The 188,567-nt window shown below is 39.9% G+C and carries 166 protein-coding genes and 2 tRNA genes (1 of these 168 cut by a window edge); 57 read left to right on the top strand and 111 right to left on the bottom strand.

Annotation, left to right across the window (positions count from 1 at the left end):
* Positions 1 to 821 precede the first annotated feature (821 nt).
* Both AB669_RS16405 and AB669_RS16400 read left to right on the top strand, forming a co-directional pair.
* The gene (locus tag AB669_RS16405; protein ID WP_047800333.1) at positions 822 to 1,781 is read left to right on the top strand and encodes a lipid A deacylase LpxR family protein; all 960 of its coding nucleotides are present in this window, start codon (positions 822 to 824) and stop codon (positions 1,779 to 1,781) included.
* Position 1,782: 1 nt separating this feature from the next.
* Complete coding sequence (locus AB669_RS16400; protein ID WP_047800332.1) at positions 1,783 to 2,889, top strand: acyloxyacyl hydrolase; 1,107 nt, start codon at positions 1,783 to 1,785, stop codon at positions 2,887 to 2,889.
* On the opposite strand, the gene AB669_RS16395 is transcribed toward AB669_RS16400, so the two are convergent.
* Positions 2,886 to 3,245: a CoA-binding protein gene (locus AB669_RS16395; protein ID WP_047800331.1), complete on the bottom strand. Its 360-nt coding sequence runs from the start codon at positions 3,243 to 3,245 to the stop codon at positions 2,886 to 2,888. The two genes, AB669_RS16400 and AB669_RS16395, sit on opposite strands and share 4 nt — an antisense overlap.
* 34 nt (positions 3,246 to 3,279) lie before the next feature.
* Positions 3,280 to 4,821 (bottom strand): NAD(P)/FAD-dependent oxidoreductase, encoded by a 1,542-nt coding sequence (locus AB669_RS16390; RefSeq protein ID WP_047800330.1) that lies wholly within the window; start codon positions 4,819 to 4,821, stop codon positions 3,280 to 3,282.
* A gap of 200 nt (positions 4,822 to 5,021) precedes the next feature.
* Between AB669_RS16390 and AB669_RS16385 the strand changes: the two genes are divergently transcribed.
* The 5 genes from AB669_RS16385 to AB669_RS16365 all read left to right on the top strand — a co-directional run bounded on the left by AB669_RS16385 (position 5,022) and on the right by AB669_RS16365 (position 7,920).
* Positions 5,022 to 5,603 carry a LemA family protein gene (locus AB669_RS16385; protein WP_047800329.1) on the top strand — a complete coding sequence of 194 codons (582 nt, stop codon included), beginning with the start codon at positions 5,022 to 5,024 and terminating at the stop codon, positions 5,601 to 5,603.
* Between the two features lie 81 nt (positions 5,604 to 5,684).
* Positions 5,685 to 6,128 (top strand): TPM domain-containing protein, encoded by a 444-nt coding sequence (locus AB669_RS16380; protein WP_047800328.1) that lies wholly within the window; start codon positions 5,685 to 5,687, stop codon positions 6,126 to 6,128.
* A gap of 3 nt (positions 6,129 to 6,131) precedes the next feature.
* On the top strand, positions 6,132 to 6,908 hold the full coding sequence (locus AB669_RS16375; protein ID WP_047800327.1) for a YgcG family protein: 777 nt from the start codon (positions 6,132 to 6,134) through the stop codon (positions 6,906 to 6,908).
* Between the two features lie 41 nt (positions 6,909 to 6,949).
* A complete protein-coding gene (locus AB669_RS16370; RefSeq protein ID WP_156166763.1) occupies positions 6,950 to 7,336 on the top strand; it encodes a hypothetical protein in 387 nt (128 codons plus the stop codon).
* A 29-nt stretch (positions 7,337 to 7,365) separates the two neighbouring features.
* The gene (locus tag AB669_RS16365) at positions 7,366 to 7,920 is read left to right on the top strand and encodes an NUDIX hydrolase (RefSeq protein WP_082120700.1); all 555 of its coding nucleotides are present in this window, start codon (positions 7,366 to 7,368) and stop codon (positions 7,918 to 7,920) included.
* Positions 7,921 to 8,138: 218 nt separating this feature from the next.
* On the opposite strand, the gene dnaA is transcribed toward AB669_RS16365, so the two are convergent.
* The 3 genes from dnaA to AB669_RS16350 all read right to left on the bottom strand — a co-directional run bounded on the left by dnaA (position 8,139) and on the right by AB669_RS16350 (position 12,267).
* Positions 8,139 to 9,569 carry a chromosomal replication initiator protein DnaA gene (gene dnaA / locus AB669_RS16360; RefSeq protein WP_047800325.1) on the bottom strand — a complete coding sequence of 477 codons (1,431 nt, stop codon included), beginning with the start codon at positions 9,567 to 9,569 and terminating at the stop codon, positions 8,139 to 8,141.
* Between the two features lie 551 nt (positions 9,570 to 10,120).
* Positions 10,121 to 11,668 (bottom strand): methylmalonyl-CoA mutase, encoded by a 1,548-nt coding sequence (locus AB669_RS16355; protein WP_047800324.1) that lies wholly within the window; start codon positions 11,666 to 11,668, stop codon positions 10,121 to 10,123.
* A 68-nt stretch (positions 11,669 to 11,736) separates the two neighbouring features.
* A complete protein-coding gene (locus AB669_RS16350) occupies positions 11,737 to 12,267 on the bottom strand; it encodes a hypothetical protein (RefSeq protein ID WP_047800323.1) in 531 nt (176 codons plus the stop codon).
* 189 nt (positions 12,268 to 12,456) lie between these two features.
* On the opposite strand from AB669_RS16350, the gene AB669_RS16345 reads away from it, so the two are divergent.
* Positions 12,457 to 12,810 (top strand): iron-sulfur cluster assembly accessory protein, encoded by a 354-nt coding sequence (locus AB669_RS16345; protein WP_047800322.1) that lies wholly within the window; start codon positions 12,457 to 12,459, stop codon positions 12,808 to 12,810.
* 126 nt (positions 12,811 to 12,936) lie between these two features.
* The gene (locus AB669_RS16340) at positions 12,937 to 14,166 is read left to right on the top strand and encodes an ABC transporter permease (RefSeq protein WP_047800321.1); all 1,230 of its coding nucleotides are present in this window, start codon (positions 12,937 to 12,939) and stop codon (positions 14,164 to 14,166) included.
* A gap of 60 nt (positions 14,167 to 14,226) precedes the next feature.
* Here AB669_RS16340 and AB669_RS16335 read toward each other — a convergent pair whose 3' ends face one another.
* The 3 genes from AB669_RS16335 to galE are packed head-to-tail and all read right to left on the bottom strand — an operon-like array spanning position 14,227 to position 16,602.
* Positions 14,227 to 14,964 carry a tyrosine-protein phosphatase gene (locus tag AB669_RS16335; RefSeq protein WP_047800320.1) on the bottom strand — a complete coding sequence of 246 codons (738 nt, stop codon included), beginning with the start codon at positions 14,962 to 14,964 and terminating at the stop codon, positions 14,227 to 14,229.
* Between the two features lie 16 nt (positions 14,965 to 14,980).
* On the bottom strand, positions 14,981 to 15,538 hold the full coding sequence (locus AB669_RS16330) for a hypothetical protein (RefSeq protein ID WP_047800319.1): 558 nt from the start codon (positions 15,536 to 15,538) through the stop codon (positions 14,981 to 14,983).
* Between the two features lie 38 nt (positions 15,539 to 15,576).
* Entirely contained in the window at positions 15,577 to 16,602 is a 1,026-nt protein-coding gene (galE, locus tag AB669_RS16325) for a UDP-glucose 4-epimerase GalE (protein WP_047800318.1), read from the bottom strand.
* 195 nt (positions 16,603 to 16,797) lie between these two features.
* On the opposite strand from galE, the gene AB669_RS16320 reads away from it, so the two are divergent.
* Positions 16,798 to 17,964: a 3-deoxy-D-manno-octulosonic acid transferase gene (locus AB669_RS16320; RefSeq protein WP_369799771.1), complete on the top strand. Its 1,167-nt coding sequence runs from the start codon at positions 16,798 to 16,800 to the stop codon at positions 17,962 to 17,964.
* On the opposite strand, the gene AB669_RS16315 is transcribed toward AB669_RS16320, so the two are convergent.
* The 8 genes from AB669_RS16315 to AB669_RS16280 all read right to left on the bottom strand — a co-directional run bounded on the left by AB669_RS16315 (position 17,948) and on the right by AB669_RS16280 (position 24,142).
* Positions 17,948 to 18,454: a gluconokinase gene (locus AB669_RS16315; protein WP_047800316.1), complete on the bottom strand. Its 507-nt coding sequence runs from the start codon at positions 18,452 to 18,454 to the stop codon at positions 17,948 to 17,950. The two genes, AB669_RS16320 and AB669_RS16315, sit on opposite strands and share 17 nt — an antisense overlap.
* 5 nt (positions 18,455 to 18,459) lie before the next feature.
* Positions 18,460 to 19,470: a ferrochelatase gene (hemH, locus tag AB669_RS16310; protein ID WP_047800315.1), complete on the bottom strand. Its 1,011-nt coding sequence runs from the start codon at positions 19,468 to 19,470 to the stop codon at positions 18,460 to 18,462.
* Positions 19,471 to 19,584: 114 nt separating this feature from the next.
* Positions 19,585 to 20,217 carry a fatty acid desaturase gene (locus tag AB669_RS16305; protein ID WP_369799773.1) on the bottom strand — a complete coding sequence of 211 codons (633 nt, stop codon included), beginning with the start codon at positions 20,215 to 20,217 and terminating at the stop codon, positions 19,585 to 19,587.
* A gap of 95 nt (positions 20,218 to 20,312) precedes the next feature.
* Complete coding sequence (locus AB669_RS16300; RefSeq protein ID WP_047800313.1) at positions 20,313 to 21,161, bottom strand: 4-hydroxy-3-methylbut-2-enyl diphosphate reductase; 849 nt, start codon at positions 21,159 to 21,161, stop codon at positions 20,313 to 20,315.
* Positions 21,162 to 21,171: 10 nt separating this feature from the next.
* Positions 21,172 to 21,846, bottom strand: coding sequence for a carotenoid biosynthesis protein (locus AB669_RS16295; protein ID WP_053058436.1), 675 nt, complete (start codon positions 21,844 to 21,846; stop codon positions 21,172 to 21,174).
* On the bottom strand, positions 21,816 to 22,913 hold the full coding sequence (locus AB669_RS16290) for a glycosyltransferase family 2 protein (protein WP_047800312.1): 1,098 nt from the start codon (positions 22,911 to 22,913) through the stop codon (positions 21,816 to 21,818). The genes AB669_RS16295 and AB669_RS16290 overlap by 31 nt, the downstream gene beginning before the upstream one ends.
* Complete coding sequence (locus AB669_RS16285) at positions 22,910 to 23,533, bottom strand: 1-acyl-sn-glycerol-3-phosphate acyltransferase (RefSeq protein ID WP_047800311.1); 624 nt, start codon at positions 23,531 to 23,533, stop codon at positions 22,910 to 22,912. Before AB669_RS16285 ends, AB669_RS16290 begins: the two co-directional genes overlap by 4 nt.
* Before the next feature lie 102 nt (positions 23,534 to 23,635).
* Positions 23,636 to 24,142, bottom strand: a complete 507-nt coding sequence (locus AB669_RS16280; RefSeq protein WP_047800310.1) for a phosphoribosyltransferase family protein — start codon at positions 24,140 to 24,142, stop codon at positions 23,636 to 23,638.
* Between the two features lie 127 nt (positions 24,143 to 24,269).
* Between AB669_RS16280 and AB669_RS16275 the strand changes: the two genes are divergently transcribed.
* Positions 24,270 to 24,974, top strand: coding sequence for a head GIN domain-containing protein (locus AB669_RS16275; RefSeq protein WP_047800309.1), 705 nt, complete (start codon positions 24,270 to 24,272; stop codon positions 24,972 to 24,974).
* 68 nt (positions 24,975 to 25,042) lie between these two features.
* Here the strand turns inward: AB669_RS16275 and AB669_RS16270 are convergent, their stop codons facing one another.
* The 3 genes from AB669_RS16270 to AB669_RS16260 form a co-directional block, all read right to left on the bottom strand.
* Positions 25,043 to 25,456 (bottom strand): hypothetical protein, encoded by a 414-nt coding sequence (locus tag AB669_RS16270; RefSeq protein WP_047800308.1) that lies wholly within the window; start codon positions 25,454 to 25,456, stop codon positions 25,043 to 25,045.
* Between the two features lie 35 nt (positions 25,457 to 25,491).
* A complete protein-coding gene (gene rlmD, locus AB669_RS16265; RefSeq protein WP_047800307.1) occupies positions 25,492 to 26,904 on the bottom strand; it encodes a 23S rRNA (uracil(1939)-C(5))-methyltransferase RlmD in 1,413 nt (470 codons plus the stop codon).
* A 165-nt stretch (positions 26,905 to 27,069) separates the two neighbouring features.
* Entirely contained in the window at positions 27,070 to 27,180 is a 111-nt protein-coding gene (locus tag AB669_RS16260) for a hypothetical protein (protein WP_047800306.1), read from the bottom strand.
* 263 nt (positions 27,181 to 27,443) lie between these two features.
* Here AB669_RS16260 and AB669_RS16255 point away from each other — a divergent pair, with 263 nt between their 5' ends.
* Positions 27,444 to 29,141: a M28 family peptidase gene (locus tag AB669_RS16255; RefSeq protein WP_047800305.1), complete on the top strand. Its 1,698-nt coding sequence runs from the start codon at positions 27,444 to 27,446 to the stop codon at positions 29,139 to 29,141.
* 1 nt (position 29,142) lies between these two features.
* Here AB669_RS16255 and rhuM read toward each other — a convergent pair whose 3' ends face one another.
* The gene (gene rhuM, locus AB669_RS16250; RefSeq protein ID WP_047800304.1) at positions 29,143 to 30,132 is read right to left on the bottom strand and encodes a RhuM family protein; all 990 of its coding nucleotides are present in this window, start codon (positions 30,130 to 30,132) and stop codon (positions 29,143 to 29,145) included.
* A 39-nt stretch (positions 30,133 to 30,171) separates the two neighbouring features.
* Here rhuM and crtD point away from each other — a divergent pair, with 39 nt between their 5' ends.
* On the top strand, positions 30,172 to 31,641 hold the full coding sequence (gene crtD / locus AB669_RS16245) for a 1-hydroxycarotenoid 3,4-desaturase CrtD (RefSeq protein WP_047800303.1): 1,470 nt from the start codon (positions 30,172 to 30,174) through the stop codon (positions 31,639 to 31,641).
* 19 nt (positions 31,642 to 31,660) lie between these two features.
* Here the strand turns inward: crtD and AB669_RS16240 are convergent, their stop codons facing one another.
* The 4 genes from AB669_RS16240 to AB669_RS16225 are packed head-to-tail and all read right to left on the bottom strand — an operon-like array spanning position 31,661 to position 34,940.
* A complete protein-coding gene (locus tag AB669_RS16240) occupies positions 31,661 to 32,164 on the bottom strand; it encodes a shikimate kinase (protein ID WP_047800302.1) in 504 nt (167 codons plus the stop codon).
* 24 nt (positions 32,165 to 32,188) lie between these two features.
* Entirely contained in the window at positions 32,189 to 33,244 is a 1,056-nt protein-coding gene (locus AB669_RS16235) for an ABC transporter permease (protein WP_047800301.1), read from the bottom strand.
* Positions 33,244 to 34,395, bottom strand: coding sequence for a BT_3928 family protein (locus tag AB669_RS16230; RefSeq protein WP_047800300.1), 1,152 nt, complete (start codon positions 34,393 to 34,395; stop codon positions 33,244 to 33,246). Before AB669_RS16230 ends, AB669_RS16235 begins: the two co-directional genes overlap by 1 nt.
* A complete protein-coding gene (locus AB669_RS16225; protein ID WP_047800299.1) occupies positions 34,395 to 34,940 on the bottom strand; it encodes a DUF1599 domain-containing protein in 546 nt (181 codons plus the stop codon). Before AB669_RS16225 ends, AB669_RS16230 begins: the two co-directional genes overlap by 1 nt.
* 98 nt (positions 34,941 to 35,038) lie before the next feature.
* Between AB669_RS16225 and folP the strand changes: the two genes are divergently transcribed.
* Entirely contained in the window at positions 35,039 to 35,893 is an 855-nt protein-coding gene (gene folP / locus AB669_RS16220; RefSeq protein ID WP_047800298.1) for a dihydropteroate synthase, read from the top strand.
* 61 nt (positions 35,894 to 35,954) lie between these two features.
* Positions 35,955 to 36,746, top strand: coding sequence for a diadenylate cyclase CdaA (gene cdaA, locus AB669_RS16215; RefSeq protein WP_047800297.1), 792 nt, complete (start codon positions 35,955 to 35,957; stop codon positions 36,744 to 36,746).
* 76 nt (positions 36,747 to 36,822) lie between these two features.
* On the opposite strand, the gene AB669_RS16210 is transcribed toward cdaA, so the two are convergent.
* From AB669_RS16210 to AB669_RS16175, 8 genes are all read right to left on the bottom strand, one after another.
* Positions 36,823 to 37,233: a BrxA/BrxB family bacilliredoxin gene (locus AB669_RS16210; RefSeq protein ID WP_047800296.1), complete on the bottom strand. Its 411-nt coding sequence runs from the start codon at positions 37,231 to 37,233 to the stop codon at positions 36,823 to 36,825.
* 101 nt (positions 37,234 to 37,334) lie between these two features.
* Positions 37,335 to 37,808, bottom strand: a complete 474-nt coding sequence (locus AB669_RS16205; protein ID WP_197082414.1) for a CCC motif membrane protein — start codon at positions 37,806 to 37,808, stop codon at positions 37,335 to 37,337.
* Positions 37,809 to 37,811: 3 nt separating this feature from the next.
* Positions 37,812 to 38,132 (bottom strand): DUF2752 domain-containing protein, encoded by a 321-nt coding sequence (locus AB669_RS16200; RefSeq protein ID WP_047800295.1) that lies wholly within the window; start codon positions 38,130 to 38,132, stop codon positions 37,812 to 37,814.
* Positions 38,119 to 38,544 (bottom strand): YkvA family protein, encoded by a 426-nt coding sequence (locus tag AB669_RS16195; protein WP_047800294.1) that lies wholly within the window; start codon positions 38,542 to 38,544, stop codon positions 38,119 to 38,121. The genes AB669_RS16200 and AB669_RS16195 overlap by 14 nt, the downstream gene beginning before the upstream one ends.
* A 34-nt stretch (positions 38,545 to 38,578) precedes the next feature.
* Positions 38,579 to 40,102, bottom strand: a complete 1,524-nt coding sequence (locus AB669_RS16190) for a GH3 auxin-responsive promoter family protein (RefSeq protein ID WP_047800293.1) — start codon at positions 40,100 to 40,102, stop codon at positions 38,579 to 38,581.
* Between the two features lie 9 nt (positions 40,103 to 40,111).
* The gene (lptB, locus tag AB669_RS16185; RefSeq protein WP_047800292.1) at positions 40,112 to 40,852 is read right to left on the bottom strand and encodes an LPS export ABC transporter ATP-binding protein; all 741 of its coding nucleotides are present in this window, start codon (positions 40,850 to 40,852) and stop codon (positions 40,112 to 40,114) included.
* 36 nt (positions 40,853 to 40,888) lie between these two features.
* Entirely contained in the window at positions 40,889 to 42,589 is a 1,701-nt protein-coding gene (gene recJ / locus AB669_RS16180) for a single-stranded-DNA-specific exonuclease RecJ (RefSeq protein WP_047800291.1), read from the bottom strand.
* Positions 42,590 to 42,688: 99 nt separating this feature from the next.
* Positions 42,689 to 44,014: a sulfatase-like hydrolase/transferase gene (locus tag AB669_RS16175; RefSeq protein ID WP_047800290.1), complete on the bottom strand. Its 1,326-nt coding sequence runs from the start codon at positions 44,012 to 44,014 to the stop codon at positions 42,689 to 42,691.
* 83 nt (positions 44,015 to 44,097) lie between these two features.
* On the opposite strand from AB669_RS16175, the gene AB669_RS16170 reads away from it, so the two are divergent.
* Complete coding sequence (locus AB669_RS16170) at positions 44,098 to 44,889, top strand: MBL fold metallo-hydrolase (protein ID WP_369799769.1); 792 nt, start codon at positions 44,098 to 44,100, stop codon at positions 44,887 to 44,889.
* A gap of 82 nt (positions 44,890 to 44,971) precedes the next feature.
* Here the strand turns inward: AB669_RS16170 and AB669_RS16165 are convergent, their stop codons facing one another.
* The gene (locus AB669_RS16165; RefSeq protein WP_047800289.1) at positions 44,972 to 45,556 is read right to left on the bottom strand and encodes a YceI family protein; all 585 of its coding nucleotides are present in this window, start codon (positions 45,554 to 45,556) and stop codon (positions 44,972 to 44,974) included.
* A 196-nt stretch (positions 45,557 to 45,752) separates the two neighbouring features.
* Between AB669_RS16165 and AB669_RS16160 the strand changes: the two genes are divergently transcribed.
* The gene (locus AB669_RS16160) at positions 45,753 to 46,115 is read left to right on the top strand and encodes a VOC family protein (RefSeq protein WP_047800288.1); all 363 of its coding nucleotides are present in this window, start codon (positions 45,753 to 45,755) and stop codon (positions 46,113 to 46,115) included.
* Between the two features lie 4 nt (positions 46,116 to 46,119).
* Here AB669_RS16160 and AB669_RS16155 read toward each other — a convergent pair whose 3' ends face one another.
* The 5 genes from AB669_RS16155 to AB669_RS16135 all read right to left on the bottom strand — a co-directional run bounded on the left by AB669_RS16155 (position 46,120) and on the right by AB669_RS16135 (position 55,729).
* Complete coding sequence (locus tag AB669_RS16155; protein ID WP_047800287.1) at positions 46,120 to 49,926, bottom strand: TIM-barrel domain-containing protein; 3,807 nt, start codon at positions 49,924 to 49,926, stop codon at positions 46,120 to 46,122.
* Between the two features lie 321 nt (positions 49,927 to 50,247).
* Positions 50,248 to 53,124 carry an aminomethyl-transferring glycine dehydrogenase gene (gcvP, locus tag AB669_RS16150; protein WP_047800286.1) on the bottom strand — a complete coding sequence of 959 codons (2,877 nt, stop codon included), beginning with the start codon at positions 53,122 to 53,124 and terminating at the stop codon, positions 50,248 to 50,250.
* A 271-nt stretch (positions 53,125 to 53,395) separates the two neighbouring features.
* On the bottom strand, positions 53,396 to 53,959 hold the full coding sequence (locus AB669_RS16145; RefSeq protein ID WP_156166762.1) for a hypothetical protein: 564 nt from the start codon (positions 53,957 to 53,959) through the stop codon (positions 53,396 to 53,398).
* 115 nt (positions 53,960 to 54,074) lie between these two features.
* Positions 54,075 to 54,968 (bottom strand): DMT family transporter, encoded by an 894-nt coding sequence (locus AB669_RS16140; protein WP_047800284.1) that lies wholly within the window; start codon positions 54,966 to 54,968, stop codon positions 54,075 to 54,077.
* Between the two features lie 44 nt (positions 54,969 to 55,012).
* Positions 55,013 to 55,729, bottom strand: coding sequence for a pyridoxine 5'-phosphate synthase (locus AB669_RS16135; RefSeq protein WP_047800283.1), 717 nt, complete (start codon positions 55,727 to 55,729; stop codon positions 55,013 to 55,015).
* Positions 55,730 to 55,865: 136 nt separating this feature from the next.
* Here AB669_RS16135 and AB669_RS16130 point away from each other — a divergent pair, with 136 nt between their 5' ends.
* Both AB669_RS16130 and AB669_RS16125 read left to right on the top strand, forming a co-directional pair.
* Entirely contained in the window at positions 55,866 to 57,503 is a 1,638-nt protein-coding gene (locus AB669_RS16130; protein WP_047800282.1) for a glycosyltransferase family 39 protein, read from the top strand.
* 1 nt (position 57,504) lies between these two features.
* Positions 57,505 to 57,885 carry a GtrA family protein gene (locus AB669_RS16125; protein ID WP_047800281.1) on the top strand — a complete coding sequence of 127 codons (381 nt, stop codon included), beginning with the start codon at positions 57,505 to 57,507 and terminating at the stop codon, positions 57,883 to 57,885.
* Here the strand turns inward: AB669_RS16125 and AB669_RS22490 are convergent.
* The gene (locus AB669_RS22490) at positions 57,878 to 58,000 is read right to left on the bottom strand and encodes a hypothetical protein (RefSeq protein ID WP_255352162.1); all 123 of its coding nucleotides are present in this window, start codon (positions 57,998 to 58,000) and stop codon (positions 57,878 to 57,880) included. The two genes, AB669_RS16125 and AB669_RS22490, sit on opposite strands and share 8 nt — an antisense overlap.
* Positions 58,001 to 58,059: 59 nt before the next feature.
* Between AB669_RS22490 and AB669_RS16120 the strand changes: the two genes are divergently transcribed.
* Entirely contained in the window at positions 58,060 to 59,049 is a 990-nt protein-coding gene (locus AB669_RS16120) for a polysaccharide deacetylase (protein ID WP_053058435.1), read from the top strand.
* 5 nt (positions 59,050 to 59,054) lie between these two features.
* On the opposite strand, the gene AB669_RS16115 is transcribed toward AB669_RS16120, so the two are convergent.
* The 6 genes from AB669_RS16115 to AB669_RS16090 all read right to left on the bottom strand — a co-directional run bounded on the left by AB669_RS16115 (position 59,055) and on the right by AB669_RS16090 (position 65,112).
* Complete coding sequence (locus AB669_RS16115) at positions 59,055 to 59,393, bottom strand: DUF6370 family protein (protein WP_047800280.1); 339 nt, start codon at positions 59,391 to 59,393, stop codon at positions 59,055 to 59,057.
* A 263-nt stretch (positions 59,394 to 59,656) separates the two neighbouring features.
* Positions 59,657 to 60,973 (bottom strand): adenosylhomocysteinase, encoded by a 1,317-nt coding sequence (gene ahcY / locus AB669_RS16110; protein ID WP_047800279.1) that lies wholly within the window; start codon positions 60,971 to 60,973, stop codon positions 59,657 to 59,659.
* Positions 60,974 to 61,114: 141 nt separating this feature from the next.
* On the bottom strand, positions 61,115 to 61,402 hold the full coding sequence (locus AB669_RS16105; RefSeq protein ID WP_047800278.1) for a hypothetical protein: 288 nt from the start codon (positions 61,400 to 61,402) through the stop codon (positions 61,115 to 61,117).
* 81 nt (positions 61,403 to 61,483) lie between these two features.
* Positions 61,484 to 62,929 carry a M28 family peptidase gene (locus tag AB669_RS16100; RefSeq protein WP_047800277.1) on the bottom strand — a complete coding sequence of 482 codons (1,446 nt, stop codon included), beginning with the start codon at positions 62,927 to 62,929 and terminating at the stop codon, positions 61,484 to 61,486.
* 162 nt (positions 62,930 to 63,091) lie between these two features.
* A complete protein-coding gene (locus AB669_RS16095) occupies positions 63,092 to 64,141 on the bottom strand; it encodes a TerC/Alx family metal homeostasis membrane protein (RefSeq protein ID WP_047800276.1) in 1,050 nt (349 codons plus the stop codon).
* On the bottom strand, positions 64,141 to 65,112 hold the full coding sequence (locus tag AB669_RS16090; RefSeq protein WP_047800275.1) for a polyprenyl synthetase family protein: 972 nt from the start codon (positions 65,110 to 65,112) through the stop codon (positions 64,141 to 64,143). Before AB669_RS16090 ends, AB669_RS16095 begins: the two co-directional genes overlap by 1 nt.
* 180 nt (positions 65,113 to 65,292) lie before the next feature.
* Between AB669_RS16090 and AB669_RS16085 the strand changes: the two genes are divergently transcribed.
* Both AB669_RS16085 and AB669_RS16080 read left to right on the top strand, forming a co-directional pair.
* Positions 65,293 to 66,297 carry a carboxylesterase gene (locus tag AB669_RS16085; protein ID WP_047800274.1) on the top strand — a complete coding sequence of 335 codons (1,005 nt, stop codon included), beginning with the start codon at positions 65,293 to 65,295 and terminating at the stop codon, positions 66,295 to 66,297.
* Between the two features lie 38 nt (positions 66,298 to 66,335).
* Positions 66,336 to 67,142 carry an alpha/beta hydrolase gene (locus tag AB669_RS16080; protein WP_047800273.1) on the top strand — a complete coding sequence of 269 codons (807 nt, stop codon included), beginning with the start codon at positions 66,336 to 66,338 and terminating at the stop codon, positions 67,140 to 67,142.
* On the opposite strand, the gene AB669_RS16075 is transcribed toward AB669_RS16080, so the two are convergent.
* The 8 genes from AB669_RS16075 to AB669_RS16040 form a co-directional block, all read right to left on the bottom strand.
* Entirely contained in the window at positions 67,139 to 68,113 is a 975-nt protein-coding gene (locus AB669_RS16075) for a YpdA family putative bacillithiol disulfide reductase (RefSeq protein ID WP_047800272.1), read from the bottom strand. The two genes, AB669_RS16080 and AB669_RS16075, sit on opposite strands and share 4 nt — an antisense overlap.
* Before the next feature lie 100 nt (positions 68,114 to 68,213).
* Entirely contained in the window at positions 68,214 to 69,626 is a 1,413-nt protein-coding gene (locus AB669_RS16070; RefSeq protein WP_047800271.1) for a rhodanese-like domain-containing protein, read from the bottom strand.
* Between the two features lie 222 nt (positions 69,627 to 69,848).
* Complete coding sequence (locus AB669_RS16065; protein WP_047800270.1) at positions 69,849 to 70,868, bottom strand: asparaginase; 1,020 nt, start codon at positions 70,866 to 70,868, stop codon at positions 69,849 to 69,851.
* Between the two features lie 206 nt (positions 70,869 to 71,074).
* Entirely contained in the window at positions 71,075 to 71,842 is a 768-nt protein-coding gene (locus AB669_RS16060; protein ID WP_047800269.1) for a TatD family hydrolase, read from the bottom strand.
* A gap of 64 nt (positions 71,843 to 71,906) precedes the next feature.
* Positions 71,907 to 74,807 (bottom strand): excinuclease ABC subunit UvrA, encoded by a 2,901-nt coding sequence (uvrA, locus tag AB669_RS16055; protein ID WP_082120699.1) that lies wholly within the window; start codon positions 74,805 to 74,807, stop codon positions 71,907 to 71,909.
* A gap of 111 nt (positions 74,808 to 74,918) precedes the next feature.
* A complete protein-coding gene (locus AB669_RS16050) occupies positions 74,919 to 75,860 on the bottom strand; it encodes a hypothetical protein (RefSeq protein WP_231582695.1) in 942 nt (313 codons plus the stop codon).
* Positions 75,861 to 75,949: 89 nt separating this feature from the next.
* The gene (locus AB669_RS16045; RefSeq protein ID WP_047800268.1) at positions 75,950 to 76,993 is read right to left on the bottom strand and encodes a ferredoxin--NADP reductase; all 1,044 of its coding nucleotides are present in this window, start codon (positions 76,991 to 76,993) and stop codon (positions 75,950 to 75,952) included.
* Positions 76,994 to 77,142: 149 nt separating this feature from the next.
* Positions 77,143 to 77,925 carry a lytic transglycosylase domain-containing protein gene (locus AB669_RS16040; protein WP_047800267.1) on the bottom strand — a complete coding sequence of 261 codons (783 nt, stop codon included), beginning with the start codon at positions 77,923 to 77,925 and terminating at the stop codon, positions 77,143 to 77,145.
* A gap of 265 nt (positions 77,926 to 78,190) precedes the next feature.
* Here AB669_RS16040 and AB669_RS16035 point away from each other — a divergent pair, with 265 nt between their 5' ends.
* Both AB669_RS16035 and AB669_RS16030 read left to right on the top strand, forming a co-directional pair.
* The gene (locus AB669_RS16035) at positions 78,191 to 79,708 is read left to right on the top strand and encodes a pseudouridine synthase (protein ID WP_047800266.1); all 1,518 of its coding nucleotides are present in this window, start codon (positions 78,191 to 78,193) and stop codon (positions 79,706 to 79,708) included.
* 182 nt (positions 79,709 to 79,890) lie between these two features.
* Positions 79,891 to 81,003, top strand: a complete 1,113-nt coding sequence (locus AB669_RS16030) for a lactonase family protein (protein WP_047800265.1) — start codon at positions 79,891 to 79,893, stop codon at positions 81,001 to 81,003.
* A gap of 48 nt (positions 81,004 to 81,051) precedes the next feature.
* On the opposite strand, the gene AB669_RS16025 is transcribed toward AB669_RS16030, so the two are convergent.
* From AB669_RS16025 to tilS, 5 genes are all read right to left on the bottom strand, one after another.
* Positions 81,052 to 81,498, bottom strand: coding sequence for a KTSC domain-containing protein (locus AB669_RS16025; RefSeq protein ID WP_047800264.1), 447 nt, complete (start codon positions 81,496 to 81,498; stop codon positions 81,052 to 81,054).
* A 164-nt stretch (positions 81,499 to 81,662) separates the two neighbouring features.
* A complete protein-coding gene (locus AB669_RS16020; RefSeq protein ID WP_047800263.1) occupies positions 81,663 to 83,537 on the bottom strand; it encodes a beta-galactosidase family protein in 1,875 nt (624 codons plus the stop codon).
* Between the two features lie 254 nt (positions 83,538 to 83,791).
* On the bottom strand, positions 83,792 to 84,934 hold the full coding sequence (gene bshA / locus AB669_RS16015; RefSeq protein WP_047800262.1) for an N-acetyl-alpha-D-glucosaminyl L-malate synthase BshA: 1,143 nt from the start codon (positions 84,932 to 84,934) through the stop codon (positions 83,792 to 83,794).
* A gap of 149 nt (positions 84,935 to 85,083) precedes the next feature.
* On the bottom strand, positions 85,084 to 85,572 hold the full coding sequence (locus AB669_RS16010; RefSeq protein ID WP_047800261.1) for a hypothetical protein: 489 nt from the start codon (positions 85,570 to 85,572) through the stop codon (positions 85,084 to 85,086).
* Complete coding sequence (gene tilS, locus AB669_RS16005) at positions 85,573 to 86,904, bottom strand: tRNA lysidine(34) synthetase TilS (RefSeq protein ID WP_047800260.1); 1,332 nt, start codon at positions 86,902 to 86,904, stop codon at positions 85,573 to 85,575.
* Positions 86,905 to 86,969: 65 nt separating this feature from the next.
* On the opposite strand from tilS, the gene AB669_RS16000 reads away from it, so the two are divergent.
* Positions 86,970 to 89,297 (top strand): OstA-like protein, encoded by a 2,328-nt coding sequence (locus AB669_RS16000; protein WP_082120698.1) that lies wholly within the window; start codon positions 86,970 to 86,972, stop codon positions 89,295 to 89,297.
* A gap of 310 nt (positions 89,298 to 89,607) precedes the next feature.
* On the opposite strand, the gene AB669_RS15995 is transcribed toward AB669_RS16000, so the two are convergent.
* Together AB669_RS15995 and AB669_RS15990 are read right to left on the bottom strand one after the other, a co-directional pair.
* On the bottom strand, positions 89,608 to 90,189 hold the full coding sequence (locus AB669_RS15995; RefSeq protein ID WP_047800259.1) for a non-canonical purine NTP diphosphatase: 582 nt from the start codon (positions 90,187 to 90,189) through the stop codon (positions 89,608 to 89,610).
* An 86-nt stretch (positions 90,190 to 90,275) separates the two neighbouring features.
* The gene (locus AB669_RS15990; protein WP_047800258.1) at positions 90,276 to 90,929 is read right to left on the bottom strand and encodes a hypothetical protein; all 654 of its coding nucleotides are present in this window, start codon (positions 90,927 to 90,929) and stop codon (positions 90,276 to 90,278) included.
* 104 nt (positions 90,930 to 91,033) lie between these two features.
* Between AB669_RS15990 and AB669_RS15985 the strand changes: the two genes are divergently transcribed.
* The 4 genes from AB669_RS15985 to AB669_RS15970 all read left to right on the top strand — a co-directional run bounded on the left by AB669_RS15985 (position 91,034) and on the right by AB669_RS15970 (position 94,339).
* A complete protein-coding gene (locus AB669_RS15985; protein ID WP_047800257.1) occupies positions 91,034 to 91,621 on the top strand; it encodes a hypothetical protein in 588 nt (195 codons plus the stop codon).
* A gap of 41 nt (positions 91,622 to 91,662) precedes the next feature.
* Positions 91,663 to 93,027, top strand: a complete 1,365-nt coding sequence (locus AB669_RS15980; RefSeq protein ID WP_047800256.1) for a peptidylprolyl isomerase — start codon at positions 91,663 to 91,665, stop codon at positions 93,025 to 93,027.
* A 5-nt stretch (positions 93,028 to 93,032) separates the two neighbouring features.
* Positions 93,033 to 93,995 carry a MoxR family ATPase gene (locus tag AB669_RS15975; protein ID WP_047800255.1) on the top strand — a complete coding sequence of 321 codons (963 nt, stop codon included), beginning with the start codon at positions 93,033 to 93,035 and terminating at the stop codon, positions 93,993 to 93,995.
* Between the two features lie 149 nt (positions 93,996 to 94,144).
* A complete protein-coding gene (locus AB669_RS15970; RefSeq protein ID WP_047800254.1) occupies positions 94,145 to 94,339 on the top strand; it encodes a hypothetical protein in 195 nt (64 codons plus the stop codon).
* 58 nt (positions 94,340 to 94,397) lie between these two features.
* On the opposite strand, the gene AB669_RS15965 is transcribed toward AB669_RS15970, so the two are convergent.
* The 3 genes from AB669_RS15965 to cysS all read right to left on the bottom strand — a co-directional run bounded on the left by AB669_RS15965 (position 94,398) and on the right by cysS (position 97,980).
* On the bottom strand, positions 94,398 to 95,285 hold the full coding sequence (locus tag AB669_RS15965; protein ID WP_047800253.1) for a glycerophosphodiester phosphodiesterase family protein: 888 nt from the start codon (positions 95,283 to 95,285) through the stop codon (positions 94,398 to 94,400).
* A 230-nt stretch (positions 95,286 to 95,515) separates the two neighbouring features.
* Positions 95,516 to 96,373 (bottom strand): nuclear transport factor 2 family protein, encoded by an 858-nt coding sequence (locus AB669_RS15960; RefSeq protein ID WP_047800252.1) that lies wholly within the window; start codon positions 96,371 to 96,373, stop codon positions 95,516 to 95,518.
* A gap of 146 nt (positions 96,374 to 96,519) precedes the next feature.
* Positions 96,520 to 97,980, bottom strand: coding sequence for a cysteine--tRNA ligase (gene cysS / locus AB669_RS15955; protein ID WP_047800251.1), 1,461 nt, complete (start codon positions 97,978 to 97,980; stop codon positions 96,520 to 96,522).
* 180 nt (positions 97,981 to 98,160) lie between these two features.
* Here cysS and lipA point away from each other — a divergent pair, with 180 nt between their 5' ends.
* The 3 genes from lipA (at position 98,161) to AB669_RS15940 (ending at position 100,569) form a co-directional block, all read left to right on the top strand.
* Positions 98,161 to 99,054: a lipoyl synthase gene (lipA, locus tag AB669_RS15950; RefSeq protein WP_047800250.1), complete on the top strand. Its 894-nt coding sequence runs from the start codon at positions 98,161 to 98,163 to the stop codon at positions 99,052 to 99,054.
* A gap of 103 nt (positions 99,055 to 99,157) precedes the next feature.
* Complete coding sequence (locus AB669_RS15945) at positions 99,158 to 99,709, top strand: RNA polymerase sigma factor (RefSeq protein WP_047800249.1); 552 nt, start codon at positions 99,158 to 99,160, stop codon at positions 99,707 to 99,709.
* Between the two features lie 2 nt (positions 99,710 to 99,711).
* Positions 99,712 to 100,569, top strand: coding sequence for an anti-sigma factor domain-containing protein (locus tag AB669_RS15940; protein WP_047800432.1), 858 nt, complete (start codon positions 99,712 to 99,714; stop codon positions 100,567 to 100,569).
* 56 nt (positions 100,570 to 100,625) lie between these two features.
* On the opposite strand, the gene AB669_RS15935 is transcribed toward AB669_RS15940, so the two are convergent.
* The 5 genes from AB669_RS15935 to AB669_RS15915 all read right to left on the bottom strand — a co-directional run bounded on the left by AB669_RS15935 (position 100,626) and on the right by AB669_RS15915 (position 106,267).
* Entirely contained in the window at positions 100,626 to 101,330 is a 705-nt protein-coding gene (locus AB669_RS15935; protein WP_047800248.1) for an AIM24 family protein, read from the bottom strand.
* Between the two features lie 121 nt (positions 101,331 to 101,451).
* The gene (locus tag AB669_RS15930) at positions 101,452 to 102,942 is read right to left on the bottom strand and encodes a bifunctional ADP-dependent NAD(P)H-hydrate dehydratase/NAD(P)H-hydrate epimerase (protein WP_047800247.1); all 1,491 of its coding nucleotides are present in this window, start codon (positions 102,940 to 102,942) and stop codon (positions 101,452 to 101,454) included.
* 91 nt (positions 102,943 to 103,033) lie between these two features.
* Positions 103,034 to 104,176, bottom strand: a complete 1,143-nt coding sequence (locus tag AB669_RS15925) for an ABC transporter permease (protein ID WP_047800246.1) — start codon at positions 104,174 to 104,176, stop codon at positions 103,034 to 103,036.
* On the bottom strand, positions 104,176 to 105,312 hold the full coding sequence (locus AB669_RS15920) for a glycosyltransferase (protein ID WP_047800245.1): 1,137 nt from the start codon (positions 105,310 to 105,312) through the stop codon (positions 104,176 to 104,178). Before AB669_RS15920 ends, AB669_RS15925 begins: the two co-directional genes overlap by 1 nt.
* Entirely contained in the window at positions 105,290 to 106,267 is a 978-nt protein-coding gene (locus AB669_RS15915; RefSeq protein ID WP_047800244.1) for a lysylphosphatidylglycerol synthase domain-containing protein, read from the bottom strand. Before AB669_RS15915 ends, AB669_RS15920 begins: the two co-directional genes overlap by 23 nt.
* 41 nt (positions 106,268 to 106,308) lie before the next feature.
* Between AB669_RS15915 and ruvC the strand changes: the two genes are divergently transcribed.
* Positions 106,309 to 106,896, top strand: coding sequence for a crossover junction endodeoxyribonuclease RuvC (gene ruvC / locus AB669_RS15910; RefSeq protein ID WP_047800431.1), 588 nt, complete (start codon positions 106,309 to 106,311; stop codon positions 106,894 to 106,896).
* An 84-nt stretch (positions 106,897 to 106,980) separates the two neighbouring features.
* Here the strand turns inward: ruvC and AB669_RS15905 are convergent, their stop codons facing one another.
* The 12 genes from AB669_RS15905 to AB669_RS15850 all read right to left on the bottom strand — a co-directional run bounded on the left by AB669_RS15905 (position 106,981) and on the right by AB669_RS15850 (position 116,326).
* The gene (locus AB669_RS15905; RefSeq protein WP_053058434.1) at positions 106,981 to 107,868 is read right to left on the bottom strand and encodes a DUF4349 domain-containing protein; all 888 of its coding nucleotides are present in this window, start codon (positions 107,866 to 107,868) and stop codon (positions 106,981 to 106,983) included.
* Between the two features lie 12 nt (positions 107,869 to 107,880).
* Positions 107,881 to 108,726, bottom strand: a complete 846-nt coding sequence (locus AB669_RS15900) for a DUF4349 domain-containing protein (protein ID WP_047800243.1) — start codon at positions 108,724 to 108,726, stop codon at positions 107,881 to 107,883.
* 244 nt (positions 108,727 to 108,970) lie between these two features.
* A complete protein-coding gene (locus tag AB669_RS15895; protein ID WP_047800242.1) occupies positions 108,971 to 109,189 on the bottom strand; it encodes a hypothetical protein in 219 nt (72 codons plus the stop codon).
* A gap of 58 nt (positions 109,190 to 109,247) precedes the next feature.
* Entirely contained in the window at positions 109,248 to 110,012 is a 765-nt protein-coding gene (locus tag AB669_RS15890) for a 5'-nucleotidase, lipoprotein e(P4) family (RefSeq protein WP_047800241.1), read from the bottom strand.
* 227 nt (positions 110,013 to 110,239) lie between these two features.
* Positions 110,240 to 111,127, bottom strand: coding sequence for an ATP synthase F1 subunit gamma (gene atpG / locus AB669_RS15885; protein WP_047800240.1), 888 nt, complete (start codon positions 111,125 to 111,127; stop codon positions 110,240 to 110,242).
* A gap of 87 nt (positions 111,128 to 111,214) precedes the next feature.
* Positions 111,215 to 112,789: a F0F1 ATP synthase subunit alpha gene (gene atpA / locus AB669_RS15880; RefSeq protein ID WP_047800239.1), complete on the bottom strand. Its 1,575-nt coding sequence runs from the start codon at positions 112,787 to 112,789 to the stop codon at positions 111,215 to 111,217.
* Positions 112,790 to 112,889: 100 nt separating this feature from the next.
* Complete coding sequence (gene atpH / locus AB669_RS15875) at positions 112,890 to 113,429, bottom strand: ATP synthase F1 subunit delta (protein ID WP_047800238.1); 540 nt, start codon at positions 113,427 to 113,429, stop codon at positions 112,890 to 112,892.
* A gap of 90 nt (positions 113,430 to 113,519) precedes the next feature.
* Positions 113,520 to 114,014: a F0F1 ATP synthase subunit B gene (locus AB669_RS15870; protein WP_047800237.1), complete on the bottom strand. Its 495-nt coding sequence runs from the start codon at positions 114,012 to 114,014 to the stop codon at positions 113,520 to 113,522.
* A 93-nt stretch (positions 114,015 to 114,107) separates the two neighbouring features.
* Positions 114,108 to 114,314 carry an ATP synthase F0 subunit C gene (gene atpE, locus AB669_RS15865; RefSeq protein ID WP_010601523.1) on the bottom strand — a complete coding sequence of 69 codons (207 nt, stop codon included), beginning with the start codon at positions 114,312 to 114,314 and terminating at the stop codon, positions 114,108 to 114,110.
* Positions 114,315 to 114,356: 42 nt separating this feature from the next.
* Entirely contained in the window at positions 114,357 to 115,538 is a 1,182-nt protein-coding gene (gene atpB, locus AB669_RS15860) for a F0F1 ATP synthase subunit A (protein WP_369799768.1), read from the bottom strand.
* A gap of 35 nt (positions 115,539 to 115,573) precedes the next feature.
* Positions 115,574 to 115,963, bottom strand: coding sequence for a hypothetical protein (locus tag AB669_RS15855; protein WP_047800235.1), 390 nt, complete (start codon positions 115,961 to 115,963; stop codon positions 115,574 to 115,576).
* Between the two features lie 135 nt (positions 115,964 to 116,098).
* The gene (locus AB669_RS15850) at positions 116,099 to 116,326 is read right to left on the bottom strand and encodes an AtpZ/AtpI family protein (protein WP_047800234.1); all 228 of its coding nucleotides are present in this window, start codon (positions 116,324 to 116,326) and stop codon (positions 116,099 to 116,101) included.
* A 178-nt stretch (positions 116,327 to 116,504) separates the two neighbouring features.
* Between AB669_RS15850 and AB669_RS15845 the strand changes: the two genes are divergently transcribed.
* The 3 genes from AB669_RS15845 (at position 116,505) to uvrC (ending at position 123,437) form a co-directional block, all read left to right on the top strand.
* Entirely contained in the window at positions 116,505 to 119,207 is a 2,703-nt protein-coding gene (locus tag AB669_RS15845; RefSeq protein WP_231582694.1) for a tetratricopeptide repeat protein, read from the top strand.
* Positions 119,208 to 119,306: 99 nt separating this feature from the next.
* A complete protein-coding gene (locus AB669_RS15840) occupies positions 119,307 to 121,526 on the top strand; it encodes a transglycosylase domain-containing protein (RefSeq protein WP_047800232.1) in 2,220 nt (739 codons plus the stop codon).
* Positions 121,527 to 121,631: 105 nt separating this feature from the next.
* Entirely contained in the window at positions 121,632 to 123,437 is a 1,806-nt protein-coding gene (uvrC, locus tag AB669_RS15835) for an excinuclease ABC subunit UvrC (protein ID WP_047800231.1), read from the top strand.
* Positions 123,438 to 123,530: 93 nt separating this feature from the next.
* Here the strand turns inward: uvrC and gldN are convergent, their stop codons facing one another.
* The 6 genes from gldN to AB669_RS15805 all read right to left on the bottom strand — a co-directional run bounded on the left by gldN (position 123,531) and on the right by AB669_RS15805 (position 130,206).
* The gene (gene gldN / locus AB669_RS15830) at positions 123,531 to 124,457 is read right to left on the bottom strand and encodes a gliding motility protein GldN (RefSeq protein ID WP_047800230.1); all 927 of its coding nucleotides are present in this window, start codon (positions 124,455 to 124,457) and stop codon (positions 123,531 to 123,533) included.
* A gap of 6 nt (positions 124,458 to 124,463) precedes the next feature.
* On the bottom strand, positions 124,464 to 125,999 hold the full coding sequence (gene gldM / locus AB669_RS15825) for a gliding motility protein GldM (protein ID WP_047800229.1): 1,536 nt from the start codon (positions 125,997 to 125,999) through the stop codon (positions 124,464 to 124,466).
* A gap of 40 nt (positions 126,000 to 126,039) precedes the next feature.
* Positions 126,040 to 126,849: a gliding motility protein GldL gene (gene gldL, locus AB669_RS15820; RefSeq protein WP_047800228.1), complete on the bottom strand. Its 810-nt coding sequence runs from the start codon at positions 126,847 to 126,849 to the stop codon at positions 126,040 to 126,042.
* A 46-nt stretch (positions 126,850 to 126,895) separates the two neighbouring features.
* Entirely contained in the window at positions 126,896 to 128,221 is a 1,326-nt protein-coding gene (locus AB669_RS15815; RefSeq protein WP_047800227.1) for an SUMF1/EgtB/PvdO family nonheme iron enzyme, read from the bottom strand.
* Between the two features lie 222 nt (positions 128,222 to 128,443).
* Positions 128,444 to 129,214 (bottom strand): uroporphyrinogen-III synthase, encoded by a 771-nt coding sequence (locus tag AB669_RS15810; protein WP_047800226.1) that lies wholly within the window; start codon positions 129,212 to 129,214, stop codon positions 128,444 to 128,446.
* Positions 129,215 to 129,228: 14 nt separating this feature from the next.
* Positions 129,229 to 130,206 (bottom strand): DUF4271 domain-containing protein, encoded by a 978-nt coding sequence (locus tag AB669_RS15805; RefSeq protein ID WP_047800225.1) that lies wholly within the window; start codon positions 130,204 to 130,206, stop codon positions 129,229 to 129,231.
* 625 nt (positions 130,207 to 130,831) lie between these two features.
* Between AB669_RS15805 and AB669_RS15800 the strand changes: the two genes are divergently transcribed.
* The 4 genes from AB669_RS15800 to AB669_RS15785 are packed head-to-tail and all read left to right on the top strand — an operon-like array spanning position 130,832 to position 138,799.
* Positions 130,832 to 133,957 carry a TonB-dependent receptor gene (locus AB669_RS15800; RefSeq protein ID WP_197082413.1) on the top strand — a complete coding sequence of 1,042 codons (3,126 nt, stop codon included), beginning with the start codon at positions 130,832 to 130,834 and terminating at the stop codon, positions 133,955 to 133,957.
* Between the two features lie 11 nt (positions 133,958 to 133,968).
* The gene (locus AB669_RS15795) at positions 133,969 to 135,447 is read left to right on the top strand and encodes a RagB/SusD family nutrient uptake outer membrane protein (protein WP_047800224.1); all 1,479 of its coding nucleotides are present in this window, start codon (positions 133,969 to 133,971) and stop codon (positions 135,445 to 135,447) included.
* Between the two features lie 23 nt (positions 135,448 to 135,470).
* Entirely contained in the window at positions 135,471 to 137,126 is a 1,656-nt protein-coding gene (locus AB669_RS15790; protein ID WP_047800223.1) for an arylsulfatase, read from the top strand.
* A gap of 17 nt (positions 137,127 to 137,143) precedes the next feature.
* Entirely contained in the window at positions 137,144 to 138,799 is a 1,656-nt protein-coding gene (locus AB669_RS15785) for an arylsulfatase (protein ID WP_047800222.1), read from the top strand.
* An 87-nt stretch (positions 138,800 to 138,886) separates the two neighbouring features.
* Here AB669_RS15785 and AB669_RS15780 read toward each other — a convergent pair whose 3' ends face one another.
* The 3 genes from AB669_RS15780 to AB669_RS15770 all read right to left on the bottom strand — a co-directional run bounded on the left by AB669_RS15780 (position 138,887) and on the right by AB669_RS15770 (position 145,073).
* Complete coding sequence (locus AB669_RS15780) at positions 138,887 to 140,662, bottom strand: RagB/SusD family nutrient uptake outer membrane protein (RefSeq protein WP_047800221.1); 1,776 nt, start codon at positions 140,660 to 140,662, stop codon at positions 138,887 to 138,889.
* A 23-nt stretch (positions 140,663 to 140,685) separates the two neighbouring features.
* Positions 140,686 to 143,997, bottom strand: a complete 3,312-nt coding sequence (locus tag AB669_RS15775) for a TonB-dependent receptor (protein WP_053058433.1) — start codon at positions 143,995 to 143,997, stop codon at positions 140,686 to 140,688.
* Positions 143,998 to 144,296: 299 nt separating this feature from the next.
* Positions 144,297 to 145,073 (bottom strand): GDSL-type esterase/lipase family protein, encoded by a 777-nt coding sequence (locus tag AB669_RS15770; RefSeq protein WP_156166761.1) that lies wholly within the window; start codon positions 145,071 to 145,073, stop codon positions 144,297 to 144,299.
* A 339-nt stretch (positions 145,074 to 145,412) separates the two neighbouring features.
* Here AB669_RS15770 and AB669_RS15765 point away from each other — a divergent pair, with 339 nt between their 5' ends.
* On the top strand, positions 145,413 to 146,444 hold the full coding sequence (locus tag AB669_RS15765; RefSeq protein WP_047800220.1) for a hypothetical protein: 1,032 nt from the start codon (positions 145,413 to 145,415) through the stop codon (positions 146,442 to 146,444).
* A 293-nt stretch (positions 146,445 to 146,737) separates the two neighbouring features.
* On the opposite strand, the gene AB669_RS15760 is transcribed toward AB669_RS15765, so the two are convergent.
* The 4 genes from AB669_RS15760 to AB669_RS15745 form a co-directional block, all read right to left on the bottom strand.
* The gene (locus tag AB669_RS15760; protein WP_082120697.1) at positions 146,738 to 147,676 is read right to left on the bottom strand and encodes a nucleotidyl transferase AbiEii/AbiGii toxin family protein; all 939 of its coding nucleotides are present in this window, start codon (positions 147,674 to 147,676) and stop codon (positions 146,738 to 146,740) included.
* A complete protein-coding gene (locus tag AB669_RS15755) occupies positions 147,673 to 148,311 on the bottom strand; it encodes a hypothetical protein (RefSeq protein WP_047800219.1) in 639 nt (212 codons plus the stop codon). The genes AB669_RS15760 and AB669_RS15755 overlap by 4 nt, the downstream gene beginning before the upstream one ends.
* Positions 148,312 to 148,631: 320 nt before the next feature.
* A tRNA-Asn gene (locus AB669_RS15750) sits at positions 148,632 to 148,705 on the bottom strand.
* A gap of 72 nt (positions 148,706 to 148,777) precedes the next feature.
* A tRNA-Asn gene (locus tag AB669_RS15745) sits at positions 148,778 to 148,851 on the bottom strand.
* 143 nt (positions 148,852 to 148,994) lie between these two features.
* On the opposite strand from AB669_RS15745, the gene AB669_RS15740 reads away from it, so the two are divergent.
* A complete protein-coding gene (locus tag AB669_RS15740) occupies positions 148,995 to 149,915 on the top strand; it encodes a PfkB family carbohydrate kinase (RefSeq protein WP_047800218.1) in 921 nt (306 codons plus the stop codon).
* Positions 149,916 to 149,983: 68 nt separating this feature from the next.
* Here AB669_RS15740 and AB669_RS15735 read toward each other — a convergent pair whose 3' ends face one another.
* The 3 genes from AB669_RS15735 to AB669_RS15725 are packed head-to-tail and all read right to left on the bottom strand — an operon-like array spanning position 149,984 to position 153,927.
* Complete coding sequence (locus AB669_RS15735) at positions 149,984 to 151,579, bottom strand: MFS transporter (RefSeq protein ID WP_047800217.1); 1,596 nt, start codon at positions 151,577 to 151,579, stop codon at positions 149,984 to 149,986.
* Positions 151,572 to 152,630 carry an HlyD family secretion protein gene (locus tag AB669_RS15730; protein WP_047800216.1) on the bottom strand — a complete coding sequence of 353 codons (1,059 nt, stop codon included), beginning with the start codon at positions 152,628 to 152,630 and terminating at the stop codon, positions 151,572 to 151,574. Before AB669_RS15730 ends, AB669_RS15735 begins: the two co-directional genes overlap by 8 nt.
* A 1-nt stretch (position 152,631) precedes the next feature.
* Entirely contained in the window at positions 152,632 to 153,927 is a 1,296-nt protein-coding gene (locus AB669_RS15725; RefSeq protein ID WP_047800425.1) for a TolC family protein, read from the bottom strand.
* Between the two features lie 124 nt (positions 153,928 to 154,051).
* On the opposite strand from AB669_RS15725, the gene AB669_RS15720 reads away from it, so the two are divergent.
* Positions 154,052 to 154,879 carry an AraC family transcriptional regulator gene (locus tag AB669_RS15720; protein ID WP_047800215.1) on the top strand — a complete coding sequence of 276 codons (828 nt, stop codon included), beginning with the start codon at positions 154,052 to 154,054 and terminating at the stop codon, positions 154,877 to 154,879.
* Here AB669_RS15720 and AB669_RS15715 read toward each other — a convergent pair.
* From AB669_RS15715 to AB669_RS15705, 3 genes are read right to left on the bottom strand one after another with little or no spacing between them, the layout of a single operon-like run.
* Entirely contained in the window at positions 154,866 to 155,108 is a 243-nt protein-coding gene (locus AB669_RS15715; protein WP_047800214.1) for a cytochrome b5 domain-containing protein, read from the bottom strand. The two genes, AB669_RS15720 and AB669_RS15715, sit on opposite strands and share 14 nt — an antisense overlap.
* A 34-nt stretch (positions 155,109 to 155,142) precedes the next feature.
* The gene (locus AB669_RS15710; protein ID WP_047800213.1) at positions 155,143 to 155,853 is read right to left on the bottom strand and encodes a lycopene cyclase domain-containing protein; all 711 of its coding nucleotides are present in this window, start codon (positions 155,851 to 155,853) and stop codon (positions 155,143 to 155,145) included.
* Positions 155,854 to 156,384, bottom strand: a complete 531-nt coding sequence (locus tag AB669_RS15705; protein ID WP_047800212.1) for a hypothetical protein — start codon at positions 156,382 to 156,384, stop codon at positions 155,854 to 155,856.
* 144 nt (positions 156,385 to 156,528) lie between these two features.
* On the opposite strand from AB669_RS15705, the gene AB669_RS15700 reads away from it, so the two are divergent.
* Positions 156,529 to 158,010 (top strand): NAD(P)/FAD-dependent oxidoreductase, encoded by a 1,482-nt coding sequence (locus AB669_RS15700; RefSeq protein WP_047800211.1) that lies wholly within the window; start codon positions 156,529 to 156,531, stop codon positions 158,008 to 158,010.
* 325 nt (positions 158,011 to 158,335) lie between these two features.
* Here AB669_RS15700 and AB669_RS15695 read toward each other — a convergent pair whose 3' ends face one another.
* Positions 158,336 to 158,866, bottom strand: coding sequence for an RNA polymerase sigma factor (locus AB669_RS15695; RefSeq protein ID WP_047800424.1), 531 nt, complete (start codon positions 158,864 to 158,866; stop codon positions 158,336 to 158,338).
* Between the two features lie 130 nt (positions 158,867 to 158,996).
* Entirely contained in the window at positions 158,997 to 160,013 is a 1,017-nt protein-coding gene (murB, locus tag AB669_RS15690) for a UDP-N-acetylmuramate dehydrogenase (RefSeq protein WP_047800210.1), read from the bottom strand.
* 258 nt (positions 160,014 to 160,271) lie between these two features.
* Between murB and AB669_RS21620 the strand changes: the two genes are divergently transcribed.
* Positions 160,272 to 160,919, top strand: coding sequence for a DUF6266 family protein (locus tag AB669_RS21620; protein WP_053058430.1), 648 nt, complete (start codon positions 160,272 to 160,274; stop codon positions 160,917 to 160,919).
* Between the two features lie 78 nt (positions 160,920 to 160,997).
* On the opposite strand, the gene AB669_RS15680 is transcribed toward AB669_RS21620, so the two are convergent.
* Positions 160,998 to 161,444: a sterol desaturase family protein gene (locus tag AB669_RS15680; protein WP_053058429.1), complete on the bottom strand. Its 447-nt coding sequence runs from the start codon at positions 161,442 to 161,444 to the stop codon at positions 160,998 to 161,000.
* A gap of 164 nt (positions 161,445 to 161,608) precedes the next feature.
* Here AB669_RS15680 and AB669_RS15675 point away from each other — a divergent pair, with 164 nt between their 5' ends.
* From AB669_RS15675 to AB669_RS15655, 5 genes are all read left to right on the top strand, one after another.
* The gene (locus AB669_RS15675; RefSeq protein ID WP_047800209.1) at positions 161,609 to 162,214 is read left to right on the top strand and encodes a TetR/AcrR family transcriptional regulator; all 606 of its coding nucleotides are present in this window, start codon (positions 161,609 to 161,611) and stop codon (positions 162,212 to 162,214) included.
* Between the two features lie 106 nt (positions 162,215 to 162,320).
* Entirely contained in the window at positions 162,321 to 163,661 is a 1,341-nt protein-coding gene (locus AB669_RS15670; protein ID WP_047800421.1) for a TolC family protein, read from the top strand.
* Between the two features lie 2 nt (positions 163,662 to 163,663).
* Positions 163,664 to 164,731 carry an efflux RND transporter periplasmic adaptor subunit gene (locus AB669_RS15665; RefSeq protein WP_047800208.1) on the top strand — a complete coding sequence of 356 codons (1,068 nt, stop codon included), beginning with the start codon at positions 163,664 to 163,666 and terminating at the stop codon, positions 164,729 to 164,731.
* Between the two features lie 65 nt (positions 164,732 to 164,796).
* Positions 164,797 to 167,991: an efflux RND transporter permease subunit gene (locus tag AB669_RS15660; protein ID WP_047800207.1), complete on the top strand. Its 3,195-nt coding sequence runs from the start codon at positions 164,797 to 164,799 to the stop codon at positions 167,989 to 167,991.
* 148 nt (positions 167,992 to 168,139) lie between these two features.
* A complete protein-coding gene (locus tag AB669_RS15655; protein WP_047800206.1) occupies positions 168,140 to 168,985 on the top strand; it encodes a hypothetical protein in 846 nt (281 codons plus the stop codon).
* On the opposite strand, the gene AB669_RS15650 is transcribed toward AB669_RS15655, so the two are convergent.
* From AB669_RS15650 to AB669_RS15635, 4 genes are all read right to left on the bottom strand, one after another.
* A complete protein-coding gene (locus AB669_RS15650; RefSeq protein ID WP_156166758.1) occupies positions 168,975 to 170,174 on the bottom strand; it encodes an MFS transporter in 1,200 nt (399 codons plus the stop codon). The genes AB669_RS15655 and AB669_RS15650 overlap by 11 nt on opposite strands.
* 183 nt (positions 170,175 to 170,357) lie before the next feature.
* Positions 170,358 to 171,878: a choice-of-anchor I family protein gene (locus AB669_RS15645; RefSeq protein ID WP_047800205.1), complete on the bottom strand. Its 1,521-nt coding sequence runs from the start codon at positions 171,876 to 171,878 to the stop codon at positions 170,358 to 170,360.
* A gap of 145 nt (positions 171,879 to 172,023) precedes the next feature.
* Positions 172,024 to 173,430 (bottom strand): dihydrolipoyl dehydrogenase, encoded by a 1,407-nt coding sequence (lpdA, locus tag AB669_RS15640; RefSeq protein ID WP_047800204.1) that lies wholly within the window; start codon positions 173,428 to 173,430, stop codon positions 172,024 to 172,026.
* 249 nt (positions 173,431 to 173,679) lie between these two features.
* On the bottom strand, positions 173,680 to 174,084 hold the full coding sequence (locus AB669_RS15635) for a hypothetical protein (protein WP_047800419.1): 405 nt from the start codon (positions 174,082 to 174,084) through the stop codon (positions 173,680 to 173,682).
* Between the two features lie 147 nt (positions 174,085 to 174,231).
* Here AB669_RS15635 and AB669_RS15630 point away from each other — a divergent pair, with 147 nt between their 5' ends.
* A complete protein-coding gene (locus AB669_RS15630) occupies positions 174,232 to 176,250 on the top strand; it encodes a sensor histidine kinase (RefSeq protein WP_047800203.1) in 2,019 nt (672 codons plus the stop codon).
* Positions 176,243 to 176,875: a response regulator transcription factor gene (locus tag AB669_RS15625; RefSeq protein ID WP_047800202.1), complete on the top strand. Its 633-nt coding sequence runs from the start codon at positions 176,243 to 176,245 to the stop codon at positions 176,873 to 176,875. The genes AB669_RS15630 and AB669_RS15625 overlap by 8 nt, the downstream gene beginning before the upstream one ends.
* Here AB669_RS15625 and AB669_RS15620 read toward each other — a convergent pair.
* The 3 genes from AB669_RS15620 to AB669_RS15610 form a co-directional block, all read right to left on the bottom strand.
* The gene (locus tag AB669_RS15620; protein ID WP_047800201.1) at positions 176,868 to 177,548 is read right to left on the bottom strand and encodes an HAD family phosphatase; all 681 of its coding nucleotides are present in this window, start codon (positions 177,546 to 177,548) and stop codon (positions 176,868 to 176,870) included. The two genes, AB669_RS15625 and AB669_RS15620, sit on opposite strands and share 8 nt — an antisense overlap.
* A gap of 36 nt (positions 177,549 to 177,584) precedes the next feature.
* Entirely contained in the window at positions 177,585 to 178,742 is a 1,158-nt protein-coding gene (locus tag AB669_RS15615; RefSeq protein ID WP_053058428.1) for an esterase-like activity of phytase family protein, read from the bottom strand.
* 155 nt (positions 178,743 to 178,897) lie between these two features.
* Complete coding sequence (locus AB669_RS15610; RefSeq protein WP_047800200.1) at positions 178,898 to 179,764, bottom strand: DUF6515 family protein; 867 nt, start codon at positions 179,762 to 179,764, stop codon at positions 178,898 to 178,900.
* A gap of 193 nt (positions 179,765 to 179,957) precedes the next feature.
* On the opposite strand from AB669_RS15610, the gene AB669_RS15605 reads away from it, so the two are divergent.
* The 4 genes from AB669_RS15605 to AB669_RS15590 all read left to right on the top strand — a co-directional run bounded on the left by AB669_RS15605 (position 179,958) and on the right by AB669_RS15590 (position 186,242).
* The gene (locus AB669_RS15605) at positions 179,958 to 181,826 is read left to right on the top strand and encodes a CocE/NonD family hydrolase (protein WP_047800199.1); all 1,869 of its coding nucleotides are present in this window, start codon (positions 179,958 to 179,960) and stop codon (positions 181,824 to 181,826) included.
* A gap of 6 nt (positions 181,827 to 181,832) precedes the next feature.
* The gene (locus tag AB669_RS15600; protein ID WP_047800198.1) at positions 181,833 to 183,695 is read left to right on the top strand and encodes a CocE/NonD family hydrolase; all 1,863 of its coding nucleotides are present in this window, start codon (positions 181,833 to 181,835) and stop codon (positions 183,693 to 183,695) included.
* Between the two features lie 59 nt (positions 183,696 to 183,754).
* The gene (locus AB669_RS15595; protein ID WP_047800197.1) at positions 183,755 to 185,404 is read left to right on the top strand and encodes a M1 family metallopeptidase; all 1,650 of its coding nucleotides are present in this window, start codon (positions 183,755 to 183,757) and stop codon (positions 185,402 to 185,404) included.
* Positions 185,405 to 185,510: 106 nt separating this feature from the next.
* Positions 185,511 to 186,242, top strand: coding sequence for a head GIN domain-containing protein (locus AB669_RS15590; protein WP_047800196.1), 732 nt, complete (start codon positions 185,511 to 185,513; stop codon positions 186,240 to 186,242).
* A gap of 65 nt (positions 186,243 to 186,307) precedes the next feature.
* On the opposite strand, the gene AB669_RS15585 is transcribed toward AB669_RS15590, so the two are convergent.
* Positions 186,308 to 187,078 carry a patatin-like phospholipase family protein gene (locus AB669_RS15585; RefSeq protein ID WP_047800195.1) on the bottom strand — a complete coding sequence of 257 codons (771 nt, stop codon included), beginning with the start codon at positions 187,076 to 187,078 and terminating at the stop codon, positions 186,308 to 186,310.
* A gap of 18 nt (positions 187,079 to 187,096) precedes the next feature.
* Positions 187,097 to 188,131, bottom strand: a complete 1,035-nt coding sequence (gene gldB / locus AB669_RS15580) for a gliding motility lipoprotein GldB (protein ID WP_047800194.1) — start codon at positions 188,129 to 188,131, stop codon at positions 187,097 to 187,099.
* A gap of 26 nt (positions 188,132 to 188,157) precedes the next feature.
* Here gldB and AB669_RS15575 point away from each other — a divergent pair, with 26 nt between their 5' ends.
* Positions 188,158 to 188,567: the 5' portion of a porin family protein gene (locus tag AB669_RS15575; RefSeq protein ID WP_047800193.1), read on the top strand. 265 nt of this gene lie beyond the right edge of the window; only the first 410 of its 675 coding nucleotides appear in the window; the start codon lies at positions 188,158 to 188,160; its stop codon lies off the right edge, out of view.

The raw sequence follows: 188,567 nt of genomic DNA, 5'->3' as shown, positions 1-188,567 counted from the left end.
TTTTTATTTGTTTGCCTCTTTCTTTTCTCTATCTCCGCTATTTCAATCTGCCAGTTTACTGGCTTTCCGTTCTTCCGAACCGGGTTGCAAAGGTAAGCATCTTTTTGTTTTCCGCAAATTTATTTTAAAATAAATCTCTGGACTTTTCCCCTCTCACATCATCTTAAACCACCTTTTTAATCAATCCCTTCCTCCGAAGCGGGATGCAAAAGTAGAAAAAAATAACCACCCGGCAAATATATTTTAAGCTTTTATACGATCAACATCCTAAAGTACTGTTTTACAGTCTCAAAAATTTAATAATCACTCAAACATTTTTAAAAGAAATTTGTATGCAAAAGCCGCTGGCCATTTAAACCTATCAGGAAAGCACTACTGGCTACTGCCCAATACTGTACTACTATATATATTACCTAGCCAAATTGCAAAAATGAGCCAGGCTATCCGTGAGATCTGTATATTACAACAAGTGTTAAAGGTGATTTTTTCGGCACCACCATTAAGCCTTTCGTCACTGCTAAGTCGGGCTTTGGTCGGGCTTGTGACAATTGTACCCGACCAAACAGTGACGAATCGACGAATAAACGCCGACCTAAGGGTTATGAGTGTATCCAGATATATTGATGACTGGTTTGTCGAGTTATCGGTGGCAATTGGGATCTGAGTATTCAGCTATATGGTGACTGATTAGTCTATTTATCAATGGCAATTGCGGGATATGGATGGTGATCAGACTTAGGAACCACTAATAATGCCTCGTTTGACGGACAATTTTGCAATTTATTAATACTTTTACAGCCAATTTAAATCTAAGACTGCTGATGAAGTTGAAACTCTATGTTACACTTGCCGTTGTTGGGTTGGTGAAATTAGGTCACGCCCAGAATTTTAAGAATGAAGTTTCTGTGATCAGTGAAAATGATGCCTATGTAGATATCACAAGCGACCGGTATTATACCAATGGATTTTTTATCAGATATAAACATGCTCTCGACGGAAAGAAGTTAAGTGGCGAGAGAACAAAAGAGATTCTTGGCTTTGAGGTGGGACAAAAAATATATAACCCTTTTTACAGCTATGCGCCTGATCCGGCAACTCACGACAGGCCTTTTTCCGCATACTTATATGGAGAAGTGAATTATAGCAGGTTTTACAGTCAACAACAAATGCTGAAGGTTTCTGCACAACTTGGTATAAGCGGTAAAAATGCATTGGGTGAAACCTTTCAAAAGGCCTTTCATAAACTGGTTGGACAGAATCAAATATCGGGCTGGGCGTATGCTTTGAATAGTGAGCCAACAATCAATCTTGGTGCGGAGTATAACAAAAGAATATTCAGCACAGAAAACGGGGTACTGGATGGAACTGCGATTGCATCAGCATTTGCAGGAAACGTAACTACTAAAGCCAGTTTGGGAAGCTTATTCAGATTTGGAAGATTTAATGAAATGGATGGATCGGCTGCGTTTAGTAGCCTGGTGAGTCATAATCACACCGGCAAAGCCAGGCGAAAGTATGAGCTTTTCCTTTCTGTGATTCCACAAATACATGCCGTTGCTTTTGATTCGAGCATAGAAGGCGGTTTGTTCCTGAAGAACAAAGGGCCAGTTTCATTTCAGCCCAATCCTTTTGTTTTAACCGGCCAGGCTGGTTTAACCTTATCTATAGCCAGGTGGACAGGAAGCTATATGGCTACTTTTATCACAAATGAAGTTAAAAACAGCGCCCGGGGTTACCATTATGCATATTACAGTTTAGCCTATCGTTTCAGTAAAAGTTAATATGAGAAAACACCTACTAGCTATATTCTTTATTTTCGGGTTAGTTTCAACACATGCGCAGATTGCGCCTGAAAATCACTCCATCTTTTTCAAACCGGTATTTGGGACTCACATTAACAGCGATCAGGGGCATTTATTTCAAGACCAGATCATTGGCTTTGATGCTGCGTATTTTAAAGACATCGAACAAAATAAAGATCACTGGATAAAAGCACTCGGTGCAAAATCTTATGGCTTAGGTTTTATTTTCAGAGATATCAGCCGGTTGAAAGGCGCAAAAGATACTTCAGCAAATTCTTTCGGTCAGGTATATGGACTGGTTGCCCAAATGGATTTTGAGCTTTTTAAATTAGGAAAGGCAAAATTTAACTTTACCCCGGGTATTGGCTTAAGTCTTACCAATAAATACTTTGGCAATCATCCGAAAAACAGATTTCTGGGCAGTCCGGTAAATGAAGCTATAAAAGCTGACCTGGGAATGGAATTACCCGTTGGCAAATACACCAGTCTACTCGCAGGATTTGGCTTCCTGCATATCTCAAATGGTGGATTGACGGTACCCAATGGCGGATTAAATACCGGAAACATTTACCTGGGTTTAAAGCTGAATAACCCTAAAAACCCATCTGAGGAAAAAAGAAGCACTTATATTCCATTACGAAGAAATTCAATCGAAATCAGTGTTGGTTTGGGCGCCAGAGGCGTTCCGCAGCAGAGTGATAAACATTTATTTAAAAGCGGCTTATATGCCGGATATAATTTTTATCTGAATGATATCATGGTTTTGAAGGCAGGTGCTGATGCCGTTTATTATTATACTGTTTACAATCCTGATGACTATGCCGGGACTTACCAGAACTACGGTACCTCTTACGACAGGTGGCGTACCGGTTTAAGTGTGGGTGCAGAGATCAACCTTTGGAGAATCACTGTAGGTGCCCAGGTAGGCAAGTATCTCCATTATAACAGATACAAGGAAGATGCCACCTGGTACTGGACATTCGGGCCAACTTACAATATTACCTCCCGTCTGGGCATTCAGGCAAAAACGTATATGCACTTTGCTCAGGCTGATTATGTAAACTGGGGATTAGTGTATCGCTTTTAATACTGTCCTGTACTTAACAAAACCAAAGTACAAGCTCTTACAGGCTCAATATCATGTTGATCAAGCAATTTTTCAAGCTCATAATTTTCAGTTCCCGGATTAAATATGACCCGTTTGGGCTTGGTTTCCAGAAGGTAGTTTTCATATTGAGGCTGCAAAGCAGGACCGATGTATAGTGTTACCGTATCGATATCATGGTGAATTTCGCCAGGCCTTTCAATCTCAACTCCTGCGACTTCTCCTTTTTTTATGCCCACATTAATGATATCGTGATTGAATCTACGAAGCATGTGAGCCGCTTTATATGCATATCTGGATGGATCCGGAGATGCCCCAATGATGAGTGTCTTTTTCATTTTATCAGTAACAACCTTAACATTATAAAGTTTTTCAGGGTTGATTCAGAATTGCATTGGCACAGTTAATCCCATCTATGGCGGCCGATACAATTCCGCCTGCATATCCTGCGCCTTCAGCACATGGATAAAGCCCTTTTAATTGGGGATGCTGAAAAGTTTCCTTATCACGGGGGATACGAACTGGTGAAGAAGTGCGGCTTTCAACACCAACCAGAATAGCTTCATTGGTATAGTAGCCTTTTATTTTATTTCCAAAAAGTGGTAGCGCTGCTCTTAAGCTTTGCGACACAAATTCCGGAAGTAGGTTGTCGAGCATTACACTTTTTGTGCCCGGAAGGTAAGAGTTTTTAGGAAGGTCGATTGACAATCTGTTGTTTACAAAATCGACCATTCTTTGTGCGGGGGCAACCAGATTACCACCGCCAGCTTCAAAAGAGCGTTTTTCAATTTCAGCCTGAAAATTCAGCATACGCAGGGGGTCATATCCTTTAACATCATCTAAAGTAACCTGAACAACTGTACCAGAGTTGGCATAGGGGTTATTGCGTTTAGATGGCGACCAGCCATTTACTACGATTTCATTTTCACCGGTAGCGCAAGGTGCAATGATTCCACCCGGGCACATGCAAAACGAAAACACGCCACGCGCACCTACCTGTTCAACAAGGCTATAGTATGCCGGAGGCAAAAACTCGGATCTGGTGTCACAATGATATTGAGCAGCATCAATAATTTCCTGCGGATGCTCAATGCGTACACCCAAAGCAAAAGGCTTTGCTTCAATTAAGATGTTTTTTTTATGTAAAAGCTCGTAAATATCTCTCGCCGAATGTCCGGTAGCCAGAATGATATGATCTGCAAAAAGTTTATCCTGATAGTTAATTTCAATGCCTTTTACCTGACCAAATTCTGAAATGATATCGGTCATCTTCGCATCAAACATCACTTCTCCACCTGCATTAAGTATTGTCTCTTTGATCGATGTAATGATATGAGGCAATTTATTGGTCCCGATGTGCGGGCGGGCATCAATGATGATGTCTTTTTCTGCACCATGATCTACAAATACCTGCAGTACTTTGTTGATATCACCGCGCTTGTTCGAACGGGTATACAACTTACCATCAGAATAGGTTCCGGCACCGCCTTCACCATAACAATAATTGGACTCGGTATTGACCAGCCCTTGCTTATTGATGGCCGCAAGATCCCGGCGACGTTGCTTAACGTCTTTACCCCGTTCAATGACCACTGGTTTTAGTCCGTTTTCGATGCATTGCAAAGCTGCAAACAGACCTGCAGGGCCGGCACCAATAATCAGCACCTGTTTGGCATTACTTACATTCGGGTAATTTATAGTATTGATTTCCGGGCTTGGCAATTCATCTACAAAAGCCCTGACCTGTAAGCGGAAAATAACTTTCCGGGACCGAGCATCGATCGACCTTTTCAAGATTTCATAACCATTGATACGATTTTCCGTAACCTTAAGCCCTTCGGCCAGTTTGGTTTTGATTATTTCGGTTTGCTCTACCTGGTGGGGGAGCAAGGTAATCTCGATATCCTTTTGCATACAACTTGTCAGGTTTTTATCCTGAATCGATACAAAGATAAGGTTTGATGCCGAAATAGCGTAGTGAAAAATCTACAGGATCGGGATAAGAAACAAAATGTCACTTATTCTGATTAAATGTAACAAAGGCATGCAATTTGATATCTAATTCGTAAATTGAATAAATTTCAGTTGACATAACAAAGACAAAAACCATAAAAATGAAAAGATTAGTATTTGGAATATTAGCTGCTGTGATTGCAGTTAGCACTTTAAGTTCATGCGGTTATAACAGCATGGTTAAATTAGATGAGAATGTAAAGTCGAAATGGGGAACTGTGCAAACCCAATATCAGAGACGGGCTGATTTAATTCCAAACCTTGTGGCAACGGTAAAAGGTGCTGCCAAATTTGAGCAGGGAACGCTAACCGCGGTTACTGAAGCCCGTGCTAAAGCAACGCAGATGACTGTTAAAGCAGACGATTTGACCCCGGAGAATATTCAGAAATTTCAGGCTGCTCAGGGTCAGTTGAGTCAGGCATTAGGAAAATTATTATCTATCACAGAAAATTATCCTGAATTAAGGGCAACTCAGCAGTTCAGTGACCTATCGGCACAACTGGAAGGTACTGAAAACAGAATCACTGTTGCCCGTAAAGATTTCAATGATGCTGTTCAGGAGTATAATGGTAAGATCAGGTCATTCCCAACTAACCTGACAGCAGGTATGTTTGGTTTTAAACCTAAGGGCTATTTCGAGGCAGACGCTACGGCAAAAGATGCTCCTAAAGTAGAATTTTAATTTTTATCAATCATTTTAAGGGTAGTGGCTGTTTACTTGTGAACAACCATTACCCTTTTTCATTCCATTTATACTATAGAAATGCCATTATTTTCAGATATAGAACAAGATAAAATAGCAAAGGCAATAGCTGATGCCGAAACGGCCACGTCGGGAGAAATCAGAATTGCTATTGATAAGCATTGCAAAGCAGATCCCATTGAAAAAGCTGTGGAGTATTTCTCGAAGCTTGATATGGATAAAACAGCGAGAAGGAACGGTGTTTTAATTTACCTGGCGCATGCAGACCATAAGTTTGCCATTATTGGCGACTCCGGCATCAACAAGCTGGTTCCTGATGATTTTTGGGAAACTACTAAAATTGCCATGACCGCCCACTTTGCCAAAGGGAATTTGGCAGATGGAATTATTGCTGGCGTTGCTTTGGCGGGAGAAAAACTAGCATTATTTTTCCCTCCACAAAAAGGTGACATTAATGAGTTGCCGAATGATATTGTATTTTTAGATAACCCGGAAAACAAATAAACCATGAGAAAACTATTGTTATTCATATTACTCGGGTTTACGTTTAGCTTGTCTTTTGGCCAGGATTTCCCAGCGAAACCGTCTACACTCGTTAATGATTATTCCGGCGTACTATCAGCCGATCAAAAACAGCAGCTGGAAAGTAAACTAGTTGCTTTTGATGATTCTTCTTCTACGCAAATTGCCATTGCAATTTTAAAATCTGTTGGTGATTACGACATCAATGAGTATGCCCTTGAGCTCGGAAGGAAATGGGGCGTTGGACAAAGTGGTAAGAACAATGGAATTATGATTGTTGTCGCTGTTGGCGATCGCAAAATCTCCATCCAAACCGGATATGGAGTTGAGGGAGTACTTCCGGATGTATACGCCAAAAGAATTATAGACAATGATATTAAGCCTAATTTCAGGGAAGGAAACTATTATGCCGGGCTGGATGAGGCTACAACTTCCATTATAAAATACACCAAGGGTGAATACAAAAATGACAAGCCTAAAACTTCTTCAAAGAAAGGAGCTGGTTTAGGTAGTGTATTTGTGATTATCATTATTGTGGTGATTATCATTATCATCAGCAGGCGTGGCGGCGGCGGTGGTAATCAGGTAATTGGCGGTCGCGGTGCATCTGATGCACTATTCTGGGCTATGTTATTTGGTAGCGGAAGCCGTGGTGGTGGAGGCAGTGGCTGGGGAAGCGGGGGCGGATCATCAGGTGGTGGTGGTTTCGGAGGCTTTGGTGGCGGTAGCTTTGGTGGTGGCGGATCAAGCGGTAGCTGGTAGGGTATATTTTTTTATATTTACCATTATAATATTTAAATAGCGTGCATAGAAGAGAATTGATCACGGCGGAGATACAACGTTTGGCAGAGGTATTGTCGAAAATCATGGGCCTAAAACTTGAGGGGAAACCCGATGAGGCCAGCAGGCTCTTTGACCAAACCATGGTATCTAACTTCTCTCTTCCGGTTGAAGTACTGGAAGCTGATGGCGCAGATGCTTTTGATGAATGGCTGAAAGGTAACGAGATGCCTCCCGAGAAACTGGACTCATTAAGTGAATTTCTCTATTATGAACTGGGGTTAAGTGCTGAACGGAACAGCGTGATTGCGCCAAAGCTTAATTTGGTTTATCAGTATTTATCGGCTCATCACAAAATTGTGCACCTGGTAAATTTCCACCGTCAGCAAACCATACAACAATACCTCTAGGATTAAACCAACAGATTAAATTTAAACGAATGATTATAGAAAAGTGGCAAAAGCTTGCCTCTAAATATTTAGTAAGGGAGAGATGGGCAACCCTGAGGGTTGATGAACTGAAATTACCAAACGGAACGATCAAGGATGATTATTTTGTATTGGAGTATCCTGACTGGGCATCTGCAGTTGCGCTGACGGAAGAAGGTAAAATTATTATGGTTCGTCAATACCGCCATGCAGCCGATATTGTTTCATTGGAAATCCCAGGTGGAGTAATTGATGGTGACGAGGGGCCTGAAGCAGGAATAAAAAGAGAACTGGTAGAAGAAACCGGGTATACGTTTAAAACCTGCAGGCTCATCGCAGAACTTTATCCAAATCCGGCTACAGCGAATAACAAAACCTTTACTTACCTATTAACGGGGGGCGTAAAAACCCATGAGCAACACCTGGACGAGCACGAAATCCTGAATGTGGAAGAATATACCATCGACGAAGTAAAACAACTTTTAAAAGAGAATAAAATTGCCCAATGTATTCATGTAGCTGCATTGCACTATGGGTTAATGGCTATAGATCAGGCACACATTTAATTACCGAATTAATTTAATATGCTGGAAAGTGCGGACTTGAGTCGGACTTACTGCGTTGATAATGGCGGGGAACCCTTAATGATACTGCACGCAGCAGGCAATGAGTAATAGCTGAGTAACGACTGAAAGGGTTCGTCAATAAAAAAGGGTGGTGATTTGAATATCAAATCGCCACCCTTCTTGTTTAAGTACCAGGTGCAAACAAATTCTGCCCCGTACTAGCTCATTTTTAATTTTTTCTGGATATCGTGTACGTAAGCTTTGAACTTTTTATCCGTATCAATCAAATCTTCAACGGTTTGGCATGCATAGATTACGGTACTGTGATCACGTCCGCCAAAAAATGCACCGATTGTTTTCAAAGATGATTTTGTATGGCTTTTCGAAAGGTACATCGATATCTGACGGGCCTGAACAATTTCGCGTTTACGTGTTTGTGATTTCACCATATCAACAGGTACCTCAAAATACTCACATACCAGTTTCTGGATATATTCCATGGAGATTTCTTTGGAAGTATTTTTAATAAAGTTTTTCAACATCTGTTTAGCTAACGCTAAATCGATCTCTTTCTTATTTAAAGTGGCTTGTGCCAATAAAGATACCATGGCCCCTTCAAGCTCACGCACATTATTGTCAATGTTGTGTGCAACATACTCCACCACTTCTCCTGGCAGTTCAATACCATCGGCATACATTTTCTTTCTGAGAATTGCGATACGTGTTTCCAGATCTGGAATCTGCAAATCGGCAGATAAACCCCATTTAAAACGGCTTAATAAACGCTCTTCCAGGCCAGCTAAATCTTTTGGCGCTTTATCTGAAGTTAAAATAACCTGTTTACCAGACTGGTGGAGGTGGTTAAAGATGTGGAAGAAGATATCCTGCGTTTTCTCTTTGCCGGCAAAGTTGTGAACATCATCCATAATGATGACGTCCATTGCCTGATAGAAGTTAACGAAATCGTTTATGGTGTTGTTTTTTAATGAATCAACGAACTGCTGACAGAATTTCTCACAGCTTACATAAATAACCAGCTTATCTGGCATGCTGCGTTTGATTTCATTACCGATTGCCTGCGCTAAGTGGGTTTTCCCTAAACCTACTCCCCCGTAAATCATTAACGGGTTAAATGACGTGCCTCCTGGTTTAGCTGCAACAGCATAACCTGCGGAACGTGCGAGGCGGTTACAATCGCCCTCGATGTAGTTTTCGAAAGTATAGTTAGCGTTTAACTGCGGATCTACATTTAATTTTTTTAATCCAGGTATGATAAATGGATTTTTGATATCCTTATTGATGGAAACCGGAATAGGCATAGATTGTACCTTGGCCTCTGCCCCATTTCCATTTGATGGCATATTGGTAGTATAAGGACTACCACTGTTTGATGATTTATCAACAACGATATTGTATTCTAATCTGCCATCCTCTCCAATTTGTTTTTTTACGGTCTTGCGAAGCAAGCCCACGTAGTGTTCTTCAAGCCATTCGTAAAAGAATAAACTCGGCACTTGTATGGTTAAAACCTTACCTTCTAATTTAAGGGCAGTTATTGGCTCGAACCAGGTTTTGAAACTTTGGGTCGGGATGTTATCCTTAATTATTTGAAGACAGTTCTTCCATACTTCTGTACAAGTTTTTTCCATTGCGATTTCTATATATTATTGATTTTCAGTACCGATTCGACGTAAAGGGATGGTCCGTTTCGGGACTACGAATATTGATAAAATTATCAACATTTTAAACAAAATTCTGAAATAAATTGTAACCTACTGATAAGGAATTGAGTAGCCCTGTTAACCTCAATTTTTTATGTTGATAACTATTTATTAACATCAATTTTCCACATTTAATGCTATTTGCTGGTTTCATCCTAATAATACTCCGGATCGCCATTTAAAAAGCAAAATTCAAGCCACTAGGCTTTTAAAGGCATAAATTTAGACGTGTTTTTAATGTTTAAAACACAACATACTGAATATCATAATACATATCTCAAACGATTTTAACCAAATAATATTTTTAGACCTTATTGTGTAGAAAAATGTGGCAATTTGTCCTCACTCATCCGTTTAGTGCGAAAATTATTGCTGACCAAATTCCCGGGGGAGATTAAGGTCAAATGAAGTAAAAAACCACGTGTTTAACTAAGGTGTTCAGAGAAAATATTATTAAGCATGCAGTTTACAAAAGATGATTAATACTCTCCAAATACGCCACGAAATACATCGGCAATTTCACCAAGTGTAGCATATACTTCAACGGCTCCAATGATGAATGGCATTAAATTAACGTTTCCACGCGCGGCTATTTCTAAGGCACCTAAAGCGCTGGCGACGGCCTCACTGTTTCTTGATGCCTTAAGACTGATCAACTTATCCATTTGAAGCTTGCGAATGGAGTCGTCAATATTGAAAACTTCATTTATTCCTTCTTCTTCCTGCGTAAATTTATTCACCCCAACCGAGACTCTTTCCCCGCTTTCAACTTCTTTCTGGTACTGATAAGCAGCGCTGGCAATTTCATTCTGCATGTAATCATTTTCGATTGCTTTGACTGATCCTCCCATGGCATCTATTTTTTCGATGTAGGCCCATGCGGCGTTTTCAATTTCATCGGTGAGGTTTTCAACGAAAAAAGAGCCTGCCAGCGGATCAACTGTATCGGTTACGCCACTTTCGAAAGCAATAATCTGTTGTGTTCTAAGGGCGATTTTGGCTGCAGATTCCGTTGGCAAAGACAAGGCCTCATCATACCCATTGGTATGAAGCGACTGTGTGCCGCCCAATACCGCAGCCATAGCCTGATTGCTTACCCTGATTACATTATTAAGTGGCTGTTGTGCAGTTAGTGTGGAACCACCCGTTTGCGTGTGGAAACGAAGCATCTGTGCCTTTTCATCGGTAGCGCCAAGGTGTCTGGTTATTTTCGACCACATTCGCCTTGCTGCCCTGAACTTGGCAATCTCTTCAAAAAAATTATTGTGGCAATTAAAGAAAAAGGACAGGCGTTTAGCAAAAACATTAATATCCAGGCCTTTTTCTATAGCTGCTTTTAAGTATGTTTTTCCATTGGCGAGGGTAAATGCGAGTTCCTGCACCGCCGATGAGCCTGCCTCCCGAATATGGTAACCGGAAATCGAGATGGTATTCCATTTGGGCACTTCTTTACTACAAAACTCGAATATATCGGTGATGATCCGCATAGACGGTGCGGGTGGATAAATGTAAGTTCCCCTTGCGGCGTATTCTTTAAGAATATCGTTTTGGATGGTGCCGGAAATCTGTCTGATATCTGCCCCTTGCTTTTTTGCCAAAGCGATGTACATGGCCAGCAATATTGAAGCCGTAGCATTTATAGTCATTGATGTTGTGATGTCCTTTAATGCTATTTGATCAAAAAGAATCTCCATATCTTTCAATGAATCGATGGCTACGCCAACTTTTCCCACCTCGCCATCAGCCATTTCGTGATCGGAATCATAGCCAATTTGTGTGGGTAAATCGAAAGCTACTGACAGTCCGGTGGTTCCCTGATTTAACAGGTAGTGATAGCGTTTATTGGATTCTTCAGCAGTTGAAAACCCTGCGTATTGCCTCATCGTCCAAAGCCTGCCCCGATACATATCTTTTTGAATACCTCTGGTAAAGGGAAATTCGCCAGGCTGTTCTTCCATTGGCCGGGATGAGGTATAAACTTCCTTTATCTCAAGGCCTGATGTGGTGGTGTATTTTTTGTGGCTCATGGTAAATCTGGTTAACTGTTAAAACTATTTAACCGATTGCGACATCCAAATGCTTATTAGCGCAATGATTAAAACAGCACGGCAATATCTTTCTTAATCAGTTCGATTGTCAAATCGTAGGGATTGTCGCTAATGACAGCCATGTGCTGCAAAATTGCTTTGCTCAGTTCTATACCACTGGCATCGGCAGGCAATCCCTGAACTGCATTATTAATCATGGCAATGGTATCGTCTTTCAATTTACGAACAACTGTCCAGGTTTGGCTATCTACGTATAACTGTTGCGTGATGTTATGCTGATACTCAGAGCGGACCTCATTGAGAATTCCGGTCTGCAATGCAGCAATGCTAATCCCCTGCTGATGCAAACGCACCAATAAATTTGCGGGATTGATCCTATCGGTGAAAATAATCAGGCGTTCATGTGCCTGAAGTCGCAACGGCAGAAGATGCGCCCTGCTTTCTTTATTTAATTCGAGCACCTTTAAATTAAAAAAGCGTTGTATATCACCTTTTATAATGTAATAGAGGGCCATAAAGGCCAGGAAGATGCCGGCCAATAAAATAACTACATCGGTTAAAACTTGTTGAATGCTCATGCTTTGTTTACTTACGGTAATATTAACGTTGAGTGAAAAGCAAAAATGTGCATTATTATTTATATTTCCTTGATGAGTACATATTCTCATTGGTAAAGGAGAGAACGATAAATTGCTTTTTTATGATGTTAATTATTATACATATAAAAGCAATTTATCTAAGTTTGTAAAAGATAAACTTGAAATAACATGAGCACAACAGTTGATACATCATTTGCACCGGTTACATTTTCAGAAGGTGCAACGAAAGAGCTTACTAAATTAAGGGATCAGCAGGAGATCGGCCAGGATTATGGTTTACGCGTTGGCGTTGAAGGTGGTGGCTGTGCCGGGATGAATTACGTTCTGGGTTTTGACCAACGAAAAGACGGTGATCAGGAATTTTTTATCGATGGCATCAAGGTTTTTATGAACAAAGCACATCAGATGTACTTAATGGGCATGATGATCGACTGGCAAGACGGGCTTAACTCGCGTGGTTTTACGTTCGTAAATCCGAACGCAACGAGTACTTGTGGTTGTGGAACGAGTTTCTCGGCATAATTAAAATATTATTGTAACATATATTGAAGTCCCGATGTCTAAACGTCGGGACTTTTTTATTGGCAGCGGATATAGCGGAGACATGAAGATAAACCAAATAGATTTCCCTATATTGACACTCATACAATGAATTACAGAGAAAACATCAGACTGGCATTAGAATCTATCAAGGCAAACCGCTTACGCACCATGCTTACGGCCTTAATTATTGCAATAGGTTTAATGGCTCTGGTAGGTATTTTAACTACGCTTGATGCTGTAAAGAAAAGTATGACGGACGCTTTTAGTAGCATGGGAGCAAATTCGTTTACGATCAGGAATCGGGGCACGGGTATCAGAATCGGAAATGGAAAACGGCCGAAACCGTTTAAATCCATTCGTTATGAAGATGCTGTAAGATTTAAAGACAGCCTGAATGCTCCGGCCACCGTTGCCGTGAGTGTATTTGCCAGTGGTGGTTCTACGGTGAAATTCGGAAGTTTAAAAACCAATCCAAATATCAATATTCAGGGTATCGATGAAAACGGCCTGGCTTCTCAAGGGCTTAATTTATCTGAAGGCAGAAACTTTGGCTTATCTGAAGTATCACTCGGCAGCAATGTCTGCATTGTGGGTAATGAGGTTGTTGAGCGCTTGTTTAAAGATTCAGATCCGATGGATAAATTAATCAATGTTGGAAACAATCGTTTCAAAATTGTTGGGATTTTAGAGAAAAAGGGTTCAAGTATGGGGTTCAGTGGCGACAGGGCTGTATATGTTCCTTTGCTGAAAGCTAAACAAATTAACGCCAATGCTAACCCATCCTATACCATTACTGTTATGGTTGGCGACAATAACAACCAGGATGGTGTTATTGGAGAAGCGACTGCCCTGTTCCGGAATATCCGCAAAGTGAAGGTGAGTGAAGCCAATAACTTCGAGATCACGAAGAGTGATGCTGTTGCTCAAACTTTATTTGAGAATCTGGCCTTTGTAGCAGTTGGTGGTATTGCTATTGGGATCATCACACTGATTGGCGCTTCTATAGGCTTAATGAATATCATGTTGGTTTCTGTAACGGAACGTACCAGAGAGATTGGGATCAGGAAGGCTATTGGTGCAAATCCGAAAGTGATCAGACGTCAGTTTTTAATTGAGGCTGTTGTAATTTGCTTAATGGGTGGCGTAATGGGTATTTTTCTTGGTATTGTTTTGGGTAATATTATATCCCTTGCCATGGGTGGATCATTTCTTATTCCATGGGCATTTATTCTGGGTGGTTTTGTTTTGTGCGTATTGGTTGGTATTTTATCAGGATACTATCCGGCGAAAAAAGCATCCAGACTTGATCCGGTTGAAGCTTTGCGGTACGAGTAAGAAATCGGATATTTGTTCAGTATCAAGCTCAACGCATAATTAAAATTTGAGTTAGCAGTTTTAAATCAATGTATTATTCAGCTGATGCTGCCCCAGGAGGCGCTGCATTAGTGGTGTAGTCAAGCTATTCTCCAAAGCAGCTGCATGTTTAAGATGGTGCATGTCGCTCCCAATGAAATCTACCAGATGATTCTCAACCATTTCTTCAGCCGTTTTTTTTGCCCCCGAACCATAATATCCTGTCAGGGCAATGGAGTTCATTTGCAATAGACATCCGGTTTCCCGGATCTGATGATAGCTTTCAAAAGATGAGTAGTAATATGGATACCTTTCGGGGTGAGCAAGGATGGGTTTATAACCACTATCCTGTATTAATTTAATAAAATCAAACAGATTTTGAGGCGGATTGATATAAGAAAGTTCAAAGAGCATGTAATCAGCGCCGAAGGTAAGTACTTCTTTTTGCCTGATTTTTTTTTCTAAAGTTTCATCAAGATAATACTCTGCTGCAGCATCTACATCTAAATCCAGCTGAATATCGTGCAGCCCTTTTCTTAAAATATCTAGTCCGCGATTAATGGTTTCAGGGGTATTGCGGAAGTAGTCGGCCATGATGTGCGGTGTGGCAATCAGCTTCCTGAAACCAAGGGCCTTAAATTTCTGCGCCAAGGCCAGTGAGTCCTTTAGTGTTTGTGCGCCATCGTCGATTCCGGGAATGATGTGAGAGTGCATATCAGTTCCAATACTTGAGAAGTTAAATTCGGGTACGATTTTTTTCTTTTTGAAGAATCCGAACATATGGGAATACAGGTATTTAATTTATTTCTTTTGGCAGATGAACATCAGCAGCTGCAGATGCAAGCTTAGAATCATAAATGCGCTTAAGCAGTTCGTTTAAATAAGTGCTCAAATCGAACTGAATATCTTCGTGAAGTTTTTTAAACTTATTAATTGTTACTTCTACGGTTTTAATGTAATAAGCAATGAACAGGAAGCCATAATCTCTGTAACCAAAGGTTGATCTTTTATATTCCAAGGGGATATGGCTCAGCACAAAAATCTTCAATTCAACCTCACCAATCGGATCTTTGGTGATTTTATAAAAACGGTTAACCGATGTAATCATTTTCCTGACTTGTGCCAAGGCATCTTTTGCAGCAAGCTTTTTCAAATCGGGAATGAGTTGAATTACATCGGCTTTAATGGTTTCTTTCCTATCATCCAGATCACTTTCATCTTCCAGTAATTTGTAATGAAGGTGTTCGGTGAGCACTTTATCTTTAGCGATTAAACGCAACAGCAACTTGTCTTTTTCCTTTACGGGTAAATCTGTAATTGCTGTTTTAAGGTCTTTGTGCTCTGATAGTTTCATTAAAAAAGTTTATTTGCGAAGAGGGAGGCTATCCAAATTTATTCAAAAGGATTTGCTTTAATATATTTCTCCCACTCCCATGCTGAACGCATCATTTCATTTAAGTCGAGCTGTGCTTTCCAGCCCAATTCGTCATTTGATTTTTGAACATCACCATATATCTGAACGACATCGCCCGCTCTTCTCGGGCCAATGTTATAATTTAATTTTTCGCCATTCACCTTTTCGAAGGCTGCTATAATTTCTAGAACTGATGATCCTCTACCTGTTCCGATATTGAACACTTCATAGCCAGATGATGTTTTATTCTCGGCTAATCTTTTTACTGCCGCAACGTGCGCTTTAGCCAGGTCTACGACATGGATATAATCGCGGATAGCAGAACCATCAGGGGTATCATAATCGTTGCCATACACGGTTATAGGGCCTCTTTTACCAATTGCAGATTGTGTAATGAAAGGCACCAGATTGGCGGGAACACCGTTTGGAAGTTCACCAATCAAAGCAGTTTCGTGCGCGCCAACCGGATTAAAATAGCGAAGTGCGATCACACGCAACTCTGGAGTTACTGCTGCAGTTTCTTCCAGAATTTCTTCAGCTATTTGCTTGGTATTTCCATAGGGCGATTCTGCTTTCTTTACAGGTGCGGCCTCTGTTACTGGCAAACTATCTGGCTGACCGTATACCGTACACGATGATGAGAATACGAAATCAATTTTGCTGTTGAATGAAGTAAGCAGATTGATCAACCCATAAAAATTATTCCTATAGTATTTCAATGGTTTTTGAACGGACTCTCCTACGGCTTTAGAAGCTGCAAAATGAATGATTCCTGTGATGTCTTTGTTCTGCTCAGCAAATTCCTGAACCGCCCTGTCATCCTGAAGGTCGATTTCCTGAAAATCGAACCATTTGCCGGTAATGGCATGAAGCTGGGTTAAAATTTTAATGTTAGAATTGGATAGATCGTCTACGATGACTACCTCATAACCTGCATTATGCAGTTCTACAACAGTGTGGGAACCAATATACCCGGTTCCACCGGTAACTAGTATTTTTGACATCTTAAGGATTAAAATGGTAAAGTGCTATTCTGTGTAACCAATTGATTAGCGTATACAAAGCCTAATGGGTTTATATATTTTAAGCTTTTTTAATAAATTCGCTTTATCTTGGCACGAAGATAGGAATTTACAGCAATGCTTTTACTTTATATATTAGGAATTAGGGGTTACAATTTAATAATCTTATTTTTTTCTTTGTTCAATACAAAGGCGAGATTATTTATAAAGGGGCGAAAGGATATTTTTAAAAAGATTAAGGAACGCATCAGCAAAACGGATAAACCCATCTGGTTTCATTTTGCATCATTAGGGGAGTTTGAGCAAGGCCGGCCTGTTCTTGAAACACTTAAAAGTGCTCAGCCAGATAAAAAGATAATCGTTACCTTTTTTTCGCCTTCGGGGTATGAAATCAGAAAAAACTATACACTGGCGGAGGTTTTCTATTTGCCAATAGATACAGCCTTTAATGCAAAAAGGTTTCTGGATATTGTTAATCCGCAGATGGCTATTTTTACGAAGTATGAATTCTGGCACTTCTATTTCCAGGGATTAAAGGACCGTGGTATTCCATTATATGTTATTTCGGGAATTTTCAGACCTGGCCAGGCATTTTTTAAATGGTATGGTAGTTTTTATCGTAATATCTTAAAATCAGTGACCTACTTTTTTGTTCAGAATCAGGAGAGCGAAGATCTTTTAGAATCTGTGGGCCTGGATAATGTTACGATAAGCGGGGATACCCGTTTTGACAGGGTTTACGAAAATGCACAGATACCAAAGCAGCTGGCAGAGATAGAAAAGTTTGTTAACGGGTCGCCAACACTAATTTGCGGCAGCACCTGGCCGGAAGACGAGACCCTACTTTCTGTGTTGCCGGGTAAATACCCTGAGTGGAAGTTTATCATAGCGCCACATGAAATTCATGAGCGCCACATCGAAAACATTGAAAAGCTTTTTCCGGGGGACGTCGTTCGTTTATCTGTATTTAGCAAGCAGGCTTCGCTTAGCGATTTGCATCCAACTGTTTTAATTATTGATAACATCGGTATGCTGTCCTCACTTTATCAATATGGAAAGGTAGCTTACGTTGGCGGTGGTTTTGGCGCAGGGATACACAATACGCTGGAGGCTGCTGCATTTGGTAAGCCTGTTATTTTCGGACCGAAGTATGATAAGTTTCAGGAAGCGAAGGATCTGATCGCTATTGGTGCAGCTAAAAGTATAGCGAGCTCTGCAGAACTGATGGAAGCATTTAATCTTTTCAAAGAGAATGAGGCTGCGGCAGATGCATCGAAAAAGTATGTTGAGAATAAAAAAGGGGCAACAGCGCTTATTGTTTCAATGATTACGCGATCAGTTTAGCATCAACTATCTTAGTAATGATTTTATCGATGGGCTGATCGATTGAAACTACAAGCACATCTTCTTCTTCCAAACCGGGCTTTTCCAGCGTGTCAAACTGGCTTTTAAGTAAACTTGATGGCATATACTGATGAGATCGTTTACTGATACGTTCATGAATCAATTCAAAAGTTCCTTCAAGGTAAATGAAGTGAATAGTTGGGTTTTCCACTCTGAGCAAATCCCGGTAGGCTTTTTTGAGTGCCGAACAGGCTATGATGCAGTTTGTACCTGCGGCCGCATGATCCCTGCCGACTTTTGCAATCAGATTTAACCAGTCTAGCCGGTCGCCATCTGTAAGGGGAATACCTGCGGCCATTTTATCTACATTTCTTTGCGAGTGGATATTATCTCCATCGATGAACTCAGCATGAACAGCTGGAGCAAGTGCTCTTCCTACAGCAGTCTTACCACTTCCTGAAACGCCCATTAAAATGATGAATCTCGCCATAAAGATTATTTTATCATCCCTGCTAAGGCATCAATGAACAATGGATTATCGTTCAGGCTTTCCACGAGCTGAACATGCTCCCCTCCCAATGCCCTGAATTCTTCATGGTACTCTACCGTGATTTCGTACAGTGTTTCCAGGCAATCGGCAACAAAGGCAGGACTGAAGACCAACAAACGTTTTTTGCCTTCAGCCGCTAATTTTTTCAACACATCGGTGGTATATGGCTGTACCCAAGGCTCTTTTCCAAGTCTGGATTGAAAACAAACTGTATATTTATCTTTTGGAAGATTTAGCGCTGCAGCAATTAACCTTGCCGTATCGTGGCCCTGAGCAGAATAGCAGAATTTATTCGTATCGTTCAAAGTCTGGCAGCAATCAGCACTTTTTAAGCAATAACTGCCTGTATGATCGCATTTCAACAATTGCCTTTCAGGCAGGCCGTGAAAGCTGAATAACACATGATCATAACTTTCTACCTGATGTTTTCTGGCATTTTCTGCAAAAACCTTAATCATCAATTCGTTATCATGGAATGAGTTGACAAAAGAAACAGGCGGCACTGTTGGCCAATTACTTACCAATTCCATCACCAACTGGATTACAGAGCCCGAGCTTGCAGATGCATATTGGGGAAACATGGGGATTACCTGAATACTTTCAACCAGACCTGCTTTAAGGTTTGCGAGGGCAGATTCAATTGAAGGGCTTTGATAACGCATGGCTAATTCCACATGGTAATCATCTCCCAGCTTTTCCTGAAGCATTTTTGCCTGAATACGGCTATAGTATAAAAGTGGGGAACCATTTTCATTCCATATTTCTTTATATAATTTAGCTGTTTTGGGGCTACGGAAAGGAACAATTATACCTTTAACCAATAGCGTTCTGTTGAGTTTAGGAATATCAATTACCCTTTCATCCATCAGAAACTGATCAAGGTATTTCCTTACATCTGCAGTTTCCGGACTATCGGGTGTTCCTAAGTTTACCAGTAAAATTCCCTTTTTGCTCATTATTAATGAAAATATGTTTTGAAGCGCAAATATCGCTTTTTTATTGATTTCTGCCTATCGCTAAAATGTGATCGTAAACATTTTTTAGTCAAATTTTAATGCATAAGCGTCGCACTATTTGGTTTTATAGAGTTGCCACCAGGGCATATGAGGTTTTTCGTGATGCTCGAAATGATAGCCAAAAAAATAGCAAGTGATGAATGCGAGTAAATGATTCTTTGGCAAGGTTGAAGCATAATGTTCATTATCGTGTTCGCCTTTATGCGGAAGGTAAGTTCCAAAATAAAATAGCTGGAAGGTACTTAGTAAAGCCGGTAAAACCCAGAAAAGAAGGAGGTTTGTTTCATCAATCCATATTTTCAGAACATTGAAAGCTATAGCCATAATGATGAGCTGAATAACAGTGACGTAATTTCGCATAAAGTTTAAATACCATCTCCAGAATCCGTGTGGAGCAAAGTCGGGATCATCGCTGGTGTGAACATGCTGGTGGTGTTGATGGTGTTTGTGGTAAAGCGTGTTGTAAAAAAAACCCGCATAAAGAAATACAGAAACGTATCCTATTACATTATTAATTGTTTTGTTTGATGAGATTGTTCCATGCATAGCATCATGTGCGGTAATAAACAAACCAGTATAGAGATGCATCTGCACAAATATCAAAGGATAAACCCAGTAATTATTCCATTGGAAATTTAGCTGGAGCAGAAAAAACAATAGTGCAAACCAACAGGAAATAACTGTCAATGCGATTACTATTCCATAATTTGAAGGGGATGTTTTCAATGTTGCGTGTTTATACTATGGTAATAACAGCAGAAACGGAGAAAAGTTAGTTATTTCTAAAGCTGTTCAAGAGATGCTTTAACATCTTCCATGAGCCACATAGGTGTAGAAGTGGCACCACATATACCAACCTTATCGTTTTCTGAAAACCAGTTCTTATCGATTTCTTCTACATTGGAAATGAAGTATGAGTTTTCATTGTATTTTTTACAAACATCATAGAGTACTTTTCCGTTGGAAGATTTTTTCCCTGAAACAAAAACGATCTTATTGTAATGACTTACGAAATCTTCCAGTTCCTCATAGCGGTTTGAAACCTGCCTGCAGATGGTATCGTTCGCTTTTACCTCATAACCACGGTTCAGCAACTCATCTTTGACGTGATAAAATTTATCTGTGCTTTTAGTGGTTTGACTGTAAAGTGTGAATTTAGCAGGTAATTCAACGTTATCGAGTTCTGCAAGATCCTGAAAAACGATGGCCTTTCCATCTGTTTGACCTTGTAAACCGATTACTTCTGCGTGCCCATGCTTTCCAAAAATTAAGACCTGCTCATCATCATCATGGGAATTTTTAATCCTGTTTTGCAGTTTTAAAACCACGGGACATGAGGCATCAATCAGGGTGAGGTTATTTTCTAAAGCCAGCTGATACGTAGATGGCGCTTCACCGTGAGCCCTGATGAGTACTTTTTCATTGCGAAGTCCTTTCAGCACTTCGTGATCAATAATTTTCAAGCCCCGTTTGGTGAGTCGCTCCACTTCCTCGTCGTTGTGTACGATATCGCCAAGGCAATATAGATAGCCTTCACTTTCCAAAATATCTTCAGCCATTTCAATCGCGTAAACTACGCCAAAGCAAAAACCCGATGATTTGTCTATACTGACTTGTAAGTTGTAACTCATTGATGCAAAATTAAGCAAAAATATTTGTTCCGGCTGTCATGTACAAGACAACAAAAAAGATAAGTTGTGAAAGAAACATGGCTACACCAATATAGTGTTGTTGCTTGAGGCCTAAAGCGTAATAAAACTTCAATAGGATGATGGAGACGATAAACCAGGCAATAAAATTCTGGAAAGGTATTTTATGCCAGTCCCATTGCCAATAGTCGAATTTCATGGCGACCGGTTCGAGAAAAAAATCGAATATCACCAGAAGCAATGCGCCAAGCAATGAGGCGAGAATGCTGTTCCTGATTTTGAGTGCCTTCATCATTTGTCCGACGCTGAAGATCAGTATTACCCAGTTAATGCCCATTAAAATAGGAACGGCGGCAATCTTATATCCAAGCGTATTGCCATAGTAGTAACTTCCAAATATCTTTCCGGTATGGACGCCGAGTACTTCAACGAGAAATCCACAAACGAATACTCCGCAAACAAAGAGCAGTAATCGTTTGATATCTGCGTTATAAGTAAATACGATTACAGCAAACATTAACAGCAAGTGAAAAGGAACCAGCTTTATAAAGTACGGTTGTGCTGCAGGAATCAAAAAACCAAGCAGACCAACTAAATGGAAAATAACAATTACAGCAACTGCAATTTTCTTAACTTTTAAATCGTCCTGATCGGTCTGCCCTTCCATGTGCCTGTTTTTGAAATGTATTTTTTTATAGAAATCATTGAAATTATCAGAAAAAACAACATTTGAAGCGGATGTAAAATCAAATTAACCAGGACATTTTGTCCGGATAAATAGGAAATCATCATTCTGCTTAAAATGATTAATGTTAATGGCAACAACAGTAATGATATATTAAAGTTTGCGATTAAAATTATTGGTCCGATAATTACCAAAAGCAGGTAAAATAGCAATATAAAGACGTTATTACCAAAACCTGCGAGTAAATTTTTACTGAAGCCAGCCAGGCTTTCGTGCATATTTTTGTACATTCTGCAATGTATCAAGCCATTAGCCAAAAGTGCTTCGGCATTAAATTTCTCCTGCTTAACCAGCTTGATAATTTCCACATCTTCTACCACCTGATTTTTTACCTGCTGGTGCCATAGTTTTTGGCGGTAATCATCGGCATTGAAAAACATGCATTGTCCGCTGGCAGCAGCCAAAGCAGGATTTCGGGATACTTTAACTAGCCTGAGGGGTAGCAAATTTAGTAAAATAAAATGCATCAAGGGAACAGTCAATTTTTCACCTAATGTTTTCATTACCTGATTAGTAAAAACACTCAACAAAGCCAGCTTCCCCATCTCCATCCGGCTAATCAGGCTATTGACTAATCCTCTGCTTAGGGTTTCATCGGCGTCTACGAACAAAAAATACTTGCCTGTGGCCATTGCAGCAAGCTGGTGGCAAGCAAAATTTTTACCCAGCCAGTTTGCAGGAAGTGGTTCACCTTTGACAATGCTGAAGTTAGCATTTACTGAACAAAAATCATTTACGAGGCCGAAGGTATTATCCTCGCTCTGGTCATCCATTACAATGACTTCATAATTGGTGTAATCCTGATTTTTTATAGAATGGAGCAATTCGATAATGTTATCTTCTTCATTGCGGGCGGGAATGAGGATGGAAACTTTGTCGTGATAATGCCTGATTACCTTCGGCAATTTAGGATTAGAGATAAAATTAAAAACTGTGACGGAAAATCTGATGACCAGGAAGATTAAAACTGCGTAGATAAAAAAGCTCATTCGATGATTTGTGTTTGTTTAAGAACAGACTGATCATAGTGTTTATTGTAAGCGCTTTTTAACAATTGCAAACTTACATATTCTTCTGTTTCCCAATTATGGAGATAAGTTTGAACTATGGGTTTTCTTTTTGAAAAGTAATCGGTGAATGTTGCTGCAAATATGATGTTCATTCTCCTTTGACTGGAATTGATCATCTGCATAACACCTTTTTCGAAATGTATGCTTTTTATATGATTTGAATAAAGCTTTCCCTGTGGGAAAATAAGTACCAGGTTATTTGGATCATCTAACAGTTGACCGGCATAATCTAAAGTTGCCAGTACATCTTTTCCTTTACTTTCTGCTGCAAATGCGCCAAGATATTTAAGAAACCAAACCTTTTTGTAATTCTCGGCGCTTACCAGAACATGAAAGTGTTTTTTAAAGAGAAGCTTATTGAGGTAAAAAATAAAAAAACCGTCCCACCAGCTAAAGTGGTTGGCTAAAACCAAAACAGCAGCAGATTCTTTGATTTCCAGTTCGTTAAACCTAAAATGCGAAAAATCTTTTTTAATGATCAGCTTAATGTACCAGGGGAAAAAATTACAGATCAAATTACTTTTAAGCGGTCGATACATGTAGGGAAATTGCAAAAAATCGATGTTAATTGCAAATTTTGCTGCATTTGGGCGTGGATTAATGTAGTCAACTGATAAAGTCCCTGGAGCGAATGAAGGAATTTAGCTTAAATAAACCCTGTCTTCCTCTCCTTCAACATCCATGATTACATCAACATGTTCCTTCAACACTGTTGCGAGTTCAAGGCCGACAAAATCGGTTGCAATGGGGAATATTTTATGACTTCTATCGATAAGCACTACGGTGCGTATTTTTTTATGCGGTGTGTTCAGGAAAACGCCAAGGCCGTAGGCGAGTGTTTTTCCACTGTTCAACACATCATCGACAATAATAATTACTTTATTTTTCCATTGTGTTTCATCGAGATCAGTTTTGGCAACCAGCTTGCTGCTCTCTTTTTGAAGATCGATGCGAAGCATTGTCACTTTCAGTTCGGAAATTTTTTTCAGCACTTTTTCCAGGCGGATGGCCAGTTTATATCCACGGTCCCAGATTCCTGCCAGAACAATTTCTTTTTCGTTCAGATTATCTTCCAAAATCTGATAGGCGATACGATCTATTTTTTGTTGAATCTGTTTCTGATTGAGAATAAGTAATTGCGATGCCATGTATTAAAAGGTTGAATACAAAAAGAACGATTTTAAGGATGAAATTCAAACTATTTAAAAAATAATTTCGATTCACTGCAACGTTTTGGCCTTAGGTGCGTCTTATGAATAACCTTAAAACAAAAACATGAAAACACTAACCATACCTTCGCTGATATTATTTTTGGTAACAGCTGGCTTTCTATCCAGGGCACAGGAGGCTAAAAACTTTCCTGTAAAGAATTTTAACAGCATAGGCGTTAGTAGCGGTATAGACCTTTACCTCATGCAAGGCGGAAGTGAAAATGTGACTGTAAAGTCGGATGAGGCGACCTTAAAAGATATTATAGTGGAACAAATTGGTAGCAATATCAACATTAAGTTCAGGGACGGCATTAGCTGGAGCGGAATGTTTAAAAACAGAATCATCAAAGCCTATGTAAGCTATAAAACTTTAACTGCTCTTGCTGCTTCAGGCGGTTCGGATGTGTTTACGCAGAACCTGCTTAAAACTGAAAAGCTTGCTATCCGGTCATCAGGGGGTTCAGATTTAAAATTAGAAGTTTCCTGTGGGGATATCACCATTCAATCCGGTGGAGGAAGCGATATCGATTTAAAAGGAAAAGCCAATAATATGACTATTCAATCGAGTGGAGGAAGCGATATAGATGCTTACGAGTTTGTTACCGATTATGCAAAGGTACAGGTTTCCGGCGGGTCGGATGTTAATATTTATGTTAACAAAGGCTTAGAAGCGGCTGCGAGCGGCGGTGGCGATGTGAGTTATAAAGGCAATGCAGCATTGAGAAAAACATCAAATTCAAAGAGTGGCGACGTTCACCACGTAAATTAAGAACTTTAGTTTAGTTAATGATAATTCGCCGTTTTGTGGATGCAAAACGGCGTTTTTGTTTCCGATCATTAGGCCCTGCCCTTTTTATATGGGTAGTAAATGAAGTTTGCCCCTTCAGGAACCACTACAAAAATACACATATGGTCTTCAGGCCGTTTGTATGCTTTTAAGAAAGTTTCTTTTTTCTCTTTATTGATAATTCCCTTTTCTACAAATTCTTCCAGGGTTGAGGCCTGTATTGTCCAGTCTGTATTCAGTTCTTCTTTATTCAGGATCAATTCACCAATATTGACTTCATGCTGATGGGCAATGAAAATAGGGTAAGCAGAAATTCCTTCAACCATAATTTCAACAGCTACCTCTTTAATGGCATCTGCATAAAATTGCAAATCTTTCTCCAGACTAACCAGCGGGCTTTCTTTTTTCCCCTGCGATTCGCCGCTACCTTCGGGTGTAGCACTTAACAATTCTTCTCTATCCATATTAATTATTGAATTTTGAATAAGGAAATGAAATTCTATCCTCTTAATTTTAATAATACCACATTTTCTACATGTTGAGTATGCGGAAACATATCTACAGGTTTAATGCGCACCACATCATATTTTTCTTTCAGTAATTCTAAATCACGGGCCTGTGTTGCCGCGTTACAGCTTACATAGACAATTTTATCAGATTCCATTTCTAAGAGGCGCTGCACCACATCGGCATGCATACCTGCTCTTGGCGGATCTGTAATGACCACGTCTGGTCGGCCGTGTGCCAATACGAACTCTTCAGTGAGAATGTCTTTCATATCTCCTGCATAGAAAATCGTGTTGTCGATTCCATTTAACTGAGAATTGAATTTAGCATCCTCAATTGCAGTAGGTACATATTCTACACCCACCACCTGTTTAACGCTTTTTGCCACAAAATTGGCAATAGTTCCTGCCCCGGTATACAAATCGTAAACCAGTTCATCACCTTTAAATCCGGCAAAATCACGGGTGATTTTATATAATTCAAAGGCTTGCTCCGAATTGGTTTGATAGAAAGATTTAACGCCGATTTTGAACCTGATGCCATCCATCTCTTCAAATATGTGATCGCGACCGGCAAAAAGATTGACTTCCTGATCAAAGATGGTATCATTTTTCTTTTGATTCACGATATAGAGTAAGGCGGTAATCTGTGGGAACGCTTGTTTAAGAAATCCCATCAAGCCTTCTACCTGATCCTCTTCAGGGTAGGCAAAAACCACCGCGACCATCACTTCTCCGGTACTGGATGTACGTATAATTAAATTACGCAGTGCCCCTTCGTGGTTGCGTAAGTCGTAAAACGACAAACCATTTTCCAGTGCGTATTTACGTACTGCGTTTCTGATGGAGTTCGAGGGTTCGGCCTGTAAATAGCAATGTTCGATATCGAGGATTTTATCGAAACGAAGCGGAACGTGAAAGCCCAGTGCATTCATGTCGAAATCTTCATCACGCTCTATATCCGTTCTGTCTAACCAACGTTTGTTGGAAAAAGTAAACTCAAGTTTATTCCTGTAATAGCGGTCTTGTGCAGAACCTAAGATCGGTTCAGTATTGGAAGTATCGATTTTGCCGAGACGCTGGAGGGCCGCCTCAACATTTTTCTGTTTAAATTTTAATTGAGAATCGTAACCCATATGTTGCCATTTGCAACCGCCACAGGTACCGAAATGCGGGCAGAAAGGATCCGTGCGTAATTCAGATTTTTGATGTAACTGATCGATAATTGCTTCAGCAAAGTTCTTTTTCTTTTTGGTTAAGCGTACGTCAACTACATCTCCCGGAACTGCTTTATCTACAAAAATAACCAATTCATCGGCCTTGCCAACGCCTTTACCTTCTTCAGCAATATCAATTATCTGTACGTTTGGAATGACCGTTACCGTACCTGGTTTTCTTCTACTCATTATCGTGCAAAGATAAGCGGAAAAGCTGAAAGACTAAAGCACAATGCTCAGGTAAGAATGAATACAAATAATGGCTTGCCCAGGGAAAGTTGTTAAGAAAAAGTTATGGCAGCATCATTTTATACCGGATCAGGAAAACCCGGAATAAAGAAATCAGATTAAGCTCTACTTTCCGAAAAATTTGAATGCAGCTTCCCAGAAGCCATCTGACCAGTTAAACTTTAAGTCAAATTTCTCATCTACTTGTACAGAAAACTCTAATATTTCTTTGCTCATGATAAAAAACCTCCTCTATATTTACAATAATAGCTAATTTATACCGGAAACCATAACAGTTCAAATTAAATTTATGTTAATTTTAGTTTAAAGGCTATTATATTACATTGGGAGGATAGACCAATGGATTAAATTGATTGATAGTGCGTTAGTGGAGGTTTCAACCTGCATGAGTAAGTGGCAGCGCTGCTTTCAGAGAAGTGACCAGCGGTACCATTATTAACACGGAATTTTCTTACTATCTTTCGGTTTTAAATTACTAAATGAAAAAGAAAATACTGTTTATGTTGCTTTTCGCGGCAGCAGCAAGCTACGCTCAAAATACAACTGACTCCTATTTCAAGCTTACCCGCGACGGATTTAACGAAAAGCAGGCTTATAATACCACCGCTTATGTAGAAAAATTCTTCCGCGTTCCAGGCAATACGGGTTTTAATGCAAGTATTCATTATGTTGAACAGATTTTAAAAAATGCGGGATTCGCTAAGCAAAAGCTTAACGAATCGGAGGGCGTACTGACTTACCGCATTGAAAAGCGCCCTATGAAGAATAATACCTGGGAACCTGTAGATGCGCGAATCGATATCGAAGGAAATCCAGAGCCTTTAATTTCTTTCCAGACGAACAGAAACATGATTCCCATTAACTGCACTTCTACGCCTGCAGGGGGAGTTAGCGCTGAAGTTGTATTCATCAGTAACCTTTCGGATGTTGAAAAAACAGATGTGAAGGGAAAAATTATCTTTTCAGAGAATCACCCTTCCAGATTACTGGCTGCTGCGACCAAAGCCGGAGCGATTGGCATAGTTGGCTATTCAATGCCGAAATATACTCAGCCTGAGGTTCATCAAACTTCAATACAGTTTAGCAGCATGAAAGCCAATAGCGAAGTATGGACATTATTATTGTCATATGGAGCAAAAGAAAAGCTAAAAGCTGCCTGCATGAAAGGCATGACTAAGTTGAAGGTTAACATCCAGACAAGAATTTATCCATCAGAAGAATTAACTATTGTAGCTAATGTTCGTGGAAGCGAGCGGCCAGGTGAAAGATTTGTTTTCAGTGCCCACGTTCAGGAACCTGGTGCAAACGATAATGCCAGTGGAGTAGGTACACTTGCTGAAATGGCGAGGTTAACAGCAGAACTTGTTAAGACGAAAAAGATTGGACCTCAGCGCACAATTACCTTTCTATGGGGGGATGAAATTGTATCGACAAGGCGTTATATTACAGAAGACACCACCAGAGCAAAAGGTATTTTATGGGGTATGAGTCTGGATATGGTAGGCGAGGATACCCAAAAAACAGGAGGCTCTTTTCTGATTGAAAAAATGCCTGATCCATCGGCAATATGGACCAGGGGCACAGATAAACATACAGAGTGGGGTGCGGGAGATGTGACAGAAAAAGACCTGTTTCCTCATTATTTCAATGATTTCATTTTTGATATTTGTAAGAAACAAGGCAAGTTTGCCAACTGGACAGTAAATTACAATCCTTTTGAAGGGGGCAGTGATCACACTCCATTTTTACAGCATAAAATTCCCGGCTTGCTGATGTGGCATTTTACGGATGTATTTTACCATACAGATAACGACCGGATAGATAAGGTTTCGCCCACTGAGATGAAGAATGTTGGTGTGAGCGGGCTAACTGCTGCATATACCTTAGTTTCTGCTAACGAATCGACTGCAGCAGCAACTGTTGCACAAGTTCAGGCCGATGGACTTGCTCGTTTAAAAAAGGAGTTTGAGCTGAGCAAAAAGGCACTATCTGCGGGCAAACCGGCTGCTGAAGAGCGGCACATTATTGAAGTATGGAGTAAATGGTATATTGATGCACTGGCAACCATTGGTAAAATGCCTGTTAAAGCAGAAACTACGCGAAAAGGATCTGCTATAAAGGTTGCGAGGGATGATATTGAGAAGCAGACTAGTTTATATCTGAAGGAGCTGAAGTAGTTTAATTTTTATAATTAATTAAATTTATAACTACCTTAATCATCATATCTTTTTCTATAGGATCGCTTTCAGCAATTAATAAGGTAAGTGCTACAAGTGCATTATCAGCAATTCGTTTGGTGCCATCTGATCTGTATAACATTTTATTTCTTTCCAGAAACCAAACGAATAAAAATGCGGCTATTCGCTTATTCCCATCTGAGAAAGAGTGGTTTTTGACGACAAAATATAAGAGATGTGCTGCTTTTTCTTCCAAACTGGGGTACAATTCTTCTCCATCAAAGGTTTGATAAATAGTTGTTAAAGAACTTTCGAAAGATTGATCTTTCTCGTTACCAAAGAGTTTGCTACCACCGAACTTTGTGCGCAAATCATGAATAGCCCCGATTGCCGAATTGTAATCGATACTAAATAAAGTTTTATGATTGGAGACCGTATAATCAAGCTGCTGGTGGTCATACTGATCTAAAATGTCTAGTGCATAAACATAATCAACCAATACCTTGAAAGTGTCTTTAATTTCTGCTTTATCCAGTAAATAACTTTCATGAACATGATGGATTAATTTAACAACCTGCTTAAGCTCATTTAACTTCTGCTCCTGTTCTTTCAGCTTTTTATGATTTAGCACATATCCCTTTAGCAGATAATCTTTAAGAATTCGATTTGCCCAAATGCGGAATTTAGTTGCTTTTGTGGAACTGATCCTGTAACCAATAGATAAAATCATGTCAAGATTATAGACATCAACCCTTCTCTTAACATTTCGAGTCCCTTCTTTTTGAACTATTTCCAAATTGGAAATAGTTGATTCATCCAATTCATTTTCCTTAAAAATATTATTAATGTGCTTATTAACAGCCGGGACTTGAACACCAAACACTACTGCTATTTGCTTTTGATTCAACCATAAAGTATCTTCCTGTACAGCCACTTCAATTTCTGTAGATCCACTATCACTTGTATAAAAAATTATTTCTCCTTGTTTCATCGGTATAATTTACTAAAATATTTAACCTATTTTCGCATCATGCCAAAAGCAATAATTGTTGGTTCAGGGGTTGCAGGGATTGCTTCAGCCATCAGAATGGCCGTAAAGGGTTATGATGTAGCGGTATTTGAGGCTAACGGTTACCCTGGCGGAAAGCTTACCGAAATTTGCATTGATGGGTTCCGTTTTGATGCCGGGCCAAGTCTTTTTACCATGCCACAATATGTGGATGAACTTTTCCAGCTTGCAGGTAAAAATCCAGGTGATTATTTCCAGTATGAAAAATTAGATGAGATATGTAAATATTTCTATGAGGATGGGCTTACATTAACCGCTAAGGCAGACCTGGAAGAATTTGCAAAAGAGATTGAACGGAAAACAAATTCAACTGCTCAGGAAATCAAAAAATTTCTGGCAAAAAGCGAGACAATATACGATGTTACCCACCGGGTATTTCTTGAACGATCTATTCATAAAATCAAAAGCTTTATACATTGGGATACGCTGAAATCGGTATTTCGGTTTGGCGAGATTGATGCATTCAGAACACAGGCAGACGCTAATACTCATTCTTTCAAAGATCAAAGAATAGCCCAGTTATTTAACCGCTATGCGACTTATAATGGTTCAAACCCCTATCAGGCACCCGCAACCTTAAATGTAATTCCGCATTTCGAATATCATTTTGGTGCTTTTATCCCAAAACAGGGAATGCATAGTATTACGTCATCGTTAACCCAACTCGCTAAAGATGTTGGGGTAAAATTCCACTTTAATACAAAGGTGACTGAGATCGTTTATGATAGAGCAAAAGTTATCGGGGTTAAGGAGGGCGATACTTTAATTCCTGCAGAACTAGTGATTTCAAATCTGGATATCTGGTTTACTTACCGTGACCTGCTGAAAAAACTCCCGCCTCCAACGAAATTATTAACTCAGGAAAGAAGCAGCTCGGCACTGATTTTTTACTGGGGAATTAAGGGCCATTACCCTGAACTTGGCCTGCACAATATCATGTTTGCGGAAGATTACAAGGCCGAGTTTGATGCGATATGGGGAGCCAAAGCCATTTATAAAGATCCAACGGTTTATATCAATATCAGTGCTAAACACGTTAAAACTGATGCGCCGGATGGACACGAAAACTGGTTCGTCATGGTTAATGTTCCTGCCAACAACAGTCAGGATTGGGATAGTTTAATCCTGTCTGCAAAGCAAAATATCATCAGCAAAATTAACCGTATCCTCAACAAGGATATTAGCGGTGATATTTTATGTGAGGAAATATTAGATCCCCGTAGTATTGAAATAAAAACAGGCTCTTACCAGGGCTCATTGTACGGAAACAGTTCAAATAATCAGTTTTCGGCCTTTCTGAGGCACTCCAATTTCAGCACTAAAATCAACGGATTATACTTTTGCGGCGGGAGTGTCCATCCCGGAGGGGGAATTCCATTGGCGCTTTTGTCGGCAAAAATAATAGATCAGGAAATAAAAAATGTCGAATAATTGGAATGTGAGATTGTTACTATGCCTTTCCTTTTATTGCTGCTTCCAGTTTTTCACCATCTAGATCGAAAGCATCGACAATGATCTTTGCCTGCGTATAAAAGGGGTCTCTTTCCAGGAGTTTTACTTTTATAAATTCCAATAGTTGCTCGTCGTTAAGATCTTTGATTAGTGGCCGTTTCTGGCGGTTGTGCAGTCTTGATACCAGGGCAGCCGGTGCCATTTGAAGATAAACCGTTTCGCCATGCGTATTCATCCATTGCATATTATCAAAAAAGCAGGGTAATCCCCCACCTGTTGCTACTACACAATGTTCGGGATAATCAAATGTTTTAAGCATTTCACTTTCGTAATCCCGAAAACCGCTTTCACCAAATTCTGTGAAGTATTCAGCAATTGTTTTTCCGGTTTTGGAAACAATCTCTGCGTCAAGATCAATAACCGGACAATCCAGCCGGTGTGCCAGTTGCTTGGCTTTGGTACTTTTGCCGCAGCCCATATATCCGACTAAAAAGATTTTCATCTGTATATTAATTTTAAATTAATGTTAAGCTAATTTTATTCTCGGATCGATGTAAGCATATAATACATCAACAAGGATATTGATGACTACAAAAACTAAGGCTATAAATAATATTGAGCCCATGACCACCGGGAAATCAGACATCTCCAGGGCTGCTACAGTTGTTCGTCCCAAACCATTGTAACCGAAGATGTATTCTACAAAAAAAGAGCCTGCCAATAGTGAGGCGAACCATCCTGAAATGGCCGTAATTACCGGGTTAAGTGCATTTTTTAAGGCATGCTTATAAATGATTGTTTTGCTATCGAGGCCCTTGGCCCGTGCTGTACGGATATAATCCTGAGCGAGTACATCTAACATGGCGCTTCTTGTAAGCTGGACGATGATTGCCAGCGGACGAAGCCCCAGTGTAACCATTGGCAACCAGAGGTTTTTTAGTGTGAGTATTTCGCCGTTAAAAGGATCATAAGAATATAGACTACCGCTCATTTTCAAACCTGTATAATCACTTAATACAAAGCCGAATAACCATGCAATGATGATTCCTGCGAAAAATGAAGGCGCGGATATACCCATGATGGCAAAAGCATTTGCGGATTTATCAATCCATGTGTCTTTATATACAGCAGAAACTACACCCAGAAACACACCAATGATTGTGGCAAAGATCATGGCCGTTAATGCCAGGATAAAAGTATTTGGGACAGTTTCCCCCAGAATATCCCGCACATCTCTCTTTGTTTGATATGAGCTTCTGAGATAAGGCCATTTCAACACCAGGGCTTTGTTAGAAAAATCAATCAGCTTTACATATCTATACTTCTTCGCTGCGGCATCGTCGTTGCCCAAAATACTGATGGGTGAAAGATCGTTCACATAAAGCACAAACTGTTCTGGCCTGGACTTATCGAGACCAAACTCTTTACGAACGGCTTCCAGCGATTGAACGTCGGCCCTTTGTCCCATGGTCATCCTGGCAGGATCTCCGGGGAGGATGTTGAAAAGCACAAAAACAACCAGTATGATACCGGCCATTACCAGTATTCCGTATAATAGTTTTTTTAGTGCGTATGCAATCATTATTTATCGAAATACTTTCTACTCAGCTGGTCGAATGTAGGCACATTGTGATTATGCCATTTATTTACAATTACACCATTTCGTAATAGAATAACACCTGGATTAGCTCTAACCATGCTTTTTAGCGGAACGGCATCGGCATAAAACACTTCTGAAAACAGATTGTTCTTTTTAATGAAGGCTTCGGCATCCTGAGCTGAGTTGGAGGTTAGTAACACTGTGCGGATATTAAATTGCTGGGTGGCGTTTATGGCTAAAGCATTCAGTTTTGCGATAGCCCTTTCATTTGTATTACGCAAGTCGTACGCCACAAAAACCAGACTATAATATGGATTTTCGATCAGCTCTTTAGTGTAATCGGTACCTGAAGCATCCGTTATAATGAGGTCTTTAATTTTGGGCTCGTATCCCTTTTTAACGAGGCGTTTAATGGGCTCTCCAATTATTTCCCAGTTATTATCTTTCCAGATTTCCGTTTTAAGGTATGCTTTGTCGCTCATATCCTTTTCTTCTTTTGTTTTCTTGTTTTTGAGGTGATACATAATCTCAAATTCATCTGGTTTTTCTCCGGAAGGGATGACCATTAATGAAGGAATGTGGGCGCCCACTTTATAGGGAAGAAAATCGATAACAGGCAAAACGTTGTAGGTAAAAAGGCCGAAACCCAAAGAAATAAGGGTAACAACAATTGCAATATTGCGCTGTGAAGATTCTTTATTGAAAAGTGGTTTGATGCGATCTTTGTATAAAAAGATTACTATAATTAATACCAGCAAAATCAAGTCTTTGCTAAAAGATTGCCAAGGTGTTAAGGGGATAGCATCTCCGAAGCAACCACAACTGGTTACTACTTTAAAAGCTGCAGAAATGAAGGTTAAAAGGGTAAAGAATATGATTAGCAACAGTAAACCCCAGGCTACCTTTTTGCTCCAGAAGCCCAACAATAAAAGAGCACCCAGAACAATTTCGAGCGTGCATAACAGAATGGCTATTGATGTGGCTGCACCGTTAAGAAAATTAAGATGGAAAACCTCGAAATACTCTTGTAACTTATAGCCAAAACCGAGCGGATCATTTGCTTTAATTAAGCCTGAAAATATAAAAAGTGCACCTACAAAAAATCGGGAAAAGCCTAAAGCAATATTTTTCATTATTTAACTCCTAATTTAATCAACGCAAAAACTGAATAGTTGAGCATATCCTGGTAATTGGCCTTAACTCCTTCAGATGCGAGGGTTTGTCCTTCATTGTCTTCTATTTGTTTGACACGAAAAATCTTCATCAAAATCAAGTCCGTTAGTGAACTGATGCGCATATCCCTCCAGGCTTCGCCATAATCGTGGTTTTTCGCAAACATAAGGTCTTTAGTTTCCTTAACTTTTTCCTCAAACAAACGTTCTACGAGCTCATACTGAAGTTCATTCGGATCAGCATCAGTTAATTCGAGCTGCATCATGGCTATTACACAATAGTTTACAATCCCTATATACTCGGAGGTGGCACCCTCTCCTACCAGGCTAACTTTTTTTTCCTCCAGCGTACGGATACGCTGCGCTTTGATAAAAATCTGATCGGTAATAGAACTTGGCCTTAAAATGCGCCAAGCGGTTCCGTAATCTTTTGTTTTTTTAAGAAATAAAGACCTGCAAACTGCGATCACTTCATCAAATTCTATAGCGGTATTTGTTTGTGCCAATTCGGTAAAATATTTAGTTTTAATGTATTTTTGCTGCGAAACAACAAAAGCTAAAGATACATTTTTAAAGCGAAACCCAAATCCCGAAAGGGTTTATTATGGCCGAAAAAAACTTTTTTGAACCCCGTCAAACTTTAAATATCAAAGGTAAACTGATTGATTTAAGCACGGCAAAAGTTATGGGAATAGTTAATATTACTCCTGATTCTTTTTACAGCAGCAGCCGTTCAAAATCTGTTGACGGCGCACTTCGCAAGTCGGAACAATTGCTGAATGAGGGCGCAACCTTTATTGATATTGGGGGATATTCTTCCCGTCCTGGTGCAAAGGACATTTCCACAGAAGAAGAGCTGGCCCGATTAATTCCCGTGGTTGAAAATATCAGTAAGGAACTACCTGAAGCGATTATTTCTATTGACACTTTCAGGGCTAAGGTTGCGGAAGAGACGATATTGGCAGGTGCGCATATCATAAACGATATTGCCAGTGGCGATATGGATAGCGGTATGTTTGAAGTTGTTGCCAGACATCAGGTGCCCTATATGATTATGCACATGCAGGGTACACCACAAAACATGCAGCAAAATCCCGTTTATAAACATGTAACCCTTGATGTGATTGATTACTTAGCCAAAAAAGTTGCTGCACTGAAAGCAATACATATTCACGATATTATCATTGATCCCGGTTTTGGTTTCGGCAAAAGCATTGCACATAATTATCAGTTATTAAATGAAATGGAAGACTTTAAAATATTTAATCTTCCGGTACTAGTGGGGTTTTCAAGAAAAGGGATGATCCATAAAGTATTAGGCAATACTGCAGCTGAGGCACTGAACGGAACATCTGTACTGAACACCATTGCACTGCAAAAAGGGGCGGGTATTTTAAGGGTACATGACGTTAAGGAAGCGGTAGAGTGTGTGAAACTAGTTGAAATGCTGCATTCATAATTTTTGAATATATAAAACTCAAAATTGTAAACTGCTAAGGGTTTTGCTATCTTGTGCCTAAATGAAAGGACTTGATTTCGATTTCGTGCAGTTTACGGTTACCGACGTGGTGGATATTGTGCTTGTGGCGCTTTTGATTTACTATGTCTACACCCTAATCCGTAATACCCTTGCTGTAAACCTTTTGGTAGGCATGCTTATCATTGCGATTTTTTATCGAGTGGTAGATGCCCTGCATATGAAATTGCTCACTACCATTATTGAAAAGTTTATGAGTGTGGGCATTATCGCACTTATCGTAATTTTTCATCCAGAAATACGGCGCTTTCTGCTACTTATCGGTAAGAATGCTTTTCTGCAAAAAAACAAAGCCTGGTGGGGTTATCTGTTTGGACGGAAAGAAATTGAACGAAATAACTTAACGCGAATAAAGCCCATTATTGATGCATGCAAAACCATGAAAAAAACCCGTACGGGGGCTTTGATTGTATTTGTAAAGTTTTATGATGAGCAGTTTTTTGCGAATAGCTGCGAAGTGGTGGATGCAAAAATCTCAAAACGCCTGCTGGAGAGCATATTTCAGAAGAATAGTCCACTGCATGATGGTGCGGTGGTGATTTCTGAAAATAAGATTAAAAGTGCCAGCTGCATTTTACCGCTAACGGATAATGACCAGTTGCCTTCGCAATTTGGTTTAAGGCACCGGGCAGGTATTGGTGTTTCAGAAACTACAGATGCCGTGGCGGTGATTATCTCAGAAGAAACAGGCGAGATTTCTTATGCCAAACAAGGCAGGGTAAGAATGAATGTATCGTTTGGAGAGCTTGAGAAATTACTCAACAAAGATTTTTGAGTGAGGTAATACTAAAGAATGAAGAATCGGCAAACGATAGAACAATTCTCTATTGCCGATTCTTCATGATAATTTTCTAGCAATATTGCTCAAACGCGCCAATCAGATTATCAGCAATCATTTGTGCCGGACGGCCTTCGATTTGATGACGTTCGATCATATGAACCAGTTTACCATCTTTGAACAAAGCCATAGCTGGCGATGATGGAGGGAAAGGCATCATGTGACTTCTCGCCTGATCTACAGCTTCTTTTTCCATTCCAGCAAAAACCGTTACCAGTTTATCAGGGTGTTTTGCGTGAGCTGCTGCTGCTCTAGCTGCAGGACGAGCGTTAGCCGCCGCGCAACCACATACAGAGTTTACAACAACAAACACAGTTCCCTCACCTTTAATGGCTTGATCAACTTCCTGTGCATTTTTTAATTCTTCAAAACCTACGTTAGTTAATTCCTTACGCATTGGTTCTACTAAATATTCCGGATACATTATGTTAGTTTTTTTAATTACAGTTTTACCGTACAAAAATAAGAAAATCGGATGTCATGCAACATCCGATTTATATTTTTAAGGTAAAATTAAGCTTATGCTTAATGGAAACCTTTAAAGAAGTTATCATATGCCTGAGGGTGGGTTAATGCACCAACTACAAACAATATGATTATACCAATAAACAGCACACTCAATATTGTAGCAATCATCCCACAGATTTTTCCTGCTTTTGCATTTTTATAGGACGATTCGCTATATAATCCTGGATTCTGATGATATTTTTTTACATCGCCAGCACCCAGAATCCACGCGATAATACCGAAGACGATGCCGAATATGCCGTAAAAGCAACATGCCGGCAGTGCAATAATTCCTAATACCAACGCAGCTGTTGCGTTAGGGAGATTTTGCTGTCCCATTCCAAAACCACCTTGAAACTGTCCAAATGGCGGAGGTTGCTGAAACGGTGGAGGAGCAGAAAAGCCGGGGTTAACCGGTGGTTCTGTACTGCTTTCGTTTTTACTTAAATCTATAGGCTTGTGCTCGTGAGAATTATCTTGTTCTTCTGACATAGATTAGCTGATAAGTTGATGAGTAGATATTTTATAAATGTAGTTGATTAAGATAATTATTGCAATACCTGCGTAAGCGATTTTAATTATGCTGGCACCTGTTTTAACATCCATGCTAAGGTGAATGATGGCAAACACCGCAAGAAAAAGGATAGGCATAGTTGCGGGATAAAACCGGAATGACTCTGCAATATTACCTTTAAATAATGAGATGACTGAACGCTGGAAGCCACAGCCCGGACAATCAAAGCCAAAGTAAGCTTTGACAGGACATGCAAAAAGATGATGACTAAGCCAGTCAGCTAAACTGTTATGATTCGCCATCGATACTGACTAATTTACCTTGGCCGCTTTTCCAGGTTTTATATTCTTCCAGGTCTTTAAGAACCTGTTTATAAACCAGATTTAAAACAAAAATATCATCTATAAAACCTAAAACCGGAACAAAGTCGGGCACTACATCGATCGGAGAAAGAAAATATACCAAGCCGCCGAGTATGGCAATAATTGAGCGTTTAGGAATTGCGGTGTAGTTTCCATTGATAAAATCTTTCGAAACGGCTAACAGCAATACCATTTTATCCCAAACGCCTTCTAAGTCACTTCTATTGGATACGGCTTTTCCGAGCGCATTTTCGACGGTGACGCTGGCTTTTGATTTATCTTTTAGGATCGCTGACGCTCTGCTCTGCGATTTTTTGAAAAGATTCAGTATTTTATTTGTGCTCAGACCCATACACAAGATACAGCAATTACCAATCCATATTTTATTAAGCAGCTGCAGATTTGAGTATTTCCAGGATATCATCCAGATATTTGCGTTCATTTGCCAGGCGTGGCACCTTGTGTTGCCCTCCTAATTTATCTTTCGATTTCAGCCAGTTATAGAAAGTATTGGGAGCCGCATTGTGAACTTTCGGGCGACATAAAGCCATATCCTTAAATCGCTTTGCATCGTAATCCGAATTAATTTCCCGAAGGGTTTGATCCAGGATATCGACAAATTTCTCGAAGTCATCTGGTTGTGTATCAAATTCAATGATCCATTCATGGCCTCCTGCTTTCTCTCCCTCAAAATAAATAGGACCCGCAGTATAATCTTTAATTTCAGCCCCCGTAGCACAGCATGCTTTTGTTAGCGCCTGTTCAGCATTATCTATGATTACTTCCTCACCAAAAGCATTGATAAAATGTTTTGTACGACCAGTGATTTTGATGCGATAGGGAGCCAGAGAGGTGAACTGAATCGTATCACCAATCATGTACCGCCATAATCCACCGTTGGTAGAAATTACAATAGCATAATTTTTATGGAGTTCTACTTCTCCCAACAGCAGTGCCTGTGGATTTTCTTCACCAATATTTTCCATTGGGATAAATTCGTAGAAAATGCCATAATCCAGCATCAGCAACATTTCTTCTGAATCATCCTGATCCTGTATGCCAAAAAATCCCTCGGAAGCATTATAGGTTTCGAGGTAATACATGTCGTTTGAAGGGATTAATTGTTTGAATTGCTCGCGGTAGGGTGTAAAATTAACAGCCCCATGGATGTAAACCTCTAAATTTGGCCACACTTCGAGCAGGTTTTGCTTACCAGTTAGTTCTAAAACTTTTTTTGCGAGGACAATAGTCCATGTGGGAACGCCAGAAATACTGGTAACATTTTCATGAATGGTCGCTTCCGCCATCCGATCCATTTTTATTTCATAGTTATCCATCAGGGCGATGGACATATCTGGTGTGCGGTAAAACTCGGCCCAAATGGGTAGGTTTTTAATCAATACGGCTGAAAGATCGCCGTAAAAACAATCTTCATTTAGTTGGTTTACCTGATGGCTCCCCCCTAAAACAAGTCCTTTCCCGGTAAACATCTGGTTTTCCGGACGATTATTGCAATAAATAGAGAGCATATCTTTGCCACCTTTAAAATGGCATTCTTCCAGACTTTCTTTGGAAACCGGAATAAATTTGCTCCTGTCGCTTGTTGTTCCTGATGATTTGGCAAACCATTTAATATCTGATGGCCAGAGTATATTCTGTTCACCGGCAAGCATCCTTTCGATATAAGGTTTCAGGGTGTCGTAATTCTGGATGGGAACACGTTCCTGGTATTGCTGAGGGGTAAGAATGGTTTTATAATCGTACATCCTACCCCATTCGGTATTTTCGGCACTATCAATTAAAGTGTGAAACCACTCCTGCTGTACATCATGGGGATATTTCATAAAAAGCTCGATCTGGTGGATCCGCTTTTTCATTAACCAGGTAAAAATTGAATTTACAATTGCCATTAGCTTTAATTAGACATCAAATTTTTTACGTTTGAGCACAAAGTTCGAGCCAAGGTAAACCTTTCTAACCATTTCATTTTCTGCCAAAACCTCGGGTACCCCCTGCTCGAGAATTTTGCCCTCAAACAGCAGATAAGCCCTATCAGTAATTGAAAGTGTTTCCTGCACATTATGGTCGGTAATTAAAATACCAATATTTTTGTGTTTAAGTTTAGCTACAATGCTTTGGATTTCTTCAACCGCAATCGGGTCTACTCCGGCAAAGGGTTCATCGAGCAATATGAAATTAGGGTTAGCGGCGAGGGCGCGTGCGATTTCAGTCCTGCGTCGTTCTCCTCCTGATAATAAATCGCCTCTGTTTTTGCGCACTTTGTGCAGACTGAACTCATTAATCAGTTCCTCCAGTTTATGCTTTTGTTCTTCTTTGCTCAGATTACTCATTTCGAGTATGGCGAGGATATTATCTTCTACAGTAAGCTTTCTAAAAACAGACGCTTCCTGGGCCAGGTAACCAATACCTTTTTGAGCACGGCGATACATGGCGTCTTCAGTAATGTCTTCTTCTTCCAAAAAGATACGGCCTTCATTTGGTTTGATTAAGCCCACAATCATATAAAATGAAGTGGTTTTCCCCGCACCATTTGGTCCTAGAAGGCCAACTATTTCGCCCTGACTCACACTGAACGACACGTCGTTTACTACAGTACGCTGCTTATATTTTTTAACCAGATTTTCGGCTCTTAATATCATATGTTTTATTTCAACCTGTTAGGGTTATGAGGTTAGCTAATTCACTTTTATACCTTTAATATTGAGTTGCAAACGCTTTTTGTCTCTCCAAACATTTTCCTCTATTGTATAACAAACAGAAAACGGAACTTTTGGTTGCAGAAGATTCTGAAATTCGGCCAACCCAAATGCAATGCCCTCAAAAATAGGCGAATTTTGTTGTTTAATATTTATTTTTAAATGATTTGCGCCAACCGTCATTGCCGGCTTATCGAGGTACACCTGGTGGGTTACAAATACGGGTGCTAAATTTTCGGGGCCGAACGGCCCCATTTGTGCCAGAATGCGATAGAACTTACCATCAATTTGAGATAATTCTATTTCTGCATCAATTTTAATCATTGGCGTTAGCTGCTCTGAAGTAATGCTGGCGGATACAATTTCTTCGAACTTATCGGCAAAGGCATCTACATTATGCTCCTGCATGGTTAGGCCTGCAGCAAACTTATGACCTCCATACTGGTCAAGCAGATGGGAACATCCGCTTAGCGCCTCGTAAAGATCGAAACCAATTACCGAGCGGCAAGAGCCCGCCACGTGTCCGTTGGATTTGGTGAGTACAATTGTTGGTCTGTAATACGTTTCTGTTAATCTGGATGCCACAATACCGATGACACCCTTATGCCAGTTTTCATTGAAAACAACGGTGGTTTTTTTGTTTATGAGTATTTCACTATCACCGATCAACGCGAGTGCTTCACGGGTAATATCCTGATCGAAGGCTTTACGTTCGGTATTTTTGAGGTTAATGATTTCACTTTGTTCCAGGGCGTTTCCATCTTCCTGGCAAAGCAGCATGGCTACAGCATGTTTGGCATGATCTATCCGCCCTGCTGCATTAATACGCGGGCCGAGGGTAAATACCACATCCATAATGGTGTAGTTTTCCTTTTTACCGGAAACTTCCATTAAAGCCCTTAGGCCCTCACAAGGGTTTGTATTGAGTTTTTTTAAACCGTAATAGGCAAGAATTCTGTTTTCGCCAACTATAGGAACAATATCGGCGGCAATACTGATCATGACAAGATCTAGGTATTGCAAAAAGTTTTCTTTAGGCAGGTGGTGTTTTTGCGAATAGGCTTGTGCAAGTTTGAATCCGATGCCACAGCCAGCTAATTCTTTAAAGGGATAACCACAATCTTCCCGTTTTGGATCCAGCACCGCAACCGCGGCAGGGATCTCGGCCCCAGGCAAGTGGTGATCACAAATGATAAAATCGATGCCCAACTGATTTGCATAGTCAATTTTGTCGACTGATTTGATTCCACAATCAAGGGCGATAATCAGCGTAAATCCATTTTGATGGGCGTAGTCGATCCCTGCGGTTGAAATTCCGTACCCTTCCAGATAACGGTCGGGAATGTAATATTCGATATTTTCGGTAAGCTGCGAGAAGAAACTAAAGGCCAGGGCGACCGAAGTTGTGCCATCTACATCATAATCGCCGTAGATCAATATTTTTTCGTGGCCGGCCAATGCATCATCGATTCTTTGGATGGCAATATCCATATCCTTCATCAAAAAAGGATCGTGAAGGTGATTCAGATCCGGACGGAAAAAATCTTTTGCCTCATCAAAACTACAAATGTTCCGCTGCACCAAAATCTGCGCGAGTGAGCGGTCGATATTAAGCGCTTCTGTAATTTTGGTTACCGTATCATCGTTACAAACTGATGCTTTTACCCATCTTTTTTCCATTTATTCTATCTCCGAAGAGTAAATATACATTTAAATTAAATATTGTTCCACCAATTTAAGTAGCTGCGAAAGTGAGGCGCTTTATTTCAGAATGTTAATTTATTTTTTATTTCCAGGATATTCCGCCAGGAGTTTAAGTAAACTGGCTTTTTGGGTTGCGTATTTCGGATCATCAATAAGATTGACGCGTTCTGAGGGATCCCATGAAAGATTGAAGAGCTCCATTAGCGTCTGCTCTCCGTTTTTTGTAGAGCGGAGTTTCCAGTCGCCATCTTTAACCCCTTCGAGCACATAATTGTGGTAGTAAATCGGACGATGGGCTTTATTGAAATTTTTAACAGTAAGCAGACCTGCTATTGACTCTCCGTCGAGTGTATGAGCGGGCAGTCTGGAGCCTGTCCATTTTGCGAGTGTGGGCAAAACATCAAGGTTAGAGAAAGGTTTTGAGAATTGGTTATCTTTCAGGGTATGGCCTTTCCAGTAAATGATGAAGGGCACGCGGTGTCCGGCTTCATAGGAAATTCCTTTTGAGCCTCTAAATATTCCAGCTGTGCCCACATGATAAAATCTGGTGAAACCATCATCATACATGCGTTGCGGTGCATTAATCCAGGGGCCGTTATCACTGGTAAAAATAAAAATGGTGTTATCGGCCTGGCCTGATGCGACGACCTGTTTCCAGATTTGTGCCAAACCTTCGTCCATATCTTCAATAACGTCGCCAAGTTCACCTCCCGACGAGTGTTTTGTCCTGAACTTCTGCGCAGCGAAAGCAACAGGCAGATGAGGCATATTCTGGGCAAGGTATAGAAAGAATGGCTTTTTTGCTTCAGTGCTTTTCTTTATAAATTTGATTGATTCCCGAGTGTATGAGGTGGTTAGTATACTGTCGTGGGGTTTGTATATTTCGGGTTTTGCATTTCTGAAGATTTTGATTGTCGTATCCGTTTTAACATAAGGGTAGCGGTAGTCGTGACTATACAGTGTTCCGAAGAATTGATCGAAACCTTTTTTGTTAGGCAATGAGGCGCCGTGATCACCAAGATGCCATTTACCAATCAATGCGGTTTGGTAGCCAGCTTGCTTTAGCATTTGTGCAATGGTGACTTCATCTTCAGAGATCCCGCGTTTATCACCGGGGCCAATCGGGCGGGGCAAGTCCATCCGGCTGCAGTACCTGCCTGTTAAAAGGGATGCTCTTGACGGTGTGCAGGTTGGCGATGTAGTAACGAAGTTTGTCGCCATGATTCCCTTCTCAGCCATGCCATCCAGGAAAGGTGTTTTGATTAAAGGATTTCCGTAACATGAAAGATCGCTGTAGCCCATATCATCGGCAAGGACAAGAATAACATTGGGTCGTTTTTGAGCAATGACAAAACTGATGAATAGCAGAGAGCATATAAGAAATGTAAAAATCCTTTTCATGCCACCAATTTAATCATCATAAACGATATTAAATAAAACATGACTGATTTTAACAAAACGATTAAATAAATAGATTGTTAACTTTGCAGTACATTAAAAACATCGATATTTTGCAAGTCCACACTCTTTTCGAAGGAACTTATTCGGTTAATGCAACAAAGAAATTTGTTCCATTTGATTCTGCCATACATAGTTTTAAAGACCGTCCTGGTTCTTTATTTATCAATGTTCAACCATTTTTGGTTGAGTTAAAAAATGATCTGGTTTTGTTTGACACGGGATTGGGTTTCAGTGATGACCATGGTGAACTGATTTTGCATAAAAACATCCGTAATGCAGGCTTCGACCCTACAGATATAACGAAGGTGCTGATGTCTCATTTGCATTATGATCACTCTGGTGGTATGATCCATAAGCTTGGGGATAAAACAGAATTGAGTTTTCCTGATGCAGAATATGTGATTAACCGTGGCGAATGGGAAACGGCTTTCAGTAGTACGTCCTCATCATATCATACTGATATTTTTGAATTTGTGCAGCGCAATGCACAATTGCATTTTGTAGAAGGCGACGGTTCACTGGATGAAACAATTTCTTTTGAATTCACGGGAGCGCACTGTCCGAATCACCAGGTTTTTCTGTTAACGGAAGGCAATCAGAAGGTGTTTTTTGGTGGTGATGTTTTGCCTGAGCCGGAAGAGCTGGTTAAAAATTTTATTGCAAAATATGATTTTGATGGACGCAAGGCGATGGAACTAAGGAAAGTGTTTGGCAAGCGCGCAGCGGAAGAGAACTGGGAATGTTTGTTTTACCATGGTAAAAGCGCCGCAACAGGTTTTGTAGACGAGGTTGAAGGTGGGTTTAAAATCAGATAGGATAGAGACCGGAGCTTAAATTATAAGCACAAAAAAAGCGCTCAATAAATTGAGCGCTTTTTGTTTTCCCATCAAGTGGAAATTATTTTTTTGCTACTAATTTCACGCCGATTTCGAAGTTATCGTCAATTGCTTTGTCGCCAATGCTATCGAAGAATGATTTTGAACCGTAACGGATATCATATTTAGTTCTGTCAACAGTGATTTTACCAGCTAAAGCTGAAACCGTACCATCTGTGTTAACTGTTACAGAAGCAGGGAAGCTTAATGGCTTAGTAATACCTTTAATTGTTAGGTTACCTGTTACAGTTAAGTTTGCATCTGAACCAGTAACTTTGGTAATTACGAATGTTGCAGTTGGGAATTTAGCTGTTCCAAAGAAATCGTCAGCTTTTAAGTGACCTTCTAATTTAGCGCTTCCATCAGCATCTTTGATAGAGTTCATATCAATAGTAAAAGTACCACCTGTTACTTTTTTACCATCAACATTTAATGTTCCTGATTGTAGAGAGATTGTTCCGTTGTGAGAACCTGTAACTTTCTTACCAATCCAGGTGATGGTTGATTTTGCTGCGTCAACAGTATAAGTAACTGGTTTAATAGTTGTAAAAGCTGATAATGACACAACTGCAACTAACAAAAAGATTGAAGAGATTTTTAATTTCATTTTCTGGTTTTTAAATTATGATACAAATATATGATTAAGGCCGGGCCTTTGTTATTGACCTATGTTAAGTTTTTTAAAAATAACCCGTTTTATTTAAATTCATGCTATTGACAGCAAAAATATGCTGAGGTTTAATGAGCGCTTTAAATCATTCAAATAAATTTTAATCATGGCGAAGATTAGCTAATTTTAAGGCATGAATCACTACGCAAAATCAATCCGCCCGTTTATCGGCGCCAAGGACTTTGAAACATCGAGAAGTTTCTACCGGGACCTAGGTTTTGAAGAAACGACTTTAGGCACCACCATGTCGGTTTTTAAAAGCGGGGAAATGGCCTTTTATCTGCAAGATGCCTATGTGAAGGACTGGGTTGACAACACGATGATTTTTATGGAGGTGAATGACGTTAACCAGTTTTATGAGGCGCTCTCGGCACTTGGTTTGCCAGACCAATATGAAGGGGTAAAAATATCCCCAGTCAGAAAAGAGGACTGGGGAAGCGAATGTTTTTTACACGACCCATCAGGGATTTTGTGGCATTTTGGAACTTTCAGTTAATTAGTTAAAACTTAACGGAGTTCAATTTCTTATCCACTAACAAACCATTAACGGCTTTAAGTTCAAAACTAAGTTTCTTCTTCGCTTTGAGCTTAATGATAAATAAATCTTTAGTTCCGTTAATGGTTTCTTTATTGCCAACATTTACAAACGTTGGGTAAAGCACTTTACTGCCATCGGTGTGTAGCCTGTCATAAGTTAGGTTTTCCATACCTTCGGTATTAACTGCTTTTACACTTTCAAACTCAAAATCCTGTGCATTGTAAGGGAGGCCAAAACTTAACGCATTAACTGAAGTTAAATTAATACCCTTCACTGTAATTTCAACCGGTTCGTCTTTTGCATAATTTCGTTTAGGGACACTAAGTTCAAGCTTACCTGCCACTGTTCCGGCGGTTAAATTTTTAATACCGCCGTCCAGCTGTGTGGCTACAACTGAAATATCGTAAGCATCAATAACCTCATTTTTATTGATGTCACCATTACTGATGTAGCCATCGAAATCGGCATCACCTTTTTTTAAACCGGTGTAATTGATGTATGAAGTTAAGTCGTTCTTATCTATTAAGCGATCGTTGTTGATGTCTCCCGGTAAATAGCTTTCTGTACCCGGAACCTTAAAAACATACAACTCCCTACCCGAGCCAAAACCGCCCACACCTTCGGTAACTTCAATTTTAAGATACCGGGCCACAGGTTGACCATTAAAAATAAATGACTTCACATCGCCGTTATTTGACCATTCAAAAGTTCCGGCTGTAATCCAGTTTTCTTTATCGTTGCTATAATAAACCGTTCCTTTTAACAAAACACCATTGCCTCTGCCTGAGCGGGGTAAATAACTAAGTTTCTCCAGCTGATTAATCGATTTCAGGTCCACTATCATATCAAAGGGAACTGATTTGGTGCCCCACACTGTATGCCACAGATTACTTTCATCAAAGTCGAAAAGATTTTCAATGCCTTCGCTTTCCTGATTTTTTGCTGTAGTTTCGGCAACAATACCATGAATAGCGAACTGCAGGGGATTGGGCTTTGTTTTTGCATTTAATATTGCCCAGTCAGAATATCCGTCTTTATTTACCGACCGGATTTTGAAAGAATAGTCCGTTTCAGGATTCAGGCCATCAAACATTAATGTGGTATCCTTTATAGTACTATAGTTCATTCCACCGAAAGCAATCTCATAGTAATCGGCATTACTTACCGTTTTCCATTCTGGTTTTAAGGTATATGCCCCGTTATTTTTATCACTTACTTTTACATTTTGCGGCACGGACAAGCCGCCAGTTTTAACCTTTTGTTTATCTACCGGTGCGAATACAAATCCCTGAATCTCTACTGAAGTTGTATTAACAGTAATATCAACTGGGGCGAGTTTTACCAAAACCTGAGGGTTTTTAACGATTAGAACCTTCTCAAAGTCACTTCCCTTTGTAGCGAACTGATTAAAGTCGGGCGCAGGGTTATAATAGTAAACATTCTCCGCTTTTAAAAAATCGGCCAAAGTACTCACTTCTTTCAGTTTAATGTTTTGTTTCCGGACTGTTGCAGATACAGATTTCGGTTTTTCAGTTACATTAATCTTAAGTTCAGTTGATTTTTCTTTCGTAAATCCACTAAAATCTCCTGTCGTTGCAGCAATTTTAATTGTAGCTGTTTTATCACTTACGGCGGCTTCAATTAATGTTGATGTGCCTTTTCCCAATTTATATGCTTCAGTTACACCATCATCATCATATAGCGTAAATGAGCTTTTACCTGTCGGATAAAATTCAAACACCCGTAATTTCTTATCGATTTCGGAAACATTGTTATTGGCGTTCGTCATAGGAATTATTGCTCCGTTCTTCACAAACACGGGAAGTTTCCAAAGCGGTGTGTCGAAATTATTAATGATCCGGTTTCCTTCGTATTTATCGCCTGTAAAATAATCTATCCACGTCCCCTCAGGTAAATAAATCCCATCGCGGATATCATTGCCTTTATCATCTGTTTTCGTAGACTGGTAAATTGGCGCCACCAAAAAACACGGGCCATACAAGTATTGATATTGCGTTGCTTTGCCTTTAGTGTAATCGTTGGGATATTCCAGAAACATGGCCCTTACAATTGGCAAACCATTAACTGCTTGTTTCGCGATACTATAGGTGTATGGAATAAGCTGGGATTTTAGTTTCAAATAATTACGGTTAATGGACGTAGCTGATTCGCCCTGTGCTTGTGGATATTTTTCATTTGTACCCCATCCATCCATGTTCAGCTGCATTGGTGTAAAAGTTTTCCATTGGAAATCCCTGATGTTGACTACCGGATTTTTACCGCCAAAAATACCATCCATATCAGAGGTAATATTTGGCTGTCCAGATAAGCCTGAGCCAATATAGGTTGGAATATGGAAGCGGATGTATTCCCAAACGCCACCGGTTTGATCGCCGCTCCAAATGGTTGCATAGCGTTGAGTACCTGCCCAGCCATCAAGAGAAATGATGAATGGCCGACTGTTGCCGCCATAGGAAGAAGTGATTTTTGCAACATCAGCTACACCGTTTAAGCCAAATGAGTAACCCGCTCCGACCCAGGCCACATCCGTTTTAAGCACACGAACACCTGCATCTTTTACTTCTTTAATAATATCTCTTTGCAAAAGCGGACTAATACCGGCTTTTGGATGGAGGTCGGATTGTGTCCAGAGGCCTATTTCTACGCCATTCTTTCTGGCATATTCGCCGAAACTTTTCAGATTCTGAATATTTCCTTCTAAAGTTTCGGTTTGTCCATAGCCTGCACCGTAACCATCATTAGGAAGTATCCAACCTAATGGCATGTCGTGTGCTTTATAACGGCCTATTACTGCGCGGGCAGAAAACTGATAGTTATTCTTTTCCCCGTTAAGCGATTCTTTAATCCCATCGTTATCTTTCTGACTCTCTTTGTATTTTTTACCGTCTTCAAAGCGTATACCTTTATCATCTTCTTTCCAGTAATCACGATTGTATGCATTTAAATGCCCCTGATAAAATCCAAATTTGGGTAACAAAGCCGGATTTCCTGTGAGCTGATAGAAATCGTTCAAAAGCGGAACTGCGCCATCGTTAATCATTACGAAAACATCAAGATAATCTGTTTCGTGCGTTAATTTAACCACCCCCTTCTCTTTTGCCCCAAAGTCATATTTACCTTTATTGAAGGTGTAGAACATCAAACCGTAGCCATTGGTAGACCAATAAAAGGGGTTTGGAGACGCTACTCCCCCATCCGTCCAGCTGTTTTGATTTTCAATGGCAATTGCCTTACCTTTATGGGAAAAACGACCATTTTGCACCCCTCCACCATAAAAATATTCCCGGGTATTTTCTTTAAGGGTTAGCACTACATGGTTTCCTTCGATTGCGACAGGCTTTAACATTTCCAGAACCAACGTTTTCGATTTCTGATTAAATACTTTTAACAACGATGTATTTTTATCAAGCTGAATATTTATTTCGCTTGTAGAAATAAGCACAACATTCTTTTCTTCGCTTACAGTTAAATCCGAAACACTTTTTCTAGGGTTATCTACCAGAATCTTTGCTGCTGGTTTAGCCTGAGGATCGCGTAACATGCCTCCTGACTGATCCTGAAAAAGACGAAAAATATTACTGCCGTAGAAATCTAAAATTAATTTTTGACCATTATTAAGTGATACCCCGACAGTAGTGGAATTAATTTTCCTGATGTCTTGAGCATGAACATAATTGCTCAGAAAGAGAGATGTAAAAACAAATAAAATGGAATACTTTAATTTGCGACTTGAAAACTGGCTAGTCATTATTCAGGGTTTTTTCGTGTTCAGAATTGTAAAAGTGTTAGAAAGACCTTTAAATGCGCTGATTTAAAAACTTATCTCACTTAGATAAAATTACTAAAAGCTTTTCCATCTCATCGCAGTAATGAGAATGATACGAAAACGTTTGCGCAGATTGCACGAAGACGCTGCGCATTCTTAAACCGGGTTGATCGTTACGGAAGTTTATGCCAAAAAAAATCTGCAAGCTTTATGAAATTAAATTCACAAAACTTGCAGATGACTTATTTTATCAGATTGCTTCGTCGGCTGAAAAAGCCGCCCGGCATTTACGGATAGATGTATTTATGGAACGATCTCTTCCAGATAGCTCTCAACCGGTGGACAGGCACAGATTAATGAGCGATCTCCGTGACTATCGTTAACACGACCTACTGATGGCCAGAACTTACGTTCCAGAACATATGGAAGTGGGAAAGCTGCAGTTTGACGGCTGTAAGCATGATCCCATTCGTTAGCAGTAATCACAGAAACGGTATGAGGCGCATTTTTCAGTGGGTTATCCACTTTATCTAAAGTACCGTTTTCCACTTCGGTAATTTCTTTTTTGATCGCGATTAATGCATCACAGAAACGATCAAGCTCATGTTTAGGCTCAGATTCAGTAGGCTCAACCATTAGCGTACCAGCAACCGGGAATGACACCGTTGGAGCATGGAAGCCATAATCCATTAAACGTTTTGCAATATCAGTTACTTCGATTCCAAAAGCTTTGAAAGAACGGCAATCTAAAATCATTTCGTGTGCACAACGGCCCTGGGCACCAGAGTAAAGTACAGGATAATGCTGCTCTAAACGGGCTTTCATATAGTTTGCATTCAGGATCGCATACTTTGTTGCATTGGTTAATCCTTCAGCACCCATCATTGCGATGTAAGCATGAGAAATGATCAGGATTGATGCTGAACCCCATGGTGCAGATGAAACTGCAGAAATTGATTTACCTTTTTCGATATCAACAACGGCATGACCAGGAAGATAAGGTACCAGGTGTTTCGCCACACCGATCGGGCCCATACCCGGACCACCACCACCGTGAGGGATACAGAAAGTTTTGTGCAGGTTTAAGTGGCAAACGTCTGCTCCGATATTAGCCGGACTTGTTAAACCAACCTGAGCATTCATATTTGCACCATCCATGTAAACCTGTCCGCCATTGGCGTGAATAGTTTCGCATATTTCGATGATGCTTTCTTCAAATACCCCGTGTGTAGATGGATAGGTTACCATCAAACATGACAGATTATCCTTATGTAATTCTGCTTTTGCTTTTAAATCTTCAACATCGATGTTACCATTTTCAAGAGATTTAACCACTACAATCTTCATATCGGCCATAGCTGCGGAAGCAGGGTTCGTACCATGTGCAGAAGCAGGGATTAGCGCTACATTACGGTGGTAGTCGCCCCTATCGTGGTGATAAGCACGGATAACCATTAAACCAGCATATTCACCCTGAGCACCGGCGTTAGGCTGTAAGCTCATGGCTGCAAAACCAGTAATTTCACTCAGCCATTGATCCAGCTCATTGAAAACAGAATAGTAACCCAATACCTGATCGGCAGGTGCAAACGGGTGAATGCGACCGAAGTGAGACCATGTAACCGGAATCATTTCTGCCGTTGCATTTAGTTTCATAGTACAGCTACCCAAAGCAATCATTGAATGGCAAAGTGATAAATCTTTTGCTTCCAATGATTTGATGTAACGCAACATTTCATGTTCAGAATGATGCGAATTGAAAATCGGGTGCGTTAAATACGCAGAACTGCGTTGTAGTGCCGATGGGATAACAGTTTCAACATCTTCTACCACTTCGACCTGATCTCCTGCAATACCTTTTGCTCTGGCAAAGATTTTAGCTATTAAAGTGATGTCTTCAAAAGTTGTAGTTTCATCAACCGAAATGCTTACGGTATTTCCAACGTAGTTCAAGTTGACTTCGTTATCCAGGCAGTATGCGTGAATCCCACCTTTTGAATCACCTAAATCAAAACGAATTGTATCGAAATAAGCTGAGTTTAATTGTTCGTATCCGAGATTTTTTAAGGTTGAAGCTAAGCTTACAGCCAAACCATGTGTACGTTCTGCAATGGCTTTCAATCCTTTGGGACCGTGATAAGCTGCATAAAAGCCGGCCATAATGGCCAGTAAGGCCTGAGCGGTACAAATATTTGAAGTTGCTTTATCCCTACGGATGTGTTGCTCACGGGTTTGTAAAGCCATACGCAATGCGTAATCACCATGACTATCAATGGTTACGCCAATAATACGACCCGGGATTGAACGCTTGTATTCTTCTTTAGTAGCGAAGAAAGCCGCATGTGGGCCACCAAAGCCCATCGGAATACCGAAACGTTGTGTAGTACCTACAACGATATCCGCTCCCCATTCACCCGGAGGCGTTAATAGTGTTAAGCTTAGAATATCGGCAGCAACTGTTAATTTAATATTTTGATTGTGTAACTCTGAAGCAAAGTTTTTATAGTCAAATACTTCACCATTACTAGCAGGATACTGAACGATAGCTCCGAAGAAATCTTCGGTGGCAACGAAGTCTAAATGACTACCAATTACCACTTCAATACCATAAGGATTAGCACGGGTTTTTAAAATATCGGTGGTTTGAGCGAAAAGCAGCTCTGAAACGAAGAATTTTTTAGCAGCCTGGTTTTTACGCGTACTGTATTGCATAAACATTGCCTCGGCGGCAGCTGTACCTTCATCTAAAAGTGATGCATTGGCAATTTCCATTCCGGTTAAGTCGATAACCATGGTCTGGAAATTCAACAGCGCCTGCAAGCGACCTTGAGCAATTTCTGCCTGATATGGTGTATATTGGGTATACCATCCCGGGTTTTCGAATACGTTACGTAAAATTACCCCTGGTGTGATGGTATCATAGTAACCCTGACCGATAAAGCTTTTGAAAACTTTATTTAGCAATGAAGTTTGTTTTAAAGCACCCAGATATTCAGTTTCTGATTTTGCTGCAGGCAGATTTAATGGCTGTTTTAATCTGATTGCCGGTGGAACTGTTTGTTCAATTAGCTCATCAATAGAATTTACGCCAACTGTTTGCAACATTTCAGCTGTATCAGCCTCATTAGGAGCAATATGACGATTTTGAAAATCCTCTTTGTAATGGATATTTAAGCTCATGCGGTATGAATAATAAATTTCGTGCAAATGTAGGAAAAACGAACAGGTATTTCGCTATAAACCAATGCAAAAAAGGTCTATTATCCGGATATTAAAAGCGACAAAATTGGTCGTTTTTAATGGTAGATAGCACACCTGTTGCGAGTACATTATGCTGGTATTTGTATTTATTCGGAACGCAGGGATTATTTAAAAATTAAAGTTTGCTGTTAATACCTCTAACAAATTTTATGTACAGTATTATTGGCAGTATTAAGCGGTAAGTGGGTCCCTAGGGCTGTACCTTCCAGCCCTCATCTTTACTTAATTTTAACTTATAAGTTTTGGTAATGAAGTTGCTGTTTTTATTCGCATCCTTATCGAAAGGTTCGAAATCGGTAGTGACCATTTTTAATGATACGGTAACTTTTGCCGTACTGGAGTTAACCTGCTCAAAATTTACCGGCTTCTCATCCGACAGTGCATATTCGAGTACTTTCACAGTTGCTTTATTTTTATCTTGTTTTAATACCAGGGGACTGGCTTTTTCTGTTAGTGTAATCTGATAAACGAAACTACTGTCTTTAGAAAGAAATTTCTTTTTTGCTTCTTTCAAATTTAAGGCAACCAGCCCTTTACTGGCGAGGGTTTTGTATTTACCAAGCTCGAACATATCGTTGGTACTGTTAAACTTAATTTCGCCGAAGTTGAAACGTGTTGTTTTATATTCAGGGTTTGCTTTCAGGTAATCAATAATCACTTCCCCTGCCTGATCCTGATTGATGGTGGTTTTAGTTTTGCATCCGGCGATGCCAATGATCAGAAGAGATAGGATATAAGTGGTGATTTTTTTCATGGCCATTGCGTTATATTTTAAAGGTATTTAATTTTAGTTTAAACCGCAAAGTAAGAAAAGTGTTTCGAAGTAATATTTTATTGCCGATCTTATAGTGCGACCAGTAGTTAAAAAACTAAGCTGGTCGTTTTAAGAATTTAAGGTTTGGCAGAACCATCGCAGATAAAATGACGCAAACACCTAGCCATCGGAGGATAGATACTTGTTCCTGCAGTACAAATCCTGCCATCATTACGGCAACAGGTAATTCGGCAGCACTTAATATGGAGCTTAATGCAGTTCCAATTCTAGGTACACCTTCGGCGTAAAACAATGGAGGAATAACGGTGCCGAAAACCGCGATGATCACCCCCCACTTTAACAGGGTTCCGCTAAGCGCTCCGTTAAAAATAAAAGCCGGAGGAAAAAGTACAAAAATTAAAATGCATGCTCCTGTGATCATGAGCGCAGCTTTCTGAAGTGGCGGGTATTCATTTCCAATCCGTCCGCTCAACATGAGAAAGCCTGCGTAGGAAACCGCAGCCAACAGGCCAAAACCAATTCCTTTCAGGTTCAAATCAGCTATATTAGATTCTGCCATTCCACTGGCCAGTACGGTTCCGGCTAAAACCAGAAAAACCGCAGCAAGCTGAAGTGCAGATGGTTTCTTTTTATAAATGATAAAATCCAATAAAATACTCATCCATATAAACTGCATCAATAAAATGATGGCAACTGAATTAGGTACCAGCTTTACACATTGGTAATAAAAAATACTGACCAAACCGGTGCAGGTTCCTGCCAGTATCATTTTCCAGTAAGGTGTGATGCGATAACGCTTTTTGTTTTTATATCCAGAAGTTCTGCGTTGGAAGAAAAATAAGATCCATAAAATTACTGCTCCAAAAAATGCCTGGGCACCCGTCACATCACCGAGCGTGTAGCCATCATGATAAGCCAGTTTAACAAACGTAGACAGGATACCGAAGCTACAGGCACCGAAAAACACAAGGAGAATTCCTTTCAGCATACTATTTTTATCGATAACCGTATTGTTTAAAGTCTTTCAGCTTATTAAGCCAGTTGTTGTAAATACTTTTGGATAGTTGTTTCCAAACCCAGATAAAGTGCATCACTGATTAGGGCATGACCAATGGAAACCTCCAGTAGACCTGGGATGCTTTGTGCGAAATAATGCAAATTGTGCAAATCCAGATCGTGCCCGGCGTTAATGCCCAGGCCTAATTTATTGGCATGATGTGCCGCCGCAATATAACTGACAACGGCTTTCTCGCGATCGGAAAAATAGTTATGGGCATAAGCTTCGGTATACAATTCTATTCTGTCTGTTCCTGTTTCTACCGCACCTTCTACCATGTTCACAACCGGATCAACAAAAATAGAAACCCGTATTCCCTCTTTCTGAAAAACAGCAACCATCTCTTTGAGGTAGTCTTTATGTTTTAGGGTATCCCATCCGTGGTTACTTGTTATCTGACCTTCGGCATCGGGAACTAAGGTAACCTGTGCTGGTTTGTTAGCCAAAACCAGGTCAACAAACTTATCTTCGCGGCAATTGCCTTCGATATTGAACTCGGTAGCAATAACTGCTTTTAAATCATAAACATCCTGGTATCGGATATGGCGTTCATCGGGACGGGGATGTACGGTAATTCCCTGTGCACCGAAGCGCTCACAATCAAGGGCAACTTTAACCAAATCAGGATTATTACCTCCACGGCTGTTGCGCAGTGTAGCAATTTTATTAATGTTTACCGATAACTTTGTCATGAAACAAAGATAAGGCTTTGCTCCTTTTAATCTAAAGCCTTAAAAAAATTTGACTTTTTTTTGCTCATATTTGCCGTAACAGGAGGTTTGGGGGCATGGAGAAGAGAGGAAGAGAAAGATAGAATGAATGCTATAAATGAATATCAAAGATACTACACTATATAAAATTTTAATTGCCGCCATCGCAATTGTAAGTTCACTGGCATTGTTGGGCGGCGTTATGGAGCCCGATTCGGCGCTATATGCTTCCATTGCTAAAAATATGGTGTTGAGAAACGACTGGATTAATATTTATGTTAGGGGTGCAGACTGGTTAGACAAACCCCATTTAACATTTTGGTTAGCGGCGGCATCTTTCAAGATATTTGGCATTAATGCGTTTGCCTACAAGCTTCCATCTTTTTTATTCGGATTGATTGGAGCAGGCTATCTCTACAAACTGGCAAAAGATATTTACGACGAAAAAACCGGATTGATCAGTGCTTTAATTTTTCTAAGTGCACTGCACATCCTGATATCAACATTCGATGTACGGGCGGAAGTCTATATCACTACGTTCACTTTAGGTGCAATATATCATTATTATAAAGCACATCAATCTACTTTCTGGCATATTGTTGCAGGTTCTCTTTCTGCTGCATGTGCCATTATGATAAAGGGAATTTTTGTATTAATTCCGGTGTTTGGTGGATTTATCATCTATTGGCTACTTACCAAACAATGGAAAGAATTGCTAAAACTGAAGTGGTGGATAGCCATTATATTGATTCTGGTGTTCATTATTCCAGAACTTTATACGCTATACATTCAGTTTGACCTACATCCCGAAAAAATCGTTTTCGGAACTACGGGGGTTTCGGGCATTAAATTTTTCTTTTGGGATAGCCAGTTTGGACGGTTTTTCAATAATGGCCCAATTAAAGGAAAAGGCGATATCTCATTCTTTTTGCATACCACCTTGTGGGCTTTTTTACCCTGGTCAGTTTTGTTTTATACGGCAGTTGTTACACTTTTTAAAAAGAAAAGCAGGAGTGCTTTACCTGCGGAGAGTATATTCATCTGGGCAAGTGCGGCAATTACTTTCTTATTATTTTCATTATCTAAATTTCAGTTGCCTCACTATATATTGATTATTTTACCGCAGTTTGCAATTATCACTGCTTGTTACCTGCAAAAACTTAAAGGAAAATCGCTGAATATCTTCACCGGCATTCAAAGCACAATAGCAGTTTTAATCGTGGGGATACTCACTATTCTGACCCTGTTTTTTAAATTTGACAATTATTACGCTGCCATCGCAATGATAGTCGTTTTCATGATTGCCTCATTTATCCTTTTTAAAGGGTCAAAAACCGAAACACTGATTGGCCGAAGCGTGTTTACGTCGGCTGGATTAATGATCTTTTTCTCCTCTTTCTTTTATCCTGCGCTTTTAAAATATGAGGCTGGTATGCAGGCAGGCCAGTGGCTGAAAGAAAATTATCCAGAGGCTGTATCGACGGTTTTTCTTTACCGCGACGCTTACTCATTTGACTTTTACGCTAATGGGGAGCCTCAATATTTGTGGAGTTATAAGGAACTGGAAAAAGTAAACGCAAAGGGCCGGATTTTATTTGTTGATCAAAGGGAGATGGAAAACTTAAAATCTAAGTACCCTACTGCAGTATTAAAAGACTTTGAATATTTTCACACCACTAAATTGACGCCCAAATTCCTAAATTTAAAAACGAGAAAAGAAGTGTTAGAACATTTCTTTCTGGTTAAAATACTTTAAAATGGATTTATTACTTCGAATTATAAAATTTGGATTAACAGGCCTGCTTGGGATGGCAATTGATTTCGGGGCTACCTGGTTATTTAAGGAGAAGGTTAAAGTTAATAAGTATATTGCTAATGCAATTGGCTTCACACTTGCGGTAACGAATAATTATCTGATTAACCGTGTATGGACTTTTCAAAGTACTAATACCCACTGGGGAACTGAATTCAGCAAGTTTTTAATTGTAAGTTTGATTGGACTGGGCTTAAACACTTTTATTATTTATCTGTTCCACCAGCGCAAAAATGGTACTAACTTTTATGTCGCCAAATGCTTCGCGATATTAATTGTATTTGTATGGAATTTTCTGGCAAATATGTTGTTTACCTTCAGGTAACGTTTTTGCCGATAAAGTAGAACACTACAAGCCATATGATTCCTTTAATCAGAAAAAACAGGAAGCCTGCCAGTCCTACCCTTTTGAACCATAATTTTACTTTTTCTTTATTCATGCCTTGCTTGTAAAGATAAAATTTTTAAGATAAATTAGAAAGATTTTAAATAAGGAACAATGAAGTTATCTAAAATTTTAGCGCTCATATTTTTTTTAAGCTTTACTTTCAATAAGCATATCTCTGCTCAGGATATGAATGATATAACGCGTTATAAGATTAATTATGCGCTGGCGAGGAAAGGGAACAATGACATGGCTACCTTTCTTTCAACAAGGAGTTTTGAGATTAATAATCAGAAATACTTATTATTGATAAACCCGCATACTTTCGAGAGCAGAATAGATATTGCCAGCAACTATTCATTAAGAAGTTTGGAGTGGAACAATGTTATGGCCATTTTTAAAAACACGCCTTACGTAAAATCTTTAGAGGCGGCAGCGGCAAAAGATATTCAACTACAGAATGCAGGTATAGATCATTCGATTCCGAATGAAACAGGTATAGCGCTTACTATCGATTTGTGCCCTTCACACAAGCCGCTCGACAGAATTATCTTTGAATCAGTTTTTGATGAATTTAAGAAATCAGAACAGCCGGTTCCAGTGGCTATTTCGGTATCAGGGAAATGGATGTTGAAGCATGAGGATGATTTGAACTGGCTTAAAAGTTTGGTAAAGAAAAAGGAATTAAATATTACCTGGGTAAACCATACGTATAATCATGAAGTAAACAGCCTTCCGCTATCGGAAAACTTTTTACTCGCTCCCGGCACTCATTTGGATATTGAGGTGTTGGAAAATGAAAAGCTCATGCTAAAAAATGGCTTGGTACCGTCCGTTTTTTTCCGTTTCCCCGGGTTGGTCTCTGATAAAACCTTAGTCCAAAAAGTTGAAGGGTATGGTTACATCCCAATTGGAAGTGACGCCTGGTTAGCTAAAGGTCAACAGGCAAATGCAGGCAGCATTATATTGATCCACGGCAATGGAAATGAAGAAATTGGCGTAAAGGATTTTATTCAGCTATTGAAAAGCAAACAAGCTGATGTTAAGAACAGGCAATGGTTGCTATTTGATTTGAGACAGGGCCTGGAAAAGGAATTTGAATAACTTTACTACCCTTTGGTTAATAATTTTATTTCTTTTGCCTTAAAACGGTTATTAACGATTTCTCCGGTTACCTCGGCTTTGCTTACTGCATTACAGAAACCATGTTTACCGTGTGCATCGCCAAATTCGTCGATTCCTTTGCCATCAACAAAGTATGACTTACCATCAATTCTGACGGCTAATTCGCAGTCTTTCCCTTTCATTTTAAACTGGCATTCGCCACATGCAATCTCTACCTTCTGTTTATTGATAACCTTGGGTTGCTGATCCTTTTTAGTGGATGCCTGAGCATGAATCTGTGTTGCGGACAGGCATAGGAATAGTGCAAATAGTAAGTTTTTCATTTTGATATTTTTTCAAATATATGTTTTCGTCAGCACAAGGAAAACTAAATATTTGTTAAATAAACCTGACGGTAACGAACACGAAGTGCAACGCGGTCAAGTGAACAGCAGGGCTGAATTTCCGAAGCACTACCATTAAGCTCAGGATGACTTGTAAACAAAAAAGGGATGTGCAGTTTTGCACATCCCTTTAAACGAATCATCAATGAAATTGCTTCCCCGAATGGTCGGGGCAAGCTGTTACTCGCAATGACGAGAAGTGATTAGTAACGATATTCGTCTGCTTTGAAAGGACCTTCAACAGGAACGCCAATGTAGTCGGCCTGGTGTTGATCTAACACTTCTAATTCTACACCGATTTTTTCTAAGTGCAAACGGGCAACTTTTTCATCTAAATGCTTAGGCAAAGTATACACTTTGTTTTCATAAGCAGCAGTATTAGTCCAGAGTTCTAACTGAGCCAAAGTTTGGTTAGTGAATGAGTTACTCATCACAAAACTTGGGTGGCCTGTAGCACAACCTAAGTTAACCAAACGGCCTTCGGCAAGAACGATTACATCTTTACCATCGATAGTATATTTATCAACCTGTGGTTTAATTTCGACTTTAGTATCGCCGTAAGCACCGTTTAACCAAGCCATATCGATTTCGTTATCGAAGTGACCGATATTACAAACAATAGCTTTATCTTTTAATGCACGGAAGTGTTTTTCGCGAACGATGTCACAGTTACCTGTAGTCGTTACAACAATATCAGCTTCTTTAATTGCAGTGTCTAAACGTTTAACTTCATAACCCTCCATTGCAGCTTGTAAAGCACAAATTGGATCGATTTCAGTAACGATTACACGTACGCCTTGTGAACTTAAAGATTCTGCTGAACCTTTACCCACATCACCGTAACCGCAAACAACAGCTACTTTACCGGCCATCATTACATCAGTTGCACGACGAATCGCATCTACCAACGATTCACGACATCCGTATTTGTTATCAAATTTAGATTTAGTTACCGAATCGTTAACGTTAATTGCAGGTGTATGCAACGTTCCGTTCTTCATTCTTTCGTACAAACGGTGAACACCAGTTGTAGTTTCTTCCGATAAACCTTTAATAGCTGCAATCAGCTCAGGATATTTATCAAAAACCATATTGGTTAAATCGCCGCCATCATCTAAAATCATGTTTAAGGGCTGTTGCTCAGGACCGAAGTGCAAAGTTTTTTCAATACACCAATCGAATTCTTCTTCGTTTAAACCTTTCCATGCATAAACCTGAATACCAGCAGCAGCAATAGCAGCAGCGGCGTGGTCTTGTGTTGAGAAAATGTTGCATGATGACCAGGTAACTTCAGCACCTAGCGCAGTTAATGTTTCGATTAATACAGCCGTTTGGATAGTCATGTGCAGACAGCCTGCAATGCGAGCACCTTTAAGCGGTTGCGATGGACCGAACTCTTTACGTAAACTCATTAAACCTGGCATTTCTGCTTCGGCTAATTCGATTTCTTTACGGCCCCATTCTGCCAGTGAAATGTCCTTAACTTTGTAAGGGATATAGGTTGTCTCTACTGATGACATAATTTCTTGTTTTTAAATGTGATGCAAAGTTACTCTATCCACACGTTAAACCCAAATAATTAAAAGAGCAAGGTGGTTTACGGAATGTAAAATAGAAAGGTTGGATATAATTAAGGCTTTCCTGTTTGGAAAGCCTTAATATTAACCCTGGTTTGCTGCCTTTGGTGTTTCAGTTGTTGTTGCTGGCTTGGATACTCCGTTACCGCCTGGTTTGTAAATTGCGCCTGTAGCGAAATCAACAATAGCTCCCGGCCAGAATAACAGAATATCTGCTATTAAAGCAACAGGTCTGATTGGACGAGATGGCTCGCCGGGAAGTGGTTTAGTTCTTTGTGCCTGATTAACCTTTCCACCGAATACAGTAGCACATGAGCTCAGAGACGATGTGATTGTCAAAGCAATAAGAGCATTAATTAGCGTTTTCTTCATGATTTAGTTTGTTTGCCCGAATCTAATAAAATTATAATCAAGCGCAAATAAAATTTACAATCCCAAGCTAATTCATTCCTGCTACCATCTCCATTCACCTGCAATAGTCAAAGGTTCTTTTAGGTTCTGGGATTCCAGAAAAGCTTTTAATTCATCTTCACTTTGAACGCTAACGGGAATTTTAGGTGTATTTGCCAATGCATAGGTAAGCATTGCACTATAGCGGACAGTATTTTTAAGCTGTTGTTCGTCTACCAATTTAAAACTGTCGCCATCTGAGTGATAGAACGGACCTGAATTATTTGGTAGTTTTCCTCCAAAACCACCCCCTGTTGGTATTCCCTCCAACATAAATGGCTGATGATCGCTATGTAAGCCTGCACCGGCATTAAATAAATTTTTAAAGCCTGTATCTATCTTTACAATATCAGCTCCCCAGGCAGTAAACAATGTTTTCATTTCTGAGCGTGATGTTGAGAAGCCTTTCGGATCGTTTGTCATATCGTAATTAAGCATGAACTTAACCTGTCCCAAATCTTTATCTTTCTTCGCCTGATCGATATAGGCTTTTGATCCCAATAAACCTTGCTCTTCACCCATAAACAATACAAATTCTACAGTCCGTTTAGTTTTCAAACTGAGTTTTTTGAATGTACGCGCCATATCCATAATGGCAAACGAGCCAATGCCGTTATCAATCGCGCCCGTAGCCAGATCCCAGCTATCTAAGTGACCGCCAACAACGATTTTTTCTTTTGGCATTTCGTTGCCTTTGAATGTTGCCACCACGTTTCGCGCTTTGATCACGCCCGAAAAGTTTGTCATGGCAATACGTGCAATTTGAACCTGACCTTTTAGTTTTTCCTTTAGGGCCATTCCATCTTCAAGACCGATACAAACCGCCGGAATTGGGATCAGTTTACCGGTAACTGAGGCTGTGCCGGTTAGCAGTACACCATCTTTCACGGTATTGATAATAATTACACCCGTTGCACCGTACTTCGTGGCAATTGCTGTTTTTTCTGACCGGTGCAATGATTTTGTCCCGGCAGGAGATCCGGGCAATACCCCAAGATAAATTAAAGCGATTTTTCCTTTGAACTTATCCGGATTGACCTGATAGTCTGTTTCCAGCCCGTTCCCCGCATCAACTATATCACCTTTAACATCAGCACTTACAGGCGAATGCGCCAGGGTTACTGCCTTGATTTTCGATAAACTGTTTTTATCCGGGCCGATCTCAACACTGATTGTTTTTCTAGCCCAGCTTTCCACTTCAAATGGCTGGAACTTCACCTCACAACCGTAAGATTTTAATAAATCGAAAGCATACTGTTCAGCCTTTGCTCCGTTTTGCGAACCAGTTAAGCGATGGCCGATGGTTTCAGTTTCATATTTTAAGGTTTGGTAAGCCTTACAATGCTGCTGAACTTCGGTGTTGATTTGTCGAAACGTATCTTCAAAATTATCCTGAGCGTGAGCAAACAATGCGCTGCAAACTATTGCAGCTGAAAAAAGGTATTTCATGAAATTTAAGTTGGTTGAAGTGTTGAAAATACAAAAATTCGTTAAACAGATTGGCCTGTAACGTATATTTTGCCTGAAAACGCAGTAACAGGCACTGTTCTATCTTTAACCGATTTAAATGCTATAATTCAATGCCGGAACAGAAATATTAATACACCTATTCTACTTGTGCGCTATCTTCTTTGGAAAAACCAGTGAAGCCACAATGCTGATCACCAGAATAGCCAAAATGATAATCAAAGAATGTTCGGTGGTGAAGCCAATTTTCTCCAGGTAAGTATGCCCTAACATTTTTACGCCAATAAAAGCCAAAAGGATTGCGAGGCCTGTTTTAAGATAATGAAACTTATGAATGATGTTAACCAATAAGAAGAACATTGACCGTAAGCCCATAATTGCAAAAATATTGGAAAAGAAAACGATATAAGGATCTTTGGTTACGGCGAAGATGGCAGGAATGGAATCTACCGCGAAAAGCAAATCGGTAAATTCAACAATAAGCAAAACCAAAAAAAGCGGCGTTACAAATCGCTTATGATCAATCTTCACAAAAAAGTTTTTGCCTTCATATTTAGGGTGAATAGCAAAAATTTTAGAAGCCCACTTTACCACCGGATGGTTCTCAGGATCAATTTTTTCATCTTCCTCTTTACTAAAGAACATCCTGATACCAGTGAAAACCAGAAATGCACCAAAAAGATAAAGGATCCACGCAAATTTGGCGATTAGCGCGGCACCTACAAAAATGAAGATAAAACGCATAATGATTGCGCCAAGAATGCCCCAAAACAGTACCCTGTGATAGTATTTTTCTTCAACTGCAAAAGCTGAAAATATAAGAACGATTACAAAGATGTTATCTACAGAAAGGGCGTATTCAATTACATAACCGGTTAAAAACTCCAGACCTAAATTTGACCTGTAGGTAGATAAACTTCCTTCAAAATCAGCAGGATTGAGGGATATATGATGCTGATGTTTGGCTACGATCTCCTTTAAGTGTGCGAAATCTCTGATGCCATGTAACTGATGGCCTTCAGTAAGGAGAATAAAATAGAAGCCAATGGCCAGTGCGACCATAATCAGGCTCATTATACCAGCCTGTTTTAAACTAATTACATGATCTTTGCGACTGAAAAGTCCCAGATCCAGTGCCAGAATAAGCACAATAAACAATAAAAAGCCTAAACTGAACAGTAATTCATTACCCATTATTTTTTTCGTTCTGTAGTGTATAGCACCAGTTGTTCCAATCCAGTTCTGGCTTCACCGGCATGAAAAGCATGCAAAATGGCGAAGGCTTCGTTCTGGTAGTCCAACATTTTCTGGTTGGCGTAATAAACGCCATCTTTTGCATTCACAAAGTCGATAATCTGCTGAATTTTAACAGGGTCGTCCTGGTGATTTTTAACCAGGTTGATGATCTTTTTGCGTTCAGCATTATCCGCCTTGTTTAGGGCATAAATGAGTGGCAAAGTAACTTTCTTCTCTTTAATATCAATTCCCAAAGGTTTCCCAACATCATCTGTTCCAAAGTCGAACGTATCATCCTTAATCTGAAAGGCTATTCCCACCTTCTCGCCAAAGAGTCTCATCCTTTCAATGGTTTCATCATCAGCACCAGCTGATGCCGCTCCTGCAGCACAGCATGAAGCAATCAATGAAGCTGTTTTTTGTCGGATCACTTCAAAATAAAGATCCTCAGAAATGTCCATTTTGCGAACTTTCTCCACCTGCAGCAATTCTCCCTCACTCATCTGCTTCACCGCTTCACTTACAATCTGTAACAATCGGTGTTCATTATTGTTTACCGAGAGTAACAATCCTTTGGCCAATAAATAATCGCCAACAAGCACTGCAATTTTATTCTTCCATAACGCATTGATTGAAAAAAAACCACGGCGTTCGTAAGCATTATCCACAACATCGTCGTGAACTAAAGTCGCCGTGTGCAAAAGCTCTACAAGTGCAGCTCCGCGATGGGTGGACTCAGTAATGCCCCCACAGAGTTTTGCAGCGAAGAACACGAACATTGGCCGCATTTGCTTACCTTTTTGCTTTACAATATAATGGGTAATCCTATCCAGCAACGGTGCGTCGCTATGCATAGATTCTTTAAAGGTTTTTTCAAACGCTTTAATGTCAGCAGCTATAGGTTTCTTGATCTGTTCGATTCCCGGCATTAAGTCGAAAAATTTTGATTGCAAACTTAAGGTTATTTCCCATAAAAAGATAATGTACGCCGGCTAATATTCGGCATATTACAGGTATTGGAAGCATTAAGGCGGCCTGCCGGTGCGGTTTGTAGAAAAATTCGTGATTTTAGCTTTCAAAGTTTACATTTAAACCACTATAAATTTGGTATGAAAAAGCGGTATAAATTATTGGTAGGGTTTTCAGCACTTTTAGTGGCTGGATATTTCCTGGGTCCAAAACCAAGGAAACCGATTTACAGTGAAGCGCTGCCAAAAATTCCTGAACTGCGTGATTTAGATGTTTACATTAAAAGCATAGAAAGCGAACATCAAGTTAAACCGGGGAACGAAGCTGAGATTATATGGGCAGACCGGGGGCATGAGCAAACTGAATATGCCATTGTTTACCTGCATGGTTTTTCTGCCTCAAAAATGGAGGGCAACCCGGTTCACCTTAATCTGGCTAATACCTTAAGTGCAAATCTTTTTCTCGCCCGTTTAGCTGATCATGGTTTAGATACCATTTCACCCATGCAGCACTTTACTGCAGACAGGCTATGGGAAAGCTGCAAGCAAGCCTATGCTATCGGGAAGACACTGGGAAAAAAAGTTATTTTAGTTGGTACATCAACGGGAGGGACAGCCGCAATCAAACTGGCATCTGTTTACCCAGAAATAAACAGTTTAGTTTTATTATCTCCTAATGTTGCTATAAATGATAAAAATGCCTGGTTATTAAACGATCCGTGGGGCTTGCAAATTGCGAGAAAGGTACTGAGAAGCGATGAAAGAAAAGTCGATGGCAGAACCGAAGAATACAAAAAATACTGGTACACCAACTACCGCATAGAATCGCTGGTAGAGCTTCAGGAGTTTGTAGAAAGCACCATGTGCAGGGCTGTATTTAGAAAAGTAAAGCAGCCCGTTTTAATGTTATACTATTATAAAAACGAACTTGAGCAAGATCCTGTAGTACGCGTTGATGCCATGCTGAAAATGTTTGAACAACTGGGAACACCCGCCGGTTTAAAAAGAAAAGTGGCAGTTCCAAACGCTGGAAACCATGTTATTGGTTCGTATATCACTTCGAAGGATCTGCCTGCTGTAGAACATGCTATTGGTAAATTTACTAAGAACACTTTGCAGTTTACACAGGAGAAATCAAATAAATAAAGTTCATATAATTCTTACTTACTATCTTGCTATATATTATGAAATGCAATATCTCAATTCTTTTCCTCCTTATTTCATTATCTTTATCAGCGCAGCAAAAGATTGCTAAAAATCCGTTGATTATAGGCGAAATTCTGGAAATACAATCTAAAGTGCTAAAAGAAGCGCGAAAGCTGAACATATATTTACCTGCAGAGTATGCTACAGATTCTGCACGTACTTATCCCGTTATTTACCTCCTTGATGGTTCTGCAAACGAAGACTTTTTGCATGTGGCCGGCCTGGTACAGTTCCTAAGTATGATTGATAAAATGCCGCAGAGTATAGTTGTAGGTATCGCCAATGTAGACCGTAAAAAAGATTTCACCTTCCCTACAAGCATTCCAAAAGATTTGAAAGACTTCCCGACTACAGGAAAATCCGACCGTTTTATTTCTTTCATCGAGCAGGAGTTGCAACCCTATATACAACAGAAGTACAAAACCAACCTTAAGAGAACAATTATCGGACAATCGCTGGGCGGGCTACTTGCTACGGAAATACTGATAAAAAAACCCCAGCTTTTTAATCATTATGCAATCATCAGTCCGAGTTTATGGTGGAACAACGAATCGTTATTGAATGATCTTGCAACAATTGAGCAAAAATATCCGCCGGGCCTCAAAGTCTATGTTTCTGTAGGTACAGAGGGCAAACGAATGGAAGATGATGCAAAAAAGCTGGCAGGTATTTTAAAAGATGGTAAAAAAATAAACGTGAGTTATGCACCTATGCCTGAAGAGAATCATCTTACAATTTTACACAACAGCCTTTACAAAGGGCTGCAACTTTTAGAGACGGGTTAGTAAATGTTCGACGAGATATTCTTTACAATAAGCGCTGCATGTACCCTGGAATTTTCGATAAACAGCTTGTGTGTGTCTAAACCTCCACAAACTACTCCGGCTAAATATAAGCCTTTAACGTTAGTTTCCATGGTTTCTTCATTATAAAACGGACATAAGCTTTCGGGCAAATTTATTCCGAACCTTCTTAACATGGAGAAATCCGGCTGATAACCAGTCATTGCAATTACGAAATCGTTAGGAATAGTCTTTACGCCATCTGGTGTTTTTATGTCGACTTCATGATCCCTGATTTCCAATAATTCTGAATGGAAATGTGCGGTGACAGCTCCCTCCTTAATTCGGTTTTCGATATCGGGACGAACCCAATATTTAACATGTGGACCTAGTTCGCCACTTCTGATCACCATCGTTACATTTGCCCCTTTGCGGTAAGTTTCAAGGGCGGCGTCAACGCCAGAATTATTCGCCCCAACAACCAGCACATTTTGAAAAGCATACAAATGTGGGTCTTTGTAATAATGGGTAACCTTAGGCAATTCCTCACCCTTCACATTCATCAGCAAGGGTACATCATAAAAACCAGTAGCAACAACTACGTTCTTCGAAGTATATGTCGATTTGGATGTTTGGATTTCAAAAACATGATTATTCTTTACCACTTGGTTAACGACTTCAAAAAGGTTGATTTTCAAGTTAAATTTTTCTGCCACGCGGCGATAATATTCAACTGCCTCGTTTCTATTAGGCTTTGGGCTAATGGTTACAAAAGGGACTTCTCCAATTTCCAGTTTCTGTGATGTAGAGAAAAAAGTCATAAATACGGGATAGTTGAACAAACTGTTTACCAGCGCACCTTTCTCGATGATGACATAACTCAAGTTTGCTTTTTGAGCTTCGATGGCACATGCCATTCCGATGGGGCCAGCACCAATTATTAATACATCGTAATGATTTTCGTTTTCACTCATAGTAAATTGTTAACCACCTTTAGACACCATGAGGTACCGAGGATTTTTTTAGGCTTATTGACAAATAAATCCAAATATGTTGTCTTGGATGGTAATAAAATTAAACCTTCATCGCCTTACTCGGGCATGCAAAATCAGTTCTTTTTAAACCTGTATTTTTTATTGCTCCATAACCCCCGGCAATGTCGATTACATTTTCTATACCTCTTGATTTTAAAATGGACGCTGCGATCATTGATCTATAGCCTCCGGCACAATGGATGTAGTAAGTTGATTTAGGATCAATCTCATTTGTCCAGTCGTTGATAAAATCCAAAGGCCTGCTTAGTGTGAACTCCAGGTGTTCAGATTCATATTCACCAGGTTTACGAACATCCAGTGCAGTAATGTCATTTTCTTCAGCTGCGAGTTCAAAGGCTTCGGCAGAAATGGATTCTATGGTATCAATTTCTTTTCCGCTATCTGTCCACCTTTCGAATCCTCCTTCTAAATAGCCAATAGTACTATCATACCCCACACGGGTTAATCGTGTGATTGTTTCTTCTTCTTTATCCTGATCTGTCACCAACAAAATGGGTTGCTTCAAATCAGTGATCAGTGCACCAACCCAGGGCGCAAATTGCCCGTTTAAACCAATATTGATTGAATTTGGAATGAATCCCTTTGCAAAAACCTGTGGATCACGGGTATCAAGCAGAATCGCTCCGGTTTGATTTGCGGTATCTTCAAATGCCTGAGGCATCAAAGGGTTCAAACCTTTTTGATATACATTGTCAATGCTTTCAATTTCTCCTTTATTTATTGCTGCATTTTTAGCGAAATATTGTGGAGGAGGCAAAATCCCATCGGTAACTTCAGTTATAAACTGTTCTTTTGTTTGTGCCTTTAAAGCGTAATTTACTTGTTTTTGGTGTCCCAGACTGTCGAATGTTTCCTTGCTCATGCTTTTGCCGCAAGCCGAGCCCGCACCATGCGCAGGATAAACAATAACATCATCTGCTAAGGGTTTAATTTTCTCGTTTAATGAATCGTAAAGCATGCCTGCGAGGTCTTCCATCGTCAAATCACCCTTCTGGGCGAGGTCGGGGCGACCCACATCACCGATAAATAAAGTATCACCGCTAAAAATACAGTGATCCTTCCCGCTCTCGTCGGTTAATAAATAGGTAGTTGACTCCAGTGTGTGTCCTGGTGTATGTAGCGCAGTGATGGTTAGATGACCGATTTTGAATTGTTCTCCATCCTGCGCAATATGCGAATCAAATTCAGTCTTAGCAGTTGGTCCGTAAATAATCCTGGCCCCAGATTTCTCTGCTAAATCAACATGGCCAGAGACGAAGTCTGCATGAAAATGGGTTTCGAATATATATTTGATTTTTGCACCAGCTTTTTCTGCTTTTTTTATATAGGTTTCCACCTCTCTCAGTGGATCTATAATAGCCGCCTCTCCATCACTTTCAATGTAATAGGCAGCTTCTGCCAAACAACCGGTATATATTTGTTCTATTTTCATGTTTTAGATATGAGCATTGAGATATGGGATTGGCCAAAGCCTGTCTACCCTTAACCCTTCAAGCAAAAATAGCGCTAATTAAGAATAACTGAAATGATGAGGATCATAATTGCAGAAGTTTTACCTAATTCTCTATTGAGAAATAAAACCTTGACTGTTTAAAACAAAAAACCTTGCAAGTTTTATGCTCGCAAGGTTTGAAAACTATATAGCGAAAGATGCCTAATCGTGACTTAACTCACCTCTAATTGATTTTTCCATCAGCTTACTACTGTCCTCAACAGACAATTTAAGTCCCATTACGAACATTAGTTTGGTTACAGTCGCTTCAAATGTTAAATCGTACCCACTCAATACACCCATTTTCTGTAGCTCGCGGCTGGTTTCGTACCGGCCTAACTGTACAGATCCTTTTTTACACTGAGAAATATCGATGATAATTTTGCCTTTACTGATCGCACTGCGCAAACTGTCTAGAAACCATTCGGCAGTAGTGGTATTTCCTGAACCAAATGTTTCTAATATAATAGCATCGACTTTCGAATCGGTAATGGCTTGTACTGCCTGTGGAGTGATACCCGGATATAATTTTAAAACGCCAATATTGGAATTGAAATTGGTTCTAAGGTTCAGCTTACCATCGGGCGCATTAAGCATATCATTTCTATTAAACTGCAAATGAACGCCTGCTTCAGCCAAAACCGGATAATTGGGCGACCTGAATGCTTCAAACTTTTCACTGTTGTATTTTATAGACCGGTTTCCCCGGAACAATTGTGCGTCGAAATAGATGCAAACTTCCGGAACCAGGGCTTTACCATTTTCCTTGGTGGCAGCAATCTCCAATGCGGTAATCAGGTTTTCTTTGGCATCGGTTCTAATCTCACCTATCGGCAGTTGAGAGCCAGTTAAAATTACCGGTTTGCCTAAATTTTCGAGCATAAAACTCAGTGCCGAGGCAGTGAAGGCCATGGTGTCTGACCCATGAAGAATCACAAAACCATCATAAAGATCATACTTACCGTAAATAAGCTCAGCAATGGTTTTCCAAATTTCCGGATCCATGTTAGAGGAATCCAAAACCGGATTGAAAGAGTGCACATCTAAATGATAATCTAAACGCCCTAACTCTGGCACATTATCTTTAATCTGCTCGAAATCGAAAGGAATTAGCATCCCATTACTGGGATCATTGATCATACCGATGGTTCCACCGGTATAAATAATAAGTATTTTGGTCATTTGGTTGGTTGGGTTGCTCAGCGCAAAGAAACTAAAAAATTACAAATGATCAGGCATATTTTTGATATTGGCAATAGATATGCGCATTACGGCAAAATAAATATTAAATCAGTAAAATATTGATAATAAAATATGATTATGATAATAAATGTAGGAACTACGCATAAATTGTGAGAACCAGTTTTACGAAATAATACGTTTTACCGTTATATTCCGAAAATCTTCTTCGAGTTTTCTGTTGTGATATTTGCCACTTTTTCTACAGATACACCATAAATATCGGCAAGTTTCTGAGCAATATAGATGAGGTAACTACTTTCATTCGGTTTTCCTCTGAAAGGTACCGGAGCCAGATAAGGTGAATCAGTTTCCAGCACCAGATCATTCAAATCGAGTTCAGCAAGTACAAGGTCTAATCCGGCCTTCTTGTAGGTAACAACACCACCAATACCTAAATAAAAATTAAGATCAATGGCTTGTTTGGCTTGTTGAACATTTCCGGTAAAGCAATGAAAAATTCCCCTGAGTTTTTCGTCCCGTTCGCTTTCTAATACCTCAAAAACTTCATCGAATGCTTCACGGCAGTGTATTACGATTGGCAAACCTAATTCTTTAGCCCACCCAATCTGTTTTCGAAAAGCATCCTGCTGAATTGCCAATGTTGTTTTGTCCCAATATAAATCAATGCCGATTTCACCAATAGCGTAAACAGATCTATTTGGAATGCTGTTTTTAATGGTATCCAGTACTGAAATATAATCATCTTTAACATCACAAGGATGAAGGCCTGCCATCGCAAAACAGTTATCAGGATATTTACTCACCAGGTCATTGATCATGGCAATTGATTTGACATCCACATTTGGAAGAAACAAACGATTTACATTATTTTCAAAACAACGCTCCATCAATTGCGATTGCTTATCGTTATCCTGTTCGTAATATAAATGGGTATGGGTGTCGGTGAAAATCATTTGGTATCAGGCATATTATCAGGCACTAATCCTGATCGTCAGTAACAATATATTTATGTTTAAATTAAGCTTTCTTCTTTTTTGCTTTTTTAACCTCAGGTTTAGCTTCGAATGAATAGCCGTCAAATTCAAATTCTTTCTTCAAAAATTTACCGGTAAGGCTGATTGGATTCTGAACCAGTCCCTCTGGTGTACCCTCAAAAAGTATTCTTCCTCCGCCGGCACCACCCTCCTGGCCAAGATCAATTACCCAGTCGGCAACTTTAACCACATCCAGGTTATGTTCAATAACCAGCACGGTGTTTCCTTTTTCAACCAACTCCTGCAATACACCTAAGAGCACATTAATATCTTCGAAATGAAGTCCTGTTGTGGGTTCATCTAGAATGTAAAATGTTTTGCCAGTATCTTTTTTTGAGAGTTCTGTTGCTAGTTTTACACGTTGTGCCTCACCGCCTGATAAGGTAACTGATGATTGACCCAAAGTAATATAACCTAAACCTACATCTTTTAGCGTTTTGATCTTTCTGTATATAATCGGGATATTTTCGAAGAAATTGCAAGCATCTTCAATGCTCATATCCAATACATCACTAATTGATTTACCACGAAAGCGAACTTCTAAAGTTTCACGATTATATCTTTTCCCGCCACATTCTTCACATGGTACCTGAACATCGGGGAGGAAGTTCATTTCAATCACTTTTAAACCGGCACCCTGGCAAGTCTCGCATCTTCCACCCTTAACATTGAAAGAAAAACGACCCGGTTTATATCCCCGGATTTTTGCTTCTGGCAGCTGAACAAACAGGTTCCTGATATCAGAGAAAACACCGGTATAGGTAGACGGATTAGAGCGGGGCGTTCTTCCTATCGGGGCCTGATCAATTTCGATAACTTTATCTATTTCTTTTAAACCACTTATTTTCTCGTAAGGCAGCGGTGTTTTTTTAGCTCTGAAAAAATGGTGGTTAAGAATCGGATATAGTGTTTCGGTAATCAGGCTCGATTTTCCCGAACCGGAAACACCGGTTACGGCAATAAATTTACCCAGCGGGAAGTCAACGGAGACCTCTTTTAAGTTATGTCCGGTAGCTTTAATAATGGACAATTTATGCCCGTTGCCCGGTCTGCGGACTTTTGGGATTTCTATTTTTTTATCGCCGTTCAGATAAGCGGCAGTCAAGGTATTGGATTTCAATATGTCTTTTGCCGTTCCTTCTGCAACCACGGTTCCGCCATGTATCCCTGCACCTGGACCAACATCAATTACCCAATCGGCCTCTAAAATCATGTCTTTATCATGCTCCACTACCAAAACCGTGTTGCCCAGGTCGCGAAGATTTTTCAATGCATTAATTAATCGCTCATTATCACGCTGGTGCAAACCGATGCTCGGTTCATCCAGGATGTACATCACATTCATTAACTGTGATCCAATTTGAGTGGCCAAACGAATACGCTGTGCTTCACCACCTGAAAGCGTACGGGCAGTACGGTCCAAAGTCAAATAGGTTAATCCTACATCGGTTAAAAAACCTATCCGGGCATTAATTTCCTTCAAAATTTCTTTGGCAATGATATTCTGACGTTCTGTTAAGCGTTCATCAACTTTCTCAAACCATTTGCTCAGGTTGTTGATATCCATCGATGAGAGATCGAAGATGTTCATGCCATCAACTTTGAAATGAAGACTTTCCTTTTTCAATCTTGCACCATTACACTCAGGACAGGTTTTCAACTTGCGAAAAGCATCCATATCATCGGAGGCAGATTCGCTGCGCTTTTCATTCTGCTCTTCCAGCATTTTTATAATGCCATCGAAAGTGATGTTATAATTCTGAACGTTCCATTTATTATATTCTACTTCAACTTTGATTAAATCATGAGAACCATTTAAAATGATATTGATTACCTCATCACTTAATTTTTCAATTGGCGTAGATAACGAGAAGCTGTATTTTTTGGCCAGTGCTTTTAATACCTGAAACATCCAGATATCGCGGTATTCACCAAGAGGCGCTAAACCGCCATTAAGGATACTCAGTTTTGGATTTGGGATAACCGACTCTTTATCTACTACGAAAATATACCCTAAACCGTCGCAACGTTCGCAGGCACCATATGGCGAATTGAAAGAGAAGCTATTTGGCTGAGGTTCGTCATAAGAAATACCTGTTGTCGGGCACATCAGGAACTTACTAAAATGGGCTACGTGATTATCTTTATCACTAATCTTAATTACACCCTTACCCATCTTCATGGCAGTTTGCACGGAATCAAGCAAGCGTTTTCTATCTTTCGTATCAACAATTAGCCGATCAATTACCACTTCAATATCGTGGATTTTGTAACGGTCTACCTGCATTTTAGCGGTAATGTCTTTGATCTCCCCGTCAACCCTCACCTTTACATAGCCCTGTTTACGAATTTGTTCAAACAATTCACGGTAATGCCCCTTCCTACCCTTCACTACAGGCGCTAAAATATTTACTGGTGCACCATCAAATTTATTGAATATATTCTGGATAATCTGATCCTCGCTCATGCGCTCCATTTTTTCACCAGTATTATAGGAGTAAGCATCCGCTGCACGGGCATAGAGTAAACGCATGAAATCGTAAATCTCTGTAATGGTACCTACGGTCGACCGTGGATTTTTACTGGTTGTTTTTTGCTCAATGGCAATAACCGGGCTTAGCCCGGAAACCTTATCTACATCCGGACGTTCCATACCTCCCATAAACTGGCGGCTGTAAGCACTAAATGTTTCCATATAGCGCCGCTGCCCTTCGGCATAAATAGTATCAAATGCGAGGGATGATTTTCCACTGCCACTCAGGCCGGTAATCACTACCATTTGGTTTCGTGGGAAACTAACGTCTATATTTTTTAAATTATGTACCCTGGCACCGTATACTTCTACATCTTTTTGCTCACCGAGGTCGATAGATTTATTGCTCATATTTGTTGAAAAGTTGAGGAGAAACTGAACCCGTAAGATGGCTGAATTTCAACATGCAAAATTGCTAAAAATTTTATCAAAAAGAAAGCTCAAAGCAATCTGTATTAAGGATTAATTGTCATAATGTCGACTTCGATTTCTGAGGAAACCGGAAGACAAACCAAAACGCAAATAACCATAGTGATCCTGAAAATAAATATTGTAATTATCCTCTCCATAATAACCAATCGCAGCCATTAAAAACACATTGTTCATGAAAGGAAAACTATAATTGAAATCAACCTCAGCATTTAACCGCTTCTGTATATTGGCCATGTTTTTTAATGGAATCTGATTTACCGCATAAGAAATCTCACTATTTAAACGCCAGGTTTCTTTTTCGGTTTTGACTTTTGTTTTATTTTGTGCATTCTTCTCAATCTCATCGTACCTGCGCAACGAAAAACTGTACAATAACCTGGTAAAACCGAAACCCCGGTCTAAAACAGGTTCGTACCTAAAAAACTTATACCACTGCAAACCTATGCGGTGATTAAAGGAATAAAAACTTTCGTCGGGCTTTATCGCGGTGAAAAATCCAAAGCGGTAAGAAGCCGTTAAATAATTGGCATTGAAGTTTCCGGTTACCGTGTTTATCGTTCCATCGGCATTTACAGCATCCTGATCCTGCCCGTTGGAGTGATGGGTAAAAGCCAGCTCTCCGTATCTATAATTTTCGAGCTCGGTATTTAGCCTAACATAGAGCACACCGCCCAGCCTGTAACTTGGCGTACGTACACCTGCCGAAAATTCATTTCTTACACGAACGGTAAAATCGGGTATGATGGAAAAGGCAACCGGCGACTTATAACTTCCCAACAACACATAAGTTGTGGTTAAACGGCCGTTGATGACATATTTCGAAGGTGCACCTAATTCTCCATATGGGGAAGTATAAGCGAAATCGGCATTTTCTTTATAAAGGCCCACGTATTGTTTATTTGCGTATTCTCTTTTAATAGCTAAAGAATCCTGCGCATAAAGCTGAAAACTAATCAGTATAAAAATGAGCATTAGAAAAGTTTTCATCATATCCGATAAACGTTGATGAATGTTGTATGGTTTTATTTCCTGGTAAGATATGTTGAAAGACCGCAAACCACTTACCACTCTATCGTTGTCCCGTTCTCAGTCGGATGTCCCGTACAAACCAAAACCCTTCCCTCTTTTATTTCTTCATCGGTGAGTATCTCATTATAATCCATGCGCACATTTCCGCGGGTGCAATTGGCCACGCAAGTACTGCAAACTCCTCCGCGGCAACTATAAGGCAGCTTTATTTTGTTTTCGAGCGCTACATCCAAAATCCGTTTCGGCCAGGGAACATCGAGATAATAGCTTTCGCCTTTAAAATTCAAGATTACGGAATAAGTATTTTTATCTACCGATTTCTCCGAACCATCATCCTCATCCACTTCATCCTCAGGCAAAACAAAGGTTTCCCTTTTAATCTGCTTTATATCAAAACCCATCCCAAGTAAAGTTATCCTACACAGATCCATGTAAATGATAGGCCCACAGGTATAAAACAAAACCTTATCCCGCTCAAAATTTAGATGTTCTTTTAACAATTTTTCTATATAAAATTTATTCAGACGGGCAGTCATCAGGTTTTTGCTATTACTAAATATCCAAATGATTTTCAATCTTTCAGGATATTTCTCCTGCCACTCGATCAATTCATTATAAAACAGGGCGTCACCTATTGATTTGTTACTGTAAATTAAGGTAATCAATGATTTTGTTTCCCTAACCAGTGCTGTTTTTAGGATAGAGAAAAGCGGCGTAATCCCCACACCCGCAGCGAACAGAAAAAGATCTCTTTCCAAGTTCTTATCAGGCACATAGCTAAACAGTCCCTGCGGTTCTTGTGCCGCTAAAATATCGCCGACAGTAGTTTTATGATGTAAAAATCTTGAAATTTCGCCGTTCTCTACTCTTTTAACTGTTATAGCCAAAGGTTCGTCTACATCAGGCGAACTGTTGAAGGAGTAAGATCGTCTAACTTCACCGTGCTTGCCTTCAAAAACCAAAGAAACAAATTGCCCTGCCATGTATTTGGGATATTTCCCTTCTACCTCCTCAAATTGAAAAGTAATATTTTCGCCAGGCTGATTGATGATTTTATTGATGCGCAGTTTGAACATAGTGCAAAGAAAAGGATTAATGCTGAAAGACTAAAGCTGAACGGATAAAGACTTAAAAGGACTGACTGTGGGGGGAAATGCATTTTAAAAAAAACGTCCCGATTTTATATCGGGACGCCTTACCAAATGCTTGTCTTTATCTTAATTTATTATTCAGCGTTATATGCTAATAATACACGCGGTTTTTCGTATCCGTAACGTTTAGGGTGCTCCATAATCTGCTTCATGGAAATTACTTTGTATACGTAACCACCCGTTTCACGGTTCAGTCTCATTTTGTAGTAATTGTCTTGATTTTGATTATTGATCTGCTTACGCAAGCGGCCATCGCCAACATTGTAAGCAGCAGCAACTAGTGTCCAGCTTTCCAGCCCTCTGTACATTTCTTTAATGTACTTACAGGCTGCAATGGTTGATTTACGCAAATTGTAGCGTTCATCCACCCTGCCGTTTACCTTTAATCCGTAAGTACGGGCTGTACCCGGCATAAACTGCCAAATTCCGGCTGCACCTTTAGGCGAAATTCCTTCCCGCATTCCTGATTCAACCAAAGCTAAATACTTGAAATCATTGGGAATTCCGTAGGCGGCAAGAATAGGTTCTATTACAGGAAACCATTTTGCAGCCTTTTTGTGCAAGATATTCGTTTGTGTGTTCTTGTACATGTGTGCGGCAAGAGTTTTTTTCATTTTTCTTTCTACCCTTTTATCGCCCAAAGGCAGGGTTTCATCCGCGAAATTTAACTGGGCCATTAAAGTAAGAGGTTTCACAACGTCTTGAACTTTGATACTGTCAGTTTTTGTTATTGTAGAGCTTAATTTTTCTTCCTTAAAAAGACTTTTTTGTACTAAGGGCATTTGGTAAGTGAACACTTTTGCCAAGATAAATAGTGTTGCCACTACTGAAAATGGTACGATGTGTTTCTTTAACATCTTCCTCCTTTTTTTGGTGAAACTTATATAAAAACGTCGGCAAAGCTAGAAAATAATAAGCACATTATCAAATAGTTACAAAAAACACCTTATAAATCGGCCCTTAAAGTGCTTTAAACGTGGATTTTAAATTTTGATTTTCGACTCATTTTTTCTATTTTAGAGGCTATTTTTGAGCTAAATTTTTCGGCTCCTGCACATTGTTTTGTTCAGCATTATTTCATAAATTTGCAGCCCGCATTTCCAATGCGGTTAAAAGCGTATCATGATAAATAAAAACAACAGGAACAGTCGGGATGACAAGTCCAAACCGGGCAACCGGAGAACAGAAGGCAGAAGTAATTCAGCCGGATCTGATAAAGACAGTAAATTCAAAAGATCATCCGATTCAAAAGAAGGCTTCAAACCCAGAAGCGCAGACGGTAAGGATTTCAAATCGAAATCATTCGGCGACAAAAAAGATTTCAAACCAAGAAGTGGCGGACGTGATTTTAAATCGAAAGATACAGAACCACAAAGTTTCAAATTCGGAGACCGTGAATTTAAATCTAAAGATGCTGGTGCAAAATCAGAAGATCGTGGTTATAAACCGAGAGAAGGCGGATCAAGAGACTATAAAGGAAAAACCGGCGATCGTGATTTCAAACCGAGAGAAGGTGGAGCAAGAGACTTTAAACCCAGAACAGGAGACAGAGATTTTAAATCGAGAGAAGGTGGAGCAAGAGACTACAAACCAAGAACAGGAGAGCGTGATTTCAAGTCTAAGGATGGAGATTCGAAAGATTTTAGACCGAGAACTGGGGAACGTACTTTTAAATCAAAAGATGGTGGATCAAGAGATTTCAAACCTAGAGAAGGTGGATATAAAGATTATAAATCCAGAGGTGGAAAATCTGATGACTTCAAGCCTAGTGCCGGAAGCTCAAGAGATGTAAAACCAAGAGAACCAAGGGAAGGTGACACCCGTCCTTTCAGAAAACGTGAGGATGCTGCCCCAAGAGATACAGAATTTAACAGGCCTGAGAGAACGGTTATTGCCCCTGCCCGTAAAACTAATGAAGATAAAGGCTTAATACGCCTAAACAGATATATTTCCAATGCCGGAATTTGCTCTCGCCGTAAGGCTGATGAATTAATTGCAGCTGGTGTAGTTACCGTGAATGGTGAAGCTGTTACTGAGCTTGGGCATAAAGTTGACCCTGCAAAGGACCTGGTTCGCTATAATGGCGAGTTATTAAAACGTGAGAAAAAAGTTTACGTACTGTTAAACAAACCAAAAGATTATATCACCACTACTGACGATCCTCAGGAACGCCGTACAGTGATGCAATTGGTGGATAAAGCCAGTCGCGAACGTATTTATCCGGTTGGTCGTTTAGACCGCAATACAACCGGCTTATTGTTGATGACAAATGACGGTGACCTGGCAGATAAATTATCTCATCCTAAGAACGGCATTACCAAAATTTACAATGTTGAGCTAGATAAGGCTTTATCACAAGGCGATTTAAACAAGATTGCTTTCGGATTAGAACTTGAGGATGGCTTGATTAAACCAGATAACATATCTTATGTTGCGGGTGGAACCAAAAAAGAAATTGGTATTCAGATACACAGTGGTAAAAACAGAATTGTTCGCCGTATTTTCGAACATTTAGGCTATAGTGTAGAGAAGTTAGACCGTGTAGTTTACGGAAATTTAACTAAAAAAGATCTGCCTCGTGGCAGGTGGCGTTACCTTGAAGATCATGAACTAATTCAGATCAAACACCTGATAAAATAAAATACAAAGGCAATCGAGAGATTGCCTTTTTTGATTTAAATACCACTGGAAAATACGTTTAAACTCTATCCCGCACTATCGTATCGCTATTAAAGAAATTTGCGTAATTGGCTTTATAAAGATTATTTAACCAATGGCTGAACATTTTTTTTTCTCATATTTGTTGAACACAAGGATTAATTATGAAAAGGTACTTTGGAATATTTTTAATGTCGCTTTTATCGACAGCCGCTTTCTCTCAGCAAAACACATACAACCTTATTGTTGGAACTTATACTGCCCCCGGAAAGAGCGAGGGCATCTATACCTATAGTTTTGATATTACTGCCGGAACAACGACTCTTAAAAACGTAACCCGGGGTACAGCAAACCCGAGCTACCTTGCTATTTCGCCAGATAGAAAATTTGCTTATGCAGTAAATGAAACCGGCAATACAAGTAGCGTAAGTGCTTTCAAATATGACGCAAAGACTGGTAATTTGACTTTACTGAATAAGGTAGATAGCCATGGTGCTGATCCGTGTTTTATCGCTGTAGATGCTCAGAATGTCATTGTAGCAAACTATTCGGGCGGGAGTCTGGCTGTGTTCTCCCGTCAGGCTGACGGATCAATATCGGAGGCAGTTCAGGTAATTAAACACACGGGAAAAAGTATAGATCCGCGAGGCAGACAAGAAAGTGCTCACGTGCATATGACTAAATTTACCCCTGACCATAAATATTTAGTGGTTAATGACCTTGGCGAAGACCAAACGTATATCTACCAATATAATCCGACAGGAAAAGAAGAAACATTAAGTCAGAAATCAGTTATCAAAGCCACTCCAGGTACCGGACCAAGACACATCACTTTTAGTCCGAATGGTAAATTTGCTTACCTGGCCCACGAGTTCAACGGAATGATTTCTGTATTTACCTATGCCAATGGCAGTCTTGCCAAAATTCAGGAAATAGGGACGACTACGAAAAACTTTAATGGAAAAGTTGACGCAGCTGATATACATGTTTCGGCTGACGGTAAATTTGTTTACGAAACCAACCGTGGTGATGCCAATACAATTTCAGCGTTCAAAGTAATAACCGGAGGCAGACTTAAGCATATTGAAACGGTAAGTACTTTAGGTAAAGGACCGAGAAACTTCTCAATTGATCCTTCAGGCAAATTTCTATTGGTTGGCCACCAGTATACCAATAACATTGTGATATTTAACAGAAATCAAAATACCGGAAAACTTACTGACAGCGGAAACAGAATTGATGTGGGCGCTCCTGTTTGCCTGGTGTTCGATAAATAACCAAAAAAAAGACCCGCATTTTGCGAGTCTTTTTTAGATTATATATTACTAAGCTGTTTCAGCAACTTTAGCTACATTACGGTAAGGGTAAGAGTTGCAAATGTGACGGCGTGCGAAACGACCTGGTGAATCTGCATTAACCAGTTTGATATAGATTGCTCTTGGCACATCAAAATACTCATATGCACTACCATCGAAAAACTGAATGTTTAATACCGATTGTTTATATTCAAAATCAAGAATATTTGAATTGGTAATGGTTTGTATGTAAATCTCTAAATTTTGCTCACATGTTTCAGGCGCAATGCTAACCAGGAAGTGATAAGCTTCGATAATCTCTTTGCTCTTTGCCTCTGCCTCAAGTCTTTCCTCCTCTACCTGAAACTTATCAGGGTGGTATTCTTTCATTAGGGTTCTATAAACCGACTTAAGGTCTGCAAGCTTAGCGGTTTTATCTACACTCAAAAGCCTTCTATAATCTACTATTTTCTTCATTTGCGGCAAAGATACGATTTATAATGATTTGATTTTGAGAAAGTTTTAAAATTGCAAGTATTTCTTTCAAAGCCTTTAAGGAGCCAATATACTGCATTGAAATCTATTAATGCAAAAAGGTCACCCAACATGGGCGACCATGATTTATAGAACGAGCATGCAAACTATTTTGGCAAACCGTTCTCGGGTTTCAGTTCTTCAAGAATTGGACTACCTAATCCATTTAAGGTTTTTTGAAGCACATCATTTTTCTGTTCGAATATTACAATATCATTTTTACCTGTTTTAAGCCAGCAACCTGGCAGGTATAATGTTTGCTGAGGCCCCACGCTCCAGTAACGGCCTATATTAATCCCATTAACAAATACAATTCCTTTTCCAAAGCCACGCATATCCAGAAAGGTATCGCCTGTTTTGGTCAGATTAAAAGTACCTCCATACAGTGTTGGCCGACCAGCTGTGGCAGTATTCTTCGCGCCGGTTAGATCTGGCACAACATCCATAGGCAGTTTGTACATATCCCAGTTACCTGTAATGGTTTGTCCGTTAATGATAACAGGCGAAATAATTCCCTTTGTACTATTGGTAATTTTGGCGCCGTAATTAATCCGTCCCATATTCTCCACCACAATATCAAGTGTTGCATTAAAAGGTATATCAATCTCGCAGTCGTATTTTTTGTAATAGCTGTTTAATTCAGCCACTTTAGTACCATTTACATATACAATTGCGTAATCGCGCAAGCCTGCAAGTTCCAGTTTCCCACTAATGGGCTGGTTAAATTTTTTACTATATAAAACGTACCCGTGTCCCTGGTTTAATTCTTCAAAGGTTAAAGGCTTATCATCATTTACGGGCGCTATTTTATTTCTGATATCATCTAAATCTACAAACTGATTTAATGTGATATTATTAATCTCGATGACTGGGTTCTTTGCAGGCACAGGCGGCGTGTTTGTAGTATTAAGCATCGATCGCAAAGTATCATATTTTTTAGTGGCCCAGCCAGCCTCACTGATAGGCGCATCATAATCATAACTAGTTAAATCTGGCTGTATATCATGCTTATTATCATAGTTAGCTCCTGAGGTAAAACCGAAATTTGTACCGCCATGTACCATATAGTAGTTAAAGGAAACGTTACCATCCAGGTATTTTTGCGTTTGTTTGGCGACATTTTTATAGGAAACTTTAGGGAACGGCTCTGCCCAGTGATCTAACCAGCCAGGATAAAACTCTGCTACCATGTAAGGGCCTTTCCCACCGTTAAACTTATTAACGGTTTCTTTTAATTTAACAACGTCGTCTTCGCCATTGGCAGTGGGCAAAGCGCCTGGCAATGCTCCCCCTTCAAATAACCAGCTCCCATCAGATGTAAAAAACGGCACATTAAATCCAACATCCTTGAGTTGTTGGAACACTGCAGCACTGTATTTTTTGTGATCTTCGATACTGATGTCTTTACGCTGCGCTACGTATGAACCAAATTCATTTTCTCCCTGAACCATAATAATTGGGCCACCATTGGAAACCAGTAAATTCTTAACCTGAGCATACAGCGCAGTGAAATAAGCCTTTGTCGCCGCAAGATATTGGGGATTATTGCCACGAATGACCATTCCGGGAACTTTAGCCAAAAACCATGGATAGCCACCAAACTCCCATTCGGCGCAAACATAGGGCCCGGGGCGAAGAATTACATACAACCCTTCTTCCTGAGCAATTTTAATATATTCGGCAACATCTTTATTCCCTGATTTAAAATCCCAGACACCTGGAGCCGTTTCGTGGTAGTTCCAGAAAACATAAGTAGCTACAGCATTTAAGCCCATTGCTTTCATCATTTTGAGTCGATGACGCCAATAAGGCTTTGGGATCCGGGCGTAGTGCATTTCCCCGCTGTGAATCTGGATTGCTTTACCATCAAGTAAAAAATTACCATCGGCAATAGCGAATGTGTGTTTAGCAGTTTTGGTTTGGGCACCTGCATTTGATGCCATCGCACAGATTAAAAGCAGCGCAAAAAGTTTGATTTTCATTTTAGTTCATTTTTTTTCTAAGGTTCGGCATCACAAGAAAGATCTTGAAAAATAATAGGGATATTTATTTAAAAAAATGTAGCAACTTGATTTTTTAATCAAAATAATGTTGTTTCCATCCTTTTCAGGGGAAAAAATCTGCTAGAAAGACAAACGTTTGATCACGCTCAAATTTGCTGAAACAAAGATTTTCTGTTGCTCAAGGTATACTTAAGCGTTTAAATATAAACCAATAAGCAACAGAAATGCAAATTTTAGTATTTGACTTGCATCGAATTTTCGATAACCTCTTTGTAGAAATCAATATAAAACGGAAGGATTTTTTTGAGATCAAAATCCTGTGCCCTTGTAAAAGCATTCTCTTTGAATTGCTGTAAAGTAGCATCGTTCTGTAAAATAGCTATCGCATTTGCAGCCATCGCATCTACATCCCCTACATTGCTCATGTATCCGCAAAAACCATCAACATTTAATTCTGGTAAACCACCTGCATTTGTTGTTATGGCCGGCACTTTACATGCCATAGCTTCCAGGGCTGCCAAGCCAAAGCTTTCAGATTCAGATGGCATGAGGAACAGGTCAGAAACAGAAAGAATTTCTTCAACAGCATCTTGCTTACCCAGAAACCTTACACTATCGCAAATGTTCAGACTTCTGCAAAGTTGTTCATCGTAAGCACGCTCAGGTCCATCGCCAACCATCAATAGCTTAGAGGGAATAACGGCTTGTACTTTTTCAAAAATCCTGATCACATCAGCCGTTCGTTTAACCTTTCTGAAGTTTGATGTATGAATCAGGATCCGTTCATTATTTGGCGCAATTGCCTTTTTAAAATGATCTTTAGCCTGGAGGCTAAAGCGGCTGAAATCAATAAAATTAGGAATTACTTTGATTTCCTTGGTGATTTCAAAGTGGTTATAAGTATCTTCCCTTAAGTCATCAGAAACGGTTGTAACGCCATCACTTTGATTAATGGAGAAAGTTACCACTGGTTTATAGGTTGGATCTTTACCTACCAAAGTGATATCAGTTCCGTGTAAAGTAGTTACAACGGGTATATGAATGCCATAACTGGCTAAAATCTGTTTCGCCATAAAGGCTGCCGAGGCGTGTGGAATTGCGTAATGCACATGCAACACGTCAAGCTGTTCAAACCTTACCACATCAACCAGTTTACTGGCTAGCGCAGACTCGTAAGGGGCATAGTCAAATAATGGATAATCACGTACTGAAACTTCATGATAAAACAGGTTTGCCGAGAAGAAATCGAGCCTCGCAGGCTGGCTGTAGGTAATAAAGTGAACTTGATGTCCTTCGTTTGCAAGTGCTTTTCCAAGCTCTGTTGCAACTACTCCACTACCGCCAAAAGTGGGGTAGCAAACAATTCCTATTTTCATTTAATAATGCGTTGTTGTTAATGCAAATGTAGCCGATTTTAATGTATAATATGTGTCGGTGGATTGCAATAAAAAGAGGCGAAAGAATTCTGTAAAAGAGACCGTGAAGATAAACAATCGAATAAAATTCCGGATTGTAAATCAGTTAGCTACTTCAAATTACGCATCTCTTCCTTAATCACAAGAAAAAGCTCATTTGGTCGCTGTGTTCCGATGAAATATTCAAGGCCATCGCGATCAGTAAGTACTACGGCATCTTTACCCGAAGAATAAAAACGGATAGTGCCTTTAGTATGGAGATTGTATACTGGATTGTTGAAAAAATATCGGCTATAGGTGGCCTTTTTGACATCAATGATACTGTTTAGGTCTATTTTAACCCGCTTGGTTGTCCACAACCCATCAAGGATCATACTACCATTATCCACTATAATTTTATATTGAATCAGAAACAAAAGCAGCATGGAAACGCCGATGATACCGAAACCAACAACGAGGAAAAGGTCTTGAGTATTATCGCGGTCGCGCTCATACACGTATGCGGCAAAACAGAATGCAGCCATAATCAAGCGGATGAAAATGCGGACATAATCACGGCCGATGTATTGTTTTTCGATATAGGCGTACCTGCTTTCCACTTAAATAATTTTGAGTTCGAATATAACAACTTTTTTGGTTGCTTGAGACAATTTATATCTATTATCCTGGCGCATACCCGCAATCCAGATGATATCACCATTACCATTTACCAGAATCGGGCAGGTGCGCTTGATGTGTACAGGCACTTTCTCATCAATGAAATAATCGCTTAATTTTTTAAGGTTTCGCATTCCCAGGGGAATAAATCTGTCCCCGTTTTGCCAGTTTCTAACCACTAATGGAAAAATAAGTTGTTGAGCATCTACAAATGCCTTGTCAACATTTACCTCATACTTAATTTCCTGTGTATGTGCCAATGAAATTTTTTGCCTTCCGAAGATGATTTCGGATGTTGTAGGGTGGAAAATCTGATTGGGTAAATTACCTTTTATTTTTTCTACAACTACAAGATCACCCCGGTTAATCATTAACTGATGAGTAAGGCTAAAAAAATGTATACCGCTTGGTGAGTCCAGATTATTCAACACATCATCAATTACTCCGGAGGTAAACCCAAAAGGCTTGAGCAATTCAAAGATTAATAATTTCCGGGGAAATAATTGTTGTACCTCCGCTATGGAAAGATAAACCCCGTCTGTTTTTTTTCGTAATAATGTTTCGCTTAATACTTCGACCTGCCTTTTCAGGAGTAACTCAATTTCGGCAAAACGGGCAATGTTTTCTGCAAACGTTTTTTCAAGATTTGGATTGATCTCTTTCAAATGCGGAATAACCTGTAAACGCAGTTTATTTCTGGTATAACTGGTACTTAGGTTCGAGCTGTCTTCAACAAAATCAAGGTGATTTTCATCAACCAGATGATTAATCTGCTCACGGTTCAAAAACAACAGCGGACGAATCAGTCTGTCTCTTTTTGGCATAATGCCATGCAGGCCACTAATGCCAGTTCCTCTGGTGAGGTTGATTAACACCGTTTCGACAGCGTCGTTCTGATGTTGGGCTAAAGCAATATACTTATAGCCATACTCTTGTCTGATTTCCTCAAACCAGGGGTAGCGCAAATCGCGTGCGGCCATTTGAGTGGAAACTTTATTTTCCGCTGCATATTTTTTGGTATCAAAACGCGTTATATGAAACGGAAGACGATGGGTATCGGCTAGTAATTTCACAAAACTTTCGTCGCGCTGTGCTTCATCTCCCCGTAAATTGAAATTACAATGCGCTATACCAATATTAACGCCCAGGGCCATGAATAAATGAACCATTAATACCGAGTCCTTACCTCCGCTAACGGCCAACAGAACTTTGTTATCCCTATCGAACAGCTGATGCTGTGCTATAAAATCCTGAAATTGCTGTACGGGTAACATTCATCAAAAATATTTAATTTTAACTGGTATTCCGAACGTTCGGAACAAAAAACTAACTTTGTAAGGTGCATAAACTATTTGTCTTTATCGTATTGCTAACCAGTCCAATTTTTTTATTCGGCCAGCAAACAGCTTCAAAAATCGAGATTGTTTCATATTCGAAAATTTATGGCGATATAAAAAATAATTTGACGCGCCTTAGAAACCCTGTTTTTAAACAGGATAATGCTACCCTTACTTGCGATAGTGCGGTATATTATAATAAGAGAAACTATTTTGAGGCTTATCAGAATGTTCATATTAACCAGCTAACAACAGATATTTATTCCGATCAGCTGGAATATGATGGTAATAAAAAACAGGCCCACTTAACAGGGAATGTTAAAATGATTGATCCCACATCCATTTTAACAACTAATATTTTAGATTATAATACATTGAGCAAAATAGGCACCTATACAACTGGGGGCAAAATTGTAAACAAAGAGGTTACACTTACGAGTAAGAACGGCTATTATTTTAGCACGAGTAATGACTCCTATTTCAGGTATGATGTTGTAGTCGTTACTCCCCAGGTAACCATTAAATCCGATACAATGCGTTATAATACGCAAACCAAATGGACATATTTTTATGGGCCAACTAACATCAAAGGAAAAGATGATAACCTTTACACTGAAAATGGCGCCTATAATACGGCTACAGAAGATGCTTATTTTGGCAAGAAGAACCTATATACCCAAGGTACCCGATCACTGAAAGGCGATAGTTTGTACTACTATGGTAAAGTTGGATACGGCCGGGCAGTTAGAAATATTGTTTTTTCTGATACGAAGGATAAAATGAAAATGTTTGGTGATTTAGGTTACTATTACAAAGCAGATCAACGAACACTGGTAACCAAAAATGCTTACCTGGGCATTGGAACCGAAGATTCGGTTACCGTAAAAAACAAAAAGCAGCCTGATAGTTTATGGATGGGTGCTGATACACTGGAGACACAAATGGTTTTGCAAAAGTCTTTGAAACTCATCCCTAAAATTTCCATCAAAGCCGATAATCAGATTGGCGATGATGACGAGGATGCAGGCGGAGAGAAGGAGAAAAAAATCACTGCAGCAGAACTCAAACAGATGACTTCTCCGAAAGAAGAAAACAATAAGCGTGGTGGAAAAAATAAAAACGCCAAAAACAAGCCAAAGGATGACAAAGATGGTATTACGCCTCCGGATTTACCCAAGGATAAAAACGAGATTAAAGTTAAGGTAGATTCTGAGGCAAATAGGCTAACCGGCTTAACTCCTGACAGCTTAAAGAACAGTAATATATTAAATGACAAAGCCGACTCTATAGTTAAGAATCTTCCGAAATTGAACGTTGATAGTCTACAAAAAAAATCCGGCAGTCTGGTGGTTGATGTGGTAAAGAAAGCGCCGAAAGTAAATTTAGATAGCGTAAGTAAGGGGCTGGATAAGGTGATATCCAAAACAGATAAAGGTAAGTTACAGGTTACCCCGAAGATCCCGCTAAAAAAACCCGACACTGCGGTTTTAACTCCCGCAGATACGCTTCAGGCGCGGGTTATAAAGGCTTACCATGGGGTAAAGGTTTTCAAAACCAACATTCAGGCAAAAACAGATAGTTTGTTTTACACCAGCGCTGATTCTACATTACGGTTGTATAATAACCCCATCATCTGGTCGGAAGGCTCTCAGCAAATTGGAGATACCATTTATGTACAATTTAAAAACAAAAAATTAAACAATCTACAGGCCATTAGAAATGCCTTTTTAGTTAATACCCCTAAAGACTCCCTTCGTTTTAATCAGATTAAGGGCAGGCTGATGACAGGCTTTTTTAAAGACGGAAAATTCAAGAACCTATATGTTGACGGTAATGCAGAAAGTATTTATTATACCCAGGATGACAGTACGAAGGTTTATAAAGAGATGAACCAGACGGTAAGCAGTCGGATTAAGTTTATCTTCAAAGATAATGAAAACGACATCGAGGATATTGTTTACATCAAAAGTATCGAAGGTGCATTAAATCCGGAAGTGAAGGTGGCAAAAGACCTCACCTTAAAAGGCTTTTCATGGAAACCCAGTGAACGACCAAAGTCTAAAAAGGATGCAGTCGGATCGGCAGGCAAAGCTAAAGTAAAGTCCAAAATACAGAATGGCAAAGCACCGGTAAAACCAAAAGTAATCGTTTCGGCAAAACCTGTACTACTGCTTAACAAAACAAAAGTTCCAGCTGTGGCCGATAGTACTCAATTGAATAAAAAGCCTTTATTAAGTAAATCCGCAGATACAACAAAGGCACCTCTAAAGTCCCGTTCACTTACAACAGATTCCATCCCGGCTAGAAAGGCAGGCGCCTTGCAGAAATAACCTGGTCAGCCCCCTAAGGTAGAACATAATGCTCGAGTATATTTCAAAAACCCTCTTCCTGGTGGGTTTGAGGGCATTTATGCAGAAAAAAGGGGGTTTAAATGGGTTTCAACTGGGTTTTACTTGCATATACCCAAACAAGGTGCAAGGAATGTGCAAGCAAAGTGCAAGGAAAACCCAAGTGAGTTATCCGCGACGGTACTACCAATCTGCCCGAAAACTACCGGATATACAGGTATGGCGTTTCTCTTATTTTGAAAAACTCAAATTAATCAATTAAAAGTAAGCGAGTGAATATTCCTGACTGTGGTTATCGGGAATTATGATTTAAAAAATCGATCATCTTTTTCAATGCGATGGCCCGGTGGCTGATTTGATTTTTTTCAGCCATACTCATTTCTGCGAAAGTAATGGCATAACCCTCAGGTTGAAAAACAGGATCATATCCAAAACCTGCAGAACCAGACAATTCAGTTCTGATTGTTCCTTCAACCGTTCCCTCAAAGAAATGGTTAACACCATCCTGAACCAGTGAGATTACCGTCTTGAATCTGGCTTTCCGGTTTGACTGGTTTTTAAGTTTTTCGAGTACAAGATTTATATTCTCCAGACTATCCCTGCTACCGCTGTAGCGAGCAGAATAAACTCCTGGTTCATTATTTAAAGCTTCTACCTCCAAACCACTGTCATCCGCGAAACAATCGAGATTGAAATGTGCTACCACATACTGGCTTTTTAATGAGGCATTCCCTTCGAAAGTATCAGCAGTTTCAGGAATATCGTCGGTACATCCAATATCCTGCAGGTTTAAGACTTCGTATTGCCCTTCAAGAGCCTGTCGAATCTCCTGTGTTTTATGTTCATTATTCGTTGCGAAAACTAGTTTTTTCATGAAGTTGTATGAGTTTTATCTGCGTATCCGAGGATAACTTATGCAGCACGCCGGTAAACCTGTCAGCTTATGCTTGAATATCTGTTTTATCTGATTTTCTGAAGATTTCCCCAAAGCAGTTTTTTCGCAGAGATGTCGCTATCAAGTTGATGCAGGTTTGGGGCAAAAATGATTTTGGTACTAGCATGATTAATAATTTCATTCTGCCAGGTCAGTTTTAATTTTAGATGACTGATTTCTACTCCAAAAGATAACATGATAACAGGTTTGAAAAACTGCTGCAAAGCATCGAAATCGGACCCAATATAGTTTGCATAATTTACCAAAGCGAAATCAGGGGTAGCGAGATCTACTGCTTTAACAATTTTCCGCAATAATTCGCGCCCTTCAGGCGTACTTACATCGTTGTCTTTATCATTAACCAGAATCAGCACTGATTTCTTATTTCCTCCAAGGAACTTGAATTCAACAGACGCTGTTGGTTCAGCGACAATAGGTATTGATTCTGCTTCTGAAGTGTATTTTTTTAACTTTTCTTTAGGTATAGCAGGAGGAATCTGAGCCGTTAAGGGAGTAGAAAGCGATGGATCAGGCTTTTTATGTTCGACAATTGTATCAGGCAAAACGGCCTCAGTAATAGCAGAATGGGGGATTTTGACCGTTTTATCCTCCACTACAAAAACCTCATCTGTAAAAAATAAGCGTAAAGCGTTTGCATTGTTGGTAAGCTGGTTTTCCATTCGTATTTTTGCCCGATAATATTTTCTGTTAAAATTAGTTAAATATCTTATAATAGCACCGCTAATTGTTACTTTTATCCATTAAAATTTATAGACTGCTCTGCGTGAGGAAAGCTTTTTGCTTATTTATTTTCAGCTTTGTTTCAGGCATTTCATTTGCCCAGAATGTTGCTGTAATAAATGGTAAACCGGTTAGTGCTAAAGAATTTATGTGGGCTTACAAAAAGAGTCATAACGGAAGTCTTAGCACTGATTTAAATCAATTGCAAACCTACTTAAACCTCTATATAAATTTTAAGCTAAAGGTTTTGGATGCCAGGGAGATGGGTCTTGATAAGAACAATACCTATCAGGAAGAAGTTAAAACTTATGAGGAAGCGCTTGCCTCCCATAAAAAAATTTCTTCTAACAGTAAGGACCACGATTTGCTGGTAAATGAGTATAGAGAAGGCGTATTAATGTTTAATGCATCAGAGCAAAAGATCTGGAATAAGGCACAGGAAAGCGAGCAGGCAATTGAAGATTTTTATAAAAGAAATAAACAGTATTATAATAAACCTTTGACTGAGGTGAGAGGTGAAGTAATCAATGATTATCAGCAAAGCCTTGAGGAAAACTGGGTTAAAGGACTTAAACAAAAATATCAGGTAAAAATTAACGAAAACGAGTTAAAGAAACTAGCCCGATTATAATATCAGCATAGAGTATAAAATTTGAATAACATATAATTAGAATGAAGAAAGTTTTTTTAGTAGCAACCGCTTTAATCTGCTTATTTTTAAGCAGCTACGCTCAGACAAAAAAGCATAATATCGATAAAGTTGCTGCTGTGGTGGGAAATAACATTATCCTGCTTTCAGATTTAAACCAACAGTATACCCAATATCTTTATCAGGGAAATCCTGCCAATGAAGATGTTAAGTGTAAAATTTTACAGAATACACTCACGCAAAAATTGCTTAAGCAACAGGCTGAAATTGATTCCGTGATGGTTGAGGATAATCAGGTAGATGATGAGGTAAACAAACGTATGCGTTATAGCATGCAACGTGCGGGTGGACAAGAGCGCTTAGAGCAATTCTTAAACAAATCAGTATTACAGTATAAAGATGAAATCAGGCCATCGGTTAAAGACGAGTTGATTGCACAAAAAATGCAACAAAAAATTACTGAAAATATCAACGTAACCCCAATGGAGGTTGAAAAATATTTTAAATCGCTTGGTGACAGTATTCCTGAATTTAATACTGAAGTTGAAATTGGAGAAGTAATTCTAAAACCGCAATTAAGCCGGGAAGAAAAGCAAAGGTTTCGCGATAAGATTGAAGCACTCCGTTTGCGTGTAAAAAGCGGTGAAGATATGGGGGTGTTAGCCAAAACATACTCAGAGGATCCCGGATCTGCAGCTGACGGCGGTGATTATGGTTTCATCGACAGAAATACCATGGTAAAAGAATTTACCGCATGGGCCTTCAAACTAAAAGCCGGAGAGATATCTCCTGTATTTGAAACCGAATACGGTTTTCACTTTTTACAGGTGCTGGAACGCAGAGGAGAGCAGGTTCACGTCAGACATATTTTGATTATGCCTAAAACTACTCCAGAAAGTTTAACCCGCCTGCAAAAACATGCTGACAGTATTTACAACAATATTGTAGCCAAAAAATACAGCTTCGCAGCGGCAGCAAACCTTTTTTCTGATAATAAAGAAACCAAGTACAATGGCGGAATGATGCTGAATGCTGAAGATGTACAATCAAGAAGTACTTTTATCCCGGTTGATAAACTGGATCCCTCTGTATTCCTTGTAATAGATACGATGAAAATTGGTGGCATATCCAAGCCAAACTTATATACAGGTGCCGACGGGAAAGAAGGTTACCGAATTCTTTACCTGAAATCGAAGATACCCCCACACAAAGCCAATATGGCGCAGGATTTTCCAAAAATCCGAGATGCTGCACAACAAGACAAAATTAGTCGTACCTTAAGCGAGTGGTTTGAAAAACGTCGTGAAAGCACTTATATTAAAATTGACGACGAGTTTGATACCTGCAATGAATTAAAAATCTGGACGAAGAATAAAGAAGCAAAATAAAATTAATGCAGTATAAAAACGAAGTAGAAGCTGTTGATGCGCTTCATCAATCTTTCAACAAAATAAAAGCCGAAATCGGCAAAGTTGTAATAGGTCAGGATGACATCATAAAATCTGTTTTAATCGCCATTTTCAGCAACGGACATTGTTTGCTGGTTGGTGTACCCGGATTAGCAAAAACCCTACTCGTTCAAACTGTAGCTTCTGTACTGGATCTTGATTTTAACAGAATTCAGTTCACCCCCGACTTAATGCCAAGTGATATTATTGGCGCAGAAATACTTGGAGAAGACAGGCATTTTAAATTCATTAAAGGTCCTGTCTTTTCTAATATCATCCTTGCTGATGAGATTAACCGGACACCCCCTAAAACTCAGGCGGCGCTTTTAGAAGCAATGCAGGAAAAAGCAGTTACTGCTGCTGGCCAAACCCATTCTTTACCGAAGCCATTTTTTGTTCTGGCTACACAAAATCCGATTGAGCAGGAAGGAACCTATCCTTTGCCTGAAGCACAACTGGATCGTTTTATGTTCAACATTCAATTAAACTATCCTGCTTTTGCAGATGAATTGAATATTGTTCGCAACACAACCAGCAACAGAACAGTTCAGCTTGAAAAAATTATTCATGCTGATGAAATCCAGTTTTTCCAGAAATTGATACGAGATATTCCGGTAACAGATAATGTATTGGAATATGCTGTAAAGCTGGTGGCGAAAACACGTCCAAATAGTGAATACGCTACTGAGGCAATCAACAAATACATCAGCTGGGGTGCAGGTCCAAGGGCTTCGCAATTCCTTGTGCTCGGTGCTAAATGCCATGCTGCAGTGACGGGGAAATATGCTCCGGACATTGAAGATGTACAAGCTGTTGCAGAAGCTATTTTACGTCACCGTATTGTTCGCAACTACAGGGCCGAGGCGGAAGGGTTATCGATTGAGAAAATTATACAAAACTTATTGTAAAGAGAGCCCTAAGGGGGTTAGTGCAGCTATCATTTTTTAACTTACAAGGCAACATATATCCTGATACAAATGGCCAATTAATCTTTTTATTTTAATTTTGTTATTATCTTTACCACTCAATTAAAAAGCATAAATTAAAAATATTCGATATGTCAGCTCACGATTCACACGCACCGGCTCAGGAAACAAAAGGCATTTGGGCTTTACCATTAACAGCCTGGATTATTGTATTGCTTCTTCTTGTAGCTTTCACACGACCAATATTTCATCACGAAGAAAGTGCTGCAGGTGGTCATGAGAAAACAGAGGCAAGCCACTCAGAGCACGCTGAGCCGCACCACTAGGCAAGTTGTAATTAGTAGGTATAAAAGAAAAGCGCTGAACCATTTCAGCGCTTTTCTTTTATCTGTTCAGTTGTCCCATAATGTTGGGATAGTCTGTTATAATGCCATCAACGCCAAGGTTCATAAAGTACTTCACTTCTTTAACGGTATTCACCGTCCATGGAATAATTTTAATTCCCATGTCATGGCAGCGACCAACCAGGCCCTTGCCTACCAGAACAGAATAAGGACTGTAAATGGTTGGCTTAAACCCTAATTTCTCAATATAATCTTCAAAAGGTTCTTTCTCATCAATAAGCAACGAAGTTTGAACTTTAGGATATTTTTCATGTAAATACTGCAGCGTACGCATATCAAACGATTCGATGATCACACGCTTGGCAAGCTTTTTTTCATTCACAATATCCATAACCAGATCAACAAATTCTGCCGGTTCGGGCTGAAATTCATGATCACCATTTTTGATGGTTTTGGTTTCGATGCTATAAACCGGTTTTTTTAGTTTATGTTCTTTTACATATGCTTCAACTGCATCAATGGTTTCTGAAAGTAAAGGTTTATAAGCCTTGAACTTCATCTGACCAGGAAAACGGCTATGTACCTTACTTCCTACATCAAACTTTTTAATCTCTTCATAATTCATTTTATAAATATTGAAGCTCTTTTGATCTTTTAGTGTGATCGGTTTACCATTGGGTTGTAGTGAGATTTCGTTATTGAAATATGGCTCTTGTGACAATACAACCATTTTATCTTTAGAAATAACAGCATCCATCTCAAGAGTTGTCACCCCCAGATCGAGTGCTTTAAGCATTCCTTCTATCGTATTCTCTGGCATGATCCCCCTTGCACCTGCTTTTCCCTGAATATCAAATTTTTGTTTTTGTGCAGAGGCCGCAATAAACAACATGGCAAAGGCCGGAACTAAAAGTAATTTTTTATACATAAACTTGAAGAAAATTGGTTGGTCTAAAATATCTTCATTTATAGCAAAAACAGTGCTCGTTTTTGGTTAATTGAAAAATAATTTCCGGGCATTGCATAGGCCGCGCTATCAGGGGATGATCAATTCAAATTGTTGTACCACATTATCCTATAACCAGGAACACAAACACCCCGCACAAAAAAAGGGCTCCTTTTACAAGTAAGCCCTTTTTCAATTCACATTGGTTGTATTTATCTTTCGGCAGGTACAAATGCCTGAACAATTAAGTTCCAGCTCGAATCTGCCGCTTTTTCGTATACAAAAACATAATTAAAGCTTTCTCGTAAATCAGCTTTATAGTCTACAGTTGCTACACCATAAGTATAAGCTAAATCACTTCCTATTGCTTTATCAACACCTGTAGTTTTAAGATTGATTTTACTGATCATGCCATTATAAAAGGATACAATTTTCCCTTTTCCTTCTATAGCTTCGTTCCCAGGGAAAAGTAAACGGGCATTATCAGTTAAGAAACCGCCAAAAGCCGCGATACCGTGGGTTTTTAATAATGTATTTAAAGTTTTCTCAGTCGTTAGAATAATTTCTCTTCCAGCTTTGATTTCCCTTTCGTTCATGAACTTTGGTGCAACATGATCTTTTGGTTCAACAAACTGTGGGGTTACTTTGGCTAAAGGCTTGTTGCTTGTTGTTCCTAAATCAACTGCCAGCTTCCATTTACCGTTTTCAGATTTCCATATTGTTAAATACTGTCCGTATTTTTTTTCTGAACTGCCCAATTCATATGGCCCGGTTGTAAATCCAAGATCTCCACTACGTGAAACCTTCGCCAGGTTTGGTGTCCAGCTCACTTCATTATCACCTTTTTCCTGCGCGGAATAGAACGTTTTAGCATTAACCGGATTAGGTCTGAATACCAGTGTGTTCGCAGAGGAATATTCAATATAAGATTCCTTATCTCCGTTTTTTGCAATCGATTTGGCAAATTCTTTCTCAGCATTAACCAGGGATTTGGTGGTACCATCGTTTTTTTGTGCAAAAGCAGTGAGCGCTATCAAAGAGGCGATTGCTGTAGAAAATAAGTGTTTCATTATAAATTGTAGATAATATGTTTGGCGAATATAAAATTTTATTAAATGTATAGCCCTAAAAGTAATTAACAATTACACATTTAACGTGTAATGTAAATTGTTTCCAGAACAGTTATGCCCACATAACGATAACCGATTGCGATTAATTAGACCTTGCTCCAGGTTGTTCCCTCTTTACTGTCCTTTAACTGAATCCCCAATTCCTGCAAGCCAATCCGGATTTTATCTGAAGTAGCGTAGTCTTTATTTGCTTTGGCTTCAGTCCTCAAGTTAATAACCATATCCAAAACGCCACTTAAATCATTGCTTCCTGCATCTTCATCTTTAAGCGCCAAAATATCGAATACAAATGCATGAACCAATGTTTTCAGTTTTCCGAGCGCTTCCGCAGATATCTTCCCTTTTCCATCATACACGGTATTGATTATCCTTACCGCCTCAAAAAGTTCAGCAATTAATATCGGGCTGTTAAAATCATCGTTCATTGCGTTGATGCAGTTTTCCTTCAATGCATCGATGTCGAAATCATTCTGTTCTGATGTAACGATTTTATCCAGCAGACCTACTGCCGACATCAGGCGACGATAACCTTTTTCAGAAGCATCGAGTGCATCATTAGAAAAATCCAGGGTACTTCTATAGTGTGCCTGCAACATAAAAAATTTCACGGTCATCGGGCTATAGCCTTTTTTAAGCAGAGGGTGATCGCCAGTAAATAATTCTAATGGCAAAAACCCATTTCCAGCCGATTTCGACATACGTGTACCGTTAACCGTGAGCATATTGGTATGCATCCAGTAACGTGCAGGCTGTTTATGGCTGCATGCTTCAGACTGTGCAATTTCGTTAGTATGGTGGGTGGCAGCAAGATCCATTCCTCCTCCGTGAATATCAAATTCATCGCCCAGGTATTTAGCGCTCATTGCCGAACATTCTATATGCCAGCCAGGAAAACCCATGCCCCATGGCGATTGCCATTGCATTAACGTTTCTGGCTTTGCTTTAATCCACAAAGCAAAATCCAGCCTGCCCCTTTTTTCATCCTGCCCACCCAGTTCGCGGGTATTATTCAGCATGTCTTCCAGGTTTCGGTTGGTGAGTATGGTATAATTATATTCTTTACTGTATTTTTCTACATCAAAATATACGTTACCATCAATTTCATAACCATAACCATTTGCAATGATAATTTTGATCATTTCGATCTGCTCGATGATATGTCCTGTTGCCGTTGGCTCGATGCTTGGAGGCAAGGTGTTAAACATTCGCAATACATCATGAAATCCCAGTGTATACTTCTGCACGATCTCCATAGGTTCCAGCTGTTCCAGCTTTGCACGCTTCGCAAATTTATCATCTCCTTCATCCCTATCTCCCTCAAGGTGGCCTGCGTCGGTAATATTGCGCACATAACGCACCTTAAAACCAGCGTACTTTAAGTATCTGAATATTAAATCGAAAGAAACAAATGTGCGACAGTTACCTAAGTGCACATCACTATAAACTGTAGGACCACAAACATACATCCCTACATTAGGAGCATTTAACGGTTGAAATAATTCTTTTTTACGTGAAAGCGTATTATAAAGCTGTAAGCCAGTATTCATATTGCAAATGTAAGATTAAGTTAGAAACATGAAATGATTTAATGGAGGAATGTGTATGATCCCTGAGCTTATGATTTTTCGCTAACAATTAATGAGTGTGATTTAATATCAACCATATTATTACAACCTTCAAACATTTCAATATTACAACATTCCAATCCTATTCATTAACTTTGCATTATGATTGATTTACCGGTAGTACCTGCTGTAACTGAAGTTAAACGTAAACCAGATTGGCTACGTGTTAAATTGCCTGTTGGAAAAGAATATGCACAGGTTCGCAGTTTGGTTGATACGCATAAGCTTCACACCATCTGCGAGAGTGGCAACTGCCCGAATATGGGTGAGTGCTGGGGAGCAGGTACCGCAACCTTCATGATTTTAGGAAACATCTGTACACGTAGCTGCTCATTTTGTGCTGTTGCAACGGGCCGTCCATTAGCTGTTGATGTTGATGAACCTAACCGCATAGCCAACTCTGTGAAATTAATGGGCGTTAAGCATTGCGTAATTACATCGGTAGATCGTGATGATCTAAAAGATGGCGGATCAATTATCTGGGCAGAAACATTACAGGCAATACGCAGAGAGAGCCCTGTTACCACCTTAGAAACATTAATTCCTGATTTTAAAGGTCAGTGGGATAATTTATACCGGGTTCTGGAAGAACGTCCTGAAGTAGTTTCACACAATATGGAAACTGTTAAACGCCTCACCAGACAGGTACGTATCCAGGCTAAATATGATAGAAGCTTAGAAGCTTTAAAAAGAATCTCTGAATTTGGTTTGAGAACCAAAACTGGTATTATGCTTGGGTTGGGTGAAACTAAAGAGGATATTTTCGAAGCCATGGACGATTTAGTAGCCAATGGTGTGCATATTCTTACGTTGGGACAATATTTACAACCCACCCGTAACCACCACCCGGTAGTCGACTGGATTCATCCAGACACTTTTGCCATGTACAAAGAAGCGGGTTTGGCAAAAGGTCTAAAGTATGTTGAAAGCGGACCGCTGGTGCGATCTTCATATCATGCTGAGAAACATTTGTTCCCAATCGAAGGAATTAAATAAGTCCTGATTAATAATTGTTTCCGAAATCGTATTCCCGGCAGGAATGGTTTTACAAAACATTTCTTTGCAATTTATGTTCTGATTTGTATCTTAGTAACCAATAGTGACTGCATTAAAGAAACCATCCCTAACCGAAGCTGAACTAGTTTTAGCACTGCAATCGAGAGACTCTGCGGTATTAAAAACACTGTACAGCATGTATTCGTCGGCCCTTTACGGGGTGATTACCCGCATTATTACCCATACCGAGCTTGCAGAAGATGTATTACAGGAAACATTTGTAAAGATCTGGCAGTCGGCCGAAAACTACGACAGTACTAAAGGACGTTTGTTTACGTGGATGATGAATATCGCCCGTAACCTTTCTATAGATAAGCTTCGCTCAAAAGATTTTAAGAATTCACTCAAAAACCAAGATATAGAAAATAACGTAAGTTTCGTTGATGAACAAAACAAGGTTACTTTTAATCCCGATGTACTGGGAGTTAAGCAACTTGTAGAGAATCTGAAACCAGACTTACAATCAGTTCTCAATTTAGTTTATTATAAAGGCTATACGCATGTAGAAGCCGCAGAAAAGTTAGATCTGCCCCTAGGTACGGTGAAAACCCGAATCCGACTGGCTATTATTGAATTGAGAAGGAGTTTTAATTGAGCGTGGAAAATTTAAAAGCATATATCGAATCTGGAGTACTTGAATTGTACGTTCTCGGTGATTTATCGCCGGAAGAAGCGTTGCAGGTAGAGGAAATGGCAGCACAAAACCCTGAGGTTAAAGCTGAACTTTCTGCTATTGAGCTGGCCATGGAGGAGTATGCTATGCAAAACGCTGTAGAACCATCTGCAGCTGTTGAGGCAAAACTTTTTGAAAAACTAGGTTTTGAGGTTGAACAGGAAACTGTTTACCAATCTAATACCACTATAGCTGCTACAGAACCTAAAGTTGTTCGCCTGGATGGGAGTGACGGCAAATTACGAACATTACGTTTTGCATTGGTTGCCTGTATTGCTTTATTGGTTGTGAGTACGGCTGCATTGTTTATCACTTACAATAAACTTAACGATGCTCATGATCAAATAGCTTCTCTTAACTTAGATAAGCAGAAATTTGCCGGCGTAGTGAGACAACTTGAATTCGATAAGCAGGGCTTGGACAATATGGTTGCGATGAACGATAGTAAAGAATGGGCTACCATCCGCATGGCAGGACAGGCCTTTAGTCCGAAATCGAAAATGAACGTTTACTGGAATAAAAATGATAAAAGTGTTCTGATTAATTATGTGGCAATGGATTTACCGAAGCCCGATGCAGAACATGAATATCAGCTATGGGCACTTGTAAATGGCAAACCAGTAAGTTTGGGTGTTTTTGGAAAAAGTGATTCAACAGGTACAGAGGCACTTCAAAAAATGCAAACCATACAAGAAGCGCAGGCATTTGCAGTAACCCTTGAACCGATGGGGGGAAGTGTGAATCCAACAATGGACAAATTAACCGTGATGGGTGGCGTTTAATCCAACCCTTATAAAAATATATCCCGGTAGTTAATCGCTACCGGGATTTTTTTTGTTTAAGATTTTTGTGCGTACTTCACTTCTTCGTAGGGCTGCACTAAAACCCAGCCCTCTCCAAAAAATTCAAGCTGGAATGACTCCCCGCTGCCCCGGCCGATAAATGAACCAAAAGTAAGGTTGGTTTTGATATTGGGAGATAGGTTTTCAGACCAGGCTACAGTTGCATTTGGATCTGTATATACTGGTTGATTAGCGCTTACCCTAAGCAATATAGGTTCACCATGGGTAGTAATGGCAATATAACCACTACCTGAAAGCTTCACCTGAAACAGGCCTCCACTTAGCATGCCGGCGATGCTTTTAAGCATTTTAATTTCATTTTTAATGTTGCCGTCAATTGCCAGCACATCATTTCCATTTACGAAAACAGATTCATTCTGAAGCTTGATGATCTTTACTTTTTTGCCTTCATCGGCCAAATAAAGTTTTCCTGTACCTGATGCATGCATAAGTGATGTTCCTTCTCCCGAAATTGCCTTTTTAAGTAAGCCACCAAGGCCTTTACTAAGTAAGCCTTCTCGTTTAAAATCAATATTACCAATATAGGCAACCATCGATCCTGCTTTAGCCATGATTTTTTGATTTCTCAAATTTACCTCCAGCATGGCCGGTTTTTCCAGTTCGAAAAAATCGTTCTCATTTGGATTTTCTGCCGACTCGTGAATGAGCTCCGTTAGCGTGTACTCTTTTTTTGACTCCATAATTTAGATGTTATTTAGTTTTCCAGATATAATCCCGTCAATTCCCAGGCCAAAACTGATTTGACTTATCGCTTGCAGTTTCAATAACCTGGCAAAGTCCTAAAATGCAGTGAGAAACAGATTATAGCAGGTGTCTTATTGTACGGGAAACATTTTCGGCAAGCTTGGTAGCACTTATCACAAAATGTTCGGAAGCTAAAACATCACCACTTTTTCCATGTACATAGCAAGCTAATATTGCAGCTTCAACTGAGGTGTAGTTTTGCGCCACAAAAGCAGCAATAACTCCCGTTAGCACATCGCCCATACCGCCTTGTGCCATTGCAGGATTACCTGTCGGATTAATAAAGATGCTGCCATCCGGAGCACAAATGAAGGTGTACTGATTTTTAAGCACTATTACAATTTGCAATTCCTTTGCTTTGGCTTTGGCCGTTTGCACACGGCTCCACCATTCCTGATGAAATCCGAAGAGCCTGTCGAATTCTTTCATGTGCGGCGTGAGGATGGAATGTTGAGGCAGCTGCTTAATCAATTCAGGATTTTCGCCTAATATATTTAATGCATCAGCATCAATAACCAAGGGTTGCCTGGCAGCAATCAGGCTCTCCAATAATTTAGCATTTTCAGAAGAAATCCCCAGGCCGCAACCGATAGCTATGGAATGGTATTTTGATGTATTTTCTATGCGCGTATACTCATCTCTGGGTAAAGCCATCACCTCGGGCAAAACGGAGTTTAATGTTACCAAACCACTGTTTGGTATGCAGGCAGTTGTTAAGCCGGCCCCTGCATTTAAACATGCCATTGAGGACAATATCGCAGCGCCCATGGTGTTAGTAGATCCTGCGATGATCAATGCATGTCCATAAATCCCTTTATGACTAAAATTTTTTCGGGGTTTAAGGATCTTGCGAATGTCTTGATCTTCCAGCAAATGAATATCGCTATCCTGTGATTCAATAAAAGCTTCATTGAGCCCTATGTTCACTACCTCGTAACGTTCTGTTGCTGCAGCCGACTCCGGGAAAAAGAAATTGATCTTAGGACGCTGGAAACAAATGGTTTTAAACGCTTCGATACCATTGTAGTTTTTGACTATAATTCCCTCCGACGGAAAGCCTGTTGGGACATCCACGGCATAAATACGGGCAGGAAAAGCATTCATAATTTCAATCAATGCAGCATACTCACCTGTCAATGGCTTATTTAAGCCTGAACCGAGAATGGCATCAATAACGGTATCAGCCATAACGCCATTTGCATCAGTAGCATGACTAATCGTTATGATATCACAACCTGTTTGTTCCAGTTGCTTCAAATTTTCGCTAAAGTCATCACTTTGTTTATCACCAAAATTTACAATATATGCTTTTACATTACAGTATCCGCAGTTGATGAGTACACGCGCAATACCTAAACCATCTCCCCCATTATTACCCTTTCCGCAAAAAACAGCTATCTGTTCGTTCAGATCAATTACCTCCTTTATAAAATTAGCAACAAAGGCCTGAACGGCCCGTTCCATTAAACTAATAGAGGAAATGGGTTCGTTAGCGATGGTAAAAGCATCAGCAAGGCGCATTTGTGATGAAGTTAACAGTGTTTGCATATCGGTGAATAGATTATATCTTATAATGCAGAAATATCGATATTTGTTTGATAACAGGAATGAAATGGGATCAACTGGTTCAGCTCAGCAATTAAACTGTAACATTTTGGCCTTTAACGTCGAATGCATCGCGCAAACCGATTGCCAGAACATTAAATGCATACACCGTTAGCATGATTGCGAGCCCGGGCAGGATGGCCAGGTAAGCAGCATCCATGATGATATACCCATAGTGCTCTTTAATCATACTTCCCCAGCTTGGCGTAGGTGGCTGGGCACCGAATCCTAAAAAGCTTAGCCCTGTTTCCAATAATATTGCTGATGCAAAATTGGACGAAGCCACAACCAGAATAGGGCCTGCAATATTTGGAAGGATATGTTTAACAATGATTCTGCTTGTACTGAAACCCAATGCACGGGCTGCCTCAATAAACTCGACTTCCTTTAAAGCCATTACCTGTCCTCTGACTAAACGGGCTACATCAACCCATGTAGATAATCCAACAGCAATAAAAATTTGCCAGAAACCCTTTCCTAAAGCGAAAGAGATGGCAATAACAAGAAGGAGGGATGGCAGGGACCAGATTACATTCATCACCCAGCTAATCAGCGCATCCACCCTACCACCAAAGTAGCCTGCAACAGCGCCCAATCCAACACCGATAAACAAGGATATCAATACTGCCATTATTCCCACAGAAAGCGAAACACGTATACTTAAAATGAGTCTGCTTAGTAAGTCCCTTCCGTAGATATCGGTTCCCAGAAGGTAGGTTTGACTGTAGATATTATGTTTCTCGAACAATGGTTTAACACGTTCAATAGTATTCGGGAGCACACAGTCAGGGCAAAGGTCAGCCAGATTATATTTAGTTTCTTTCGCTTTTTCTTCCTCTCCGATATATTCCGTTACAAAGACATCCCGGCCAGCAATACGGTAGGCGGTGATTGGAATACTTTTAAAATCCGGAGTTTGGCCGTTAAGCATTTTTTGAAACCAATTAACACGGGCAATATGCGTGTAGCGTTCAACAATCAGAAACATGAACTTTGCTCCAGGTTTTTGCTTGGCAATCTGGACTTTCTGAACGTTTGCATCTGGAGAACTATCGGGCATAATCAGATAGCCTGAGATACCCATCAGTACCAATAGCAAAATAAAAATCAAGCCTGCAAACGCGAATTTGTTACGCTTAAACTTTAACCATACTTTTTTTGACGGGCTGTTATCCATTATCTCACCATTCTGCCTTTCCAATTGTATTTCCCGCTGTTTCCAGCGATTCCAATGTAAACGATGTAAATGATATGCAACACATTTAAAACAGGAATTAGTATCAATAAACGCTGTCTTTTTGCAAAACCTGTTACATCCCATAAAAATAGTGTTTCTAAGATCATTTTAATCAATAACTGATAAAATGTAACCGTTAAAAGCAGGGGAAAGAATAGTCCGGCAATAAAATTTGCCAGGATACTCAGGTTGAATAACCAAACGAACACACCTAAAACTATGATTGCCTTGTTTTTATATCTGGTACTCTTAGACGCCCACCTTTTTCGCTGCTGAATGAAGGATCTTAAATTTTCCTTCGCATGGGTATATACAATTGCTTCACGGTTTTTAAGGAAGCCGATCTGATTAGGATATTTTGCAGCGATTTTATGAAGCAGTAATTCATCGTCGCCAGAGGCCAGGTCGTCAATACCCTGAAATCCGCCAACTTCGTAGAACGTCTTTTTCTCGTAAGCTAAGTTTGCGCCATTACAGGTAGATGGCTGCTTGTTTCCAATCGTTGATGCACCTAAACCAATGAGATAAAGAAACTCAAGGGATTGCAATCTTTCAAAAAAACTCTTTTCTTCAAAATAAGCCACGGGTGACGAAATCATTTTGTAATCCTTATCCTCGTAAAACCCCACGATAGCCGAAAGCCAATGATTCCCCATCACGCAATCTGCATCTGTAGTAATAATTAAATCGCCGCTACAAGAGCCAATGGCGGTTTGGATAGCTTTCTTTTTATATGAATTTAACGCCCGGTCCTCATTTAATTTAATGAGCTTAACTCCCTGATCAGCATAAGATGTAATAATCTGAGCCGTTCGATCTGTAGAATGATCATCAATAAAAATAATTTCGGTAAGCACTTTGGGATAATCCTGACTAGTGAGTGCCTCAATGGTCCTTTTGATATTGAGTTCCTCATCTCTTGCCGCAACAATTACCGAAACCCTTGTATGAGGAATGCGATCAATGGTTTTTACAAAGCGTAATTGATACCATCCTTTAATAAAGGTAAACACAAGAAAACCATAAATAAAGGTTAATGCAGCAGAAAAGAGACTAATTAGTTTTAAGATTTCCAAAGAAATTAAGTTTAAAGACAAAATATGAACCTAAGATAGCAGGAATAATAATATTTATGAGCCAAATGCTCGCAGTACACGCAATTACAGCAAGGTGTTGATCTGTGATGTGTTTGAAAAGTTCGACAGCCGTAACGCTTCTGATCCCCACGTCGAAAAGATCAAGCGAAGGAAGTGCTGATTGCACCAAAAATAACAGACAGGTCATCATGATGATATCACCATGGTTTAAGCCCGGAATTAACCAAACAAAAAGGATGAAATACTGAGAGCTGAAAACAAGGTATCTTGCAAAGCAGAATAAAATGATTTTAAACAATTCTCCTTTTCGGTAACGACCTAAAATACTATAAAATTTTTTATACTTCCTGGTAAACTTAAAGGATAACAACAGGCCGTTTAACCAGCGGATGTTAAAATAGAAAACCAGAAAAAAAAGGCTAAATACAACAGCAAAAAAAACAACCGTGATAAAGAATACCCTATCCATAGGTACAAACCTGTAAACAAAGAAACATGCAGCTATGGCGCCAAACACATTGGTAAGCACCAATTGGCCGATACTCCCCACACTCATCGCAACAATGCCTACTACTCTTCTCTTGGGGGATAAAAAGAACACACGGCCTCCGTATTCACCTAAACGATTAGGGGTAAAGATAGCCATCGTTAAACCACAAAAAACAGATTCCACTGCCCTATAGAAGCTAATGCCTTCAATGTTATACATCAGGTGCTTCCATTTACCAGCCTCTAAAAACCAGTTTAAAAACATCAGCAGCACAACAAGTCCTATAACGCTAACAATTTCAGGTTGTGGGATGTCTTTTAGCAGGCTTCGGAAATTTTCCAGATTCTTGTTTGCAATCAGTTTATGGTAAATGAACCAAAAAGCGAAAACCACAATTGTAACTTTGATGAGTATGGATAATATTTTTTTCTGCTTGCCTGTCAAGATTATCTATTTAGTTTGCAAATATGCTTAATATTGCTGTAATGTTGAACGAAAAAAAGGAGCGCATCATTTTAGGTATTGATCCTGGAACTGCGGTGATGGGATATGGTATCATCTTAGAAAAGGGTAATAAAACCGAATTGTTGAGTATGGGGGTTGTTAAAATGACTCACCTTGATGATCCTTTTCTTAAACTTCAACGCATTTTCGAAAAAACAGTTGTACTTATCGATCAGTATAAGCCCGATGTTTTAGCAATCGAAGCCCCTTTTTACGGTAAAAATATTCAGGTATTATTAAAACTCGGCAGGGCTCAGGGTACGGCCATTGCAGCAGCGCTTTCGAGAAATATCTCTGTAACTGAATACTCACCCCGCAAAATCAAACAATCCATTACAGGAAATGGGAATGCCACTAAAGAACAGGTGGCCGCTATGCTACAACGTTTACTAAATTTTAAGGAAACACCTGAATTTCTGGATGCCACTGATGGCCTTGCTGTAGCCTTATGTCATTCCTTTCAAAAAGTGGCTACCAGTGGCAAATCGAAAACCTATTCAGGATGGGAATCATTTGTTAGTGATAATAAAGTAAAGGTTAAAGGCCTAGCGGTTAAAACTAAAAAGTAAAATACATGCTTAAATTAAAGGTACGGAGCGCGCTTTGCTGATGGGGTTACTCCGTACCTTCTGATAATTTATATTGAAGCCCTATTAGGATTGGTTATTGTTAGCCCAATTTTTGGTCGCCAGGTCTCTGGCTTTTTTATCTTTTGTAACAAAATATCTGATGATGAAAAACAAAGCTAAACCAACGATGATCAACATCCACAAATTAGCAATACCGAGAATAATTTCTTTAAATATTGTCCAGCCGTTTGTAATACTTAACCATAATCTGTTTGCAAATCCGGGCTTATAGTCGTACACATTATCATTGGCTATAGTCATGGTTTTGATGGTATTGTCCTGATAAAAATTTAATGTGATGGTGCTGTATTTCACCCGACTGTCTATCAGCAGATTCTGTATTTTCTTATCAACGTAATCATCTTTGATTAGGAGCGAGGTTTCTACATTCGGACTTTTCTTAGTCGCCAGTTTATTGATTCTGCTAACCGCATCTTCCCTGTTATCGGCCTTCAGTTTGTTAGCGAGATACATTAGACTCTGGTCATCTAATTTCATTGACTGACGATCAACAAACAGGGCCATTTTAGCGATGGTGTTGGTAAAGTCGTCCAGGCGTTCTGAAGGAACTTTTGCCACCAGGTAGCCTTCGGTTCTATAGGCAGTAATTTCTTTTAGCGAATCGGCCGATAATTTTACCTTTTGCGTTTCCTGAATAATGCTTTCTGTTGAAAACTCTGCTATAGTCCCTCCCTCTGCTTTGATGCGCTTGCTAAGGTTCTCTTTGGTCTGCTGCACATCTTTAACGCGAAAGCGGATGTCGGCAGTTTTAACAATTTTCTCTGTAGCGACCGTATCTGCCATTTCAGCTATTCTGATTTCCTCGGTTGATGCAACAGATTTGTCTCTTTTTTCATTCTGGCAGCCGAATAATCCTGCGGCTAAAGCCAGTACTACAATAATCCTTTTCATAATTCAATAATATTATGCTCGTGAGCGTTTAGTGTTGAAATGTTTGAATCCAAAAAAAACAATAATGCCGATCACGATCAGTATCCATGAACGTGCGATAAGAAGTAAAAACTCCTGAAACATTTGCCAGCCTGAATTCAGTCCTGTGCTTAACCGTTTAAAAAAACCTGGCCTGTGATCAACCAGATTATCATTTGCCACAATTACTTTCCTGACACCTTTATCCTGATAAAAACTTAGCGTTACAGTGCTCAATTTGGTCTTTTGGTTGAGATCCAGATTATCCATCTTCCTGTCTACAATTCCGTCCTTCATATCAACCAGCTCCTGACTTAATTTGGCTTCTTTTGATGCGAGCGCTTTCGCAGCCTTTAGTGCTTCTTCCCTATTTTTTGTTTTTAAGCTATTGCGTAAATATGCTATACTCTGATCGTTGGCCTGCATTTTGGCACTATCAATCTGTTCGGCCCTTGCAGCAACCAAATCGCTAAAAACATTGAGGTAAGCCGGAGGTATACGGGCAATAATTACCCCTTCTGCTTTGAAAACGGTTGTTTCTTGAAGTGAGTCGGCACTGTAGGCAACACGTTCCTGATCTAAAGTGGTGGTTTGAATGCTTGATTCTACAATACTGCCTTCCAGATTGGAAACAATTTTACTAATATCCAGTTTAGTTTGTACGGCGTCTTTTACTTTAAAACGCATATCGGCAGTTTTAATAACTTTACTTACCAGCTCGGATTGAGCTGTTGTTCGCTCGTTATTAACAGATACGGTATCGCTTGATTCTGATTTTTTCTCGCTATTGCAGCCAAACAGTATGGCACATAAAGCCATAGCAATGATATTCCTTTTCATGATTCAATGGTTTAAAATGTATGATCAATTTAAAATATTGCTTCAAATGGCCATGAGAAGTGAGTATTTCCGGTTAGTGTATCCTGCTCTATTTTCTCTTTATACAAAAAAGTGATTTAGGTAACCCTGTGAACAAAAATCTCTTTATGGAGATGCTGATTAGCTTGAGATTCCACAAGTTCGAAAATAAAAAAGCCGATCATGATGGTTCATAATCGGCTTCATATTTAGATAGAAATTTTATTTATGCATCTAAAATTTTGAAAACACCCTTAATTGCGATGATTGCGCCAATGAATAAGATTATCCATGAAACTAAAGAGAGTTGCCAAGAATCGTAAGCGAAACGCAGATAAGTTCCAACAATGCAAACCAGTACACCAAAAATTATCATTCTATAAATTCCTGGCTGATTCGCCGTTTGCATGCTCTCTGTATTGTGCTTTAATTCGTTGTTTTCCATAATGTTTATTTTTATGATGCAGCAAAAGTAATACTTATTGCCGAATATTTATACATACTTAGTAACTTTTTAATCGTTCTAAACGCTGTTTTCCCTTGTCTTTATCCGAAAGGTTTTCGCCTTGATACAAAGGCTTTTCCCAGTCGCCATACATTGGGTTTGGCAATACAATATATTTTATGCCAAAAATGTTTTGATTGGCATTTACCTGTTCATTTGTATTCTTCTTTTCCCGATAAAAGATATTGGAAAAATCACTTAAATTATCCCCACATAACATTAAAATATCATGCGTTTCGGCTATCTTTTGTCTACGTGGTTCTTTATTTGATGTTCCCTTTGAAACCAATAAATGTGCATCATCAGCATAAGGGAAACCAAAAGCTTGCAGGTTTTTCAGCGTCGCTGCATGGTCTTTTTCATCACGGTTACTAAGGTAAAAAGTTTCGATATTCTTCGAAGCCGCAAACTTTAAGAATGCCAGTGCGCCGGGAACAGTATCTGCCTTTGCCAGATTGGTCCACTCTGTCCAGTCTGCGGGGTTGTAGCTTAAACCTTTTCTGATTTCATGGCCCTGAAAGGGAGAATTATCTAAAACAGTTTCATCTATATCCACAATAACACAATTCGGTTTTTTACTGGTATCTGCCCATATTGTTTCTTTTAATGATAACCGGGCAAAGTTATAAGCCTGAAAACAAAGTGCCCTGTACTCGCCACTTGTTTGCTGCCAAAGTACGGCATTGGTGTAATCACGTGCCGGAGATTGTGCCTTAGCTAAAAAAGAACTGAGCCCAAAAATGATGAAGATATATTTTTTCATTTGAATTTATTTGACACGAAGATAAGGCTACCGCTGCTCAATCAGGTCGCTTTGAATGAATATCACCATTAATTTACGAACCTGCGTTTGGCAACCATATTGTCGAAATTCCAAATTATTTAGCTTATGAAACTGAACAACTACAAGAAAGCCCATTTCAGTTAAGAAACGGGCTTATGTACGCTTACGGGAACTAAGACTTTCGTCTCAAAACTCCAGATACTATATTATCCATTCAATGCAGCTGCACCACTTACAATCTCAGTTAACTCAGTTGTTATGGCTGCCTGACGAGCCTGGTTATATGAAAGCTTTAACGACTTCAACAATTCACCGGCATTCTCAGTTGCTTTATCCATTGATGTCATCCGTGCACCATGTTCTGAGGCATGAGAATCAAGAACTGCTTTGTACAACTGAATTTTTATTGACTTAGGAATCAACTGTTCCACAATTTCTTCCTTAGATGGCTCCAGGATATAATCTACATTGGAAGCTTTAACTTCAACTTGTGCAGACTCTTCCGCTTTCGGTAAAGGTAATAACTGTTCAGTAGTGATAAATTGAACGGCAGCATTTCTGAAGCGATTGTAAACCAGCTCAACCCGATCGAAATCACCATTAAGAAAACCAGCCATAATTACATCAGTAATCTTGGTTACATTCTCAAAGGTTAAAGCAGAATAAACCTCATTATTGTTTCCGATAACGTTGTATTTACGCTTTTCGTAGAAATCCTGAGTTTTCTTACCAATTGAGACGATGCTTACATTACCATTTTTAAACTGCTCACTGTAAGTTTCTGCGATTAAATTATTGGCCGCTTTAATTACGTTCATGTTAAAAGCACCAGCCAAACCACGATTTGAGGAAACAGTAACAATTAAAACCTTATTGGGTTCACGCTCCTGGATAAAAGGTGATGAAGAACCCTCCAAACTTGCAGAAAGATTTCCTAAAATCTCTTTCAGTTTAGTTGCATAAGGACGTAAAGCGATAATTGCATTGGTGGCACGTTTCAACTTAGCCGCCGAAACCATTTTCATAGCTTTGGTAATCTGCTGAGTGGATTGTACTGATGCAATACGGTTTCTTACTTCTTTTAAATTAGCCATTCTTTATTTAGATGTGAGATTTGAGATACAAGACAAGAGACGTTTCCGTTCTAATCTCAGATCTCAAATCTCATGTCTCAAATCTTATTAATATTTACTTGAAATCTCTTTTGCTACTGTATCTAACACACCAGTAATGGTATCATCAAATTTACCAGCTTTTAACGCTGCTAAAGTTTCCGGATGACGCATTTCCAATTGAGTTAAGAATTCAGTTTCAAATTCTTTTACTTTTGCAACTGGAACATTACGCATTAAGTTTTTAGTACCAGCATAAACAATCGCAACTTGTTTCTCAACAGAAAATGGAGAGAATTGTGCTTGTTTCAACATTTCCACGTTACGTGCACCTTTATCTAAAACCGATTTTGTTGCAGCATCTAAATCAGAACCGAATTTAGAGAAAGCCTCTAATTCACGGTATTGTGCCTGATCTAATTTCAAAGTACCGGCAACTTTCTTCATCGACTTGATTTGAGCGTTACCACCTACACGTGAAACAGAGATACCAACGTTAATTGCCGGACGGATACCTGAGTTAAATAAATTTGACTCCAAGAAAATCTGGCCATCAGTAATTGAAATTACGTTAGTAGGAATATATGCAGATACGTCACCAGCTTGAGTTTCGATAATCGGCAACGCCGTTAATGAACCCCCGCCTTTCACGATATGCTTGATAGACTCAGGCAAATCATTCATCGCCTTCGCAATATCATCATTAGCATTAATTTTTGCAGCTCTTTCTAACAAACGACTGTGTAAGTAGAAAACGTCACCTGGATAAGCCTCACGGCCCGGTGGACGACGAAGTAATAAAGATACCTCACGGTAAGCAACAGCTTGTTTAGACAAATCATCATAAACAATTAATGCTGGTCTTCCTGTATCACGGAAAAACTCACCAATTGCAGCACCAGCAAACGGAGCATAAAACTGCATTGGAGCAGGATCAGCAGCAGATGCAGCTACAACAACTGTATATGGTAAAGCACCGTTTTCTTCCAACGTACGTACAATGTTAGCTACAGTAGAGTTTTTCTGACCAATAGCTACGTAGATACAAAACACAGGCTGACCTGCTTCGTAAAATTCTTTTTGGTTGATAATGGTGTCGATACAAACAGCAGTTTTACCAATCTGACGGTCGCCAATAACCAACTCACGCTGACCACGACCGATTGGAATCATCGCATCGATTGCTTTAATACCTGTTTGCAACGGCTCATTTACTGGCTGACGGTAAATTACACCTGGAGCTTTACGCTCTAAAGGCATTTCGTAAGTTTCACCTAAGATTGGTCCTTTACCATCTAAAGGCTCACCAAGGGTATTTACAACACGGCCAAGCATACCTTCACCAACTTTAATAGAGGCAATTTTTTTGGTACGTTTGATTGTATCACCTTCTTTGATCTCGTCTGATGCACCTAAAAGTACCACACCTACGTTATCTTCTTCAAGGTTTAATACAATACCTTGTAATCCGCTTGCAAATTCAACCAACTCACCCGATTGAACTTTAGTTAAACCGTAAACACGGGCAATACCGTCGCCCACTTGCAACACGGTACCAACTTCTTCCAGTTCGGTTTCTGATTTGAAGCCCGCCAATTGCTGTCTGATAATTGCCGAAACTTCGTCTGGTCTTACCTCTACCATAATTTTATGTTATTTTGATATCTTTTTGTAAATGTTTTCTATGTTAAGCGTTTGGCGTAAAGCGGATGAAACGCAAAACGCTTATCGCCCTGCGCAAAACTTAGTGCGCAAATTCCTTTTTTAACTTGTTCAAGCCGCTGGCAATACTTGCATCAAACTGCTTGTCACCTACTTTTAAAATAAAACCGCCAATTAGCTTTTCATCAATTTTCTCATTAATGATCACTTCGTTGGCACCCAATTCTTTCTTTACAATTTCAATGATCTGCGCTCTAGATTCAGCACCTAAAGCAGTAGCAGAAGTTACATCTGCAGTAACAATACCTTTAATTTCGTTGTATTGCTTTATAAATTGCCTGGCAGTAGCAAACAAAATCGACGAACGACCTTTATTTACAACTGTTTTAAAAAATGTAAGGGTTAGTTTACCCACTTTATCTGTAAAAATACCATTCAAAATGCCAATCTTTTTATCTAAAGGCACAATTGGATTTTTCAGTATTGCTTCCAGTTCAGGTGTCTCATCAACAACCTTCTCAAACAAAACCATATCATTGTACGATTCAGCCAAACCGTTGTTTTCAACAGCTAAGTCGATTAATGATTTGGCATACCTGCCTGCAACTTTAATTTCTGACATATTCTCGGGTGTGAGATGAGAGATGCGAGATGAAAGATGTGGAAATTAACCCAGATCTAATATCTAATGTCTCAAATCTATTTTCTCAAACTAGTTTAATTCAACGTCTTTTAACAGGTTCGCAACCAAAGCTTCTTGTTTTGATTTATCATCTAATTGCGTACGTAAAACACGTTCAGCAATTTCTAATGATAAAGTAGAAACCTGATCCTTAACTTCAGCTAATGCTACTTTTTTCTGATTCTCGATTTCGATTTTAGCTTTTTCGATTAATTTCGAACCTTCAACCTGTGCTTGCTTCTTAGCCTCATTCAGAATGCTGTCTTTTAAAGTTTTTGCCTGCTTTAAAATCTCATCACGCTCAGCACGGGCTTGCTGCATTAAGTCTTGATTCTGACTGGTTAAACGGGCCATCTCCTGCTTAGCCAATTCTGCTTTGTTTAAAGCATCATCAATACTTTGCTCACGCTCATGGATCGATTTCATAATTGGTTTCCATGCAAACTTTGCCAATAAAAACAACAACAATAAAAAAGCGATGCTATTCCAAACTAATAAGCCTACTTCAGGAACTAATAAATCCATTTTATATATCTAATATTATTATTACAACAAACAATTTAAACAAGAACCTAAACGGCAATCCCGGATAGGTTCTTGTATTGAGTTTTTCTTTGATTATTTTGCGATCAAAGAAACTACTACTGCGAATAAAGCAACCGCCTCGATAAAGGCTGCAGCGATAAGCATAGCAGTTTGAATTTTTGAAGCGGCCTCTGGCTGACGAGCAATTGATTCCATTGCAGATCCACCGATTTTACCGATACCTAATCCAGCGCCTATTGCAGCTAAGCCTGCGCCGATTGCAGCTAATGTTCCAGTCATTTTCTGATTTATTTATATTTATTTAACAATAATGTTCAACTATTAATGGTGGTCTTCTACCGCCATGCCTATAAACAAGGCCGAAAGCGTGGTAAAAATAAAAGCCTGGATGAATGCTACCAAAAATTCAATTAAGCCGATAAACACAGCGAAGAAAATTGATGCAGGAGCAATCCAAAGCGAGTTAAAGATAAAGATCAAGCACAATAAAGACATTACTAAAATGTGACCAGCAGTAATGTTTGCAAATAACCTGATGGCTAAAGCGATTGGCTTGGTTAATGTTCCGATTAACTCCAAAGGAGCTAAAAAGATTTTCATTGGAACAGGAACTCCCGGCATCCAGAAGATGTGTTTCCAATAATGTTTATTCCCTTTAAATGTGGTGATCAGATAAGTACAAACTGCCAACACAGAGGTTAAAGCAATATTACCTGTTACGTTCGCACCACCCGGAAAGAATGGTACCAAACCCAATACGTTATTCATCCAGATAAAGAAAAACACCGATAATAGGTATGGCATAAAAGCACTGTATTTATGACCTAAGTTTGGTCTGGCAATATCATCACGAACAAATAAAATAATTGGTTCTAAAAACGATTGTAAACCTTTTGGTGATTTACCGTTTCTTTTGCTGTAAGATGATGCGATTGAAGTAAACATTACAACCAAAACCACTACCGATAACAACATACTAAAAACGTTCTTAGTGATTGAAAAATCTAAAGGACGAACATTAGTTACTACTTCAGCACCATCTTTTTCTACATGCGAAACAAATGCACCATGCTCGTTAGGTGTTGCATTGGCATAATAAATTTTATTGTGCGCCATCACGAAACGCTGTCCGTTTTTCTCTACCACTTCCTTGCCATCATCATTGAATTTGAAAGCAGAAGAACTAAAAGTTACCAAGCCTTGATCAGTCCAAAGGATAATTGGCAGATGCAAAGTAAAACCATGCTCACCATGACCGAAAAGTGTAAAGAAATGACTGTCGCTAATGTGGTGGAAGATGAAAGAAGTAATATCAAAACCTTTTTCCTTTTCAGTGTTTCCACCATCATGATTAGCTACAGCTCCAGCATCATGAGTAGCGGTTACTGCAGTATCTACAGGCAACGAAGAAACAGTGTCAACTTGAGCGAAAGTATCATTCTTGATAGATAAAAACGCTATTAAAAGCGTAAAAGCAACAATTACCTTCTTAACTTTCGACATAAAAACTTGGTTAAAATCCATTTATTGGCAGTTTTTTACTTTAAATTTTGGTGGCGCAAGTTACGCAACAAACAGTACATTTCAAAGACGGTAAACAATAAATAAATAGAAAAAAAATTTAGTATAAAAAGAAGCCCATCTCCCTTAGCTTTTATACTGTAAATCAATACAAAAGCCATACAAAAAATCATCTTCACTCCAATCGATCCCATTATTGCCATTACACCAGCCTGAGGGTTACGTTTCAGGCCTATATTGACCAGCACATAAGCGATGTAGGTGATTGCTGCCATGAAGCCAAAAATCAGCCAGAAATCTGAAACAAATAATAAAGTATTCGGGAACAATGCATGTAACGTAGCTACAATGGCTACTGAGATACCAATCAAAATTAAATACAGACTTGTAAATTTGGCTAGATTCAACTAAATAATTTCTTTATTAAAAACTTTTGCAAAGATAACTTTTAATCTGATTTTAATCCCCATAATGCCGCAAAATTTTGATAATTAAATTGTTGGCCACCAACGGGAAGGCTACAGACCTATATATATTGAAGGCTATTTTTGCCTGGTTACCTGCCTGATCACTTGGTACAAGGCAATGCCAACACCAAGCAGCGCAAAAGCCGCAGTAATCAGTTTTGTCTCGCTATTTCTTCTCTCATCAATTTTATATCCGATAAAAGTCAATAAGCCAATAGTGGCCACCATTTGAAAGCCTATGGCTGAATATTTTGCAGCCGCATTTACTTTATTCTTTGTATCTTCTTCTTTAGGATTTTCCATTTATTAATGCAATAATTAAATTAACTTTGAATAATTAAAATTTGATGCCTGATAAAATATTTTTACCAGAAATTTGTTTATTGAATATCCACTAACGCGATTATCATACTTGAAAAACATCAACAAAGCTTTCACTCCATTCATTTTATGCGTAGGCCTATTGTTTATTTTTGGCTGTGTGGCAAATAAAGATACAGGCTTCGACCGTAGATTTCAAAACCTGACGGCAAGATATAATTATATATACAACGCTAATGTGCTCCTTTCAGAATATAATGAGGGGCTATTGCAAAGCTACACAGATAATTATGAAAAGTTTTTACCTGTGTATCTCGATCCCGAACCACAGGTAAATCTGGTGTTAACATCAGGTGCACCAAACAAACAATTAGACGAAGTCATTTCCAAAGGCCAGTATATCATTAATGAGAAAAGTTTCAGCAATTATATCGACGACGCCTATATGCTGCTCGGTAAAGCGAACTATTTGAAAGGAAACTATTTCATTGCTTCAGAATACTTTGATTATACAGCAAGAACGTACAAAACCAATCTGAAAACGTTCATCATGGCCATGAACTGGAAGGCTCGTAGTCAGATGGAGCTGAACAACATGGTTTTTGCTGATAAAATTATTGATACCATGTTGCGTGCATCTGATGAGCTGAAAAAAGACCTTGCAGAGCCCCTTGCAACAGCTGCCCAGATGCGCATTTATCAGAAACGATATAAAGAAGCGATGCTGTTATTGCAAAGTGCGATCAGATTAGCTGATGAAAAACAATTGCGTATTCGCTGGCAATATATACTGGCACAACTTCAGGAAAACGATAACGACCTGCAAAACGCATTCATCAATTATACCAAAGTTGAAAACAGTAATGCGCCTTTTGAAATGTACTTTCATGCTAACTTACAACGAATCAAGCTAAGGGCATTGATTAGCGGTTATAAAGTTAATGAGGAAAAGGCACTTCTGGCATTGTTAAAAGATGATAAAAACTTCGATTATACTGATCAGATTTACTACCAGGTAGGTGAGCTGTTTGCAAAAGAAAACAATTTCGTTAAAGCTCAGGAAAATTATAAGAAGTCTGTAGAGAAAAGCGCTAGAAACCAAAATCAGAAAGCACTCTCCTATTTAAGAATCGCTGATTTAAATTTCAAGGAGTTTAAGAATTATGTAAAAGCAAAATTATATTACGACAGTACCGTAGCCATTCTTCCGAGAAACTTCCAGGACTACGACAACATTGTAAAGAAGGCTGAAAACCTGCAGTACTTAACCGATCGATTTACAATTATCGCGAAAGAAGACACGGCCCAGATTATCGCCAGACTACCTGAAGGCGAACGTACTGCCCGTGTAAAATCATACCTTACGCCTAAAGTTGAAGTAACAGACATATCCGGTACAGGTAGCCAATCCATCAATAATCCCTCTTTTCCAAATCAAACACTTAATCCATCAACACCATCAGCAGGGAGTACTTTCTATTTCAATAACAATGCAGCGATAAGCTCTGGCTTCGCTGATTTTAAGAAACGTTGGGGAAACAGACAGCTGGAAGATAACTGGCGCCAAAGTCAGCGGTCGTCTGCCCAGGAAAACAATCAGGTAATGTCTGGAGGTAAAGTTGCCAATACTATTATTCCGGCAAATGGTACTGATGCGCAAAGTACAGATGGACAAACATCTCTAGAAAAGCAATATCTGGACGGATTGCCCGTTACACCTGCACTACTCGCTGCTTCGGATCAGAAAATTATTGATGCTTACTTCGAAATCGCCAGTTTTTACCAACAGGAGTTAAATGACAAAGAAGAAGCCAATAAAACCTATCAGGAATTATTAAGAAGATACCCCAATAACAATCACCTTGTTGCCATCTTTTATAGTTTGTACCTGAATTACCGCGGGGTAGACCAAAACAAATCTAATGAATACCGCCAGATGGTATTAACCAGATTTCCTGAATCAAGCTTTGCAAAAACCATTCTGGATCCCTCTTACTCCGCTAAACAAAGTCAGATGGAAAACATGGCTATCAATAATTATAACCTTACTTTTGACGCATACGCGAAGAAAGACTATCCAAGTGTAATTAAGCAGGCAGGTGAAAATATCTCAGCATTTCCTGATAATGATTTTGCACCACAGTACGCCTACCTAAAAGCGATTGCCATAGGGCGAACTTCAAAAGTAGACGCGCTGTTAACCGAGTTTAATCACATCACTTCAACCTACCCGAATGATATGATTATTACGCCGCTTGTTCGTGATCACCTGAAATATATTGAGGCAAACATGGAAGAGTTTAAACAACGCCCGGTAGCGCTGATTGATTTTGATTCAAATGAGCCACGTTTTGTTAATCAGGCACCAGCTATTGCTCCGGCAAAACCACTTGTTGCTGAAAACAAATTGGCAGAAGCGGAGAAAGCTGCTGAACCGGTTGCCAAACCCGTAGAGAAAATTGCCGAAGTCAAACCTCTCGATCCTGTAAAGCCTGCAAGCGTTTTCAGTGCTGCAAAATCTGATGAGTATTATTACGTTATTGATGTTGCAGATGCAACATTTACATTAAGTTCATCCCGTTTTGGCATTGGCCAGTTTAACCGCGGAAACTATCCCGACAATGATTTGGCGCATAAATTGATAGAGCTGGACAACGATCAGCTGATTTACGTGACCAGTTTCATCGACCTTGATGATGCCAGACTTTATGAATCGAGCATTACAGGCCAGTTGAAAAACATTATGAAAGTGCCGGCAAACCTTTATAAAGGCTTCATCATCAGCAAGGAGAATTTTGAAAAGTTAAATTCAAGAGCTCGTATTAACGAGTACTTAGACTTTTTAAAAGGCAATTTTAAATAAGATAGTAAACGCCTTCAGCCGTTTCCTTTCTTAAAAATTGATAAATTTGCCCCTCAATCTGTTTTTATTGAGGCATATTTTTTAACAACAACACACAAAATGAACAAAGCCCTTTCTGCACAGGAAATAAAAAGATATAGTTTAGTGATCTGGAAAGTATTAATCGGTGGGATAGGCATCTTTGCAATTTTCATCTCTATGATAGGCTTCGGATTGTTTGGAGCTTTGCCCTCATTCAGGGATATCGAACACCCAAAAAGCAACCAGGCATCAGAAATTATTGCTGAAGACGGGCGTACCCTCGGAACTTATTTCGTTCAAAACCGTTCTAATGTTACTTACAAAGAAATCTCACCAAACGTAATTAACGGTTTAATTGCCACGGAAGACACGCGTTTTAAAGAACACTCCGGAATTGACTTTAAACGTACCTTTACCATTATTGGTTACAACTTAATAGGCAAAAAACAAGGAGCCAGCACCATTACGCAACAACTGGCCAAAAATTTGTTTCCGAGGGAATCTAACCTTAATTTTTTCTCACTGGTACTAACCAAATTCAAAGAATGGATTGTGGCAGTTAAGCTGGAGCGAAACTACACGAAGGAAGAAATTATCACCATGTATCTAAATACCGTTGATTTCGGTAATCAGGCCTATGGAATTAAATCTGCTGCACGGGTATATTTTAATACCAGCCCGGATCAGCTTACTTTAACCCAGGCGGCAACTTTAGTAGGGATGCAAAAGGGAATTACCATGTACTCGCCTACCCGTCACCCAGAGCGCTCCAGAAACCGCAGAAATACCGTTATGGCTATGATGGTGAAATCAGAGCTATTAACCCAGCAGGAGTTCGATGAGCAAAAAGAAAAACCGCTCGATCTGCACTTTAACGCAGCTACAGTGAATGATGGAATTGCACCATACTTTCGTTCGGTACTGAAAAACGATATTAAAGCCATTTTTCAGGATCAGGGAATTAATAAGCCTGATGGAACACCGTACGACCTGGACCGTGACGGACTGAAAATCTATACTACCCTGAATTATGATATGCAGCTTTATGCTGAAGAAGCGCAAAAAGAGTATATGAAAATTTTACAGGCGCAATTTATCAGTAGCTGGAAAGGCAGAAACCCTTATAAAGACAAAACTTTACAGATCGAACAAGGGATTAAACGTTCCGACCGCTATAAATCCTTGAAACTGGAAGGCAAATCGGATGATGAGATTACTGAAGATTTCAATACCAAAACCGACATGACCATTTTCACCTGGAAGGGAAATATTGATACGGTAATGAAACCAATCGACTCTGTTCGTTATTATAAAATGCTGTTGCGTAATGCCATGATGTCTATGGATCCAACCAATGGCCATGTAAAGGCATGGGTAGGTGGAATTAACTATGAACATTTTAAATACGATCAGGTAAAAATGGGAACCAGACAAGTAGGCTCTACTGCTAAACCATTTACCTATACCGTCGCTATAGAAAATGGTTACTCGCCCTGCTATTCAGTAAACAATACGCCTGTTACCATCGAAGGCTTCGGCGACCCATGGACACCCCGAAATTCTGGCAAACCACTTCCAGGTAATATTACCTTGCAAAAAGCACTTGCCTATTCTCAAAACTTTGTAACCGCCTATTTGATGAAACAGGTGGGGCCGGTAGCGGTATCAAACTTGGCTACAAAAATGGGTATTCCCAATGTACCACCATACCCATCTATATGCCTGGGAACTTTTGATTCATCCATTTACAATATGGTGGGCGCGTATGGTGCTTTCGCCAATAAGGGTGTATATACCAAACCTATTTATTTATTACGGGTTGAAGATAAAAATGGTGTGGTGCTCTTCTCTCAAAAAGAAATCCCTAAACCGGTAATGAGTGAGGAAGTTGCTTACGTAATGACCCGCATGCTTAAAGGTGTGGTGACTGGTGGAACCGGCTACCGGCTTATCGGAAAATACAAGGTAAATGCTCCTATCGGAGGCAAAACCGGTACCACGCAAAATAACTCGGATGGATGGTTCATGGCCATTACCCCGCAACTGGTAACAGGAATCTGGACAGGATGTGAAGATCGTGCATTTCACTTCATCAGCACCAACCAGGGTGAAGGTGCAAACACTGCTTTGCCTATTTTTGCAGGGTTTATTAAGCGCGTTTATGCCAACCCTGCCCTGAAAATCAGCCATGCTGATTTCGAAGCTCCAAAATCAGGCGTTAACATTACCTATGACTGTAACCAGTACCAGCAACAGGAAGAAGGTACTAACGAACTGGATGAGAAACTGGGCTTTTAACCCTAACCACCGATACAGCTAAGGAAAGGTAAAAACTTTCAAACAAAACTAAATCTCTTTCTTTATCGTTAGAGATTTCTTTTTTATAAACATATTTTTGTATCAATGAGCATTTTCGACCACAAAACCGCGTTAACCGCCATCCCCCATAAACCCGGTGTATACCAATACTGGGATGCTGATGGTAAATTAATGTATATCGGAAAAGCAAAAGATCTGCGCAATCGGGTAGGTTCATATTTTAATACCGATAAACAACAGTTCAACGGAAAAACAAGGGTATTGGTTTCACGGATAAGGAAAATCACCTTTACCATCGTAGATACTGAAATTGACGCCTGGCTGCTGGAAAATAGTTTGATTAAAAAACATCAGCCCAAATTTAACATCAATTTAAAAGACGATAAAACTTACCCATGGATTATCGTTAAGAACGAAAATTTCCCCAGAATCTACTGGACAAGAAAGGTGATTAAAGACGGTTCGACCTATTTCGGTCCTTACGGCTCAATAGGAATGATGCATACCATCCTAGATCTTATTAAAGAAACCTATCCCCTCCGTACCTGTTCACTCCCCTTAACAGATAAGAACATTGAGGAGGGCAAGTTCAAGGTTTGTTTAGAATACCAGATTGGCAACTGCAAAGGTCCATGCCAGGCCTACCAAAGTGAAACAGACTACGATCAGAACATTAGCGAGATAAAAGAAATCCTAAACGGTAAAATCGGAAATGTAATCCGCGAAGTAAAAAACGTGATTAAAAAAGCATCTGAAGAGCTTAATTTTGAAATGGCACATCAGTATGCCCGGCGCCTGGAAGTGCTTGAAAAATATCAGAGCAAATCCACTGTTGTAAACAGTGCAATTACCAACGTCGACGTGGTGAGTATAGCCTCTGATGAAAGGTATGCTTTTGTAAACTATTTGAAAGTGATGAATGGCACAATCATTCAGACACAAACCATTGAAATTAAAAAGCAACTGGACGAGAGCGATGATGAGCTTTTAATCACCGCTATGCTAGAGTTCCGGACGAAGTTCAACAGCACTTCCAGGGAAATTATTGTACCCTTCGAACTTTCACTGGAAGATGAACGCCTGAAATTTACGGTACCTAAACTGGGTGAGAAAAAGAAACTACTGGAGCTCTCTCAAAAAAATGTATTGTTTTTCAAGAAAGAAAAACTGAACCAGTACGAGAAACTAAATCCTGATCTGAGAACGGACCGCATACTGACAACCATGCAGAAGGATTTACGTTTGACCCAATTGCCTAAACACATCGAATGCTTTGATAATTCCAACTTTCAGGGAAAGTACCCGGTATCAGCAATAGTGGTATTTAAAGATGCCAAACCTTCAAAAAAGGACTATCGGCATTTCAACGTCAAAACTGTGGAAGGGCCGAATGATTTCGCGACAATGGAGGAGGCAGTTTTCAGACGCTACAAAAGAATGCTGGATGAAGAACAGACCCTACCGCAACTTATCATTATTGATGGTGGTAAAGGACAGCTATCATCCGCCTTAAAAAGCCTGAAGATTTTAGGCATCGATAAAAAGATAACGGTTATTGGTATTGCCAAGCGCCTGGAGGAACTATTCTATCCTGGCGATTCATTTCCTTTATACCTGGATAAAAAATCAGAGACTTTAAAAGTAATTCAGCAACTAAGGGATGAGGCCCACCGTTTCGGCATCACATTTCACCGTAAAAAACGCGATCAGGGGACCTTGAAGACCGAGCTTGAACAAATTGAAGGCATTGGTAAAACAACCGCTGATAAACTTCTAAAACACTTTAAATCGGTTAAGAAAATTCGTGAAGCTACAGAAAAAGAACTGACAGAAGTTCTCAATAAAAAACAGACGGTAACTTTATTAGAATACTTTAAGGAAAATGAATAAGTGTTTTACCGAATGAAAGGACATGGTGCGTTACCTCCAAACTGATAACCTTTTAAAACAAAAAAGCTTCGATTTCATCGAAGCTTTTTTGTTTTAGTATTCCCATAGTCCCTGTTCATAATCCAGGACAGATTTTTTGATCCGTTCTGATTCATATAACCGCTCTTTAGGGTCACTGATAATATCTCTGATTTTGTTGTCACCAGGATTTGATTCTTTTACAATATAGCTTGCAAATAAGCGACGTATAAAGAAATCGTCGAAACTTAGATTTGAAGCATCATTATTGGTGTTAATTAATCTTTTGTGCGCAATGATTGGTCTCAGTTCATCGTAAGAAACCCAAAATACCGGCTGCCACGTTTTTGATAGCTCGTTGTATTTTAAAGGAGCAATACCCACAATACGTGGTTCGAAAATTGATCTTTTGGTATCAAAAATCCAGTCTTCTTTAATACGAAACTTCAGAAACGATTCAGGATTAAAATCATTTACCACTGTTGTTACCGTTCCGGTTTGATTATTCGATATTTCAGATGTACCTAAAGCCGCTTTAGCTGCAGAATCTGCGCTCATTGGAGAATGAAATGCATCATCTTCGTTTAAAACACTATCAATCGGCGAATAAGCGGTTAATTCTTCAGATTTAATCGAAGCAACCAACACGTCAATAAATCTTCCCTTTGGTGATTTCAAAACCGAATTTACAGTGTCACGAAGATCGATTTCGCGCCAGATACGTTTGGCATAGAAAACATCCTCCTCGCGAACGTCTGCAAATGGAACCATCTCTGTACTATCAACATCCTTACGGGCATAAAATCCATCTTTCGGTGGAACCTTCAATTTTTTCTTCACTGTTGAAGCATTAACCGGCAATGTAACAGGTGTATTTGTGTCTGCTACAGGTGCAACAGCCGTCGATGCAGGCTTTTTAGGCGCCAACTTCGTTGGCTTCTTCTGTGCGAAGACCGCTGTTGTTAATACCGTTAAAATTGCAATGCTTAAAATCCTTTTCATCTCTTTTTATTTAACGTTGAATGATACCGAAGGTAAAATCTTCTGACGGCCATCAGGTCCTTGTGAGACGATATCATCAAAAAATACTTTCGATCCTGGAGTAATGGCATTCATAGCGCTCTTAACAGCACCCGCAAAGCTACCGCCACTTCCCTGAATTGTAACAGCTTCCGAACGCGGCTTAATTACAGTTAGTTTATATCTTAATATCTTAAAGCTTACATCAAAAGGAAAATCATCCAAATCAGCATCAATCTGAGTTTCACTCTTCAATTGTACCGACGAAACATCACCTCCAATTCTGCCACCAACTTTTGCAATCGGAGCAGGAATAGCTTTTACCCTAAACTTTTGAGAACCTAAACTTACCGTCTTACCTCCGCTGTTAGCGGTAACATTAATGGAAACCTCCTGGCCAACTTGCGAACCACTTGCTAAAACATTGTATTTGCCCGCACCAGATTTGCTGAGAGAAGCACCAGATGCACTTGCAACCACACTTTCTAAAGGAAAACCAGCAGCTGAAACTGAAAATGGGTTGGGAATACCAGCATAAATTACATTCATCTTGTCTGATGATACACTTGCCGATGGTTTAGCAACCTGGTATTTCTGGGGCTGAGTTTTGTATTCTTTTACCTGACCGTCAGTTTGTCGAACACGGATTGTTCCAACCCAGGTAAATTCACCTACAGAACCGGTACCGCCAGTATAGGTACCTTTTCCTTCTTTGATGGATAATTTGTTTCCGTTCACTGAAATATCAGGAGTGGATCTTGAGTCACTTGCTGTCAGGAATACTTCCGCTGTGTACGGTTGTCCCTGAATTACATAAGATGTTGGTGCAACAGCAACAGCAGCAAACTGATCCAGGTTAACCTGAGCTTTATCCATGTTACCGAATAATTTTTTGATTACCTCAGCCTCCGCATTCTTAGTATCTGTTTGCAATTTGGTTAAAATCGTCATTGCAGCAGTTAAAGGAACACCTTCACCAAAGTAGGTAGATTGCCAGTTTCCTTTTCTCGCACGTTCAGGATCCTTTGCTTCAAGCGAGAAGGCAACAGTTACCCTATCCTGAGGATCAAGTAAAGCGATTAATTTCTGACGCGTGTCATTGATTTTCGCTTTCAAAACATCCGCTTTCTTCTGGTTGATCATGATATTCTGAGCAATATCCTGATTAGATCTGTTCACAAGATCTCCTGTTTCCTCATCAATACCATCACCTGCTTGTGTGAATTCTTTCTTTAGACTCTCAATGTAATTATTTAGTTCATCAGCAGCTGCTCTAGCTTTAGTAGCCTTTTCGTAAATAGGTTGAGCACGAGCAGGCTCTTCTTTCAGTTTCGAATTTTCGAAAGCAGAAAATAACTGATTAATACTGGTATTAACGTTGTTTTTCGAAGTATCCAAACTATCGTTGATATTTTTGAATGCATCTAAAATTGTATCTGATACGTTTAAGGCAAGCATAGCCAACAATACCAAATACATGATATTGATCATCCGCTGCCTTGTTGTTTCTTTTCCGCCTGCCATGTGTTATGTAGCTTTCTTTTTAAAATTAAAAACTAAATAATTAAACACGCGGGCTATTCATAGCCGATAACATGTTACCATAAATCGCATTAAGTGATGATAAGTTTTTAGCCAACTTGTTAACTTCCTCTTTAAACTGTTTTGAATCTTCCATTGATTCATTAAAGTTCTGCATGGTAAGTGATAAGTTTGAATAGAACTTATTCATTGATTTTAAGTGCGCGCTTGAATCCTGTAACTCTAATTCATATACTGCATTTAAAGCAGAAAGATTTTTAGCCAGATTATTTACCTGATCGTGGTATGCCTGAGTGTCAACATTGCTGTCGCCCATAGCTTTCAGATTAGCAGTAGCTTTTTCAAAAGAAGAACTTAAGCTGTCGAAACCTGCAGAAGCAGTTTTAACTTTACCTGTAAATTCGTTCGTTGCAGTAGCTGCGTCAGCAACATTTGAAATTGAACTCACTTTATCGCCAAAGGTACGTAAACCAGAACCAAGGCTTTCAATTAATTCAGGACCGATCTTAGCATCAGATAACATTTTGTCTAAAGCTGCGGTATTTGAAGCTGAAGAAACAGCTGCAACAGGTCTTGCAGAAGCAACCGGTAATTCACCTTTAAAATCTTCTCTTAATTCAGGATATACTTTTTCCCATGCTGGTTCAGGTTCTGGTGGAAAAAATCCTGTTAAGAAAAATAAGAAAGCCTCTACGCCAAGACCAAGACCTATCATATAATTACCCACAATACCTCCAATGTGAAGGATTTTGAATAACGCTCCGATAATTACAATACTTGCTCCCCATGAAATCGCTACGTGTAACCAGCTTGGTTGTTTTTTTGCTGCCATAAAATTGATGTTTTTCTTTAGTCTTTAGTTCTTGTTTGGTTTGTTTCTAATTTCTTAAATCTGTGCCCGGGTATGATGAAACGCATCTGAATCCGATGTAAGATCTTTGCGTATCCTGGTATTCATATGTTCCAACTGAATTTTGTAAAAAGTAAGCAGTGTCTTTCCACGAACCACCTTTAACCACTTTTCGCTTTTTATATTTGCTATCGCCAGCGGCCGCATCATAAGTAAAATTTGGGTTTAAATCGTGAAGTAATGGCGAGGCACTTTTGTTATAAGCTGTCAAAGTCCACTCGGCAACGTTTCCAGCCATGTTATACAAGCCATAGTCATTCGGGAAGTAAGACCTTACGCCTACAGTATAAATACCCCCATCACTCGAATAATCTCCGCGTCCTGGTTTAAAGTTAGCTTGTAAACAGCCTTTCGTATTTCTGATATATGGTCCGCCCCATGGATACTTGGTTTTAGTATTGCCCCCACGTGCAGCATATTCAAACTCAGTTTCAGCAGGCAGTCTGTAGTCAGACCTCGATCCTACCGGCAATCTTCTTGATGCCGCAACACCGTCGTAAAGTCTGGTTCTCCAGTGTGAAAATGCTTTAGCTTGTTCCCAGCTCACACCAACAACAGGATAATCATCATATGAGGGATGGTTATAATAACCGCGAACCATCGGATCATTTTGCGAATAGGAATAATCGGTTTTCCAAACCATCGTATCAGGATAGATGGCAATAGTAAAGCGATCGATATAGTCTTGACGTTTGCTATTGGGGTCTTTATGACCAGCTGCAGCCTTATCCATGTTAAGCTCCGCATATGTGTAAACAAATTTACGGATGTCAAATTCTTTTTTACCTGGAAGGGCGTCCAAACCAGAGTAATACATTCCATCTAACTGACTTTGCTGCGCCTGATTGCCACCTCTTCCTCTTGCACGCCAAATGTTTGCTCCGTTGTAGCCCACTTTTTTCCAGTCGATATACTTATCGCCACCAACAGCTGTAGCAGAACCGTTTCTTGGCGTAACTGTAAATTGCTGCGGCATCCCCATCATCGTTACTGCAATCGAGTCACGTACCCAGTTTGTAAACTGGCGGTATTCTGCATTTGAAATTTCCGTCTGATCCATGAAGAATGCACTGATTGTTGTCATTCTGCTCGGGCCGTTCTGCGAAAACGTGATATCCTCGTCTGCCCCTCCCAGCGGAGTATGGCCCGGTGGGATGTAAACCATTCCTAATGGAATTCTGTTATTTTTAAATTTTCGGTTATAAGACCCTACTAACTCACCCTGACCTCCATGGCCACAGCTTGCCAGCAATACAGTTATACCTACAATAGCTAGAAGGTAAATTTTCTTCATATTCGTTATGGTGTGCAAAGCACGATTAGGAGCAATTTTCTCAAAAATCACTGAAATTATCAACAAAAGCAAATATTTTACGCCAAATAGTATTATTTAACAAAGAAAGTTGGTTTATCAAAACTACGGAGCCTAATATTCTTGTTACAATAAATGCGTAACTCTCTAATAACAGCAAAGTTACGCATTTATTGTATTGACTAACAAAAAATATTTAATGTATTATTTATTAGATACTTTAATGTAATTCTCAATAGCCATAGTCATTGAGGGAACACCCGGGGTTGGTGCTGCAATATCTACAATCAGATCCATGTCCGTACAAGCCTTACTGGTATTCACACCAAAAGCCGCAATACGGGTATTATTCTGCTTAAAATCAGGGAAATTTTTAAATAAAGATTGAATACTGGAAGGACTAAAGAAAGCGATTACATCGTAAAAAACTTCAGCAAGATCAGACAAGTCACTCACTACCGTTCTAAATAATACAGCCGGTGTAAAATCATATCCGCTTTTTTCCAGAAATTTCATCGTATCTTCTGTAGCTACGTCAGAACATGGGTACAAAAATTTTTCGCTTGCATGTTTTTTTAACACTTCCGCAAGGTCGGCCGCTGTTTGCTTTCCAAAAAAGATTTTGCGTTTACGGTATTGTATATATTTCTGTAAATACAACGCGATAGTTTCAGACAGACAAAAATACTTCAGCTCAGCTGGTACTTCATAACGCATTTCTTCGCAGATTCTGAAGAAATGATCCGCTGCGTTGCGGCTGGTAAAAATAACCGCTGTGAAATCAGCAAGGTTAATCTTATCTTTCCTAAAGTCCCTTGCCGGCACTCCTTCAACATGGATAAATGACCTGAAATCAACCTTTAAGTTGTGTTTTTTAGCCAAATCGTAGTAAGGAGATTTTTCTGTTTCAGGTTTTGGTAATGTAACCAAAATACTTTTCACTTTGCGAATTCTAGAGTCGTTCTTTTCTTGCATTTTCCTTTTTCCTGCTACAATCCTATAGTTTTAATTAGTATTAAAATAGGACATATTTCGAGGGCGCAAAAGTACAAAATTAAATGCATTTTTGAAAACTTATTATTTGAAAGTATCGTCACTCCCGCCCGCAATAATTGTATAGCAAAAATCAGTCCTAACAATAAGAATGCCAACACAATATATGCTTCACCATATTTAAGTGGGGATAATGCAAACGACACTACAAGGGGAATAAACAAAAGTGAAGCATTAAAATAACTCAAATACAATATGGAGATGTATTCACCTACTGGTTTTTGAACATTAAACAGAAAACCCAAAAACCTCAATACCAACATCTTAAGGGCATAAAAAACAATTATAGTAACAGAGATGGTAAAGAAAAACTTAAATCCGTCTTTTGCCTGATACATATCTTTCCACTGCGCAACCAGAAAGAAGAACATTCCGAACACAAAACCAAATTGCACGAAAAGCAACAAAAACGGCCAGGAGCTAAACAGGTTATCTTCTTTATTAATGTTATTTAATATCCGGTTGCTGAAGAAAGATTGGACAATGGCATATAGCTGCTTCGAAAATGCATACTTCAGGATCGCAAAAATAATCAGCATTAGAAATACAAAACCCAATAACCCTACATTCCCCTTTCTTATACGGGTACCCAGCTGGTAAGGATTTGCTTTTTTCTTTAAGTGCTGGTATTGGTGTTGCCAGGCAAGTAAATCAAGTTTAGGATAAATGTATTCTTTCTGAAGTGTATCAAGCAGAGCGCCCTTGTTAATCAAGCTGTCAGGCAATACCCAGGTATGTCTCATCAAAGAATCAGTAACAAAAACCTGACGTGCTTCTGTAGCTGAATCCACCCTATATCTTTTATACCGATATTTTACCGCCGCAACCGAATCTAAGCCACTAACGGGTTCCTGAGCTGCTAAAACACTTGCAGACAAAAGAAAGGCAAACAAAAGGTAAAAAAATTTCGACATGCTTTAAACGATAGCTCAAAATGCAAAAGTATAGCATTAATCATTGTTTACCTAAATAAATAAACAGATTTCAGATTACCTAAAAAACTGGAAACTAAATGCAGCGTTAAAATTATATCTACTAATTCTATAGATATAATTGCAGTTGTAAGTTTTATTTTTAAATTTGCCCGGAATAAGCGAAGAAAAAAACAATAGACCATGTCAGTTCACGGTGCCATCATCCCCCCTGATTTCGTAAAAAATTTAGAATTTTCTATGCGAATGGCAAACATGTGTTGTTGTTGAAAAATATACGATAGCCCAGTCTTTGTACTGGAATAAGCAAATATCAATTCGACTATTTGAAAACACCTGTAAACTTTAAATCTTGAAAAGAAATATATCATTACCTGGCATAGCCCTGTTTACTCCTTGAGAGAAACAACAAAATAGTGATCAATAGCATTCAATTGCCTGGCTTTAAGAAGTTGGCGATAAATAAGAGAGGAGGAAATTAACAAGAAATAAATTAACATAAAAAGGAGAGGAATGCAGTGCATCCCTCCCAGGTTCAAATTAATGAAACAGGCTATCAATTGGCGTTGGCGCCTGTTCCAACTGACAAAATAAACCCATTAAAGATATGCAAATAAATGAAAAGGTCGGGATGACCTTTCAATCTGTGCTGCGAAATAGTTTCAACAAACTGAGGTACAGATTTAAAGAAATCAAAAAGCCAATGCTTGTCGCAATGGCTTTTAGCCTGTACGTCGTGTATGCCCAGGCACAAATCAAAACCCAGCCTCTGGTCAATTCAACCCTCACCGGGCGGGTACTGGATGCGAAAGACAAACAGCCTATTCCGGGCGCAATTGTACACATTCAGGGCACCACACACGAAGTAGTAACAGATGACCAGGGTAGATTCAACTTTGTAACCGGGCAGAAATTCCCCTATACCTTATTGGTAAGCTACATTGGATATAAAAAAACCGAGGTCATAGCAACAGGTAAACATCTTGATATCGAATTGGAAGAAACCGCCAATAATCTCAACGACCTGGTTGTAGTGGGCTATGGTACTCAAAAAAAGAGCGACTTAACCGGATCAATTTCAACGATTTCACAAACAGCATTAAAGCAGCCGGTATCATCACTGGATCAGGCGCTGAAAGGTGCCGCAGCAGGCGTACAGGTTACACAAACTTCAGGACAACCAGGAGGCGGCGTAAGTATTCGAATCAGGGGAGGAAGCTCAATTCAGGGAGGAAATGAACCGCTGTATGTGATTGATGGATTCCCGGTCTATAATAGTCCAACCACGTCTGGCGTAGTTAGCGGCACGTTAATCAATCCATTATCCAGCATTAATCCAGCAGATATCGAAACCATTGATATTTTAAAAGACGCATCTGCAACTGCCATTTATGGATCCCGCGGCGCAAACGGCGTGGTGATCGTAACTACAAAAAAAGGCAAGGCAGATCGTGCCGCAATCAACTACGAAGGCAGTGTAGGTGTGCAGTCGCTACGCAAGAAAATTGATTTATTAAACGCCCGCGACTTTGCCATCCTGCGCAACGACGCCTTATATGATGCAACGCCTGCAAACGGTCGTTTTCAGTACCTGAGTCAGGCGCAGATTAATAATCTCGGCACAGGTACCGATTGGCAGGATGAGGCGTTCAGATCTGCAAATACCCAAAATCACAACCTTTCAGTAAGTGGAGGAAATTCAAAAACCAGATATCTCCTTTCGGCAAATTACTTCAGACAGGATGGGATTGTTAAGAATACGGATTTTAGCAGACTGAGTTTCAGAGCGAATGTTGATGCCAATCCATTCGAAAAATTGAAAATTAGTGCCAGCCTGAATTTCAGTAAATCTGATGCGAACCTGTCTCCTTCTGGTATCATCAGTGGCTTACTCACCATGCCTGCAACTGCAAGCGTTTATCAGCCTAACGGAACTTATACACTCAGAAACCCGTTCGAAAACATTTTCGCAAACCCCATTGCTTCCCTTAATGAACAGGTTAATAAATCAACTACCAACCGCTTACTGGGGACGGCCTTCGCAGAATACACCATCATCCCAGGACTAAACGTGAAAGTATTATTTGGTACTGACATAAATAATGGCATTGAAAAAAGTTATATCCCGGCTACAATTTACGAGGGTAGCCTGACAAATGGAACTGCCGCCAGAGGTGCTTTAAACTCGTACTCATGGCTAAATGAAAATACGATCACTTACAATAAAACCATTGGCAAAAACAACTTTGATTTATTGGCAGGCTTTACACAACAGGAATATCGGATTGAAGAATTCAACGCAGGGGCACAAAACTTTATACTCGACGACCTGAGCTATAATTCGTTGCAAAGTGGATCAACCCTTGTACGCCCGGCTTCAGACGCCTCACAGTGGATTCTTCATTCCTACCTGGGCCGTATAAATTACAACTACGATCGCAGATACTTTGTAACGGCCAGTTTACGTGCTGATGGTTCATCCAGATTCGGTGCGGGCAATAAATGGGGTTACTTTCCTTCCGCCGCCTTATCATGGAAGTTAAGCAACGAAAAATTCTTCCAACCTTTGCTTAAAACATTCAGCGATTTAAAACTCCGCGCCAGCTTTGGTACTACAGGGAACCTTGAAATTGGAGAATATCAGTCGCTGGCTACTTTGGGAACTTATACCTACATCATTGGCGGAAATATTCTTACCGGTTTCGCACCCACTCGAATTGCCAATGATCAGTTAAGCTGGGAAACAACCTACCAATACAATACAGGCTTAGACATTGGCCTGTTCAACAACCGTATCCAACTCACACTGGATGCCTATTACAAAAAAACAACTGATTTATTACTGAACGTAGAATTGCCATGGACTACCGGACAGGCTTCCGTTTTACAGAATTTCGGATCAGTAAGTAATAAAGGTTTTGAAATTGGATTGAACACCAGAAATTTAACTGATGGCTTTACCTGGAACACAAATGTAAACTTTTCTGTAAATAGGAATAAGGTATTAACCATTGGTAATGGCGCAACATCCTATATCACTGGCAACTACATTATACGCGTTGGTGAGCCATTGGGAAGTTTCTATGGAACAGTCACCGATGGAATTCTGCAAACGGGTGAAGAAGCTGCCAAAGGTAAATACACCGGAAGCGCCGTTCCTAAGGCTGGTGACAGAATATATAAAGATTTAAATGGCGATGGTACTTTCACTACGGCATTAGACAGAACCATTATTGGCAACGCCCAACCAGATTTCATCTTCGGTTTAACCAACACCTTTGAGTGGAGGGGTATCGATTTGTCTATATTTATCCAGGGTGCTTATGGCAACCAGATCCTGAATGCCAATAAGCAAACACTGGAATTGTTCACCGGACAGCAGAACGCTTCAGCATCGGCATTAGATCGATGGACACCCACAAATCCAAGCCAAACTATTCCAAGAGCAAAACTGGATCCTGCGCCTGTGTTCTCAGACCGGTTTATTGAGGACGGTTCTTTCCTTAGATTAAAGAATGTGAATCTAGGCTACACCTTACCCAAAGCTTTTACTCAAAAGGCTAAAATAAATAACATCTATTTCTACGTAAGCGGCCAGAATCTATTGACATGGACAAAATACACCGGATTTGATCCTGAAATTACATCAGGAAGCAATGTTTCTCCCGGAACAGATTCAGGGATTTACCCTGTATCCAGAGCCATTTACGCCGGAATAAAAATCACACTATAACCTGATCAGATATGAGAAAGAATATAATATTGTACCTTTTCACTGTTAGTTTGCTTACGGTGTGGAGTTGCAGCAAACTTGATGAAAAGCCCGAATCGATATTGGTAACCAGCGAATTTTATCAAAATGAGTCACAAGCCACCGCTGCTGTTACCGCCGCTTACCGAAAATTATATGATAGCGGCCAGTCGCTTTACAACAGCCTGCTCCAGATCGGAGTTGAAATGGCTACCGATGACTACGAAGCCGGACCACGGGCAAGAAATGCCCATGTACGGGCAATTTCAGGGCTCACACACGATTCATCAAATGACAGAATGGAACAACTCTGGAAACAAAGTTATGACGCCATCAACGTTTCAAACATTGCTATCGAAAAAATTGCTTTGATTGATGCCAGCCAGATTAGTGAGCAATCAAGAGCGAAACTGATTAATGAAGCAAAATTTTTGAGAGCACTGCATTATTTTAATCTTGTGCGGTGGTTTGGCGATGTGCCGCTCATACTAAAAGAAACCACGAGCCTAAGCCCTGAAAGTCTTTATATCGCGAAATCACCGGAAGCAGATGTTTACGCACAAATCATTAAAGATTTAAAAGACGCCGAATCCTTACCCAATCCATTACAACAAACAGCAAAGGATATTAGCCGTGCAACAGCGGGCTCCGCTAAAAGCCTGCTATCGAAAGTCTATCTCACGCGAAAAGACTGGTCAAATGCTGCTGCCAAAAGCAAAGAAGTGATTGATAGCAAATGGTATAGCCTCTTCGATAATTTTGCTGATGTATTCAATGTAGCTACCAAAAACGGAAAGGAACACATCTTTTCAGCACAATTCCAGGGAAATTCAGGCTACCAGGGCAATAGCCTTGCAAGCAGATCAGCTTCGGCAGATGTACCTGGAATTAATGGTGATTATGCCGATGCGCTTCACACCGCAGGAGGGCTTTATAATACCTATGCAAATGAAGATACGCGAAAAGCAGTGACTTTTGTAACGCAATTGGTGAGCCCAACAGACGGCAAGCTATATACCTTCGCGCCACAGTTTAATAAATATTACGATCCCGCTGTGATCGGCAATCAAAGTCAGTCGTCTAAAAACACGCCAATTATCCGATATGCAGAGGTTTTATTAATCTATGCAGAAGCCACTAATGAAATCAATCATGGGCCAAATGCCGACGCTTATGCTGCTATCGACCTCGTTCGCCAACGGGCACGTATTGCGAAACTTGCCGACATTTCACCAGCTTTAAACGAAAGTGAATTTAGAGACGCTGTATTCCTGGAGCGCCGCAAAGAATTCGTTTATGAATATCAACGCTGGTTTGACCTGGTTAGACGCGGCGCTGATTATTATATCGCAACTTTGAAGGCCGCAGGAAAAACACTCGCAGCTAAACGTCACATCCACTTCCCTACTCCGCTAAGGGAAATTAACCTAAACCCCAAACTGAAACAGCACCCTGATTGGGTGGGATATTAATTAACCCTCAATGCAAATAAAACATGAAGATATTAATCAGTAAATCCGCCATCAGGGCGGCAATATTAAGCGCAGGAATCGGATTAACGGTGTCAACTAGTTTTGCACAACAAAAAAAACCAAATATCATTCTCATTCTCGTAGATGATTTAGGCTTTTCAGATACCGGGCCTTATGGTGCAAATGAAATCCAGACTCCTAACCTGAATGAACTGGCAAAGGGCGGATTAAAACTCAAGGAATTCTATAACAACTCGATATGTGCCCCCACCAGGGCCTCCGTATTAACGGGTCAATACCAACATAAAGCTGGCGTGGGCTATTTTAACGTTAACCTCGGTCTGCCAGCCTACCAGGGCTTTCTCAATAAAGAAAGTTTGACCCTTGCAGAGGTGTTGCGCAATGCCGGGTACACTACGTTAATGTCGGGAAAATGGCATGTTGGCGACGACAAAGACCAGTGGCCAAATCAACGTGGCTTTGATCAGTTCTTTGGCTTCATCGGTGGTGCAAGCAATTACTATGAAATTGCCGATCAGCAAAATCCAACTGTTCCACTAGTCAGAAACAACAAGCCGGTTTACCTGGAACCGGGGAAATACCTCACAGATGAGATTACCAATAACGCGCTGAATTTCATTTCCGAGTCTGATAAAGATAAAAAACCGTTTTTCCTATATCTGGCCTTTAACGCACCCCACTGGCCTTTGCAAGCCTTACCAGCCGATATCGAAAAATATAAAGATGTCTACAAACTTGGCTGGGATTCGCTCCGTAAACAACGTTATCAAAATGCCATTAAAGCAGGTGTCATTTCAGCGGATCAAAAAATTACCTCACACGATCAGGACGTGAAACCATGGGATAAACTAACATATGATGAACAACAATACTGGTCACTTCGCCAGGCCGTTTTTGCGGCCATGATCGATCATGTAGACCAGAGTATAGGGAAGCTCCGCGGTAAATTGAAAGAGCTCAAAAAAGACGACAATACCCTGATCGTTTTCATTTCCGATAACGGCGCTCAGGGTGGAAATGGAACGCGACCTTACAGCCAGCGCACTACAGAAACAGTAGGTGCCCCAGGTTCTTACGAAACCCAAAACAGCAACTGGTCACAAACCGGCAATTCACCTCTCCGCAATTATAAAGCTACGCCCTATGAAGGTGGCATCAGTGCCCCATTTATTGCCTGGTTTCCGTCAAAAATTAAAGCAGGGACAATCAAAAAAGGAACCGGACACATCATCGATCTGGCACCTACTTTCTACGAACTGGCAGGAGCCAAATATCCAGCCACATTTAATGGTGTACAAACAAACCCCTTAGCGGGCCAGAGCCTGCTTCCGCTGTTGACCGGAAATGCTGAGGAAATCCAGCGAAAAGAACCACTGGCATGGGAAAGGGGTGGTAACAAAGCCATTCGTGATGGAAAATGGAAACTCGTTTCAATAGGCACCAATGGTGGCAAATATGAGCTGTACGATATTGAAAAAGACAGGGCTGAAAATAATGACCTTGCAGCAAAACACCCCGAAATTGTAGATAAACTCAAGTTGGAATATGCCCAATGGGCTCAGAAAAATGACGTTGTAGATTACAATATCCTCCGCCCCAAAGCAACTGTTCAACCTGGCAGACCACAAACCTCAGCAGCGAGAGAAAGAAGAAATTAATCAATAAATTAAAAGCGATGAAGAATTCATTTTTAATATTGCTGGTTTTGACACTGATCAATTCCTACAATACACGTGCACAACAAAACAAGCACCCAAACATCATCCTTATTTTAGCTGATGATTTAGGCTATTCGGATATAGGGGCATATGGATCTGAGATTCAAACCCCGAATCTGGATAAATTAGCGAATCAAGGCATCAGATTGAAAGAGTTTTATAACAATTCCATCTGTGCTCCAACGAGGGCATCTCTGCTTACAGGGCAGTATCAGCACAAAGCTGGCGTAGGTTACTTCGCTAACGACCTGGGTTTGCCGGCCTATCAGGGATACCTGAATAAGGAATCGCTAACCCTGGCAGAAGTACTCAAAAATAACGGGTATACCACGTTGCTTTCGGGTAAATGGCATGTTTCAGGAAAAGATCAGAGTTTCCCCTGGCAACGCGGCTTCGACAGAAGTCTGATGGCCAATAACGGCAGTTACTTCGATCAGGGCGACTTTAATGGTGGAAAAAAACAGCCTTATATGCTGGATGGAAAACCTTACCCCTTGGAAGCAGGGAAGTTTTATCAGACAGATGTGGTAACCGAACAGGCAGTAACTTACATTGCTGAAGAGGCCAAAAAAGACAAACCCTTTTTTCTTTATTTAGCCTATACCGCGCCCCATTGGCCTTTACATGCCCTGCCTGAAGATATCGCCAAATACAAAGGCAAATATGACAAAGGTTGGGATGAACTAAGAAAAACGCGTTTTGCTAAACAGAAGCAACTGGGAATTGTAGCTGACAATACCACTCCATCAGTTAAAAATGATGACATCTACGACTGGAGTAGACTTTCTTATGATCAACGCCATCAATGGGCCACCAAGATGGAAGTCTTCTCTGCAATGGTAGATCGGATGGATCAGGGAATTGGCAAGGTATTGGAACAGTTGAAAAAAAGCGGAGCAGACCAGAACACCCTGATCGTCTTTATATCCGACAATGGTGCTCCCGCAGAGGAGATGATAAAATGGCATAACGGAGCCATCAGAAACACCGGGCCTGTAGGCACTATCGGGTCGTACGAATCGCAAAGCAAAAACTGGTCCTATGCTTCCAATACGCCGTTTCTCGCCTTCAAAGATGACATGTATGAGGGTGGAATCAGCTCTCCGTTCATTGCCTGGTTTCCATCAAAAATTGAGGCCGGACAAATCAGAAAAGGTACAGGACATATTATCGATTTAGCACCAACCTTCTACGAATTATCAGGCGCCGCATATCCGAAAAAATTTAATCAGACAATACCAAACGCGCTTCCGGGTAAGAGTTTATTGCCTGTTTTATTTAGCAAACAGGATACTGTTCAGCGAAACGAGCCTTTGTTTTGGGAAAGGGCAGGAAACAGGGCAGTAAGATCTGGTAAATGGAAACTGGTTTCACATTGGCCGAGCTACAGCTGGGAGTTATACAATCTCGAGAATGACAGAGGTGAAACTCAAAATCTCGCAGCGAAAAACCATGAGCTGGTTAGTCAGTTATCAGTTAAATATTTTGACTGGGCAAAGAAAACCGGTGTAGTAGATTTCAGCACGCTCGAAGATAAGGAACCGCAATCGATGAAGGACTTCAGGAAAAGTAAAATTCAGGATCCCGTTGGCCCAAGCGGTTTCGGATTCTGAATTTGGCAGATGAAGTACAAAAAAAAGCAACAGGGAAATTCCTTGTTGCTTTTTTTTGTAAAATAACCTGAATGTTTTTTCTGGCACTTAATATATCCAGCCAGGAGAGGGCTTTACATTGCCGCCAGTAATCTGCACAACAGAGTTAGGTATTGGCCAGGCTGTTATGTAATCGCCTTGCTTAACATAAGTAACATAGGGTTTTCCCCATGGATATAACGCGCCGTTATTCGCTTTAAATTTATTGGTCAGCCAGGTACCCCAACGTAATTCGTCGAAATAGTTGATGCCTTCATTCACAAATTCAATCCTCCGCTCATTTCTGATCCGTTCACGAAGGTCGGCCTGCGAACTCACATAAGTAGGCAATGCAGCATTGGTAATCTGTAATAAAGCAACTCCTGCTCTGGACCTCACTAAATTAACTAAATCTACGGTTGATTGTGTTACTCCTGATACTTCGTTCGTGCTCTCTGCCCAATTCAGCAACACATCAGCATAGCGAATAATCGGAAAATCAACCGGCGTTTGGGTCCTCACCCAGGTCTCAGCGGTACCGGTTTCCACAAATTTCCGGTAGTAATAAAAACCAACTGTATTGTCTGCCCTGATATCGAACGAAGGTGCCGTCTCTGCCCGATATGGCCAGCGCCAGTACTTAGCTACGGTATTCGGACCGAAAAATGTACTGTAAGGGGTAATTAAACTTTGGTTCATCCGCGGATCCCGGCTGGCGTATGCCCTGAGTATCCTGGCTTCGTTTCCAGCTGGCAGATATAGCGACACCTGTGCGCCTCTCGTAGCAGCAGCCGATAATTCCGCAGCTGTTGCACCGTCGCGAATAAAATAGACTTCACGCTGTGCCGGTGTTAATGTGGAATATCCGGGAATGACAGTATCCCAGTTAAATTTAGAGCCATCAACATTTTCGTAAAGATCCGCAAGGTAGGGCGATGCATTGTAGTAACTCCAGCAAGATCCATTTGCAGCCCTGGTTCCGTTATAAAAACTGATATCCGAACCATAACCTGCAAGATCTATATTCTGCATCGAAAAAATCATTTCCGGCGACTGCTCATTAGCCAGCTTGAACAGCTGATTATAACTGTCTGCGCCCGCCCCTGTATATAGAGCAAATCCTAAGCTTGGTAGCTGCTGAAAATCTGCAATAGCAGCAGCCCAATTCTTCTGATACATGTAAACTTTTCCACGTAACGCATAGGCTGCTCCTTTAGTTATACGTCCATAGTCACCAGACCCTGCAGCATATTTACCAGGTAGATTAGTCTCATTGATCGCATCGGTAAGATCGGTGATAATGCTTGTCCACACTTCATCTGTAGTGCTGCGGGCTTTGTTGAATTTATCGTATTCCGTAGGTTCAAGATAAATGGGAACCCCCTGGAAAACCTGATTTAAACGGTAATAGAAATAGGCCCTTAAAAACTTACATTCTGCCACATACTGCGCTTTTTTTACCGCCGTAGACGGCGATTGAAGCGGGATATTCTTAATCGCATCGTTTGCTCTTGCTATGCCTTCGTATAATGCCTGCCAGGCGGTGCTAAACAGCGACAAACTTGGCGTTGCAGTTCCTGCGGTAAGATCAGTAGCAAAATAGGCCTGCCCAGTATAGCCGTATCGGTCAGTACTGTATAATTCATAAAGCATATCACCTTCTCCGTTTTTTGTTCCTCCCCTTAGTGCGGCATAAACACCATTTACACCTTCTATGGTCGATGCATCGGATGTCCACATCGTTTTGGAAGACAATTGATTATCCGGCACCGTATTTAGTAAATTCTTTTTGCAGCTGCTTACAAATACCAAAGCAACAACGCATATCTGTATTATTTTTTTCATGATCGTTTGATGATTATTTGTACTTAAAATTTAGCATTAACACCTAAAGAAAACTGTTTCATGATCGGATAAGGCGTTCCCAAGCTACCTTGTTCAGGATCTCCCAGTTTATAAGCACTAAGGGTTAATATATTCTCGCCGGTAACATAGAAATTGAGAGATTTCACTACACCTCCCAGTCGGTTCATTAAACTTTCGGGGATGGTATAGCCCAGCTGAACATTTTTGATCTTCAGGTATGAGCCGTTTTTTAACCAGAAATCGCTGGCAACATCATTAATTACATCGGCTGTTTTTATCCTTGGATAATATCCGTTCAGATTGCTTGCCGAATAATGATCATCTGCTACTTGTTGAGGAATGCTGGAAGCCAACCGCACAAATGAGCTGTTGATATAAGCGTAATTGGTATAAAACTTCATCCCTGCTCCCCCAGCCAGAATCACCGAAAGATTAAAGCCTTTGTAGCTCGCATTTAGGTTCAGGCCGAACACGTATTTTGGCAAGGTTGAATAATTCTGGAATTGTGCATCTCCTGCATTACCATAAACACCATCATTATTGTTATCCGAATAAAGTAAATCACCCTTATAAAGATTCCCTGCTGCAACGGTGTTCACCGGGCCAAAACTATAACCGGCAGCTTTCATTGCAATCACCCAGTTCAAATCGGCATCTGTTCTGATCATACCATCTTTGGGTCCTCCCTTCGGATCAACCGCACCGGTAGCTGTGGTATAGGTACCCGAGCCTTTGTAAACGGTTTGCAAATAAAACTCATTAATTAAGTGACCCTCTACAACACGGTTATTACCCCCACTGGAAACTGCCGAAACATTGTTAGAAGTGGAAACACTGCCGTCAACCGCATTTACACCATATGTAGTAGCGATTAATCCCTTGTAATTCGTCACCTGATTTTTGTAATAGTATGCCAGGTTAGCTGTAGCACTGTAATGCAACTGGCCTTTATTACCCTGCCAGCCCAATGTAAATTCCATTCCCTTGGCACTTACGCCTGCCAGATTAACTGTGGGAGCGGTAGCGGTACCGTGGGTGATATCAATTGTCGGAAGAAAAAGGATTCCCGATGTTTTCTTACTAAACCAATCCGCGGTAAAGCTCAATCCTTTTAGCGCGGTTAGGTCGATTCCAAAATCAGTTTCTTCAGTGGTTTCCCAATGTAATGCGGGATTCCCTATTTTGGAAGTGTACAATCCCACTACTGACGTACCATTAAGTGAGTACGCCGTTGTGGTAGCACTGGTTGTAGAGTACAACGATTGCCAGTCATAATTTCCTGACGCTACATTACCTACCCTTCCCCATGAAGCCCTAATCTTGAATGTATTAACTTTTATTTTTTCCAGGAAATTTTTCAAAAATGCTTCTTTGTCTAGGTTCCATCCTGCCGAAAAAGAAGGAAAATATCCGAATTGATTTACCGGCCCGAATTTAGAGGATCCATCTCGTCTCAGATTTGCCTCAAACAAATACTTGTCTACGTAACTATAATTCAAGCGGCCGAAAAATGATCGGAAAGCATAGTTGTCGCCCGCGCTACCTGTTGGATTGGTTGGAAAAGAACTGGCTGTACTGATTGCTGTTACAGAACCATCAACTAATCCTTTGGCGGTAATACTGGTTGCATAAGCATAAACTTTGTATTGATTATACCCCGCAAGTAAACCAAGATGGTGTTTTTCTCCAAAATTAGTATTATACCGAAGGAGACTTTCCATGGTCATGTTGTAAGATTTGCTGAAGGTATTAGCTGTTGTGGAATTAACCGGATCGGCTTGATCATTACTTTGCGTAATTGCATTCATTTGAAAGTTTTTAAAACGCAAGGATTGGGGATCGGTGAAGCTATTGGTTTCATTAAATTTGGGTGCATAACTAATTCTTGGTTCAAAGGTTAACCCTTTAGCGAGATTGGCTTTCACGTACCAGGTACTACTGATATTTGTGGAAATCCGGTTCCCTTTTGTTCCTCGCAAACGTGAAAGCACATTACCTGTACTCCCGTTTACGGGTACCGGATCTATACCATAATAACCATCGTAATAGGGATAAGCCATAGGTGCAATCTGTCTGAGAAAATTCAGAAAGTCTGAAACATTGGTTAGGCTGTATTTACCCAAATCACCAAATGTGTTGGTGCCAACAGTAATGTAATCATTGATCTTTGTTTCCAGATTAATGCGAAAACGGTAATCGCTATACGCGGTATTGTCGATTATTCCGGGATTATTGATGTAACCGAGGGAAAGAAGATAGCTAGTGCTTTCCGATTTACCATTTAATGAAATATTGTTGTTTTGCAATGCGCTTCGGTTTATGGTCGTTTTAGCCCAGTCTGTATTGGCATAGGCAACATCATTTGGTATACCCTGGGCAGTTGTACCATCAGGGTTAGAAGCCGCGTCTATGTAGGGTTGGATGATATCCGGGGAATAGATTACTGCCCCACCGATGTTTGCTGAAGCCTCATTGATTAACCGCATATAATCCACACTATTGGTTACGAATTTTGGCAGCTGTGAAGGTCGGGTGGAAGAAAATATACCACTGTAACTCAATGTTGGTTTTCCTGATCCTTTTTTAGTCGTAATCAGTATCACTCCGTTTGCAGCAAGCGAACCGTAAATTGCGGTTGATGCAGCGTCTTTTAACACTGTTACACTTTCCACATCCTGAGGATTCACCGCATCGATAGAACCGCTAATGCCATCAATCAAGACCAGAACACTTGAGCTGCTAAGCGTACTTAGCCCGCGTATGGACAAACTCGATGCATCACTCCCGGGCTGACCTGAAGATTGATTACTATATAAACCTGAAGCCAGGCCTGCAAGAGAATTGGACAAATTGGTAACCGGCCTGTTTTCGATATCCTTACCGCTTATTGTTGCAATAGATCCTGTTAAGTTCACCTTCTTTTGCGTTCCATAGCCTACTACAACCACTTCGCTTAATGAGCCGGCATCAGGCAACATGGTGACATTTACCACTACACCAGTGCCAACCGGCTTTTCCTGTGCCTGATAGCCTACATATGAAAACAAAAGCACCGCATTTTTTGGCGCTGTAATGCTATAGTTACCTTTTGGGTCACTTACAGTAATCACCGTACTACCCTTTACCTTAACACTTACTCCTGGTAAGGTTTCCCCTTTTTCATCTTTAACAGTCCCTGAAATTTTAGCTTCCTGCGCCAAAGCATGAGTTACCGTGCATAAAACAAAGACAATTCCAAGCCATACGCACTTCATGCGCGATAAGCTCTCATTTTTTTTAGGATGTAAATAACCCTTTTTGTAAATTTTGATCATATTAGTTTAATGTTGGTTAATTTGGTTATACCTCAAGCAAGGCTTACGAATTGCTGCTATCGTAAATTGCTTGTTATACCAAATTTGATCATTATCATAAAAGGAGTAGGGTGAAAATCCTTAATAAAAGGGATGAAAATTCTAAATCTTTCGAAAAACTAAGGTCCTTGACTGAATCAGGTAAGTGGTACTAAAATTAAATTTCGCACAATCTGTTCTGGGAAAGCAGAATTATACCGCGAGAGTGCACCAGAAGATTGGTGAGGTATTAAAGAGATAATAAAGAGCTGTGTTTTCTCTTATTTAAGACTTCTGCTTAATGCTTTTCCCCAAAACGTACCAAGCGCCTGTGCCCCCTTTTTGTTTGGATGAAGATAGAATGTACCGGCGGGGCCATGTTCTTCATTCATATCGCTTAAGTATTTTTTCTTAAAATATGGATATGCATCTTCATCGCCAAGGTAAACCCGCCCTGGCTGCACTTGCTTGTATGCCTTAACCAAAGACCTGATCTGAGGGAAATAGCTCTGCAATCTTGCTCTTCCTGCACGGAGATATACTGATCGGTTTTGTGTGCTGTCACTGTAATAAATCGGTGTATGGAATACAACTTTAGCATTAGGGTACATGCTCAGTAGCGTGTCGGCCAGGGTTTTTAAATTAGAGCGATATGTCTCAGCGGAAACGGGAGATCCATTAGGTCCCTTCTCTGCGCTGTCGTTGGTGCCCAGCATAATACTAAAAACCAAGCCGGCATTTTTTTCAGCAAAAAAAGCATCTGCAGCTTTTACCAGCTCCGGAAATGCCTTATTGGTAACGGGCAAAAAGTCGACCGTTGTATAACCGCTGTGTCCCTGATTGCTGAATCGGACATTTTGAAACTTTCCTGAAACCTTTAAATAATCTGTTGCAATAGCCGCAGGACCGAAAGTGCCGGCATTTTCTACCATCCGCGATTCTGTAATACTGTCGCCGATAAAAATGATATCGTAATTGTTCTTCTCTTTTAAACGAAAAGCGGCTGAAACGGTTAAACATATTACCGCAAATAAAAAAAACAATTTGTAAAGGCTCATTCTATTCATATTGGCCGGAATCGATTTTAACCGAATGTATTAATTTTTTTCCTTGCCGCGGTATTGTGCAACGGCCTATTCCCAATTGATAACTGGATTGCCCATACAGATGGATCATGAAAAAGACCGTTGTTGTTGTTTTATCGAGTATAAGTTAAGGGTATTCCTTTGCAAGCACATCCTCGGTCAGCTCTGCAAAAACCTGTTTAATCATTACTTCCGTCGCTTTTATGGCATCAATAAGCGCGACCTTTGGAATCCCTTTGGAAAAGTTCGGTGAGGTTTGCAGATAAGATAATTCATTTGCATTATTTTATATTTGAAAATTAATGCTCTGTTATGAAGTATCGATTAACCTTAGTTAAAGTTTTGATTGCTTTTTTGCTCTTTTCCATTAACCTTTTTGCTCAGAATAAACTCAACAGTTCTTACGTAGCGGCAAAGATTAATTACCTGAGCGGGGAAGATCTCCCTGATGACAACATCCTGAAATACACATATGTAAAATATACCTTTACCCCAACCGGAGAATTTGGTAGTTCATCAGCTTATAACGATAAAGGTTTAGAATATCTCTATCAGGTATCGGGCAACCGTTTGATGATTAAAACCCTTGAAGGTTCGGTGATCAATACTTTGAGAATCATGGAATGGGACAATAATAAGATGGTGTTGATTAGCGCTTCGGCTACCGGGGCACTTGATGATGCAATGTCTCTGCAATACACCTTCTACAATGAAAAACTGGTTCAGAGAAGTATGCCGTTAAAAGCTGATGATATTTTCAGCATTAAAGAAAATGATACAGTATATAAATCGGGACAAAAAATATATGCACCCTTTAAAGGCTCTTCTTTTCAACGGTATTTACAGCTGGAAATTGGTAAAAAGAAACTGAACCCAAAAGATGTGGAACTCATTTCTACCTTTATCATCAACGAAAATGGTAAACCTGATAGTCTGAGAATCCTTCAGGGCATCAGCAAAAAGTACGACGAAGAATATCGGAAAGCTTTCAACTCGGCCGCCGGAATGTGGTTACCGGCATATCACAACGGAAAAGCTGTTAAAGTATTGATGAATATATCATTGAAATACCTGAGTATAGGTGTGGCGATGCCTTATTATTTTAGTTCGAAATCTGCAAATGACGCATACCAGCTAAAAGATTATACCCTTGCCTTGTATCATTACGATAAATCACTTGAGGCAAACCCTAATGATGTCAGCAATCTTTACCGCCGCGGGATTTGTAAGCAGATGCTGGGCAATATGGAAGGTACCTGTGAAGACTGGAAAAAGATCAGGCAACTCGGTAATAACACCGCAAATGAATTTCATCAACCTCCTTTTGGGTTGGAGCGTGTTTGAGGTTATTCATGGTTCTGAAAAATTCCTCGGCCCTGCCTGCGGGCTGAACAAAGTAAACCAGCTTGCCCTGATCGGTGAGCTGTATCCAGGTATGTGGAATATTTCGGGGTAAAAAAGTAGTGTCGCCGGGCGCCATCATTATCGTTTCTCCTACTACTACAAAACGGTAGCCGTTAAATATTTGTAACCAGCGCCCCTCTGATTAAAAGACGGAGGCTGACCACCTCTAACTACATATTAACCAATTGGTTACAAACTATCAAAGAGATGCCGTTAAATATTTGTAAGGGTTTTTAATTAAATACAGATTTAGTACATTCTTTTGAATACATGGCTGCTGACTTTAATTTTTCCAAACCGAGGCCCAGAGCTTGACTACATGTCTCGATTTTTAGTTTTGCACTCAAGTCGTGGAAATAACTTGAGGACCATATTTCAAGTACCTTTGAATCCTTTATAAATCTGGAGATGTCAGCTTTGACAAAGTCCATTTTAACCCTTTCAATCATTTCGCCCAATAATTTCCTGAACTCCTCTTCGTTGATGGTCTCTTTTTTCCAGTCACCGCTATCGATTGCCCTTAGCAAGAAATGGTCGAGATTGAGGGGGTATCCTTTTTTGATGTACCATTCCATATCATACCAGTCCCGTCCCTTTACATTTGTGCCCCACTTGCGAAAAAGCAATGCATGCATTTTTCCTGCAAAAAGATCGGGAAGCGACAGGCACTTCACGTAAAATGAAAAAGGTCGAAGCAATAATTTTTCTTCGGTAGAGAAGCCCAATGGCGGTTCTCTATCCACTTCTATCTTTATCTTGATATTGGCTACTTCCTTAAGTCCGTTCTGTGGGATAACACCCTCCAACACCAATTCCTTCCAAATGGTTTCCGACTTTAGAAAGGCTGAGTTGATGTTGCTCTTCGCTGCCTTCTGTTTTTCCGAAATAGATACCTGCATTCCTAGTGCGGCGAACTCGTTTATGATAGCATCTTGGTATTTTTCCAGCGAAAAATCTGGATCAACGACAAGCAACGAAAAATCCAGATCCTCCGAAAATCGGTCTAGCCCATAGAATATCCTAAGGGCAGTTCCGCCATAGAATGCCGCTTTTTCAAAAAAACCAGCACGGTTAAGTCCAGCCAGGGTAATCTCCTGCATGATTTCCCTCAATGCATCTTTAGCTTCCTCCCTGTTTGCGGGATGATAATCTTCGAGCCATTCCTTTATCATAATTTTTCAATCATTTTGATTAACATTTCCAGGCTTTCCCTTTTGGGTGCATTTTCCAGCCAGCTGAACATCGCATTTAGATTAAACTTAGCGAGATCTTCTTCTTCCATTCTCAGGTTTCCAAAAACATAGTCCCTTGTAGAAGACTGGCTTCTTAAGGTTATGCCTGCTGTTGTAGCTATTTTATCGCATAGGGCCTTTTCGGGGGTTGCCATTATGGCTTGCTGATCTTTAGACAGATTCACAGTGGCAAGGCCGAATGCATAATAAGGCAATGGCAGGTTGGTATAGCTATATAGTCCAATGCTGGTTTGAAATTTCCTCGATGCTTTTGTAGTCATTGAAGTTACCGCAAACACTTTTTCTGGAATTAGCCCGTAATGGGCGAGCGCACTTTCCATTGAAAGGTAGCTTGGTCCGAGTATATGGTTGGCAAGCAGAGCGCTTTCAGGCCGTTCAGCGCCAAGAGACCTACCTGCTATATAAAGTCCCTTTTTGATCGGTTCGATCAGACCATCTGCTTTTAAAGATAGTATCTTATCATTTGGCCGTTTATAGTCTTTCAAAAGGCCAGCCAGTAGCTGGTGGGTCAGCGGTTGGTTAGATAACTCTCTTAGTGCTGTCTGAATATCCATTGTAAAATATCAATAAGATAAACGGCTTATTTTCGTTTATCTTATGTTAAAGATACATAAAATATTTAAATATGCAAAATATTAACAAGATAAACGGATTTAATTCGTTTATCTTATGTTTATTCAACAATAATACTGAATTAAAAGATGGAAACTACTAAGACAAGCGGATGGCTGGGGCCTCCGCTTTAATAGACGGACGCTACCGTGTGTCGTTAAGACAAATGGAGGTAGGAAACTTCCTATTATGAAAATAAAAAACCCCATCCTATTAACTAGAAATGGGGTTTTCAAGTGATTTTCGGACTTGAAAATCTGAGCTCCTTCTGCTGGGCTCGAACCAGCGACCCTCTGATTAACAGTCAGATGCTCTAACCAGCTGAGCTAAGAAGGAATATTTTTTTTCCACCAAAATCCTCTGGCAACTTTGTTATAAAAAATCCCCACATTGCTGTGAGGATTTTCGCTCCTTCTGCTGGGCTCGAACCAGCGACCCTCTGATTAACAGTCAGATGCTCTAACCGGCTGAGCTAAGAAGGAATCCGGCTTTCCAAATAAACAAGGTTTTTAAGCTTTTCAGCAAACATTCCCTTGTTCGTTTTGGGAATGCAATATTAGGGCTTTTAAATTATTTATGCAATATTTGCAGTGAAAAATTTTTAAAAAAATTCAATTTAAAATATATGAGCCTGATAATCATAGGTACTGTAGCTTTTGATGCTATTGAAACTCCTTTCGGAAAAACGGATAAAATTGTTGGTGGCGCCGCAACTTACGCAAGTTTAGCTGCTTCATATTTCTATAATAAAGCGAAAATCGTTGCCGTTGTTGGAGATGATTTCCAAAAAGCCGATATCAACACCTTTACCGAACACGGAATTGATACCGAAGGATTACAGATTAAAGCTGGTGAAAAATCTTTTTTCTGGTCGGGAAAATACCATAACGATATGAACAGTCGCGATACTTTAATTACTGAATTAAATGTATTGGAAAACTTTGATCCGGTTATCCCTGAGAGCTATCAGGATTGCGAATACCTGATGTTAGGCAACCTGACACCGCAGGTACAGCAAACCGTGATTAAACGTCTTAAAAACCGCCCGAAATTAATCGTGATGGACACCATGAACTTCTGGATGGACATTATGATGGATGATTTACTCGAAACCATTAAACTTGTTGATGTATTAACGATTAATGATGCAGAAGCCCGTCAATTATCAGGCGAATATTCTTTAGTTAAGGCTGCTAAAAAAATCCTGACCATGGGACCTAAATACCTGATCATTAAAAAAGGTGAGCATGGCGCATTGCTATTTCACGAAGATCAGATCTTCTCAGCACCAGCCCTACCATTGGCAGAAGTTTTCGATCCGACCGGTGCAGGCGATACATTCGCGGGTGGTTTTATTGGTTATTTAGCAAAAGTTGGAACCATCAATTTTAATAACATGAAAAATGCTATTATTTACGGTTCGGCCCTTGCCTCTTTCTGCGTAGAAAAGTTTGGAACTGAGAAACTGTTAAACTTAACAGAAGAAGAAGTTGCAGGGAGAATTCAACAGTTTGTGAAGTTAAGTGCCTTTACCATCGAGCTTTAGGTTTACGCCTTGATGAAGCCGCAGGTTTACAGATGATACGCTAATCTGCAAATCTGCGGCTTTACTACTTAAAATCCTGCTGCTGCAGGCTGCTTGTTTCTGAGGTTGATTACAGTACGACTGATAACAGGCTGCAACGCAATCAAAATAATGCTTACTAAACAAAGCACAGCAATCCATTCATAATAGCTTACGCAGAACTGCAAAAAAGTTTGCTTCTGCACAGCCTTATTAAGCAATCCCATGGCTGCTTTTCCCGCCTCATCCCTGGGCATTCCCCTTGCTGTTAAAGCCGATTGATACATTTTCAACTGCTCTGCCAGGGTAAAATCAAGCATGGAAAGTTTTTCACGCAATTTGTTGTTGTGCTCTCCTTTGAAATAAATCTGATAAAAATTAATAAATGCCAGACTTAAGCTAAATGTCGAAAACCGCACAAATACCCCAACCGAAGATGCCGATTGACTCATGCTATCGGGAACAGACGACATGATGAACATCACTATGGGCGACATCACCATTCCAGCACCTGCGCCCTGCAAAAATAAAGGAATATAGAAGTTATAAGTTCCCGCCTCACTGGCAAAAAGTAAGCACATCCAAAGAAAGAATATGAATAGCAAGGTAAAACCTGTTACCCATAAAACCCGCAGATGTTTTTGCCGGGTTAAAAACCTTATGGCAATAACAGAACCGAAAACAACGCCAGCGATATTGAAAAGCATAATCTCATTGGCATGCAATGAATCCATACCCAATACATTGATAAAGTAAGACGAAGTGAGGGAAAAGGCCCCGCGAATAATATACAGGATAACCAGAAACACAATCCCGATTGAAAAATTCCGCGACTTAAAAACGCTCAGATCAATCGCCGGCCTTTTCAATGTTTTTTGCCTTAAAATGGAGGTGAGCCCTAAAGTGACAATAGCCACAATTGATAGCACAATACCCGGATTGTCCAGCCAATCTCGCTCCTGACCATACACCAGCACATAGGCAATCAGCACCAGCATGACCGAAAACAATACAAAGCTCATCCAGTCGATTCGATACAGCGGCATTTTCCTCAGCACATGTACCCTGTTCATTACACTGAAAAGTAAAACAGCACTGGGTAAAAAACAAAAAATGATTGCCTTATATACCACATTGTATTCAAAATTCTCAACGATAGGTACAGAAAACAAAGCCGTAATAGGTGAAACACAAAGAATCATCCCGTAGAATATAGTATAACCAGTTTCTTTTGCATGTTCCGATTTTAAGCGGCTAAAAAGCAAATTCAAGGAAATACTGGTAATTCCACAATTTACAACCCCCTGTAAAAACCGGAGGGCAAATATAATACCCATAATTCGGGTATGGTAACAGCAATAGGCAATGGCAATTTCCAAAATCACACAGATCAGCAAATAATCCTTCGTCGCCACTCGGGCAAAAAAGCGTCGTTCAACTACCGCAAAACTCGCTACAGCAGCATAAAACATCAATAGTGAAAATTGTACATCAGCAGGCTCACCACCGTAATATCCTGCGGCAGCAATACCATCAGCGGTAGACAATGCAAAAAGCAAAACCGATGAAAGCAATACCGATACAATGCTGGAAACAACCAACCATTCGGGTACTCTTGCCTTAAATATGGACAACACCTTAGTCATTTCTTTTCACTTTAACACCTGCACTCATTCCGGCACTTAACAAACCAAAATCCTTCCCGGTATTTGACAGTTTGATTCGAACAGGGATCCGCTGTGCAATCTTCACAAAGTTTCCTGTCGAGTTATCTGGAGGAAGCAATGAAAACCTCGAACCTGTTGCACCCGATAATGACTCTATTTCACCTAAAAAAAGCACATTTGGAAAAGCATCAACCTCTACATCAACCTTTTCGCCCACATGCATTTTGGCAATCTGTGTTTCCTTAAAATTTGCAACAACCCATTTACCCGCACTTCTATCCACAATATAAGCGATTGTTTGTCCGCCTTGAACCAATTGCCCTGCCTGAATAGTTCTGCGCCCCATCTTCCCATCATAAGGCGCAACAATTACCGTATAGGAGGTATTCAGGTTATTTCTTTTCACAACAGCCGCCCTCCTTTTGATCTCTGATTCAAGCACGTCACTTTGCGCCTTGATATCATTGGTCTTTGAAATTGCTGTAACATAATCTTCTTTCGCAGCCTGATACTCTGCCTGAGCAACCTGTAAAGTACTCTCAATGGTTTCCAGCTGCTGACGGGTAGCAGACTCGGCATCAAAAAGCTTTTTGTATCGGTTATAATCCGTTTCAGCCTTCCATAGTTTCGCCTTAGCCGCAGCAATCTTGGCCTGCGTAACCGAAGCTGCACTTTGAGCCGTTTTAATATTGCTCTGCTGAACCGAGACCTGAGCTTTTGCATTCATCAGCGAAGCCGAAGCCTCATCCTGCTGAACGGTGTAATCGTCGTCATCTATCAAAACCAGTGTATCGCCCTTTTTAACCTCTTCATTCTCCTCAAACCTGACTGATTTGATATAGCCACTTACCCGGGCAGTAACCGGATTAATATATTCATCTACTTGTGCATCATTGGTTTCTTCGTAACGTAAATAGCCCAGAAGCGTTTTCACGCCCCATACCAGCAAAACAGCAAGCACAATTAGCGCTATAATGGTGGTAATCCTACTGATGATTTTATCTGCCTTATTTTGTGTTTGTGTGTTCATTTTATAAATTTCCTACAGCTTTTTGTAATTGATAGTATTGAATTCTGGCGTTTACTTTCGCAGTGGTTAATTCGAATTTCGATTGTAAAACCTGTGTTTCTGCATCAAGTAAATCTGTTAAGAGCGAAAGTTGATTGAAATATGTATTCTGTACAATCCTGTAACTTTCCGTAGCCTGTTTGATATTTTCTTCCGCCAGATTGATCCGCTGTAACGATTCTTTGTAACGGATATAATTCTCCTGCACTTCCTGCCTGATATTGTCCTTCACATCCTCATCCTCAACCTCCTGTTGCTTTAACCGGATCTGCGCTTCCTTCACCTTATGCTGGTTGGTGTACCATGATGATATCGGAATCTTTAACTTCAAACCAAACATCCCGTTGCTGTACAGCGAAAGCGCATAAGGATAAAACTGAATTTGAGGATAAGCATAAGCATATTCTCCAAAGAAGCCCAGCGTTGGCAAAATATTAGATTTAACGTTCTTTAGTTTCAGCTTAGCCAGCTCCTGTTCTTTTTCCGAAACCTGTAGTTTAAAAGAAGCAGTTTTTGCATCAGAAACATAATCTTCAATCTGTTTCAAAGCAACCGCATCGGTTTCAACGGTTAAAACCTCAGGGCTTAATGCCGCATCATCAGGTCTTCCAATTAAAATATTAAGTTTCTGTTTTGCAATCCTGATACTGTTTTCAATTTCCGTAAGCAGCATTTTTTGCTTCGATAAACGGAGTTCAGCCCTCAGCACATCACTTTTTAAAACCGTTCCGTTTTTATAAAGCTGATTAATTTCGGCAAGTTGCTTCTCTCTGTCACGAATATCCTGTTCCAGCAAACTTTTGTATGAGATGTTCCGAAAAACATCATAAAAATAAACTGCAGCGGTATAGTGAATTTCCTGACGGCTTTGCCGCTTCTGCACATTACTTAGTTCGCTTTCTACCTTTGAGGCTGCAATTTCAGTATTAGTTTTTCCACCGTTATAGATGTTTACATAAGCTTCAGCTCCCGCTTTGTAATACGTTGGTGCAACCTCAAACTGCGATGGAGTATGGAATAAACCGCTATCATAGATGGGCAAAGGAAGCACATGCGCATAGGTACCTGCCGCAGATACCTCAGGCAAACGTTCTGCCTTACTTACCTTAATATGTGTTTCTGCGGCCTGGGCGGCCAATTCATGTAACTGGTTTTTCTTACTGTTACTGTCTGCCAGCGCCCAAACCTCATTGATGGTAATATGATTGGAAGGAGCGGTTTGTGCATGTAAAAAATTGGATGATAAACGAAAGGCCATGCACAGCCAAATTATTCTTTTATATGCTATAAAATTCATACCTGTTAATTAATGGTGCAAATTTCGACAGAGATTTGTTTCTTTGTTTTATCTAAAGTGACAGATATTTATTCAAACCGGCCAAATGTTAAAAGTTAGCAACGAAGACCTTTTATTTGCAATCGACGAAAAACCAGAAACCATGTACGTTTGGCACAGCAGGTTCGAAGACCGATTTCAAGACCATACCCACTCTAAAGGACAATTGACTTACGTAGAGGGAGGCATCATCTTTTTATACACCAAAGAAAAATCTTACTTTCTGCCGGCCAGGCATTACGTATGGATACCGGCAGGTATAGAGCACCATTTACAACACCGGTATCATGCTGCAGTGGTAAGGAATATTTATTTTGACACCACCACAGATGATGAAAATCCTTTCTATAATCAGATTGGCATTTACCCTGTGAATAATCTCCTGCTCGAAATGTTTTTATACTCGGAGAGATGGAACGGAAATATAGAGCCAGCAACCAAAGAATATGATTTTTTAAACACGCTGAAAAATATCCTCCCTGTGGTGAGCCGGCACCCCTTGCCAATCGCACTACCCACTACCGAAAATCAGCGTTTAAGGTCCGTTCTAAAACACATTATCGACAACCTTGCTAATGACAACATGAGTTTGGAAAGTGTAGGAAAGGCCAATGGATTTAGTGAGCGTACTTTATCACGTTTATTTCAATCGGCCATGGACACTTCTTTTTTCCAGTACCTGAAACTGGCAAGAATGATCAAAGCAATGGAAATGTTACTCGAAACCGAACTCACCATCAGTGAAATTGCCTATGAGGTTGGCTATAACAGCATTTCATCTTTTAGCAATACCTTTTATAAAATGGTTGGCAAACGGCCCTCAGAATTTAAAGAATTGAAGCTGGCTACACTAACCAGAATTAACCTGGTATAGCTAGTATTGCAACAGGGCTGAATTTTTCAAATACAGCATCGGTATGTGGCGCATCCTGGAGTTCATCTGTTAGATCCTGGCCAGCCCAATGTTCGTAATGCTTGCCGTTCCGCCATAAGCGGCTGTCGGTCATATCATATATCAAACCTTTATAGGCTACCCATATTTGCGGCTTATCCTGTCCGTTTCTTAATGCAAGCTGTTGTTTGGTATAAACCGGTAAATCCATTTAATATGTTCTAATAGCTCCAATGGTAAGTAAGTTACACCATCAGGTGTTCGGTGTTATATTTAACAGAGCTATACCTGTCTTTAAAAAATTCGTACAGATAAATATTCATCAGCAATAAGCCCATTAAATAAAAATGGTCTTCAAACGGAATTGTACCCACCCTAAAACCAAGATTCTGCTTATCATTATACATCACAACGGGTATTGCAGTTAAAAAGCCATTTACGATGTAAAAGGGTATGAGCGAAACAAGGTAAGCCCTGTAAAATTTGTACATAAACCGGAACTTAACATTCACGTACTCCACATAGGAAAGCAAAATCAGCAGAAAGCCAAAATTGATAATCGTATACCACCGGTCATACCCAAAGAATAACATGGCAACGGAAAGTCCCAGAAACAGGTTACTGAGCGAAAAACTGTATTTCTGTAAATCATTATTTGGAAAATAAACGTTCAAACATTCATAAATAAAAATACAGGCATAGGGAACAGTCAGGAAAAAAAGTATTTCCTCAAGTGGCAAACCAAAAAACTGAATACCCACAATATAGTCAGGATTGAATGACCATACATGCAGTTTAACAAATAATAAATCCCACACCAGAAAAACAACACCTGTGATTGAAATCGCAGGTATTACAAACCTCCATTTACTAAAAAAGTAAACCTTTTTATCAAATGACAGCACAAGGGGAAAAAAAATGACGGCAATATTAATGAGCAGGTAGATATAATTCATTTAGTTAAATTTCTTTAAAATATTGACTTCAACCGCAGAACATCGTTTACTGTCAATCATAAACCGGGCAACATTTTTAATTAATTCATCGTTGGCTACGCCAAAGTTACGGTTTTGGTAGTGCTTTATAATTTCTTTCCTGTCTACATCCAGATCTTTACTAAACCCTAGAAAACCTGGTGTAAAATGTTCAATCGAAAAACGCATGAAACGAAGCTCCAAATTTTCAGCATCCATATTAATGGCTTTTTGCATTGTTTTTAACGCCTGCTTCAAATATTTGATCTTATTGTATGGATTCCAGGCGTGCTTGGCCTTGAGCGCCTCTAACGTACCGCAATACCCGTTAATTAAAGCAGTCTTATTTTTGAATTCGCTTAGTTTCAGATAGAGTGAGTCGGTAAGTGATGAATTATCAACAGCCTTGATTAAGTTATTCTTTAGTATGGCAACCTCTTTCGGAGACAATTGTGAATAGCTAACCTGAATGGAACCAAAAAAAAACAGTAATAAAATTTGAAATTTCCTCATCTAGTAAAACAAAGGTATAAAAAGTCAGTTGTTTTTTAAGGTTTGGAGAATCAGCAGTAAAAGATTCGAAAATTAGTTCATGATGGCACATTCCTTAACGTGCTTTATAAAACAAAATCGGTAAAAAATCACTTTATTTACGCAATGGATAATAAACCAAAAGTAATTGTGATCGGCGCAGGCTTTGCAGGATTGGCAGCCGCTGCAGTTTTAGCTAAAGATGGTTTTGAGGTTACCGTACTCGAAAAAAATGAAATGGCAGGAGGAAGGGCCAGAACCTGGGAGAAAGACGGCTTTACCTTCGATATGGGGCCGAGCTGGTATTGGATGCCTGATGTGTTTGAGAATTTCTATCAGCTATTTAACAAAACCACTGCTGATTTCTATGACCTGCAACGCTTAAGTCCATCATACAGGATTTATTTTGGACAGAATGATCGTATGGATATTCCTTCCACTTTAACAGATTTGTATCAACTATTTGAAGAACTTGAACCCAACAGCAGTAAAAATCTCGACTCATTTCTGGCACAGGCAAAATACAAATACGATGTAGGAATGAACGAGTATGTATTCAAGCCATCCCATAGTATAATGGAATATTTTGATCCGCGTTTAGCCGTTAGCGGGATCAAGCTGCAACTATTAGGCAACATGCGAAAACATGTACATAAGCTGTTTAAAAATGATAAGCTCAGAAAGCTGCTGGAATTTCCGGTTCTATTTCTCGGGGCCACCCCGCAAAATACACCCGCACTGTATAGCTTGATGAATTATGCCGATCTGGTATTGGGCACCTGGTACCCAAACGGCGGTATGCATAAAATTGTTTCAGCTATGCAAACCATTGCCATAGAACAAGGCGTGAAGTTCAAATTCAATACGGAGGTTACGAAAGTCAATGTGAAAAATAATATTGCAGATGAGGTAGTGACCAGCGACGGGAATTATAAAAGTGACTTCGTTATCGGAAATGCCGATTACAACCATATCGAACAAAAACTTTTAAATTCCGAAAACCGAAGATACACCGAGGAATACTGGGACAGCCGAACGATGGCTCCCTCTTGTTTATTATTCTATGTTGCTGTAGATAAAAAACTGAAAGACATTTTACACCATAACCTGTTTTTCGATGAAAACTTTGATGCACACGCTGAAGAAATTTATACAGAACCAAAATGGCCATCCAAACCATTGTTCTATGTATGCTGCCCTTCTGTTACCGATAGCAGTGTAGCACCTGAAGGATGCGAAAATCTTTTCTTTTTAATTCCTGTAGCACCCGGACTGAAAGATATCGAAAGCAAAAGAGAAGAATACTTTAATTTGATCCTTAAACGCTTCAATGAATTAACAGGAAACGACATACATAACAATATTTTGTTCAAAAGGAGCTATGCCATGAAAGATTTTGAGCAGGACTACCATGCCTTCAAAGGAAATGCCTATGGCTTAGCAAACACATTGAAACAAACCGCATTCTTAAAACCAAAGATGGCTTCCGTTGTAACAAATTTTTTATACACCGGACAATTAACCGTTCCAGGCCCTGGAGTGCCCCCTGCAATCATATCAGGGCAAGTGGTAGCAAAAGAAATAAAAAAAAAGTTAAAAAAAGCTTGACAAACTTAAAATTTCCCCTATCTTTATAACCACAAAACAAAAACACTATTTAAAAGCCTGAAAACACATAATCGTTCAAGGTTTTCATTTGTTTCGAAATAAGAGAGAAGATAAGTTGTTGAAAGAAAAAATAAGAATCAACTAACCAAATATATGATAAGCAAGAAGGCCTGGAGACATCCGGGCCTTTTGCTTTTAATTCAATTTCCCTTTGAACCAACACGCATTAGCCATACAAAACTAATTCTTCATCAAATCTCCGGTGACTCCTAACAAAAAAAGCCCGGAAATAATCCCGGGCTTCATGTTTTTCATGTGGTGTATTTTAAGCCATTTCAGCTAAAGCAATATCTTTAGAGTATGTTTTCAGGTATTTTTTAAGAATTCCACGCGCAACGTGAATACGAGTTTTTACTGTTCCAATTGGAATGTTCAGCATATCTGCTATTTCATGGTATTTGAAGCCTTCGAAATAACGGATAAAAGGAATATAATATTCTTCAGGCAGTTGCGCTAAAGCCTTATCTATATCGCCGAGCACGAATTTACTTTCTGCCTGATTTTTGGTTGCACTATAAGAAAGATTCGCTGAAGATATATCGTCGCTTTGGGTAATTAATGTATTGGTTTTAACCAGACGGCGATAGTTATTGATAAAGGTATTTTTCATGATGGTAAACAACCACCCTTTTAAATTTGTACCTTCTTTAAACTTATTATAATACGTAATAGCCTTAAGCATGGTATCCTGTACAAGATCATTTGCATCTTCTGCATCTTTGGTAAAATTTAAAGCGTAAGATCTAAGCGATACTGAATGGTGATTAACTAGGTGATTGAATTCGAATTTTGTCATGATGTTTAGCTTTAGGTAAGATAAAAAGTCAAATGAACTAGGTTTCATTCCCTTTAGCTTAAACAAAATTAGTACCAAAAATTTTTGGCATGGCCGCTAACCCCTGTACGGGTTTTAGGGGAAGATTTCGTCACAGAATATTTACTTCACGTTCTAGGGTGACTCCAAAAGTAGACTTTACACTGTCTATAATCTGGGCAGAAAAATCGAAAACATCTGTGCCAGAAGCCCCTCCGTGGTTCACCAGTACCAGTGCCTGGTTTTTCCACGTACCAGTTTTACCTACAACTTTCCCTTTCCAGCCACATTGTTCAATCAACCATCCTGCTGCGAGCTTAATTTTATTATCAGCTGTTGGATAATGCACTACATCCGGGTGCCTGGCGATCACATCTGCGAACTCGAATTTTTCAATAATGGGATTTTTAAAAAAACTGCCTGCATTTCCTATAGTGGATGGATCGGGGAGTTTACTAACCCGAATATGAGACACCGCCGCAGAAACATCTGCAATTCCCGGCGCTTCAATACCACGTTCTTGCAATTCGGCCTCGATTGCACCATACGATGTATTAACATTTGCATCTGTTTTCAATCTGAATGTTACAGATGTTATGATATACTGACCTTTTAATTCGCCTTTGAAAACACTTTCACGATAACCAAAATGGCAATCATCAAATGTAAAAACCTTAAATTCACCTGTACTGATATCAAAAGCCCTGCAACGCTCAAATACATCTTTTAGTTCTACGCCGTAAGCGCCAATATTCTGAATAGGTGAAGCGCCAACAGTACCGGGAATCAGGCTCAGGTTTTCTACGCCCCCAAAGTTATGGTCCACACAATAATTAACAAAATCATTCCATACCTCTCCAGCTCCGGCAGTAACCAGTACATCCGCACCATTTGTTTCCGAAGAAATACCTTTAATACACATTCTGATGATCATACCATCGTAATCTTTGGTAAAAAGCACATTGCTTCCACCGCCGATAATAAAAAGTTCCTGATTTTTAGCCAGCTCAAGCCCGAACAAATCTGTTAAATCCTGTTCATCAAAAATTTCCACAAAATAAGCTGCCCTTACATCGATACCAAATGAATTAAAGGGCTTAAGCGAAACGTTTTCCTGAATTTGAAGCATGGTTGAAATATTATGCTGCAAAGTAAAGCAAAAAAAATAACTGCCCGGATTTTAACAGGTAAAAGTGTTTCAAAAACTGATTATCTGGGTATAGAAGTATGCGCTGCTAAAACCGACTTTCAACGGAGATTGTACGGAGTTTCATCGGAGTTTGATGGAAATCAGCCGGTTAACATGAGACCAAATTAAGTCTAAGCAAAAAATAAATTTGCAATTCATTCTTAATAGTTGTAAATTCAATTATTAAATTTTTTCGATATGGGAAGAGTAAAAAATGGAATCTTAGGAACTTTCAGTGGAAAAGTGGGTTCAGTAGTAGGAGTTGTTATGAGGGGAAAGAATTATGTGAGGGGTTTACCTGAAAAATCAAGTAAACCGGCTACCTCGAAACAAATTGCCGCCAGGGCAAAGTTCAGGTATTTTAATGAATGGCGGAATCCCTTTTCTACATTCTTTGCGATTACCTTCTTCAATCAAACTGCAACACATTCTGCCCAGAATGCAGTTCACCATTTTAATAAGGATGTCGTAATTGGCGAATACCCGGATTTTGATTTAGATTATCCAAAAATCAAAATCAGCGAAGGCACCTTAGCTTTACCGGAAAATTTTCAACTTCAATTAAGTGATCAAACTCTTTTGTTTACCTGGAAAAAGTTGCCCTCTGATTACCCGAACATGAAGATTGATGACCTGCTGGCATTTGCGGTATTCAAAAAAAATGATAAAATGGATATCGCAGCTAGCACATGCGCCGCGAGTAGAGGATCTGGCCATTACGAATTTACCCTACCTGAAAATTTTCACAGACAGGAGATTTATGTGTATGGAACATTTTTAAGCAACAACAGACAGCAGGCATGTACAAGTATTTGTTTCGGACTTTATTCCGTCCCGCTACCTTAGACGGAAATTAAATGATTACAAAAACAAACTTGTGCGGTACAACAACGCCGGATAAACCGAATTAAAGCAAACTGTATTTTACTTGGCCTTCAGGAACTTTTTGTTTACGAATAACAATCCGAAAGCTTTCCCCTGCTCTTTATTTCTGTTTTTATGATGGATCTTATGTGCTTTTCTTACTGCCATTAAATAGCTGTTCTTACTCGAGAAAGTTTTTAATCTTCGATGAACAAACCAGTCGTGCACAATAAAATAGATGACCCCATAAATACTGATCCCTAAACCGATAAAAAAAACATTTCCGAAATGATGCCTGTCTGCAAACATCAGGGCTAACGAAATCACAGCAAAGCCAACTGCAAACAAATCATTCCATTCAAAGAACGAATCCCTTTTTTGATGATGGCTCTTATGCATAAACCATAATGGTCCGTGAAACAGATATTTATGGATGCACCAGGAAAAACATTCCATTAATACAATAGTTACCAAAACAACGAGAAGCCTAACGATTATCACCTGCATAATATAAATTAATTCCTAAATATACTATAAACCAACGAAAAAGGTTTTAATTGTCACATGATTGTAAGCTTGCGTTCGAATTATGAATCAGGCAATTAACAATTTCATTTAAAACATCTAACTTTGACCAAAGTATTAAAAAAGTCAGAAAGTAGAAAAGTAAAATGATTGTAGCTGATAAAAAGCGAGAACAAATTATTGATGGAGCCATCAAGCGTTTCAGTCACTTCGGAATTGGTAAAACCACCATGAACGATATTGCTGAAGATCTCTCCGTTTCCAAGCCCTCCCTTTATTATTATTTCCCCGACAAGAAAAGTTTGATTGTTGGTGTGATTGAAAAAGTATTTACCGATTATTTTGATTTGTTAAAGAAAAAGTATAATCCGGATGCATCGTTGGAAACTGTCTTGTACCAAACCATCGACATCCGAAGCAGCTTCTTCCTGAAATATTTCATGCTAAGAATATCGGAAGGATTGCCGGATATTTTCAACGATGATTCGATGAAGAAAAAGTTAACTGCACTAAAGGATAACGAAAAAGTTTTTTTTGCAAATATTTTCGAAAAGGCACAGGTTAACGGGGAGATCAAACACGAAAGTATGTCACATGTAGCAGAACTCTATCTGGAAAGTTTGATGGGTTTAGTAAACATGTGTTTGCTGGAAATTGGAAAAGATTTGACTCCAGATAAAAAAGCAGTGAACAAAATGGCGCAGAAACAGAAAGATCTTTCATCGATTTTTATAAAAGGATTAAAGTGCTAAAGCCAGATACCAAAGCATAAGCTAAACAGGAGTAGTGTGCTGTCCTGATACTTATTACCAGCTGCTTGCTAAAAAAAGGAACCCAAAAACAAAAAAACAATACATTATGCTTAGAGTAAAAACGGTAAGATTAATGCTCATCCTCTTTGCTGGCATGGCCATACCACAACTGGTGGCTGCCCAACAAAAGGTTACCCTAAAAGACGCATTAAATTATGCCTTACAAAACAATGCCCGCGTTCGCAAGGCGAAACTGGATATACAGGGCGGCCGCTACAAGGTTGAAGAAGTGAGGGCTCAGGCTTTACCACAAATTACAGGTACCGCCGGCCTAACCTATAATCCTGTTATCGGTCAGTTAGTTGCCAATTTAGGTGGACAAACACAAGCCTTTAAATTAGGCCAGAACTGGAACTCATCAGCCGGCGTTCAGCTTTCACAACAACTTTTTAACCAGCAGGTGTTCACCGGCCTTCAGGCTGCGAGATCAAGTGAGGAATATTACAACCTCACTTCTCAGTTAACTGAAGAACAAATTATCGAGCTGGTAGCAAACAATTATTATCAGGTACTGGTAAACAGACAACAACTGAATGTAATTGATACCAACATCAAAAATGTAAAAATCGTTGAAAAGGTGATCTCAAATCAATTTAAAAATGGTTTAGCCAGAAAAATTGATGTTGATCGGATCACGGTCAACCTCACCAATCTGAATACGCAGCGCGATCAGGTAGTAAACGCCATCACCCAGTTAGAAAATCAATTAAAATTTTCAATGGGTATGCCGGTGAGCAATCCAATTGAACTACCAGCTACAGAATTAACTCAGGTTACCCAGTTACCCGTATTTACCGATTCTGTGGATTTAGCCAATAGAACTGAAGTTAAATTACTGGATAACCAGGATAAACTGCTCAACCTGCAGCGTAAAGCTTACCTGGCAGAATACTATCCTTCATTGGCACTGACCGGGAACTATACCTATTCGAGCCAAAGTGATGGCTTCGATTTCCTTAATTCAAATGCTGCTGCAATTGGTTACGGTGCTTCTGCAATTGGATTAACGCTTAGGGTTCCAATTTTTAATGGCTTTTTAACACGTTCAAAAGTTCGCCAGGCTAATGTTGACATCCTAAAGGCAAAAGAAGACCGCAAAGAATCTACCAATTCATTGAATCTGGCTTACGAAAATGCAAAAATTCAGCTTCGTAATAATCTGAACACGATTAATTCGCAACGTAAAAATGCAGACTTAGCTCAGGAGATCTACAAAAGCACCCAGAACAATTACAACAATGGACTGGCTTCCCTGACAGATCTACTGGAAACAGAAAACTCATTAACAGAGGCGCAGAACAGCTATACCCAGGCTTTATTAAATTATAAGATCGCCGAAATACAACTAATCAAATCAAACGGAAATATTAAATCGCTAGTACAATAGAAATGAAAAGAGTAATTACCATAATCATCGTAGTTGTTGTTGCCCTTGGTGCAATAGCCTATGTTTTAAGCAACAATAAAAAGAAGAACGAAGAGAAAACTGCTTTCATTGCTAAAGGTGGAGGTGCTGTTGCCGTTCGGGTTGCTACTGTTGAGAAGAAAGTTGTAGACATCGACTTCGTAGCAAATGGAACCTTTGCGCCGAAACAGGAACTTAATTTCTTATCTGAAAATGCCGGTCGTGTTACTGCTATTTACGTTGACGAAGGTTCACGTGTAAGCAAAGGACAGGTACTGGCACGTATTGATGCTGAGATTATCAATACTGATAGAGAAACTGCTCAGGCATCTTACGAAAACGCCAAAAGAGATGAAGCAAGATATCAAAGCTCTTACGAAACCGGCGGGGTAACCCAGCAACAACTTGACCAGGCTAAACTGGCTACCAGAAATGCAAAACTTCGTTTACAAGCCTCACAAAGAAAAGTAAGCGATGCTAACATTAAATCACCAATTAACGGTATTGTGAACAAGAGATACATAGAAGTTGGTGCGTTTGTAACCGCTCAGGGAACCCAGTTATTTGAATTGGTTGACGTATCTAAACTGAAACTGAAAGTAAATGTAAACGAAGCTCAGGTTGCAAGCTTGAAAATCGGCGACGATATCGCGATCAAATCTACTATTTTCCCTGATGAAAAATTCTCAGGAAAAGTGACTTTCATTGCAGCAAAAGCTGATGGTACTTTAAACTTCCCGGTTGAAATTGAGGTAAGCAATAACACCAAAAACAGCTTAAGAGCAGGAATGTATGGAACTGCAGTATTTAACTTCCCGAAACAGGCTCCAAGCATTTTGATTCCCCGTACTTCATTCGTGGGCAGTGTAAGTAGCAATCAGGTATTTATCTATGATAAAACCAACAATACTTCTAAAGTTCGTAATGTGGTTACAGGCCGTATTTTAGGCGACAATGTAGAAGTTCTTGATGGACTAAAAGAAGGCGAAACAGTGATCACCAGCGGTCAGATCAACTTAGCTGAAGGTACTGCTGTAAGCATTGTAAAATAAGTTAGAGAGATTTAGTCGGCTTTGAAATCGCGAAATGCCAATCGCAAAACGCAATACGAATTAAAATGAAGATAACAGATATATCTATAAAAAGGCCCTCGCTGGTAATTGTGGTTTTTACCGCACTTACTTTATTGGGGCTACTCAGTTACTTTTCGTTGGGCTATGAATTACTTCCAAAATTCTCGAACAACGTAGTATCTATTTCAACAATTTACCCTGGCGCTTCACCAAATGAGGTTGAGAATACCGTAACCAAGAAAATCGAGGATGCGGTATCATCAATGGAAAACATCAAAAAGATCAACTCAGTATCTTATGAGAGTTTATCGGCAGTGACCATCACCTTAACGGATAAGGCCAACATCGATATTTCCCTGAATGATGCACAACGTAAGGTAAATGCTATCCTGGCTGATCTGCCCGAAGACGTAAAAACACCATCTTTAAGTAAATTCTCGCTGGATGATTTACCGGTAATTACCATGACTGCTTCGGCAAACATGGACGACGTGTCATTCTACGATTTAATTGATCAGAGAATCGCCCCCGTGATTTCGAGGGTAAGTGGCGTGGCACAGGTGAATTTAGTAGGTGGTTCGGAACGTGAAATTCAGGTTTCACTTGATGCAGCCAACCTTCAGGGTTATAACCTTTCTGTACCTCAGGTACAGCAAATGATTTTAAGTTCAAACTTAGATTTCCCTACAGGAAGTGTAAAAACACTTAAACAAGATGTCTTGATCCGTTTATCGGGTAAATACAGAAGTATTGATGAATTGAGAAACCTGGTTTTAACCACTTCGCAAGATGGTTCTCAGATCCGCTTAGGTGATGTTGCAGATGTACAGGACTCGAAAAAGGAAACTGAAAAACTTGCACGTATTAACCGTCAGGCTTCCATTGCCATCCAGATTATCAAGCAAAGTGATGCAAACGCTGTTGAGGTAAGTGAAGGCACACACGCCATTATCGCAAAACTGAAACAAGAATATGCGGCCAACAAACTGGATATCAATATCGTTAATGATAGCTCTATCTTTACACTTGAATCTGCAGATGCCGTAATACACGATTTAATCTTAGCGGTTATCCTGGTAGCCTTTGTAATGCTTTTCTTCCTGCATAGTTTGCGTAATGCATTAATTGTAATGGTATCTATTCCGGTATCTCTGGTAGCAACATTTATTGGTATCAGCTTATTCGGTTTCACTTTGAACCTAATGTCGCTACTGGGACTATCACTTGTAGTGGGTATCCTGGTGGATGATGCGATTGTGGTACTTGAAAATATCCAGCGACACATGGAAATGGGTAAAAACAAAGTACGGGCTGCATCCGATGCAACACGCGAAATTGGTTTTACCGTTGTGTCCATTACGTTCGTAATTGTAGTGGTATTCTTCCCTATCGCTGTAAGTAGCGGACTGGTATCAAACATTCTGCGTCAGTTCTGTATCGTTGTAATCATCGCAACTTTACTGTCTTTATTGGCTTCATTTACCATTGTACCTTTAATTTTCTCTCGTTTCGGAAAATTAGAACATATCGAAGGCAAGAACATGTTTGGCCGCTTCATTTTGTGGTTCGAAAAACAGTTGAAGAAATTCACCTTATGGATCACGAGTATCTTAACATGGTCGCTTAACCATAAGGCACTTACCTTAATCATGGTATTTGTAATGTTCCTGGGCTCATGTGGCTTATTAGGAGCAGGATTTATCGGTTCAGAATTCTTCCCTAAATCGGATAAAGGTGAATTCCTTGTTCAGATTGAACTACCTAAAGATGCACCATTAGAACAAACGAACTTCTTCACCCAAAGAGCTGAAGCTTTCCTGGAAAAACAACCGGAAATTACGCAGTTGATTACAACAGTTGGTCAGGCCAGTGGCGATATGGGCGGTACGCAAGCTACTGCTTACAAATCAGAGATTAACGTAAAATTAGTTGATCGTAAAGAAAGAGAAGGCGTATCTTCTGATGTATTTGCAACAAAGATGAGTCGTGCTTTAGCCAAAGAATTAGTGGGTGCAAAAGTGAAAACGGTGCCTATCAGTATTTTGGGTATTGCAGAAAATGCGCCGATTAGTTTGGTGGTGATGGGATCGAATTTAGATAGCGCACTTAAATATGCAGAAGGCGCACAAGCACTACTTAAAACCATTCCCGGAGCAACTGAGATTAAATTATCAGTCGAAAAAGGTACACCTGAAATTAATGTTCAGGTAGACAGAGATAAAATGTCGGCGGTTGGATTAACGCTTGCTACAGTAGGGTCGACGATGCAAACCGCATTTGCCGGAAATACGGATGGTAAATACAGGAAAGGTGAATATGAGTACGACATCAATATCCAATACCAGGATTTTAACAGAAAAAACATTGATGATGTACGTAACCTGATCTTCATAAATGATAAAGGTGCGCAAATCAAGCTCTCACAATTTGCTGAAATCACCGAAGGTTCAGGCCCAAGTCAGCTGGAGCGATTGAATAAATCCACCTCAGTATCTGTTCAGGCGCAATCTATTGGTAGGCCAACAGGAACCATTGTTGCAGAATTCCAGCAGAAACTGGAAGACATGCAGAAGAATGGTAAGCTTAAAGCACCTGTAGGGGTAAGCTATACCTGGGCAGGTGACCAGGAAAACCAGTCAGAAGGTTTCGGAACATTGGGTATTGCCTTATTAGCATCGGTAATTTTAGTTTACCTGATCATGGTAGCGCTATATGATAGTTTTATTTATCCGCTGGTAGTGATGTTCTCGCTTCCATTAGCAGTAATCGGAGCATTACTGGCCCTGGCATTGACCAATAATTCGATCGGTATCTTTACCATTTTAGGTTTGATTATGTTAATGGGTCTGGTAGCGAAGAATGCGATTATATTAGTCGATTTCACCAACCACCTTAAAGCAGAAGGTAAAGAAACTAAAGAAGCTTTGGTACTCGCTAACCATGCCCGTTTACGTCCGATTCTGATGACCACCATCGCCATGGTATTTGGTATGCTTCCGATTGCATTGGCAAGCGGTGCAGGTGCCGAATGGAAAAATGGTCTGGCCTGGGTTATTGTAGGCGGATTAACCAGCTCACTATTCTTAACCTTAATTGTAGTACCGGTAGTTTATTTAATATTCGACAGAATGTTAGAGCGCTTTGGCTTTAATAAAAAAGGAAAAACCATCGATGACTTAATGGTTGAACCTTATGACCATAAAGATGTTCTGGAATACGATTTAGACCACGGACACTAATTAAACACCCAGATTAACAATCAGAAAGCCCCGCTAACCCGCGGGGCTTTTTATGTTTACCATAACAAAATTTGCTGTAGCGGCTACTGCAATTTGTTAAAAAGTGCGTTAGAAAACATTTCGGCTTCATTCTTGTATATTAGCTGATATGTTTAAAATTATTCAGCAAATAATTCTAGCGTTTATTGTTTTCACCGCATACGCTCAACACCCTCCTGTTTTTTCTGCAATGACTACTGATTCATCATTCATTAAAGTTGCCAATCTAAACATTAATCTGGTAAAGTATAGTTACAAACCAAATGGAGTAAGGTTTTTGGTGGTACATGATAACGAAGATACCGGTGTTAAGGCAGGATTTGATTATATCCGGTGGAGTGGCGGGGAATTGATCGACAGCCAGTATGGCGGAGCAAGAGACTACGTTTTCAATTATATGGATGACCCGTATCGCATCGACCCCAATGCCATTTACACAGAGAAAGGAGTAAATACACGTCTGAAAAAAAGCGCCTATAGCTCGAATGAGGTGGAAAAAATGATTTTGAATGCCGGCAAACAAATCTTAGATTTCTATAACCCGAAAGAAACAGGTTATATATTAACATTGCATAATAATGCTGATGGTGGTTTCGGAATATCTTCTTACCTCCCCGGCTATGATTTATCGAGCACAGCAGATTCGGTTTACATCAATTTCCAGATGGACGGCGATGACCTGGTTTACGTTACCGAGCCTCGCTTATTTACTAGTTTTAAAAAAGCGAATGTAAATGTCATTCTGCAATCGAAGTTTGTAGAGAATGACGGGTCCTTATCGGTATACGCCATGCAGGAAAAGATTCCATATATCAATGTTGAAGTGCAACACGGACATCAAAATGAAAACCTAAGGCTGATTGAACTTGCAGTGGCAGCGTTGAAGGAATACGGATTAATTAAAAATACGATGAATACCACCAAGGATAATCTGAGTAGTAAACCTACTCAATAGCACTCATTTTACTCACCAGAAAGCTTACCAGCAATCCAAAACAGCCGATTACCGCATAAGAATACTGAAGGCTTGACAGTTCGGAAATTCCACCTATTAGCGGCGGACCAAGTAAAAATCCGAAATAGCTCACACTGGAAACAATGGCAATGGCAATTCCGGGCGCGATCTTTCCGTTTTTACCAGCAACAGAATAAACGGTTGGTACAATACTGGATACCCCTACCCCAACTAACATAAAACCAATAGTTGCCGTGAGTACATATGGCAAAAACACAGAGATAAACATTCCTGCTGATATAATCAGTCCGCTGATTTGAATGGTGCGTTTGCGTCCCAGGCGGGCAATAATTTTATCCCCTATAAAGCGGCCTGTAGCCATCATAATCATGAAAGAAGTATAACCTAAAATCACAAGCGATGAAGGTGCGCGAACGATATCCTTAAAATAAACACCGCTCCAGTCGAACATCGCCCCTTCAGTTGCCATACTGCAGAAACCAATGATGCCCAGTTGAATCAATCCCCAGTCAGGCATTACAAATTTCTTCTTGCGTTCGGTAACAACTCCTTTTCCGGGAACCAGATGCTTATAGTTAAGGGTGACGTTTCCAAAGATTAGGAGGGCAATTATCCAGAAGTGATAATATGGGACAATATGCAGGTTAATCATCAGTAAGCCTACCAAAGCACCGGTAAACCCTGCAATGCTCCAGGCCCCATGGAAGGAAGTCATGATCGGGCGTCCGAATAGTTTTTCAGCTTCCGAACCCTGGGTATTTACGGAGATGTTGCACATATTACCTACGATTCCAAAAAGGAAAAGAAAGGCGGCAAGATGCCAGGGGGCAGTGGCAAGGCCAAGATTAGTTAACGCTAAAACATACAATGGCGCCGTAATCGTTAATATTCTTTTGCTTCCAAAACGGGTGACTAAACGTCCTGAAATAATCATGGTGAGTAATTGTCCGGCAGGTAGTGCGAGCAATATACTTCCCAACTCTCCATCTGAAAGGTTTAAAGTATGCTTGATATCAGGAATACGACTTGCCCAGGATGCGAAAGCAATTCCTTGTCCGAAATAAAATAGTGCAACAGCAAGACGAATGCGGTTTAATGTGCTTTCTGAACCTTCAGTTTTAATATTCGATCGACTTAGAATTTCCTGACCAGGACTTATTTCTTCCAAAATAAAGGGTTTAAATGGTATTCGTTATATTTTGCAAAGTTCCCAAAATGAATTGGTAAATGGAAGACCTATTTATCATTTAGATACAATAAAAGCAGGTTAGAAAAAATCCCCGTAAATTATTAAATTCTACGGGGATTACATTCCGAAATGATATGACCGAAAGCCGATCAATACGGGCGGTTATATTTTATTTGGCTGAAAAAACTTTACTGTTCCATCTCCTTCACTGGCAACAATAAGTAAACTTCTCCCATTCGGACTATCCTTAGGTTTCACAAATAAAACACCCTCAGGCGCATCACCTGTTGCAAACAATTGAACAAATTTTGGAGATGCAGGTGTAGAAACATCATAAACAGCGATCATATCTACCCGCTCCATACCAATAAAAGCAAGTGTTTTTCCATTAACCTGAGCTACTGTTACGCCCTCAACCTCAACACCTTTATTATCCGAACGCTCATCGTCGTATTTACCGGCATCTATAACATGCTGCTCCAGGTCCTTGCCTATGTTCGCTACCAATGCACCTGTACTTGCGTTTAAAATACTTAGGCTTCTTCCACCAGTTGCATACAATTCGTCATAGTCACCATCACCATCCGTGTCGCCAAATGCTTTAGTTACGGTTAATCTACCCAGATTTGCATCAATCTGAAATGTCGCAGCTGTTGGAAACTTCGCAGCATCTAACTTTAAACTTTTCACTCTTGCTTCTTCATCATAACCTTTCCAGGCACGGGTATCACCTTCATTTGCCAATGCAAGATAAGATGTACCACCTGTGGTGAAATAGGAAATGGCATCAGGCAGATAAAAAGCTTTAATTGGCCAGGTCCCCAAAACAGTCTTGCTATCTTTATCACTCACGTCGAATGCATTTTCTGCCATACTGATATCTCTTGTACCCAATGGATTAATTTTAGTGATGGTACCACTTACGATATCCACTTCTGCAACACCATTATTTTCCTGAAGTGTTACAAATGCTTTCTTTGAATCAGCACTTACCGCGATATATTCAGGCTCAATATCCTGCGCAAAACTTGCATTAGGCCCATAAATTCTAAAACCACCGGCAAGTAGAGTTGCTTTTTGAGATTCGAATCCGGAGAAATCTACTGTTTTAACCGAATAATTACTTTTTACATTGATAACCGATATGGATCCTACTGGATCAACTGTATAAGCATCATTTGGTTCACCTTCATTAGCCGACAGGATGTAATTTCCATCAGGACTAAATGTAACCATATCAGGCATGGCACCTACAGTAATTTTTTTTACTTCAGATAAATCGGAAGTCTTTAGAACCACCACATCTCCATTTCCCTGCTTATCAGCGCCGTCTAAAGCTACAGCCAGCAAACCATTGTTAACAGCCACGCTGTTAATTCCGGCATTGGATGGATAGGTAAGTGTTCTTAATTTAGTCACCGTTGGATAGTTGGTTAAATCGATTACTTCCACTTTCGCACCGCCTTCGTTACTGAATACGAAAAGCTTTTTGGTAGATGGATCGTATGCTGAAATCTCTGCTGAGGTTTCGCCTCCAAGATCAATAGAAGCAATTTCTTTGAAAGAAGCAATATCCTCCGCTACAATCGGCTCAGTTTCATCTATAGGTTCTGAAGTTTTTTTACAGGCAGAAAATGCCATCGTTGCCGTTAGTAAGGCAAAGAAAAGTTTTTTACGGTTCATGATTGTTTTATCTGATCCGCAAAAATAGATTTGGATAACGCTGATTTTCAGCCTTTAATTGTTATCTTTTTGTTAAGGAATTGTTGGAGAAGGGGTAAAAAGCAAAGCCTGCAGATTTTGATCATCAGCAGGCTTTGCAGGATGTTTAAATATGGATGGCCCTGTTATCAGTTGCAGCTAACGCCGCTTCTTTCAAGGCTTCAGTATAAGTTGGGTGAGCATGGCAGGTACGTGCAATGTCTTCTGCCGATGCACGGAATTCCATTGCGATTACAGCCTCTGCAATCATATCTGCAGCACGTGGGCCAATCATATGTACACCCAGAACTTCATCAGTTGCAGCGTCTGCCAGAACTTTAATGAAGCCATCTGTATCCATACTGGCTTTAGCACGTCCGCTCGCTTTGAACGGGAATGAACCTGCTTTATATTTCGTACCCTTTTCTTTCAATTGCTCCTCTGTTAAACCTACAGAAGCAACTTCAGGCCAGGTATAAACTACCCCAGGAATTAAATTGTAATTGATATGCGGTTTTTGTCCGGCAATGGTTTCAGCCACATACGTGCCTTCATCTTCAGCCTTATGTGCAAGCATCGCTCCTGTAATCACGTCGCCAATTGCATAAACACCTTTTACGGAAGTTTCCAGATGCTCGTTTACAGGAATTTTTTTACCCCGCTCTTCAACGGTAATCCCGATTTTTTCTAAACCCAAACCTTCAGTGTATGCTGTACGGCCTACAGCTACAATGCAATAATCAGCTTCCAGTGAAATTGATTCACCTTTGGCCGTATCAGCTGTAACGGTTACGGTGTTCCCTTTTGTAGTAGCTCCGGTAACTTTATGCCCCATATAGAATTCCATTCCCAGTGTTTTTTTCAAAACACGCTGTAATTCTTTACCCAAACCAGCATCCATAGTAGCGATGATTGATGGTAAGTATTCAACAACGGAAACTTTTGTACCTAACCGAGCGTACACTGAACCTAATTCAAGACCAATTACGCCACCGCCAATTACAACCATTGTTTTAGGAACTTCCTTGATGTTTAAAGCTTCTGTTGAGGTTATGATGCGTTTTTTATCGATTGGCAAAAATGGCAATGCAGTTGGTTTAGAGCCAGTAGCGATAATCACATTTTTCGCTGTCAGGGTTTCAGTACTTCCATCAGCTTTAGTAATGAGTACAGTATTTTTATCTACAAAGGAGCCTATACCTTCGTAAGAATCAATTTTATTTTTTTTGAATAAATAAGTGATACCCGCAGTATTCTGAGCAACAACGTCGTCTTTACGGGCGATCATTTGCTTCATATCAACTTTTAGATCTTTAAGATTAATACCATGGGTAGTGAAGGTATGAGCGGCGTTGTGAAAATGCTCTGAAGAATCCAGTAAAGCCTTAGATGGGATACACCCTACGTTTAAGCAGGTACCTCCAAAAGTTTTGTATTTTTCTATAACTGCAGTTTTCAAACCTAACTGAGCACAACGGATTGCGCCTACATAACCGCCCGGCCCTGAACCGATAACAACGACATCGTATTGCATAATTCTTTTAAAATTTTGATTGACCAAATGTAGGGAAAAAAGGCGGAAAGCTGAAAGTTAAACCTTAAACACTACCCTGAAAATGAACAATTTTACCTTTTAAACGCATTCCGTAAAATCAGCTCTTATTCGGTTCTAATTTAAGTTAAAAACGAGACGAGCGAAAAGGTAGCGATATCGGAAAATACAACAGACTTCAACCATTGTGAAGTCTGTTATACGAATCATCCTTAAAAAGAGAGCGAAATTTTAAAGGCTGTAAGAAGCAAGTGCACTGAGAACAGCTCCGGTTGATGAACCTTCCTTCTTTAATTCTCCATCCACGTAAATTTGTGCTTTTAACGATGAGGAAGCATCTACTCCGCGTGCATTTCCGGTTACGTTTAGAGAAACTGTTCCGGCAGGAACGGTGATTTCAGGGCTTGTCCAGGTAGTACCGCTTAACGTTGTTGCAGAAGTAATCTGACTGTCGTAACCATATACTACGGTACTGATGCTGCTGCCTGCAGATGCCACCATTTTAAAAACTACCTTATGCGATGTTTTCGAAGGACCGTCAACATTGTCATCGTCTTTCTTACATCCCGTAAAACCGGTAACGAGCATGAGCGCAAAGAAAGAAAGCACCCATGTTTTAATTTTTGTGTTTTTCATAATTAGATTTAAATAATAGATACACAAATAAACGAACGGGCGTTTTAGTACACAATAACCTTTATCCGGCATTTTTTTATACCTGTTTTCAGGTATATTATTCATTAGATTTCGGGTTGAGGAATAAACCTTGCATTTTTATTTTTAATGAGAAATTATATCATCTTCCTGCTATTCTTAATTTCTAATCCTTCAAGCAGCCATGCACAACAACTCAGGGAAACAGACCGAAAATTTACGGATAGCTTAAACCGGCTGATAACCGGCAATGTCAGCGATAGTTTAAAAGCTGAAGCTGCTTTCAGATTAACGGATTTCTGGGCAGAAACCGATAGTTCAAAAGCGATTTCTTCACTTAATAAAGCGAGATCCCTTGCTGAGAAATTCCCGCTGCTCGTGGCCAGGTCCTATTGGTATGAGTCCAGGATTTATCAGGAAAACGATTTTGAAAAGGCACAAATGCTGCTGATGCAGGCAGAGTCCTTGCTTAAACAATTCCATACCAAAAAAGTATACAGATTACGATCAATGGTTTGGCATAATTACGGATTAATCCTTCAGCATCAGGATAATTTAAAGGGCATGCTCGATGTATTGATTCATCATGTACTTCCTCTATCCAAAGTGGCTGGAGATAATGAACTTCTTGGAACCGAGTACATTTCTATCGGAACGGTATTCATGAACCTGGAACAATACGCGAAAGCGACAACCTACCTTACCCAGGGAATACGGCTCTTGAAAAGTGCCCCTCCCAAACAACGATATTTACTCATCAATGCCTACTTGGTGCTTGCGGATAACTATTGTCAGCTTAAAGAATATGAACTGACTAAACGCTATCTGAACCTTTCCAAAAACACACTCGAGGAGTCTGAAAACAAGCAATTTGGTGCATTAATCGATAACTTCTGGCTGGACTATCATAAAACATCAACACGTTACTGCATCAGTACGAACAATTACTTCGCTGCTTTGCAACATGCCAGCAAAGCGGCTACTCTCGCAGAGAAATTCGGCGATCATTATTCTATTCAGGAAATGAGTTTTGAGCGCTATAAAATATTCTTCGCGCAAAAAAAGTATGCTATGGCTAAAAGCGCGCTGAATGCAGTGATCGATAAACCAGAGTTTAACGCTCTTGCCGGTAATCAACTTGCATTGGCAGAGGCTGCAGCAGAAGTCAATTTTGCCACCCGTAATTTCGAGGAAGCATATGGCTGGTTACAGAAAAGCAAACACCTGAATGACAGCCTGAGCGAAAGCAAACTAAAACAGGATGTGAATGCACTTGAAATTAAATATAAGAATGTCGAAAATCAGAAAAAAATAGCAACATTAAATGCCGATAAAAAGCAAAATGCACTGATTATCAGGAAAAGCAAAACCACCGCTTTTCTTTTGATTGCTGCTTCAGTACTGCTGCTTGTCATTTTAATCCTTTTGCTGATTTATTACCGAAATTACCGAAAGCTTGCTGAGCAACGGGCAATTAATTACCATCAGAAAATGGCAGATTTAGAGCAAAAACAACAACTCGAAATTGGAAGGGCAATGTTAAACGCAGAAGAAAAGGAACGAAACCGGGTTGCGAGAGACTTACACGATGGTTTGGGTGGCATGTTATCAGGCTTGAAGATCAATTTATCAAACTGGGCTAAACAGCAGGAAGCTGCACTTCCGGATATTGAATTGCAAAGAATTGTCAATCAGCTCGATGGATCAGTAACTGAACTCAGGCATATTGCAAGGAATATGATGCCACAGACCTTGTTGAAATTCGGATTGGAAACGGCGTTAAAAGATCTTTCTGAATCGGCTATGAGCCATGATATGCATGTAGACTTTCAGGCAATCAACATTTCCGGAAATATCGCCCTCGAAGAACAGATTATCATATACCGGATTGTACAGGAAATGCTGAATAACACCTTAAAACATGCCCGGGCGAGTGAGGTAGTTTTGCAGTGTAGTGAAAATGAAAAACGCTTTTACGTTACCATTGAAGATAACGGCAGCGGTTTCGATACTGCAAATTACACAAAGGGTATGGGCATAGAAAACATTAAAAACCGTGTTGCTTACCTGAAAGGGAATTTCGATATTGAATCGCAGCCCGGAAATGGAACAACCATTAACATTGAAATTCCACTACGATATGAATAAAACAATTAAGCTGGCGGTGGTAGATGACCACCCCATTGTGATACAAGGGATTGTTTCCCTGCTAAATAACCTGGAGAACATGGAAGTTGCCGGAAGTTTCCAGTCGGGTACAGAACTGATTAACTTTTTATCATCGCACCAGCTGGATATTGTTTTACTCGACATTATGTTACCCGATATCAACGGTATTGAACTGTGTGCACATATTAAAAAAATATCACCGGCAACAGCCGTAATTGCCATTAGCAATCACACGGAGCGGAGCATCATTATGCAGATTCTACAAAATGGTGCAAGTGGGTATATTTTGAAAAATGCCTCGGTAGAAGAACTTCAGGCCTGCATTGAAACTGCCCGGAAGGGCGACATTGCCTTTAGCAAGGAAGTGATTGAAATTATCGCCAAACCTTCTGTAAATGATCTAAAGGGTCGTCCGAAGTTTACCAAAAGGGAGAAGCAAATCCTTCAGCTCATTGCGCAGGGAAAAACGACACCTATAATTGCCGAAGAACTATTTTTAAGTCCGCTTACCGTAGAAACTCACCGTCGCAATATGATGCAGAAACTTGATGTCAAAAACTCCATTGAGCTGATTAACATCGCCAATGAACAATTGCTTATCTAGGTGTCTGGCCAGCTAAAACATTTTCGAGCATATAGTTTTTTGCGTGTGAAAAGTTAAGGAAAAGTTGATCGGCTGCTTTGAGTTTCAAATGTGCCCTGATATTATTCTGGATAGCATAACAGGTAATTCCTGCAGCAACCGCAGCTTTCACGCCATTCAATGTGTCTTCAAAAACCAGACATTCTTCTTTCGCCAGGCCTAGCTTCTCCACACACAGGTTATAGCTTTCAGGATCGGGCTTGCTTTTGATTACATCCGTACGCGTTATGAAAACACTAAAATATTTTGCCATTCCGTTTTTTTCAAAAACGGCTTCTACATCCGCCCGCGGGCTTGCAGTTACAACGGCCAATGCAAAACCTTTATGGTAAAAATAGTCCACAAAATCGAGTGCGAACGGCATGAGTTCGATATCCTTCGTTTTAAATCCTTCTAAGGTAATCTGCTCCCGTCTTTCGATAAAACTATCCAGATCTTCATTCAGTTTATATCTGGTAAGGATGGTTTTGGCATTTTGTGGCAGAGGTATTCCTGCGTAATTCGTTAGCCAGTCTTTAAAATCGAGCTGAACATCGTATTGGACTAGAAAATCATTCCAGCAATTGAAATGGAACTTTTCTGAGTCAATCAATGTACCGTCAAGATCAAACAACAGGGCTTTTATTTTATTCATTTTTATTTTGGACTATTTCTTAAAATTGTGTGCCAGTTATGGCATGATTTCGAACAGGAAAAACTGCTGAATCTGGGTTTTACCGAAGTTATTATCTACGCAAAAAACTAGACTACTGTGGCCATTGGGTAATTTAGGTCCAAAAGTTATGCCTTCAATGTTATCGATATGCATGTTTAGACTATCAAAATCAAATAGCAGTTTTTTATTTAAAGGCCTTGGAGTATGCCTGATAAAAGATGGATTATCCATTACATTTTCTGCTCCATCCAGATCAACCAGGTAAAGCTTCACAAAAGAATGGTCATCACGGCCTTTTGCCCAAGCCCTTTCCATTACCAGAAGTATATGGTTGTTTACAGCCAAAATTTCAGAAATCCCATTGATATTCCAATCGCTTTCAACCGTTGGATTTATGGGCAACGCATCCAGACGATAAGCATACTGTGCAGTATTCTTCTTTGTTTTTACATTAAATTTCAAAATTCGGGTCAATGCCCTGTCAAAACCAAAATGTGATTGCTCCCCGTCCTGATAAAGTGGTTCTTCCAGACTCGCAAATAAGGTTTTATAGTCGCTGGTGTAGCTCAATCCTTCAAAAAATGCATTCTTTCTAACCCCATATGCCCTTTTGGTGATGTGAAAGCCTGTGGGCAGTGGAATTGTATCTATGAATTTACCAGAAGTAGAGATAAAAGTCACTGCCGGCTGCACAATAGTGGTATCTGTTTTCCGGAACAAACGCTCTCCCTCGTTACTCCAGATAAAGGTTTTGTTTCGGGGATTGTATCTCACGGATTCTCCATCAGCCTTTGAGTTTTTACCGTACTCATATTTTGGATACGGTAATCCGTTCTCCTGCAATATGGAGGTAACCCCGGTGATATTTACCGTATCTATTTTATTTCCGCTGATACGAATCTCCGCCGTGTAAATCCTTGCCGGATTAAATTGCGAAGGATCATCACTGATCAGGTAGTATTGATCTTCTTTAACATCATAATCGATACCAGATAATCCGCCAACCAGGGTATTCTGGAAAGTCCCATTAAGTGGCAGAACGTATTCATCCAGAAAGTGAACAGCTGATATGTTAAGTTCCTGTTTCTTTGAAGAAATACTTTTAGTGGAGGAACAGGAAGAAATAATCACAGCGAGTAATAACAGAACAATGCTAAAGGGTGTTTTTTTCAAACCGGAACATTTTATTGGTAAAAGTATGGAAGCATATTGGAATTAAAAACAAATAAAAGTTAATAACCGGATTCGACAGCCACACAGCAGGCTTTTTTTGTGAAAATAAAAAAGCCGTTCCAAATGGAACGGCTTAACGTTTTATCAGGTATTTATTAAAAAAGCTTACCAATAACCCTGTATGAAATATTGCTTCCATCAGCAACTTCTTCATAGTATACATCATCAGGAGATACATAATATTTCTCATTTTTGATGGTCACTTCTCTGCATCCTTCAGGTAGCTGCGTAATGATATCACCAATCTGGTGAGAATCTACCGGTCCATCAGTTGTGTTGAGTACGCCATCCTTTCCTGCAACAACATACACCTGTTTACCGTCTGCATTTTGTCCCTGGGTATAATAAACGCCTTTGTATTCATAGTAATCTACACCGTTGATGGTAACCAGATTCGCATCCTGAGGTAGCGATGGTACTTCTGCCCCTACCGGCGGTATAACTACTTCGTATTGATTGTTATTTTGCTGATAAAACAGTCCTCCGGAATAATAAAACTGTGCATCCCCATAATAAAAAGGATAATAACCATAGGGCAAAACACCTATCCGGAAACCTAGAAATGGTCTGTAGAAATTATAGTAGCTATAATATGGGCGATAATAAGGCCTGCCATATCCCGGGCGACCACCATATCCTGGACGTCCTCCAAAACCTGGACGATAACCTGGTCCGGGGCGATAACCTGGTCTGTTGTACCCGTAGCTCGGTCTGCCCGGCCTTCCTGGTGCCGGAGCATAATTACCACGATTAGGGGCCTGTGAAATTCTGTTTCCTGATGGTGCCTGACCGCCACCCCTCGAAACAGAACCCCCTCTCGATGGTGCTGCACTGGATCTGCTTCCACCAGAAGAACCACCCCCCCTGCCCGGACGCTGTGCAAAAACACTTTCAGTACTGAATGTTGCAATCATCGCTGCTGCAGCGAAGACAACCAATCCTTTATTTAATAACCTATTCATCTTTTGTGTCTAATTCAATTGATAGTATGACGGGAAAAATTGCCTAAAGATTATCTCTTAACTAAATTTAACTAAATTTTGATAAAGTGATGACGAATAGCTTTGTTGATGCTAACAAACCTTTTACGGGATGTTTTTTCTAATCAAATCTGAATCGCCTATATTTAAAGTTTATTCCTAAATATTAAATTAAATGAACTTTTCAAGATTTTTCAGCCTCCTGTTTTGTCTGTTTATCTCTCATCAATTGCTGGCTCAACAATCCGATTCGGCTTATGTACGGGAAAATTATACCAAAATAGAACGTCAGATTCCCATGCGAGATGGGGTCAAGCTTTTCACCTCGATCTACATACCCAAAAACCAAACTAAAAAATACCCCTTTCTGATTAACAGAACGCCTTATACCGTAGCACCTTATGGTGCAGATAAGTACAAAATGAGTCTTGGAAATTTTCCTGCCATGATGCGGGAGGGATTTATTTTCGTTTATCAGGACGTACGTGGAAGGTGGATGAGCGAAGGCAACTTTGCCGATATCCGGCCACAAACCACAAAAAAAAGTAAAAAAGATATTGATGAGAGCACCGATACCTACGACACTATAGATTGGTTGGTAAAGAACATCAAGGGGAACAACGGAAATGCCGGCATATACGGAATTTCTTATCCGGGATTTTACTCCACAACATCATTACCTAACGCACATCCTGCTTTGAAAGCAGTTTCACCACAAGCACCTGTAACCGACTGGTTCATGGGAGATGATTTTCACCATCGTGGCACTTTGTTCCTGATGGATGCCTTCGGATTTATGAGCAGTTTCGGGGTACCTCGTCCGAAGCCAATTACTCCAGATAAAGGGCCAAAAGGTTTTGAATTTCCTATTCAGGACAACTACCGTTTTTACCTGGAATCGGGTTCGGTTAAAAACCTGAAAGATAAATATTTTGTCGACAGCATTAAATTCTGGAATGACCTGTTTAAACACCCTAATCTCGATACTTTCTGGAAAGCCAGATTAATTACACCTCATTTAAAAAATGTGAAACCGGCAGTAATGGTTGTAGGTGGTTTTTTTGATGCTGAAGATGCTTACGGTACATTCGATACCTATAAAGCCATTGAAAAACAAAACCCTGGTGCTAACAACATTCTGGTAGCCGGCCCTTGGTTTCATGGCGGTTGGGTTAGAAGTGATGGTTCGTATTTCGGAGATATCCCCTTTGGACGAACAACCAGCATCGACTATCAGGAGCAATATGAATTGCCATTTTTCAAACAGTACCTGAAGGGTGAAGGAGATTTTAATGCGGCTGAAGCAAACATCTTCGTCACCGGATCTAATGAATGGAAAAAGTTTAAAACCTGGCCACCGCAGAATGTGGAAAGCAAAAATCTTTACCTGCAGCCCAATGGAAAACTTAGTTTTGAAAAAGTGGGCAGAACCGACAGCTGGGATGAATATGTGAGTGATCCGAACAATCCCGTACCCTATCAGGATGGTATCCAGGCGCGACGTACACGCGAGTACATGATAGATGATCAGCGTTTTGCAGCACGCAGACCAGACGTTAAAACCTATCAAACCGATGCTTTAAGTGAAGACATCACCCTAACCGGACCCGTATTGGCTAACCTGGCGGTTTCAACAACCGGTACAGATGCCGACTATGTAGTTAAACTCATAGATGTATATCCGGAAGACGCACCAAACCCCGTTCCGAATCCTAAAAACCTGGTTATGGGCGGATACGAAATGTTGATTCGTGGTGAAATTATGCGTGGAAAATACCGCAATAGCTTTGAAAAACCAGAGGCTTTCAATCCCGGAGTGGTTACTAAAGTGAATTATCCACTTCCTGATGTAGCGCATACTTTTAAAAAAGGGCATAAAATCATGATCCAGGTACAAAATTCATGGTTTCCTTTGGCAGACCGTAATCCACAAAAATTTATGGACATTTATCAGGCTGAGCCGGCTGACTTTCAAAAAGCGACACACAGGATCTTTCACGACGTAAATAATAGTTCATTCATCACCATTTCTGTTTTAAAATAAACCCACATGAAATACCTCATTCTGTTTATCACGCTTTGTTCCGCTGCGACAACATTTGCACAGGAAGCTGGTTACCCTAAATCGAATTATATAAAAAAAGAAGTGTATATCCCGATGCGCGATGGCACTAAGCTCTTTACCGCAATTTATAGCCCTAAAGACGCCGCAAAGGACAAAAAATACCCGGTGATCATGCAGCGCACCTGTTACAGTGTTGCACCTTATGGAGAAGACAAATTTCCGGTGCGTTTGGGCCCATCGGAATTAATGATGAAGGAGGGATACATTTTTGTTTATCAGGATGTACGCGGACGCTGGAAAAGTGAAGGCACCTGGACCAATATGACCCCGGTAATCGATAACAAAAAAACTAAAAAAGATGTAGACGAAGGTTCAGATACCTACGACACCGTTGATTGGCTGGTGAAGAATGTAGCCTATAATAACGGTAAGGTGGGGCAGTGGGGTATTTCCTATCCGGGCTTTTACACCGCAGCAGGTATTTTAAGTAACCACCCTGCGTTGAAGGCTTCTTCCCCACAGGCACCGATCTCAGATTTCTTCTTCGATGATTTTCACCATAACGGATCTTTCCTGCAAAGTTATTTTTCTACTTTCCCGGTTTTTGGCGTTCAAAAAACAGATACTACATCAAAGCCATGGTACAATATGCAAATGATCAATCCAAAAACAAAAGATGGGTATCAGTTTGCTTTAGATTTAGGACCTTTAACCAATGCCGACAAATACTATAAAGATAATTTCTTCTGGCAGGAAACAGTGAACCACCCTAATTACGATGAATTTTGGCAAAAACGGGGTTTATTAAAGCATTATAATACTGTAAAACCGGCCGTAATGGTTGTCGGTGGATGGTATGATGCAGAAGATCTGTCTGGCCCCTTAAATATTTACAAAACTATTGAGAAGAAAAACCCGAATGCTTATAACACGATTGTGATGGGTCCATTCGGACATGGCAGGTGGAGCCGTGAAACCGGGCATACCATGCATAGTAACGTATATTTCGGTGATAGCATCGCTACCTTTTATCAAAAAGAAATTGAGTCTAAATTCTTCAATCACTTCCTGAAAGGTAATGGCGATAAAAACACAGGTTTACCGGAGGCCTATATGTTTGATACCGGTAAAAAGCAATGGGAAACCTTTTCCAAATGGCCAACAGAAAAAGCAATAAAACAAAAACTTTATTTAGGCGCTGATGGTAAACTGACATTCAGTTCTCCAGCTTCGGCAGCCTCGGTAACTTACATCAGCGATCCTGCTAAACCTGTGCCCTACACCGAAGATATTACTACAACGCTCGGCTTCACGCCACACAATTACATGAGCGAAGATCAGCGCTTCGCAGGAAGGAGACCAGACGTCCTCGTTTTTCAGACTGAGATTTTGGAAGATGATATCACCCTGGGCGGAGAAATCATGTCGCATCTTAAAATTGCCACAACCGGTACCGATGCTGATTTTATCGTTAAGCTAATTGATGTTTATCCGGCAGATGAGCCAAATAACCCATACATGCCAAATAAAAGCATCACCTTGAGTAACTACTGGCAAATGGTGCGTTCGGAAATCATGCCCGCGCGTTTTCGCAATAGCTTTGAAAAGCCTGAGGCCCTGGTAGCAAACCAGAAAACTGATGTGAATTTCAAATTACAGGATGTACTGCACACATTTAAAAAAGGGCATAGGTTAATGATCCAGGTGCAAAGTACGGCTTTTCCTTTATTTGCCCGTAATCCTCAAAAATTTGTAGATAACCCTTATAAGGCTACTGAGGCTGACTATATAAAGGCAACGCAATCTGTTTTTAATGATAGCTTTGTGGAGGTTGATGTAATTAAATAATGAACGTTGCGTCATTGCCTGTAAACATATTAGAAAGCAATGATGAAAATGATAAATAAATGAAAAAAACCTTAATTCTTTTTATTGCGGCATTATGTATAACCACCGCAAAAGCGCAGATGCTGGGTAAAGAGCAGGTTAACTCCATAGCAGACACTCTGCGTGGAACACTTACCCCTCTCAGAACCTGTTACGATATCAATTATTACCATTTAGATGTTAAAATTGATATTGACCAGAAATCGGTTTCAGGAAGCAATCAATTTGCTTTCACAGCGACTCAGGATTTCACCAGACTGCAGTTTGATTTATTTGATAACCTTAAGGTAGAAAAGGTTGTTTACAGTGGTAAAGTCATCCCGTTCACACGTGCATATCATGCGGTATTTGTAACTTTTCCTAAAACGATAAAAAAAGGAAGTAAAGATCAATTTACAGTATTCTATAGTGGAAATCCCCGCGTTGCCAAAAATGCTCCCTGGGATGGAGGCTTTATCTTTAAAAAAGATACGGCAGGAAATCCGTTTGTTTCTGTAGCCTGCCAGGGATTAGGCGCAAGCGTATGGTGGCCAAATAAAGACCATCAAAGTGATGAAGTAGACAGCATGCTGATCAGCATTAGCGTTCCTAAAGATTTGCAGGAAATTTCCAATGGAAGATTGAGGAATACTGTTGACCAGCCAGATGGATACAAGCAATACAACTGGTTCGTGAAGAACCCGATTAACAATTACGATGTAACCTTCTATATTGGCAAATATGCCCATTGGATGGATACCTATGATGGCGAAAAGGGAAAACTTAGTATAGATTTCTGGGCACTACAAACTGATAGTGCCAGGGCCCGCCCACATTGGGATGCTGATGTTAAACCCATGCTAAAATGTTTCGAATATTGGTTTGGGCCATATCCATGGTACGAAGACGGGTACAAGCTGGTAGAGGCGCCACATCTGGGCATGGAGCACCAGAGTGCAGTGGCATACGGCAACAAATTTATGAAAGGATACCTTGGAAGAGATTTAAGTGGAACCGGACTGGGTTTAAAATTTGATTTTATCACCGTACATGAGAGTGGCCATGAATGGTTCGGAAACAATATCACAGCGAAAGATATTGCTGATATGTGGATACATGAAGGTTTTACAAATTATTCTGAAGTGCTGTTTTCAGAGTGTATAGGATCAAAAACCACGGGTGATGAGTATGCAATCGGCTTGAGAAAGGGAATAAATAACGATGTACCGGTTATTGGCCCTTACGGTGTAAACAAGGAAGGCTCAGGAGACATGTACCCGAAGGGTGCGAACCTGATTCATACTATTCGTCAGTTGATTAGTAATGATGAAAAGTTCAGACAAATTCTTCGCGGACTGAACAAAACCTTTTATCATAAAACCGTTACCACTGCTGAAATCGAAAATTACATCTCTAAACAAAGTGGATTAAAACTGGATAAAGTTTTTGACCAATACCTTCGCTTTACAAAAATTCCGGTTTTCGAATATAAAATCAGCAACGGCATCCTTTCTTATAAATGGAACACCGATGTTAAAGGCTTTGATATGCCGGTAAAGGTAACTGTTAACTCTGGGGGGTATACGTTGATTAAACCTGGAAACGATTGGAAAACAATCAATCTTAGTGGCATTACCTCCGAGAATTTCAAGGTCGATCCTTCATTTTATGTTGAGGTAAAGAAAGATTAATAAAAGATACAAATTTTCTTTCCTGTGCAACTTTTTAATCATCTATCCGTCTTATAGAAAAGAATACATTATCATCTATTAAACTAACATTTATTCTTCTTAAATTATGAAAAAGATATTTTCCACACTATTAGTTGCTTTAACACTTACTGCAAGTATTGACGCAATCGCGAAAGACCAGATTAACATTTCCTCATCAAAACGTTTTGAAGACGAACGCGCTGTAAAAAACTTTAATGGTGTTGCTGCAGCTGGTCCAATTAATGTGGTGCTTACCATTGGTAATACTGAAAGCTGCAGATTAGAAGGTGATGACGAAGCTTTGGAAACAATTGTAACTGAAGTTAAGGGAAACATACTGATTATTCGTCCTCAAACCAGTATTACCAGCTGGTCGAGAAAGTATGACGGCAAGAAAATTACCGCTTATGTTACGGCAAAAAGCATTAGCAGTTTAGCAGTAAGTGGTTCGGGGAGCATGGTAGTAAACGGTAAAGTGGATGCACAATCTCTGGCTACAACGGTAAGCGGTTCCGGAAGTATTAAAGCTACAGCAGATGTTGATAACCTGAATGCAGTGATCAGTGGATCAGGATCGATCAACCTCAGCGGCAATGCAGAGCATGCTAAAATCGTAATGAGCAGTTCTGGCGCTTTTGCCGGCAAATCATTTTCAGTAAGCACGCTATCTGCAACCATCAGCGGTTCAGGCCAGGTTAATATTAAAGCAGATCAAAGCATCAAAGCAGTCATCAGCGGATCTGGTAGCATCAACTACTCGGGAAATGCATCTGTAGAGAAAACAGTATTTGGATCAGGAGGCGTTAGAAAGGTCTAACTGAGCATTAATCATGTAAAAGCCCCAAAATAGATTGGGGCTTTTTGTTTTTAGTAACTTTCGGGTTATTTGGTAATTAACGCTCTTATAGTCGGACTGTTTTTAATAGTAATCAATGCCTCCTCATGCGCCAGCCAGTAAATGTCTTCTGCCCGTTTCATATCGAAAGTACTTATTGCGCCAAGACCTTTAGGCTCGATCATTACATTACAAAATTTCGCTTTTCTTTCCATATCATGATTGATCGACATCACGCCTGCTCTACCCATTAAATTGGTAATGCCGGTAATTTTATCAACCGGTTTAAGGTGATTGCAGGAAGAACCAATAATAAAATCGCAATCCTGCATCAGCGGTTCTACCGGAAAATTATTTAGAATGCCTCCATCTACATACATCTGTCCATCAATCATGATGGGCTTAAAAATTCCGGGTATACAGCTTGAAGCATGTATAGACCTGATTAATGGTCCTTTTGTAAAATAGACTAATCTGCCCTCACTAAAGTTTACAGCTGCGATTGTTAATGGGATTTTAAGTTTCTCTATTGAATCTTCCGGGAAATACTCCTTCAGAATTAAAGCCGTATTTTCAATGTTGATCAAACCAAGGGAACCTACAGCTGGACGAATAAAGCGCCACAACTTTGTCTTGAGGAAAATACTTAAACCCTCTTCGGGATCTATACCAGCTGCAAAAAAAGCACCCGCTATGGCACCTGCACTTGTTCCACTGATGTGACTAAAAGTTATTCCCAGATTACTGAAAGCTTTTAAAACACCTAAGTGTGCAATTCCCCTGATTCCACCTCCAGACAATACGATTCCTACTTTCATTAGCGAGATTTGTTGTGTTTATTTCTGTTTAGGTTTATACTTTGACTGATTTAGAATTTTCTGCGCGTCATTATCAGCCATGAGTTGTTGCAAGGTAGTCTTCGGATTTTCCTGCATGTACTTCTTAACGATTTGCCAACCAGTGTAAACACCTAACTTGGGAGCAGAATCTCTGTTTTCCCCAAGGCCCGGGGTAAACGGGCCTTCCGATAAAAAAACCTGAATCTTCTGGTAATCCGTTTCATACAGAAAGTTGTTCTCCAAAAAGTATGCCCATATATCGCCTTCAAAATTCTGTGCCCACTTCAGCTGTTCTGCACTATAGCCTATCTTTACAGAGTCCGCCATATTTTCTGGTAAAACCTGATCAAGAAAATAAAGAATCTTACCCTGAAAGATCATTTTAGCAAGCAAAGATCTGTCTTCATCAGGCTCCTGAAAAAGCTCCTCGTGCGCATAGGTTTCAGCTACCCTTGGAACAATGTATTCAGGACTAAACCGCCTCGAAAGATACAAGGGCACGCTCTGTACAATGGCCTTGTAAAACTTGCTGTCCTTTCCCAGAAACATATCAAGGCCAATACCCAGGTATTGATCGCCAACGGGCATCTGGTAAGCGAACCCCGAAACAAAAGACACAAATCTGGGAAGCCTTGCTTTAGGATAATAATATTTAATGTACTTAAATGTTTTGGTAAGGCCTGCTTCCTGGATTTTCAGGTTAGGGTAAACGCTGTCTACCTCTTTGGTCAGATCGGTATAAGCCTGATCTTTGAACAGGGTACTTAGTACTTCCCCATTGCTATAGTCTGGCGAACCAACCATTTTTTTTATATAATCATCATAAAACAAACCATATTTAGCCGACAACAGGCTGTTTGTTTGCACAACATCTTTTCCTTTCATGGCAAACAGTTCTTTATCAAATCTTTGGATCTTTATTTCGACATTTATCTGACTAACATCTGGCCGCTTACTGTCTTTGCAGGAAATAAATGCAAGGGCAAAAAGAAAAATTAGATAAATTTGCTTAGCTTTTACGTTGTACATCATGTAAAGCAAATATAATCACATAAAGCATGAAAAAACTAGCGACGATTTTAATTTTATCTTTTATAACAATTGGTACTTGGGCACAAAACTCACCCCTCACCAGTTATGGTTTTAGACTGGGCCTTACTGCAACACCAACCGTTGGCTGGATTAAACCTGAGCAGGGCAAAACAAATGGCCTGAGTTTAGGCTTTTCTTACGGCTTGATGGGCGATTTTAATTTCGCACCAAATTACAGCTTTTCTACTGCGCTAACCATTACCACTATTAACGGAAAAAGTACAGAAGCCAATGTATCACCCTATCAGGGTTTGAGTAGCAGTTCCAATCCAAAAGCATACGATTTGAAATATAAGCTTCAGTATGTGGATTTGCCTTTAACAATTAAGCTGAAGACAGTAAAGGCTAACGACACAAGGTGGTATGGTCAGTTTGG

Origin of the sequence: Pedobacter sp. BMA, assembly GCF_001027745.1 — a bacterium.
Lineage (GTDB): Bacteria > Bacteroidota > Bacteroidia > Sphingobacteriales > Sphingobacteriaceae > Pedobacter.
This window is presented reverse-complemented; position numbering and strand designations above follow the sequence as displayed.

What these genes read in the sequence shown, in the direction of transcription:
- AB669_RS16405 (WP_047800333.1), top strand. Translation starts at nt 822, where the DNA reads ATGAAGTTGAAACTCTATGTTACACTTGCCGTTGTTGGGTTGGTGAAA.
- AB669_RS16400 (WP_047800332.1), top strand. Translation starts at nt 1,783, where the DNA reads ATGAGAAAACACCTACTAGCTATATTCTTTATTTTCGGGTTAGTTTCA.
- AB669_RS16395 (WP_047800331.1), bottom strand. Translation starts at nt 3,245, where the DNA reads ATGAAAAAGACACTCATCATTGGGGCATCTCCGGATCCATCCAGATAT.
- AB669_RS16390 (WP_047800330.1), bottom strand. Translation starts at nt 4,821, where the DNA reads ATGCAAAAGGATATCGAGATTACCTTGCTCCCCCACCAGGTAGAGCAA.
- AB669_RS16385 (WP_047800329.1), top strand. Translation starts at nt 5,022, where the DNA reads ATGAAAAGATTAGTATTTGGAATATTAGCTGCTGTGATTGCAGTTAGC.
- AB669_RS16380 (WP_047800328.1), top strand. Translation starts at nt 5,685, where the DNA reads ATGCCATTATTTTCAGATATAGAACAAGATAAAATAGCAAAGGCAATA.
- AB669_RS16375 (WP_047800327.1), top strand. Translation starts at nt 6,132, where the DNA reads ATGAGAAAACTATTGTTATTCATATTACTCGGGTTTACGTTTAGCTTG.
- AB669_RS16365 (WP_082120700.1), top strand. Translation starts at nt 7,366, where the DNA reads ATGATTATAGAAAAGTGGCAAAAGCTTGCCTCTAAATATTTAGTAAGG.
- dnaA (WP_047800325.1), bottom strand. Translation starts at nt 9,569, where the DNA reads ATGGAAAAAACTTGTACAGAAGTATGGAAGAACTGTCTTCAAATAATT.
- AB669_RS16355 (WP_047800324.1), bottom strand. Translation starts at nt 11,668, where the DNA reads ATGAGCCACAAAAAATACACCACCACATCAGGCCTTGAGATAAAGGAA.
- AB669_RS16350 (WP_047800323.1), bottom strand. Translation starts at nt 12,267, where the DNA reads ATGAGCATTCAACAAGTTTTAACCGATGTAGTTATTTTATTGGCCGGC.
- AB669_RS16345 (WP_047800322.1), top strand. Translation starts at nt 12,457, where the DNA reads ATGAGCACAACAGTTGATACATCATTTGCACCGGTTACATTTTCAGAA.
- AB669_RS16340 (WP_047800321.1), top strand. Translation starts at nt 12,937, where the DNA reads ATGAATTACAGAGAAAACATCAGACTGGCATTAGAATCTATCAAGGCA.
- AB669_RS16335 (WP_047800320.1), bottom strand. Translation starts at nt 14,964, where the DNA reads ATGTTCGGATTCTTCAAAAAGAAAAAAATCGTACCCGAATTTAACTTC.
- AB669_RS16330 (WP_047800319.1), bottom strand. Translation starts at nt 15,538, where the DNA reads ATGAAACTATCAGAGCACAAAGACCTTAAAACAGCAATTACAGATTTA.
- galE (WP_047800318.1), bottom strand. Translation starts at nt 16,602, where the DNA reads ATGTCAAAAATACTAGTTACCGGTGGAACCGGGTATATTGGTTCCCAC.
- AB669_RS16315 (WP_047800316.1), bottom strand. Translation starts at nt 18,454, where the DNA reads ATGGCGAGATTCATCATTTTAATGGGCGTTTCAGGAAGTGGTAAGACT.
- hemH (WP_047800315.1), bottom strand. Translation starts at nt 19,470, where the DNA reads ATGAGCAAAAAGGGAATTTTACTGGTAAACTTAGGAACACCCGATAGT.
- AB669_RS16300 (WP_047800313.1), bottom strand. Translation starts at nt 21,161, where the DNA reads ATGAGTTACAACTTACAAGTCAGTATAGACAAATCATCGGGTTTTTGC.
- AB669_RS16295 (WP_053058436.1), bottom strand. Translation starts at nt 21,846, where the DNA reads ATGGAAGGGCAGACCGATCAGGACGATTTAAAAGTTAAGAAAATTGCA.
- AB669_RS16290 (WP_047800312.1), bottom strand. Translation starts at nt 22,913, where the DNA reads ATGAGCTTTTTTATCTACGCAGTTTTAATCTTCCTGGTCATCAGATTT.
- AB669_RS16285 (WP_047800311.1), bottom strand. Translation starts at nt 23,533, where the DNA reads ATGTATCGACCGCTTAAAAGTAATTTGATCTGTAATTTTTTCCCCTGG.
- AB669_RS16280 (WP_047800310.1), bottom strand. Translation starts at nt 24,142, where the DNA reads ATGGCATCGCAATTACTTATTCTCAATCAGAAACAGATTCAACAAAAA.
- AB669_RS16275 (WP_047800309.1), top strand. Translation starts at nt 24,270, where the DNA reads ATGAAAACACTAACCATACCTTCGCTGATATTATTTTTGGTAACAGCT.
- AB669_RS16270 (WP_047800308.1), bottom strand. Translation starts at nt 25,456, where the DNA reads ATGGATAGAGAAGAATTGTTAAGTGCTACACCCGAAGGTAGCGGCGAA.
- rlmD (WP_047800307.1), bottom strand. Translation starts at nt 26,904, where the DNA reads ATGAGTAGAAGAAAACCAGGTACGGTAACGGTCATTCCAAACGTACAG.
- AB669_RS16260 (WP_047800306.1), bottom strand. Translation starts at nt 27,180, where the DNA reads ATGAGCAAAGAAATATTAGAGTTTTCTGTACAAGTAGATGAGAAATTT.
- AB669_RS16255 (WP_047800305.1), top strand. Translation starts at nt 27,444, where the DNA reads ATGAAAAAGAAAATACTGTTTATGTTGCTTTTCGCGGCAGCAGCAAGC.
- rhuM (WP_047800304.1), bottom strand. Translation starts at nt 30,132, where the DNA reads ATGAAACAAGGAGAAATAATTTTTTATACAAGTGATAGTGGATCTACA.
- crtD (WP_047800303.1), top strand. Translation starts at nt 30,172, where the DNA reads ATGCCAAAAGCAATAATTGTTGGTTCAGGGGTTGCAGGGATTGCTTCA.
- AB669_RS16240 (WP_047800302.1), bottom strand. Translation starts at nt 32,164, where the DNA reads ATGAAAATCTTTTTAGTCGGATATATGGGCTGCGGCAAAAGTACCAAA.
- AB669_RS16235 (WP_047800301.1), bottom strand. Translation starts at nt 33,244, where the DNA reads ATGATTGCATACGCACTAAAAAAACTATTATACGGAATACTGGTAATG.
- AB669_RS16230 (WP_047800300.1), bottom strand. Translation starts at nt 34,395, where the DNA reads ATGAAAAATATTGCTTTAGGCTTTTCCCGATTTTTTGTAGGTGCACTT.
- folP (WP_047800298.1), top strand. Translation starts at nt 35,039, where the DNA reads ATGGCCGAAAAAAACTTTTTTGAACCCCGTCAAACTTTAAATATCAAA.
- cdaA (WP_047800297.1), top strand. Translation starts at nt 35,955, where the DNA reads ATGAAAGGACTTGATTTCGATTTCGTGCAGTTTACGGTTACCGACGTG.
- AB669_RS16210 (WP_047800296.1), bottom strand. Translation starts at nt 37,233, where the DNA reads ATGTATCCGGAATATTTAGTAGAACCAATGCGTAAGGAATTAACTAAC.
- AB669_RS16205 (WP_197082414.1), bottom strand. Translation starts at nt 37,808, where the DNA reads ATGTCAGAAGAACAAGATAATTCTCACGAGCACAAGCCTATAGATTTA.
- AB669_RS16200 (WP_047800295.1), bottom strand. Translation starts at nt 38,132, where the DNA reads ATGGCGAATCATAACAGTTTAGCTGACTGGCTTAGTCATCATCTTTTT.
- AB669_RS16195 (WP_047800294.1), bottom strand. Translation starts at nt 38,544, where the DNA reads ATGGGTCTGAGCACAAATAAAATACTGAATCTTTTCAAAAAATCGCAG.
- AB669_RS16190 (WP_047800293.1), bottom strand. Translation starts at nt 40,102, where the DNA reads ATGGCAATTGTAAATTCAATTTTTACCTGGTTAATGAAAAAGCGGATC.
- lptB (WP_047800292.1), bottom strand. Translation starts at nt 40,852, where the DNA reads ATGATATTAAGAGCCGAAAATCTGGTTAAAAAATATAAGCAGCGTACT.
- recJ (WP_047800291.1), bottom strand. Translation starts at nt 42,589, where the DNA reads ATGGAAAAAAGATGGGTAAAAGCATCAGTTTGTAACGATGATACGGTA.
- AB669_RS16175 (WP_047800290.1), bottom strand. Translation starts at nt 44,014, where the DNA reads ATGAAAAGGATTTTTACATTTCTTATATGCTCTCTGCTATTCATCAGT.
- AB669_RS16165 (WP_047800289.1), bottom strand. Translation starts at nt 45,556, where the DNA reads ATGAAATTAAAAATCTCTTCAATCTTTTTGTTAGTTGCAGTTGTGTCA.
- AB669_RS16160 (WP_047800288.1), top strand. Translation starts at nt 45,753, where the DNA reads ATGAATCACTACGCAAAATCAATCCGCCCGTTTATCGGCGCCAAGGAC.
- AB669_RS16155 (WP_047800287.1), bottom strand. Translation starts at nt 49,926, where the DNA reads ATGACTAGCCAGTTTTCAAGTCGCAAATTAAAGTATTCCATTTTATTT.
- gcvP (WP_047800286.1), bottom strand. Translation starts at nt 53,124, where the DNA reads ATGAGCTTAAATATCCATTACAAAGAGGATTTTCAAAATCGTCATATT.
- AB669_RS16145 (WP_156166762.1), bottom strand. Translation starts at nt 53,959, where the DNA reads ATGAAAAAAATCACCACTTATATCCTATCTCTTCTGATCATTGGCATC.
- AB669_RS16140 (WP_047800284.1), bottom strand. Translation starts at nt 54,968, where the DNA reads ATGCTGAAAGGAATTCTCCTTGTGTTTTTCGGTGCCTGTAGCTTCGGT.
- AB669_RS16135 (WP_047800283.1), bottom strand. Translation starts at nt 55,729, where the DNA reads ATGACAAAGTTATCGGTAAACATTAATAAAATTGCTACACTGCGCAAC.
- AB669_RS16130 (WP_047800282.1), top strand. Translation starts at nt 55,866, where the DNA reads ATGAATATCAAAGATACTACACTATATAAAATTTTAATTGCCGCCATC.
- AB669_RS16125 (WP_047800281.1), top strand. Translation starts at nt 57,505, where the DNA reads ATGGATTTATTACTTCGAATTATAAAATTTGGATTAACAGGCCTGCTT.
- AB669_RS22490 (WP_255352162.1), bottom strand. Translation starts at nt 58,000, where the DNA reads ATGAATAAAGAAAAAGTAAAATTATGGTTCAAAAGGGTAGGACTGGCA.
- AB669_RS16120 (WP_053058435.1), top strand. Translation starts at nt 58,060, where the DNA reads ATGAAGTTATCTAAAATTTTAGCGCTCATATTTTTTTTAAGCTTTACT.
- AB669_RS16115 (WP_047800280.1), bottom strand. Translation starts at nt 59,393, where the DNA reads ATGAAAAACTTACTATTTGCACTATTCCTATGCCTGTCCGCAACACAG.
- ahcY (WP_047800279.1), bottom strand. Translation starts at nt 60,973, where the DNA reads ATGTCATCAGTAGAGACAACCTATATCCCTTACAAAGTTAAGGACATT.
- AB669_RS16105 (WP_047800278.1), bottom strand. Translation starts at nt 61,402, where the DNA reads ATGAAGAAAACGCTAATTAATGCTCTTATTGCTTTGACAATCACATCG.
- AB669_RS16100 (WP_047800277.1), bottom strand. Translation starts at nt 62,929, where the DNA reads ATGAAATACCTTTTTTCAGCTGCAATAGTTTGCAGCGCATTGTTTGCT.
- AB669_RS16095 (WP_047800276.1), bottom strand. Translation starts at nt 64,141, where the DNA reads ATGGGTAATGAATTACTGTTCAGTTTAGGCTTTTTATTGTTTATTGTG.
- AB669_RS16090 (WP_047800275.1), bottom strand. Translation starts at nt 65,112, where the DNA reads ATGCCGGGAATCGAACAGATCAAGAAACCTATAGCTGCTGACATTAAA.
- AB669_RS16085 (WP_047800274.1), top strand. Translation starts at nt 65,293, where the DNA reads ATGAAAAAGCGGTATAAATTATTGGTAGGGTTTTCAGCACTTTTAGTG.
- AB669_RS16080 (WP_047800273.1), top strand. Translation starts at nt 66,336, where the DNA reads ATGAAATGCAATATCTCAATTCTTTTCCTCCTTATTTCATTATCTTTA.
- AB669_RS16075 (WP_047800272.1), bottom strand. Translation starts at nt 68,113, where the DNA reads ATGAGTGAAAACGAAAATCATTACGATGTATTAATAATTGGTGCTGGC.
- AB669_RS16070 (WP_047800271.1), bottom strand. Translation starts at nt 69,626, where the DNA reads ATGAAAATAGAACAAATATATACCGGTTGTTTGGCAGAAGCTGCCTAT.
- AB669_RS16065 (WP_047800270.1), bottom strand. Translation starts at nt 70,868, where the DNA reads ATGACCAAAATACTTATTATTTATACCGGTGGAACCATCGGTATGATC.
- AB669_RS16060 (WP_047800269.1), bottom strand. Translation starts at nt 71,842, where the DNA reads ATGATTTTCACCGACACCCATACCCATTTATATTACGAACAGGATAAC.
- uvrA (WP_082120699.1), bottom strand. Translation starts at nt 74,807, where the DNA reads ATGAGCAATAAATCTATCGACCTCGGTGAGCAAAAAGATGTAGAAGTA.
- AB669_RS16050 (WP_231582695.1), bottom strand. Translation starts at nt 75,860, where the DNA reads ATGCTCATTTTTATACTGATTAGTTTTCAGCTTTATGCGCAGGATTCT.
- AB669_RS16045 (WP_047800268.1), bottom strand. Translation starts at nt 76,993, where the DNA reads ATGTTCAAACTGCGCATCAATAAAATCATCAATCAGCCTGGCGAAAAT.
- AB669_RS16040 (WP_047800267.1), bottom strand. Translation starts at nt 77,925, where the DNA reads ATGTTAAAGAAACACATCGTACCATTTTCAGTAGTGGCAACACTATTT.
- AB669_RS16035 (WP_047800266.1), top strand. Translation starts at nt 78,191, where the DNA reads ATGATAAATAAAAACAACAGGAACAGTCGGGATGACAAGTCCAAACCG.
- AB669_RS16030 (WP_047800265.1), top strand. Translation starts at nt 79,891, where the DNA reads ATGAAAAGGTACTTTGGAATATTTTTAATGTCGCTTTTATCGACAGCC.
- AB669_RS16025 (WP_047800264.1), bottom strand. Translation starts at nt 81,498, where the DNA reads ATGAAGAAAATAGTAGATTATAGAAGGCTTTTGAGTGTAGATAAAACC.
- AB669_RS16020 (WP_047800263.1), bottom strand. Translation starts at nt 83,537, where the DNA reads ATGAAAATCAAACTTTTTGCGCTGCTTTTAATCTGTGCGATGGCATCA.
- bshA (WP_047800262.1), bottom strand. Translation starts at nt 84,934, where the DNA reads ATGAAAATAGGAATTGTTTGCTACCCCACTTTTGGCGGTAGTGGAGTA.
- tilS (WP_047800260.1), bottom strand. Translation starts at nt 86,904, where the DNA reads ATGTTACCCGTACAGCAATTTCAGGATTTTATAGCACAGCATCAGCTG.
- AB669_RS15995 (WP_047800259.1), bottom strand. Translation starts at nt 90,189, where the DNA reads ATGAAAAAACTAGTTTTCGCAACGAATAATGAACATAAAACACAGGAG.
- AB669_RS15990 (WP_047800258.1), bottom strand. Translation starts at nt 90,929, where the DNA reads ATGGAAAACCAGCTTACCAACAATGCAAACGCTTTACGCTTATTTTTT.
- AB669_RS15980 (WP_047800256.1), top strand. Translation starts at nt 91,663, where the DNA reads ATGAAGAAAGTTTTTTTAGTAGCAACCGCTTTAATCTGCTTATTTTTA.
- AB669_RS15975 (WP_047800255.1), top strand. Translation starts at nt 93,033, where the DNA reads ATGCAGTATAAAAACGAAGTAGAAGCTGTTGATGCGCTTCATCAATCT.
- AB669_RS15970 (WP_047800254.1), top strand. Translation starts at nt 94,145, where the DNA reads ATGTCAGCTCACGATTCACACGCACCGGCTCAGGAAACAAAAGGCATT.
- AB669_RS15965 (WP_047800253.1), bottom strand. Translation starts at nt 95,285, where the DNA reads ATGTATAAAAAATTACTTTTAGTTCCGGCCTTTGCCATGTTGTTTATT.
- AB669_RS15960 (WP_047800252.1), bottom strand. Translation starts at nt 96,373, where the DNA reads ATGAAACACTTATTTTCTACAGCAATCGCCTCTTTGATAGCGCTCACT.
- cysS (WP_047800251.1), bottom strand. Translation starts at nt 97,980, where the DNA reads ATGAATACTGGCTTACAGCTTTATAATACGCTTTCACGTAAAAAAGAA.
- lipA (WP_047800250.1), top strand. Translation starts at nt 98,161, where the DNA reads ATGATTGATTTACCGGTAGTACCTGCTGTAACTGAAGTTAAACGTAAA.
- AB669_RS15935 (WP_047800248.1), bottom strand. Translation starts at nt 101,330, where the DNA reads ATGGAGTCAAAAAAAGAGTACACGCTAACGGAGCTCATTCACGAGTCG.
- AB669_RS15930 (WP_047800247.1), bottom strand. Translation starts at nt 102,942, where the DNA reads ATGCAAACACTGTTAACTTCATCACAAATGCGCCTTGCTGATGCTTTT.
- AB669_RS15925 (WP_047800246.1), bottom strand. Translation starts at nt 104,176, where the DNA reads ATGGATAACAGCCCGTCAAAAAAAGTATGGTTAAAGTTTAAGCGTAAC.
- ruvC (WP_047800431.1), top strand. Translation starts at nt 106,309, where the DNA reads ATGTTGAACGAAAAAAAGGAGCGCATCATTTTAGGTATTGATCCTGGA.
- AB669_RS15905 (WP_053058434.1), bottom strand. Translation starts at nt 107,868, where the DNA reads ATGAAAAGGATTATTGTAGTACTGGCTTTAGCCGCAGGATTATTCGGC.
- AB669_RS15900 (WP_047800243.1), bottom strand. Translation starts at nt 108,726, where the DNA reads ATGAAAAGGAATATCATTGCTATGGCTTTATGTGCCATACTGTTTGGC.
- AB669_RS15895 (WP_047800242.1), bottom strand. Translation starts at nt 109,189, where the DNA reads ATGGAAAACAACGAATTAAAGCACAATACAGAGAGCATGCAAACGGCG.
- AB669_RS15890 (WP_047800241.1), bottom strand. Translation starts at nt 110,012, where the DNA reads ATGAAAAAATATATCTTCATCATTTTTGGGCTCAGTTCTTTTTTAGCT.
- atpG (WP_047800240.1), bottom strand. Translation starts at nt 111,127, where the DNA reads ATGGCTAATTTAAAAGAAGTAAGAAACCGTATTGCATCAGTACAATCC.
- atpA (WP_047800239.1), bottom strand. Translation starts at nt 112,789, where the DNA reads ATGGTAGAGGTAAGACCAGACGAAGTTTCGGCAATTATCAGACAGCAA.
- atpH (WP_047800238.1), bottom strand. Translation starts at nt 113,429, where the DNA reads ATGTCAGAAATTAAAGTTGCAGGCAGGTATGCCAAATCATTAATCGAC.
- AB669_RS15870 (WP_047800237.1), bottom strand. Translation starts at nt 114,014, where the DNA reads ATGGATTTATTAGTTCCTGAAGTAGGCTTATTAGTTTGGAATAGCATC.
- atpE (WP_010601523.1), bottom strand. Translation starts at nt 114,314, where the DNA reads ATGACTGGAACATTAGCTGCAATCGGCGCAGGCTTAGCTGCAATAGGC.
- atpB (WP_369799768.1), bottom strand. Translation starts at nt 115,538, where the DNA reads ATGTCGAAAGTTAAGAAGGTAATTGTTGCTTTTACGCTTTTAATAGCG.
- AB669_RS15850 (WP_047800234.1), bottom strand. Translation starts at nt 116,326, where the DNA reads ATGGAAAATCCTAAAGAAGAAGATACAAAGAATAAAGTAAATGCGGCT.
- AB669_RS15840 (WP_047800232.1), top strand. Translation starts at nt 119,307, where the DNA reads ATGAACAAAGCCCTTTCTGCACAGGAAATAAAAAGATATAGTTTAGTG.
- uvrC (WP_047800231.1), top strand. Translation starts at nt 121,632, where the DNA reads ATGAGCATTTTCGACCACAAAACCGCGTTAACCGCCATCCCCCATAAA.
- gldN (WP_047800230.1), bottom strand. Translation starts at nt 124,457, where the DNA reads ATGAAAAGGATTTTAAGCATTGCAATTTTAACGGTATTAACAACAGCG.
- gldM (WP_047800229.1), bottom strand. Translation starts at nt 125,999, where the DNA reads ATGGCAGGCGGAAAAGAAACAACAAGGCAGCGGATGATCAATATCATG.
- gldL (WP_047800228.1), bottom strand. Translation starts at nt 126,849, where the DNA reads ATGGCAGCAAAAAAACAACCAAGCTGGTTACACGTAGCGATTTCATGG.
- AB669_RS15815 (WP_047800227.1), bottom strand. Translation starts at nt 128,221, where the DNA reads ATGAAGAAAATTTACCTTCTAGCTATTGTAGGTATAACTGTATTGCTG.
- AB669_RS15810 (WP_047800226.1), bottom strand. Translation starts at nt 129,214, where the DNA reads ATGCAAGAAAAGAACGACTCTAGAATTCGCAAAGTGAAAAGTATTTTG.
- AB669_RS15805 (WP_047800225.1), bottom strand. Translation starts at nt 130,206, where the DNA reads ATGTCGAAATTTTTTTACCTTTTGTTTGCCTTTCTTTTGTCTGCAAGT.
- AB669_RS15800 (WP_197082413.1), top strand. Translation starts at nt 130,832, where the DNA reads ATGCAAATAAATGAAAAGGTCGGGATGACCTTTCAATCTGTGCTGCGA.
- AB669_RS15795 (WP_047800224.1), top strand. Translation starts at nt 133,969, where the DNA reads ATGAGAAAGAATATAATATTGTACCTTTTCACTGTTAGTTTGCTTACG.
- AB669_RS15790 (WP_047800223.1), top strand. Translation starts at nt 135,471, where the DNA reads ATGAAGATATTAATCAGTAAATCCGCCATCAGGGCGGCAATATTAAGC.
- AB669_RS15785 (WP_047800222.1), top strand. Translation starts at nt 137,144, where the DNA reads ATGAAGAATTCATTTTTAATATTGCTGGTTTTGACACTGATCAATTCC.
- AB669_RS15780 (WP_047800221.1), bottom strand. Translation starts at nt 140,662, where the DNA reads ATGAAAAAAATAATACAGATATGCGTTGTTGCTTTGGTATTTGTAAGC.
- AB669_RS15775 (WP_053058433.1), bottom strand. Translation starts at nt 143,997, where the DNA reads ATGATCAAAATTTACAAAAAGGGTTATTTACATCCTAAAAAAAATGAG.
- AB669_RS15770 (WP_156166761.1), bottom strand. Translation starts at nt 145,073, where the DNA reads ATGAGCCTTTACAAATTGTTTTTTTTATTTGCGGTAATATGTTTAACC.
- AB669_RS15765 (WP_047800220.1), top strand. Translation starts at nt 145,413, where the DNA reads ATGAAGTATCGATTAACCTTAGTTAAAGTTTTGATTGCTTTTTTGCTC.
- AB669_RS15760 (WP_082120697.1), bottom strand. Translation starts at nt 147,676, where the DNA reads ATGATAAAGGAATGGCTCGAAGATTATCATCCCGCAAACAGGGAGGAA.
- AB669_RS15755 (WP_047800219.1), bottom strand. Translation starts at nt 148,311, where the DNA reads ATGGATATTCAGACAGCACTAAGAGAGTTATCTAACCAACCGCTGACC.
- AB669_RS15740 (WP_047800218.1), top strand. Translation starts at nt 148,995, where the DNA reads ATGAGCCTGATAATCATAGGTACTGTAGCTTTTGATGCTATTGAAACT.
- AB669_RS15735 (WP_047800217.1), bottom strand. Translation starts at nt 151,579, where the DNA reads ATGACTAAGGTGTTGTCCATATTTAAGGCAAGAGTACCCGAATGGTTG.
- AB669_RS15730 (WP_047800216.1), bottom strand. Translation starts at nt 152,630, where the DNA reads ATGAACACACAAACACAAAATAAGGCAGATAAAATCATCAGTAGGATT.
- AB669_RS15725 (WP_047800425.1), bottom strand. Translation starts at nt 153,927, where the DNA reads ATGGCCTTTCGTTTATCATCCAATTTTTTACATGCACAAACCGCTCCT.
- AB669_RS15720 (WP_047800215.1), top strand. Translation starts at nt 154,052, where the DNA reads ATGTTAAAAGTTAGCAACGAAGACCTTTTATTTGCAATCGACGAAAAA.
- AB669_RS15715 (WP_047800214.1), bottom strand. Translation starts at nt 155,108, where the DNA reads ATGGATTTACCGGTTTATACCAAACAACAGCTTGCATTAAGAAACGGA.
- AB669_RS15710 (WP_047800213.1), bottom strand. Translation starts at nt 155,853, where the DNA reads ATGAATTATATCTACCTGCTCATTAATATTGCCGTCATTTTTTTTCCC.
- AB669_RS15705 (WP_047800212.1), bottom strand. Translation starts at nt 156,384, where the DNA reads ATGAGGAAATTTCAAATTTTATTACTGTTTTTTTTTGGTTCCATTCAG.
- AB669_RS15700 (WP_047800211.1), top strand. Translation starts at nt 156,529, where the DNA reads ATGGATAATAAACCAAAAGTAATTGTGATCGGCGCAGGCTTTGCAGGA.
- AB669_RS15695 (WP_047800424.1), bottom strand. Translation starts at nt 158,866, where the DNA reads ATGACAAAATTCGAATTCAATCACCTAGTTAATCACCATTCAGTATCG.
- murB (WP_047800210.1), bottom strand. Translation starts at nt 160,013, where the DNA reads ATGCTTCAAATTCAGGAAAACGTTTCGCTTAAGCCCTTTAATTCATTT.
- AB669_RS21620 (WP_053058430.1), top strand. Translation starts at nt 160,272, where the DNA reads ATGGGAAGAGTAAAAAATGGAATCTTAGGAACTTTCAGTGGAAAAGTG.
- AB669_RS15680 (WP_053058429.1), bottom strand. Translation starts at nt 161,444, where the DNA reads ATGCAGGTGATAATCGTTAGGCTTCTCGTTGTTTTGGTAACTATTGTA.
- AB669_RS15675 (WP_047800209.1), top strand. Translation starts at nt 161,609, where the DNA reads ATGATTGTAGCTGATAAAAAGCGAGAACAAATTATTGATGGAGCCATC.
- AB669_RS15670 (WP_047800421.1), top strand. Translation starts at nt 162,321, where the DNA reads ATGCTTAGAGTAAAAACGGTAAGATTAATGCTCATCCTCTTTGCTGGC.
- AB669_RS15665 (WP_047800208.1), top strand. Translation starts at nt 163,664, where the DNA reads ATGAAAAGAGTAATTACCATAATCATCGTAGTTGTTGTTGCCCTTGGT.
- AB669_RS15660 (WP_047800207.1), top strand. Translation starts at nt 164,797, where the DNA reads ATGAAGATAACAGATATATCTATAAAAAGGCCCTCGCTGGTAATTGTG.
- AB669_RS15655 (WP_047800206.1), top strand. Translation starts at nt 168,140, where the DNA reads ATGTTTAAAATTATTCAGCAAATAATTCTAGCGTTTATTGTTTTCACC.
- AB669_RS15645 (WP_047800205.1), bottom strand. Translation starts at nt 171,878, where the DNA reads ATGAACCGTAAAAAACTTTTCTTTGCCTTACTAACGGCAACGATGGCA.
- lpdA (WP_047800204.1), bottom strand. Translation starts at nt 173,430, where the DNA reads ATGCAATACGATGTCGTTGTTATCGGTTCAGGGCCGGGCGGTTATGTA.
- AB669_RS15635 (WP_047800419.1), bottom strand. Translation starts at nt 174,084, where the DNA reads ATGAAAAACACAAAAATTAAAACATGGGTGCTTTCTTTCTTTGCGCTC.
- AB669_RS15630 (WP_047800203.1), top strand. Translation starts at nt 174,232, where the DNA reads ATGAGAAATTATATCATCTTCCTGCTATTCTTAATTTCTAATCCTTCA.
- AB669_RS15625 (WP_047800202.1), top strand. Translation starts at nt 176,243, where the DNA reads ATGAATAAAACAATTAAGCTGGCGGTGGTAGATGACCACCCCATTGTG.
- AB669_RS15620 (WP_047800201.1), bottom strand. Translation starts at nt 177,548, where the DNA reads ATGAATAAAATAAAAGCCCTGTTGTTTGATCTTGACGGTACATTGATT.
- AB669_RS15610 (WP_047800200.1), bottom strand. Translation starts at nt 179,764, where the DNA reads ATGAATAGGTTATTAAATAAAGGATTGGTTGTCTTCGCTGCAGCAGCG.
- AB669_RS15605 (WP_047800199.1), top strand. Translation starts at nt 179,958, where the DNA reads ATGAACTTTTCAAGATTTTTCAGCCTCCTGTTTTGTCTGTTTATCTCT.
- AB669_RS15600 (WP_047800198.1), top strand. Translation starts at nt 181,833, where the DNA reads ATGAAATACCTCATTCTGTTTATCACGCTTTGTTCCGCTGCGACAACA.
- AB669_RS15595 (WP_047800197.1), top strand. Translation starts at nt 183,755, where the DNA reads ATGAAAAAAACCTTAATTCTTTTTATTGCGGCATTATGTATAACCACC.
- AB669_RS15590 (WP_047800196.1), top strand. Translation starts at nt 185,511, where the DNA reads ATGAAAAAGATATTTTCCACACTATTAGTTGCTTTAACACTTACTGCA.
- AB669_RS15585 (WP_047800195.1), bottom strand. Translation starts at nt 187,078, where the DNA reads ATGAAAGTAGGAATCGTATTGTCTGGAGGTGGAATCAGGGGAATTGCA.
- gldB (WP_047800194.1), bottom strand. Translation starts at nt 188,131, where the DNA reads ATGATGTACAACGTAAAAGCTAAGCAAATTTATCTAATTTTTCTTTTT.